This is a genomic window from Pedobacter sp., from assembly GCF_039594775.1.
GTDB lineage: Bacteria > Bacteroidota > Bacteroidia > Sphingobacteriales > Sphingobacteriaceae > Pedobacter.
On the sequence record NZ_JBCNMT010000003.1, the window covers coordinates 1 to 230,686 of the forward strand.

The following is a 230,686-nucleotide window of genomic DNA, read 5'->3' on the forward strand; positions in this document are numbered from 1 at the left end:
ATAAATTTTCGATAATAAGTATGGACGAGTGCGGCGAGGACAGTTAACGCAACTAGAATATAAAGGAGTATTCTAAATAGTTGTTGCTCTTGGAAATGGTAACCTAGTATTATTCCCAAGCCGAAAGGAAATAATAGTTTAACAAATACTATTTCCGATTTAAACGTCAATACATCTTAAAATTGATAACGTAGCTGTATTCTCATTTCCGATTTCATTTTGCCATTTATTTCATCTAGGCCCGAACCAACGGTTTCTACGTTGTCGTAATTGTATAGCGCGTATCTTCCCCAGAGGTCAACGCGTTTGGCCAATCGGTATTTTAAGTTGGCGTACCCCCTTAAACCTTTGCCATTATACAGGCCAAAGGTAAAGTTGTAAAGCACATCATCCTCATAGGCATAAATCCTGCTGTCGTACGATGCAGTGTTGAAATAAGCAACCCTGATATTTCCAGATAATCTCGAAGAAAGGGGAGAGTAGCTTACATCCTGATAGGCTAGGTAACCAAATTCCGCTTTCGCATCGCCCTTTTTAAATTGTACCACTTCTACACGGTTTTGGAAGCCGAAGGATTTGCCTAAGGCCCATTTAACTTCGGCACGGTAGTTTTCCCGCTTTACATCATCGAGATAATTGAAAGGTACCGTTAAACTGGTATTTTGTTGTTTTACTTCAGATTTATATCTTAAAATGGTCTTAAAGGTTTTGGTTGGCGAGTAAGTCACTTGTCCCAAAAACTCGTAACCGTCTGATGGGGCATCTACCCTAAACCGTAGCCAAGGAAATTTAAAATAGTCGCCATAAACCTGTATGCTCCATATTTTTGAAGGGTTAATGTTAAGGCCTGCGTAAAATCCCTTTTCGTTAAAAGCTTCACTGGCTTCGGAAGTGCCCTGATTAAAGAAGTTATGATAGTTTTTTTGATAATTACGATGCAATACTACTGCCGAAACGGTTGACGACAAACTCACCAAGGCACCATTTACGTAGGCCAATCCGGCATCTAGCGATTTGCCCAGTTCGCCAAAAAAATAGAAGTTTTTGTAGGTATAACTATAATGCGCACCCACATTAGTGAGTTCTTTGCCTGTAAAGTTATGGATGCGATATAGGCCGCTTCCTGGTACAAAGGTTCTGTTGAAAGAAGTGTGGTAAGCTACCGCTCCAATGTTTAAGGCACTGGTTCTGTATTGTAGTACGCCACCATAAACGGTTTGCTCTAAGTTGTTCTTATTGTTGATTTCGGACTGGGTTCTGTGCAGGCCGGTTTCGTTAATGGTAGAAACCACCCGCTCTCCATTTACATCGGTACTTAGGGAAGCATCTAATTTACGGTGCGACACAAATGGCGAGAAATCAATGTTCTTAGCAATGTTTACCGTCATGGCGGCCCCTCGTAAAAAAGCAAACTCATTGGCCGAAGTATAAGGACGCAGGCCTACATCGCGTTTAACCACGCCTGTAACATCGGGCGACTTGCCAAAAGCAAAGCCCGACCAAAGGGTAAGCGCCTGCCCAAACTGCATAGTGTAATCGCCAAGCACAATTTTTTTAAATCTGCCCGTATTGAGGATGGCAATGTGCCCTGACATGAAATCGGTATAGTTAGATGGAATGAAATAAGAGGCTTTTGTGGCATTCCTAAAAAGGTATTCGCCAGCATCTTTCTCAAACACTAAAGAAGCCGAAACCCGGTTGGAATAAGTGTAACGATACCTGAACAGATAGCGGTCTGGGGTACCTAAGTACCTGCTTCCGGGCAGTTCGGTATAACCTTTTGATTTTTCAATCACCCTGCCATACCTTAGGATCAGGTCGTTATTGCCGTACATTAACAGGTTTTTACCCGTGATTTTGTCTACCGTGGCCGATTGTTCCAAAGTGGCAAAAGGCAATAAACGTTGTATGGTCTGAATGTCGAATTCGGGAATGCTCTGTAGCTCCAGTAGATCAATCAGCTTGCCATTTTTCCTAATGTGCTCAAACAAATTGCTGATCTGCAAGGGCGATAGGAAAACCAATGTTTTCAGTTCCTCAGCCGTGGTATTGTTAAGGTTAATAGGGTGCTTGCGATAATAAGTTAAACGGTCCTGTAGTTCCGAAAGGTCATAATCCTCGGGCAGGTTCTCAGCAATACTTTCAATCAAATCTTTAATCAATTGATCTTCTTGTGTTTGTGCCTTGGCGGCAAAGCCAATCAGTAATACTGCAAATAGTGCTAACAATCTAAAACGCATACGACAGGCCAATTTGAGGAGTGTAACCAATTTGTGGGTGGCTTTGTACGGCCAAGTCTAAAACCAATTTCTGATAGTTGAGGCCAATACCCACGTATTGTTTAAAGGGCTTGGCACTAATGCCGCCACGTAAGCTCAATATTTCGTAAAACCGATAGTCTATGCCCACGCTTACATCAAACTTTTGGTCAAAATCTTTAGAAATGGTGGTGGCTACGATCACTTTGTCAGATGGAGTATAGGTGGCTCCCAAATGAATGACCGTAGGAATATTGGTGGCGATATTGCTTGACTTGTAGCTTTGTGAAGAAGGATTGTTGACATACAGGCCCACACCAATTTGCTTGCTTAGGGCGTAGTTTACGCCCGCATCTACCGAAAAGGTGTTGGCATCGCCATAATTACTGATCTTAATTTGGTGAAGGTTTACCTTAATGCCAATGGAAAGGGCTTCGCCAAACTTTTTGGCCAGACCTAATCCAGCTTTAATCTCATTGTATTCGCTAATGCCATAACGGTTCACGCTAAGTCCGACAAAATTGCCGTTAAAAGGCAGTACAAAAGCAAAGTTTTGTTCGCTAAGCTCGTCGCCAAAAAGGTAACGGGCATAGTTTGCCGCTGCTGTAGTAGACTTAAGTCCCGTAATGCCGGCAGGATTGGCGTTTAAGCTCCAAATGTCGTAAACGGCGGCACTGGCATTGCCCATAGCCGTTAAACGAGCGCCTTGGTTGTATTGCGACCAAGATTTGTTAACGCCCAGAAGAATAATAATAACGAGTAAAAATTTGCGCATAGGCTGTTTGGTATAGCCAATTTATGGTAAAAAATAATATCTACAAAACAATTTGTGTGGTTACTTTCTAATTTCTATCGGCGTGTCCTGAAACACCAGCTCCCTAAAATTAGCCATATCCTGATTAGAAAGGGCAATGCAGCCATTTGTCCAATCTTTTTTTCGTTTTAAACCCTTAGAGGTGCCGTGTACCATAATGTTGCTGCCCACCTGTAGGCCCTTGGCCTTGGCCCGTGCCGAATCTGCTTGGTTAGGATAGGAGATGTGAAAGGAATGAAAAGTGGTGCTGTTCCATCTTTGCCAGTCGAGCGTGTAGGTGCCCTCGGGGGTTTTACCGTCGCCCTCATATTCTTTTTGCCCCACAGGATTTGGCCCTAAAGCTATGGAATAGGATTTAACGATATTGGAATCCTTAAGAAGATACATTTTTCGCTTACTCTTTATCACCAATATTTTGCTTACCAGATGCCTTTTAATAAAGAAAGCTTCGGCATCGGCAATGGCACCTTCATAAGTGGCCTGCTTTTTATGTAGCACAGGTCCCCATTGGGGATGCAGCCTGACCATGGCCCATTTTAAGATCGTGATATAGTCTTTGGTTTTACCTACGGTATCGCTAATGTTTCTGTAGCTGAGGTATTTATCCAGGTCACTTTGCTTAATCGAGTAGTTTAACACCGCGTCTCGATAAAGCACCTGATCTTTTTGGGCATTCGATTGACAGGCGTTAAGGAAAAAAAGCGTAAAAATGGTAAACGACCAACGTTTAGATCTCGTCATTCAGTTTAAGCAAAAAGCTTTTCAAACGTTCCAACGAATCAATGATTTTTTGGTTTTCCTTGACCTCGCCACTGTTACTTTTCATGTGTTCTTTAGCGCCTTTTAGGGTAAAGCCCTTATCATCTACCAAGTGAAAAATGATCTTTAAATTGTCAATGTCCTCTGGCGTAAATAGCCTGTTTCCCTTTTTATTTTTCTTAGGTTTAAGAACGTCGAACTCCTTTTCGTAAAACCTGATCTGCGAAGCATTTACACCGAACATTTCTGTCACTTCACCCATGGTATAATACATTTTGTTGATTTCTCTTTCCTTGTACGGCATATTTACTGCTGATTACTAAATGGTTGTAGATTTTACTTAAAGTGTTCAAATGTAAACGGATTTTAGCAGAAAACCACAATAAAATTATAATTTTGTTGCTCATTAAAAATTACCACTAAGACAGAAAGAACACAGAGGGATTTGGTTATGGGTAATGGTTTATAAGTGATGAGCTGTAACACATGATGTTTGCACTTTTACAATAACCTAAAACCTAATACTTAATACCTAAAACCTATAAAAGAAAATGACAGCGAAAGAAATAAGACAGACCTTTTTAGAGTTTTTTAAAAGCAAGGGACATCATATTGTACCATCGGCACCTATTGTGGTGAAGAACGATCCAACCCTGATGTTCACTAATGCCGGAATGAACCAGTTTAAAGATTTGTTTTTGGGCGAAGCGGCCGTAAAATATCCGCGTGTGGTTGATACGCAACGCTGTTTACGTGTTTCTGGCAAGCACAATGATTTGGAAGAGGTGGGAATTGATACCTACCACCATACTATGTTCGAAATGCTGGGCAACTGGAGCTTTGGCGATTACTTTAAAAAGGAAGCCATTGCATGGAGCTGGGAATTGCTAACCGAGGTTTATAAAATTCCTAAAGACCAACTTTACGTGTCGGTTTTTGAGGGTGATGAAAAAGAAGGTTTACCTAAAGATACCGAAGCTTATGAAATTTGGAAGCAGTTTGTGCCTGAGGATCGTATCGTATTAGGTAATAAGAAAGATAATTTCTGGGAAATGGGCGATACTGGTCCATGTGGTCCTTGTTCGGAAATCCATGTAGATTGCCGCAGTGCCGAAGAGCGTAAGGATGGCAAGGGCAAATCCTTGGTAAATGCCGATCACCCGCAGGTGATTGAAATTTGGAACAACGTATTTATGCAGTTCAACCGTTTAAAAGATGGTTCGTTAAAGCCGCTTCCAAATAAGCATGTAGATACGGGAATGGGTTTTGAACGTTTGGTACGTGTGTTGCAGGGCAAAAGCTCAAACTACGATACGGATGTTTTCCAAACGCTTATCCAATACATCTCCGATAAATCTGGTTTTGAATATGTAAGTAGTGCCGAGCCTGGCCAGAAAGGCTGGAACGAGGCTGTTGCCATGCGTGTAATGGCAGATCATATCCGTGCCATTTCCTTTGTGATTGCCGACGGTCAGTTGCCATCTAACAACAAAGCGGGTTATGTGATCCGTCGTATTTTACGTAGGGCAGTGCGTTACGCTTATACTTTCCTGAACCTTAAAGAGCCTTTCTTGAACCAGTTGGTTCCGGTATTGGCCGATCAGTTTAAAGGTGTTTTTGATGAACTGTATCATCAAAAAGACTTTGTACAAAAGGTTGTTTTAGAAGAAGAGGTTTCTTTCTTGAGAACTTTGGCTACAGGAATCCAACGTTTTGAAAAATACGAGGGTGGTAAAGTGATCGATGGCAATTTCGCCTTCGAATTATACGATACTTTCGGTTTTCCTATTGATTTAACTGAATTGATGGCTAGGGAAAAAGGACTTTCTGTAGATATGCAGGGTTTTAACAAAGCCTTAGAAGAACAAAAGAACCGTTCTCGTGCCGCAACCACCATTGATACTGGCGATTGGATCATGGTAAACGAAGATAGGGAAACGGAGTTTGTAGGTTATGACCTTAGTGAGTTGGAAACCGAAATCATTAAATATCGTAAGGTAAAGGCTAAAGGCAAAGAGCAATATCAGATTGTATTGGCCCAAACTCCTTTCTATGCAGAAAGCGGTGGTCAGGTAGGCGATACCGGAAGATTGGAAGACCATAGTCGCCAGTTTTGGGTAGAGATTACTGATACCAAAAAAGAGAATGGGGTAATTGTTCATTTTACCGATACTTTACCTGCCGACCTAGAGGGCAAGTTTTGGGCGGTAATTGATGAAGAGAAACGCAAGGAAACAGAAAACAACCACTCGGCTACGCACTTGTTACACGCTGCCTTAAAGCAGGTTTTGGGTCACCATGTAAATCAAAAGGGTAGTTTGGTGAATGCCGATTACCTACGTTTCGACTTCTCACATTTTGCCAAGGTAACTGATGAGGAACTGAACAAAATTGAGGACATTGTTAACGCTAAGATCCGTGAGAACATTCCTTTGAAAGAACAAAGGAACGTACCTTATCAGGAGGCGATCGACAGCGGCGTAACGGCTTTGTTTGGTGAAAAATATGGTGATTTTGTCCGTGTAATTACTTTCGACGATCATTACTCGAAAGAGCTTTGCGGGGGTACCCACGTAAAAGCTACCGGACAGATCGGTTTCTTTAAGCTTACGGCCGAATCGGCAGTGGCGGCAGGGGTGCGTAGGATAGAGGCCATTACCGGACTTCGTTCGGCAGCCGTAATCCGCGAACATTTTGAACTGGTGAAACACTTAGGGGCTTTATTGAACAATCCTAAAGACTTTGTTTCGGCCTTAAGTAAGGTGATTGATGATAATGGAGCGCTTAAAAAGGAAATTGAGAAAAGTATTTCTGAACGTGCGGTAGCTTTAAGAACAGATCTAGAAAGCAAAATACAACATATTGATGGCGTGAATTTTATAGCCACTGTGGTAGACCTGCCAAATGCTGATGCCGTTAAAACCTTGGCCTATGCCGTAAAAGGTGCCATACAGAACTTGTTCTTGGTACTGGGGGTAGTGATTGATGGAAAACCTCAACTTACCGTAGCCATTGATGATGAACTGGTAAAAGCCAAAAATTATAACGCGGGACAAATTGTAAGGGAACTGGCTAAAGAAATCCAAGGCGGCGGCGGCGGACAGCCTTTTTACGCGACAGCAGGTGGTAAAGATGTTGCTGGAATGGACAGGGCAATTGAAAAAGCAAAGAACTTCTTGTAGTACATAACCAAATCATCTATAATTATTTTAAAAATCAATGAAGAAAAACCTATTAGCGCTTTTGCTCTTTTTTTTAGCTTGTACGTCTTTTGCGCAAGAAATCAAAGGAAACAATACAGATAGTGTAAAAAATATAGATAAGAGCATTAAAAAGAATGAAATAAAATTGAACTTATTAAACTCAATTTTAGGTTTCCCGGAAATTAATTACGAAAGAATTTTAACCGAGGAATCTTCTGTTGGGTTATCGGTAGCATTTAGTTTGGGGGAGCGTGCAAACATATTTTTGGATAATTATAAGTTTATGGCTGTGCCATACTATAGAATGTTTTTTGGTAAAAACACAAGTGGTTTTTTTATAGAGGGAAATGCCGCTGTAGTTACTTCAGACATTTATTTAAGTAAGACCACGTATAATTCAAATACGGGTATCTATACCTATGAAAGAATTGTTAATAATGAAACCAATATAGGTTTAGGGGCTGCTGTTGGACTAAAGTTTATCACTAAGAGTAATTATATTGGAGAAATTTTAGGTGGGGCTGGGAGGTTTTTTGGAGATGCGTATCATAAAGTATATCCGCGTATAGGCGTTTCCTTAGGAAAGAGGTTCTGATTTTATTTATTCTTTAGTAAAGAATTTGATCACAAAAAAGCTCCCGATTTAATCGGGAGCTTTTTTGTGATGTATACTTGTCATTTCGAACGTAGAGAGAAATCTAGCAATTTGTATTATATTATTGAGTCGTTAGATTTCTCCCTTTGGTCGAAATGACGAGGGGATTTAATCTCTATCTCTTCCTTTACCTTTATGACCTTTTTCTTTATGCCATCCTTTATGTTTGCCATTATCATGTCTGTATCTCTCTACATAACGGGTTTGGTAAACATTGTGCCTCAAATAAGGACGAGACTCATTAATTACAATTTTTCTGCCCCTGTATAAATCATAGCCCCTGTACGCTCTCGGCAACGAAGTTCTGTGCACCCATCTGCTTCCTTCATAGTATACGTAACGTCTGCTAGGCACATGGTAATAGGTACGGATATCGGGCATGTAGTAATACTCCACGTAATCGTAGCCACGAGGTCCCCAATTAGGTTGTGCACCTATATTGATATTTAAACTAACTTGAGCGTTGGCTGTGTGCAATGTTGTTGCTACTATAGCAACAGTTAACATTAGGATTAAACGTTTCATATCATTTAGTTTTATGCGTGTTGACAAAACCTATACGAATATCGTGCCATATCATATTGTTACCCATTTTACCATGTAATTGATACATATTTACCTATATTTGGAACAGCTAAAAAAGCTTTGTCGAATAGTAAAACCTATTAATGAGCACAACAACCATCGTAAAAGACATCGAAAATTTCGAGCTGGTTTCGGGTTTAGAAATCCATGTTCAGTTAAACACACAATCTAAAATATTCTGTTCAGATAGCGCTGCATTTGGTGCAGAGGCCAATGAGCATATCTCTACTGTTTCATTGGGGTTGCCAGGCGCATTGCCCAAGCTTAACAAAGAGGTCATTGAAAAAGCCATGCGGATTGGTCTAGCACTTAACTGCGAAATCAACCAATATAATTTCTTTGATCGCAAAAATTATTTCTACGCCGATCTGCCAAAAGGATACCAGATTACGCAAGATAACAGTCCCATTTGTAAAAATGGTTACCTCAATGTGCAATTGGCCGATGGAACCGAGAAACGCATCGGGATTAACCGTATCCACTTGGAAGAGGATGCAGGCAAAAGCATGCACGATCAGGATGATAATTATTCATTCGTGGATTTAAACCGTGCGGGCGTTCCCTTGATTGAAATTGTAACCGAGCCAGATGTCCGCAGTGCGGAAGAAGCATCAGCTTTGCTTAATGAAATTAGGCAATTGGTACGTTTTTTAAATGTAAGCGATGGCAATATGGAGGAAGGTTCTTTGCGCTGTGATGCCAATATCTCTATACGTGAAAAAGGCAGTGCCGCTTTTGGTACGCGTTGCGAAGTGAAAAACCTGAATTCGATCCGCAATGTGCGCAGAGCAATTGATTTTGAGTTTGGAAGACAGGTAGCTGTAGTGGGCGCAGGAGGAAAGATCATTCAAAGTACCTTGAATTTTGATGCGGATAAAGGCACTACATCTCCCATGCGCAGTAAAGAGGAAGCGAACGATTATCGTTATTTCCCAGATCCTGATCTGCCGCCGGTAGTGATTTCTAATGAATGGCTTAACCGTGTAAAGGAAGCTATGCCAACACTGCCCAAGGAAATTGCCAAACAATTAGTGGTGGAGTTGGGCATTAACCTATCTGAAGCTGCAGTATTGGCTGATGATAGAGACTTATATCAATACTACAATGAGGCCAAAAAAGACATTAAACACCAAAAAAGCTTGGTAAATTGGTTACTGGGGAGTATTAGGGCAATCCTTAATGAAAAGCAGATCGATATAGCTACTTATGCGATAAAACCAGCGCAGTTGGCACAAACCATTAATTTGGTTGATGAAAAGAAAATCTCCCAACAAAATGCTATCCAACAGTTGTTGCCCGCTTTAGAGGGTAAAGAAGTTAACGTAGAGGAGCTGGCGCAGCAACTGAATTTACTAATTGTTGAAGATGTCGATGCCATTTCGGGATTGATTGATGAAGTGTTGGCCAAATATGAAGCGCAGGTAGAGGCATACAAAAAAGGCAAGAAAGGCGTTTTAGGTTTGTTTGTAGGCGAAGTAATGAAACTTGCCAAAGGTAAGGCCGACGCCAAAAAAGTAAACGAATTGATTTTGAAAAGATTAGAGGTTTAAGCTATAGACGGAAGGTGTTTATGCTTAAGCACCGTTCAGTCTAAATACTAAGTACTAAATACTAAAATTCTAAGACCTAATTAAATGAAAAGAACAATATTAATTTTAGCGGTAGTAGTTGCAACGTTGATGGCTTGCAAGGATAAAACCAAGTTTACCATTAGCGGAAAATTGACCAACGCTGATGTAAAGAATAAGGTTTATTTGTATGGAATGGCAAGCAATAACATGGTGCTGTTGGATTCGACCAACCTATCGCAAGATGGTGAGTTTAAATTTACCAACACCAAGCCAGAAGCTGATTTCTTTAGAGTTAACTACCTCACTAACGAATATATTGTAATTGCCAAAAATGGTGATCAAGTGAAAGTTACCGCCGATGTAAACGATAAAAGTCAACATTATACCATTGATGGTGCCGAAGATGCTGCAAAACTAGCTGAGTTTAATGAGATGAAAATCAAATTTCAGCAAAAGATCTTTGAGGTGAGCAAGCAGTTTGAAGAGAAAGTAGCCGCCGATCCAAGCAAAAGAGATGAGCTTTTGCAACAACTATCGCCAGTGTACAACAATGCGATGAATGAGCTTAATCAGGCGATCATTAAGTTTGCTATGGACAATAACAAATCTTTGGTGAGCTTTTATGCCATTAGCTTGGTTAATCCGGTAGGAAATGAAAAGGCCATGGTTGATTATGCAGAAAAGGTAGACGCTAGTTTAAAAGGGCATTCGGCCGTGAAAAACTTCATCGACAAGGTGTCTAGATTAAAGGCCGTACAAATAGGGGCAACAGCTCCAGATTTCTCTATCCAAAGTATTGATGGAAAAACAATTAAACTGGCCGATTATCGTGGTAAATATGTGCTGTTAGATTTCTGGGCTTCGTGGTGTGGACCATGCAGAGCCGAAAATCCTAACGTAGTAAAGGCTTACCAAACCTACAAGAACAGAAATTTTACAGTTTTGGGTATCTCTTTAGATAAAGATAAAAATGCTTGGGCACAAGCCGTTAAACAAGATAATTTAGCATGGGACCAAGCAGGAGAATTGAGTGATTTTGAGGGAGCTACCGTAAGACTTTATCAGGTTGAGGCTATCCCTAGCTCATTTTTGCTTGACCCACAGGGGAAAATCATCGCACGTGACCTAAGAGGTGAAGAATTGGAAGTTTTTTTAAACAAAACCTTACCTAAACTCTAATTCTATGTTAATATATAGAGTAGTCTTAACAATTTGTTAACTTCACCTTAACTAAATATTGCAATTGTCTACTTACTTTCGTAACAAATAAAAAGCAATGAGTACAGCTAAACAGAAGATATTAATTGTTGACGACGAACCGGATATCTTGGAACTGATTGAGTATAACCTCAAAAAGGAAGGTTACCAAGTGTTTTTGGCCAGTAATGGACAGGACGGAATCAATGTTGCGAAGAAGGTTCAGCCAGACTTGATCATCTTAGATATTATGATGCCTAAGATGGATGGGATCGAAGCCTGTCGCTTAATGAGGGCTATTCCTGAGTTTAAAAATACCTTTATGGTGTTTTTAACCGCAAGGAGCGAAGAATACTCGGAGATTGCGGGTTTCAACGTAGGTGCCGATGATTATATTGCCAAGCCTATTAAGCCTAGAGCTTTAGTAAGTCGCATTAACGCGATTTTGCGTCGTAACGCAAGTAACGATGAAGTTTCTGAAAACAAATTGGAAATTGGCGATTTGGTAATCGATCGCGAATCTTACTTGGTTTACCAAAATGGCGAAAAAGTGGTTTTGGCCAAAAAGGAATTTGAGCTGCTTTATTTATTGGCTTCAAAACCTGGAAAGGTTTACACCCGCGAAGCGATATTGAAAAACATCTGGGAAGATTCGGTAGTGGTTACCAATAGAACCATTGATGTGCACATCAGGAAACTGAGAGAGAAATTGGGCGAAAACTATGTTTCCACCGTAAAAGGAGTAGGATATAAGTTTGAGTTGTCTTAAGATATAAAGCCCCGAGCAATCGGGGCTTTTTTGTTCTTTTCGTCATTTCGACCTTGTGGAGAACCAAAGTTCAACGGAGTTAAATCTTTCAATGTGTATTGTCTTTAATCCCATACGTCATTTCGACCTTGTGGAGAAATCTTTGGATATGCTTATAAGATTAGTAGTACCTAGAGATTCTTCGCTGCGCTCTGAATGACAAGGTGTGCTCTGAATGACAAAGAATGCTTTGAATGGCAGGGTGTATTTTGGATGGCAAATTTGTGATCATTTCGGTCCTGTGGAGAACCAAAGCTCAACGGAGTTAAAATCTTTCAATGTGTATTGTTTTTAAATCCATGCGTCATTTCGACCTTGCGGAGAAATCTTTGAATGTGCTTATAAAGTAGGCTAAGAGATTCTTCGCTGCGCTCTGAATGACAAGGTGTGCTCTGAATGACAAGGTGTGCTCTGAATGACAAAGAATGCTCTGAATGACAGGGTGTGTTCTGGATGAGAAAATTTGTAATCATTTCGGTCCTGTGGAGAACCAAAGCTTAACGGAGTTAAATCTTTCAATGTATATTGTCTTTAATCCCATGCGTCATTTCGACCTTTTGGAGAAATCTTTGGATGTGCTTATAAATTGCCTAGAGATTCTTCGCTGCGCTCTGAATGACAGGATACGTTATGAATGTAAGGTGTGTTCTGGATAGCAAGGTATGCTTTGAATGACAAGGCACGCTTTAAATGATAGAAAGAAAAACCTGTACTATTTACAATGCTAAAGCCTGTTGTTCCCCTTTGTTCTTTTCTGCGGTTTCGTATAAACCGGCCGCTGCTGCTATCCTTCGTTTAATGCGTTGCGCTAATATCCTTGGACCTAGTACTTTTACACATTCACCAAACCCTAAAATTTCCCGTTCCAGTTCATAATTCAATACCACGTCAATTCTAAATACGGTAGTTTTTTCCTTTTCTGCAATCAGCTCTTGGGTATGATGCAAGGGTTTGGTAATTACATAAGGAGCATTTCGGTTATCGAATTCTAAAATTACCTTATGTGGTCTGTCGTTGCTATTTTTGGTAACTCCTATTAAATCGCTATAGTAGCGTTCAAAATCAATGCCCTCATGTAATACAAAGGGTTCGTTAGGTAGTTCTTGAAATTCAATGATACGGTCTAAAGCCAAATTCAATAGTGAACCACCCTTTTTTGTTCGTACAATAACAAACCACCTATTTCGATATTCTTTTAATAGGTATGGATAGTAGATGGCATTTTTAGATTGCTGCGCCTTGAAGGATTTGTACTCAATGAGCAATGCCGATTTATTTAGGATAGCCTGATATAACTTGGGAATGTATTCCATCCCTTTCAATTGGTTATTGCTTTCCAGTTGAATGTAATTTCCACCTTCGTGGGTTGATTTATAGAGGTTGTTCTCCAAGCGAGCAATCATATCACTCATCTCATCAAAGTAATTAAAAGCATTAAACTGCTTTAAAACACCTACAATTTCCTTCATCTTATCTACATCGGCATTGTTAATGGGAGCTTTAGTGATGCTATAGTTGGCGTCTTCGTATACATAAAATCGTTTGTCCTTTACTATAATTGGAGCATTGTAGCCCAGCTTATCACTGCGCATCAGTTGGATATCAGCTTGTATGGTACGTTTGCTTACGCCAGAGGTAATTCCCTCTAGTTCATACAATGTTTCGGATACTTTCTCTATAAGATCTTCCAAAGTCCATTTCTTGTATCGGTTTCTTAAACAATCGTCGATGGTTTTGTACCTGATTAATGCCAGCTTGTTAATTGCCATTTGGTCAATTTTTGTGAAAGGTTGAATAAACTTGCTGATAAAGCTAGTGGAAAATATTGGAAAGAGGATGCTTCTGCGCAATGTATTTGCGTAATTGATGGTTTTTAACAGATTTTTAAACTATTTAATAAAATTATATATCTGTATATCAGTGTAGTGTGTTGTTTGGTGTAAATATTTTTTTAATGCGCAAATATACTGCGCAGTGGTGCTGGCATCTTTGTAATGTCGCCAGTCGATAAAAGTACTTTGATTAATTTCATCATAATATAAAGATATTCCGACCACAAGTCGGAATGGCAATGCTAAATTAGATTTATCCTATGTTGAGGGTTTCCGTATAGCCCCAAAGTGTCCAAGTTTTAACGAGGGATATGCTGATAAATGTAATGATAGGTTGTCTTACACGTTGTGTGTCGTGGGTTCGAATCCCACTTCCAGTAAAATGGAATAGCTCAGTTTGGTAGAGCAACAACCATAATTGCAGGTTCGAATCCTGCTTCCAAACCACAATTTGGAATCGCATAAGGGTAGTGCAATGGACTGTTAATCCATCTGAAAAGAAGAGATACTTCAAATTTCTCAAAAAAACTAGCGTTGTAAAACCACGTTTGGCTAATGGTAATTAAAAACCAGCAGGCAATTTGTGTTTTGCTCAGTAGGTGCCCAATAAGTAAGTCATGATTTTTAAGTCAAGCCTTTTGGTGAATGGTTCGCTCTGCCTATGGAAATTATCCCATCATCTAAAACCGATCAACTGGCCTCACTTTTAAACAAACTTATGGATTTGGTACTTCCGCAAAAAGACAAATAAATGTGCGGTTACAACGCTTTTAAAAGCTAATAATCAATAGAAAATAAATTTTAACATCAAAAAACATGAAAAGAGTAACCATTAACACCAATAATGTTGGATTGGTGTTTAAAAGAGGAAAATTAGAAAAAGTATTAACGACAGGTGCACACTGGATTGGTTTCAGTGAAAATGTAACGGTTTATGATATGGGCAAGGAGTATCATTATACTTCGGCAGAATTAGATATTTTATTGCAGCATGCGGACTTTGTGAATTTGATTCACTTGGTAACCGTAGCCGATAATGAATTGGTATTGACTTATCAGAATAAAAACTTTAAAGGCATCATGAATGCTGGACGACATGCGATCTGGAAAGGTTTGTCCGAATTCAATTTTGTGAGGGTAAATACCAGTAACGTTGATATTGACGAAACCATTGACAGAAACTTGTTAGAAAAGATGCCTTTGTTGAACTACATCAGGGCCTATAGAATTGAGTCGTTCGAAAGAGGCTTGTTGTTTATCGATGGTAAATTCAATAAAGTATTGGAGGCTGGAAGTTATACCTATTGGAAAAATAGCACCACCATTCAAGTTTACAAAGCTGATATGAGGCAATTGAGCATGGAAATCAGTGGTCAGGAAATTTTAACCAAAGACAAAGCTCAATTGAGGGTAAACTTCAATATCCAATACAAAATTGAGGATATCGAAAAAGCTTTGTTAGACAACAAAGAATTTGATAAACAATTATACGTCACCATGCAATTGGCCTTAAGAGAGTTTATTGGCTTAATGACTTTAGACGAGTTGATGGAAAGCAAAGAGAAAGTTGCCGAAACGGTAATGGACTTGGCCGCTGGTAAAGTTGCTGATTTGGGCGTGAAATTGATCAACAGTGGTGTGAAGGACATTATTTTACCTGGCGATGTGAAAGAAATCATGAACCAAGTATTAGTGGCCGAAAAAAGAGCGCAAGCGAATATCATCACAAGGAGAGAAGAAACGGCCTCAACCAGAAGCTTGTTGAATACCGCAAAATTGATGGAAGAAAACACGATGTTGTACAAATTGAAGGAGATGGAATATGTAGAGAAGATTGCGGAAAAAATCAACAACATCAGTTTATCTGGCAGCGGACAAATTGTAGATCAATTGAAACAAATTTTTGTGAAATAAATTAAATTTAGACGCCCTCGGCAAGTGAACGATGCTTGTCGAGGTTTGAATAGGAAACAATGAAAACAAATATTACTGGAAATGACCTTTTAAAAATCGGTTATTCCGAAGACAAAATATTAGGCTTGGCTTTGAATATTATAGCTGAGCATTTTAGTGAAGTTACAGCGGCAGAGCTTTTGGCCTTGTTTAAAAAAATAAAAGATTACCCAGAAAGTTTTTTGGACGATTCTGTGTTGGCAAGCTTGGCAAAAGCCATGATTGAAGAAGCGCAGCCTAAAGAAATTGATACGATTGCATTGGTAGAAAATGCCAAAACGTACGCGATATTTGGTGAAAACTACATCGAAGATGGGGCAAGAAACCAAATGGATATCGCCATGCAATTGCCGGTAACCGAAGCTGGCGCTTTAATGCCAGATGCCCATCAAGGTTATGGTTTGCCTATTGGTGGGGTATTGGCGACCAACAATGCCATTATTCCTTATGGTGTAGGAGTGGACATTGGTTGTAGAATGGCGCTAAGCATTTTCGATATTCCAGAAAAGCATTATTTTGGGAAAGATGCCATGTATAAGCGGGAACTGATTGCCTTCACCAAGTTTGGTGCAGGAAAAGAATACAGATCTTTAGAAAGAGCCGATCATGAAGTGTTGGAGAATGAAGCATTTAATTCAACGCCCTTCTTGAAGAATTTGCATGGCAAAGCTTGGGCACAATTAGGAACATCTGGAGGTGGTAACCATTTTGTAGAATGGGGGATTATTGAATTTGCCGAGCGAGATGAGGTGTTGAATATTGATAAAGGACGATATGTAGCCTTGTTAACACACTCTGGCTCCAGAGGTTTGGGTGCAACCATTGCTAGCCACTATACCAAATTGGCAAAAGAAATTTGTAAGTTGCCTAAAGAAGCGGCAAACTTGGCTTATTTAGATTTAAACTCTCCAGAAGGTCAAGAATATTGGATTGCAATGAACCTGGCAGGCGATTATGCTTCTGCTTGTCATGAGGTGATTCATAAGAGATTGACTAAAGCCATCGGGGCTAAAGTGCTGGCCAAAGTAGAAAATCATCATAATTTTGCTTGGAAAGAAATCTTAAATGGCGAAGAGGTAATTGTCCATAGGAAAGGGGCAACACCTGCAGGCAAAGGGGTGATGGGGATTATTCCAGGCAGTATGACCGCCCCAGGTTTTTTGGTGAGGGGAAAAGGGGAAACTTCATCTATTAACTCGGCTTCGCACGGCGCAGGGCGGTTAATGAGCCGTACCAAGGCCATTCAAAGCATTACACGTTCAGAAATGAAGGCAATTTTAAAGGACCATGGCGTAACCTTGATTGGCGCTGGATTGGATGAAGCACCTATGGCTTATAAAGACATCCACCAAGTGATGGCGGCACAAACCGATTTAGTAGATGTTGTTGCCAAGTTTGAACCTAAAATGGTGAGAATGGCTGATGACGGTAGTCGAGAAGACTAGTTTAGAAACTTAAATTTAACGTTAGTTCTGATAAGCATTTTGCGATTTTTCGTTATCTCTAGCCTTAGCAAATCCTCTTCGTTCAACTAAAATCGGCCTTGGCCTGTTCGGGATGCACAAATTGGCCTTGCTTGTTCCTTTAGCAGAACAGGGCGCAGCCGTGGATTTTTTTGCATACTTTTTTCATCTATAGGAAAAAAGTTTGTCCGCGAAGCGACAGAACTGTAAAGAGTAGCAGAGAGCTGATGTCTTAGTCTAAAAGTCTGATTGTGATGCATATAAAGTATTTTATTAAACAGATTATCATAGCCAAGAATACTAAGTGTTATTGATTGGGGATTGCTCCATAAAAGTAATCCCAATCTCATTTTGTAAATATGTTAATATACCGATTGGTATATTTTGTACGTTTGTTACGTTAAATGATAAAACAATATGAGTAAAGCCGAGAAAACAAAGCAATTGATTATTGAAAAAACAGCCGATGTTTTTAATAGAAAGGGCTATGCGGCAACCTCTCTATCAGATATTACCAAAATTACTGGACTTACCAAAGGGAGTATATACGGCAACTTTGATGACAAAGAAGAAGTAGTTGTTGCTGCTTTTAAGTTTAATGCCGAGCGTTTGAGAGATAGTATGAATGCCGCCATTTCGAAAGAGGACACTGCTTACGGGCAATTGATGGCTATGCTTAACTTTTATAAAACTACTTGGGAAAAAGCGGCATCACAAGGTGGCTGTCCCATGTTAAATGCAGCAACGGAAGCAGATGATCATTTGTTATTTCTGCAAGATACTGTTAAGGAAAACTTTATTGCTTGGCAAAAAAAGGTATCAACCATTATAGAGAAAGGAAAAGCGGAAGGTAGTTTTAAGGCTGGCTTGCAAACCGAGACATATGCCTACACCTTCATCATGCTTATAGAAGGTGGCATATTGCTATCTCGTACACTTAATCAAATCACACATTTAAATACGGCGCTAGATCGCGTAAAATTGATCATAGACCAAGAAATTATCAATTAAATTTTTTTAACCTAAAATATACCGATTGGTATATTAAATTTTAAATATCATGAGAGTAGAAAATAACAAAGTTTTTATTTCGGGAGCAACTTCAGGAATAGGATTGGCCATAGCCCGTAAACTTCACGCTTTAGGCAATCAAATTTTGGTGAATGGAAGAGATAAGAATAAACTGAATGAAACTATTAATGAACTGAAAGGTAGCATTGCCATACAAGCTGACTTAAGCTTGGAGGAAGAACGTTTAAGGGTAGTAAAACTTATCCAAGAGGAGCATCCAGATTTAAATTGGGTCATTAATAACGCAGGTTTAGCTTATAGCCATTCTTTACAAAATGAAGGAAACGCTTTTGAGCTGGCGAAAAATGAGATCAACCTTAACTATTTGAGCATTGTACATTTTACAGAGCTGTTATTACCTCAGCTTTTGAGTATTGAGAATAGCGCTATTGTTAATGTAACCAGTATTGCGGCGTTTAGGGGACATGCCAGTATTCCAACCTATTCGGCCAGTAAAGCGGCTTTACAGAACTACACCAACGTACTTCGTGATAGTTTAGCTGAGCAGGAAAATGTTCATGTTTTTGAGTTGATTCCACCTTTGGTAAATACGCCATTTTCCAAAGAGATAGGTGGTGAGCAGCATGGAATTCCACCAGAAGAGGTTGCTGATGAGCTTTTGACTGCCCTGAGCTTAGATCAGTATCAGGTACCTGTAGGCATGACCAAACAGTTTTTTCAATCGTAATCATAGTAGTTGATGGATGCGCTGGAAGCAATGAGGTCGTACATCGGGAAAGAATTTGACCGCTCGCCCTCGCCATTTATGAGATGGTTGCGACCTATGGTGGTCTCGGTAGAAAAAGGCAGTTTGGAGTTTAAGTATGTAATCAGGAATGAATGGTTAAACCCAATGGAAAGATTGCATGGTGGAGTTACTGCTGCGATTATTGATGATATGTTGGGCGCAACGATGTTCAGTTTAGACGAACCTTTTTATTATACGACCATTAATAATACCATAGATTATTTTTCTGTAGCCCAAGAAAACGATGAAATTACCGCAAAAACTAAAATAATTAAAAAAGGACGACAATTTATCCACGCCGAATGCGAAATTTGGGGCCGGAAAGGAACACGGCTCATTGCCCGTGGGACATCCAATTTATTTAAAACACAGATAAAAAAATGAAACGAGTTGTAGTTACAGGGTTAGGGACCATTAATCCCCTAGGAGATAATGTTGCTGATTTTTGGAAGAATGTCGTAGCAGGAAAAAGTGGCTGCGAACGTGTAACACGTTTTGATGCCTCTCGTTTCCGTTCTCAAGTAGCTTGCGAAGTGAAAGATTTTGATCCGGCTGCTCACTTGGACAGAAGCGAAATTAAACGTACCGATTTGTTTACACAGTATGCTTTATATGCTGCAGATCAAGCTATGAAAGACTGTGGCATTGATTTAAGCACCATTGATCCCTTTGATTTTGGGGTGATTTGGGGCAGTGGACAAGGTGGCATGCAAACTTTTGAAACGGAAGTAGAGAATTATGTGAAAGGAGATTACAATCCTCGTTTCAACCCATTCTTTATCCCGAAACTTTTGGTAAACATGGCTTCAGGCTTAATTTCGATGAAATTTGGTTTGCAGGGAATTAACTACACCCCAGTTTCGGCTTGTGCTACTGGTAATAATGCCATTATGGATGCCTTTAACTACATCAGATTTGGTAAAGCCAAGATGTTTGTAACGGGAGGTTCAGAAGCAGGGATTACGCCAGCTTCATTTGGAGGTTTTGCTGCCCTAAAGGCAATGTCTACCAGAAACGATGATCCTCAAACTGCCAGTAGACCGTTTGACAAAGACAGAGATGGTTTTGTAATGGGCGAAGGTGCAGGTGCTTTGATTTTGGAAGAATATGAGCACGCGAAAGCTCGTGGAGCTAAAATTTATGCTGAAGTAGTGGGAGCAGCAATGACCGCTGATGCTTACCATATTACGTCGCCGCACCCAGAAGGTATTGGCGCGGCAAAAGCCATGACTTTAGCTTTAGAAGAAGCTAATTTAAAGGCAGAAGAGTTGGATTATCTAAACCTACACGCTACTTCAACACCTGTTGGAGATCTGGCAGAATTGAATGCCGCGAAATTGGTGTTCGGTGAGTCTAAAAATCTGCATATCAGCTCTACAAAATCAATGACTGGTCACTTATTGGGTGCGGCAGCAGCCATTGAAGCAATCATTGCTATTAAGAGCATTAATGATAATGTGGTTCCGCCAACCATTAACGTAATTGAGCCTGATCCAGAAATTCCAGAAGGCATGCAACTGGTGTTTAATAATGCATTACATAAAGAAGTGAAAACAGCGATGAGTAACGCTTTTGGCTTTGGAGGCCATAACAGTACTGTTGTTTTTAAAGAGTTGGTTTAAGTTGTGTACTAAGAATTCGATTATTATTTTCGATTTATAGTGATGTGTTTTTTTTAGTTTTGCTGACCCTGAAATAAATTTGCTTCGCAGCTACTTCGTGGTCAGGGTGACGCCAGATGGGCGAATCGTCATGCTGAATTTATTTCAGCATCGGTTTTAACAGCTTGTTTGATGCTTTTATAATCTAAAAAAAGACTTACGAAGTTGTTTAAGCTTCGTAAGTCTTTTTCTATTTCCTAGCCACTAATCCCTAGTCACTATTTAATAATTCAATACTTTTATTTCTGTTCTTCTATTGGCCTGATGTTGCTCCTCTGAACAATTTACACCATTACCACAGCCATTTAGTAATTTGGTTTCGCCATAACCTTTAGCAATTAATCTATCCCTACTAATCCCATTTGTCACTAAATAGTTTACTGCTGCTTCGGCACGTTGCTGAGATAATTTTCTATTGTAAGCATCATTACCACGACTATCGGTATGAGAAGAGAGCTCAATTTTTAATGATGGGTTTTGCTTCATGATGGCTACTACATTGTCTAAGATGATAGCTGCATCTGTACGGATATTGGATTTGTCGAAATCGTAAAGGATGTTTTTCAATACCCACTGGCTTCCAGTGGCAAGCTCGCAAACCCCTAGTTTCAATGTTACATATAATGTTTTGCTTCGGTCTAAACCTTTGGTGGTTACCAATTCGGTTTGTGAGTAGCGAGCCTGATGATTGGCCACAACTGTAAAGTCTGATTGAGCATCCAATTGATAAATGAACTTTCCTTGTGCATCAGAAACTTGGCTAATGTTGCTTTTAGTGCTTGTATTGGTTAATACAGTACTGATACCTGCCAAATTAATGCCTTTTACGCAGTCGAAGGTTTCTCCAACCAATGTAAATCTAGGGTCATCATGGTAAATTTCTTTAAATATAGTAGCTGAAGTGCCTTTAAAGTCTTCATCGTTCAGGGTTAATAATGGTGTTTTGATGCCATTTTTCTCACCAATAACTTGATAGCTTCCAGGAGATACTTTTGTGATTTTTTGTGCCTGACCATTAGCATCTGTAATCGACTTTTCGTTTACTTTGTCGCTGGTTACGCTAACGGTAACACCACTTAGCGCTAATCCTGTTTGTTTATCCTTAACCACAATTTGTAGGTCTTTGGTAGCAATTAACGGTTTTACCACATCATCATATTTGGTAACGGTTTCTTGTGGAGGAACTGGTTTTTTATTTTCACCGAAGATGAATTTAACGCCAGCTCCGGCGTTAAGGCTTTTGTGCAGGGTGTTTTCTCGAACCCTTACTTCGTTATAGTGATCTAGGATGCCGCTTTTGATACCAACTGCAGGATCAATAGGTGTGTGTTGCACACTTTTCTCGATAGTAAATCTACTAGGTTTGCTGCCAAATTTTGTTCCGAAAGTTTGTACATAATCAACATGGGCGAACACTGCAATTTTAGGTGCAATTTTGTAGTTTAATCGTAAACCGCCCACACCGGCCCAGCTGTTTGCTTTGTTGCTCGCATCATTTACGGTGTATTGGGTGTCGTAATTGGTCGTACCGAATGCGTTGGTAAAAGTGAGGGTCGTAGTATACTCTGGAAAGTTTTGCATCATTACGCCACCGCGTAGATACAGTTCGGCTTGAAAGTTATTTTTGGTGAACTTGTAACTAGGCCCAAAGGTGAATAGATAGTCTTGAAATCTTTTGCTGTTTTTGTAATCGGTAACGATGTAGCCGTTGCTAAAAAGTACGCTGTCGGCTACGTTAATTCCATTTCTGATGAAACGGGCATCAACGCCTAGTCCGAATTTATTTCCTTTGAAATATTTGTCGAGGAAGATACCTCCGTGAAAACCTAATTTAGTGTCCCCAATTTTTTTGTAAGTACTAAGGGGCTGGGTAATTCCGCCTTGTAGGCCTATTTGAAAATCTCCTCTCGGTTTTTCTTGAGCGACTGCAAAAAATGTAAATCCTAGTAACATCAGTGCAAGTGAAAATCTCTTCATGATCTTGATATTTAATATTCAACATTCTGTTCTTTAATTTTTGGTCCTCGTAAGGACTCGTTATTGGTTAATCAACAGAAGAAGAAAAATGTTACCCCATGAAAAAATTGTTCTCGTATTGTTTGTTATCATTCCTGTCATTATGTAATGCCCTAATTCTTCGCTGCGCTCTGAATGACAAAATAGTTGTTGAAGTATATTGGGATAAAGTGAAAAGCCTGCCTACGGTAGGCAGCGGGGCTATCGAGAATAGTAATCCTAATTTGTTTTCCAAAAAAAACAGAGAAATCTTTTGAATTTCTCTGCAAATTGAAATGGTATTAAACTAATTTTTTGCTTGTTGAAGGAGTTCCTGTAGCTCGGCCAAATCTCTTGCTACAATATCAGGTTTTACCATCGATTGCTGCACGTCTACGGTAGTTGCTTCTCCCGAAAGTACCAACACTCCCAGTGCTCCAGCATTTTTAGCCATTTTTACATCGGTATAGATTCTATCGCCTACCATCGCAATTTCATGAGGTTTTAAGCCATATTCATGAATAATGCCATCTAGCATTTGTGGATCGGGTTTGCCAATAACCACATCTGGTTTTCTTTTGGTGGCACCTTCAATACAGGCACAGATAGAACCGCAGTCGACCAAAATATTAGGCTGGTCGGTAGGGCAAACCCAATCGGGATTGGTGGCAAAATAGGGAAGTTGTTGGCTTGCCCAGTAGGCAGCTCGACATAATCTCGAATATGCCAATGAAGTGTCGAAACCTACTACCAGTGCATCTGGCTTATCTTCGGCACTATCTGCTGTAGAAATAAAGCCAGCATCCTCGAATTCCTTAACCATACTTGGTGTACCCAAAATAAATAATCGTTTGATGCTAGGGTGATGGTTTTTGATATAATTGATGGTAGCTACTGCTGAGGTGTACATTTCGTCGGCTGTGGCAGGAATCCCCATTTTTTCTAAATGCTTAAGGTAGTCGACAGTGCTTTTTGACGGATTGTTGGTCAGAAAGGAGTAACCTATACTATTATTTTTTAAATAGCTTAAAAATTCGTTGGTGAACGGAAAAAGTGTACTGCCATTATAAATGGTGCCGTCCATGTCCAACGCAAAATGTTTAATGTGTTTTAATTGTTCTGTAATATCAGGGGAAAGTTTCATCTGTAAATTAATCTGCTTTAGTTTCTAACTCATCATATCCGTGGGCTTTGGCTTTCCACATCAGCGCGAAGATAAATACGCAAAGTACGGCCATGCCTATCATCATCATGAAAACATAGTCCCAAGCTTTTCCTGGGTTTGTTTTATTGATGGAATCAACCATGTATCCAACACCAACACCCGATACTAAACCACTGGCGTAGCCAAATAATCCAGTAAGGCCGTTTGCCGTAGCGGCGGCACGATTAGTAGCTTGGTTTGCGGCAGCAATGCCAATAAGCGCTTGGGGGCCGTAAATAAAAAAACCACACATAGCCAATACAAATATCATTGCCCAAGAAGGGGTGCTATCTGGCAAGTAAAGGAAAATGGTCATAAATATGGCCACGCCAATCATACAATATAATGAAGTGCGATGTGCCTTGCCTGCCAGATATTTATCCGTAACCCAGCCAGCGGCCAACATGCCTACAATGCCGAAAATTTCAAAAACAGCAACGGTCCATCCGGCATTGGTTAAGGTCATGCCATGTGCTTCTTTGAGGAAAGTTGGCCCCCAATCTAATACCGCAAAGCGGACTACATATACAAAGAAATTGGCTATACCTAAAATCCAGATCCATTTATTGCGGTACACCGATTTGCGGATAAATGCCTTAAACTCAGCCGAGGAATCTTTTCCTTTTTTATGTGTTTTATGCAATTCTGGCAAACCTACCGATGATGGCGTGTCTCTTAAGCCAATAAAAAGCCCTAGCGAACCTACCAGTGCAATAGCTGCAGGTATCCAAAAACACCACTTCCAAGCACCGTAATGAGAAGCAGATTCAATCACACTTTTCATTTTCTCGGCATCTGTGGCATCTATTTTCAAATTGGCAGCAATAGATGCAACTATTTCTGGGTTATTGCTCATATTGGTTCCCATTGAGCCCATGATGTAACCTGCCAAAATAGCTACTAATGCAGCACCAATAGAGTGCGAGGTGTTCCAAATGGACATCTTGGTGGCCAATTCGTTTTGAGGAATCCAATGGGTGAGTAGGCGAGCTACGGGAGGAAAACCACTGCCTTGAATAAGGTTATTTACAATAAGAATAATTCCAAAAATGAGCACCATGGTGTTGGTGAACATTGGCCCTCCAGTTTGACCGGTAAATAAGGTGCTCAAATCAGCTCCCCAACCAAAGGCGAAGTTAGCTATAGCGCATAGTAATAGGCCAATTGACATGTGATAGCGGGCATTCATTCTGTCGGCCAATATGCCATTAAGGAACCTTGACATGCCGTATACAATAGTGACCAAAGTCATGATGATCCCAAAGCTTGTTTTGGTAATCCCATATTCGGCAGTTAGTCCTGGAATGGCGAAAGAGAAATTTTTACGCACAAAATAAAATACGGCATAGCCAATCATGGTAACAATGATGGTTCTGGTTTGCCAATATCTAAACAGTTTTTGTGTTTTTTCGTCTTTGACGTTTGTTGTTTCTTGGTTCATTTTTGGTTAACTGTTTATTCGTTAAACTTGATTAATCAATTGGGACGCTTATTTCTCTTTTATTTCCCAAATACCATCTTTGCCAAAAAGCTGGTCGAGCCACTGGTTTAGATAGCCTGTTCTAACGGCAAGATCAAGTATCGTAAATCTTCTTCTGATGTATTGTGCCCTTACAAAAGTTTCTTTTAGTTTTTCCCTCGTGATCCCAATGTGTTCAGGTTCGGTAGGAGCGCCAACGGTAGCTAGACGGATTTTTGCTTCTTTGAAAGGAACAATCTGCTGCTGTAGGCGAGCTTTAATGGTATTCCAATTTCCTTTTAAAGTTTGTAGTTGTTTTTCCAGTTGTTGATGGTTGTTATATTTGGCATTGGTTTCCTGCCATCCAATTTCTGGAAAGTCAGTGTCTTTAAAAATGTTTAAGGATTGCGCTTTTAATTCCTCTAGGGTTGGCCACTGTTTTAATGCTTTGTCAATATCTAAATTTTCGAAATCTGTTTTTAGGGCCAAATCGTAAAGTGCGGTAATGGCTAAAGTGCCAATGCTTACTTGAAAGCCATGTGAAACGTGCTCGCCGTTGTTAAGATGGTGTTCCATGTTCCAAAGATGGCTGAACTGATGTTCGGCACCAGACGCAGGTCTGCTCGATTTGGACCATTGCATGGCAAAACCGCCCAGCATTAATCCTTCGGTGAGTTGCGAGACCGCCTTAACATCACCTTTTTTTGTTCCCGAAGGATCTGAAAGTGCTTCGTGAAGTCCATCTTGAACAATAGACCATGCTGTTGGGTCGATGGGTTCTACGTTTAAGGCATCTGCTAAAATCCAGTCGGCACCCGCAGTAATTTTCGCAAATAAATCTGCATAGCCCGAGGCGGTCATTTCAGTAGGAGCGGCACTTAAAATATCAATGTCGGCCAAACAGGCTTGTGGTGCTGGGCAATTGAAGGTTTGCTTTGCGCCGTTGGCTGTAATTGAAGCCCCAAAGGCAGTATAGCCATCCATAGATGCTGCAGTAGCCACGCAAAGATAGGGCCTATTGGTTAAATGTGCCGCCAATTTAGTAAGGTCGTTTATGGTTCCAGAACCTACCGCTACGGGAATGGCTTGATGTTGTTTTAAGGCGGCGACTAATTCCTCTACATATTCATAAGCAGCATAAATCTCGGGGTCGGTATAAATATAAGCTGGCTCTTGGTCAATACTATTGCTTTCAAATTGTTTCACTAATGATTTTCCAGCCAATTCAAAGGTAATGGCGTCAGCAACAATGATGGCTTTGGCATCAGGGAATTGTTCTTTAAATAATTGAAAAGTTTGTTTTAGCTTGTCTTGGCCTATAATTAAGGCTTTGGTTTCGCTAGCAGATTGTAATGCTGTGGCTACTTTAGACATTGAAGGAAATTAGTTTTTTGGATTTGGTTGGTTAAACTTGGTTGATTTTTTTATTATCAAATAAACGATTTTTAAAAAAATAAAACAAATAAAAATATATAAATAACATTTTGAAAGTTTTATAGCCTGAAATTAAACGCTAACTTATTGGCCATTGGTCTATAAAACTGATGCTGACCTGTAGCGAAGCGGAAAGCTACGTAGTAAATTTATTTCAGGGTCAGTTTTAAATTAAAATAATTAAACACTTATAAAAAGCTATATAATTATTGAGTTCAGATAATGAGTTAGTAAATGTTTAAACATAAAAAAGCCCCGTACGTACGGGGCTTTAACTTTTTTATGAACGCTATGCTTATTTGCAGTAATTGGATTTAAATTCTTCAGACATGATTTCCGTAATGCGGATAATTTCGTCAGCTTCATTTGAATTGTTATAAATCAATTGATTGCAAGTTTCTCTGTAAGGAAGCAAATATTCCTTATATGCGGGAACTACATGGTTGTGCCATTTGTATAATACGTCCTCTTCTGGATAGCCTCGTTCAATACCATCTCTCTGTATTCTTCTTTCCAAAGCAATATTCTCGTCTGCCTCAATGAAAATTCTATAGTCTATTAACGAATTGATTTCTTGGAAGTGTAAAATGAATAGGCCTTCTACAATGATAATGGGAGCAGGGTGAATCTCTAAAATTTTGGTCACCGCTAATGGATTGTTGAAGTTGTATTCTTTTTTGTAAACTGTTTCACCATTGACCAATTTTTTAATGTCCATTAGGAACTGTTGATCATCAATAGTACTAGGGAGGTCAAAATTGTAAAGCTTATTTTCTTCCTGGGTCATTTCGCCCGCAGGAATATAATAGTCATCTTGCGATACGAGCGTTACTTCGTCATGTTTGAAATGGTGTAAAAAGGTATGAAGGAAAAAAGTTTTACCCGACCCGCTACCTCCAGCTATGCCAATAATTACAGGCTTTTTAATTTTCATTTTCTTTAGGTCCGTATGTTAAAGTACAGAAAAAACGTTTATCTAATGCGCCAACCGCATCAGCAACCGCCTTGGTCATTACAATAATCACATCCTTGGTGGTTTCATTTTCGGTAAATTTACCCACTACCTTAGCAAAGGTTGAACGGTTGGTCATTGGATTAGTGATTTGAATAATAGTACCCACAGGGGCAGTTCTGTGCAAAATTAACATTTTATTGGGATCTAGGTCTGTATCGGTAATCCAAACCCCCGTACCTTTTTCTTCAATTCTATTCAAGCCATAGGTTGCAGCTGGTCTTTTTAGATTCGGATTTTTAAGCGTACCAGTACCTTCCGTAGGCTCTTCGTCGGTATTATCATTGTTGGCGGCCACTACTGGCGCTGGTTTTTCGCCTTTAATGATTAATTTTTGGCCTATGGTAAGGTCATTAGAAGTTAAGTTGTTATATGTTTTCAGTTGATAGGTAGTAAGTTGATATTTTTGAGCAATCGAATAAATGGTCTCATTTGCAGCTACCACATGTTCAAAGGTTGCTTCCGTTTTGCTAGAAACAGCATTGTTGACAACAGTTGCTGGTTTGCTTTCTACTGGCTTGCTTTCAACGGGTTTATTTTCGATGGGTTTGTTGGCCACCACAGGTGTTTCATTTTGAACAGGCGTACCTTTAGCCGGGATTTTTAGCACTTGACCAATTTGGAGGTTGTTGGAACTTAGTCCATTCAATTCCTTGATTTCTTCTACCGTCACATCGTACTGCTTTGCAATAACGCCCAAATATTCCTTAGGTTTTACGGTATGCTCGGTCACTCCTGTGGTAGTAGGAGTTGTTTTTGTTTCTTGAGGCTGATTACTGGTTTGTGGTGAGGTAGTGTTGTTGGTTGCTAAAGGATTGGTTTTATTGAATGGGACTCTTAAAACTTGGCCCAGTTGTAGATTATTGCTAGTTAAATTGTTAAGTTTTTTGATGTCGGCTACCGTAGTGGCAAATCTTTCCGCAATTAAATTCAAATTATCTTTAGCCACAACGGTGTAATCAAAAAAGCTATTTGACGTAATTGTTGGCGTACTTGTCGTTGTTTTTTGATTAAATGGGATTTCGGTAGGTACTTTAATAATAGAACCAATTTGAAGGGCTATATTATTGTTGTACGTCTGAACGTCTTTTACATTAACGTTGTATCTTCTTGAAATAGAGTAGTAACTTTCTTTTGCATCTACTTTATGGATGATCAGTTTTTTGCCATTATTGTTCTCTACACCTATAGAGTCAAGCGGCTTACTGGCAAAAGCAGCGGCTGAACTTAGCAGCGAGCAGATTAAAATATATCTCTTAAGCATCTATATTTTTAATTTTTGGAGGTACAATTATACGAATAATATATAGTATCACTAACAATGTAACTAAACGGTAACATTTTGTATTCTATTGTACGAAATTGCAATGGAACCAAAACTTATTTCCTTTAGTTTTGTTAATTTGGTACTATCAAAATCACAGATATTATGTCAGCAAAAGAAATAAATTTAACAGAGAAACAAGTTAAACCAGTAGTGGATATGCTTAATGATTATCTAGCAAATTATCATATCCATTACCAAAAATTAAGGGGTTGCCATTGGAACATCAAAGGTCAGAACTTCTTTACGCTTCATCTTAAATTTGAAGAACTTTATACTAATGCTCAGCTTACTATTGATGAAATTGCTGAACGTGTATTGACTCTAGGAAAAGCACCCCACAGCCGTTTCTCAGATTATATCAAGGAGTCGGGGATTAAAGAAATTGATACTATCGGGTTGGCTGATACTGCGATGGTTGAAGCTATTTTAGATGATATGACCAAGCTTATTGAGCTGGAGCGCGAATTGTTGGAGGCAACCGACAAGGCGGGCGATGATGGTTCAAACGATATGGTGAATCGTTTTATGCAATTCAAGGAAAAAACCATTTGGATGTTACGTTCTTTTTTGGGAAAGAAATAATCGCAATAAGTAAATTTTAATAAGCCACAGATGCGCAGATTTAGGAAATTGTTTGTGTATCTGTGGCTTTTTCAATATCAGATCTTCCAAATTAAAAACTCAAATTGTTTTATCTTTGAGCCATGGGATATAAAAGCTTGGCCGAATGTGTTGCCGATTTGGAAAAACATGGCCATCTGATCAGAATTAAGGAAGAAGTAGATCCATATCTAGAAATGGCCGATATACACCTCCGAGTGTATGAAAAGCAAGGACCAGCACTGTTATTCGAAAAGGTGAAAGGAAGCCCGTTTAAAGCGGTGTCTAATCTTTTCGGAACCTTGGAACGCTCTAAGTTTATGTTCAGGGATTCGCTTCCGAAAGTGCAACAACTGGTTGAGCTTCGCTCGGACCCCATGAAAGCCATTAAAAATCCGTTTAAATACTTAGGTACTGGCTTAACCGCTTTATCGGCATTGCCCTTAAAACAATCGTTATTTAAGCAAACTTTTCAAAAAACAACCATCTCAGCACTTCCACAAATTGTGAACTGGCCAATGGATGGAGGACCTTTTATAACCATGCCCCAAGTGTTCACCGAGGATATTGATAAGCCAGGGGTGATGAATGGAAATTTAGGGATGTACCGTATCCAACTGGCGGGTAACGATTATATCCAGGACAAAGAAATTGGCTTGCACTACCAGATCCACAGAGGGATTGGTGTGCATCAAACCAAGGCTAACGCGAAGGGACAACCGCTTAAGGTGAGTATTTTTGTGGGTGGACCACCGTCACATCCTTTAGCCGCAGTAATGCCCTTACCTGAGGGGCTTTCGGAAATGACCTTTGCAGGTGCTTTGGGTAACAGACGCTTTAGATATTTTAGGGATGAGGAAGGTTTTGTAATTTCTGCAGATGCAGACTTTGTGATTACAGGGACTGTTTATCCTCATGAAAATAAACCAGAAGGACCATTTGGTGACCATTTGGGCTATTATAGCTTGGTACATCCATTTCCTTTGATGAAGGTGCATAATGTGTATCATAAAAAGGATGCGCTTTGGTCATTTACCGTAGTGGGCAGACCACCTCAAGAAGACACCAGCTTCGGCGCATTGATTCACGAAATATCGGGCTCAGCTATTCCACAGGAAATACATGGACTGAAAGAAGTCAATGCAGTAGATGCCGCAGGAGTGCACCCACTTTTATTTGCCATAGGAAGTGAGCGTTATACGCCATATCTTAAAGAAAGAAAGCCGCAGGAAATTTTGACCATCAGCAACCATATTTTGGGTAAAAACCAATTGAGTTTGGCCAAATACCTATTGATTGCAGCTAGTGAAGATAATGAAGCGTTAACTACGCATCACATTGACGAATTCTTGCAGCATATGCTGGAAAGGGTTGACTTGACAAGGGATGTCCATTTTCATACCAATACGACCATTGATACTTTGGACTACTCGGGTGATGGACTTAACTCTGGCTCTAAGGTGGTTTTTGCGGCGGCAGGAGAAAAGAAACGTGAGCTTCTAAACAGTTTGCCTGCTGACTTCAAATTGGCGGAAAATCATTGTTTGGCAGTGCCAGGTGTATTGACGGTTCAATTACCAGCATATACAAATCAACAGCAAGCTAAAAAAGACATTGCGTCCCTTAAGGAAAGTCTAAAAGCAAATGAGCTTTCGCAATTACCATTGATAGTGGTGTGTGATGATGCAAGCTTCACTGCTGAAAACATTAATAATTTGGTTTGGGTAACTTTTACCAGAAGTAATCCTGCTGCAGATATAGATGGCGTAGATGACTTTACGGAAAATAAGCATTGGGGCTGTCGAGGGCCATTAATTATAGATGCCCGTAAGAAACCTCATCATGCACCAGAACTGATTAAAGATAATACCGTAGCGGAAAGAGTGGACAGGATGGGAGAGCGGGGTGGTTCTTTGTATGGTATTATATAAAACAGAAAAACCGATGAATTGCTCATCGGTTTTTCTGTTTCAAGTCTTTTGAAATTTAAAATCTTACCCCAAAAGTTAAGAACACGTTGTTTTTGTTATTTTTTGCTTGTGCAACGGGCTCATTATAATCTTGTAATAAATAAGGACTAAAAGTTGCGTTGGTTTCTACGCGTTGGTAAGCAACATCAAAATAATAGTTCTTATCTCTGTATCCAATGCCTCCAGAGTAAAATTTACTTTGAAATAAATTTTTGCTGTCATCTTTGTAAGCGGTTCCGTTAATGCCATAACCACCTCTTAAGCTTACCAGATCTGTTACTTTTACCTCTGCACCAACACGATAATTCACAGCGCTTTTGTAATTCGCTTTGACATCATTATTGGCATTATTGATTTCGCCAATACCAACTCCGTCAATACTTGAAAAACGCATGCTTGAATAATCAATAAAATCCACATCGGCAGAAATAAATGCTCTATTAGCAATTACATAGCTAGCTCCGAGCGAGCCTTTAAGAGGGGTGCGCAGGTTATAGCTATAATCATAAATTTCTTCATTTAAAACCGCTTTATCCGAACTGCTTCCTGCACTGCGATCATCAATATTGAACCAGGTTGGTGTTTGTAAGTTCATCCCAATTCTAAACTCGCTAACAGGTCTGAAAATTACACCAATTCGACCGTTAACTCCAGATCCTTTAGCTTCTTGGTTTTGATAATAATCAACAGCATAGTTTTCTACATTTCCTTTTTCGTAAAGGTGCATGTCGTTATTCATGTTAATACTTACCAAGCCTAAATTAGCACCAATATAAATTTGGTTGGAGATGTTGATTGCTCCAGCAATACTAAATTCAGATACAGAACCAGAACGAATTACATTTGCTTGTTGTGTATTTCCCAATGTTCCAGCATTCTCCTCATAAAACATATTGTAAACAGAACTGGTGTTGTTCGTTCCTGAAAAGCTAGATTCCAACCCGTAATCATTATTGCGGTTATAACCCAATCCCACGGAGGCACTGATTACTCCTTTCTGGGTGTCTTGGCCTTTCGATCTATAGGTGGGCATGTGAAATACCACCCCAATTTGGTTTAAATTAATTTGACTTTTATTACTGGAAGTAGTATTGTTCAAATAATCAGCTTTGATATTGGTGCCATTAAATTCTGGAGTGAGTACAAATTCAGAACGCGTAAACAAACCTAGGCCAGCAGGGTTCCCTCCTAAGGAACTGATATCTCCACCCACCCCAATTTGGGCATTTCCCATACCTTTAAACCTTGCTGAACTACCATAATTTGTTTGCGAAAACCTTAATCCATCACCGGCATAGGTAGGTAATATGATAGGTTGTGGGGTAGTTTGCGCGTAAGCGTAGTTAGCAGTAGCTGCCGCTACTACTAACACTGATAATATCTTTTTCATTGAATTGCGATAAATAATTTAGAAAACAAACTTAGCCTCTACCTCCACTACGTGTTGGACGGCTACTTCCACTACTGCTACCACTACTTCCACTACCGCTACTTGCAGGAGGAGAAGATGGTCTTGAAGGTGGAGTATAGCTTTCTCTAGTAGGTGAAGACGGTCTGCTACCTTCACTAGTTCTGCTAGGTCTTCCACCTCCATTTGAGTTAGAAGTTCTATCTGGTCTAGAAACAGTACCGTTATTAGCTGGGTTATAGCTTTGTGGTCTAGGTCTTCCTACGCCATCACCGATATTTCCTCTGTCAGAACCTACATATCTTCCTGAAGAAGGTCTTGCAGTACTACTTCCCATTCTCGATGGTCTAGGCCTATAGTTCTCGTTTCTAACGATAGTGGAGCCTCCCCAGCCACCACCCCAGTAGCCACCGCCCCAATAACCGCCACCCCAGTAGCCTCCTCCCCAGCCACCAAACCAAGGGTTGTAGTAGGAGTAAGGGCCCCAAGTGTTCCAGTAATAAGGACTGCCGTAATATCCCCAATAAGTGTAAGGGTTATTCCAACGATTAAAGCCCCATCCGTAGTTAAAGCCTAATGATAAATCATAAGGGTTGTACCACGAATTGTAACCATAGAAGTTGTAGTAATCATCAAAATATACCCGGTTAGGGCTGCCATAGTAAAATCTATCAATCCTAGAGGCGTAATCCATGTCGTAACTTTGGTCGCTCGGTCTGTAATTAGGATCGGTATGTGATGTATCTATTTGAGCCGTTTGTACTGGAGGCGAGTACTTGTAAACCCGAGCCTGCGCAGTCGTATTGTACACATCATCGGCACTGTTGTTTTGTGCCATTTTTTGTGTAGAACATGACGCAACTAACAAGGCAGTTGCGGCAAGTGTGCTGGTGAAAAAATGATTGACTCTCATTGTATTTAGTTTTATTTGTGTGCTAAAATAAATTGTGACTATAAATTTATAGCTTTGTAGCCATCAATACAAGATATTTAACACAAAAAACGTTCCAAATAAGTTATGAGCAAAGGTATTACGAGTAAAAGTGAAGATTATTCGCAGTGGTATAACGAAATTGTTATAAAGGCCGATCTGGCAGAACATTCGTCAGTAAAGGGCTGTATGGTAATTAAGCCGTATGGTTACTCTATCTGGGAGAAAATGCAAGCGGTTTTAGACCATAAATTCAAAGAAACAGGTCACACAAATGCTTACTTTCCCTTGTTCATTCCCAAATCTTATTTTTCTAAAGAAGCTGCCCACGTAGACGGCTTTGCTACGGAATGTGCCGTTGTGACACATTATCGTTTAAAGAATGATGGTCAAGGTAACATCATTGTAGATGAAGAAGCGAAATTAGAAGAAGAACTGATTGTTCGTCCGACCTCAGAAACCATCATATGGAATACTTACAAAGGTTGGATCCAATCATACCGTGATTTACCTTTGTTGATCAACCAATGGGCCAATGTGGTGCGCTGGGAAATGAGAACCCGTTTGTTCTTACGTACCACAGAATTTTTGTGGCAAGAAGGACATACTGCACACGCTACTTCTGAAGAGGCGATTGAAGAGACGGAGAAAATGTTGGATGTGTATGCCGATTTCGCTGAAAATTGGATGGCCGTTCCAGTGGTAAAAGGCAGAAAGACAGAAACTGAGCGTTTTGCGGGTGCTTTAGATACTTACTGTATCGAAGCTTTGATGCAAGATGGTAAGGCTTTGCAAGCAGGAACTTCTCACTTTTTGGGTCAAAATTTTGCGAAAGCATTTGATGTTAAATTCACTAACAAAGAAGGTAAACAGGATTACGTTTGGGCAAGTTCATGGGGTGTTTCCACTCGTTTAATGGGGGCCTTAATTATGGCGCACAGCGATGACAGCGGTTTGGTACTTCCTCCAAAGTTGGCGCCAATCCAAGTGGTAATTGTACCTATTCATAAAGGCGAAGAAGAGCTTCAAAAAATATCATCATTTGTAGATGAATTGCTTCCAAGACTAAAAGGTTATGGAATTTCTGTGAAATATGATGACAGAGATAGTCAACGTCCCGGATTTAAGTTTGCTGAATATGAATTGAAAGGTGTGCCTATTCGTTTGGCAATTGGTGCTAGAGATATGGAAAATGGTACCGTTGAGCTTGCTCGTAGAGATACCAAGGAGAAATTCACTGTACCACAAGAAGGTTTGGCAGAGTATGTTTTCCAAATGTTGGCGCAAATCCAAGAGAATATCTTCAATAGAGCGTTGAAATTTAGAGACGAGCATATCACCGAAGCAAATTCATACGAAGAATTTAAAGAGCTATTGGAAACCAAAACAGGTTTTATTGCTGCGCATTGGGACGGTACCGCCGAAACGGAGAAACGCATTAAGGAAGAAACCAAAGCTACTATCAGATGTATTCCTTTAGACAATAAGTTGGAAGACGGCGTTTGTATTTTAACAGGCAACCCATCAAAACAACGCGTATTGTTTGCGAAAGCTTATTAAGTTATAGGTGTTAAATGAAAAGTTCGGGTGATTGGATTTTCAACCACCTAAAAAACCAAACACCACTAACCAGAATCTAAAAATGGAAACAACAAATTACCAGCTGATACTTGAAAAATTAGAAAGTAAAGCCTCTTTAAAACAGGAAATTTATAGAAATACAGTCGATGTTTTTGCAATTGCAAAAAAGGCGCTTTCAAAGCTAGCCTCTCGCTTGCATCAAGATTATACCGTTAAAGATCCGTCGGTTGAAGTGGCTTATAAAGATGCACATCAATTTGAAGCAGAACTTAAGTTCTCTGGCGATATGTTGTTGTTATCCATGCATAGTAACGTTTTTAATTTTGAAGAAGGACATCGGATTTATTCTACCAGCTATGTAAAAGCTAACCCTAGCTTGAGCTATTGTGGGGTCATCTACATTCATAACTTTTTAGCCGATTCGATTAAGTATAATCGCTTGGCGGATGAGGGTACTTTGGTCGCCAGAATTCTAATCAATAAAGAAAAACGTTTCATCGTAGAAGGTGAAGGACAATTGGGATTTTTATACGAAGCTTTTAGCGAAGCTGAAATTAATGAAGACGTATTGACCCATATTTTGGAATTGGCGGTGTTAGATTGTATAGAAACTGATTTGCAATTGCCACCTTATGCTACGGTTAAAGATATTACCCTGCATCAAAAGCAAACAACTTTAGCAGCCAGTGGTTATCCAACAGGAAAGCGCTTGGGCTATATGTTTAAATCTGAAGTGCAACAAAATAATAATTTATAATTAAATTGAACCACATAGATACATAGGTAGAGCGAAACGATGTGTCTATGTGGTTATAAAAAATATCGAAATGAAATTTGCAACCAAAGCTATACACGCTGGTCAGCATCCTGACCCAACCACTGGTGCGGTAATGACCCCAATCTATCAAACTTCAACTTATTGGCAGGCATCACCAGGAGAGCACAAGGGATACGAGTACTCCAGAGGTACCAACCCAACCCGTAAAGCACTGGAAGACTGTTTGGCAGCATTGGAAAATTGTAAGTTTGGTTTGGCTTTTAGCAGCGGAATGGGTGCTACCGATACTTTGTTGAGGTTGTTAAAGCCTGGTGATGAAGTGATTACGGGAAATGATTTGTACGGTGGTTCTTATCGTATTTTTACCAAGGTTTATCAAAACTATGGTATCAAGTTTCATTTCTTGGATTTATCGAAGCCAGAAAATATTACCCCATACATTAATGAGAAAACCAAATTGGTATGGATAGAAACACCTACCAATCCAACCATGCGTATCATTGATATTGAAGGGGTAGCCAAAATTACAAAGGCGCACAACATCCTTTTAACGGTTGATAACACCTTTGCCTCGCCTTATTTACAAAATCCAATTGATTTGGGTGCTGACGTGGTCATGCATTCGGTAACGAAATATATTGGAGGTCACTCTGACGTGGTAATGGGTGCTTTGTTGACCAATAACGAAGCTTTATACAAAGATTTGTTCTTCATTTACAATGCTTGTGGTGCCACACCAGGACCTCAAGATGCTTTCTTAGTATTAAGAGGAATTAAAACCTTGCACTTGCGTATGAAAGCGCATTGTGAAAATGGAGAGAAAGTGGCTCATTTCTTGAAAAACCATCCTAAAATTGACAAAATTTATTGGCCAGGTTTCGAAGAGCATCCTAATCACGATATTGCCAAAAAACAAATGCGTGGTTTCGGGGGCATGGTTTCGGTAACCTTAAAAGATGCTGATTTGCAAGAAACTTTCCGCATTGCTTCACGTTTCAAAGTATTTTCATTAGCGGAATCTTTAGGTGGTGTAGAAAGCTTAGTGAATCATCCAGTGAGCATGACCCATGGTTCAATTCCAAAAGAAGAACGTGAGAAAGTAGGGGTAACCGATAATTTATTACGTTTCAGCGTTGGCGTTGAAGATATTGATGACTTATTGGCGGATTTGGAACAAGCACTTGCGTAAGGTTTAATCGTTTAACTATAGGATTGGTTAATTGATTTGGTATCGATTAACCAATTCAACGATTTCTACAATTGACCAAATCATGCAAATTACAGATATTAAAGATTTTCTCGATGCTAAAGTAGCGCAGTATAATCGACCAAATTTCATTGAGAACGACCCAATCAGCATCCCGCATCAATACACGTTAAAACAAGACATCGAAATTGCCGCTTTTTTTGCGGCAATTTTAGCTTGGGGACAACGCAAAACCATCATCAATAAATGCAATGAATTATTGGCAAGAATGGATAATCAGCCGTATCAATTCATGCTCCATCATTCTGATGAAGATTTGAAAAGTTTGCTTGGTTTTAAGCACCGTACCTTTAACGATACCGATTTGCTTTACTTTGTGGCTTTCTTTCAGCAGCATTACCAGCAGTCTAACTCCTTGGAAACTGCTTTTATTCCCCAATCTTTAATTTATAGAACAGATTATTTGAGTGTTGAAGAGATCGCTTCGGGCTACGAATTGACTTCTTCTACCTGTTATACTTCCGATTTGGTCGTTGCTGATTTTACCATAGAAAAAGCTTTAAACCATTTCCGTTCTTACTTCTTTAGCTTGCCAGATTTTCCTCGTAGAACGGTTAAGCACGTGTCTTCGCCACTGCAAAAATCTACTTGTAAACGGTTAAATATGTTTTTAAGGTGGATGGTAAGGAAAGATAATTGTGGTGTTGATTTTGGGATTTGGAACACTTTACGTTCGACTGATTTAATATGTCCTTGTGACGTGCATGTAGACCGCGTAGCAAGACATTTCGGCTTAATCGAACGCAAGCAAACCGATTGGCTAACTGCGGTTGAACTGACTGAGCAATTAAAGGAATTTGATGCCAATGACCCTGTGAAATACGATTTTGCGTTATTTGGATTAGGAGTAGAGGGAGAGTTTTAATAAATTTATACCGCTGGCAACTCAAACTAAAAATATGGCTACTCCTCTTTCTTCGTGGCAAATGACCTATCCCGAAAAATTCATTGCAGCAGCAAGTACCATTCCAACGGTTTTGCACGATGATAAAAGGCAAGTTTTAATAGCCGATAGTCCCCAATTGAAAACTACTTTCCAATATGAAAAGATAGAAGAAGGCTGTTATTTGTTTGTGGTGGATATGACCGCACAAGAGAATACAGAAATTGAGTTGTTTGGAGATAGAAGCATTGAATATTATTGTTTATCCTATCAACTAATTAGAGGTGGAGTGAACAAAGTACCAGCAAAAGACAATGACCCTTTGCAAGCTAAAGCCATGTCGTTGCCACGTATCTGCAGTTTTTATAATAATGAATTTGATTATAAAACACTCTTTGAGCAAGATGCTGGTGTTAGAGCTTTTATTTTTTGCTTCACTAAAGAATGGCTGGGTAAAGGCATTGATTTTTCGGGAGTAGACCCAGAAGCTGATTTCCTAAAAGTGATCGAAAAAAAAATGGAAGGTTTAGCCTACTTCAGTGATAGTTTCTATAAAGATACCTTCGATGAATTGGACAGATTACTTACACAAGCTCAGCGATCACCAGTGTATGCCTTGGTAGTACGTAAATTATCACTCACGCTCATTGCCGATTTTTTTAGCATTGTAGCTGATCCAACTTCCATATTGAATGCTCCGCCGGTAAACCATGAATTTGATGGGGTTGAAAAAATAAAAATGCACTTAAATCAAAATTTCAAAAATGGTTTTCCTGGACTTTCGGCGTTAGCCTATATCGGAAATATGAGCGTTGCTTCCCTAAGAAGACATTTTGCGAGACAAATGGGCCACTCTGCTTTTGATTATTTTAGAGATGTACAAATGCGATACGCTTTTGAAAAATTGCAAAATGGTGCGCAAGTGAAACATGTGGCCGCGGAGTTAAATTTTAAAAGTTCTGCAAACTTTGGTAGAGCATTTAAAAAAGCTTATAAAATACTTCCTGCCGATGTGAAAACATTAAAGAAGTAATTCTGATCGTTGCACATATATGAGTGTTTTTTGAGCATATCGACTATCCTTAACTAGGTAGTTTTGCTGAAAAACTTGTGTATGAGGCATTTCTGCAATTACTTTAAAATTCATTTTTTATTTTTAATCTGGTTAGCCAACATCAGTAACGCATTTGCGCAGAGTAGACCAGCTATTCTATGGGAAAAAACTTATGGAGCTGTAAATACGGAACGTTTGTTTGGTGCCATTGCAACTGCCGATGGCGGCTTCCTTTTAGCGGGTACTAGCAATAGTCCAATTAATATGGATAAAACTTCGCAGGGCAATGGTAAAGTTGACGCATGGATAGTTAAACTTAATGCTTCTGGAGAAAAACTTTGGGATAAAAGTGTTGGTGGAACGGAAGATGATTACATTATTGATGTGAAAGCAACACCCGATGGAGGTTTTGTATTTGCAGGCTGGAGTAAATCGCCCATATCTGGCAATAAAAATTCTGTAAAAATGGGGCTTGAGGATGCCTGGGCCTTTAAATTAGATGCACTTGGCAATTTGTTATGGGATAAAACCTTTAATGGTGGCGGTCCTGATATCTTACAAAGTCAAACTAGATTCAATAGCGTAGCCATAACTAATGATGGACAATTGATCTTTGCGGCAAGTTCTTCAACGGATACTGGTAATCAAAAAACGGAGCCATCTAGAGGTGCTGACGACATTTGGCTTGTCAGAACAGACACCGATGGAAATATCATTTGGGATAAAACTTACGGATCCGCCAATGTAGAAGACATGCCGGTAGTGATTACCGCGGCCGATGGCGGATTTTTAGTAGGTTGTACTAGCCAAGGAGGTATAGGCGGCGATAGGACAGAAGCTTCAAGAGGTGCCGCCGATTACTGGATGGTTAAAACCGATTCACAGGGAAACAAGCAGTGGGATAAGCGCTTTGGAGGTATAGGGTTTGATGCTTTTTCCGATTTGTTGCAAACACCCGATGGAGGCTATGTGCTAGCGGGTTATAGTTCATCAGGCGTGGGTGGCGATAGAGCTGCATTGAAGAAGAATAATTTTGATTATTGGATCGTAAAGATTGCCGCCGATGGAAGCCAACAATGGGATAAGTCCTACGGGACTTATAATAATGCAACCAGCCAATTGATGAAAATGAGCGCTGTTAGCGACGGTTTTTTGCTAGCAGGAAATATAAATAGCGTAGGAATAAAAGGGGATAAAAGTGAAAATGGTTGGAGAGATGAAGATATTTGGATTGTGAAGATAGATGTTAACGGAAATAAGCTCTGGGATAAAACTTTAGGCTCGTATGGGCAAGATTATGCGAAAGCTATTATCCCATTGGCAAATCAAGACATATTGGTGGCCGGATACAGCGATTCGTCCGGAGGCGACAAAGCTGCTTATAAATCGGGGATTGATTATTGGGCGATTAAGCTGATCGGAAACACTTTAGCTATCGACCAAAGTTCTATCCTAACTAGTTATGAACGAGGTAAAGCTTACACCATCGCTTATCAATCAAAACAAAATTTCGATAGCAATAACGAGATCAAGGTTTACTTATCAGATGCTGATGGTAACTTTGTCAATGAGCGTGAGATAGGCTGGATGTATACAACCCGTTCTTCAGGTGAAATTAACTTTCATTTGCCTTATCAATTGCCTGAGGGTAATCACTATAAATTGCGAGTTAAATCTTCCTCGCCGCAAGAAACAACAGTCGAAATGGCCATACAAATTAGCGGAACCATAAAAAACGTTATTCCAGCATCTTGTAATCCTACACTTACTGATCCTAATTTATCACCGAATAAGGGTATCATGAGTGTGAAACTGAATACATTATCACATTACTCAGCAATCAATAATGCCACTTCTTCAAATACTTATGTCAATTATGCAAATGATTTGGGAACTTATCTTAACTACCAAAAGGCGTATGTTTTAGAGCTAAGAGCTTTTAAGCTACAAAAGATGACCGTTTTTGTCGATGTAAATAATAATGGCATTTTTGATGCGAATGAACTGATTTATTCTTCAAGAGAGGCACTCGGACCTGACGAAATATCAATACATTATGTTTATTTTTCAATCAATCAGCCAGGAGTAGTATTTGATACGCCCCTAAGACTTCGGGTGATAGCTGACCAAGCAAATGGCCCAACCAATAGTTGTGTAATCAAAGGTGGGCAAATTAAAGATTACTATGTAGTCATCAAGCCACCACTTCATCCAAGTCCCGAAGGAATTTTGTTTGTAGATAAAAGCAAAATAGAGACCAGCACGTCTGGCGATAACTGGGCAACGGCAATAAATGACTTAAACTTAGCAATTAATCATGCCCAAGCTGATAACCAAGTGAAGCAAATTTGGGTAGCTAAGGGAACTTATGTACCATCATTATCTGGGGATAGATATTCTTTCTTTACGCTTCCTTCTGGAGTTAAATTGATTGGTGGATTTGCGGGCACTGAAAGCTCTCCAACCGAAAGAAACTTAGCTGCCAATGTCACCACATTATCTGGCGACTTAAATCAAAATGACCAAGAAGGTTATTTCAGGTATGATGACAACAGTTATCATATTCTTTATCTGAAAGATGTTAATGCTCAAACTTTGATAGATGGTTTTACCTTTGTTTCCGGATGTTCAAATGGCATCGGTTTTAATGGATTAATCGAAGACAAAAAAGGGCCTGCTATTTATAACTACAACAGTTTGGCCGAGATACAGAACTGCATTTTTACCAATAATTATGCAGAATATGATGGCGCAGGTGTTTTTAATACCGCTAACAGCCATGTAAAAATTACCAATAGTTTATTTTATAAGAATTGGGCAAATTATGGTGGTGCTATTTTAAATACCGCAAATAGTTCTTCAGATGTTCTTCATTGTACGTTTGCCAATAACGTGGTGGCAGGTGTAGGTAATGGGGCAGCGATTTATAATCAAAATTCTCCTGCTGGATTTTTACGAAATAGTATTGTTTGGAACAATAGACCAAATGGGCAGATCATCAATGAAAACAGCGCAAATTTTGTAGTAAGAGATAATATTATTTCTGGTGGATATGACAGCCAAGATGCAATCAATCATATTTATAATTTAAATCCAGTCTTCATTTCGGAAACTACAGACGATTATCGCATTGCAAACGGTAGCCCTGCACAAGGCAAGGGAGAGTTGAGTATTGTTCCCGCTTCATTGAAAATAGATTTGATTGGTAATCAAAGGGTTTTAGGGCCAAAGCCAGATTTAGGAGCATACGAGTTTGAAGGTGTAAAACCTATTTACCAGTCTTATCCATTGGTACGTAAAATTTATGGAGAGCAAGATTTTCAACTGGTGAATCCCGTTAGCTCCAGTTCAGGTTCCTTTACTTTTAAAATAATTAATGACCAGGAAGTGGTTGGTCTAAGTGGTAACACCGTAAGTATAAAAAAGCCTGGTTTTGCATTTGTGATGGCCGTGCAAGCTGCTACAGAGGTTTTTAAAGCAGATAGCTTGGTTTTTAGAGTGGATGTAGATAAGCGTATGCCCCAAATTACGGGTTATGCTCATCTTCAAAAAACGTACGGAGATAGTGATTTTCAAATTAATACACCAACTTCAAGCAGTAGTGGGACATTTACCTACAGTAGTAGCAATAGCAATATTGCCTCTATTTCAGGAAGTAATGTAACCATTCATGCTGCAGGAACCATTACTATTACGGCAACTCAGGCAGAAACAGACTATGATAAAGGAGCAAGCGTAAGTTTTACATTAACCGTAGGAAAAGCGCAAGCCAATTTAGTGCTTAAAGTAGACGACACCGTTTATACAGCAAGCGATGTAGTGAGTGCAAAATATGGCGATACACGTCTCTTTACCTTAGAAACCAATTCGGATATCGACTTTCAAAATATTCAATTTGATTTGTTAGACGACTATTTGGACCCCTATATTGATTTCACTAACATCCCGTTTATCAAGGCGATTAAAGTGGGGAATACCGAACTGGAAGTACGTATTCCAGAAACGGACAACTATTTTGGCGTATCACAACGTCTTGCACTTCAAATTTCAAAAGCTGCCCCGACCATTAATTTTGCTACCGTTCCAGCGTTAAAAGTAGGCGATGCCGACTATACCTTACAAGCTACGTCATCTGCTGGTTTGCCAGTTACATTCAACAGTAGCAATCCAAATATCGCTAGTGTTTATCAGGACTTAAACGGACAGTGGAAGTTGAAAGTTATGACCATGGGATCAGTAACTATTACAGCTAATCAAGATGCGAATCTCAATTATGAGGCAGCAGTAAGTACACAGCAAATCCAGATTACAGAAGATCCGCTACCCGTCAATCTGATCAGCTTTAATGCTAAGGCTACCGCTAATGGCGCTTTATTGGAATGGAAGACCGCTACAGAACGCAACAATGCAGCTTATCATATTTATAGAGCTACCAATGGGGTTTCATTTGTTAAAATTGCAGAGGTTAAAGGGAATGGGAACAGCGACAAAGTGAATGTTTATCAATATATAGATTCTAAGCCAATGATTGGTGTGAACTACTATCAGCTTTATCAAATTGATGATAATGGGGATCAACACGATTTGGGCATTAGAGATTTAAATTTTTCTGTAGATGGAACCAAAATCATTGCCTACCCAAATCCTACCTACGATGCGGTGACAGCTTCGTTTCCGCACAATAGTTACCAACACCTTGAGGTGATAGATATGAATGGAAAAAGATTGCAAAAACTGGAAATTAAACCAAGCGAAACGTCAATTAAGCTTAACTTAAGTGACTATCCAACGGGAATGTATTTTATCAGATTAATAGGAAATGCAATGGTAAACACTCAAAAAATCATCAAAAAATAAATATTAATCTGTCTGAAGCGCTCTTTAATTAAGCCTGCCATTTTTGGCAGGCTTTTTTTTGTTAGGTTTAATTTAAGGAATTGCTATTCAAAAGAAATACTCAATAGCCTACATCTTACTAACTTCCAAAATCTGGAGCATTTCCGTTCCCTCAGGAAATTCCCATTGTACAATTGCACCTGTAGTGTAACCTAAGGTAGCTATACCAATGGGCGAAAGAATAGATGTCTTGGAATTCTTTTTACGAGCTTTCTGTGGAGATACAAATTTTTGTTCTACTTCCTCGCCAGTTCTTAAGTTCTTTAGCTTTACCAAAGTATTGATGGCGACTACATTCTCAGGAAGTTCTTTACGAAGCACCTGTTTGGCATTTTTTAACTCCACAGCAAGCTTTTCAGCATTGCTTTTATTAAAGGTGTGTTTTTTGATTTGCTCTTTGAGTAAGTCGTAAATACCTGTGGTTAATATAATAGGAGTATTGGTGATTCCAATATTCATGATGAAAGAAATTAATGATTAATAAAAAGTTGGTCTTTTACCAACGGATGAATTTTGTGTAGCTTTCGCTTATTAAATTGATTATATAGGCCTTTTAACACAGCACTAACTGCAATAAAAATTAGAACCAATAATGGGTGTAAAAAAATAAGTGCTAAGAAAATAATAAAGACATCAACCATAATAATAAGCATGAAAGCAGCTTTTAGCAAGCGCATAACATGTTTAATTAAGTGTAAATGATTTTCCTTTTTTCAGATTTGTCCCTGCTTCGCTGTGAAGCTAGGGATTAATGTATAAAGTCCTTAGAACTTTTTAACAAGACATTTCCTAAGCTGTGAAAAATAGAAAGGAAGATATTATGCATGCGAAAACTGATACCTAACTGTTGTTTTAGGTAATTTTCAAGATTGATATGGTATAATCCGCTTTGCATATATCCTAAAAGTAGGGTTTATTTTGCTTAAAAGCCAATTTCAGTTAAATGATGACGGGATTATGCCAAATCTAGGGCTAATTTCTAGTTTGAGTCGAATTTGCTAGTCGTTGGCTTTCTATTTTGTTTCTTGAGTTTTGGTGGACATCATTTTCAAATCTGTATTTTTAGTTTTTACTTTATATGATGGTAAATTTCAAAGCAGAGATAGAAAAGTTTGAAAGCAATGGCGAGAAAACTGGGTGGAGCTATGTTTTTGTACCCGAAGAAATTGCACAACAGATTAAGCCCAATGACCGAAGAGGGATGCGGGTTCGTGGGGAGATAGACCAAGTGTCTATTCAAGGGAAAAGTTTAATTCCGATGGGTGGAGGAGATTTTATTTTAGCACTTGATGCAAAACTCCGTAAACAGTTACGGAAGGAGGAGGGAAATGTGGTTAATCTTTCTTTGGAACACGATGTAGATTTTAAGATTGAAATGCCCGAAGATTTAGAAGTTTGTTTAGCACAGGAAGACGGCTTGTTGGAGCATTTTCTTTCTTATACCAAAGCGCATCAAAACTATTTTATCAATTGGTTAAATACCGCCAAAACAGAAGCAACCAGAACCAAACGCTTGATTATGATTGTAGACGCGATGGCAAAAAAGCAGGATTTTGGTTTGATGCTGAGGAGCAATAAGAGGGAGAAATGATGTGATAATTGGATAATTAGCGAATTTGATAATGTCTAAACAACCAAAAAACTAACCAATTATTTTAATGCTAGAGAGAAGTAAAATGCAGAAAACTAATAGGACAATTCAAGTCTTAAAAATTGGTGTGGTGTTACTTTTCTTGTCTATGTTAACGATAAGGATTTATGTTAATCTTTCGCTAGGTATTCGTATCCGAGACCATGAAATCCTATGGCCTTTGTCTTTCATTTTTGTAACGTTTTATCAGTCAAAAGTGTCTTGGATATATGGAATATGTCTTTTTCTTTACGGGCTATGTTACTACTTCTTTGAAGCGCCAAATGCATCTGATTTAAAAGATTATGAATTTACGCAACCGCTAAGTGACCTCCTTTATCTTGATGAAGATGGTTATCATACAGGATATACTTTTCAGCGTTATCTTGGCGCTTTTCCGTTTCTATTTTATGTTGTTGGATTAATCGCTTTCCTAACAAATCCAATTAGAAGGAGATATTGGGTAAAGAATATTTAGCTCACTAAGGGAAAGCTTAAAAAGCTGTTATTAATGATTTCTAAACAACCAAAAAACTAACCAACCAACCAAACAACTATCTATTATAATTTCTGAACCAGCTATTCACCTTCATTTGGATAACCCCTAAAAATGCTTCTCGGAAAATACGGGTACTCATTTTCGAAGTTCCTTCGGTTCTGTCGGTGAAAATAATAGGCACTTCTACTACATTAAAACCGTATTTAATGGCGGTAAATTTCATCTCAATTTGAAAGGCATAACCTACAAATTTGATTTTTTCCATCGGGATGGTTTCCAGCACCTTTCTACGATAACACTTAAAACCTGCCGTTGCATCTTGGATATTAATGCCGGTAATGATGCGTACGTACATGGAAGCAAAATAAGACATCAACACCCTGCCCATTGGCCAATTTACGACGTTTACACCTTTCACATATCTGGAGCCAATAGCTACATCAGCACCATTTACGCAAGCTTCGCGTAATCTCACCAAATCATCAGGGTTGTGGGAGAAATCGGCATCCATTTCAAAAATGTACTCGTAGTTTCTTTCCAGCGCCCATTTAAAACCATGGATATAAGCAGTGCCTAATCCCAATTTTCCTTTGCGCTCCTCGATATGAAGCATGGGAAATTCGTTTTGCAAACCTTTTACAATTTGAGCAGTGCCGTCAGGGGAGCCATCGTCAATAATCAGGATTTCGAAATGATAGGGCAAAGAGAAAACCTTGCGAATAATCTTTTCAATATTCTCTTTTTCGTTATAAGTGGGGATGATGACTAGGCTGTCGGACACAGGTTGTTTACGATTTTAAATTTTACGAATTTCGATTTGCGAAAGTAACGAAATTAAGCTGATGTTTTTGCTAAGCTAATCCGTTAATTTGTGTTAAATGGTATTGAATTAATTTCAAGGCTGAGTGTTGAAGTTTTGCGTTCAATAATTATGAGCTAAAGCCAGTCGAGTTATTATTTTAAAAAGGGGCAATGTAAATACAGGGTAATGTATGGCAAAAAAGTAAAAACTTTTAGATAGGATTAATGGCATAATTAATAGATTAATTTTCTCTATAGTGCCATTTTTTTATTTCTTCTCTATAATCATCAATGTTGATTATTGCATTTTCAACAAGTTTGTCATCAATAATTTTTTTTCCGTCTGTGGATTTTGTGTAGGCTTTTATTTGTTTTGAAGGTAGATTTATTACGAATATAGAATCAAATGGTTTTCCACAATGATCACTGAAAAAATCTTTGTCAAGAATTATTTTTGATATTTTTTCGTCTTCATCTAAAAAATATCTTCCGATATACTTTCCACATTCAGGATTGGCATTGAATTCTATACCTTTAATTTTCCCATTTTTTATAAATGCATAAGTTGGATGTAAAAAATCTCCATCATATAAAACAGAATCAGAATTTGCTATATGGTTTTTAAATTCATTTTCAAATTCATGTCTTTTAAAAAATACTGAATCACAGCTAATTGTAAATAATAAGATAAAAATAAAATTTACTGATCTAATTATTTTTATCATTATAACGATTTAATTTTATCACAATTTTGTATTATTTAATGCAGATTACTACCTAATATCGCCCATCCATTTTTTCAATACAGGCACCAGTAAGAAGATAAACAAACCGATACCCGCCGAATAAATGGAAATTTGAAGCAACACGTTAGCGTAATAAGGCAACGACAGCACTGGGTTATTCGCTTCGATTACATTTTTAGGGATAGCCATCAAAGCACCAATTTTGCCAGCCAAAAACTCACCAATAGCTGTGAAAAAGAAGAAAATCCCCATCATTAAACCAACAATGTTCACTGGAGAAAGCTTCGTAATCATGGATAAGCCTACGGGAGAAATACACATCTCACCACAAATGATGAAGAAATACCCGCCTGCAAAGGCAAGCAAAGGAATTAAGCCATTACCTAAGCTAGCTTGACAGGCTAGATAGAAGGTGAAAAATCCAATGGCTACAAAAATGAAAGAAAGTGCAAATTTAGCTGGGGTAGAAGGTTCTAATCCTCGTTTATTTAGCCAAGGCCATAAAGCAGCAAAAATCAAACTCATGATGATTACCCATGCCGGTGGCAAAAAGTTGTTTACAGAAAGTGCTGGAAGTTCAACACCAAAAACGTGCATGTCTACATTCCGCATCGCGAATAAGTTTAATGAACCAGCATTTTGCTCATAAAAGGCCCAAAACAAGGTAGAAACCACAACTAAGGTTAATGCCGAAAGCAATTTAAATTTAGCCTCTTTCTCTAGCTTTGACGATAGATAAAGGATATAAGCCACAGATACTACAGCAAGTACCAGCATGATGCTATCCAACGCTTCGTAATAGTTAAAAAGCGTAACAATTAAAGGTAAGGCAAGTAAGGTAAGTAGATAGATGGCATGTTCTACCTTTAAAACGCCCGCTATTTTTTTGTTTAAATCGTTAGTAATGGGCAAGCCTTTTTCTTTGAGTGAAGCTTTTCCTATGATGAAGATGATTAAGCCTAGTACCATAAAAATACCAGCCAAACCAAAACCAAAATGCCAGTTTATTTTTTGCCCAACGTAGCCACAAAGTAAACCACCTAAAGCTGCACCAATGTTAATGCCCATATAAAACAAAGAAAATGCACTATCTTTCTTTGGGTCGTTATTGTCGTACAAAGTTCCAACCAAGCTAGAAACGTTGGGTTTAAAGAAACCATTCCCGCAAATAATGAAAGCCATCCCGTAAAAGAAACTCCAATCCTGAGGGATAGCCAGTACAATGTGTCCAATGGCCATCATTACACCACCAAAAATAATCGCCCGTCGATAGCCCAAGAACTTATCGGCAAGCATACCGCCAAACATAGGCATGGTGTACACCAACGCTGAGTAAGCACCTAAAATGGCATAACCTTTTGGCTCATCAAATTTCAATTGCGTTACCATATAGGCTAAAAGCAAAGCTTTCATGCCGTAAAACGAAAAACGCTCCCACATTTCGGTGAAAAATAGAAGATAGAGCTGTTTAGGATGTTTTGCTTGGTTCATTATTTTTGGTTGGTTAGTTGGTTTGTTTTTTAGTTTGTTAGAATTTAGAGATGTACGCTTTGCACTTTCTACTTAACACTTTTAACTTTCTACTTTCTACTTTTCTACGGTGCTAAACGTTCAATTTTCCAGCTTCCGTTACTAAAAGTATATTTGATCCTATCGTGTAAACGACTTGAGCGTCCTTGCCAAAACTCAATTGATGTAGGTTTTACAATGTAACCGCCCCAGTGTGCTGGTTTTGGAATCGTTTTTCCTTCGTATTGTTTGGTCAATTCTTCCACTTTTTGTTCCAAAACATCTCTGTTAGGAATTACTTGACTTTGAGGCGAGGCGATAGCCCCAATTTGACTTCCTTGCGGACGGGAATTGAAATATTGCTCGGAAGTTTCCTTGTCCAACTTTTCAATTCTGCCTTCAATTCTCACCTGACGTTCCAGTTCAGCCCAGAAAAAGACCAAGCAAGCATAAGGATTCTTCTTTATTTCTTTACCTTTTTGACTCAGATAATTGGTGTAAAAGCTAAAGCCATTTTCGTCAAAGCCTTTTAACAACACAATTCTGGCATTCGGTCGTGCACTTTTATCTACGGTAGCCAGTGTCATCACGTTAGGCTCAAAAATTTCGGCATTCACCGCATCTTCAAACCATTTTTCAAACTGCGCTATTGGATTTTTAACTACATCTTTTTCACTTAACTCGGCAGCTTTATAGTCTTGCCTTAAGTTTTGTATCATTTCTTTACTGACCTTCATGAAGCAAAAATAGCTTTTGTTAGTGATAAAGTTTTTAATATTTAAGTAGAAATATGTGACCTGTGCGCACAATCATATTTGGAGACTTGCGAATATTTTTTGTTATTTTACCAATATGTTAAGCTTGTTAGAACCATCAGTAGGAAAATTGTTGATTTCGGAACCTTTTTTGGCCGATCCCAATTTTAAGCGCTCGGTGGTTTTATTGACGGAACATAACGAAGAGGGTTCTGTTGGTTTTATTTTGAATCAGCCGAGTAATTTAGTCGTAAAGGACCTAATTCCAGATTTATGGATGGCTGATTTTCAAGTGTTTATTGGCGGGCCAGTAGAGGTAGATACCGTTCATTTCATCCATCGTTGTTTTGACAAAATGGATAGCGGCGAGGAAATTATGCCTGGTTTGTACTGGGGCGGTGATTTTGAAACCCTTAAATTGTTGGTGAACAACAACACCATACAGGAAGATGAAGTTAAATTTTTCCTTGGCTATTCAGGCTGGAGCAACCACCAGTTAGAAGAGGAGATAGCTACCAATACTTGGATTGTTTCAGACCAATACCATCAAGACACTATCTTTTCTCATAATGAAGAAGAGCTGTGGAAAGAGGTGATTATTAACTTAGGCCCCAAATATGCTCATGTGAGCAATTTCCCTGTTGACCCTAATTTGAATTAGATAGACGAAAGCCGTAAGACAGAAAAAGTCCGAAAGTTTACCTTTCAGACTTCCAAATTCTATTCTCCCCAACTTACGGACTATTAGCTTCCTGACTTGCGGACTAACCTTCCATTTCAGCGGCAGTTTCCTCCACCTTTTGCCTCAAATCATCTTTGTAGGCTTGCATTTTCTCAGCTAATTCTGGCTTTGCAGTAGACAAGATTTGTACGGCCAATAAACCTGCATTTTTTGCCGCATTTAAAGCCACGGTGGCCACGGGAATACCGTTTGGCATTTGCAAAATAGAAAGAATACTATCCCAGCCATCAATGGAGTTGGATGATTTTACAGGAACGCCAATCACAGGAACAGTAGTAATGGAAGCCACCATGCCAGGCAAATGTGCTGCACCACCAGCACCAGCAATAATGACCTTAATGCCACGACTTGCTGCTTCTTTAGCATAATTGAACATTCTGTCTGGCGTTCTGTGCGCAGAAACTACCGTAATTTCAAAATCAACACCAAAGGCTTTGCAAATATCTGCTGCATCTTGCATAACTGGCAGATCAGATTTGCTGCCCATGATAATACCAACTTTCATCTTTTTATTTAGTTTTTTGGGAATTTGGTTTTTGGTTGTTTAGCACCACTTGCCAAATCCTTGTTCTTTGATCCTTGTTCTTTACTCCTAAGAGATTACTTTCAACGTTTGCTGTACAAACCTTGCTTTTTCAATAGCCTTTTCGCGGTTTTGGTCAATAATGGTTAAGTGGCCCATTTTACGGAAAGGCTTGGTGTATTTTTTGCCATATAAATGCACGTAAACTCCATCTATAGACAAGATTTTCTCCAATCCATCGTATTTAGCAACGCCATTATGACCTTTTTCGCCCAATACGTTTACCATAATCGCATTCGAAATAGAACGAGTATCTCCCAAAGGCAAGTTAAAAATAGCTCTTAAATGTTGTCCAAACTGCGAAACGTAGTTCCCTTCAATGGTTTGGTGGCCACTATTATGCGGACGAGGAGCTAATTCATTCACCAAAATATCACCATGTTTGGTAATAAACATCTCTACTGCTAAAATACCCGTGATATTTAATGCCGCGGCAATGTCTCTGGCAATTTTTTCGGCCCTTTCCTGTATACTTTCAGGGTAGGTAGAAGGCGAAATCAAGAACTCCACCAAATTAGCTTCCGGATTAAACTCCATTTCAACCATTGGAAAAGTTTTTACATCTCCATTGGCATTACGAGCCACAATCACTGCAATTTCCTTTTCAAAATGAACCAATTCTTCAATTAAAGTTGGAGCATTAAAAGCATTTTGTACATCGTTGACATCGTTTATTTTCATTACCCCTTTTCCATCATAACCATCTTTACGAAGTTTTAAGATGTAAGGGAACTGAAATTTACCATTGGTCAAATCATCCTTAGAGTTCACCAACATAAACGGTGCTGTAGGAATGTCGTTTTCCTTAAAAAACTGCTTTTGGATACCTTTATCTTGTATCAGTCGGATGACACGCGATTGAGGGTAGACTTTTTTACCTTCTTTTTCCAGTTGCTCCAAGGCTTCCACATTTACCTTCTCAATTTCAATGGTAATAATGTCGGCCTTTTTACCAAAATTATAAACCGTATCGTAGTCGGTAATGGAACCGTTTTCGAAGTAATTAGCGATGTGTTTACATGGCGCATCAGCATCTGGGTCGAGCACTAAAGTGGTCAAATTGTAGTTAATTGCTTCTTGAATCAACATCCTGCCCAACTGTCCGCCGCCTAAAATACCTAGTTTTAACTCGCTAATCTGTTTTGCCATTATTTATCGCTTGAATTTGCACAAAAATAGCAAAAATAAGTATATGCTTAGGTCAAATTACATATTAGATTGGCATTAGAAACGCAACATTGGTGCTACTTTTTCACAAAAGTCCTGCTTTCCGTTTCAATCTTTTTGTGGCCATCTCCAAACCTCATAGGTTTACTAGTATGATGCAAATTAAACCTATGAGGTTTTTCCAAAGGCAAAAAAGTATTTCCACTCCAATCAGGGCTATTTTAACAAAAGACAACCGCAAAGAGAAATAAAGAAACGTGAAGAACGCAAAGAGAAAAACGAATCACTTCTCTTTGCATCCCTTTGTGAAACTTCTAAAAATCTTTGTGGTAAAAAATATAGCCGCTAATAACGCAAAGAATTAAACAATAATCCCTGCTCATTTTTTACTTTTGCCTTTTAACTTGATACTTCATAAATGGCTTACGATGCAATAATTATTGGTGCTGGTGCTTGCGGATTAATGTGTGCGGTGCAAGCAGGCTTTTTGGGAAAGAAAGTAATTGTGCTCGAAAAGAACGATAAGCCAGGGGCTAAAATTTTAATTTCGGGTGGTGGCCGTTGCAATTATACCAATATTGGGGCTACGCATGAACAATTTATCTCTGCCAATGAGCATTTTGTAAAATCGGCCTTCAAGCAATGGACTGTAGAAGATTCCATCAGGTTTTTCGAAACCTATGGCATTTACGGTGCCGAGAAAACTTTGGGGCAACTTTTTCCAGAAGGTAAAAATGCCAAAGATGTGGTAAATGTGTTTACCTCGCTTTGCGAAGAAATGGAACAACAAATTTTATGCAATGCAGAGGTGACCTCCATTAACAATAACGACGGTGAATATCAGGTGACTTACCAAAAGAACCATAAGGAGAAAACCATTACGGCACCCAAACTAGTGATTGCTACAGGCGGTTTGCCTATCCCGAAAATGGGAGCTACGGATTTTGCTTTGAAATTTGCCAGAAAACATGCTTTAAATATTGTAGAAACGGCCCCAGCTTTGGTGCCCTTAACCATTACGGGAAAAGATGAAGCTTGGTTTGCCCAATTATCTGGAAACTCGGTATTTTGTAGGGTGAGTAATGAGGAAGCCAGCTTTGAGGAAAATATCTTGTTTACACATTGGGGCTTAAGTGGTCCAGCCATCTTGCAAATTTCGAGCTATTGGCGTAGGGGACAGGAAATAAATATTGATCTGCTTCCTAACGATAATATTTTAGAAGTTTTAAGTGCCGAACGTCAACATAATGGACGCATCCAATTATCAACTTTGTTAAATAGGTTCTATGCCAAGAAATTTACAGATGCGTTAGGCAAATTTATATCCTTAAGTAAAACCATTGCCGATTTAACCAGGGCAGAAATGGAAACTTTAGAGCAAACCATTCATTATTTTAGGGTAAAACCTGCAGGTGATAAAGGCTACGACAAAGCAGAAGTAATGCGTGGAGGCATTGATGCCAACGAACTATCCTCTAAAACCTTAGAAAGCAAAAAACTTGCTGGTTGCTTTTTTGGTGGCGAATGTGTAGATGTTACGGGTTGGCTGGGTGGGTATAATTTGCAATGGGCTTGGGCCTCTGGCTATGTGATAGCGCAAAATATTTAGAATAACCCGTCATTTCGAACATATTGAGACCGCGAAGCAGCTACGGAGTAGATCTAGTACTATTTAGAATTTCAATTTAATAATCATTAAACCACTCAAAGCTTTCTATATTCCTATATTCCTTTGGTAAAAATTTTAACTTTTCTTTTTTTACGTTTTTAGATGAATAAAGTCTTTTATAGGTTTTGATATAATGGCGCTTTGTGGTGTCGGATTGGTCTGGATAGATAAACTCTATGGTATCAACTTTTAAATTGTTCCATTTGTACTTATAAAGCCCAACTTCACCTGGATGTCCATATAAAACCCCTCTAATTACTTTTTCCTTTGTAGAAAAGGTTGGGTTGATAAATTCATATTGATTGGTGAAGCTACCAGTACCATTAATGCTTAGATAGACGTCGTAAATATTTCTTCTACAACAACCAGAACTTGGATACCAATGAACTACAAAATCTTTGTATCCGTCTCCATTAACATCTTGAACACTGTGATTTGCAAAATCTGGACTTCTTGAATTGTGGAATTTTATAACATTTTCTATTTTATTATCTACTATTTTATAGATATCGAAAAGCATATACTCGTAATTAGTCCTACAAATCATCACATGCTTATTTTTATTAGAAAATAGGTGCCCGAGCTTTATTTCGACTCCGATACTTGTACTATCATCTAATAATGCCTCATATTTTCTGAAAAACGATTTTAACTGCAGTTTTGGCTTGACCGTATTAATGGCTTCTTTTAAAACGCTATCAAGTTTTAAACTATCCAGATTTTGCTTGTGGCTTTGCTTTTTACTCGCTACAGATTTGGGCTTCTCTATTTTTTTGTTTTTTAATGGAACTTTAGTGTTGTTTGACTTTTCCTGACAAGAGGACAGAGATACAACTAAAGACATTAAAAAGAGGAGAAGTGTAATTCTAGATGTCATTTATCGAGGTTTTTAAGCAGTCAAATTTAGCCTGTCATTTCGAACATCGTGAGAAATCTAACTATTTGCTAGATTTTACTTCGTAGAGCTTCGGTTCTCCTCATGCTTCGTCGAAATGACGGACAATGCTAATTTCTAATCACAGTTTGGAACCGTAAATGTCCAAGTTTCAGCAGTTTTATAAGGTAAAGAGAAAGCTACCCCTTTATCCATTTCAAACCACAATTTTGGACGCATTTTTTCTCTGCTGATGGTTTCGTTCATGGTCATGCTGTCATAAATACGGCCATTAATCATCACATATTTAATCTTCTCCGAATTTCTGATGTCATCCAAAGGATTATCTTCCATGATGATTAAATCAGCAAGCTTACCAGGCTCTAGAGAACCTAATTCCTTGCCCATCCCTAAATATTCGGCACCATTAAGCGTAGCACATTGGATGGCTTTTAATGGGGCCATTCCACCTTGTACCAACATCCAAAGCTCCCAATGGGCACCTAAGCCTTGAATTTGTCCGTGGGCACCCAAATTCACTTTGGTACCACCATCTGCAATTTGTTTGGTTGCTTTTGCCACTTCGATATGTCCATAATCGCCATATTCCGAAGTGGTCCTACGGCGAGCACGAGAGTCAATAATTGCCCTTGGCGTAAAATTCAATAAACGTTCGTTTTCCCAAACATTGGTGCGGTCATACCAGTAATTTTCGCCCCACTGGCCACCATAAGCCACAATTAAAGTAGGCGTGTAGGCCACATTGGTATTATTCCAAAAGCTCACCACATCTTTATAAGCAGGGGCTACTGGAATACTGTGTTCAATGCCTGTATGGCCATCAGCCACTTGGGTCATGTTGTGAAAAAACGTTGAACCGCCTTCTGGCACCACTTCCATTTTTAACTGGCGGGCAGCTTCTAAAATTTGCTGACGCTGGTCTCTACGTGGTTGATTATAAGATTTTACCGAGAATGCACCTACGGCTTTCAATCTGCGCAAGTGTGATAAAGCATCATCCAAACTATTAATGGTTACCTTAAAATCACCATCCGCGCCATAAAGGATAGAACCTGTGGAATAAACCCTTGGTCCAACCATTCTTCCTGCTTTCAGCATTTCGCTTTGGCTGAACACCATTTCTGTGTTGCTCGATGGGTCGTGCGAAGTAGTTACCCCGAAACTCAAATTAGCCAAGTAAGACCAATCCTGTTGCGGACTAATGCCATCTGGACTTGTTCTCAAGTGAGCGTGAACATCCACAATACCTGGCATAATGGTTTTACCTGTCACATCAAGCACTTTAATATCGGCTGGGATAGGCACTTCATCTACTTTACCAATCGCCTTAATTTTATTATTCTCTATTAAAATAGTTCCCTCTTCAATCACTTGGTCACCTTTCATAGAGATGATTCTGGCACCTTTTAAGGCCACTAATCCAGTTGGGGCATCAGTTTTTAATTTCAGGCCGATAGAAAGCCCAACAGTATCTGGCTCTGGTAATACTTGTGGAGCACCTTCAATAAATGAAAAGGTATTCTTGATTTCTCTGTTGTAGTATTTTTCACCCAAAGTCCAAAGCAGTTTTTTGCTGTCGGCACTCCAATGTAAATAGGTTCCGGCATCTTTGGTTACCCTAGCCAAAGGAATGGATTTATTGCCCGCAGAAAGGTCTAAAGCAGTTCCAGCGGTAACCATTGGTGTAATGTAGGCGTTAAACAGCTCGGTAAAAGCCATCCATTTCCCATCTGGACTTGGGCAAAATTGCGTAGCGTATTGAGAGGTATAATGGGTGCGTTCGTTACCGCCATTTAAATCCACGCTTTTAAAGGCTTTTTTACCAGCTTCATAACTTTGATAGAAAATACGGGTATCATCGGCATTAAATTGAGGTTTAATGCCATTATCTAATACCAAAGTTTTAGTTCCGCCATTGGCAGGTATTACAAAAATGCCATTGTTTTTACCATAGGTTAAGCCCAGAACTTCATTGCCAACTCCTTTTCTGAAAATAATTTTATCGCCTTTGTTGGAATAGCTAGGAGAGTAGTAATAGCCTTTTTCGTCGGTTAAGCTAATGGTTTTTCCTGTTTTTAAATCGGTGCGTTTAACGGCTCCTTTAAATTCGTCGCTCCAAGTCGTATAAACTACAAATTTCCCATCAGGACTAAATTTAGGCTCAAACTCAAAGTCTAAGCCATTGGTTAGTCTTTCTGGTGCTCCGTTGGGTAATTCCTTTTTATATAAGTAACCAGCGGCATTAAATACAACGGTTTTGCCATCGGGCGAAGTGGCCAGTTGCCTGATCATTTTGGCGGTAAACTCATTAGTGTACACTTGTTGGTCGAAATGTAAAGCCTCCTGAACCGTTTGGTTGGTCGTTACCTCAAATGGAATATCGCTTACGTACAAATTACTAAGTTCAACCTGCTTTATTTTTCCTTTGGCATAGAAAATGATTTTCTTCGCATCGGGAGTCCATGCAAAATTTGGATAAACCCCAAAAATGGCCCAGGTTTCTTGTTGATCTTTCGTTAGATCGTCGTAGATCGGATATTCTTCTCCTGTTTTCAGGTTTTGGATGTAAAGCACCGATTTTAATCTTACTCGTTTTACATAAGCCAAAAATTTGCCATCAGGTGATACCTGAGGTCTTACAGAACCGCCTTGGTCGGCAATTAGATTGCTTAGTTTTCCAGTGGTTAAATCTAATTGACGGATGGCATAAATCAAGCCATTTGGGTCTTTGCTGTATTGAAAAAATGGTCCGGGAGAAACATCTTCGCTAAAATAAAGGTATTTGCCATCTGGCGATACATTAGGTTCGCCAGCATCCTGCTGGTCGTTTTTGCGTTTGGTAAGCTGTACGCCGTCGCCACCATAAATGCTGTACATCCACATTTCGCCCGCACCTAATGAACGCGAGGCCGTAAAATGCTTACGAGCAATGATATAATCGCTATTTGGCATCCAAGTGGCATTGTTCAATAGCCTAAAAGATTCTTTGGTGATTTGTTTTTTATTGCCACCCTGCCTATCCATGATCCAGATATTGTCGGCACCGTTTCTATCGCTCGTAAACGAAATATATTTGCCATTTGGACTAAAACGAGGTTGTACTTCATAAGCAATCCCACCACTTAAAAGTTTGGCCGTACCACCTGTAATAGGCATCACGTAAATATCGCCCAGTAGGTCGAACACGATTTCCTTACCATCTGGACTTATGTCAAGGTTCATCCAAGTGCCTTCGTTGGTGGTAATGCTGAAATTTTTGGTAGGACCTTTGTATTTTTCAACGTCCCATTTCGGTGTTTCTTTTTTCTCTTGGGCATATGTTGAACCCAAGGCGCATAATAATGCTGATGCTAATAAATACTTCCTCATTCTTATTTAGTACTAACAAATATTTAATCTTCGCAATTTAGCTATTTCTTGCCACAGATGCACAGATATCGTCTTTTTGATTTGTTGATAATGATTTTAAAGTGTTGATAATGATTTGTTTATATGAGCTGTTGAAGTTTGGTATGACTAGATGTTGAAATATATCTTTAGATTTTCCAAAATGTAGTGTGAAACCTGTTAATACGACTAGCGAGCTAAGATTTGTGCATCTGCGGCCAAAATCTCTTTTTTGAAAAACGATGATGGTTTCATAGTTTTGGGTTTGCCAATCTATGACTGCAACAGAAATTTTAAAGAAATATTGGGGCTTTGATGTCTTTCGTCCGTTGCAGGAAGAAATTATCCAATCAGTTATTAAAAAACAGGATACTTTAGCCTTACTACCTACAGGAGGGGGAAAGTCAATTTGTTTTCAAGTGCCCGCGATGATGAAGGAGGGCATCTGTATTGTGGTATCACCTTTGGTGGCTTTAATGAAAGACCAAGTAGAAAACTTGAAAGCCAGAGGGATAGAAGCCATTGCCATTTACGCGGGAATGGGTAAACGTGAAATCGATATTCTGCTGGATAACTGCATTTACGGAAACATCAAGTTTTTGTATCTCTCTCCAGAACGCTTGCTATCTGAGCTGGTACGTGTGCGCATTTCCTACATGAATGTAAACCTCATCGCTATCGACGAAGCACATTGTATTTCGCAATGGGGTTATGACTTTCGGCCACCTTATTTGAAGGTTAAAGAACTGAGGGAAATATTACCCGATACCCCTGTTTTGGCCTTAACGGCTACCGCTACGCCAGAAGTAAGAACAGATATCATTGAAAAATTGGAGCTAAAAGATGCTCAGGTTTTTGTGAAGAGTTTCTCTCGGAAAAACCTCAGTTATGTTGTCTTTAACTTAGATGATAAGCATAAAAAACTGATAGAGATTTGTAAAAACGTTAAAGGCTGTGGCTTAATTTATGTAAGAAATAGAAGAGAAACCGCCGAAGTGGCAAATTTTCTTCAACGAAATAAAATCTCTGCCGATTTTTACCATGCTGGCTTGGAAAAGGATACGAGATTTCAGAAGCAAGAGGATTGGAAACAGGATAAAATTAGGGTGATGGTGGCTACCAATGCTTTTGGAATGGGAATCGATAAACCTAATGTGCGTTTCGTTATTCATCTAGATTTACCCGAAAGCTTGGAAGCCTATTATCAAGAAGCTGGTAGGGCAGGCAGGGACGAAAAAAGAGCGTTTGCAGTGTTGCTTACCAACAAAGCTGACCAAATGATACTAGAAGCAAGGTATGCAGACAGTTTTCCTTCGGTCGATGAAATTAAAAAAGTGTACCACTATCTTGGCAATTTCTATCAATTGGCTTACGGAGCAGGGCAAGGACTAAACTTTGATTTCGACCTCGCTGCGTTTTGTAAGCGCTTTGGTATTGGCGTGATTAAAACCATGGCCGCATTGAAATTTTTAGAAAGAGATGGCTATCTGGTTTTGTCAGAGAATATTTTTATCCCATCAAGGTTGATGTTTGCAGTAGGACATGAAGATATTTATCGATTCCAGATTGAAAATGCTGTTTTTGACCCCATTGTTAAAACAATACAGCGTTCCTACGGCGGTGCATTTGATGGTTATGTGAAAATTAGCGAGAGCGATTTGTCCAATAGATTGAGGATTTCGTACAACGATGTGATTACTTATTTGAAGAAGTTACAGGAGTATCAGGTGATTTCCTATTTGCCACAAACCGATCAACCGCAATTACAGTTTGTAACGCCACGTTTGGATATGTTGCATTTAGATGTAGATGCTAAATTTATCCAGCTTCGTAAGCAAATACAAAGCACGCAGATTGAAGCTGTGTTGGCATATGCCTCCAATTCCATTTGTAGGAGCATTCAACTGTTGACTTATTTTGGAGAGAACGGTGCCGAAAAATGTGGCGTTTGTGATGTTTGCTTAGCGGAGAAAAAGCAGGAAGACCTCGCCGCCTATAATGATACCATTGATTTTGAAATTTGTACAGTATTACAAGGCCAGCATCTCGACTTGGATGAATTGGTGAAAAGTATTCAAACAGGTACCGATAATGATAAAATAGAACGAATTAGGGAACTTTTGGACGCTGGTAAAATTAAAACCGACGGAAAGAAGTATTATTTATAGATTTTCAATAGCCAATTAACCAATTAACCAATTAACCAATTAACCAATTAACCAATTTTCCTATCTTAGCCGCTACCATTCAAACTACAATGCAAACTAAAAACGACAAAAAAACAATCCGGTCTTGGGCCTTTTTTGACTGGGCCAATTCAGCTTATAATCTTGTAATCACTTCCACCATATTTCCAGCTTATTATACGGCAATCACTTCCGATAAGGACGATTATACCATCGATTATGTTTATTTCTTTGGCTATAAAATCGTCAATTCGGCATTGTATAGTTATGCCATGGCTTTTGCTTTTTTAGTGATTGCTTTGCTGTCGCCCATATTGTCGTCCATAGCCGATACCCGTGGTAATAAGAAAATTTTCATGAAGATGTTCACTTACATTGGCGCCATCGCTTGTAGTGCACTTTTTTTCTTCGAAATTAACGCAGAAAAAGGAGTCGATACCCTAAATTTCAGTATCATCATGTTTGTGTTGGCTGCTATTGGTTTTTGGGGGAGTTTAGTGTTCTATAATTCTTATTTGCCCGAAATCGCAACGGTAGAAAAACAGGATGATGTGAGTGCCAAGGGCTATATGTATGGTTATATTGGCAGTATCATTTTACAGATTATTTGCTTTGTATTTGTGTTTAAGCCCGAATGGTTTGGCATTATAGATGCATCCATTCCAGCACGTTTATCTTTCTTGCTAGTAGGGATTTGGTGGATAGGATTTGCGCAAATTCCATTTAAAAACTTGCCAAAAGGAAGTCCTGATTACAAAGCTGAAAAGAAGAATATCATGACCAGCGGCTTTCAGGAGCTAAACAAGGTCTGGAAACAGGTAAAGCAAATGAAATACTTAAAACGATTTTTGTTTGCGTTCTTTTTCTACTCTATGGGTGTACAAACGGTAATGTTGGTGGCAGCACTTTTTGGAGAGAAAATATTGCATTTGCCTACTTCGAAGCTCATAGCAACCATTTTGATTTTGCAATTGGTAGCCATTCCAGGAGCCATGTTAATGTCGTATCTTTCTTCCAAAAAATTTGGCAATGTAAATGTATTGATAGGTGTAGTGGTAATTTGGGTAGGGTGTTGTGTTGCAGCTTACTTTATCCATACCGAGTATCAATTTTATGCATTAGCCGCAGTAATTGGTTTAATTATGGGAGGTATTCAATCTTTATCACGTTCTACGTATTCTAAATTTCTTCCGCAACATAGTCCAGATCACACCTCTTTTTTTAGCTTTTACGATGTAACAGAGAAAGTTGCGTTGGTTTTTGGGATGTTCAGCTTCGGTTATATCGAAGTGCTAAGTGGAAGTATGCGTAATTCTGTAATCGCATTGGCCCTGTTTTTTGTTTTAGGTTTAGTATTTTTGCTGCTTCTCAAAAAAGTACAGCCCAAAGCAGTGGTTGTGGATTAAAAGTGGAGATCGAAGAATAGCATGAAGATAGAACTGTTTATCCCTTGTTTTGTAGACCAATTATATCCGGAAACGGCATTCAATACCATTAAAATCCTTGAAAAGGCTGGGTGTGAAGTGTCTTATAATTCAAAGCAGACTTGCTGTGGGCAGCCCGCATACAACGCAGGGTACTGGGAACAGGCAAAAGAGATAGGCACAAAATTTCTAGCTGATTTTTCGGACACAGAATATATCGTAGCTCCATCAGCTTCCTGTGTAGGTATGGTAAAAACAGGTTATAATGATTTGTTTACCAATACTATGGTTCACAATAAATGCAGAAGCTTACAGTCTAATATTTTCGAACTTTCTGATTTTCTCATCAATGTACTTAAGAAAGATTACTTTGGTGCCGAGCTTGAAGGAAAAGCCGTTTATCACGATTCGTGCAGTGGGCTAAGAGAGTGTAAAATCAAGACTGAACCTCGTCGACTTTTATCGAAGGTAATTGGTTTGGAGATGTTGGAAATGAAAGATACCGACATGTGCTGTGGCTTTGGTGGTACTTTCGCCGTAAAATTTGATGCCATCTCTTCGGCCATGGCAGAGCAAAAAGTGAATAATGCTTTAGCAATGGACGCTGATTATATCATTTCTACAGACCTTTCTTGTTTGATGCATTTGGATGGCTATATCCAGAAAAATAACCTTTCTATCAAAACCATGCACCTTGCAGATGTATTGGCAAATGGCTGGTTAGAAAGCACTGAATACTAATTGCTTCCATCTTTTGTAAAACTCTGGTTATAATCGAAAGAAATTAACCTTTTTTAACATCGCTTTACTCTAAAGTGATTTACTTTTGTTTTTCAATTATATTGAGATAACCAAATCATGAAAAAAATATTTATCGCCTTTTTAGGCCTTTTAGCTTTTACGTTAAATGCACAAGCACAAAAGAAATCTGGTGCCATCCAATTTGAGAGTGTGATTGACCCAGTTGCAGCGGCAGAAGCTAGTGGTAGACAAATCCCTGAGGAAATGAAAGCCCGTATGCCAAAATCTATCAAAGCCAATTACGAATTGCTTTACAATGCTACAAATGCTAGTTATATGCCTGTAACAGAAACAGAAGATAGTAACAGCGGTGGCGGTGGTAGATCAGGTGGTTTTAGATTTGGTGGTTTTGGCGGTGGTGGTAATAGAGAATATTATTACACTTTTGCTGACCAAAAAGTAGTGGAAGTTTTTGATATGATGGATACTACTTATGTAATGCCTACCAAACTTGCAGTAGCGGCAAACAACCCAATGAATGGTAATGCGGGAAGAAATAACAACCAAAATAACAGTGCGGTACAATTTTTAAATGTTCCACCAACAGTTGAGGTAATCAAGACTGAGGAAACTAAGAAAATTGTAAACCTTGATTGCAAAAAAGTAATCATTAGAACTACTCGTAAAGCAAAAGTGTTGGACATGGAGAAAGATGTGGTGGAAGAAACAGTTCTATGGTATACCAACGATTTAGGTTTCAACTTTTCTCCAATGCCAAACCTATGGACAGAAGGTGCTGTTTTGGCCATCGAAATTAAAGGAGGTGGTACTACTGCAAAAAGTATCGAATACAGAGGTGTAAGCAATAAGGATGTAACTGCTCCTAAAAAAGCAGTGGCTATTACGCCAGAGCAATATCAAGCCAAAATGGAAGCAATGATGGCTAGATTTAGAAATAACAATAACCGTGGTCAAGGAGGCCAAACAAGAGCGGTAATTAATTAAGAAATTCCATTTTATATTTTTTCTGAATGTCTCGGCTATCGTCGGGACATTTTTTGTTTGTATATACACCACGTTATTGCGAGGTACGAAGCAATCTCAGGATACTGGTTTGGCCGACCCTGAAATAAATTCAGGGTGACGTATAATTGGCGCTCCGTCATGCTGAATTTATTTCAGCATCAGTTTTGTAAGTGCTAATAAATACAACTTGGGCATGAAATCCAATCTAAAAACCCTATCTTTGCACAAAATAAAATCACACACGTAGGTGATTTTGCAAAACAATTTTTTTAAACTTTAAATCATAGTTGTAGATGATTAACATTACATTACCTGATGGTTCTGTCCGTCAGTATGAAAAGGGTACAAATGCCCATCAAATTGCACTCTCAATCTCAGAAGGTTTAGCACGAAATGTTTTAGCAGCAGAAGTAAATGGTGAAGTTTGGGACAGTTCACGCCCAATTGAAGCCGATTCTGCAGTAAAATTGCTTACTTGGAATGATAGTGAAGGAAAATCGACTTTTTGGCATTCCTCAGCGCACTTAATGGCCGAAGCCTTAGAGGCACTTTATCCAGGTACAAAATTCGGTATTGGTCCAGCCATCGAAACTGGCTTTTACTACGATGTAGATTTTGGCGATAGGGAGTTCTCTTCTGATGATTTCAAGCAGATTGAAGATAAAATGCTGGAATTGGCCAAGCAAAAGGAAGTTTTTGAACGTAAAAGTGTAAGCAAAGCTGATGCTATCGAGTATTTTACCGAAAAAGGTGACGAATACAAATTGGACTTAATCGACGGTTTGGAAGACGGAAAAATCACTTTCTATACCCAAGGTAACTTTACAGATTTATGCCGTGGCCCACACATCCCAAATACTAGCTTCATCAAAGCGATTAAGCTGATGAATGTGGCTGGTGCTTACTGGAGAGGTGATGAAACCAAAAAGCAATTGACCCGTATTTATGGTGTTACTTTCCCTAAAGCGAGTGAATTGACTGAATATCTTCACATGATTGAAGAGGCCAAAAAGCGTGACCACCGTAAATTAGGCAAGGAATTGGAATTGTTTACCTTCTCAGAAAAAGTGGGGATGGGTTTACCAATGTGGTTACCAAAAGGTACTGCTTTGCGTGAACGTTTAGTTCAATTTTTAACTAAAGCGCAACAAAAATCGGGGTACGAGCAGGTAATTACGCCTCATATTGGCCATAAGAATTTATACATTACTTCTGGTCACTATGAAAAATACGGAAAAGATAGTTTCCAGCCGATTAAAACACCCCAAGAAGGGGAGGAGTTTTTCCTAAAACCAATGAATTGCCCTCATCACTGTGAGTTGTATAAATTCAAACCTCGTTCTTATAAGGATTTGCCAGTTCGTTTTGCCGAATTTGGTACCGTATATCGTTACGAGCAAAGTGGAGAGTTACATGGTTTAACCCGTGTACGTGGCTTTACTCAGGATGATGCGCACTTGTTCTGTCGACCAGATCAAGTGAAAGAAGAATTTAAAAAAGTAATCGACCTCGTGCTTTATGTCTTTAAATCTTTAGGTTTTGATAACTATGTAGCTCAGGTTTCATTACGTGACCCAGAGAACAAGGCTAAATACATTGGCTCTGATGAGAATTGGAAATTAGCCGAATCTGCGATTATTGAAGCGGCCGAGGAAAAAGGCTTGCCTACCGTTGTAGAATATGGTGAAGCAGCTTTTTACGGACCTAAATTAGATTTCATGGTTCGTGATGCGCTGGGCAGGAAATGGCAATTGGGCACCATACAGGTTGATTATAATCTTCCAGAGCGTTTTGAGCTAGAATACACAGGTAGTGATAATCAAAAACATCGTCCTGTAATGATTCACCGAGCACCATTCGGATCGATGGAACGTTTCGTGGCGGTATTGATTGAGCACTGCGGAGGGAACTTCCCATTGTGGCTTTCGCCAGAGCAATATATCATTCTTCCTATTTCAGAAAAGTATGAAGAATATGCAAAAAAAGTTTCAGAAGAATTAAATAATTCCGATATTCGCGGTCTGATTGACTTTCGTGATGAAAAGATTGGAAGAAAAATCAGGGACGCTGAGGTTAAAAAACTGCCTTACATGCTTATTATAGGCGAAAAAGAGATGGAAGAAGGAAGGGTTTCGGTTCGGAAGCATGGTGAGGGAGATTTAGGAAGCATGACCTTAGCAGAATTTAGTGCATTAATTAACAAAGAAATAACAGTTTAACAAGGAAAGCATTTGGCATTAGGAAGACCAGGATTTAATAGGGGACCACGTCCACCTTTTAAGAAAAAAGAAGCAGAACATAATATTAACGAGCATATTCGCGCTCAAGAGGTTAGGCTGGCTGGGGATAATGTAGAGCAGGGAATTTATCCTTTGTCAAAAGCATTGGCAATTGCCGATGAGCTAGAGCTTGACTTGGTGGAGATTTCTCCAAATGCAAACCCTCCTGTTTGCCGTATCATGGACTACAGCAAGTTCATGTATGAGCAGAAGAAGAAGCAAAAGGAAATCAAAGCCAATGCTAAGCAAACCGTTATCAAGGAAATTCGTTTCGGACCTAATACTTCTGATCACGATTTCCAATTCAAGTTAAAACATGCGATTAGCTTTTTAGAAGCAGGCGAAAAAGTGAGAGCTTACGTACACTTTAAAGGAAGAGCTATTGTCTACAAAGAGCAAGGAGAAATCTTGTTGCTTAAGTTTGCACAAGCACTGGAAGAAGTAGGTAAGGTTGAGTTATTGCCAAAATTGGAGGGTAAACGTATGTTTTTAACCGTAGCTCCAAAAGCAACAGCAAAGAAGTAATAAATTATATAAACAAAATCAGGTTATGCCAAAAATGAAAACCAATTCCAGTGCTAAAAAGCGTTTTTCGCTTACTGGAACAGGTAAAATTGCAAGAAAGAACGCCTACAAAAGTCACATCTTGACTAAGAAAAGTACTAAACGTAAGCGTAACTTAACCAACACTAGTTTGGTAAACGATGCAGATATGGGCAACGTTAAACGTATGCTTTGCATCGGTAAGTAATTAATTTTTAACCAGGTGAACGGTAGTAAGTTTGTTGAAATACACAGCGCCGCTTATCAAAAACACAACACATTATGCCTCGTTCGGTAAACGTAGTAGCTGCAAGACGCAGAAGAAAAAAAGTCCTAAACATGGCCAAAGGCTATTGGGGCTCAAGAAGCAAGGTTTTTACCATTGCTAAAAACACGGTAGAAAAAGGTTTGCAATATGCATACCGTGACCGTAAAGCTAAGAAAAGAGAATTCCGTGCATTATGGATTCAACGTATTAATGCTGGTGCTCGTGAGCACGGTATTTCTTATTCGCAATTGATTGGTAAATTAGCTGCAAAAAACATCGGTTTAAACCGTAAAGTTTTAGCTGACTTAGCCATGAACAATAAAGAAGCTTTTAAAGCTGTTATTGATGCGGTAAAATAAGATACTAAGATATCAAGAAAAGGGAGCGATGAAAATTGCTCCCTTTTTTTATATACGTTCCCGTCATTGCGAGGAGGAACGACGAAGTAATCTATTATTAGATTACAGAATAATCACATTCGTCATGCTGACCTGCAGCGAAGCGAAAAGCTACTTGTAAATTTATTTCAGCATCTGTTAGCAATTTTCTAAAGTACTGGCATCGTAAGATTGCTTCCTAAACTCGCAATGACGAAAAGTCTAATAATGTTAAAGTTTCAAAACCATTCTTTTTTACTCTTGTTCATCTTATAAAGAAATAATATTATGTCTAAATTTTCTGATTTAATTAATGGTGATAGGCCTGTGTTGGTCGATTTTTTTGCAGAATGGTGTGCCCCATGTAAAGCAATGGGACCAATATTAACCCAACTGAAAAGTCAAATAGGAGATAAAGCAGCTATTATTAAGGTTGATGTAGATAAAAACCAAGCTGCTGCCAGTGCATTTAATGTACAAGGTGTTCCTACTTTTATTTTGTTTAAAAAAGGAAAAGCTATTTGGCGACAAAGTGGAGCAGTTCCCGCTCCCCAATTAAAACAGTTAATTGAGATGCACGCTTAATACAATATATTACACTTTTACTATTTTGGTTGGTGTAATGGCAAATACTAAATCGTTTTCTTTAGCTTTTATAAGCTGTAAGCCTGTAAAGTTGCTAAAGGCGGGGAGTATGGCGTCATTTTCTCCAAAATAAAAGCAAGGAAACTTTAAACGCTGTTTTACTTTATTGTATATGCTAACTCCAGGGTGAATGTGCCCGCTAATGTCATATAAATTTGACTTGCAATGTGCCATGTCATGAATAAAGCAGAATTTATCAGTTTGATAATTGGGCTCGTAAACTTCAATAGCTAAGTTTTTATATACCTCTTTTGCCTGCTTATCGTGATTTCCCTTCACTAATATAAATTCGATTTCTATGAACTCCTCTTTCCATTTTGCGAATTCATCAATTTCTGAATTATAGTTGCTATGGAACATATCTCCGTTGATGAGTAATTGCTTTGGATGATATCTTTCTATTAGTTTCGCCAGTCTGTTTAAATCATTTTGTGACACACTATTGGGAACAGCCAAACCAGCTTTCCGAAAATGAGCAGCCTTGCCCAAGTGTAAATCGCTAATGGTTAATAATTGCTCTTTAGGCAGATAGATGGCTCTTTCTTTATCTAATATGATTTCTTCTTCTCTAACCGAAATTTTCATTTTTAGGGACTAGTGGTTAGTTGCTAGTGTTTAGCAGTTAATAACCATTAAGAAATTAAAGATATTAAGTTTTCTAGGTGCTTTAATCTTAATTTTTCTTAATTCCTTAATGTTTTCATCTAATGGTTTTTTATTTGAATAATGTTTTGAACTCATTTAAATACTTCTTTCTTCATTCTTTCAATACGCTGCTCCAATTCCTCAGAACTCATATTTGCCCTCAGGCTATCTACTTTGATTGGGAACGACAATGGTGTAAATCTTTTGGGATAGGTTATCACGATGTTGCTATTTTGAATACGATTTAATGCTGCAGCTAACCGAGGTTCTTCCAATTGCTGGTAAAATACTTCTTCATAGGCTTGTCTTAGTAGCAAATTGTGCTTGTCGAAATCATTAAAAACATTGAAAAATAGTCCTGCACTACTTTGTAAATGTTTGTTGGTGATATATTTACCTGGGTAGCCTTGAAAAACTAAACCAGAAATGCAAGCAATATCCCGAAATTTCCGTCTTGCCATTTCTGTGGAGTTAATACTTAAAGTGATATCTTCAGCAAGATTTTTCGGCGAGAATACTTCGTAGGCAATACTATCGTCCATAGGTATTTCTGTGTCACTCAGCAATTCAAAACCGTAATCATTCATTGCTATAGAAAAGGTAATGGGTACTAATTTACTTAAACGGTAGGCCACTAGTGCGCCTAAAATTTCATGTACCAATCTACCTTCAAAAGGATAAGCAAATAAATGAAAACCTTCACGGTTGTTGATCAATTCAATAAGTAGCTCATCACTTTTAGGTACATGGGACCTTTCTTCTTGAATTTTAAAAAGTGGTTGTACGATTTTTAATTCCTCGTCCTGATGTGTATGCTCCAACACTTCGTTATATTTTTTACGAAGTACTGCACCTAAATTAGATGAAAGTGGTAAACGTCCACCGAGCCAACTAGGTGAAATGGCTTTCTTTTGTTTACTGCGACGAACGATAACCGTCATTTCTTTGATATGTACAAATTCTAAAACCCTTCCGGCCAGTACGAAACTATCGCCTGCTTTGAGCTTTGAAACAAAATACTCTTCCACCATTCCTATGTATCCACCACTTAGGAATTTTACTTTTAGCATAGCATCACTAACGATGGTGCCAATGTGGAGACGGTGACGCATTGCAATTTGTCTACTTTTTACTTTCCATAATCCATCATCATCTTTTACCACCTTTTTAAATTCATTATAAGCAGTAAGGCTGTCGCCTCCAGAAGTGATAAATTGCATGGCCCAAGTCCATTCGCTGGGAAGCAACTCCTTAAAAGCATTAGTTTGTTTTACTTCCTCATAGATCTGCTTATCATCAAAGCCATCGCCTACGGCAAGGGTAACTAGATACTGTATCAAGGTATCAAAAACCATTACAAAAGGTTCTCGGATTTCAATATTGTTCTCTCTGGCAGCTTCTTTAATTGCCGCTGCTTCCACGAGTTCAAGGGCATGTGTAGGCAAGAAGTATATTTTGGAAATTTCAAATGGCGAATGCCCTGAACGTCCTGCACGTTGCAGAAATCTGGCCACACCTTTTGGAGAGCCAATTTGTACAACGGTATCAACCGGTTTAAAATCGACCCCCAGATCTAAGGAGGAGGTGGCGATAACTGCTTTCAATAAACCACTATGTAAACTATCTTCAATCCAGTTCCTTAGTTCAAAATCAATAGAACCATGATGGATGGCTATTCTGCCTGCCAAATCGGGTTCGATATCCAACAGGTGTTGGTACCAAATTTCCGACTGCCCACGCGTATTGATGAAAATAAGGGTGGTTTTGCTTTTATTGATAATTGGAATGAGCTTATGGGCTAATTTTAAACCTAAATGCCCAGCCCAAGGCAAGGTTTCTATCTTGTCGGGTAGGATGGATTTGATTTGTATTTTCTTTTCTAATTGTGCTCTAACAATTATTTTTTTGGTAATTTTTTCTGGGACAATTACATCTAGCGCTTCTTGTATATTGCCTATCGTCGCTGAAATGCCCCATACGCGTAACATTTCGTTTCCATGAGTTTTTTGGATGCCTTTTATTCGAGAAACAGCTAATTCCACCAATACGCCACGTTTACTACCTAGAAGTTCATGCCATTCATCTGCTACGATACATTTTAGGTTTTTAAATAGGTTAGAGGAACCTTTTTGAGCCAACAGTAAATGCAAGCTTTCCGGAGTGATCAGCAATATCTCAGGCATTGTTTTTTTCTGTTGAAGTTTCTCTGCCTGTGAAGTATCTCCATTGCGAACACCTACCACCCAATCAAGTCCTATAGCTAAAAGCACTTCCCTCATTGCCCTGGCGATATCTTTAGCTAAGGATCTTAAGGGGGTAATCCAAATGAGTTGTACACCTTTTGCTGGTCGATCTTGGTTTAAAGCTTCTATCACTACGCCTAAAAAAACGGAGAAAGTTTTACCAAATCCTGTTGGCGCATTTACTAAGCCGCTATAGCCTTCTAAATAATATTGCCAAGTATCCTTTTGAAAATCAAAAGGCTTCCTTTTATCGGTCTTAAGCCAGGAAATGATCTGTCGGTAGCCTTTAGTTTTTTGCATAAATCAATGATATAAACAAACGAAATGTGCAAATGGTTAGATTATTCAAACATTTAACTAAAATTGTCAATTATTGCCGAATAATGGTATTTTAGAAGCCAAATAGCCATTATGAAATTTTCAGCTCTTTTTGTATCTCTATTATTAGTCTCGTATGTTACTTTATTTGCTCAAGGTTCAAAGAAATCAGCGATTAATATTCTCGCGGGTCCTAGTTTGCCCGTAGGTGATTTCGGGGATAAAAATTTCAGTAACCCAAATGCTGGTTTAGCTAAAATTGGAGGCTTTTTGGCCGTAGAATACGATCATAAACTATTGAATAATATTTATTTCACTAGTAGATTATCTGGAGGGATAAACGGTGTTGATTTCGCATACAGTGCCCCTACAGGTTCGACTTTAAGAATGTCGATGACGAGCTGGAAAAACGTTAATGCATTTGTAGGTTTTAGCTATATGCATAGGATTGGTAACGGTTTTAATTTTATGGCTAGGACTTTGGGAGGGCTTCAATATACCAGTTCACCTGAGGTTAAAATTGCTATTTCAGGTGCATTTAATGGTAATAGTACACAGGAGTCGGCTAGTTCAACATCATTTGGCATTTTATTAGGACTTGGATTTCACTATAATATTTCACAAAATTTAGGTTTGAGATTTATTGCGGACTATGGTGCTGCCAAGCCTACTTTTGATGTTAAGCAAAGTGGCGGTGGAATAAGTTATGAAGTTTCAGGTTCACAAAATATCAGCTTGATTAATTTGGGTGTAGGAATGTCGTTTACGTTGTAGTTATTTGGTATTTAACAATTGCCGCAAATCATCTAATGTATTAATTTCATCGACTTTTTTGTCTTTTCGCCAGCGAGCAATACGGGGGAAGCGCAGCGCTAAACCTGCTTTGTGGCGCTTACTTTCGGCAATGCCCTCAAATGCAATTTCAAATACCAGTTCTGGCTTAACGGTACGTACTGGACCAAATTTTTCAATGGCATTTTTGTTAACAAAGCTGTTTACTTCTTTAATTTCTTTATCTGTTAAGCCTGAATAAGCTTTGGCAATGGTAATGAGTTTTTCGCCATCACGTACTGCAAAGGTGTAGTCGGTATAGAAATTGGCTCGGCGGCCACTACCTTTTTGTGCATAAATCATTACGGTATCAACAGTGTAGGGGTTGATTTTCCATTTCCACCAATCGCCGCGTTTTCTGCCTGAATGAAAAATAGAATTGAGGTTCTTCAACATAATTCCTTCACTATTAATTTCACGGGCCGTTTCTCTAATTTCAGCCAATTGCTGCCAGCTGTTAAAGCTAATGATGGGAGATAGGAGCACCTTGTTTTTGTGGCTGAGCTGATGAATGATTTTTTCTAACCAGGCCCGGCGTTGGGATAAAGCGGAAGTTCTAATATCCTTTGTCTGATATTCTAATAGATCATACACAAAAAAGCCTATCGGCGCATTTTCGAGTTGATTTTTACTGATGCTTTTTCTATTTAATCGTTGCTGTAGGACGCTGAAAGGAAGAACTTTTCCTTCTTTTACAGTAAGAATCTCTCCATCTAATACAGTTCCATCGGGTAAATCATCTTTAAGAAAATGTAGTTCTGGAAATTGTTCGGTGACCAACTCTTCACCACGGCTCCATATAAACAATTCCCCATTTCGTTTTACAATTTGCCCCCGTATGCCATCCCATTTCCATTCCGCTTGCCAATCAGTAGTATCGCCCAGATTTTCAGGCTCGGTATCTAGAGCGTAGGCAAGGCAAAAGGGGTAGGGCCATGAATTGTCGGTATTTACATGACTACCGGAAGTTAGTTCTTTATAGCTAATGCTGTTGGGTTGCCACTTGCCCATAATGCTATGCATGATTTTATTAGCATCTTGTTGGCTTTGTTTAGCAATGGCGTTTACCAACATTTTATTGGAAACGCCAATTCGAAAATTGCCAGAAATGAGTTTATTAAAAATAAAACGTTCTGCCGTAGTTAGGCTGTTCCAGGCAGTAAGTACATAGTCTTTCTTTTCGTTATCGGCTTTACCTTGAAGTTCGAATAATTCAGTAATCCATTGATGTAGAGGTTTTTCGATGGTATGCTCAGCATTTGGTAATACTAGAGCTACGGTTTCACTAAGATCACCCACACTATGGTAACTTTCGGTAAATAGCCATTCAGGAATGCCGCTAAGTGCTATTGCCCATTGTTTAATCAAGTTGGTGGCTACTGGTCGTTTAGGTTTTTTACCCGTAAATAGCGCGATGACATAAGGTTTGTCACGTTCATCGGCTTCGCTAAAATAATTTACCAAGGCTTCTATTTTGTCGTTGGTTTTATTACTTAGTTCAAGTTCCTGTATCAGTTGGGCAAAGCGCTTCATATTTTGGTGCCTTCCTCTTTAATTTCATTTTCATCAACTTCTTCTTCTGCCTCTTCTTCGTCTCCGTATTGTGTTTTAACCTCTTGGGCGCTGATGCCAATTTCATTTAAATACCGACTAAAAATAGCAGTACTGCCATGTGTCACCATTACTTTTTCTGCTTCGGTGGCTTTTATTGCGGTTAATAATCCTGGCCAATCCGCATGGTCGCTAAGCGCAAAGCCAGCATCAGCACTGCGCCATCTTCTACCTGCTCTTACGGCCATCCAACCACTGCAAATGCCAATTGCGGGATTAATCAGGCTTTTAATCCATTTGCTATCAGCTAATGCAGGCGGTACAATGACTAGCCCTTTTTGCAGCTCGTCTTTTTTAATTTCCGGATTGATTTTAATCGTTGTTGGTAAGTTTACGCCAGCGTCGGCAAATGCAAGGTTAAGGTTGGCGATGGTTTGGTGTACGTAAATAGGGTGATTATCGGCTAGGTGTTTAATCAATCTTTGTGCTTTCCCTAAACTGTAGGCTACTAAAATGCTGGTTTTGTTTTTTTGAAGATTGCCCGCTACCCAGTTTTTAATGTTATCGAATATTTGTTGCTGTGGCTCCCATTTATAGATAGGTAGACCAAAAGTACTTTCGGTAACAAAGGTATGGCATTTTACAGGTTCAAAAGCGGTGCTGATACCGTCGTATTCAGTTTTGTAGTCGCCAGAAACCACTACAATTTCACCTTTGTATTCGAGTTTGATTTGTGCCGAGCCAATGACGTGCCCTGCAGGAAATAAGGTGAGTTTTACCCCGTTAATGTCAATTGTTTTCTGATAGGGAAGCGTTTCTACATTATCTATTAATCCATATCTTTCTGTTAAGATAGGTTTGGTTAAGGTATGACATAAATAGTTTTTATTTCCCCATTTGGCGTGATCGGCATGGCCGTGGGTAATCACTGCTTTGTCTACAGGTTGCCACGGGTCGATGTAAAAATTTCCCTGTTTGCAGTAAATGCCTTTATTGGTAAATTCTATTAATGCCATTATGGTTTAATAAACGAATATTTTAAATGATAGTTTGAAAATAGTTTATCGGATGAATTACCGATATTAGCGAAAGCTTTAGGTGGCACTTAATTAAATCATAGAAAAATATATTGGCGACGAATGCAATCGTTCGAATTGGATAAAACAGATCTTTCCAAATTAAGAAAGGCAATAGAAGGCGACGACCAAGAGCTAAGCAGCATTTTGGCCGAATATCACGCGTCTGAAATCGCTATTCTTTTCGATAATATTAAGGCGGAGGATAGGCAGCGTATCATTAACCTGTTGGAAGTAGAAAAGGCTTCGGAAGTGATTGCAGAAATGAGCGAAGAAGCGCATCCCGAGGAGCTTTTAATTCAACTACATCCCGAAAAACGTACCGAAATTGTAGAAGAGCTGGATTATGATGATGCTACGGATATCATTTCTCAGTTAGAAGCGCACGAGCAGCATGAAATTCTAGAAGATTTAAGTAAGGATGATGCGGAAAGTATCAGGAATTTATTGAGCTACCACGAGGAAACTGCTGGTGGTTTAATGAATACGCAGATGATTAAGGTGAACATTAATCTCACCAAAAAAGATGCGATAGACCAGATCATTCAGCAAAGTGAAGAGATAGAAGAATTTTATACCGTATTTGTGGTAGATGATGATAATATTTTTAAAGGAATTGTATCGTTAAAAGATATCATCAAGTCTAAAGGAAACGTGAAAATCATGGATATGGTGAAGCCTGACGCCGTTTATGTGAATGCCGATACCGATCAGGAGGAAGTGGCCAAGCTTTTATCTCAATATAATTTAACAAGTATTCCTGTTGTTGATGGCTATTTAAAGCTATTGGGTAGGGTAACCTTTGACGACGTGATTGACGTACTTGAAGATGAGAACACAGAAGATATCCTTAAAATATCAGGGGTGTCGGAAGATGAGGAACTGGCTGGTAATTGGGTAGATGCCGTAAAATCGAGGTTGCCATGGCTAATCATTAATCTTGGTACTGCTTTTTTAGCTTCAGCTGTGGTGAGATATTACGAAGATACCTTAGCGCATTTAGCTATTTTATCGGCTTATATGACCATTATTGCCGGTATGGGAGGAAACGCTGCTACACAAGCACTGGCGGTTACCGTAAGGCGTATCTCACTGTATGATCTGACCGATAAACAAGCGTATAGAGCAGTTTTGAAGGAATTCACCGTAGGGATGATCAATGGCGCGGTAACAGGAGCCATTGTATTAGCTTTTGCTTATTTCTTTGATGCTAATTTAATGCTTGGACTGGTAATATTTTTGGCTATGACTGGAAACTTAATTATTGCAGGTTTCACAGGTGCAGGCATTCCATTACTGTTGAAGAGGGTAGGTATTGACCCCGCCATCGCATCTTCTATTATTATTACCACCTTTACCGACGTGTTCGGCTTCTTGTTATTATTGGGATTGGCTAGTAAATTGTTGTTGTAGGCAGAATGTTGTCATTTGGAGCGAAACGTAACGCGGAATTAGATATCTCCATTACGCTACGCTTCAGTCGATATGACGTATATAGACTAAACTGCGGTCACCCTTGTTTCTATATTACCTTTTGTGGCTTTGGAATAGGGGCAAACGGCATGGGCTTTATCTGCCAATGCTTGTGCTTCTTCTATGCTAACATCGGGAATATGTACGTCTAAATCGGCCGAAAGTGCAAAACCCTTGCCATTTTTGTTAAAAGATACATGTACATTCACACTGGCATTGCTGGCGTCAACACCTTCGGGTTCTGCTACGGATTGTAAAGCTCCCAAGTAACACGAACCCCAAGCCGTTGCAAATAACTGCTCGGGATTAGGAGCACCACCTTGTCCGCCCATTTCCTTCGGTTTCCTTAAATCTGTTTCAAATATGCCATCGCTTGATTTTGCGTGTCCATCTCTACCGCCAATAACGGTAACCGAGGCTGTATATACTTTTTCCATGATTGTCTTTCCTTTTTGTAAGCAACAAATGAAAGACTTTTTAGTTTGGTGAAGCACTTAGGCTATACCTGGGTTCGATTATTATTTAACTATTTTCAAATATCAGTGTTGTTTTAAGTTATATCGGTCGTCACCCTGAATTTATTTCAGGGTCTTTCATGCTAAAAAGTTGCTGAAATACATTTACAAGTAGCTTTTCGCTTCGCTACAGGTCAGCATGACGTGGCGCTTAAACTGTGCGTAACAAAAGTAATATCCTCAAAAGCAATAATCGAACTTGGATTTATATCTTGATTTTTTCGGTAAGCTTAAAAATGTCGTAAGATACTTTTTGGATCAAATCAAACTGCTCCTCAATCACAATTGCGGTGTCAGAAAGTTGAGGTTCAGGTGGGTTCTTTAATCTTATTAATGGAACGTTACTAGGTTCAACAATCTCTTTATGGAGGTTTTCACTGGCATTTTCCAATAAATAAGTGGTGTTTTCTGCAATGGGTCTAATTTCCTGATAATTGGTGCAAATGAAATGATGCTCTTTGATATACAACGATAAACTGGCCACATATGAAGAAAGCAAGTGATTAAGCACCGTAAACTGATGCAGTTCTTGCATGTGGACTTGCTTGCTCTTTGGCTCCGAAAACATTCGCTGAAACAGTGAAGCCAAATTGGAACTCTTTACAAAAACCTCTTTTCGGGCTAATTTATAGCTCGTTAAATCAGAACCATTTTCGAAATACAACTTAATTACCTCGGCAAAATAATACTTGTTGGCATTGATCATGTCTACCATCGCTTCCTTCACCTTCTCGTGCTCCCAATTGGGGAAAAGGGAATAGCTGGCCAACAAGGCAATTCCCGAGCCAATTAAGGTGTCGTAAATTCTTTCTCTGGCGATAGACATGGTACCCATACCCAAGAATTCGAAGATAATGAGGATATAGGGAGTCATAAACAACACACTCACTACATAATTTTTGCGCTGAAAGCTATAGCCTGCAATCATGAACAAAATAAGGATTACGAATAAAGTATTCTTATCATGAACATAATGTAGAATGGCCATTCCTATAAAAGCGCCAGCTATGGTGCCAATAATACGGTGGTAGTTTCGCTCCTTGGTTAAGCTAAATCCTGGTTTCGAAATCACAAGGATGGTCAATAAAATCCAATAGCTGTGGGCAAAATCTAGACTTCTGGCTACTACGAAACCAATAAACATTACAATGGCAACCCTTACCGAGTGTCGGAAGGTAGAAGATTTAAAGGTAAGGTTGTCTAACAATAGTTTAATGTTGATTTCCTGTGAGGTCACAAACTTGGCAACGTCAACATCTCCTTTCTTGATTTTACGCTTCTCCTTCTTATTAAAATACTGATTGATGGTTTTGATACGGCCTACGATGTTCTCGATATTTACCTCGATATTGCGCAGGGCGATAATCCCCAAAGTATTATAGGTTTCTCCTTTCTGTTGTTCTAGATCACTAATTTCCTGTCTTAATTTTGCCAGGTCGTTTTCTAGATTTTCCGCTAGTGTTGGAATACCTCCGCTCTTTAAAGCAAAAGCAATGTCATCTAGCGAATCTGCAATTTTGTTGATGGCTTCTTCGTAATGGGATAAAATACCTATTGAATCAAATTGCTTGTGCAGTTGTTTATAGTTGTAATAGGTAGACATCACCTGCTCAAACAAATCTACCGTATCTGTAAAAACAATTAATAAAAATCTACCTTGAGGGGTAGACTCTCGTACAATTTCCCTTGTTTTAAAAAGTACTTCTCTAACTTCGTCTTGCTTTTGGTGCACATCTACCTGTAATTGTAGCAGGTCGGCATAATTCTTCTCATAATTGGTATTGTGGGAATAAAATTTAGCTTTGGCCCTCAAAAAATCAGCAATTTCATGGATAGAGTCACTTAAGGTTTGTTGTGCAAGGCGATAGGGGCGTAATCGATAAATAACATAGCTCAGAGAAGTATACCAAATACTGCCTATAAATACCAGTACACTATAAAAAATCACTTCTTGCCAAGGTCTAACGTCATCAATACTCAATATCATGATCAGCAAAACGGAAGTGCCAATAGATGCCGCCCTGTTTCCATATAAAAAAAGCATGGAAAAGACAAAACTGAAAACCACTACCATAATGCCTGTGAAAACATCGCTTTTGTTGGTTAAGCCTACAATGATACTCACTAAAAATAGCAGGGCAGTGGTGACCAACATTGCATTTCTACGATGATGTATTGGCCCTGGAGAGTCCACAATGCTCACACAAAGTGCCCCCAACGACAAGGTCATCCCATACTGCAACATCCCAAAATGAGCCATGACCAACGAAGGACAAAGCACACCAAAACTAATTCGGAGGCCCTCCGCAAAATAATTGCTCAATAAAAAGTCTTGGGTATCTCTAATCGGGCGTTGAAGCATATACAAATCTAACACTATTTGTGCTGAAAAGATTTTAAAATTGGCGAGAAATAGTCGCTTTTGCCATTTGTAAACTTTTAAGCATATCCATAGCTTAGAGCGAATTTATTTTAATACCAATCATATGAAGGTTAAAGTGATTTTAACGATGGGATTTGTTGCATTTGTGGCAACAATTACTAATGCGCAGGAAAAAAGGGGAAGAGCTCGTGATTTTGGAGTTTATACAGGAATACTCAGTACGGGTAAATATAATGCCATTACTGATGTGGCAGGCGTAAAGGTGGGGCATACCACCTTAATTAAAGGAGACTCGGTGAGGACGGGAGTAACGGCCATTATTCCCCACGGCGGAAATGTATTTCAGGATAAAGTTCCCGCAGCTATTTATGTGGGCAATGGTTTTGGCAAATCCATGGGATTGTCTCAAATTAAGGAGTTGGGAAATTTAGAAACTCCTATTCTTTTAACCAACACTTTAAATACGCCTTTGGTGGCTAATGCGCTGATTGATCATATGCTTTTGCAACCTGGTAACGAACAGGTAAAATCGGTAAATGCCATGGTTGGCGAGACCAATGATGGTGGATTGAATGATATTAGAGGACGTCATGTACGTGCGGAGGACGTGTTGAAAGCAATCAATGAAGCAAAAGAGGGAATGGTGAGTGAAGGTTGCGTTGGCGCAGGTACTGGAACCGAAGCGCTGGGCTATAAAGGCGGTATCGGAACGTCGTCCAGAGTGCTGCCTGCATCAAAAGGAGGTTATACCGTAGGGGTTCTGGTACAATCTAATTTTGGGGGCGTATTACAAATCAACGGTGCGCCAGTGGGTAGGGAATTGAACAATTTTTATTTGATGGATAAAAGCAAGCCCTATAAAGCGGATGGTTCCTGTATGATCATTATCGCTACTGACGCACCGCTTTCCGACAGAAACTTGGAACGTTTGGCGAAGAGGTCTTATATCGCTTTTGGTAATGTAGGTGCATTTTCTTCCAACGGAAGTGGTGATTATGCGGTAGCATTTTCTACTTATGGGAAGAATAGAATTCCATATCAATCCAAAAATAAAGTAAGGAATATAGATGATTTAAATAATGATGAACTGTCGCCTTTGTTCATGGCAGTTTGGGAAGCAACGGAAGAAGCACTATTAAATTCATTGTTCATGGCTACTGATACCAATGGGAATGGTCGTGAAGTGAAGGCTTTGCCCATCAAAAAAACATTAGAAATTTTAAAGAAATATAATGCGCTTCATCAAAATACGCTGCCTAAGGCTATCGAAAAATAGCAAAATCAGTGCTTTTTGTTAATAAGTTGTATGTGAATAACTTAGGTTGGTTTTGAAGCAATATGCCGATTCTAGCAAAATAATTAAGTTTTTTGTTTATTTAACATGTTGGTTAGTTTTAAATATTTGGTTCATAACTTGTTAATAAATTTGAGTTGATTTTCTTGCGAAAAGCGCTTGCCTGTAGTAATTTAGATAGTATCAAAAACGAAGTACTTTGATCGTCTAACAAAAATCCAAAACGAATGATGAAGCTGAAAAGCTAAAATCTTCGGGATTAAAAATTGTTTCAGTCTACACATGTTTTCGATAACATGGTAGGTTCATAGAGGTTCAACACCGAAATGAATAAGACAGCAAAACTCAGGTCATCCGAAAGGAAGGATGGAGAAGCAAATTGGTAGCGATACCTTATACTGAACAATGAAAATGGACAATGATGGGAAAAACTGGAACTCTATGGAGGGAAAGCTTAAGAACATCATTTCAAGGCAGAACAATCGAAAGAAAGGGAAGCTAAGAAAGATCAGGTAAAATTCGATTGATAGCTTACCATTGTTTACGAATGAAGGTAAGTTTAAACGGAGAACCAAATCGAAAGAGGCAGTTCTCCGTTTTTTTGTATACAAAAGTTTTAACTCTTGCTGCCATCTTTTTTGCTCGATAAGTGCTAAATTTAGATGATCATGGCAAAAAAGGAAAATCAGCAGCTTTCAAAGAAGATATTCGTACTCGATACCTCTGTGATTTTGTACGACCATAATGCAGTAAATAACTTTCAAGAGCACGATGTAGCCGTACCAGCTTTGGTATTGGAAGAGCTTGATAATTTCAAAAGTGGTAATGATACCCGTAACTTCGAAGCCCGAAATTTTATTCGGATTATTGATAGCGCTTCCAAAAGCAACTTGCTTAATAAATGGTCGGCATTGAATAAGCAAAGTACTGGAAGATTTAAAATTCAGATCGACGAGCAGCCCAGCCAACAAAACGCGGAAACTTTGTTTAGCCATGGCAAGTTTGATAATCGGATATTGAATGCTGCCTTGGTGCTTAAAGAAGAGCATCCGAACCAAAAAGTGGTGTTGGTTTCCAAAGATATTTGTTTACGGCTAAAAGCCAAGGCGCTTGCACTACATGCCGAAGATTATGAGACCGGAAAGGTAAAAAATGTAGAAGAACTTTATAGCGGTAAAACGATAATGAAAATTGCTGATGCTGAATTGCTGGATGATTTAAAAAAAGACAGGGTGATTGATGCCTCACAATTAGATTTGCCATACACTACCTCAAATCATTTTTATATCCTCAAAAATAAACGTAAGGAACAAATCGCATTTTATAATGTAAACGACCACAGCTTAAAGTTAGTGGAAGAAGAACCTATTTTCGGAGTATCGCCACGTAATGCCGAACAAAGTTTTGCTATAGAGGCGCTTTTGAATCCAGCCATTAAGCTGGTTACCATACAAGGCAATGCAGGTACTGGAAAAACATTGCTTGCATTAGCCAGTTCCTTGGAACAACGCAGAAATTACCGTCAGATTTACATTACTAGGCCGATTGTTCCTTTGAGCAATAAAGATATCGGCTTTTTGCCAGGCGATGTAAAGTCGAAAGTAGACCCATACATGGCGCCCATTTGGGATAACCTAAAATTTATCAGGGAGCAGTTTGCTCATGACGAAAAAACACAGCACAAAATCGATGAGCTGGTGAGTACAGAAAAAATTGAAATCGCTCCTTTGGCCTTTATTCGTGGTAGAACATTGAATAAGATTTTCTTTATTGTAGACGAAGCCCAAAATCTTACCCCGCATGAAATAAAAACCATTATCAGCCGTGCGGGAGAAGACACCAAGATTGTGTTTACAGGGGATGTGTATCAAATAGATACCCCGTATTTAGATTCGGAAAGTAACGGCCTGTCTTATCTTATTGAGAATGCTAAAAACCATCCATTGTATGCCCATATCACCTTGCAAAAAGGCGAACGTAGTGAATTGGCTAATTTGGCGACAGAGTTGTTGTAATTGTTGAATTATTGAGTGACTGATTAAATGAATGAACTAAGGATTTAAATAGCTGCATATATGCAAGAATTTGGCTGAATCATTTTCCGATTAGCTAATTCACTAATTCTCTCATTCGTTCATTTAATCATTTATTAATGATGTTTCTTCAAGTTCTGATAGCAAATCACAATGGACACGCAAGTAAGTACAGCGCCCATCATAAACGGTGCTCCAGGAAAATAAATGCTACTTTGCTTACTGGTAAAATGTGCAAAAAGGTACGACATTAATAATGGGCCTATAATGCTCGCTAAACTCATGAAGCTGGTCATGATTCCTTGAAGTTCACCTTGTTCATCTGGTTTCACCTGGGTGGAAATGATTCCTTGTATTGCCGGACCGGTAATTCCAGCTAGGGCATAAGGTACCATAAACGCGAACATCATCCACCCTTTGCTGGCGAATGCAAAAAGCATGAAACCTAATACATATAGACATAGGCCAAACATGATGGATTTTTTCTGTCCAAATTTTGGAATGATGATACGGATCAGCCCGCCTTGTACAATGGCAACTGTTAAGCCTACAAAGCCCAGTGAATAACCAATCCAAGTTTCGTTCCAGTGAAATTTCTCTTGCGTGTAAAATGACCAAACTGTTTGGGTAGATTGTGCTGCAATGAATAAAATAAGTAGCGCAGCTAACAACCCCAATAAAGAAGGATAGCGTTTAATTTGCATTAAGGCGCCTACAGGGTTGGCCCTTTTCCATTCAAATTTGCGTCTGTTTTCTTTCTTTAAAGATTCTGGAAGGATGAAATAGCCATATAGCCAGTTGATCAATGAAAGTCCACCAGCAATCATGAAAGGCACCCTTGTTCCAAACTGACTAAATACGCCGCCAATTACAGGGCCTATGATAAAGCCTAAACCAAATGCAGCACCAATTAATCCAAAGTTTTGCGCCCTTTTTTCAGGGGTACTTACATCAGCAATGTAAGCAGAGGCGGTTGTAATACTCGCCCCGCATATCCCTGCGATAATACGTCCAAGAAAAAGCAAGGAGATGGTGTGAGCAAATGCCAAGAAGAAATAATCGATGGCCATGCCAAATAAAGAAATCAGCAACACTGTTCTACGACCAGTCTTGTCGCTCAAGGCGCCAAGGATAGGAGAACATATAAACATCATTAAGGAATATACGGTAAGTAAAAATCCGCCATACTCAGACGCTTCACTAAGTGTTGCCCCGGTAAGCTCTTTAATAAGGGCGGGCATAATGGGAATAATAATCCCAAAACCGATACAGTCGAAGAGGATAGTTACTAGTATAAAGAATACACCAGCGTTTCTTTTGTTTGCCATGAAAATTTTCTTGAGGAAACAAAGGTAATGTAAAACAGCACTTTTAGTGCTGCAGAAAGTAAATTTTTATGTGGGATAGTAGATAGCGGGAACTGAAGCTTTTTTAGCCAAACTTTGCATTTATTTGGCGTTTTTTGATTGCGGAATTATATTTTGTTGTATATTTTAAATTATTGTAAATCAGTATTTTTAAATTTATATAATTAAAGTTTTTGTTTTTATATGGTCTGATGAAGAAGCGTAAAAATGCTTAAAATGCAGAATAAAATTCTGTTTTAATATTTAAGTGTCTTTTTTATAGATAGTTATAATTTTTAAATAGAGGCTTACTGTTGCCTTTGATAAGCGGCTACAAAATCACCTCTCATTGCCTTGAAGCGCTCCACTACGGTCTCGATGAACTCCTCGTCTATAATTTGGAATACTTCGTTTACCCCTCCTCCGGTGAGGTCTAATTCCGAGATTTTGTAGCTCTGTTCATAAGGTCCCTGCTCAAACTTCACGATGAATTTTTGGTTCATGCTGAAGATGCTGATTTTGCATTGTGGATGCGGTAGTTCTGCTATGATTCTCATTGTTCTTTTTCGATTTTAATTTTGTGTAATGTGTTTGGCATTGGCAGTGCTCAATCAATCCATTTGTAATTCTGAAATCATCGAGCACTGCGGTTGCTTGATCTAGGCTAGAGCTTAACGCCCATTTCTTTGAGTAGAAAATCGGCCTTGTCTATTTTGGATGCTGCCCATAATACGTATCTAATGTCTACACCTATGGAGCGGCTGTAGCTTTCGTTCCAAGCGTAGTCGTTGATGGTGGCGCCGTAAGCACGGTCAAAATTTACCCCAATCAATTCGCCATTAGCATTCATGATCGGCGAGCCCGAATTTCCGCCAGTAGTGTCCATGTTGTAAAGGAAAGCAACGGGAACATCATTCAGTTCTTTCTTGGCGAAAGGACCAAAGTCTTTTTTGTTCCATAACTCCTTAATGATATTTGGATAGTAAAAGTCAGGATTTCCGGTAGCTCCTTTTTCTAATATTCCTTTAATGGTGGTGTATGGCGCCATGTAAGTAGCATCAACAGGAGAGTAGCCGCGTACATATCCGTAAGTTAGGCGCAGGGTGCTGTTCGCATCAGGAATAAAGCCTTTCTTTAAGAATTTTTCTTTCACGTTCACATAATCGCCCATCAATTTGTTCAATAAGCCATCCCTGCGATCTTTTTCTGGCTTTAATTCGGCTATTTGGCGGGCAATGTCGCTCTCCAATAACAGTAGGCCATCATTGTAGTCGGTTAAGGCCTTTGGAGATTTTAGGAGGCTGTTAAATACGTAATCCTGATCTTTTAGCTTTGTTAATCCGAAGGCGTCATTAATGTAATCGTTGGCCATTGCCTCATTGCTGCTTCCACGATTTGTGATTTTGTCGATGGCGGTCACTCTTTGATTTGGTGTGAAAGCCACGGCGTCCATCATCATTCGCTTGAAAATACGTCTGTCGACATCAATATCGTAAGCTTCGTAAATGGTGCTTAGGATCTGTTTTAGCTTGCCGATATTATTCTCGAAATAACTTTGTTTTTGAGCCGCTGGTTGCTGATTAAGGTTGCTTTTGAAGATGTTGATGTTCTTTGCAACATTCAATAGGCTGGTAGAGGTATAGATTTGGCTCAACCATAAATCTCTATTGGCATCGCCATTAATGATTTTGTAAAGTTGGTCAATGTTGGCCATTAAATTTCCATATTGCGCCTTTACGTCGCTGTTGCTATTAATAAACTCAGCCAAAGCAGCATCTTCTTCTTGTTTTTTAGCAACAAGGTCAATTCCTTTTATTCCCGTTAGTTTGCCACGATAGTTCTTCATTACGTTGGCGTTGCGCTTAATACGTGTCGCTAATCTGATTTCGGTAGCTTTGTCCTTTTTGCCTACGTTTTCCATGGTCATGTTTTGGAAATCATATAAGTCTGAAGTGTAAGGCAATACATATTTGGCTTGATAGTCGATAAACTGTGCAGGGCGATGACGGAAAGTTCTGCCTGGATAGCCCAAGATAAATACGAAATCTTCTTCGTTAGTGCCGCTAGCATTAACCTTTAATGATTTTTTAGGTGTAAATGGTACATTGTCCTTGCTATATTTCGCTGGTTTGCCATCTTTGCCTACATAAGCTCTCATGAAAGAGTAATCCCCTGTGTGGCGAGGCCATACCCAGTTATCAGTTTCTCCACCAAACTCACCAATCTGACGGTTGGGTACATAAACCAATCTTACATCCTGAATGGTTTTATACCTGAACAACACATAAGTCTTGCCGATGAACATTTCCGATACTTCGGCTTTAATGCTTGGGTCTTTTTGTTCTGCTTCTGCTGCAATGTTTTTCATTTGGTTATTGATCATCTGCAGGCGGGTCGCTGGATTGTCAATATTGGCTACCGACCCTAAAATTCTGTCTGATACATCTTCATAGCTGTCTGTAATACGGCATGTTAAACCTTTTGCCTCAATTTCTTGTTCACGTGTTCTGGCTACAAAGCCTTTGTTCAAATAGTCGTTTTCAGGAGTGCTTGCCAGTTGCACAGCGCTAAAGGCACAGTGGTGATTAGTGATGATTAATCCTTCGTCTGATACAAATGATCCCGTGCATCCGCCAACGTTAACCAGTGCATCTACTAAGCTGATGCCGTTGGGATTATATACTTCATTTTGGTCAATTTTTAAACCAGCTTTCTTCAGGTTTAATTTGCTGATTTCGCTCAAAGGAAACATTCCTTCATCACGTAGTTTGTAGCCCAAATGGCTCAAACCACCAATGAGAAGTAAAGTAATTAATAAGCTTTTTTTATTCATTGTGTTGTTAGTTAAGTTCTAATCGGTCAAAACTAAGGAAATTGTTTTACCCAAACTACAGATGTTGAATAGTTGTATTTTGTGGAGTTTTTATCTAGATTTATAGAATGAACGCTTTAGGTTTTATTTTAATCGCTGTCATTCTGCTTTGGATGGGGCTATCTGTTTGGGCAGTAAAGGATATAGCTCAACGTACTGTTAATACAAAAAAGAGGCAACATAAAATTGCTTGGACAAATATTGTGGTGATATTCCCTTTTCTTGGCTTGTTGGCTTACGGAGTGTATGGTCGAAAAACTTTGCGCTAATCTCATTTCATTTCCATTTTTATATTTCTGTTGATGTGTCCCGTTTTTTAATGATTAAATTTGTGCTATGGCAGAAGATTTAACCATTTTAAAAACAGCTTCGAAAGAAGAAAAGTATCAATCTATTATTCCGCAAATTAAAGCGCTTGTTGAAGGTGAAGATGATTTAATTGCCAACTTGGCCAATGTTTGTGCTGCACTAAAAGAACAGTTCAGCTGGTTTTGGGTAGGTTTTTATTTAGTTAAGAACGATGAACTGGTATTGGGACCATTTCAAGGCCCGGTAGCTTGTACGCGCATTAAGAAAGGAAAGGGTGTTTGTGGTGCTTCTTGGCAAAAGGAAGAGGTGCTTGTGGTGCCAAATGTTGATGAGTTTCCTGGACACATTGCCTGTGCTTCTGCGTCTAAGTCGGAGATTGTGCTGCCTTTTTATCTCGATGGTCAAATTGTTGGGGTTTTAGATGTTGATAGTGAATATCTATCTCATTTTGATGATATTGATGCTATATACCTAAAGGAAATATTAAGATTTATCAATGGCTAAATTACCTGTTTCGTTTTACCGAAATGAAAATGTGGTTGAGGTGGCTAGGCAGTTGATTGGTAAAATGCTGTTCACCAATATTGATGCGCAGCTTACTGGTGGAATCATTACCGAAACTGAAGCTTACGACGGTGTGGTTGATAAAGCCTGCCACGCCTATGGAGGAAGAAATACCAATAGAACAGCAACCATGTATTTAGCGGGTGGCGTAACTTATGTATACCTGTGCTATGGTATTCATCATTTATTAAATGTAGTGAGTGGTATGGTAGGAAATCCGCAAGCGGTGTTGATTAGAGCCATAGAACCGACAGAAGGTGTTGAACTGATGTTGGAGAGGAGAAGAATGGAAAAATTGGCTCCGCGTATCACAGCGGGTCCAGGAGCATTGTCGCAAGCTTTAGGGATTGATAAACAACTTAATGCTAAAGACCTATCTGCCAATGAAATTTGGATTGAAGATAGTGATAATTTATGCGGGGAAGATGAAATAGTGGCTACTACCCGTATAGGTGTAGCCTACGCACAGGAACATGCTTTGTGGCCTTTTAGGTTTTACCTTAAGGGAAATAAATATGTGAGCAAACCTAACAATCTGAAATAGGTTATTTATAACTTATACTGTCTAATCTATCGGATATTTTGCTTCCGTGATTACTCCTTCATCGCTTAGCAATTCATGAAGAATTGGGTCTTTTAGGATGCCGGAAAGTTTTATCTTTTTTCCATTAAGATAGCCAATGTCGCTAATCAAACGTACGCCATGGCTGTAATCGGCCCAGGTATTGGTGTGTTTATTGTAAACAGGTTGTATGGCTTTGCCATCCAGCTTATGCCATCCGTAAATTACCACTCTGGGGGTAGCTTGTCCGTATATTTTATTGGAAATGATGATGTCCTTTTTATTTCCAGCGGTTAAATTACCTTGCTTGTAATTGTTTCCCAAGGCTTGCAGTTGCTTTAAGATCATTTCTTGATGGGCGATGAATACGGGTACGTTGATCATTGCCTTGCTAGGAGGAATAGGCTGCGGTTCTAATTTAATTACTGCTTGTGCATAAATCTCGTCTACCATGGTTTTGGTAGGCAATAGGGTGTGGGTTAAGTTGGCAATGCGCTGTGCTAGCATTGGGGTGGTAGGTATGTAGAAGTAATTGGTATCGGAGCCAATGGAAAGATAATCTGGAATCGTATATATAATTAATTTATAAGTTTTTGTGTTGATTACTTTATTTATTTCTATAGGTGATAATTTTCTTAAAAACGAAGGAACATTTCCATTTTTAATTTCCTGCCAGATCATTTCCTCACGTACAGAAAGGCTTAAGTTGGTATCGGCAATTAACTTCGAAAATTGACTTCCTGTTAATGCATCAGATTTACGCCGCTTCAGTTTTAGCTCTTGGGCAAATGTTCCTAAGCCAATAGTCAGACAAATGAGTATTAATGAAAATCTTTTCATGATTGCTTTAAAAAATCAATGTTACGTTTTAAACCAGCAAACTTAGTACGCTTAACAGGCGAGTTTTTGAAAACCTTCTTAAATACTTCATCTGTCATGTCAACCAATTCGCTTTTGCTTAATCCCAACAATTCTTCTTTGGGTTTAAAATTCTCTTCATTGTGAACAGTGGCAAATCTGTTCCAAGGGCAAACGTCTTGGCAGACATCACAGCCAAACATCCAATTGTCCATTTTCCCTTTAAACTCGTTAGGAATTTCATTTTTAAGCTCAATGGTGAGGTAAGAGATACATTTGCTGCCGTCAACGGTATAGGGGGCTATAATAGCACCGGTAGGGCATGCATCGATACAACGGGTACAGGAACCACAATGGTCAGTAGGAAAGGGGTTGTCGTATTCTAAATCCAAGTCAATAATCAGCTCTGCCAGAAAGAAAAATGAACCTGCTTGCTTACTGATTAAATTGGAGTTTTTACCTCGCCAACCTAAACCAGCTTTTTGAGCCCAGGCTTTATCCATTACTGGAGCCGAGTCTACAAAACAACGCCCGTCTACTTCGCCAATGTTTTCACGGATAAAATGCATCAACACCTGTAGCTTTTCTTTGATTACAGAATGATAATCCATGCCATAGGCATATTTGGATATTTTTGGAGCATATTCGTCGAGCTGCTTCTCTTTTGAATAGTAATTCAATGTTAGCGATACAATTGATTTAGCACCTTCTACCAACAATCTAGGATCTAAGCGCTTATCAAAGTAGTTTTCCATATAGCCCATTTCACCGTGATGGTTATTTTTGAGCCAATTTTCCAATCTTGGAGCTTCTTCTTCCAGAAATTCGGCCTTTGCAATACCACAAGACATGAAGCCTAAACGAAGGGCTTCTTGCTTGATCATGTTACTGTATTTACTGGCCTGGTTGAACATCGCTTTGCAAAGATAGCCATTTGGCCCACAAACCTTTTACTAAGGTTAATTGTTTAGATAGTAACAATGAAAATTATTGATAGATACTGCTAAATTTAAATCTCGAGTTATGGAAAATCAGACAGAAAATACCGAAAACGAACATAAACATGTCACGCACGACGTGGAAACTAATTATGATGCTCATAAAGAAAATCCAAAACCTGCACCTACGGTAAATGAGCCTGACAACGCGGGAGCAGGTCAAGCCATGAAATGGATCATTCCAATTGTAGTAGTGGTTTTGCTAATTGTTTGGTTTATCTTTTTTAGAAATAATGTGACAAAATAGAGTACCAATCATTTCTATTTTGAGTGTAAAGCTGCTTATTTTAGCAGCTTTACTTCGTATAAATCAGTTCTTCTGTCTTTCAAAATTTTCACCGTACCAAAATGGTGCAGTTCATCCAGCAGATGTAAATCAACGTCTACCATTAGCATCATTTCTGTATTGGGCGTAGTTTCGGCCTTGATGGCATTGGTTGGAAATGCAAAATCTGAGGGGGTAAACACTGCCGATTGCGCAAACTGGATATCCATATTGTTCACTTTGGGCAAATTGCCCACACAACCAGCAATGGCCACATAACATTCATTTTCGATGGCTCTGGCCTGCGCACAATGTCGTACACGAGTGTAGCCATTTTGTGTATCGGTTAAAAATGGCACAAACAAAATTTGCATTCCTTGATCGGCATAAATACGACTTAGCTCCGGAAATTCTACATCGTAACAAATCAAAATGCCTACTTTGCCACAGTCTGTATCAAACACGCCAATTTTATCGCCACCACTCATGCCGTAGTATTTTTTCTCGTTAGGCGTAATGTGTATTTTCCGATAATCTTCCGTCAGGCCGTTCCGGTGACATAGGTAAGTGGCATTATACAATTTGCCATTTTCTTTTATAGGCATGCTCCCAGCAATGATATTCACATTGTAGGAAACGGCATATTCCTGTAGTCGCTGCACAATTTCCTCTGTTTTGTCTGCCAGTTTTTTCATGGCTTCTTGCTCAGGCAAATGATTGTAAGGTTGTAGGAGAGGGGTGTTGAAAAACTCTGGGAACATGATAAAGTCCGATTGGTAGCCACTTACCGCATCCACAAAAAATTCTACCTGTTCATAAAAAGCATCCAAATCATTAAACAAACGCATTTGCCACTGCACCAAACCAAGCCTAATGGTTTTGGCCGATCGGGGTGAAACATTATCATGATAATAGATATTGTTCCATTCAATCAATGTCGCATATTCTTTCGATTCCAGATCGCCAGGCAAGTAATTTTTCAAAACCTTACGCACGTGAAAATCATTGGAAATTTGGAAACTCAAGGTTGGGTCGTAAATTTCCTTTGCTTTTACCTTGTCAATGTACTGACGGGGTGTTAAACGATCTGCATATTCGTGATACCCAGGTAGCCTACCGCCCGCAATAATGCTTTCCAAATTGAGCAGTTCGCAAAGTTCTTTTCTGGCTTCATATAAACGTCTGGCCAATCGTAAACCCCGATATTCGGGATGAACGAAAACTTCTATTCCGTAAAGTACATTGCCCTGTGGCGTATGGGTGGAAAAAGTGTATTTTCCCGTAATTTTTTCGTAGGTATGGTTATCGCCAAATATATCGTAGTCTACGATAATAGATAATGAACAAGCCACTACTTTACCGTCAACAGCGATGCATAGTTGTCCTTCAGGGAAAATTTTTAATAAGTCGTTTATTTTTGCTCTGCTCCATACGCCATTGCCACTATCTAAATAGGCTTGTTGCATGGATTCTTTGAGGTCGTTGTAATCTTCAATAGTGAGCTTACGTAATTCTATATTCATATGTATAATGAACAAAAAAGCAAACTGAATGTTTACCAGACCTTAATTTACCATTAATAAATGAGACTATTAAAAAGGTATATCAAGTTAATCAATAAAGGGTTATGGATTGTTTTTGGAAAATAAATTATGTTTAAACTCTGCTGTTATGCTGAGGAACGAGGAATCCTCGAAATACAGACTCTTGGCTTCGCTCTGAATGACATTAAACAATCAGGTTTAGACGGGAATGTTAGTGTCAGGATTCTAAAGTTTCAACAATGCATTTTTAACCTGTGAAACATTGGCCTCATATTTCATTAATATCTTTCCATCTTTATCTAGCAAAAACATCAATGGTGCATTATCCAAATGATAACGTTTTATAATTTCTTTATGGTCGCCGGGTAAATTTGAAAGATTTGTCCATGGCATTTTTTCGGCTTCGAGCGCTTGTCGCCACTTGCTGATATCATGGTCTGTAGAGATGCCCACAAAATTTACTCCTTGTTCACGATAAAGCTGGTATAAGTTTTTTAAGTTAGATATCTCTGTTCTAAATGGCTCGCACCAGCTTCCCCAAAACATTACTAGTGTTCCTCGGTTACCTTTAACTTCTTCAAGGGAGTAAGCTTTTCCTAATTCATCAAAATAGCTAAAGCTTGGAAATTCCTCTCCAAGTTCCAATTTATCAATATGTCTAATAAAGGCATCTAATTTTGATGCCACATCGGTATTTATATAGTTTTCGCCAATTACAGATCTTAATTCTTTTAACTCTTTGGCAGAAAAATATACTGATTTTTGTTCGAGAAAGCTTAGAGATAAATAATTAGATGGGTTGTTGATAATTATTTCTTTGATGCGTTTTTTGAAGATGTCAATACTATCCTTTTTTTCTGTCAAGGCTAACTCTAATGCTGCCTTATTGTTTGATTTTGTGAATTGTACAATCTTCTTTTCTATCGCATTTGTGTCAGGAAATGTATACAGGCTTTTGATGTATTTGAAATAGAAATCAGTTTCTTTACTTCCTTCGACTTTAATACCATTTTTATCAATTAAGTTGCCAGCTATGTGGATTTTTGCGTTTTCTAGTATGAAATTCGAATGTTTTTGTTTGCTATACGGATTTTGGAAATAAAGGCTTACATATCTTTTATTGATGGTATCCCAGTAATCAATCGAAGTAGAGGTCCGTGGGTCAATAATATTGGTATCTCTATTTAGGATAAACTTACCACTGTCTATTGTGGAAGAATCTATGATGGCCCGATACATCTTTTGGTCAACAGGATTTGTTTTGTTTATCCTTAGGTAAACCATTTTTGCAGGGATATTTTTAACATCACCTATGATCTCGTAACGGTTTAATTGAGCATGGGAAAATTTAAAAAGAAAAGTAAGGATAATGAGGGAGCGTAAAAACTTCATGAAAAATTTCTTAATTGGTTTTTACCCAATTTAAAACAATTTTCCCGTTTGCCCTAATTTTACTCGGTTCAAATGTTTGTAAGCAGCTTCGGTCACTTCACGACCACGGGCTGTACGCATCAAATAGCCTTCTTGAATCAAGAAAGGTTCATACACTTCTTCAATGGTTCCGTCATCTTCTCCAACGGCAGTAGCAATGGTTTTTAAGCCGACAGGACCACCTTTAAACTTGTCGATAATGGCTAACAGAATCTTATTGTCCATTTCATCCAAACCATGCTCATCTACATTGAGTGCTGATAGAGCATAGCGGGCAATTTCGGTATCGATTTTACCGTTGCCTTTAATTTGGGCAAAATCACGGGTACGGCGTAGTAGGGCATTGGCAATACGAGGGGTACCTCGGCTACGACGGGCAATTTCATAAGCACCTTCTTCGCTAATAGGCGTATTGAGTATAGCGGATGAACGTAATACAATGGTAGTTAGTAGTTTGGCGTCGTAATAAGCCAAGCGGGAATTGATTCCGAAACGAGCTCTTAGAGGCGCAGTAAGTAAACCTGATCGAGTAGTGGCACCCACTAAAGTAAACGGATTGAGTCCTATTTGTACTGAACGAGCATTAGGGCCACTTTCCAGCATAATGTCAATCTTAAAATCCTCCATGGCCGAATAAAGGTATTCTTCTACCAAAGGAGAAAGGCGATGGATTTCGTCGATGAAAAGGATATCGCCACTGTCTAAATTAGTTAGAAGCCCGGCCAAATCTCCAGGTTTATCTAGCACCGGGCCAGAAGTTACCTTAATATTTACACCCATTTCGTTGGCGATGATATGTGATAAGGTGGTTTTTCCAAGTCCTGGAGGGCCATGTAGTAATACATGGTCTAAGGCTTCGCCACGTAATTTGGCTGCTTTTACGAAAATCCGAAGGTTTTCTAGAATTTTATCCTGTCCCGTAAAGTCTTCAAACTCCTGTGGGCGCAATACTTTTTCAATATCGCGTTCAGTTGGGCTTAAATTCTCTGAAGAAGGGTCAAGATTTTCATTCATGGAACAAATATAGCTTTTTTGTAGGTTTTTATTTGGGTATGATGTTGCATGGACCTAAATAAAATAGTCCTGCCAGTAGCGAATACAAAGCCTTGAGTTTATAAAAGGCGAAGTATAGCGAATGGTAGGACTATCGGTATTTTAATGCCGTGTTTTTGCGCTTCTAATGATTGACTTAGCTAAATTTAGCAGCAACTTTGGCTTCTTTAATGCCGTTGCTATAGTCGTAGAAGCCTTCGCCACTTTTAACGCCCTTTTTACCAGCGGTAACCATGTTTACCAGAAGAGGGCAGGGGGCATATTTTGGATTTCCGAAACCTTGGTGCAGTACATTCAAAATGGCCAAACATACATCTAATCCAATAAAATCGGCCAATTGCAGCGGCCCCATAGGGTGCGCCATTCCCAATTTCATCACCGTATCGATTTCATAAACGCCAGCAACGCCTTCGTAAAGCGAATAAATGGCCTCATTGATCATGGGCATCAGGATACGGTTGGCCACAAAACCAGGATAATCGTTCACCTCAACAGGAACTTTATCTAGTTTTTGCGATAATTCCATAACTAGTTTTGTAGTTATATCACTAGTTGCATAACCGCGAATGACTTCAACCAGTTTCATGATAGGCACTGGATTCATGAAGTGCATGCCAATTACTTTGTCGCCACGGTTGGTTACGGCAGCAATTTGTGTGATAGAAATGGAAGATGTATTGGTAGCCAAAATGGTTTCTGGCTTGGTAAACGCGTCTAAATCCTTAAATATTTTAAGTTTCAAGTCTATATTTTCTGTCGCAGCTTCAACCACTAAATCTACATTGGCCACTGCAGATTTCAAATCTGTATGCGTGCTTAAATTTTTTAGCGTGTTTTCTTTGTCGGTTTCTGTAAGTGAGCCTTTAGCAACTTGACGGTCTAAATTTTTACTAATAGTGTCAATGGCTTTTTTTAGGGCATCGGCATTGATATCAATTAAATTTACGGTATAACCAAATTGTGCAAAGGTATGTGCAATACCATTTCCCATAGTGCCTGAGCCAATCACAGCGATATTTTTCATTTGTATATACTTGTTTTATTGGGTTAGAAATTGCTGCTAATTTAGGAATAATAATTATTCATTTTGGGAAGTATTCATATCAGATATATTTGTTATATAATTTACGTTATGTTAACTTGTAAATTTTAAACCTCTCTCCAACCTTCATTTTTTATACTTTTAGAGAAATACAGGACTATTTAAAACTCGTTAAGTTTACGTTTGAGTTCCTGTACTTTATCGAGTCTGTTTTTACGGGTGTAAATGTCTATTAAGAGTTTGATAGTGTTTTTATGATTGATATTGATATCATGAGCCCTTAATAATGAATATTCGGCACGATTGATATTTGCTGTAAATCTCTTGGTGTCTTTTTGTGCCAAGGCTTGATTAGCATTCTGAATGTATGCCAGAGCTAATTGATAAAGCGCATCAAAATAATTATAATCCACCTCTAGTGCTTTTTGATACGATAATTCAGCTGTAGCAATATTCTTGGCTTGATTTTGCTGTAAATAGCCATATAGGAAAAATAATAATTTACTCCTTTTATCGGTTTTTAAGGAAGTTTCTATAGCTCTAGTGGCCTTATCGTATTGCTCGGTATCTAGCAGTAAATTAATGTAGTCATTGGTCAATAATGGATGGTAAGCATTTAGCATAAGGCCTTCCTCTAGGGTTTTGACGGCTAATTCTGTTTCAAATTTGGAAGCATAAATGTTTGCAATACTTTGGAACAAGGCTGGGTTTTTTGCCCCCTTTTCTTTTGCTTTAATATAATATGAAAGTGCGTCGTTATACTGTTGTAGGTTTTGTGCGCAAATAGCTACGTTGGTAGCCAATAAAGTATCGGTCGGCATAAAATCACTTACATTTTTAAGTAAGTCGTAAGCTCCGGCGAAGTCATTCTGTTGGAAAGCTTCTGTGCCCTTGCGCAATCTTTTAACATGGATATTATGGTCTGCAGCATTGATTAATTCAGTATTGGACTGAAATTTATCTAGTTTAATAGCCTGAGCTAAGGCATCTTGGGCAGATTGAAAGTATTTGTCAGCATTTACTTCGTTTTCATCAATTAATGCGATGTATGAGCTTAGGTATGCCTTGATGGCCCATGTTTCTGGCCAGTTTTTAGTTTTTTTATCTTTCTCAGCCAGGTCAATTGCTTTTATCCCCTCTCCTATGATGGTCAATTGTTTTTTTGCATCGGCTTTTTGGGCTATGCTATTTTGTAGTTTTGCTAAGCTGTTATTGGCTATTTTAATTTGGGAACCTTGTGAAAATGCCGAATGGCTAAGTAACAGCAGCGCAAGTATGTTGAACAGTAATTTTTGCATCGGTTAAAAAAGCTTTACACAAAGTAACTAAAAAAGGGAGATAAAGTTTAATTATCTCCCTTTTTAACTGCATTATTCAGTTATATTATTGTTTTTGTTGAAGAGCATCTAAGAGTTTTTTAGTTTCTTCGTAGCTCTTAGTGTCATTCTTAAATGCATAAATTTGCTTTAATGCTTCTAAAGTGTGTGTTGCTTTAGGGTCTAATTCATAAGCCTTTTTATAGAAAGGTAATGATTTTTCAATTAGACCGGTCATTTTAGCGGTTAAGGCATTATACTCCTTTACTTTTTTGGCATCTATTTTTTGTCTTTCCGCTTGCACATTAAGCGCTTGCTTGTAGTAGGTTTCACCTAATAGGAAATGATAAATTGCTTTGCTAGGGTCTTTAGCTATTAATTTACCTAATGACTCTTGAGATTTTTCGATTTCACCTCTAACGATATAGATATCTGTTTGAGTACCTACAAAATCAGGGTCATCTGGAAATTTTTTCAAGGCTTGGTCAATTGTTGCCATGCCGGCAGTAGTATCTTTTAAGTTTACTAACTCAATGTTTATTGCCTCCAATAAAAGATTTTTTGAGTCTGGGCCATTAAGTTCAACTACTTTTTTGAAGTTTTTAACTGCTCCAGCATAGTTTTTAGCTTGTTTTGCAGCCACACCAGCATTTAAATACATTGAAGTATCTGTTGGGTTCCTTTCTGTAATTTCAGTAAAAACTTTAAAAGCAGTCGCGTAATCTTTTTTATTATAGGCTCTGATGCCTCTTGACTGTATAGCATTGGTGATGTTGATTTTTGCATTGGCTATTGCATCCTTTTGATCACCTTTTTTATCCAGTTCTTCTGCTTTTAGAATTGCTTCTTCAGCAATTTTTTGTTTAGCAGTTGAATTTGCTTCACTAAGCGTGTCCAATAAAGCAATGGCAGAAGCCATTGAAGCTCTGTAAGACCATGGTTCTACCATGTTTTTGGTTTTCTCGTTAGCGATAGCTGCATCTGTATGGGCTAAGCCTTTATTTAAATTATCCAAATTCTTTTGAAGACTTTGTGCCTGATTCATTGCTTGGAACAGATCCCATGATTTTTTTGCTTCAGCAACTTCAGATTTTTGGGCATAGGCAAATATTGATAAACTCATGACGCCTACGCTTAAAATTAATTTTTTCATGTAATTATAAATTATTGTTCTTTAACGGGAAAACCCATCACGATATTACTGATTTTTTAACAATCGTGATGGATTTCGGTTTAAAATTATTCAATTATTTTAATTTTCTGAGGTATTATTATTGCTATCATCGCTTACTTCACCCTCTCCGTTTTGGTTTTCGCCGGTTGTCAATTCTTCATTTTCCTCTTCTTCATCTTCATGGTCAATTCTGGCAACAGAGGCGATTTCATCACTTCCTTTTAAAGTAATCAGACGTACTCCTTGAGTGGCTCTACCCATTACTCTCAATTCGCTTACGGCAATTCTAATCACGATACCTGATTTATTGATGATCATGAGGTCATCAGCATCGGTCACATTTTTGATGGCTACCAAATCACCCGTTTTTTCGGTAATGCTAATGGTTTTAACACCTTTACCACCACGGTTGGTTACCCTGTAGTCTTCAATATCAGTACGTTTTCCGTATCCTTTTTCAGAAACCACCAATACGGTAGCATCAGGGCTATCAATGGCAATCATACCTACTACTTCATCCTTGTCGTGAGCTAAGGTTACCCCGCGTACACCGGTTGCTGTTCTACCCATTGGTCTAACAGTGCTTTCGTTAAAGCGAATTGCTCTGCCTGAACGTAATGCCATTACTATTTCACTGCTGCCTGTAGTTAAGCTTGCTTCCAATAGCTGATCACCTTCGTTGATATTAATGGCGTTGATACCGTTTACACGTGGACGAGAATAAGCTTCTAGAGAGGTTTTCTTAATGGTACCTTTTTTGGTACACATAATAATATAGTTGTTCTCTAAATATTCCTGGTCTTTTAAGTTTTTCACCTTGATATAGGCCTTCACTTTTTCTTCCTTAGGAATATTGATGATGTTTTGTAGGGCACGTCCCTTGCTTTGACGGGTACCTTCTGGAATTTCGTAAACCCTCAACCAGAAACATCTACCCGCTTCAGTAAAGAATAGCATGTAGTTGTGGTTGGTAGCAATTAATAAATGCTCAATAAAGTCTTCATTCCTCGAATCGCTTCCTTTAGAGCCCTTGCCTCCCCTGCTTTGTGTACGATATTCGGTAGCTGGTGTACGTTTGATATAGCCTTCATGGGAAATGGTAATCACCACTTCTTCGTCTTCAATAAAGTCTTCCATGCTCATATCTTCGGCCGAATGAACAATAGTAGTTCTACGCTCATCGCCGTATTTATCACGCATTTCAGTTAGCTCATCTTTGATGATTTTCATACGTAGACTCTCATCTGCCAATACAGATTTCAAGTACTCGATGGTTTTCATCAACTCAGCATATTCCTCTTTGATTTTATCGCGCTCTAGTCCTGTTAACCTACGTAAAGTCATGTCTAAAATGGCACGAGCTTGAATGTCGGTTAAGCCAAAGGTTTCCATCAATCCTGTTCTCGCTTCATCAGGAGTACTTGATGCGCGAATCAATTTGATAACTTCTTCAATATGGTCTAAAGCAATCAATAAACCTTCTAAAATATGAGCACGTTTTTCGGCTTCTGCCAATTCAAAACGTGTTCTGCGGATAATCACATCATGTCTGTGTTCTACAAAATGATGGATAAGATCTTTAAGATTTAATAACTGAGGACGACCATTAACCAATGCAATATTATTTACACTAAATGAGCTTTGTAGCGCAGTTTGCTTAAATAAATTGTTTAATACAATATTGGCATTGGCATCTCTCTTGATTTCGTAAACAATACGGATACCATCTTTATTGGATTCGTCTTTAATGTTTGAAATACCTTCGATTTTTTTCTCACCAATCAATTCAGCGGTACGCTCAATCATTTGCGCTTTATTTACCAGATAAGGTATTTCAGTAACAATAATGCTTTCGCGATCTTTATTGCTTTCAATTTCGGCTTTGGCACGCATTACAATACGACCTCTACCTGTTTCAAAAGCTTCCTGTACGCCCGAGTAGCCATATATGATGGCCCCGGTTGGGAAATCAGGGGCCTTAATGAATTTCATCAATTCAGCAATCGTTATTTCTCTATTGTCGATATATGAAATCGTAGCATTGATGGTTTCAGTAAGGTTATGTGGTGCCATGTTGGTGGCCATACCCACCGCAATGCCCGAAGATCCATTGATCAACAAGTTTGGCACTTTTGAAGGCAATACCGTTGGCTCTTCTAGCGAGTCGTCAAAGTTGTTTTGGAAATCTACCGTATCCTTGTTGATATCGGCCAGCATTTCTTCCGCAATTTTTTGGAAACGGGCCTCGGTATAACGCATCGCCGCCGGAGAGTCGCCATCTACGGAACCGTAGTTACCTTGTCCGTCAACCATCATGTAACGTAAGCTCCAAGGTTGGGCCATACGTACCATGGTCATATATACAGATGAATCGCCGTGAGGGTGATACTTACCTAGTACTTCACCTACAATACGTGCTGATTTTTTGTATGGTTTGCCGGCGCCTACACCTAGGTCCAACATTCCATAAAGTACCCTACGGTGCACTGGTTTTAAACCGTCACGCACATCAGGTAATGCCCTACTCACAATTACCGACATCGAATAGTCGATGTAAGCAGTACGCATCTGCTCATCTATATTGATGGGGATAATCTTATCGTTCTCTTGATTTTCTAAATCTTCTGCCATAAATTTTTATGTTTTGCGTTTTGCGTAATACGTTAAGCGTTTTTTTACGCCCATCGCTTATCGCTGAACACAAGATTATACGTTTTATTATAACCTTGCGAATTTAGCAAAATAAGCTACACTTTAGGTGCCATTGTGGAAAAGTTTTGGACACGTCAGAAATGTTACAAAATATAGCATCAATAATCAAAAAAGCCACAGATGTGCAGATTTTATTTTAACCTGATCGAATAGGTTTTTTAACGAGGTACTGCCTGTATATCTGTAAGGAAAAGTTACGCTCAGGTTAAGTTTTGCACAAATCTTTTTTACTTGGCCACAAATGTTGATATTTAGCTATCATGATTGTTTCGGAAAGAACCCTGAAATGGGCACTAAGTTTATATCCACCATTGTTGTTTCAGCGTATCTGGGTGAAAAAATTCCATAAGGGATTTAGAGGGGTTGATGTGAAAATCAGCAATAGTTTTTTAAATAGGAATTATAATGGGTCTATTTTTGGTGGAACTATTTATGCCGCCACTGACCCGTTTTATGCTATTTTATTTGATCAATTGATGCAGCGTAAAGGTTATAAATGTAGGGTTTGGCTAAAAAGTGCCTCTATTCAATACGTCAAACCTGGACTTACTAGTTTGTATTTCACCTTGAAAATAACTGATGAGATGATTGCTGAGGCTGAAAATGCACTGAACGAATATGGGAAGTTTGTAAAAGCCTATCCCATGGAGCTTTACAATAAACAGGGTGAACTTTGTGCAACGGTAATGAACGAAGTGTATTTGAGGATTAAGTTTCCGGGAGAAAAACAAAGAGTAGCTATTTAGTTGAAAGTTGTAAAGTATTAAGGTGTAAAGTTGTTCTGATTTGCACACTATTAAAATGGTCTGAAATGAATATTAAAAGATTGATCCTTGAAGGCGAAAACGTTAACTTAGATTTTAAAAAGACCATTAGTAATTGCGAAAAAATTGCCAAAACATTGGTCGCTTTTGCCAATAATCAGGGTGGACGTTTATTGATTGGTGTGGCCGATGATGGCTCTATTAAAGGTGTAAAAGCTGAAGAGGAAGAAAAATACATGATTACCAAGGCTGCGCACCAGTTTTGTAAACCTGCTATTGAACCTCGTTTTGATGAGTATTTGGTAGATGATAAATTGGTGTTGGTGGCTGAAATTCCAAAGAGCGACCTAAAACCTCATTATGCCTTAGATGAACAGGGCAAATGGTGGGTTTATTTTAGGGTGCAGGATAAAACAGTGTTAGCCAGCAAAATTTTGATCGATGTATTAAAAAAAGATAACCATGAGGAAGGTACGTTCATTGCCTATTCTGAACAAGAAAAATTACTATTAGAGTACCTTGATGCCAATGGCCGCATCACGCTTAAGGAATTTAGCAAATTGACCAGAAGTGCCTATCGCAAAGCGCAAAAAATTATCGTTAACCTTATTCTATCTGGCGTAATATTGCCCCATATTACCGAAAAGGAGGAGTACTATGTCATGGCAGATTTAAAAGCAGAAAACAGTAGGTTTTAGCTGATATGTTTGTCTGTTGACTAAATTCTAGTTTGACGTTTACAAGAGAATAATCCCGTTTAAAATTCCGAATTTTGCGGCCTATGTTCACTTATTCGTTTGCCCAATACAAATCTTATTATAAGGATAATCTAGCTTTAGCTATGCCTATTGTACTATCACAATTGGGGCATACCTTGGTGCACATGGCTGATGGTATGATTGTGGGGCATTTTGCCGGAACCGTACAATTAGCGGCTGTTTCTTTGGTTAACAGTCTTTTCATGCTGATTTTGGTATTGGGTTTGGGAATTTCATATGGCTTAACTCCCCTAATTGCACAAGCTAATGGTGGTGGAAACAAAGTGGAGTGTGGTAGGCTGATTTCCAATAGTTTATTGATCAATTTAATTGCGAGTGTTGTACTGTATAGTTTGGTGCTAGTGGTTTATTACTTTGTGATTGACCATCTTAAACAATCACCAGATGTGGTGATGCATGCAAAACCATATTTGATGTTCATGGGGGTATCTATTTTCCCTTTAATGATTTTTCAGGTATTTAAGCAATTTACTGAAGGTCTTGGCTTTACTAAACAAGCCATGTTGATTTCTATTTGGGGCAATTTGGTCAATGTCATTTTGGGAATCATCTTTGTGAAAGGGATGTTTGGTATCACACCCATGGGTGTAAGCGGTGTGGGGCTAAGTACTTTGATTGACCGTATTTTGATGGCCATTGCCATGGGAGCTTATGTGTTTAACTCAAAGCACTTTAAAGCTTATTTAACAGAATTCAAATTATTCTCTTTTGATTTTGGAAGAATTAAAAAGATTATCAAGTTAGGTGCGCCAGTGGCGTTGCAATACTCTTTTGAAATCAGTGCATTTAGTGGTGCTGGGATTTTAATTGGCAGTATTGGTAAGGTAGAGCAAGCCGCCCATTTTACCGCTTTATCATTGGCTGCTTTTACCTATATGCTTGCTACCGGAATTGCCAATGCAGCCACTATTAAAACGGGAAATAATTTTGGAAGCAGGAATTTTGGTCCGTTAAGGTTTTCGGCCATTGCCAGTTATCATATTGTAATTGTATTTATGTCGTTTACCGCATTGATATTTATGTTGGCCAATAACTACCTGCCTTACATATATACCAGCGATCAAACTGTGATTGCCATAGCTGCCCAGCTGCTCATATTGGCTGGCTTTTTTCAATTGTTCGATGGTACGCAAGTAGTGGGCTTGGGCGTTTTAAGGGGGATTGGTGACGTAAATGTGCCTACCTTTATCACTTTCCTATCTTATTGGGTAATTGGAATTCCTGTAGGCTATGTTTTAGGAATAGAATTGAAAATGGGGGTTGAAGGTATTTGGTATGGACTTACTTTTGGCTTATTAACGGCCTCTATCCTATTGTTCATTAGGTTTCAAAACAGAACAAAAAAGCTAGTTGCAGCTAAAATCTGAACCTCATCAGGTTAGGGAATTGATGTCTGAGAATTTCTTATTTTAGCGGCCATGAACAAAGTGCTGCTTGGTTTAGCTTTTCTTTTTATTGGCTTATTGCTTATTTCCTTCAGATCTAACGATTGGATGAGTAGTGATGGGCTTACGATTGATTCGCTGAGAAAGGTATATGCGAAGCCAAGGCAGTTTTGGCCCAAGCCAAATGTGGATAAGAGCGTGAACTTTGAAGAACTGGATACGCTACAGGCATCTCCATTGGATTTAACTAATGATTCGATAAAGAGAGTATCGGCATTGGGTAAGCTACTTTTCTTCGATACGAGACTTTCGGGCTCCAATCAAATTTCTTGTGCTACCTGTCATGATCCTGCTTTGCGATGGGCGGATGGAAAGGAAGTTTCTGTGGGCCATGATCAGTTGCCTAATATCCGCAACGCGCCATCTTTAGAAAATGTGTGGGTTTATTCGAGCTTTTTTTGGGATGGCAGGGCTAATACCTTAGTGAAACAAGCTGAAGGACCCATTTCGGCTCATAATGAAATGAACCAAGACCTGAAACTATTAGCCAAAAAACTAAACAGGATTAAAGGTTATCGTGCTTATTTTAAAGCTGCTTTTGGTACAACGGCTATTACTAATCAACGAGTTTTTGAAAGCTTGGCTACTTTTCAGCAAAGCATTGTGAGCCAGGAAACGAAGTTTGACCGCTTTTTAAAAGGAGATGGGCATGCGCTTAATGATCAAGAGTTATTGGGACTACATCTGTTTAGGACGAAAGCAAGATGTATGAATTGTCATTATGGAGCGTATTTTACAGATAAGGAGTTTCATAACATTGGTTTAACGGAATATGGCAACAAAAATCAGGATTTGGGTTTGTACAATGTCACCAAAAAGCCTGAAGATGTAGGTAAGTTTAAAACGCCTGGGTTGCGCAATGTAATGCACACAGGCCCTTGGTTTCATCACGGTTTAGTGAAGAGCATGGATAGTCTAATGGTTTTGTACAACATGGGAATGCCGGAGCATGTGGTTTTGCCAGGGCAAGAGAAAGACCCTTTACTGCCAAAAAATGACAAATTGTTGAGAGGGATTATGCTTAACGTGAGGGAAAGAAAGGCCATCATTGCCTTTTTGGAAGCATTGTCATCCCCACCTATGTTAATGCAGGTGGAGCGCTTACCGCAGTAAGCTAGATTTTATCGCCACTGTGCTTATCTGGTCTTAGCTCTTTTTGGTTAAGCTCTTTTTCCAAATCTTTTTGGTCTTTATGGTTTCTTTTTACTACAAAGTAGATAAAGCCCAAAATGGCAACTATGGCAACAGCAATAAGAATAAAGTTAATCTTCATTACTTCTAATTTGATAACAAAATTAAGGTCAATAGATTAAATACCTGTTAAGTAAACATTAATTGTTTAGAAGGCTTAATTTAGCCGCTAGAGGCCCAAATGAACCACATAGACAAATAGAAAACACAATAGTATCAAAAAAATAGTGGCTATTCTTCTGTAAAATTATCTGCTATATACTTTAAAAATCCTTGGCTATTTTGCTCAACATCATGCAGCTATGTGTCTATGTGTTTAAATTTTTTCTCTAATTATATGAACCACATAGGCACATAGAAAACTCGATAGGATTAACTATGATTGTTTCCTATTTCTAAAAAAGCAACTTCTGCTCTTCTATCCTATTTCTTTGCTTCGGTTTTGCTTCGTGGAAATTAGAGAAGCCAACGCCTAATAAGCGCACCAGTTTTCCTCCAAAGTCTGTTTGTTCAATTAAGGTTTTTGCGGCTTGGTAGGCATCATTTTCATTGTTAATGGGATGCTCAAAAGAAATGCTTCTGGTAATTTGTTTAAAGTCGGCAAATTTTACTTTAACGGTAAGGGTTCTGCCAAATAACTGATATTGATTGACGCGTTTGAAAACTGTCTGTGTAATTTGAAACAGGCGTTCGTACATTTCGCTGCCCTTATCTAAATCATCCCCAAAGGTGTCTTCAGAACTGATAGACTTGATTTCCCTGTCAGGCTTTACCGCACGGTTGTCGATTCCTCTTACGATGTTGTAAAAGAACTTTCCAGATTTGCCAAATAATAGCGCCAAACGTTCTTCCGTAAGTTTCTTTAGGTCGCTACCTTTTCTAATACCCTGCATTTTCATTCGTTCTGCAGTCACTTTACCTACGCCATGAAACTTTTCAACGGGAAGTTTCTCCATGAATTTTTCAATTTTGGAAGGCCCTATGAATGTTAAACCATCGGGCTTATTCATATCTGAAGCAATTTTTGCGACAAATTTGTTGATAGAAACTCCGGCCGATGCGGTCAATCCTAGTTCATCTTTAATGGCCTGTTTGATTTGTTCGGCAATGGTAATGGCAGAACCGATATTTAATTTATCCTCCGTGACGTCCAAATAAGCTTCGTCTAAGGAAAGTGGTTCGATCAAATCGGTATAGCGACTGAAAATTTCACGTATCTGCCGCGAAACTTCCTTGTAAACGCTAAATCTTGGGTAAACAAAAATTGCGTAAGGACAAAGCTGTTGAGCCTTTTTGGAAGACATTGCCGAGCGAACACCATAGGTTCTAGCTTCGTAACTAGCGGTGGCTACTACCCCTCTCCCTTCTGGAGAACCGCCAACTACCAAAGGTTTTCCCCTTAGCTCAGGAAAATCACGCTGCTCTACGGAAGCGTAAAAGGCATCCATATCAATGTGAATGATTTTTCTGAGTTTTGGCAGTTCCATTACTCTAAGATAAGATTTTGGTAAACGCGTTCGGTCCAAAAATGGTAATTTTTGGATGCTAGTTTAGTGCCTTTGAAAAGTAAATCGATAAAGCCGTTTCTTTCTACCAAAACCGTATGAAATATTTTTGCTTCGGGATTTTTAATTAAAGTAAATGAGGTGCTTCCTGATTTATTTTGCCAGGTTAATTCTGTTGCGGTTTCCGCAAATTTCAGCTTTTCCAAATCATTTGCCATCAGTTTGCTACGATACCATGTTCCGCCAGTTGGCGATACCAAAGGTTTTCCGTTATAAACCACCACGCTGTCATTATAGGCAATTACTTGCAAAAACCTTTGCTTTTGTTTGAGCCATTTGGTTAGTTTTTGTTGATGTTTTTCTGTTTCGTAGGCATAAGTGGCATCAAGAAATCCGATGCGCTCTATATAGCTTGGGAGCAGCTCTGTTAGGGTATTTAAGTAACCAAAAATAAATGAACCACCACCACTATGACCGCTAAGCGTAATGGCAGGTCTCAAGTTTTGGTATCGGTGATAAAGGCTATCTACTATTTTATGAATGAATTGATCCGCATTAGCGATTTGTCGACGCCATTGCGGCCAGCTTTTTAAGCTGTTTTCTACATAAATAATGATGTAGTTGTGCTTAGGGTCTGTGTTTCTTATAAATTGAGTTTGTGCACCAATATGCTGGATGTCAAAATGCCAATCATCGCCTTCTTTTAGCTTTTTGCCAAAGGTCTGTGCAGCAGTATTCCCATTGGGCAAAGCATACAGTACTATTTTGCTTGACTTTTGAGGATTTATGATAGGATCGTCGATCGTCAGGGTTACACCATTTGCCATCTGAATGACAGGCATAGCTTTCATTTTTTGCTCAAATGAAATTTGTGCTACCGACATAAGTGGTAACAGGCAAAAGAAAATGAAGTATTTTTGCATACTTCAAATTTAGCATTTATTTGGTTTTGGGCTTGCGACCAACGTTGAATACGGCTCCAATAGTAAAAACAGAATGACCCGCATTTAAAAATTTTCTACTCTTTAAACCAATATTGCTACCACTGGTATATTGAAGCTGTATTTGCTCGCTAAGTACCATTCTGGTAAAGAAAACCGGCTCTAGAAATACATTGTCTTCATTGGGTTGCATCACCCCATTTTTGTAAAAATCATCGGTTTCTACAAAGCTCAAACGCCAAGCAGTACCGTAGTTCAGCCCAAATTTAAAGCCAAAGATGTTAACGTCGTTTACTTTTTTGGAGCTGTAGTTTACTTGAACAAATTTTTTGCTGTAAGCGGCATCATAAAAATCGCTGTTTACCACTATGTCGTTTTCATATTCCCTAAAAGTTCTTTTGCTCCGACCAGTGGCCAAGCCCCCGTAAATTTCAAGAATGCGATTATTCTCAGGTCCAAATGTTTTAAAGTACCCGCCACCAAATTCAAACACTTTATGGTTGATGTCTTTTTTTCGGCCCTCATTGTTCATAAATCCTGCATTGGCCATTACCGCAAAGTGTTCGGTTACAGCATAAGCAGTATTAAAACTGGCATTTCCTTTTAGTGAAATATGCGCACCGCCGGCAAATTCGCCTTTAGTGGTAAGCATAGGCGTATTGGGTACGCTGGGCATGTAGATAGATGAACAGCTGCTAAATAATAAAGCAGCAAATACGAGAGTAACTAGCTGATGTTTTATTGGCATATTCCTACTATAACACAATTAACCGAAGAAAATTGTTTTTAAAGTGAAAAATTCATCAACTCCATCATTCTTTTAAATTCAGCCTGCACTTCTGCGGTGATGATAATTTTTTCGGAAGTTATTGGGTGACTAAATGATAAGCTTGAAGCATGTAGCAGCATCGTATTCATTTGGAGATGCTCCTTGAAATAACGATTTTGTTTATTGCAGCCATGCGGTCGATCCCCAATAATGGGGTGGAAAATATGAGCGAAATGCTTACGCAATTGATGCATTCTTCCGGTTTTTGGATTGGCATCTACCAAACTATATCTAGAAGTTGGATGTTTGCCTATAGCCAAAGGGATTTCGGCTTGTTGTAAAGTTACAAAACTAGTTTGGGCATCTTGTAGAGTGCCATTTTCTTTTGCCAATGGGTAGTCAATTTCCATTTCCAAAGGTGTGTACCCTCTTACAATGGCTAAATAGTGTTTATCCACCAATCCTTCTTGAAACTGCTTTTGCATAGCAATTTCAACTTCTTTGTGAAAAGCAAATAACAGCACCCCTCCCGTTTTTCTATCTAAGCGATGTACAGGGTTTACGTGTTGGCCAATTTGGTCGCGTAACATTTGCAGGGCAAATTCCTTGGCGTCATCAGCAATTTTAGAGCGGTGTACCAACAAGCCGTGAGGTTTATTGATGGCAATAAGTGAATCGTCCTGATAAATAATTTCTAGCACGAGGCGAAGATAGAGATAATAAATTCTTAAAATCTCACCTTTTTTATAACTTAATAACATATTATTTTCGCACCATATGCATCATCATTTACTTTTAGTCTTAGCGTTACTTTTTGTTGTATTTCTGCTGGTCATGCTTGCCCAGAGAATCAAGGTAGCCTACCCTATTTTTCTTGTATTGGCAGGATTAGGGATTAGTTTTATTCCAGGGATTCCCGTATTGCATCTCGACCCAGAATTGATTTTCTTGATTTTTTTACCTCCGTTGCTTTATGAAGCTGCTTGGTATACTTCATGGAATGATTTCTGGAAATGGAAACGTCCCATTGCATTGTTGGCTTTTGGCTTGGTGTTTTTTACTTCTACTATTATTGCCTACACTTCTGTTTCCTTAATTCCTGGTTTTACCTTAGCACTTGGCTTTTTATTGGGCGGTATTGTATCGCCACCAGATGCCGTAGCTGCTGCAACGGTATTGAAAGGTATGGGGGTGCCCAAACGGATACTCACTATTTTAGAAGGTGAAAGTTTGGTGAATGATGCTTCGTCGCTAATTGTGTTCAAATTTGCCTTGGCGGCAGTGCTTACCGGAGCTTTTTCTATGCATCAAGCGGTTGGCCAATTTTTTCTTGTTGCTGGTATGGGCATTGTGATTGGTTTAGCTGGAGCCCATATTGTATACTTTATTCATCGTTTTTTACCTACTACTCCTGCTATTGATGCTGCGCTAACAGTGATGACCCCCTATATCCTTTTTCTGGCTGCGGAGCAATTCCATTATTCGGGAGTAATGGCGGTAGTTAGTGGTGGTTTGTTCATTTCGTGGAGATCACATGAGATTTTTCAGACAGGAAGTACTAGGTTAAATATGCTTGGGGTTTGGACGACGATGATTTTTGTAATGAATGCTCTTGTTTTTGTATTGATTGGCTTAGAACTTCCCGAAATTATTCATGGTTTAGGCAATTATTCGATTGCAGATGGGATTAGATATGGATTAATCATTAGCGCCATTGCCATTGCGTTGCGCTTTTTGTGGATTTACCCAGCGGCTTTTGTGCCTCGTTGGTTGAGTGCTTCTATACGCAAAGACCCATCACCAGGCTGGAAAGGACCACTGATAATTGGCTGGGCAGGTATGCGTGGCGTGGTTTCATTGGCTACGGCCCTTTCTATTCCTTTGTTAATGACCAATGGAGCGGCTTTCCCTCAGCGAAATTTGATTATATTCATCACTTTTGTGGTCATCTTTGTGACTTTAGTGGTACAGGGCTTAACGCTTCCATTTATCATCAAGCTGATCAAGTTAAAGGAAATTGATAGTATTTCACGTAGCGAAGAACAGCAGGCAGGTATACGTTTAAAACTCGATGAATTGGCCTTAAATTTAATCGATAACCATCATTTAGAGAAAGTAACAGAGAATGAACTCATCGGTTTTTATCGCGATGGGCTAAATACCAGTATTACTGATGGTCGGAAACATCTCGAATCATTGGAATGTGATGAAACCGAATTGGCAGAAATCCATGCTTATCATCATGTGTTATTGGAAATTTATGCTGCACAACGAAAGGAACTATTTAAGCTACGCAAAGAGAAGTTTTTTAGTGATGAGGAAATCCGCAAAGCTGAACTGCAATTGGATTTAAATGAATTGAAGATTACTGGTCATGGCCATTAACTAAGTAACTTTGTCAATCTTCTATTGAGTTATGAGAAAGAAGATTGACAAAGTTAAATTTCATAAGTATGCTCTAGTTCTTCTTCGAAAAATCTATCTTATTGGCGTATTTCTCCTTAATTTCTATCATTACTACGCCATTAACAGCCCTAGAGCCATAAAGTGCAGCTGCTTTCGCTCCTTTTAGGATGTCTACTTTCTCTATCCAATCTGGATTTAAACTTTCTTTTTGTTTGTTAGTGGCAACACAACTCTTTTTTCCAGAATAAATAACATAAAGAGGCTCGCTGGAACTGCTAATTGTTGAGATACCGCCTAAAATCATCATTCGTATCTCTACCATTTTAATATTCATATAGGGTGTTACTGCCTTTTCGATAAGGGCATAACCATCTAGCGAGAAAATGAGCACCGGGGCTTGCTCAGCTTTTTTGGTTGTTAAGAAGAAGTTTCCGTCACGGTCGGTTAGCGCCATAACATTGGTAAAACCCTTAATTTTTACTTTTACACCTTCCAGAGGTTTCCCAGTTTCTTGATTGGTTACTTTTCCTTTGACGATTTCTACAGTAGCTTTTTTTGAAATATTAGTTTGAAGTTCGTTAGGCAATGAAAATGGTTTGTCATTTTGAACTGTTGTAGCTATAGGATTAATTGCTTTAACGGGAGTAATTATGCTAGCTCCTATGGCAACGGGAAATAGAAGCCAGTTCCAATTTGATTTTTGGGGAGGTGCTACAATACTTCTATGAAGTTGGGCGGGTAATAATCGCCCACAAACATTTTCCTTTTTCTTTTTGAAAAATTCAATCAGTTCTGCATCAGATTTTTGAGTCAGATCTACGATATGCTTATCGCATTTATCGCAAAAACGTCCAGTTTTAGATGGCTGCATTTCATCCCAATTCTCAGAACAAGGGTTGGTAAGTATCAATTGTAGCTTTTTCAAAATAGTTCTTTTTAGTTTTAGATGCAGAGAATTGCTACATTCCATAAATGTAGACTTACGAAGTTTAACTTTAGTTTTTTATTATTTTTCAATAGTAAAGTTGAGGGCTTCGCCGTTTTAAAACTTCGTAAGTCTTTAGGTAAAATTTGGGGCTTTGTCGTATCTAAACTTCGTAAGTCTGTACTTCTACCTTTAACTTTTGCTTAAGTGAAGAGGTGAAAAGCGGTTCTGAAAGTATTGCAGTGTGCATCTACAATGATCTTAATGTCTTCCGAGTAGCCCCCACCCATGCTTATCTGCAAAGGAATGTTATTTTTAAGGCAATTTTCAAACACGATTTGGTCTCTCTGTTTGCATGCTTCTTTAGTTAACGAGAGTTTACCCAATTTGTCGCTTTTCAATACATCAACTCCGGAGAGGTAGAAAATAAAATCGGGCTGGTGCTTTTTGATTACCGTGGGTAGCTTATCGTTTAAGATCGACAGGAATTCTTCATCTTGTGTATCATCTGCTAAGGGAATGTCTAAATCAGATTGTTCCTTTCTGAAAGGAAAATTCTTTTCGCCATGCATGGAAAAGGTGAATACCCTCTCCTCTTGGGTGAAGATTTCGGCTGTACCATTACCTTGATGAACATCTAAATCTACGATAAGGATACGTTTGGCTAATTGATGATTGAGGAGATAATTTGCTGCAATAGCTTGGTCATTCAATAAGCAAAAACCCTCTCCCCAATTGCTTCCAGCATGATGCGTACCACCAGCCACATTAAACGCAATGCCATTTTTTTGTGCATAAATGGCTCCGTCAATCGTGCCCTGTGCTATTCTGATTTCCCGTTCAACCAATTGTGCATCTAAAGGAAAACCAATCCTACGTTGTTCCTTATAAGGCAGGGTAAGTTCTTTCAGTTGATACCAATAAGCTGCGTCATGTGTGGTTACGATATTCTCTTCCGCTGTAGGTTCAGGGGCAAATAAATGTTGTGCTTCTATCGTCCCTTCGTGCAATAACTGTGCAGGGATAAGCTCATATTTGACCATTGGGAAACGATGTCCTGGTGGCAAAGGATGTGCATAAATGGGATGATAGGCTGTTTTGATCATTCTAGATGTCAGTAAGTAAATAGTCCGTAAGTCTGAAAGTTGAAAATTATAAATCTCTATATATCATCGGACTTTCGGACAGCTGACTATTTCAACGGTTAATCAAGGATTTCTTCCACGTGTTTCTCGATATTATCACAAATTTGATCTACGGGTAAATCATTGGCATCTGTTCCAAAAGGATTTTCAATTTCTTCTGCAATAAGTTCCAAACTGGCCAGCACATATAAAATGAAAGGGACAATGGGCACTACAAAATAGCCTAAACTAAATACCCAGCCAAAAGGCAAAGTAATTACATATACAAAGATGAATTTTTTGATGAATGCACTGTAGGAATACGGTATAGGCGTATTTTTGATACGCTCGCATGCGCCACAAACATCAGTGAATTGTGTAGAATCGGTACTTAAGGTAATCAGTTGTTCCCCCGTAATAGCACCTTGTCGTTGAAGTTCAAAAAGTTTGTTGGTGATGCTTCCGGCCACTTGATTGGGAATGTGTTTGCCACCATCAATTTCTATTAAAATGGCATTCTTACCAAAATATTGCTTTTCACGCAGGTGTTCTTTTAAGGCAAATGCATATTTAGGAATGGCATACTTGAAAAACTCTTTGTCTTCTTTGTTGAGGTTTAAAGCGTTGATCCTAATTGCAAAGTTTCTGCTCACATTCACCAAGCTTCCCAATAGCCTTCTGCCCTCCCACCATCTGTCATAAGAAGTATTGGTTCTAAACACCAAAAGCATCGAAATTACAAAGCCTAAAAGGTTGTGCATCATTCCCACATTTTTAATGTAGGTGGTTTCGGCCAACTTTAAGTAATTCAGCTCTATATAGGCAATAATTCCAGAGAAAATTGCTACGCTGATCATCAGTTTCCAAAGCTTGTAAAAGGTATCGGCTTTATGGAAACGGAAAATAAAGTTGAACCATTCTTTAGGGTTATAATTAATCATTAGCTATTGATTTAACTGTTAGGAGCAGTTCTCCGGTTTTAAAAACGTCCTCGAAACTATTGTACATAGGCACTGGACTCAATCTAATTACATTGGGTTCACGCCAATCACCTAATACATTATTTTTGACCAAATAATCGAAAACCTTTTTTCCATGTTCTTTGGCTATGATAGATACTTGCGCACCTCTTTCTTCAGGATTTTGAGGTGTAATGATTTTAAACTGCTCGTAACCTAATTGCTCATTTACTTGGCCAATAATGTAATGTAAATAGGCGGTTAATTTCTTGCTCTTCTCTCTCAATGGCTCCATAAAGCCAGCTTTTTCAAATAATTGTAAAGAGGCATGATATAGTGCCATAGGCATTACCTGAGTACAGCTTACTTGCCAACCATCGGCGCCAGCTTCAGGCACAAAGCCTTTTTCCATTAAAAAACGGTTATTTTCTTGGTATCCCCACCAGCCCGCAAAGCGATGGAGCGTTTGGTCGTTAAAGTGTTTTTGATGAACGAAAATGCCACTAATTCCACCTGGTCCTGCGTTTTGATATTTGTAAGAACACCAACAAGCGAAATCTACCTCCCACTGATGTAACTGTAGTGGAACGTTACCTGCGGCATGGGCCAAGTCAAAACCAACTTTAGCGCCAATGCTGTGTCCAGCTTTAGTAATGGATTCCATATCAAAAAGCTGCCCAGTAAAGTAGTTAATTCCCCCAAAAAGTACTAGCGCAATTTCACTTCCGTGTTTTTCTATTTCCGCAATAATATCACTTGTTTCAAGGGTGTGTGCTCCAGTTTTTGGACTCACTTCTATAATTGCCTCTTTAGGGTCGTAACCGTGAAAGCGTACTTGGCTTTCAATAGCATACTGATCTGATGGGAAGGCTCCAGCTTCCATAATGACCTTAAAGCGCTCTTTGGTTGGCCTATAAAAGCTCACCATTAACAAATGTAGATTTACTGTTAAGGTGTTCATTGGACATACTTCTTGGGGAGAAGCACCAACAATGGGCGCCATCAGCTTTTTAAGCTCTTTATGATAAAACATCCAAGGCTCATTGCCTTCAAACCAGCCTTCAACTGCCAAATTTTGCCAATTGTTAAGCTGTAGATCCAAAACCTCTTTGGCTAATTTAGGCTGAAGCCCCAAGGAATTACCACATAAATAAATAAATGGTTTCCCATTTTGCTGCGGGAATAGGTATTCATTTCGCATTTCTTTTAATGGGTCTTGCGCATCTAAAGATTGTGCGAACGAAAGGTTGTTTTCGAATGTCATTTTTTTAGTGGTTAGGGATTAGGAACTAGTGGCTAGTAGTTAGGTACTAGGGATTAGTGGCTAGGTGTAAGGATTAGTTTGGAAGCTAACAATATACTAGCCACTAATCCCTAGCCACTAGTTCCTATTACTATTTCCCAAATTTCATTTTTAGTTGCTCCAACATGTCGTTGGTAACAGGTTTGGCAGGTTCTGATTTTTTGAAAGATGTATGACTAGGTTTATGATGAGTAGTAGGTGCTTGTTGACGAGCCTGTTTTTGCTCTTCTTTCTTTTTGTTCCATCGCTTCCAAATTTCATCGAGTTTCTTTTTGGTAAACAAAGGGAAATCACCCTGCATCATCCAAGCATAATAACTAGGCTCTACATTGAAAATACTCTCCAACGTTTTCCCTTTATGCTTACCGAAGTTAATGCATTCCTCTCCATTGTCATTATAAACTATTCGCCCTGCATAATCAACCGATTTATTAAGGTTGGTAAAAGTATGTAAGGCTTCTACATCATTTTTAACAGGAACTGACTTATTGCCTTGCTTGTCTTCGAACTCTGTATTTTCGTATTTGTCCAATTGGGCTAATAACACTTCATACGTAGCTCTGATATCGGCCTCTGCTGAATGTGCATTGATCAAGTCTTTCTCGCAATAGAACTTATAGGCAGCCTTTAGGGTCCTTTGTTCCATCTGATGGAAAATGTTCTGCACATCAACGAATTTACGGTCAGTCATGTCTAAATCAACCCCTACCCTTAGAAACTCTTCTAATAGCATTGGAATATCAAACTTGTTTGAATTGTAGCCAGCCAAGTCTGCATCCCCAATAAAATCAGCTATTTCTTGGGCTACATCCGCAAATTTTGGTTCATTTTTCACATCCTCATCGTAAATGCCATGGATTAGGGAAGTAACTAAGGGAATAGGAATTTCGGGATTGATTTTCTTTACCAATAGCTGTTCTGAACCATCTGGCATCGCTTTTAGTATCGCAATTTCAACTACTCTATCTATCCCTACGTTTACTCCAGTGGCTTCCAAATCAAAAAATGCCAACGGACGTTTCAAGTTTAATTTCATATCAGGTTTTTAATAAGCCAAATTTGCTAAAAACATAGCGTACTTTCTGTTTTTTTGACCAAAAAAGAAATAAAGTTTTAAATAATTTTAGAAGTTAAGTTAAATTGCGTTACCATTTCAATTCAAACTTTTTATGCGCACTATCTTCATTATCGCACTAACACTACTCCCTTTTTTTGCTATAGGTCAGGAATTTAATTTTGGCGAAATTACCGCCCAGGAGCAGTTATTTGAAAGAAACAAGCTTGATAGCAACGCTAATGCGGTTTTTCTGAACGAATATGGTACTACCCGTTTTTCTTTCGACTCGGAAACAGGAAGAATGAAGTTGGTTTATGATTACCATGCTCGCATCAAAATCTTTAATAAGGAAGGGTTTGAGGCTGCTAATGTAGTTATACCTATGCATAAAACAGGTACAAATGATGATCAGAGAGAATTTATATCTGATTTAAAAGCTTCTACATTTAATTTGCAAGATGGTAGATATGTGGAGAGCGCCATGTCCAATAAAGCGGTTTTTACGGAGGAAAAATCGAGATATTTAACACTGAGCAAATTTACATTGCCCAATGTTAGAGAGAATTCTATTATTGAATATCAGTATACCATTGAAACACCTTATGTATTTAATTTTAGAACTTGGCAATTTCAGGCTGAGTACCCTAAATTGAATAGTACTTATATCGCATTTATTCCGGCCAACTATAAATACAATGTTTCGCTTAGGGGATATTATCCGTTAACGGAGAACAAAGCCGAATTAAGCACTGGTTGTTTACGTGTTTCGGGTAAGGATATGGACTGTTCTAAACTCATGTATAACATGAAAAAAGTTCCAGCTTTTATAGAAGAAGATTATATGACTTCTCCAAATAATTATAAGTCTGCAATTTATTTTGAGCTTTCTGAAGTGTATTACCTTAATGGGTCAACACAGAAATATACTAAAACTTGGAAAGATGTAGAAAACGAATTGATAGGTAGTAGAGAGTTTGGAAGCCAAATGAAGCGTAAGGATGTGTTTAAGGAAATTATTCCCAGCCTTACTGCTGGACTAATTGATTTACAAAAGGCAAAAGCTATTTTCGAGTATGTTAAAAAACAGGTAAAATGGAATAACTATTATGGAAAATATAGTGAAACGAGTGTAAAGGAAGTGATAGAAAAGCGTTCTGGAAATGTAGCCGATATTAATTTTGCACTTATATCAGCACTTTCTGCCGCTGACTTGGATGTTGAAGCAGTTATTTTATCGACGAGAGATAATGGTGTGGTTAATAAACTATATCCTGTGCTCAGCGATTTTAACTACGTAATTGCTAAAGTAAATATAAACGACGAAACTTATCTATTAGATGCTACAGAACCACTTGCTCCATTTGGTTTGTTGCCTTTAAGGTGTATTAATGATCAGGGACGTGTAATAAACCTAAAAAAACCTTCTTACTGGATTGATCTTAAAGCAACAAAACGCAGTTCAACCACCCATAGCTTGATTGGTGTAATGGCAGCAGATGGTAAGATAGATGCGAAAATAACCTCTCATACGGTTGGGCTTCATGCCATGAACCTTAGAAAGGAAATTAAACGCTATTCCTCGATAGAAGAGTATGTAGAAAAGTTGGATGAACGATTGAACAACATTAAAATCAAGAAATTTAAGATATCAAACCTCGACAGCGTAGAGAATGCCCTAACTGAGGAATATGAAGTAGAATTTAGCGTGGCCAACACCGAGCATAATGGTAACTATTTTAATCCGTTCTTTATCAATCCGATTAGAAAAAATCCTTTCAAACTTAATGAAAGAAACTACCCGGTTGATTTAGGTTCTGCCAGCGAAGAAAGGATTTCAATTAACATTAGCCTGCCAGATAAATTTCTGTTAAAAGAACAGCCAAAAGATCTTTCGTTAGCACTGCCCAATCAAGGTGGGCGTTATATTCTACAAACTCGCGTAATGGATAATACATTAACGGTCAACCAACAACTGTTGTTTGGTAAGGCAATTTATTCTTCTGATGAATATCATTACCTTAAGGAATTTTATAACAGAATTATTCAGGTACAAAAATCGGATGTGTTAATTACAAAGGGAGAGTAATGAGAGGAGTTAGTTTGATTGGATTGCTCTTTTTAGCAACATTAATATCGAAAGCTCAGGTTTATTCCGTTGAAACTATTCCGGCTCCATTAAAAAATAGGGCCAATGCGATAGTTCGGGATAATAAAACAATTATAGATATGAAATCTGCTGATAACGTAGTTTTAACGGTTAGCAGTGTGATAACTGTGTTGAATAAGAGCGGAGAAAAATATGGACATTTGGCCTTGTTCTATGATAAAAATACTTCTATAAAGGGAGTTAAGGGCGAAATTTATGATGAGTTTGGAAAACAGATCAGCAAATTTTCCTTGAGTAATTTCAAAGACGAAAGTGCGGTGAACGACTTCTCATTGTTTGAAGATAGTCGAGTGAAGTATTACATTCCGCAAGTAAGCAGCTATCCTTATACCATTGTATACAATTATGAGGTGAGGAATAAACAAAACCTAACCATTCCTCAATGGCGACCTGTTCCAGGTTTTGACATTTCGGTTGAAAAAAGCAGTTTCCAATTTTTACAATCCCCTGCCGATGAAGTTCGTATTCATGCAACCAACTATCAAAAAGCTCCAGAAGAAACTAATAGCGAGAAGCAAAAGGGATTGTCTTGGTCTGTTCAGGATATTAAGGCGTTAAAGAAAGAAGCTTATGCCCCAAATCCGGAAAGCTACTTTCCTTCCATTAGAATTGCCCCTAAAAACTTTAATTATTATAATTTAAAAGCTAGCTATACAGATTGGCAGGGATTGGGCAAAATTACCTATGACCATTTACTAAAAGATAGACAGGCATTACCACCAGAAACCATAACATTGATTAAAGATTTGGTTAAGGATGAATCTTCTGATAGAGCAAAAGCAAAAAAAATCTATGAGTATTTTCAGAAAAAGACACGCTACATTAGTGTGCAAATTGGTATTGGAGGGTTACAGCCAATTAAGGCTAGTGAAGTGGATAAATTAGGCTACGGCGATTGTAAAGGCCTTGTAAACTATATGCAAAGTTTGCTAAATGTAGTGGGTATCGAATCTTATTACTGTGTGGTAGAAGCTGGAGATGATAAAACAGATTTGATTCCTTCTTTTGCTAGTATGGAACAGGGCAATCATATTATATTATGTCTTCCGTTAAATGGCGATACTACTTGGCTGGAATGTACTAGTCAAGATGCCCCTTTTGGATATTTAGGTTCTTTTACGGATGATAGATGGGTATTGGCCTGCACAAAAAATGGAGGCAAACTGATGAAGACTCCAAAGTTTGAAGCTTCGAGTAGTCGTCAAATTCGCTCTGCTAAACTTTCTTTGACTAAAAATGGTACTGTTGAAGGCGTGGTTAATACTACATTTGACGGTTCGCAATTCGATAACCATTATTATTTGATATACAAATCTGCTACAGAAAGAGAAAAAGCGCTAAAATATATCTACGACATCAACAATATTGAATTTAACGAGATATCGCTTTCTGCTAATAAAGATATTCCGCTTTTCATCGAAAAATTGGGAGTAAGCATTGACAGATATGGTAATGCGAATAATGAACGATTACAGCTTAGCCCTAACCTATTTAATGTTAAGCGTACCGTACCTTCTGTAAGAAATAGAACACTTCCGTTGGAGCTTAAGCGTGGGTACACAGATATTGATAGTATTACTTTTACCTTAGGAGAAGGGATTGTTCCAATTGTGGTGCCAAAGGTAATCAAAACCGAAAGTAAGTTCGGTACTTACGAGTCCGAAATTAAAATGTTGGATGGTCAATTGATTTACAGTAGAAAACTTGTCATGAAGGATGGTGTTTTCAGTGCCAATGATTACGAAGCTTTTGAGAGCTTTGTAAATGAAGTGGCAAATTACGACAGCATTAAACTTACACTTGCGTTGAAGAAGTAAACGTATTAAATAAAAAGGACTTGCATTGGCAAGTCCCTTTTATTTTTTCCTTATTCTAATCTATCTACTTGCTTCTTTTTTCCATTTAATGGTGCAGCCAATTGCCTTGGTCGAAGCTACGTTCGGTTTCTCCCCTTTTAACAATTGATTTACCGCATTTTGTACATAGTTATCTCGCTGCGGGTTAGCTTCTTGTTGGTCGTTGTCGATGGCACCAATATAAGCCACTTCATTTCCTTTAGCAGTTTTTTGTAGCACAAAAACGTGTGGGGTACGTTGAGCACCATATTTTTTGGTAAACACATGGTTAGGGTCTTCCAAATAAGCAAAGCTGAAGCTTTTTTCTTTAGCTCTTTCCTGCATTTTGGCATAAGTATCACCAGGAGAAGCTACCGGGTCATTGGTATTGATGGCCACTACAGGATAGCCTTTTGTTGCATACATTTTGCTTAAAGCCTCTACTCGGGCTTCATAAGCTTTAGAAACTGGACAGGTATTGCAAGTAAATACCACGATGTAGCCTTTTGCATTTTTGTAATTGGCTAGGGATACATTTTTGCCATCTACATTTTTTAAATTAAAATCCGAAGCCAAATCACCTACTTGATAGCCCGTTTGAGCATTTACAGCACTTACCAAAAACATTGATAAACATGCTAAAATTAACTTTTTCATTTCTTTATGGGTTTATTGAAGATTTAAGGTTTAATTGCAGTTGATATTGTTTTGGTCAATTGTTCGTAGGTAAATGCCTGTTCGTAAAATGATTTTACTTTTTTATCAGTGTTTAAAATCAGTGTAGCGGGTATGGCTCCAGACCAATTTTTATCTACTTGGTCAATAAACTTTTGTTGGTCAGGTTCATTAACTACATACACCTCAGATTTAATTTTGTGCTTGGCTACAAAAGGGATTACATCCGTTTTTAGTTTCGATTTAAAGTCTAAGCTCATGAGTATAACTTTAAAAGGTTTACCTATATTTTCGGCATTTACTTTTTCAAAGTATGGTAGCTCTTCTACACAAGGTCCACACCACGTTGCCCAAAAATTAACCACATAGGTGGTGTCTTTCCCTTGTGCTACTCGTTGTTCTAATTCATTTAAAGTTAGCAATTTAACTTGTGCGTTAGCGTAATTCCCCACCAATATCAGTAAAATTGTTACGATAAACTTTTGCATGATGATTTCTTTATAAGGTATAAGACTTAAGAAGTTTTGAAAACTTCTTAAGTCTTAAAGTGAGCTTGTCATTTCGAAATTTTGTAATTAATGAACGTTACCAGCTAACAATTTGTTTACTTCTTCTTCCACATATTTTTTGGTAGCTGTTTTCTTTTCGTCAGGCTGGTCATCTATATTTCCAATATAAACTACAGAAAAGCCTTGTTTCTGTTTTTTTAGAACCACCGCCTTTGGTGTTTGCCTAATGTCGAATAGCCATGTATATCTAAACTTTTCATCTGCTAGGTAGGGAAAAGTAAAGCCTTTACTTTCGGCTAGTTTTTTCATCGCAGACATAGCGTCGTGCGGGTAATCTTTTTCATTATCGCCATAAGGTCCAATACCAACTACAGGGAAACCCTTGGGTTGGTATTTACTATTTAAAGCAACTATTCGTTTTTCATAAGCTAAGCAATGGTCACAACTTGGTGTCATGAATATGAGGATAAAGCCTTTTGCTTTTTGCTTAGCCAGTTCGTAAATCTGTCCTTTAGTGCTTTTTAAGGCAATGTTGTGAAGCGTGTCACCTGGTTTAAGTACTCTTTGTTGGGCGCTAGCATTTATCGCAAGCGCTAAGCAACATGTAATAGTTAATATTAGCTTCTTCATTAATTTAAAGTTCCTGTTTTAACAATGGCTTTTTGATATACTGGCAAGGTCAAGTCATCTACAATTACCCCTCTGGTAGTAGAGGCGTGTACAAAAAAATCGCCATTTAAATATACACCAACATGATCAACTTCTCTTCCTCCAAAGGAAAAGAATATAAGGTCTCCTTCTTTTAAATTGTTGTAATTCTTGCTTTTAACTGCATCAGCTTGATCTTTTGAACGTCGTGGTAAGGTTTTTCCGTAAATATCCTTTTGTAATAAAAAAGCGAAGCCCGAGCAATCAATGCCACTTTTATCCAATCCACCGAGTTTATACCTTACACCTGTCCAATTATTGATGAATCGATACAGTGGCTTGCTATTCAATTTTGCCATCGCATCTGCCACACGTGCGGCTTTGGTATCTGTGGTATGCTTTCTGCTCCCACAGGAAGCTAAAAAGCCAATGAGCGCTATACAAAGACATAAAATGTAACTTTTTTTAATGGCTATCATGTTTATGGTTTAAATGTTAATCCCTTACTGGCCAACGCTTCTTTAAGCGCAGGAAGGCTTGCCTTCCCCATGCCATGTAGTTTTAAAATTTCCTTTTCAGTATAGGTAGCAAGCTTGCTTAGACTATTAATATCTGTATTTTCCAAAGCGCGGCGTGCTGGAGATGATAGTTTTGACAAAAATCCCTCTGAAGGCCTTTTCTCCTGTTCGCATTGTGGACAAGTAGGACAATCGGTACTTTTGTAGTACTGGTGCCCTTTTTTACATGTCCTTAATGTTTTTTGGAGTTTAGCCATCTTTATTTAAAACTTATATCCTGTAAGTTGTAACTGACAAACTAATTTTTAATCAGCCTTTGTATCTCATCCAATTTTAGCAAAGCTTCTACAGGAGTTAACGTATTTACATCCAAATTATTCAGCGAATCACGGATTTTTACCAAAACAGGGTCATCAATCGCGAACATTTGCAATTGATAAGCTTGGTTCTGTACCTTCTTGATGCTGTCTTTAATGCTCTGTCCCTCAGTTCTATCTATTTCTAAACGTTTCAAGATTTCGTTCGCACGACCAATCAATTTAGCGGGCATACCTGCCATTTTAGCTACTTGAATACCAAAACTATGTTCGCTGCCACCAGGAACTAACTTTCTCAAGAAAATCACCTTGTTCTGCAGTTCCTTGATGGTTACGTTGTAGTTTTTAATACGTCCCATGGTGTTTTCCAAGTCATTTAACTCATGGTAATGCGTAGCAAATAAGGTTTTAGGGCGTGCCGTTGGATGCTCATGTAGATATTCGGCGATGGCCCAAGCGATGGAAATACCATCGTAAGTGCTCGTTCCTCGTCCAATTTCATCCAGTAAAATCAAACTCCTGTCGGAGATGTTGTTTAGGATACTGGCCGTTTCGTTCATCTCTACCATGAATGTACTTTCTCCGCTCGAAAGATTATCGGATGCACCTACCCTTGTGAAAATTTTGTCCACCATGCCAATGCTTGCCTCTTTTGCTGGAACAAAACAGCCCATTTGAGCCATCAGCACAATTAAGGCCGTTTGGCGTAAAATAGCCGATTTACCTGACATGTTGGGACCGGTAATCATCAAGATCTGTTGCGTGTCATTGTCTAAAAATACATCGTTGGTAATGTACTCTTCACCTACGGGCAAACGCTTTTCAATTACTGGGTGTCGACCGCCTTTAATGTCGATTTCCTTCTTATTGTTTATCGATGGCTTTACATAGTAGTTTTTGGTAGCCAGTTGTGAAAAGCACAATAACACGTCTAATTGAGCCACTAAATAGGCATTCAATTGGATAGGCTTAATGAAATGCGATACCTGGAACATCAGTTCATTGTATAAACGAACCTCAATAGCCTGTATCTTTTCTTCCGCCCCCAAAATTTGTTCCTCGTATTCCTTTAATTCGGGCGTAATATATCGCTCTGCGTTTACCAAGGTTTGCTTACGGATCCAGCTTTCTGGAACTTTATCCTTGTGCGTATGTGTAACCTCTAAATAGTATCCAAAAACGTTGTTAAAGGATATTTTTAAAGATGGAATACCCGTATTTTCAATTTCACGGCGCTGAATCTCCACTAAAAACTCCTTACCACCGAAAGCGATTTTACGCAAGCGATCTAATTCGTCATCTATTCCATCGGCAATTACGTTTCCTTTGATCAATAGCGCAGGTGGATCGGCTTGTAATTCCTTTTCCAATTTATCCTTAATGCTGGTGCATGGATTTAATTGAGAGGCTAAGGTCTCTAAAGCAGGATTTTTGCTTTGTTCGGCTAATCTCTTGATTTCTTCTATGTGTGATAAAGCCCTTTTAAGCTGCAGTAGCTCTCGTGGTCCCGCTTTTTGTAAACCAACTTTAGAAATGAGTCGTTCTAAATCGCCAATAGGTTTAATATGTTGTAAAAGCTCATCTGCCAATGTCTCATTTTTAACCAGAAAATCGACCGTTTCCAAACGTTCTTGAATAGGCTTTAGTTCTTTCAGTGGCATAATGATCCACTTGTGTAATAACCTAGCACCCATTGGCGTACAAGTTTCATCAAGCACCTCGAAAAGGGTTACGCCGTTGTCGTTTGAAGAGCTTACTAGTTCCAAATTGCGAATGGTAAAGCGATCTAGCCACATAAAACGCTCTTCTTCTACCCTAGAGATAGAGGTAATATGTTGTAAATTGCGATGTTCCGTTTCGCCCAAGTAGTACAATACCACTCCAGCTGCTACAATTCCGGCGGTAAGTTTATCTACTCCAAAACCTTTTAAAGAGTTAACTTCAAAGTGCTTGGTCAGTACTTCGTTTGCATAATCGTAGGTAAAAGCCCAATCATCAATATGGAAGGTGTAAAACTTGTCGCCAAATAACTGTGGAAACTCTAAGCGTTTGCTCTTTTGAAAAACAATTTCCGTGGGTTTAAAGCTCTGTAAAAGCTTATCTATATACTCGGCACTTCCTTGCGCCACTAAAAATTCGCCCGTCGAGATATCGCAAAAAGCAACACCCATCAAACCTTTATCAAAGTAGACTGCCGCCAAATAGTTGTTTGACTTTTGGTTCAGGATATTATCACTGTAAGCTACGCCCGGCGTTACCAATTCTGTAACCCCACGTTTTACAATGGTTTTGGTCATTTTTGGGTCTTCCAGCTGATCGCAAATGGCTACCCTTTGTCCTGCCCTAACCAGTTTAGAAAGATAGTTTTCCAATGAGTGGTGCGGAAAACCAGCAAGCTCTAAGGCGCCATTAGGACCTGTACCTCTTTTTGTTAATACAATGCCTAAAATTTGAGCGGTTTTAACAGCGTCTTCTCCAAATGTTTCGTAAAAATCTCCAACCCTGAACAATAATAATGCGCCTGGATACTTTGCCTTAATGGCATTGTATTGTTGCATTAATGGGGTTTCTTTTGTATTTGCTTTGGCCAAAATTATCCTAAATTACTAAGCTGTAAATATACCATTTGCCTACTGTAAGGGCCGTTGTTGTTGAAAAATAATGAAGATGTTGATTATCAGTCTAAAACTGTAAGGAACTCGTGAAAAGTGTATTGCTTATTTGAAAAGCAAGTTCCTCAATACTTATTCAAAAATAGTCCTGCTATCCGCTTTATCCCAATGTCATCCTGAGCCTGTCGAAGGACTGGGATGCTCGCTCCTATCAGGTTTAGTTTACAAACAATACTGCTAAACTTTGTCAATCTTAAAAGCACAGCGTATTTAAAGATTGACAAAGTAGGTATTGTAGCTTTGTGATTTTTAAAATAGACTTTGTTGCGCTGCTGACCTGGGTTCAGTGCCAACAAACTTGAAATCATCAGAATAAACGTCATATTGTTTTCTGGTGGGATTGAATTTTCTTAACACCAAATGGTCGCAATTAAAGTCGAGTTTAGCCTCGGCAAAAATTTTTAGCGCCATTTGTACATTTTCTTCTGTCAATTTCCTTCCAATGGAAATGTGCGGCTCTTTGCTGTGATAAGCATTTTTGATACTTAGCTTTTTTTGTATCCTTTTCATCAAATGGCCTACCTCTATTTTGGTTGCCTCATCTGGCTTTAAAAACACGGCACCATTTACATAGTTGCCCACACCTTCAAAATTCAAATGAATTGGATTTTCGTAACTAGCTATTTCTTTTAATTGGGCCGTTACTTTAGCTAATTCGTCTTCATCGGCAGTAAATTCACTAATCGTTACATGTGCTTTCGAATTTCTGCTATGGTACCAGCCTATGGCTCCATTTAATTCGTCTTTTAAATGGTCAACGTAGTTAAGTCCCGTTTGTGGTGGTGCAATTACGATAGAGTATTTTTGTTGGTCCAAAATCATTATCCGTTTAAGCTTTCAAAATTAATAGATGTAGACCAAATAGCGTTTTATTCCACTCAATTCTTATTTAACTAATATGCCTATATTTGCCCCACATAAAAATATAATATGGCAATTTTACATCGTAAAGAAGAAAAGATACAAGTAGTGTTAGGTAGGTTGCCTAAGCAATATGGGCATGAGCAATTCGTAGAAATGTTCATCAAATTATACTCAAAAGATTGGGGTAAAATTAAGAGTGCCTACATCAAACAATCTCAGGATAAAGAGCCTGGGACCGTGGTGAATATGCCAAAGCCCGAGCTTTATTTGAAACAATTGTTGGAAACTTACTTGGCCAATCGTCCGGCAGAAGAAGTATCCCCAACAAAAGCAAAGGCAACTCCAAAGAAGAAAGCGGAAGTTGTGGTTGAAGAGGCTCCGGTAAAAAAGACAAAGGTTGTTACCAAAAAGAAAGCGGAAACTGAGCCGATAAAGGAAGTAAAGGCCAAAGCAGCTCCAAAGAAGAAAATTGCTGAAGAGAAGTTAGCTCCGGCTAAAGTAAAAAAAGCTTAAGCTATAAAAATTATTCAATTCGCGCTTCTAGTAATATACAGCGTGATAGTTATTAAAAGGTTCGAGAGTATATTTCGGGCCTTTTTTATTTGATAATGGCCTGCTTGCCATGAAAGCTAAAAGTGGAAAACTCTGTTAGTGTGGACAAATAACATAAACTACTGATTTATAAGTAACGTTTATATATCAAACTAAAGTTTAAGGTTATGGAAACAACAGATAAAAAATGCGTTTATGTGTTGGAAGATAACGCCAACATTGCAGATATTATTGAGTTCCTTTTAGTAGAAGAACTCTATGAGGTAAAAGTTTGTAAAAACGTAAATACCTTTTGGAAAGAAATGCGTGAACATACTCCCGATATGATTGTATTGGATGTAATTTTGCCCGATGGTAATGGACTTGATATTTGCAGTAAATTAAAAAGAGATGTCAGGACCCATCACATTCCCGTGATGATGATGTCTGCTAACAACCACCTGAGTAAGGTAAAATCTAAATGCGACGCCGAAAGCTATATCAATAAGCCCTTCGATTTAAATGACTTTATGCAAAGGGTTGATCATTATAGTCATATAGCTTCATAATGTTTTGTTAGCCACAGATACACAGATGTTTTTTAAGGTATATTAATCAAATCTGTGCATCTGTGGCTTTCTACATTTTTTTATTGCTAGTTTTCAGAGATTGCTTCGTCGTGCCTCTCCGAATTATCGGAGTAAATTTTCACAATGACGGGAATATTAGGGTTATTGTGAGCTGAGCGAAGCAATCTCATGGGATATAGAGTAGTTTTCTTTTTAGCCACAGATGCACAGATGTTTTATCTAATTAAATCCGTGCATCTGTGGCTCACCTCTTACCTAAAAACAATCAGCTTTTTTAGTGACCAACGTTATTAGTTATCCGCGCTATCATCTTCATATTTGATGAACAATTTAATCGCATCGGATATGAAACAACGCGTTCCAATTTCAGAAATCATGACCAAGAATTTGGTTACGGCAAATGTTAGCGATAGCTTAACACACATCAATACCTTGTTGAAAGAAAATAACATTGGCCATTTACCTATCGTATCAGGTAGAACATTGGTAGGCATTATTAGTAAAACAGATATGCTAAGATTAAGCTTCGCCGATATTTATGAAGACCAAGCCAATGTAGATGAAACTGTTTTTCAGATGCTAAGAACAGAGCAGGTAATGGTTCATAACCCGTTAACAGTAGATGTGCATGACACCATTAGGGAGGTGGCTGATATGATGAGTAAGGTAGAGTTTCATGCGCTACCTGTGCTTGAAGAGGGAAAGGTAGTTGGAATCATATCTTCTACAGATTTAATCAAATACCTGCTATCCCAATACCACCATTAAAATATTAGTTAGTAGATAGTTAATTAAAAAATCAAGGCCATCTACGCTAAATGTTAAGTAACACAAGCGTATGATGGCCCTGTAATTTAATCTTACTTAGTGGTTATATCCTGTTTACTTTAGGTGTAGGGTTTGCACTTAATATGGCTGGCACTTTCGAATCAAGAAATACCTTTTTTTCCGCAATTTCAGTGTTGTTTCCTGCGTTATCTTGTTTAACCAATTTGTAGTGGTTTAAACCCTTAAGAGGCTCTTCATCGTGAAAGATATAGAGCGATGGCTCTGATGGATTTCCAACGATGGTCTTTTCACCGATTTTGACGAAGTTTTTGCTGTCGTCACTTCTGTAGATTTCGTACTTGCCATTTTTCAATTCAATGGTAGACCAACTTAAGATTGTTTGGTTTGACTGCACAATGATGTTGAAATGAGCTCTTCGTTCGGCTGATGTTGACACAGGTGTTAAATCAGAAGTAGAAGTTGTCGAGGTGGTTTTGCTTTGTTTTACAGGTAGTTTGTGTTCTGCTGCAAAAGAAAGATTGGTGATGAAACAAGCGATTAGCATAGCGCCTAGCTTGAATCCTGAAGAAAATGGTTTTTTATTCATGTGATTTCTTATAGATAGAGCGCAGTAAATAGAATTGTAGCGATGAATTACAACTCCGTAATGAGTTTTAAAAAGAGTTCTTTAGCTTTTATTTTTTCGGGTGTAAGATTAAAATTAAGTTTTTTTTGCAGGTAGTTGGCAATATCTATGCCAGTATTTGCAGGTAATTGCGTAATTACATTTGGGATATTGTCAATCCCCTTGGATAAAGCCGCGTCGAAGTCCTTCAAAAAAGTTTCTGGCAGCGGTTTATTGGCCACCCAAGCGGCATACATAAAAGGCAGTCCAGTAAATTTCATCCACTCCTCTCCCATGTCATACGCGTAGTTGAAATCACCTTTACGGCCGAATGTCCTATCCCCAATTAAAACCATCGCATCTGTATTTGCTGATTGGTCCGTGGTATATTCTACCGTTACTTTAAAGTGGTTCTTTAACAGTACTTTAGCTAAGTTGTTGGAGGTTCGAGACTGTGGGTCGAGCTTGAGGGTTTTAATCTCCTCAACAGGTACATTAGAGAAGATAAATACTGAATCAACCGCTCCAACAGAGCCAATACAAAAGGAACTGATAACTTGTGCATTGGGCACAAAAGGAATAGCTGCTACGGGAATTAGGCCTATATCCACCTGTTGTTCGATAAGCTTATTGGCACAATCAGAAGGGATATCCAAGCTTAAATCAATCTGTGCTAATACAGGTGAATGTTGTATGCCGTAAATAAACGGTTTGGTATTGGTATAGGAAACGGCAGAAACTTTAATTTTTTCCAAAGCGATTTATAATATTTGTTCTAAATGCGAGGTATTATTAGAATCGAGTAGCGTAAATTTTTCTCCGTCAAATTGTAGGCGGTATAAGGTGGTATTAGAGTGGGGAAATTCTTCCATGTCACTAAAAGGTTTGTTGAGTAAAATGCACAAAATTAAGCGCATAGCTCTGCCGTGCATGCAAATGAGCACACACTTTTCATTGTCTTGTTTTTTAATATGCGCTATGGCTTTTGATAAGCGGACACCAACTTCGTTAGGACTTTCGCCGCCTTCAAATTTGGCATTGTAGTTACCTAGTTGCCATTGTCTAACCACTTCCCTAAAAGCTTCTCTAGCTTCTTCGGTGTTGGGCTTTCCTTCCCATTCGCCCCAAGCTAATTCATCTAAACCATCAAGTTGCTCCCATGGTAAACCTAACTCTATAAATCCTTTAACGGTTTGGTGGGTTCTTTTTAAAGATGAGGTGTAAATCTTGTCAAATTTAACCTCACTGTATTTATTGAAAAATGCTGCTGCTTGGGCAATTCCTGTATCGTTTAAATCGGCATTTACGCCTCTACCTTGTACTATTCCTAATCTGTTTAGTTCTGTTTCGCCGTGACGGATGATGTAAAGTTCTTTCATTTATTAAGGAGCTGGTAGCTAGTGGCTAGGAATTAGTTAAAGTTGTTTAATATATCGTAATTCATTAATCTAAAATCGTAAATCTAATTCACTACAGGTAATTTATAGTATGATGGTTTTACCTCGTCTTCAAAAACGTGGTCAGTATAATCTGTAACTACATTATAAAGCGTATCACGCTCAATAGGCTTGCGTTTTACATTTTTGATCAAGTCAACCAATTCTTTGGTGCTCATTGCTGGTGTTTGCTCTTCTGCGCCTGCCATCGAATAGATCTTGGTCGTATCATCTAGGGTGCCGTCAATATCATCTACCCCAAAATTTAAACTTAATTGAGCGGTTTCTCTGCTGATCATTGCCCAATAAGCTTTAATGTGTTCAAAGTTATCCATATAGATACGGGCAATGGCGTAATTGCGTAAATCTTCTACTACCGAAACTTCTGCCACATCGCTCATTTGATTGTTCTGGTTTCTGAACTTCAATGGAATAAATGCTTGGAATCCGCCAGTTTTATCCTGTAGCTGGCGCAAACGTTCCATATGGTCAACCCTGTGCCAAAACTGTTCAATATGGCCATATAGCATAGTTGCGTTTGAACGCATACCCAATTTGTGAGCTTGCTCATGAATGTCTAACCATTGTTCGGCGTTACATTTGTCGTGTGCAATTTTCTCTCTCACTTCTGGATGAAAGATCTCGGCACCGCCACCGGGCATCGAATCTAGTCCTGCATCCTTAAGGTATTTCATACCATCGTAATGGCTTAGTTTTGCTTTTTTGAAGATATAGTAATACTCTACCGGAGTAAGTGCTTTAATGTGTAAATCAGGACGATGTGCCTTTGCTTTTCTAAAGAAGCTGGCATAAAAGTCAAGATTTTGTTTAGGCACTACCCCACCCGTAATATGCACTTCCGTTACAGGCTCGTCATCGTATTTCTTAAGGATGTCGATCATGCCATCCACTTCCATTTCCCAGCCTTCTTCACGTTGTTTGATCATACGGCTGTAAGAACAGAACTTACAATCGTACACACAAATGTTGGTAGGCTCAATATGAAAGTTTCTATTGAAATAGGTTAAATCACCATGTTTTTTCTCACGAATATAATTGGCCAATACACCCAGGTAGCTTAATTCGGCATGTTCATATAAGTAAACGCCGTCATCAAAAGTAATGCGAATACCGTCCTTAACTTTTTGGGCAATATCTTTTAAAGATGGAGCTAAATCGGGGTTTTGTATAAGAATATCTAACGACTGCACTATGGATTCTCCTTTAGGTTTAGGCAAAAGTACAATATTGCTTATAACGAACATCATTTTGTTGTAAAATTGGTTTATTTAGATTGCTTATTAGCTCGTTGGTTCATTAGTTTACAGGTTATATGAGCTGCACACTATCTAAAAAACCATAAACTAACCAATCAAACCACTAACTTTGCTGCATGATTGAAAACCAGTATAGCATTTTTGAAAGCGAATTGAATGTTCGTCCAGATGATATTGACATGTTTAACCATGTGCATAATAGCAAATATTTGGATTATGTATTGGCTGCCCGTTACGAGCAAATGGACAAATTTTATGGCATGAGCTGGGAGAAATTTGAGGAATTGGGCTACGGTTGGGTAGTGGCCAAAGTTACCATTTCGTTTAAACGTCCTTTAAAAATGGGGGATCAAATGATTGTTAGGACGGGAATTTTGGAAATGAATGAGAAAGGCAGCAACGTACAGTTCGAAATCATCAACAAAAAGACTGGAAAAGTATGTTCTGATGGCATTTTCGAATATGTGATGATTGATTTGAAAACCCAACGTTCCTGCAAAGTCACCCCCGAAATGATTGCTGCCTACAGTATTTAAAATTAAATGAACCACATAGAAACATAGTAAACTCCTATTGAAAAAATGCTTCTATGTGTCTATATGGTTATATTTTTTTCAGCCAAAGGAAACCTTCATCTTTGAATGATCGATATAAATTATTGTGGTGGTGCGTAAAAGTCCTTTAGGGAATTGGTGTATACGCAATAATTTATTTTGGAGTTCCAAAAACTGATATATTGCAAATTAGGTGCTCCTACAGGAACCAACATGAGCGAAGATTTGCCCTCTAGTTTATATTTATCTGTTGATGGTAGACTACGATTATCCAAAGCCGTGTCGAAATAGTAAAGATACACATAAACAAAATCTGTGTATTCTAGCTTGTCTACCTTGTCTTTGCTGGCTAAAATTACTTGGTCATAATTGTTGCTTAAGGCATGTTGAAATTCTACAGCATTTAAGGGCTTGCCGTTCAATGTAGGCATAACGTTAAATTGTCCGTCAATAAAAACCCATTTCTTTTGATCATTTAAATAAACTTCAGTAGCTACATGTCCTGGAGAACCCTTTCTTGTTTCAGCATCTTTCGTTTTAAGATAAATGGTTCTGGCCTTGAAGCCATGTGCGGTAAGTTGGTCACGAAGTACAATTGCATAAGCGAAGCAAGGAAAACGGGCACCTGTTTTAACTTCGTTGAGAATAGAAATGGCATCATTCTTTTTAGGCGAATTATTACCATCGTGTTTCCACTGATGATGTGTCCAGTTTAAAATAGACAGTATCCTTTGCATGTCATTATGATCATTTTTAATCACTTTTTCTAAAGGATATTCCTTTCTTAAACTGTCTGAATAGTTGGTTTCCGCATTTTCATAATAAAACCTAAGGTCATCTCGTTTTTTGCTATCGGCATAAGCCACTTTATCCCATTGATATTGAATGGTGGAAATGATGGTATGTGCAGGTTCTGCATTTTGCATCTTCACATAAAATGATTTGCTTTCGCCAGGTTTCATTTCAAAGCTGATACTGTCTTTACCTGAACGAAAAGCAATTCGTTCATTTTTGCTATAAAGTTTAATTTTTAGGGTGTCGTGTGCAATTTCTGGAGAAATACGCCAAGCATTAACAAACCATTTTTTGCCTAGGGCAACATAGATTTTATCTGTGTTGGCTAAAATAAGGGGCTCCCCTTTATAGGTCTGTTGTGCCGCTACTGGTAAATAGGAAATACCAAAGGCCATACAGATCATGGAAATTCGAATCTTCATAAAAATTAATAGGTTTAATGGTCGCTTAGTGTTTTTAGGTAGACGATAGGAAGAGAAAAACAGTTGCATGCTCTAAAATTTTTTGTTGCAATCGATAGTGTAATAATATTTAGAGATAGTTTTGAACTTTTTCCTTTGGTATTTGAGCTTTTTGTATACATTTGTGATACAAAATATCACGAACCATGAAGTTTTTTGCAGTCCGTATCAGAATAGCTTAACTCAAGCGAGGACTCCTACATCAGAAAAACAAATTTAAAGATGCTTTTCAGCGTCTCATGGTAATCTTTTTATAACTTTAATATATGTCACAACCTATCGAGGCAAAATCACGTTTGTCTAATTTTTTTAATGTACTCATTCAGGCTTTTAAAGGTGCTGAAATCGATTATACTTCTATTAGCATTAGAAAAGCTATTGTACTTTTAGCCGTTCCAATGATGTTGGAAATGATGATGGAATCGGTATTTGTACTGGTGGATCTTTATTTTGTTGGACACCTGCCTAACAGTGCAGAGGCCATCCAAATTGTAGGTTTAACCGAATCTGTACTTACCATTATCTACTCCTTGGCGATGGGTTTGGGAATGGCGGCTACAGCAGTGGTGGCTCGTAGAATTGGTGAGAAAAATACCGAGGCAGCTTCTAGAGCGGGCATGCAAACCATAGGCTTAGCTGCTACTATTTCTATTATCATCAGTGTATTGGGGGTAATTTTTGCTAAAGATATCCTGTTATTAATGGGCGCTACGGAAACTACCGCAATACAAGGGGTTACTTTTACACGGATTATGATGGGGACCAGTATCGTCATCATGTTGCTGTTTTTGATCAACGGTATTTTTAGGGGGGCTGGAAACGCAGCTATTGCCATGCAGAGCTTAGGTTTGGCAAATGCGCTTAACATTATTTTATGTCCGATATTGATCCGAGGCTTTGGACCAATTCCTGCCATGGGACTAACCGGAGCAGCTTTAGCAACCGCTATTGGTCGTGGTACAGGTGTACTGTTCCAAATTTATCATTTGGTCAAAGGAAGTGGTGCGCTGAAAGTGAAATTGGCTTACTTGAGGCCACAAATAGATCAAATTAAAGCCATTGTAAAGATTGCTGCACCAGCGGTTTTGCAATTCGTAATTGCTTCTTGTAGCTGGATTTTTTTGGCGGAACTAGTGGCTACAACGGCTGGTAAAGTTGGTTCAGCAGGTTTTTTAACTGCTTTAAGGCTAATGATGTTTTTTATATTGCCAGCTTGGGGATTGAGTAATGCCGCGGCCACTTTGGTAGGTCAAAATATGGGGGCAGGCAGAATGGATAGGGCCGAAAAATCTGTTTTTGTAACCATTAAATATGCCATGATTTTTATGGGGATTGTAATGGTTTTATTTCTAACCTGTGGTCATTTGTTTGCTTCTTTTTTCAGTGAAGATCATGAAGTTAGAAAGGTAGCTGTTGAAGCCTTACGAATTATGAGCTATGGCTTTATTCTCTATGGTGTTGGAATGGTATTGATAAGTGCCTTTAATGGTGCGGGCGATACTTGGACGCCTACCAAAATCAATATTGTAGCCTTCTGGTTGTTCCAAATCCCTTTAGCTTATTTCTTGGCGAAGTATATGGGCATGGGACCAACAGGTGTTTTTATTGCTATTCCGGTAGCTGAGGTGGGTATTACGGCTGCTTCTTACCTGATATTTAAGAAAGGAAAGTGGCAAAAAACTAAGGTTTAATAGAACCGTTGTCTTTTCAACCCATTGCTTCCCGTCATTTCGACGAGGAACGAGGAGAACCGAAGCTCTACGAAGTAAAATCTAAAGACTATGACTTTTCGCTAGATTTCTCCTTATAGTCGAAATGACGGGAACGTTCCGTATAGCATGCCAATACCCCCTCTATGAAGGGACAAGAGGAAAGGTATAATTGATAACTTGGTACATCTCCCTCCCAAGAGAAATACAGGAAATGCAGCTATTGCTCTTTGTGCCTATCTAATAGGAATACAAAAATCTACCTTTGCGATTTGATTAGGGTCTTCCCTAAAATCATTGTGGTAAATTTCGAAAGGATTGCCTTCGGCTTTTTGATAGCCCTGCTCATTCATCCATACAAATAAGCTGCTCCACGATTTTTCAAAATCAGCTAAGCCTATTTGGAAATAACCAACAATGCACTTGCCTGGTTTGAGTGTGGTCAAGCGGATCTTACCCTCTGCTTTCTCCCCCTCGCCCACTGAAATACAGGCACTCATTCTTACTTTTTCGGGAGCGGTTATCTTAAAGCTATCGTGATATATTGTAATGATCTTGGTAGTTTCTTTCCCTAATAAGTTTTTGGGAACAGCCCATTTTAAAAGTTCGTTATAGGCATTTGAAATTCCCTGTGCGCCAATAGTACTCACACATGCCAGCTTTAAGGGAGCAAACTCTCTAATCTCAATTTTTGCATTCATTTTAATCCAGTTTTTAAGGTCATTAATGTTGCAAATGTATTCCTCAAAAATCTGGTCGACTTGTCTATTCTTGCTTTCTATTTGTCTAATCTTGCTAAATCTGCTGGGCAGTTGCCGTCTAAATTCCGTTGGACTAACCCCATAGTATTTCTTAAAGGCACGTGTAAAGGAGGAATTGCTATTGAAACCATATTGTAAAGATAGTTCCGTTACGCTGATGCCTGGTTGATACATCAGCACACTTGCCATTTTCTCTATTCTCTTTCTGAGGATGTAGGTGTTTAGGCTTTCGCCAGCAATTTGCTTAAATATACGATGGAAATGAAAGGTCGAGTAGTTGGCTACTTGAGCAAGGGCATCCAAACTCAAGTCTGCATCCAAATTTTCATCAATGAACTTTAGTACTTGATCAATACGAGCAATGTATTCGATTTGTAAGGTGTATCTCTGGTTCACGTTTGAGTAAAGATGTTTTATAGAACTTATCCGTCATTTCACGCTAGCCTTTTGTCGTCATTTCGACTATAAGGAGAAATCTAACAACTAAGACTATTCGTATAATATATAATCTTTAGATTTCTCCTCGTTCCTCGTCGAAATGACGGGGGAATTATGAATAACGGCAAAGCTTATTGGTATAACGAAAAACCTATATCGTTTCTTCCAATACTTGAGTATAAAAATCCTGTAGTTTCATGCCCATGGCGGCTACCTGCTGAGGAATGAAACTAGTTGCCGTTTGTCCAGGAATGGTGTTGATTTCAATAAAATAGAAGTTGCCTGTGCCATGCTCCAAGAAATAGTCGATACGCACAATGCCGCGACAGTTTAGCCTTTGGTAAACATCTGCTACTACCTGCTCTACCCTAGCCTTTTCTTCTTCGCTCATATCTCCGGGGGTAATTTCTTCGGTAACTCCAGGGGTGTATTTGGCATCAAAATCGAAGAACTCGTTTTTGGTTTTTACCTCCGTGGTTGGCAATACCACAATTTTGCCCTTGGTTTTAAATACCCCTATCGAAAACTCTCTTCCTTCTACAAATTCTTCTACCAATACTTGGCTGTCTTCCTTGAATGCCTTATCTAAGGCAGCATCCAGTTCGTCTACTGTTTTTACCTTGCTCATGCCAATACTGCTACCGCCGTTGTTAGGCTTCACAAAGTAAGGCAGTTTCAATTGCGTTTTTACGTCGTCGGCACTATAATCCTCTTTAAACAATTGTAGTGATTTGGCTACGTTTAAGTTTTTAATACCGTTCACGATAGCTTTTGTATAGCCTTTGTTCATGGTAATGGCACTGGTTAAAGCATTGCAAGTAGTATATGGAATGCCTAACATATCAAAATAACCTTGTAACTTTCCGTCTTCACCCGGTGAACCATGTATGGCAATAAATACGCCATCAAAAACAATCTTTTTGCCTTTTATCGTCAACGAAAAGTCGTTTTTATCAACCTCAATTTTCACCGAATCAGCAGGCTCATAGAACCAACCATTTTCGGTCAACATAATTTTGTACACTTCGTACTTCTTGGTATCGATATTTTGGGCAATGGTTGCAGCACTTTTAACAGACACTACCCACTCGCCAGTGGTGCCGCCTGTTAGTAATGCAATGGTTTTTTTCATTTCTTTAAGTTTAGATTTAAATTTTGATCACGAAACTAAAAAAGGCTTTTGTTGCGTTTTTAAAAAGTGATGGTCAAAAATATAAATTAGTTAAACAGATTTGTTTTTAATTTAAGATAAATATTTTTTTAAGCTAAATTTGGGCTTAATTTTAAAAAAACACGGAACGCGAATGGGCAACTTTACCGAGTACCTTAAAACCAAGTCATTCAGAACGAATATTATAGCGGCAATTTGTACTTTCATCGGTCTATTGCTGATTGCTTTCTTTAGTTTACGGTACTACACCAAACATGGCGAAGGTTTAAATGTTCCCTCTTTAAAAGGTCTGAAAATTGAAGATGCCATTAGCAAGCTGGAAGGTCTTGGTTTACGTTATGAAATCGATTCGGTATATGTAATGGACCAACCTCCAGGTATTGTAACTGACCAAGATCCTGATCCCGAAACTTTTGTGAAGGACAATAGGACCATTTATTTGACCATTAATACCAATAATGCGCCAAATGTAAGGTTCCCGGATGTGGAAACTAAATCGCTACGCGAAGCCAAATCTATTATTGAAAGCTATGGTCTTAAGCTGGGCGATACTACATATAAGCCAGATGTAGCTAGAGATGTGGTATTGGAAGCCCTGTTTGGTGGCCAACCGATCAGACCTGGCGAAAGCTTGCCAAAAGGCTCAAGAATTAGTTTTGTACTTGGCGACGGTCGTGGCAGTGAAGAAGTAGAACTACCTAATTTGGTCGGATTTGCTTTAGATGAAGCTAAGTTTGCTTTAAAAGGTGCCATGTTGACCATTGGAACCATTACTTATGAAGGAACCATTACCGATACTGCTAACGCAGTAATTGTTAGTCAATTTCCATTACCAGCTGATAGCGTTACAAAAGTACGCATCGGGACCCCTATTAATTTAACGCTATCAAATAAAAAACCTTAAAACAACCCATGAGCACTAATAAGAACAAACTTAAAATAGCCCTTGTCATTTTAGCTATTGTAATTGCTATTGGAGGCTTTTTTGCCTTTAAATTCTACAATATCTATTTTGCTTCTAACGTAACTGCCAAAGAAAAATATCTCTATGTGAAAACAGGATACGTATTTGAGGACCTTGTTACCGACCTACGTTATAAAGAGATTTTGAACGATATTGGCACCTTTTGGGATGCTGCAGAGCGAATGAACCTTCAAGGTCCATTAAAGCCAGGTAAATACCGTTTGAAAGCAGGCATGAACAACCGTACTTTGATCAACATGTTAAAGGCTGGTAATCAGGAAGCTGTAAAACTAAAATTCCAGAATATCAGAAAAATTGAAGGTTTAGCGGGTTTATTGGCTAAAAATCTAGAGCCAGATTCAGTAGCATTTATGCGTTTATTAGATTCGGCGGCTTTTGTAGAGAAATATGGGTTTACCACCGAAAATGTGTATACCATGTTTATTCCCAATACTTATGAAATGTATTGGAATACCTCAAGGGAAGAGTTCTTTAAAAAAATGAATGCTGAATACCTGAAGTTTTGGAACGATGAGCGTAGACAAAAAGCTGCTGCATTGAACCTTGACCCAATTAAGGTAACCATTTTGGCCTCTATTGTTGATGCCGAAGCATTATTTGATAAGGAAATGCCTACTATTGCCGGACTTTACCTTAACCGTTTGAAAAAAGGTATGCTGTTACAGGCCGATCCTACGGTAATTTTTGCCAATGGCGATTTCACCGTTAAGCGTGTAACCGGTGCTTTGCTGGGCGTTGACTCTCGCTATAATACCTACAAGTATGTTGGATTGCCTCCAGGACCTATCAATATGCCTAGTATTAATGCCATTGATGCTGTTTTAAACAAAGAGAACAATAACTATTTATACATGTGTGCCAAAGAAGATTTTTCTGGCTACCATAATTTTGCTGCTACCGTTCAGGAGCATAACATTAACGCCAAAAAATACAGAGAAGCCTTAAATCAGCGAAATATTTATAGATAATGTTCACTTACGAGACCCAAGTTAAAGTTAGATACGCCGAAACCGATCAAATGGGTGTAGTGTACCACGGTAACTATGCTCAATATTATGAAATAGCCCGTACCGAGTGTTTTGAAGCCTGTTCTGGAATGACTTATGCCTCTATGGAGGAAGATGGTGTGATGCTGCCCATACTGGAGCTACAATCTAAGTATTTAAAGCCAGCGCTATATAATCAGGTGCTGACCATTAAATCTATTGTGCGTGAGCTGCCAAGTGTGCGCTTACATGTAGAATACGAAATTTATAATGAAGCGAAGGAACTGATTAACATTGGTAAAACTACTTTGGTTTTTGTAGATAAAGTAACACGCAGACCTTGCCATCCACCTGAAAAGTTCATGAAGAATGTAAGGCAGTATTTTTGATTTTAGATTGAATTGTAGGTGTGCTGGCTTGTTAATCGATTAAACAATTAACCGATTAACCACCAACTAAACTAATAACCGATTTAACGGTTAACCAACTAACTACAATAAAACCGTTAACCCTTACGCATGAACTGGTTACATAAGCAACTTTTAAAATTTAGGCCCTACGCTATGTTTATAGACTGGACTAAAATTTGCGTGCTTCCCGGTTTTAGCCCCTTGCCTATCTATACCGTTGCTACCTTTTTTTTTAGAGAGGTTGGTAAAGATACTTTGGTGAACAAGGCATCGTCATTGGCCTATAATTTTATGCTGGCCATATTTCCCGGTATCATCTTCCTGTTTACCCTTATTCCCTATATTCCCAAAAGAATTGGTTTTCAGGAACAGCTAATGTCGCTTTTAGCTTTGGTATTGCCCAACAATGCATTTTTAGCATTCGAGGCTACCATTAATGACATCGTGAACATCCAAAACGGAAGCTTGCTTTCTATCGGTTTCATCCTATCCCTATTTTTTGCGACTAATGGGGTGCATAACCTGATGATGGCTTTTAACAAATCTTCCTTGATTGTAGAGACACGTACGCTGTTGAAACGCAGATTGGTTGCTTTGGTGTTGACAGTGGTTTTGGTGCTGTCTATGATTGTTTGTATTGCTGCCATGGCCTTGGGCGAAATCACCATCAACTATTTAAAAGAAGAGATCGAATATAAAGGCAATTTAACCATTTACCTGATCAGGTTTACCCGCTGGGCACTTTTAGCGATTTTATACTTCATTAACGTATCTATTCTTTACCGTTATGGCCCTGCACATGCTAAAAAGTGGAAGTTTTTTAGTGCAGGTTCGTGGTTGGCTACTATTTTGGCCTTTTTAACCATTTGGGGATTTTCGTTCTACATCAATAATTTTAGCGCCTACAATAAGCTTTATGGTTCTATTGGTACCTTAATGGTGGTCATGATTTGGCTTTACCTTAATTCATTGATTTTATTGATTGGTTTTGAGCTTAATGCAAGCGTTGATCTATCCAAAAGAAGTGTCAAGATCATTAGGCCCAATTTCAATCTTTTTAAAAACAAACCTGCCGATACTAATAGCTAAACAAATGAAAAACCTCATCAAAACATTTTTGGTAATACTGCTTTCGTGGAGCATACCTATAGCCAATGCCCAAAAAAGTGAAGTGTTTAAGCCTAAGGTAGTTTACCAATCTGACGATTTGATCATTACGCAGATTTCTAGCAACGCTTATGAGCATGTTTCATATTTGCAGACGCAAGATTTTGGAAAGGTTCCCTGTAACGGTCTATTGGTGAGCAATGATAAAGAGGCGGTTATATTTGATACGCCAACCAATGATAAAAGTTCGGAGGAGCTGATCAAATGGTTTACGGACAAGCTTCACCTTAAAATAAAAGCTATTATCCCCACCCATTTCCATGATGATTGTTTGGGCGGGTTAAAAGCCTTCCACAACCATAATATCCCGTCCTATGCCAATTTCAAAACCATAGCTTTTGCTAAGGAAAAGGGTTTTACGGTTCCTAAAACTGGTTTTACAGATGCCCTAATGCTTAAGGTGGGTAAACAAACCGTTACGGCCAAATTTTTTGGAGAAGGACATACAAGAGATAATGTGGTGGGGTATTTTCCGAGCGAAGACATTTTATTTGGTGGTTGCTTGATCAAAGAACTGGATGCTACTAAAGGCTATTTGGGCGATGCCAATGTTGAGGCGTGGTCTAACACCGTAGAGAAGGTTAAAAAGGCATATCCAAAAGTAAAGCTGATCATTCCGGGCCATGGCGAACGTGGTGACTCCAAGCTACTGGATTACACCATTAACTTGTTTAAAAATAAGGGCTAATTTTTATTGTAGCATCAAAAGAACTACTGGCATCCTGTTGAGGCATTTTAACGGTCAATCTTAAATACCAGCTTGAACGATAGTAACCTAGTGCGCATTTTTCCATGCCTTATATTTCTGAGGTTGGCAATTGCCACATGGCCTGTAGCCCCTACTCAGTGCTTCGGCTTCATCCTTAAAGAAAACCCTGTTTTCGATTTTCATTCTTTTACCTGAGGAGCAATTGAGCAGGCCATATATTTTTCCCTTACTATAGCCTGCAAACAAAATCTGCCCCTTGCGGATTAAAGAAGTTAGGTTTCTTCTTCTCTCCTCCTCGTTTTTTCCAAAATCAATATGCCTGATCATTATCACCTCCCTATTTGGTTAGCTAAGGGCATCGTGAAAAATAATGCCTAAGCTGTGCCTGTTGCCGCTATGAAGTGTACTTACACCATGTTTCATATTTACACGATAAAAGCCCTTGCTCCCTTTCGCTGGACGAAAGTGGGTAGTGAAAATGACCATATCGCCACCGTTGGGTTTCAATACATTCGCCTTAGATTGTGCACGGGGCATTTGTTCAGTAATTACGAATTCGCCGCCCGTATAGTCCCTGTCGACCTGGTCAAGTATAAAAACCATTTGCATGGGGAAATAAACTTCTCCATAAAGATCTTGGTGTAGGGTATTAAAACCACCTTCGCCATATTTAAGGATAAGGATGGTAGGTTTTTCCTGTCCGTGTTCCCTGCAGAGTGCCTTCATCTCTTCATGAGTATCGGGGAACCTTTTGCTAATGCCCAGTTCCTGCATCCATTGGTTGGCTACTGGTGCTACTTCAGCATATACTTTTTCCCGTAGTGTAGTGATCAGTTGTGGTAGCGGGTATCGAAAGTATTTGTATTCGCCCTGTCCAAAGCGGTAACGTTCCATATTGATGGTTTTTCGGTAAGTGTCATCTGCATCGTATTCGGCAATCAAAGTGTCGCATTCCTTTTCGCTCAGGACATTTCGCACAATAACAAAACCCTTACTGTGTAGTTCTCTAGCTATTTCCTTCCAGTCTTTACTAGCCAATCGTGTTTCTATACTTTCCATAACCATGATTTTTATTACAGGCAAAAGTAGTTGAGAGGGTATAGAAGGAAAATCCGAAACTTGCGCTATTTGAAGAGATATCCTCTTTCTTTCATTTTAGAAAACCGTTAAACCTTACTTAATAAGTGGCTAGGCGAAAACCCAAAGTGCTTTTTAAAGGCGAAGGAGAAATGTGACAGGTTTTCAAAACCTACTTCATAACATACTTCCAAGGGTTTCTTCCTTTTTTCGGTAAGCTGGTAATGTGCCAGTTCCAACCGCTTTTGAGTTAGCCAACGCTGAGGAGTTGCACTAAATGCCTTTTTAAAATCTCGCTTAAAGGTAGTAAGGCTTCTGCCGGTGAGATAGCCGAATTTTTCCATAGGGAGGTTAAACATAAAATTCTTTTCCATGTAATCGACCAGATTAATTTTTCCAGGTTCTTCAAAATTGGCCAATACCTGATCAATGCTCTTGTCCAGTGTCCGTAAAATACTGATGGCCTCGGTGATTTTAATGGAGGCAATATCTTCGGGAATATTTTTCATGTCGAAATATGGAATGAGTGATGTGAGGCAGCTCTCCAATAATGGATGGTTGTTAAATTGGTAGATTTTCGGTGATGTCAATGGCACAGGTTTGATATTCTTGTCTGCATAAAAATTTCTGAGCCTGTCTACCGATAGGTGCATCACTACCGTTCTATGAGGGTGCCCATCCTTAGGATAGTTGATAATGGTGGCTAATTGGTTCCTTGGGATGAGGAAGATATCGCCCTTTTCAAAAAAATAGGTCGCATTGGCCTGTACGATTTTGGTTTCGCCCGAAAGAAACCACACGAGCATGTGATGTTCAAACATGATGTCGGATTTAAAGAACTTATCATCGTAACTTGAAAGTTTAATATCGTCGGTAATATAACGGGCCTGGTATTCCATAATTTTGTTTTTGAGGTATGAAACCAATAGTATAAAAATAGAAATTAGCATTGTTACTTTGTTCAAAAGATCATATTAATTACAGAGGGAAGCTCAAATCAATGATTGTCTTCCCTTTCTGTTTGGTATATCGTGATTGGTCATTAAATGGATTGTCCTCCATCGACTAGAAAATTGGCACCTGTTAAAAAGGAAGCTTCTTCACTTGCAAGGTAATGGACCATGCTGGCTACTTCTTCGGTACTGCCCATCCTTCTCATGGGCACGCTTTGCAATAGCTGGTCTTCCAGCGCGTCATTTAATCCAATCTTATCCATAATTTCCGTAGCAATGGGGCCTGGACTTACGGCATTAACACGTATTTTACGTGGTGCCAGTTCAAGTGCCGCAATTTTTACCACCGCGTTGATGGCTGCCTTGCTTGCGGCATACACAGAGGCACTCTGTGGTGATATGGTTGCTGATGTTGAGGAAAGCATAATGACCGAGGCCTCGTTGTTGAGCAGCGGGATAAAGCGGCTCAAGGTAAAGTAGGCCCCCTTGAAATTAACATTCATTACTTCGTCAAATAAGCTTTCTTCAATATGCTCAATGCTGGAGAATTTTGTAATACCAGCATTCACCAACAAAATATCAACCTTTCCAAATTGCTCCCCTACCTTCTCGGCAAGGTCTTCAATATCGGTTAACCTAGATTGGTCGGCTACCATACCCTTCACTTCAAGTTCGGTCGCTGCTTTTTCTATTGCTTCCTTTCTTCTCCCAGTGATAATGACCGTGGCACCATTCTCTCTTAGTCTTTTTGCGGCCGCATAGCCTATACCACTATTACCTCCCGTAATTACGGCAACTTTATCTTTTAAATTTTTCATTGTCCTGCTTTTTTTAATTGATTAAGGGTTGAATTTCAATTCCATCATTTCTTCCGTCATCGTCCATAGTTCTTTGGCATTATTTTCATCTAGCGAATATGGGTTTACACCTTTTTGGCAGGGCACATCAGCACATAGCGAAGCTATCTCTGCATCTTCGCAATAAACCCCGCTAACATCATTCAACATAGGACTGGTAGCGCACCATATCGTTGTTGCAGCACCCTGCGGCACTGTTTTTAATGATGCTGCTATCTCAGGAAGCATATTTCCAACTTCATCAACAAAGCCCATTTTCTGAAATAGTTCCAATGGTGCTTCTCTTCCCAATTCGGTGCCACCTATAGAGCCGGGATGTACAGCATATATGTTGATGTTTGAGGATTGGGCACGATTGCCCAGTTCCATTGAAAAAAGGTTTACTGCCGTTTTTGATTGCCCGTAACCTTGCAAGGTTTCATACTCCCTATGCAGGAAATTTGGATCTTCGAAATTGAAACGTGCGAAATGATGCCCATGGGAAGAAACGTTGATTACTCTGGCAGCATCTGCTTTTTTTAGTGCGGGCCACAACTTTGCCGTAAGTTGGAATTGTGCCAGGTAGTTAGTTGCCAATTGCGATTCGATGCCCCTATCGTCCCTTCGTAATGGTACCCACATAATACCTGCGTTGTTGATCAATAGATCCAGTGTCCTTCCCGAGGCTAAGAAGTCGTTAGCAAAGGTATCGATGGATACTGACGACATTAAATCCATGGCCGCTATTTCTACGCCCGTAATTCCTTGAAGGTTTTTTTCTGCTTTTTGGAGGTCTCTTGCAGGTACTATCACCGTTGCTCCTGCTGCTGCCAATGTACGGGTAGTTTCTAGTCCGATGCCTGTATTGCCACCGGTTACGATAGCGATTTTTCCAGTAAGGTCAATACCTTTGATGACTTCATTAGTTGTTGATTTAGCATTGAAGCCTGAACCGATCGGTTTTTGCAAAGCTCCCTGATAATTGTTCTGTTTCATTTTTTTATTGTTTTATTGAAACAAAGGTAGAGCGCCCAAAGGTGATGGACTTTGTTTGAAAGACCTAATTTACTTTGTTTATAGGACCATGAAACGATGCCCTATTCCATAAATCAGAATTAGAAGAATAGCGGTTTTGAAAATATTGAAGATGTAGATATAAAACACAAAAGCCTGCAAAATCTGAATTTTGCAGGCTTTATATATCTCTTAAGATTAAAAGATGTTAAATTATTTTCAGCGGAGAGCGAGGGATTCGAACCCCCGGACCTGTTACAGTCAACAGTTTTCAAGACTGCCGCATTCGACCACTCTGCCAGCTCTCCGGGGGCAAAAGTACAAACTCTAATCAATTTTGCAAACTTTGATTAAAAAAATGTTAAATAAAGTTTAAAAGAGCCTTATAAAACCTGTCAGGGGGGATAAAAAACCTTCTAACGAAACTACTGTATATAATAGACAGGCGAATTATCCCTGATATTTGACTATAAATTGCTAACTTAATGTCTTATCAATTAAATCTTTTTGGTATGAAAAAAACATTTATTGCAATGGCATTTGCCTTCTGGGCAAGTGTAATGGTCTCCTGTACATCGGAGCATAAGGATGCTAAGAACACAACAATAGAAGATACCACTGCAAAGGATAAACCCACTTCGGACGAGTTCGCATTTCAAATTGGCACCTATAAAGGCACCATTCCAGGTGGAGCATCCAAAGCCAATGTGTCCATTACCTTTAATGCAGATTCTACTTTTATGTTAAAGGAGGCATATATAGGAGCCAATGGACAATCAGACCATGAGATGAACAGTACGGGCAAATGGAAATATGATAGCACTTCGAAACAAGTTTATTTGGCCTACGAAAATTTAGCGGACAGGGTAACCTCCTATTCCATTGTAGATGATAAAACTATTCAGATGCACAGTGGAAGTATGCAAACAAAAATAACAACGGGTAATGAATATAACTTGGTACGTCAGTAGATATCGTTAATGTTTTATGGAAAAAATCACTTTTAGATTGCTGAAAAAAAGTGAATTGATTAGAATAAGGGAAATTGATAGGGCCGAAAAGATATTTGAATGTTACGAATATAAAAATGGCGAACTGATCATTAAGTCGGTATATGACTTGGTTGATACCTTTAATGATGAAGAACTTCAAGAGATGATACGTCGACAGCAGCTACTGATTGCTGATGGTGGAAAAGTTATTGCCGCATTTGCTGATAATAGACTAGTAGGCGTAGCTTCTGTTGACCGAAAACGAAGAGGCAAGCAACAGCACTATTGTAAAATGGACATTTTATATGTGAGCAATGGTTACAGAGGAAATAAAATTGGACGTAAATTGGTTCGGAAATGTGCAGCCGCCGCTACAGCATTTGGAGCGGAAAAACTCTACATTTCGGCAACGCCTACCAAGGCAACGGTTGATTTCTATTTAAAAGAAGGAGCCCGCTTGGTTGAAGAGGTTGATGAAGAATTGTTTGAGCTGGAACCGCTTGATATTCATCTCGAACTTAAAGCGAGTTAAATTTAATTTAGGTCAACTAGAAATATGTACATTTGGGAGGTAATTCACGGATTAAATTATGCAGGTACTCCCACCAGAAGTCTTGTCCCCATATATCAAACACTATCTCTTTTTGGAAAGTGCTGGTGATCCACATAAAACACTGCGTTTATTTTCCGATGGCAATACCGGAATTGTATTTCTTCTTGAACAAGTTCATTTGCTGACCAACCACAGCCAATATCTACCTTCTTCATTTTTGTACGGCCAGATCAGTAATTTTCAAGATCTTGCTTTAACTGAACAGACATCCTTTGTTATCGTGGTATTCCAACCAGATGGGCTATACAAATTGCTGGGCATCTCCGCTCGTGAACTAAAAGAGCAGATTGTAGCTACGCAAGATGTGTTTGGACAGCCAGCGAAAAAGCTTTATGACAGTCTTCGGTATCTTAAGCAATTAACTGAGAAAGTAAATGCATTAAATACCTTCTTTTACGAATTAGCTATTCAGCGCAAGTCTTCAAGTCCTACTTTACTTTCCGCAGTATTACAACATATTGCTCACCACAAAGGCCTAGTAACTGTTGAGCAACTTGTAAACTATAGCGGTTATACCGAGCGGCATGTGGAAAGGATATTTGCAGAACAGGTTGGCTTGAGCCCCAAAAAATTTGGCAGTATCGTTCAGCTCCACTCCTTTTTGAAGTTGCTGCGCCATAAAACTGCTGAAACTAGTTTGACTGCGATTTGTTATCAATCGGGATATTTTGATCAGTCTCATCTCATTAGAGCGTTTAAAAAATACACGGGTATCACACCTTCCGAATACCTGAACAGCACAAATAGGCTCGCCGTAAATTTTATGCAATTTAAGAACAGTCCCGATTAAATGTCGGGTTTGTACAATTTCACTTAACAACCTTGAATTAGTTTTGTCGATAGATCAATTAAAGAGATATGGACAAATTAAAAATTGCTACGGCACAATTTGAGCATAAAAGTGCGGATAAAGACTATAATCTGGCGGTCATCGAGCGATTAGCACGAGAGGCTGCATCTCAGGGAGTTGACGTAATTGCCTTTCATGAATGTTCTATTACAGGTTACACCTTTGCACGAAATTTGGATCAGCAGCAAATGCTCGCTATTGCCGAACTTGTTCCTCATGGTGAAAGTACACGTCAGTTGATCGCTATAGCGGCCAAATATGACATCATCATTCTTGCGGGTTTGTTTGAAAAAGATGAAAGCGATAATTTATATAAGCCTTACATCTGTGTAGATAAAAATGGCTTAATTGCAAAACATCGCAAGCTGCACCCTTTTATAAATCCTCACTTAACCGCGGGACAAAACTATACCATTTTTGAAATCAAAGGATGGAAATGTGGTATTTTGATCTGTTACGACAATAATGTCATTGAAAATGTACGTGCCACAAAATTATTGGGCGCTGATATGATCTTTATGCCACATGTGACCATGTGTACCCCTTCATCCAGACCTGGAGCAGGTTTTGTAGATCCCCAGCTTTGGCAAAACCGTGAAAACGATCCAACCTCCCTACGCTTGGAATTCGACGGCATGAAAGGACGCAGCTGGCTGATGAAATGGTTGCCGGCCCGGGCCTATGACAATGCGGTTTATGTTGTTTTTTCAAACCCTATCGGTATGGATGACAATCAGTTAAAAAATGGTTGCTCCATGGTTTTGGATCCATTTGGGGATATTCTGGCCGAATGCCAAACCTTTGACGATAGTTTTGTTACTGCAATATTAACGCCCGAAAAACTAATAAAAGCTGGTGGTCATCGCTATATCAACGCCAGAAGGCCCGACCTGTACCGTGAGATTCTCAGCCAGCAACATGAACCATCCCAAAAAGTAGTTTGGTTGCATCCCGACAATAGTTAAAGCTCAACGAAATGGGATAGAATCAAAAAAGGGATGATTTATATCATCCCTTTTTTCAGCGGAGAGCGAGGGATTCGAACCCCCGGACCTGTTACAGTCAACAGTTTTCAAGACTGCCGCATTCGACCACTCTGCCAGCTCTCCGGGGGCAAAAGTACAAACTCTAATCAATTCCACAAACTTAAGTGAACGTATTTTATGAAGTTTGTTTTAAGCACTTCGTTATCAGCTTGAAAAAATAATTACAACATTTTTAATTGATTGAATTGGCACGGTTATAGCCGCTAGTTGCACAGCTAAATATATGATTAACGCCAACCAACTATCAACGAAGTATGAATATTAACCTTAAAACGGCACTCCTTGCAGTCATTTTATTAGCTTTTACCTATTTTTATTATCTCGGCGGACGTACATTCAATTTCTTAAGCCTGGGCTCGGTGATTATTTTTGTGCTTGGCTGTGCGGTTATCTTTGTGCTTACTACCCTATTGATTGGTTTTGGTGCCTATTTGCTGAATTCCGGCATCATTTATCCAAATACTGGCTTGTTGATTTCTTTGGTGTTTGTAGTGCTTTTGTTCGTGTTTTGGTTGGTTTATGGCTTTGTGCAGCTCCCCAGGTTTGCGGATTTTAGTGCCTACGGGATATTTATCAAGCAATTTCTAACGTCTCATTTATTATACATTGCGGTCTGTTCTGTGGTCATAGGTGGTGGCGTTCGTCTTTTTTTGTACGGTTTCCAGCAAGTAGGTGTGCCCGAAACAATGCAAGGCAATATCAAGTTCATCTTCTATGTTTTGGCAGCTTTGATATTGAGTGTCCTCTCGTTTTACTGGATGAAGAAGATTAAGCAAGCCCCCATGAACATTGAAGAGCAGGCTTATCACAGCTTGCCTTTAGCGCAACAACTGTTAGATACCAAAGGAATACATATTGCTTCAAAACCTTATTATCTCCCAGAAAGTAAAGAAGTCATCATTTTACTGGAATATCCTAGCTCAAATAAAAAGGTTCCTATCGACCAAATTTTTAGAATAGATAAGGATGGTGTGATCAAGGACAGTCTTAAGATTTCGGACTTAACCACAGAAAGCTTGATTTTTGAAAATGGTTTGCTGATCTCTCAAAATAGTGATAAAGTGTACACGTGGATTTTTGACCGTCAAACCATTGCCTTGGATAAGGATAAAGCGGCAGCCAAACGTAAGGAAATAGTACCATTGGCTGAAAATGCCAAAGCAGTAGAACTCGTCTATTTTAAAAAGACCGAGAAGGCATCGTGTGATGCAGGTACGGAAGAGGTATGGAATGGTACCAAATACTATCATATCCTTACCAAAAAAGATACGTTGAAAATAAAGGTGGATAACGTGTATCCAAAGGCCCCTTATGGACAATGTATCGAACAAGCCGTGGAGTACTATCCTTTAGATGATTTAGGATATGGTTTGGTTAGAATTGGTGAAAACGCTTATTATGTGGTTGCCCGCTAAAAGAAGTAACGATGAAAATACTGTGCCTACTTTTATTGATCAGTTGTTCCTGCTATGCGCAAAATAGCGACGTAGTCACTATTGGTTATGCAGATCAATTTGATAAGCTTCCAAAACTAAATTTGGTGGAAAGCATCCAAACGAAGTATGATAGCATTCCAGTGAAGAGCATGCTTTCGCAACCCAAGTTGTTTGGTGATGGCAATCACCTCTCCATTCACACAAAAAAGGGAATGCTGAACTTGAAAAAGTATAAGGAAAAAACCAATTCAACCGAGGGATTTAAGGGCTATCAGTATGCAGGGTACTACCCTTCTCTTCAAATGCATGCCCTTTTTAGTCATCATACTGCCGAACATATAGGTTTTAGTGACCTTATTTTGGTTGATGACCTAAGTGCCAAAAAGTACGCCATAGCTTCAGTTGGAGACGATGCGGTGCAATTGCCTATCCCTTCGCCCAACGGCAAGTACTTGGTTTATTTTTATAACTGGGTGTATCAAAGGAACAGTTCTTTTATAGGGGTATTAAAGATTGGTAATAGAAATCATCCTCAAACCCTTTTTAGCGAAAAAGCAAGTTTCGAAACTAAGAAATGGACTGTTGAGGGAATAAAATGGCTAAACGATAATGCTTTTATAATAAAGGCATCTACAGAAGATGGGCAAACAAAGGTGAAGCTCTATACCTATCACCTTGCTCAACTTCAACCTTAAATTGATATGGTTATGCAAAAAATATGGCTATTTGTAGTCCTGCCACTTTGGTTAAGTCTTGCAGAGGATTGGAAATATTTTTATCCCTTTAATGATCGCACTTATGTTTTGGGCATTGATAAAGGTAATGCCAAACAGGCGGATGAACGAATTCGTGAGCTTCGCTTCTTTCGTCAAAAAGCAGGTTCGCAAATCACTTTATGGAAAGAAAAATTAGCCATACAGTATGGGTTGGAGACTAAAAAGGCAGATTTTAACGGTGACGGTGTAGCCGATTTTTTAATTATGAAAGGTACAGGTGCAAGAGGAAGCAACGAACTTTATTATTTATTCTTGGCCAATTCAAAGGCAAAAACACTTACTCGGGTAAAAGGTTTTGAAGACCTGCCTAACCCTACTTACAACTTCAAATATAGGGTAATTACCAGCTATAGCTTTGCAGGAAAGAATTACTACAGCATTTATCGTATAGCCAAAGGAAATCAGCTAATTCAAGTGGGCCATAGCTTCGAAGATACTTTTGATGGTGACGAAAAGACACTAGACGCAAAGATTGCTGCAGCTTTGAAGCAGCATAAGGCTGATCCAAATAAACTCAAGTAATGAACATAGATCATTGCTCTTTTACTTTTTTATAATTGTTAGCTGTGCTGGTGTCGTTATTGGCCAGAAAAAGAAATACCCATCCCCATTCATTGTGCAATTGGTCTAAATGTAAGCTATTGTCCTGATTTAAGGATAGCTGAAACTGTATGTTCTTGAATGCTCCATAAATAAGCGGTATGGGAATAGCTGTACGTTTGGCATTGGAAACAAAATAGCCATCTTTAAATTTTCCTTTGATTTCGATGGTTTTGGATGTATTTCCATTGGTTTTCCAAGTGGCCCTTATCTTTTCATTGTCCAGTGCAAGTAGTGTAATGGTAGCGTTTGGTAATGAAGTGGTGTCCTTTTGTCCAATGCTGTTCAAATGATACCATAAAGTATTATAAGTCCCATTGCTTTTAGTGATTCCCGTGTTCTCATAAGTGCCATTTAAAGCACTTAGTGAGTTCGGTTGGAGCATGTCTGTTCGTTGAGTCTGTTTAAGAGAAGCAGCACATCCAGTAAGAATAGCAAGGCAGGTAGAGATGGTTAGTAAACGTAAAGGCTTCATGTTGAACAGGTTTTGGTCTGTCATGACAACGCAAAATTTGTTCCAACTCCTCAAATACGAGTGCTAATAGTGGTGTTTAAGGGGAAAACATTTCAGAATTAGCTACTTTTGTGATACCTTTGAACCGTAATCAAGAGGCTCTTTTGGAGCACTTGTCGCAAATAAATCATCTGAATACATCAGCTCCTATTTTTGATGTTAATTAAGCCTGTTTAATGCCCAGAAAGAAGATTAGAACATTTACCATCGTCCTTACACTAATCATACAACTTCTATTTTTATCTGCCATTTTTATTGAAAAACTACAAAACATTTACACGCCTTTTATAATTATTGTTTTAAGTCTGTTGGTTTTGGTTTCCTACGTAAAAGTACCCATTCATCATCGTACTAATTTACATGAACATGTACTGATTGTGTTGTGGATTCCCGCTGGAGCCTTAACTTGTTACTTTCTTAATAATATTTACCATTTGGGGCCAGTAATTTCAGCGGGTATTGTGGGTACCTTAGCTTCATTGATCCCCCTATTAAATAGGAAATCAACCTATCTGAAGCAATTGCCGGCCACCTTTTACTGTGGGGCTTTCATAGGGATGACTAACATAACCATAGCGTCATCCGTTTATTTTGTGCTGGCGGCCTCTTTTTTCGCAGGGGTTTTGCTGTTGGTGTCTAAAAGCTTGTTTAACGGTTTGGGCGGTAAATTAGGAACGGTAGCCTTTACAGCAGTAACCATTACTTCGTTTATCTTTTTCCTATTATTTAAGAAATGATCGTATTTGTTCTTATCCTGACCGCAACAACAGCCGCAATGCTTACCTTTTATGTGAACCACCAGCTCAAACAAGGTCCAGTAAGGTCGTCTGCACTATTATCTTTGTTAGTGGCTTCCATTTTCTATTTATTCCCAACCCTGTTGCCTGCAGAATTAACTAAAAACATACCAGTTGTTTTTATTGGAGGTTCTTTCATCGGCATGGCATCCAAAAAAATTATCGACAGCTATTTTAAATTGGCCATCTCAGGTTTGGTGTTCGCTATTATCTACCTCAATACCAGTAGGTTTTTTAATGGATATGGAGGTGCTTTGGGGGCTTCGGCGGGCATTTCACTCCTATCGGTTTTAAGTTTGCCATTTTTTACACCTAAAAAGCATCATCTTACCAATGGGGTACTTCAATTACGAAAAATCATTTTCAGGAGGAATAAAGATTAATTCTTAGTAAATTAGCGACATGTTTTACGCAAACAAAAAACATACTGCACCTGTTAATTCGGCTGAACAAAACGCTAAAATCTTGGCAAATGTTAAAGGGTTATTGGAAAAAGAACTCATACAGATTAACGGCAATGTGGTTTCTTTATACCCTGAGTTATGGAAAGATCATGGAAAAGCGATCAATTGGATTAAATGTCTCTATATCTATTGCCACCTAAAAAAGCAAATTAAAGCCAAAGAAGCGCTTTATTTTGAAGATATCACTACAAAGCAAGTGATTGGCTCGATGATCAATAACGTGCCTAAGCTCATCAAACCCATAAAATTTGATGTTTAAACAACTTTTCCCCTTTATAAACTCGCTATCTTTGATCAGCACCAAAATAAAAAGCCAATTATGTCGGTAAAGAAAATTTCAAAAAAAGGAAACGTACTCACGATAGATATTGGCGGAACAAATATTAAGGCTTGCATATTAAATGACAATGGTAAAATCATTACCGATTATATCTCAGAATCTACTCCAAAAAAAGCTGGGCCTAAAGAGGTGATCGAAACCATTAAAAAGCTTACCAAAGACTTAAAGGATTTTGAAAAGATTTCTGTAGGTTTCCCTGGCTATGTAAGAGATGGTGTGGTGCAAACGGCACCCAATTTAGGCGAAAACAAATGGGCTAATGTAGATTTGGCAGATCAGATCAGTCAATTGTTTAATCTGCCAGTAAGATTGGTTAATGATGCTGATTTGCAAGGCTTAGGTATTGTAAAGGGCAAAGGCCTAGAAATTGTATTTACCTTGGGTACTGGTTTTGGTACGGCCCTACTCTTTGATGGCGATTTACTGCCTCACTTTGAACTGGCTCATTTGCCAATTACTAAAGGAGAAAGTTACGATGAATATATTGGTAAAAGAGGCTTCGAGAAAGTGGGTAAAGAAGAATGGAACGAGAGATTGAAATATATCATCGAAATATATAAAACGGTTTTTAATTACGATGTACTTTACATTGGCGGCGGAAACTCTGCAAACATCAATTTTAAACTAGACCATAATATCAAGATTGTTTCAAATCAAGATGGTATTAAGGGCGGTGCAAAACTTTGGAAAGCCAAAGAGAAATTCTTGGTTTGTACTAATCTTTACGATTAGCAATATCATATAATCTTTAAATTATTTTGTAAAAGCAACATAAAAATGAGTATCAACAACACTGAAAAGAGCTACAATTTCGGCATGATTGGTTTGGGAACCATGGGCAGAAACTTGTTATTAAATATGGCCGATCACGGTTTTTCTGTAACTGGACATGATAAGAGCGAAAAAATGCTTGCCCTGTTGGAAGAAGAAGGGAAAGCGCATCACCTAAAGGGATTTGCCAAAGTAGAAGATTTTGTAGAAAGCTTAACTTCACCGAAGACGATTATCTTATTAGTCCCTGCTGGTAAAATTGTAGATGAGGTAATTGCAGAAATTACGCCGTTGTTGAGTAAAGGTGATATTATTATCGATAGTGGAAACTCTTATTATGCCGATACGACCAGGAGGTCCAATGCTTTGAAGGAACAAGGCTTCCATTTTTTTGGAATGGGGATCTCAGGCGGTGAAGAAGGTGCTCGTTTTGGACCTAGCTTAATGCCTGGTGGAGATAAGGAAGCTTACAGTGTAGTAAAAGATTTGTTAGAAGCAGTATCTGCTAAAGTAAATGGCGAGCCTTGTGTGGCTTACATTGGTCCTGGCGCTTCCGGACACTTTGTTAAAATGACCCACAACGGAATTGAGTACGCCATTATGCAGTTATTGGCGGAGACTTATGATATTCTTAAAAATGGTTTGGGCTATAACAACGAGCAAATTCAACAAGTATTCGAAAAATGGAATAATGGTCGTTTGAAATCTTTCTTGATGGAAATTACCAAAGACGTTTTCTTGTTTAAAGATGAGAAGACTGGTAACTTATTGGTGGATGAAATTAAGGATCAAGCTAAATCTAAAGGAACTGGTAAATGGACGTCGCAGATTGCCATGGATGTTGAAATTCCTTTAAATACCATTGATGCTTCGGTAGCTGCAAGAAACTTATCTAAATTGAAAGATCTTCGTGTAGAATTGGAAGGCGCATTTGGTAAAGCAGCAAGCATTGCACACCACGATGATTTTGAAGCACAATTAGAGGAAGCGTTTTATTTTGCCATGGTATCGGCTTACGCCCAAGGTATGCATTTGTTATGGAAAGCTTCTGAAGAGTATGGTTATGAGCTAAATATGGCCGAAATTGCGAAGATTTGGAGAGGCGGCTGTATCATTCGCGCCGAGTTCTTGCAAGATATTTACGAAGCTTACCAAAAGCAACAGAACTTACAGCATCTTTATCAGGATGCTTCTATCCAACAAAAGCTTCAAAAAGGTTTAAAAGATACAAGAAATGTAATTGCTTCGGCCATAAGTGCTGGTATTGCGGTGCCTTGTTATGCGGCTGCCATTACTTATTTTGATACCTTGAAAACTGGTAGGATGCCTTCAAACTTAATCCAGGCGCAACGCGATTATTTTGGAGCGCATACTTTTGAACGTATTGACAGCGAAGGTGTTTTTCACGCAGAATGGAATAAATTAAGTTAAAAGTAAAAATTCAAAAGTTAAAAATTAGTCACCCATACAGTTGAAGCATTAAGAATAAATAGTTTACCATGCTTACTTAGATGAACTAAGGTGTCTAAGGTGGTTACTACGCATCATTAATGTCAAAGAACAATACAAATGAAAAAAGCAAGTAAACTTAATCCTACCATATTTGTAATTTTTGGTGGTACAGGCGATTTAAACAAGCGCAAACTGGCCCCAGCGCTATATAACCTATACACTGAAGGCTATATGCCCGCCAAATTCGCTATTATTGGCACTGGAAGAACGGCATTTACCGACGAGAAGTATCAGAAAGAGCTACTGCATAGCGTTAACGAATTCTCTAGAAGCGGAAAGGTTAAAAAAGATAAATGGGAAGTTTTTAGTCAGAGTATTCACTATTGCCCTATTGATATTAAATCGCAGCAAACTTTTGAGAACCTTAAAGGTGAAATTGAAAAGTATCAAGCTGATTTCGGTGATAAAACTCAAGTGATTTTCTATTTAGCAGTAGCTCCTAACCTATTTCCGTTAATTGCGCAATGCTTACACCAATATAAGCTTACTGGTAATGAAGAAAATTGCAGAATTGTAATAGAAAAGCCTTTTGGTCACGATTTAGAAAGTGCCAAAGAATTGAATTTGTTATTGAGTGGAATTTTTACCGAAAAGCAGATTTATAGAATAGACCATTATTTGGGTAAGGAAACCGTGCAGAACATGATGGCTTTCCGTTTTGCCAATTCACTGTTCGAGCCTTTGTGGAACCGTACCTATATTGAACATATCCAAATTTCCGTAACGGAACAATTGGGTGTTGGTGATAGAGGTGGTTATTATGAAGGTGCTGGTGCTTTGAGAGATATGATCCAGAACCACTTGCTGCAGTTACTTTGTTTAGTAGGCATGGAAGCCCCCATTTCTTTCAACGCTGATGAAATTAGGGATAGAAAAGTAGAAGTATTAAGAGCTGTTAGACCATTTAAACCTGAAGAAATCAGTTCGCATGCCGTACGTGGACAATACAGTAAAGGTTGGGTAGAAGGTAAAGAAGTGCCAGGTTACCGTTCTGAAAATGGTGTAGATGCTCATTCAAATACGGAAACTTTCGCTGCGGTTAAGTTCTTTATTGATAATTGGCGCTGGCAAGGCATTCCTTTCTACTTGCGTACAGGTAAGCGAATGAACCAAACCTCATCCATCATTACCATTCAGTTCAAGGATGTTCCACACCACATTTTCTCTAATAACGTAGCAGAAACTTGGCAACAAAACAGATTGATCATCAGCATTCAACCAGAAGCGAGTATCAGGCTGCAAGTGCAATCTAAACGTCCTGGACTGGATATGGTGCTAAATCCTGTTGATATGGTATTTAATTATAAAGGTACTTATGAGAACGATTCGCCTGAAGCTTACGAAACCTTGCTTTTAGATGCCATTTTGGGGGATCAAACCCTATTTATGCGTGGTGATCAGGTAGAGGCTGCTTGGGAATTGGTAATGCCAATCATCCATACCTGGGAAAATAAAAAATCCTTGAGTTTCCCTAATTACGCTGCCGACAGCTGGGGCCCGGAAGAAGCCGAAGCCTTAATTGCTAGAGATGGCTATCACTGGTTTACTTTACCGATTAAAGAATAATCTCCTCACCGTCATTTCGATGAGGAGGAACGACGAAGAGAAATCTAGCAACTTTGCATGGAGTTAGATTTCTCCTTATTCTTCGTCGAAATGACGATAAAAGAAAGACTAATGAAACTAAACATATTTAAAAGCCAAGCTGAACTTAACGAGCAGTTAGCACAATACGTTATTGAAATTTACAATAAGACGATTGCTGAAAAGAACCGTTTTGATTTTGTACTTACTGGCGGAAGTTCGCCAAAAGGACTTTACCAACTGCTATCCACTACTTACAAAGCACAAATAGATTGGGATAAGGTGTATTTCTTTTTTGGTGATGAGCGTACCGTATTGCCTTTTGAAAAGGATTACAATGGCTTAATGGCCAAAGAGAGCTTTTTTGATAATTTAGAATTGAAAGATGGCCATGTTTTTTATGTAGATACCAATTTATCTCCAGAAGAAGCCGCTGCTGATTATAAAGAGAAATTAGACCAACATTTTGGCAATTCGGCCATTGTTTTTGATTTGATTTTATTGGGCATGGGCGATGATGCACATACGGCTTCTATTTTCCCTCATACTACATTAGTGACCAATCAAGAGGCTACGGTGGCTAGTGTTTGGGTAGAGAAGCTAAATACCAATAGGGTAAGCTTAACAGCGCCTTTGATTAATCAAGCTAAAAATATTGCATTTATTACTTTTGGTACTAATAAGGCCGAAGCTTTACATAAGGTTTTAGGTGCTGATAAGGACTATGCAAGCTATCCGTCGCAATTGATCAATCCTGTGAATGGTAATTTGCAATGGTTTGTGGATGAGGCTGCAGCGAGTTTGTTGGGATAGTTTTTAGAGAGGCTTACGAAGTTTTCGAAACCTCGTAAGCCTTTTGCAATGTCGCTGATGTTCCCGTCATTTCGAGCAGAACGCAGTGAAGTCGAGAAATCTAACGATTTACTATGCTAGATTTCTCTCTACGTTCGAAATGACGAACAAGGTTTCTATAAATTTTCTTCAATCAACAAGTTGATGATTCCGTCAACCATCCCTACCTTGGGAACAAAAATTTGCTTCACTCCTGCCCATTTCATAATAGTAAGGTATATTTCACAAGCTGGAATAATTACATCGGCTCTGTCTGGGTTCAATTTCAATACCGAAATACGTTCTTTTAAGGAATAAGCATTCAGCTCATTGTACATGTTCTTAAGTTTTAAGAAAGATAAAGGCATGTCGTCTTTCTCACCACTCATTCTAAACAACTTATTAATGTTGCCCCCAGTACCAATTCCCACTACTTGTTTTAATTCTTTGGTATGGTGCTTTATCCATTCCTTCATCTCGTTCCAGGTTTCTTCCTTATCTTGATTGTCGAGGATACGAATGGTGCCAATGTTAAAGGATTTAGAAGCGACAGGTTGTTTGTTTACGAAAACAGAAATTTCAGTACTGCCACCGCCTACATCAATATAAAGATAGCTTTTCTTAATGTCTAAGTTCTCTTCGATATGATTGGAATAGATGATGCTGGCCTCACGTTGTCCTTCAATAATTTCAATATCTATATTGGCCAATTTCTTTACTTTCTCAATGACGTTCTTGCCATTTTTTGCCTCACGCATAGCGGATGTTGCACAGGCTAAATATTCCGAAACATGGTAAACATCCATCAGATTTCTGAACGCCGTCATTGTTTTCACCAAGTCATCAATCTTTTTGGGAGACAGTTCCTGGTCTAAAAACGCATCATCGCCCAAACGTAAAGGTACCCTTACCAAGGTGTTCTTTTTAAAACCGGGTTCTTTGCCCTCACCTTGTTGGGTAATGTCTGCAATTAATAAACGTACTGCGTTGGAGCCAATGTCAATGGCGGCATATCTTAACATGTTACTGATGCTTGTTTTTTAGATAAGTATAAGTTTGAACTTGTGCTCTTATTTTACTTGTGGATCTATTTTTGTGATATCTATTGTCGTTAGCTTTGGTAATGCTTCTGGCTTTTACATTATCTTGAAGCTGAAAATCAATAATGTCTCTGATTTCCTGTTTCACCTCTTCATCTAAAATTGGAAAGCCAACTTCTACCCTATGCTCAAAATTACGGGACATTAGATCAGCCGAAGAAAGGAACATTTCTTCTTTGCCATTGTTTCCAAAAATGAAAATTCGGGCGTGTTCCAAAAATCTGTCAATGATGCTAATAACGGTAATGTTTTCGCTATAGCCTTTTACTCCTGGAACTAAGCAGCAAATGCCACGCACAATTAATTTAATCTGTACCCCAGCATTGCTGGCTTCGTACAACTTTTCTACTATTCCTTCGTCGGCCAAGCTATTTACTTTTAAAATCATGTAAGCAGCTTTCCCAGCTTTGGCATTTTTGATTTCTCTATCAATCAGGCTATAAATGCGGTTCCTTGAGTCGATTGGAGAAACAATTAGATTTTTGAAGCCTTTGGCTACGGTCCGCTTATTTAAGGCGCCAAATAGTTTTACCAATTCGGAGGTAATTTCTGTATTGGTAGTGAAAATGCTATGGTCGCAATAAATACGGGCGGTTTTTTCATTGAAGTTACCCGTAGCTAAATTGGCGTAATAAGTGGTTTTCCTTTTATCAATTCGTTTAACCAAACAAATTTTAGAGTGAACTTTAAAGTCAGTTAGACCGTAATTTACATTCACTCCTTCTTCCATTAAGCGGTTGGTCCAGAAAATATTGGCACTTTCATCAAAACGGGCTTTTAGTTCTACCAAACAATTAACGGTTTTACCATTTTTGGCAGCATTGATCAGTGCATTTACTACTTTAGAGTTTTCAGCTAATCGATATAGAGTAATATTGATTTCTGTTACTTTGGGGTCAATGGCGGCCTCTCTCAAAAACAAAATGATATAATCGTACGACTGGTAAGGTAAGTGCACTACATAATCTTTTTCGGCTATTTTTTTAAAAAGGCTTTCCGTACGGTGCAAGTCCTTAACTTTTAGCGCGGGCATTGGTGCATATTCCAGTTCCTTACCACCTACATTTGGAAAGGCAATAAAATCGCCAAAACGATGATATTTGTTGCCTGGTATAAGTCCATCAGCTCCTACTTTAAGTTTGCTTACCAAGAAGCTCAGCATATCAAATGGCATATCGCTATCGTACAATAATCGCATAGGTTTGCCACGTTTTCTCTTATCGATACTTTTGCGAAGCTCTTCTATGAACTTGTCGCTTACATTTTTATCGATATCAAGTTCCGCATCTCTGGTGAGCTGAATAGAAAATGCCTGTATTTCTTTATAATTGAATACGTAGAAGATGTCGTCCAAGCAATACTTGATGATGTCTTCTAAAAGGATGATAAATTTAAGGTCATTCGTTTCTGGAAGTACCAAGAATCTAGAAATGCTATCTGGAAGTTCCAAAATGGCATACTTTCGGTTTTTTCCCGCATTATTGGAAAGTTGTACAAAAAAGTATAAAGCCCGATCTTTTAACTCTGGAAAAGGCTTGTTTACATCAATCATAATAGGTACCAAGTTGGATAAAATCTTGTCCCTGAAATGTTGGCGCACAAACTCGCCCCTAGCCACGTTGAGTTGAGTGTAATTTAGGATGAAAATACGTTTTTGAGCAAGTTCCGTGATAAGAATATCCTGAAAAAGCGTTTCAAAGCGTCGTTCCAGTTTTACTACAATATTTTTAATCTCATCAAGTACCTTTTTAGGGTTGAAACCTAAAAGTGCTTTAGCCTTTTCATTCAAATTTATCAAGCGGTTTAAAGAAGCCACCCTTACGCGATAAAATTCGTCGAGGTTTGAAGAGAAGATGGATAAGAACTTAATGCGCTCTATTAAGGGCACTGTCTCATCTGCCGCTTCTTGCAGCACACGTTCGTTAAAGTATAACCAACTAATTTCCCTATTTAAAAATGGTAGCTTTTTCTTGGCCATTTAGGTATTAAAAAAATCCCAATAATGGGATTTCCAAATTTGAAAAATTTAATGTTAAGTTATGATTAATTGTAGGTTAACAAAAACCAATTATTTAACATTAGTTTTTTTTGTAGTGCGTGGTTTGGATGCCCTTGCAGTACTGGTTTGTACAGCTTTAGTCGGTTCTTTTGGTGTTGCTGCTTTGGTAGTGGAGGTTTTTGCCACTGGTTTAGCTGCTACAGTTGTTTTTTTTGCTACGCTTTTAGGAGCGTTGATCGTAGCGGTAGTTGTAGCTGCTGGCTTTTTAATGGGTGCTTTTACAGCCTTGGCTACTTTTTCTTCGCTTTCTAAAGGAGCTACTTTAACGCTGCTCGCTACTGGCTTTGCCTTTTTAACCGCCTTTTTAACAATTTTGGTAGTGGTTTTGTCAATCTTTTTTAGTGGCTTTACCTCTTTCTTTTCTGCTTTTTTTGCCTTCACCACTTTTTCTTTTTTAGAAGTGGTAATGTCTTCAATTTTATGTTCAACAGCCTCTTTTACCCCAGTAAAGGTTTTGGCTATTTTTTTGGCTACGGCTTTACTGGCTTTAGCTACATCGGCACCCAATGCTTCTGCATTATGGCCCAAGCCTTTCACGGCTTCTAAGAACTTTTCCGTTAAACTTTGCTCTAACTGTTTTTTAACCGCCTTTTTGGCTGATTTTCTTGATGTTTTGGACTTATTGGTTTTCATGTGTTTGAGATTGATTAGAAGGTAATGTTAACATCGCGATTTGTGTTTTTTTTGAAATCATGATGGTTTACAGGTATTTTTTCGTTTTTTTATGACAAATTAAATTTATCAATTCTTTTTCAATTAAGATAATATCATGCCAAGTTTCGATATCGTAAGCAAAATAGATGGTCAAACGTTAGACAATGCTATTAACAATGCCAAAAAGGAAATTTTAAACCGTTATGATTTCCATTCTTCAAACAGCAGCATTGAGCTGGATAAGAAAACCAATATCATTACCATTTTAACTGAGGATGATATGCGTTTAAAGGCTATCATCGATTCGATTATTTCCCGTATGATGAAACAACATTTGGATGCAAATAGTTTGGATTTTGGTAAGGAAACCATTGCTTCTGGAAATATGATTAGAAAAGAGGTAAAGGTAAAGGAAGGTATAGATAAGGAAACTTCTAAAAAAATTGTTGCTAAAATTAAGGATAGCAAGATCAAAGTACAGGCTTCGATGATGGAAGACCAAGTGCGGGTACAGGGTAAAAATATTGACGATTTACAGAAAGTAATTCAACTATGCAGAGCTGAGGATTTTGGACAGCCTTTGCAGTTTATTAACATGAGAAACTAGGCTGGTTTACGATTTTAGATTTACGGATTACAATTGAAGTGTAATCTACATCGCTACAAACTGGTTCCTAGCCACTAATTCCTAACACTAGTGACTGATTACTAAAATGGAAATCAAAGAGAATGGGTTTATCTTTTCAGATGACCGCAATTTAGTCGATGTAAAAGCGGTACACCACTACCTCAGTACACAGTCTTACTGGGCAAAAGGCATCCCTTTTGAATTGGTACAAAGAGCCATAGAAAATTCACTTTGTTTTGGCATTTATAAAAATCAACAGCAGGTAGGATTTGCCCGTTGGGTTACAGATAGGACTACTTTTGCATATTTATGCGATGTTTATGTAGAAGAGGCTTTTCGTGGTTTAGGGCTATCTAAGAAACTGATGTCGTTAATGCTTTTCCATCCAGATTTGCAAGGTTTGCGCCGATATCAATTGGCCACTTTGGATGCGCATGGTTTGTATGAGCAATTTGGTTTTAAAGCTCTTGAAAATCCGGAACGTCAAATGGCCATTGTGTTTAAGGATTTGTACAGTAGGGATGCTAAACGCTAACGCCAAATACGTAGCAATAATAGCATGTAAAAAGCCACAAATGCACCAATCAAAATTAAGAATTCAAAAGTAGTTTCCGGAAATGTCGCAGACTGTGCCAAAAAAGCTGCAGCAATAATTATTGATAAAATAGCGGAGCCCAAACTTAAAATCACTTTTTTTAGATTTGATGATTTAGGTTGCCGCTTTGGTACAACGGACGAAGATTCTGCAATTTCGAAGGTTAAAAAATGCTCTAATTGTTTAAGGGTATAGCTGCGAGGCTTCACATTTGCATTTTCAATACGTTGCAAAGACCTTAGATTAATACCGGCCAAGTCTGAAAGTTCCTTTTGCGTGTATCCTTTCGCCATCCTGGCATTTTTTACCATTTCACCTATTTGCTCCACATCTAAGGTAGAATAATCTATTTTTTGAGGGACGGCAGAGGACGGCATATGGACGGCATTTTGATTGACGGCTTAATTTCAATATTTAAATGTAGTAAAATTGCCGAAAAACAAATCTAATGATCGCTATTTTAGTTACGTTGTTGCTCTCCTATTTTCTTTTACGTTATGTTAAAAGTGATTTCTCTGTCTTGGGTTTAACCCCTAGTTTACAACGGAGCAATTATTTTTTTATAGGATTAATAACTGCTTTGGTTTTCATAGTTGCCTTGAAGTTTGTCATTTCGTATGCGGTTCAAAATCCATACTTGCTTAACAAGAACTATCATTTGAACTCATTTTTTTCAGGTTTATGGTATGTTGTTAAAAGTGTGGTTTTGGAAGAATTGGTATTTAGAGGAGCGATATTTTACTTGCTTATTCAAAAAATAGGCTTTAAAAAAGCAATTTGGGTATCGGCACTTGCCTTTGGAGTGTACCACTGGTTTTCCTACGGAATTATCGGACAACCTGTACAGATGTTAATAGTGTTGTTAATGACGGGCTCTGTTGGGTATGTTTTAGGTTTGGCCTATCATCGAAGTAAAACGTTGTACTTGCCCATTGCATTGCATTTGGGCTATAATATAGCCAACATGATTATATTTTCTGGAGAAAAAAGTATTGGCGTGCAATTGCTGCAAAAGAAATATACTGTTGATCCTGTAGAACCTGCTGCATGGTTGGGGGTACCTTTGCTTCTATTGCATTATGTAGGATTCCAATTGGTGTGCTATTTTCTGATCAAAAGCATAAAAGAATCATTAGCTACAAATGCACAGACTTGATATTTGTCCATGCATCTGTAGCATAAGAAGAAATATTAAACGGTTTTAACCTCTCCCTGGTTATAATCCTTAATGTCGGTGATGTAGTTGTTTAAAATCAAGAAATCAAACAAAGGTTTAGCTTCTGGCGATACCGGCATGTTTTCCGTAGTAATTACGGTATTGGTTTTCTTATCCAAGAAGGGATAAGCGAATAACCTTACATTTCTACTAAACATGTCGTTTACATAGCTCAACAAGTGACCAGTATAGTTTTCGCCGAAGTTAGCAGAGTTGAATACAAATTTTAGGTTGTTGATATTGGTAGACATACCTACACTTTTGGGTTTGCATCTATCTAAATATTTGGCCAGCCTATTTTTTCTTGTGAAGTTAGATACAATTACAAAGTTGCCTGTTTTGCACATTTCTTCTGCCCTTTTTGCAACCACTTCTAAATCAATATCATCTGGTGTTTCTTGTGCGGCAGTCAATACGTTGGTGATCAATACCTCAATCATGACGATCATGTTGTTATCTTCGACTTTATTGATCAGTTTAAACTGGTCTGTAGCTTTGTTAAATAAACTAAAGTTAGGATTTGATTTTTGTCCATATTTGGTTCTCAAAATCATCACATCCTTTTTGTAAAGTAAGTCTTTGGCTTGTCGTGGATGTGCATCTACGTCAAAAATTGCGGCTGTAGAGAAGTCCTTAACGATTAAGTATAAGTTTAAAAGTAGATTGTTGACGTCTTTAAATGCAGGTCCTTGAACAGAAATCAAATCAATTTCAACCGAGCCTACGTTGAGGTTGTCTACCAGTGACTCAATCATTTTCTTTGAATCGTTGGCATAATAAAAAGCCGCATATATTAAGTTTACACCAATCATTCCCAAAACACGTTGCTGCATTTGCACGTCGGTATCCAACAGACGTACGTGGAAGTAGATTTCGTTAGGTAATTCACCTGGCTCGCTCTGGAAACGAAGTCCTACCCAACCATGAGGATCATTAGTACGCGTATAATTTAAGGTAGTAACAGTATTTGCAAAAGCGAAAAAGGTTTTTTCTTTATGTTTTTCGCCTTTTAACCTATCTAAAAGCAGTGTGTATTCGTGGTCGAGCATTTTAAGCAATCTATTTTGGCTTACATATCTGCCCGATTCCTCGGCACCGTAAATCTCGTCGCTAAAAGTCATGTCGTAAGCCGAAATGGTTTTTGCTACGGTTCCAGAGGCAGCTCCAACATTAAAGAAAGCTCTGGAAACTTCTTGTCCTGCACCTATTTCTGCAAAAGTGCCGTAGATTTTAGGGTTAAGGTTAATTTTTAGTGCTTTACGCTTAATATCGATGATTTCTTGTTGCATGCCGCAAAATTACTAAAATCGCTTCATTCCTACAGGGTGTCGTTTAATTTGGTTTGGTTCTAAACTAGATTGGCAGCTACAGCTGCACAGATAGGTATGGGAGGTTGTTTAATTTATAATTTAAATAGTATGAGATTGCTTCGTGCCTCGTAAAGACTATATGAAGTCCTTCACTGTGAGGTTCGAAGCAATCTTTATAAAAATGGCTAAAGCAAACAAGGGCAACATTTTTCAATGCGCCCTTGCAACCTTAAACTCACTACCCAAAAATGGGTATTCAAACCATTGTATTATGAAACTACAATTTCTTTATGCTCGTCTTTTGCTTTCTCTTTTTTGCCAATCGTAATGTTCAATATTCCATTGATATATTCGGCATTAATTTTCTCTGTATCAACTCCTTCTGGCAATACAAATGATCTTGCAAAAGAAAAATATTCAAACTCTTTACGGGTGTAGTCTTTTTGTTGGTCAGTCTGTTCGTTTTTCTTTTCCGCCCAAACAGAAAGTTGGTCTTTTTTTAACTCTATTTTAAAGTCCTCTTTGCTTAACCCAGGTGCGGCCAATTCAATTTTAAAATCTTCTGTAGTTTCTAAGATGTTTACCGCTGGCATTTTGCTTACACCATAGTTTTTATTTAAGGCATCACTAAACAAAGAATCGAATACGTTGTTAAAGTATGGTGCTGTGTTTCTGGTTCTGTTGTTGAATTTAACTAAGCTCATTTTATATTCCTCCGTAATTTTTATTTTTTTTATTGATAAATACCCTTATTCAAACCATGTTCCAATCCTATAAAATATGATATTTAAGACATTTTGGCGTAAAAAAGAAAATAATAAAGACAAAAAGTCAGTTTTAGAAAGTAAAACAGACATATTTAAGTATAGAACTGATTTGGAAATGCGTTTTACCGACCTAGATATGATGGGCCATGTGAACAACGCGATGTATTTTACCTATATGGAAATTGGTCGTACCAAGTATTGGACACAGGCCATACAATGGGATTGGAAAAAAACAGGAGTAGTAATTGGGCAGGCAAGCATCACTTATTTAAAACCGCTGCATTTAGGTGATAAAATCAGTATCTATGTACGTACTTCGCGTATTGGTAATACCAGTTTTGATTTAGAATATATGATGGTTAAAACCGTTAATGGCGAAGAAGTAATTTGTAGCAAGGGAAAAACCGTTTGTGTGGTGTATGATTACGAGACAAAAAGCCCCGTTGCTATTCCCGATAGAGAGCGTGCCAAGATGATTGAATTTGAACAGTTGGAAAGTTAAAAGTTGAGAGTTTAAAGCTTTTCTTCGTCTGCTTTATAGCTTAATTCAACAAAAGAATGCCCTATTTCACCCGGCATGGGTGGATTCATTTTTCTAATGCCAACTTTTGCGGTAAGGATAAAAGGATAATTACGTTTTACTTCTGCCAAGATATTGGTTACCACAGTTTCTAGCAATTTTTGTGTTTGTTTCATCTCCTTAAGAATGATTTGGTTAAGCACTTCGTAATTAACCGTTTTATCTAGATTTTCGGTATCACCATGCGGCTTAAAGGTTACTTCGGTATCTACCAGGAAATTACATCCAATCAAATGTTCTTCTGGATAGAAACCATGAAAGGCGTGACATCTTACATCTCTCAACGCAACAGTTTGTATATACATTTGAATTTAAAGTTTGGTAGCGCAATATTAGCTAAATTTTATTTAGGGATTGAGGTATTTTGCTAACTTTGGACGACAACCATTTATAAACCATTAATCCGCTAAACCTATTTAAAAAATGAGTAAATCTGCGAAAAAAGACCTTTACGAAGCACCTGATTATTATTTGGTAGACGAACTTTTATCTGAAGAGCATTTGTTGATTCGATCAACGGTGAGAGATTGGGTAAAAAAAGAGGTGAGTCCAATTATTGAAGATTATGCGCAACGTGCAGAGTTCCCAAACCAGTTGATTAAAGGTTTGGGCGAAATTGGCGCCTTTGGCCCTACTATTCCGGTAGAGTATGGCGGCGCTGGTTTGGATTATACTGCTTATGGTATTATTATGCAGGAAATTGAACGTGGTGATTCGGGGATTCGTTCTACGGCTTCCGTTCAGGGATCATTAGTGATGTATCCTATTTACGCTTACGGTACAGAAGAACAACGTAAAAAATATTTGCCAAAATTGGCTACTGGTGAGTTGATGGGCTGTTTTGGATTAACAGAGCCTGATCACGGCTCAAACCCTGGGGGCATGGTGAGCAATATTAAAGATATGGGCGACCATTATCTCTTAAATGGTGCCAAAATGTGGATATCTAATGCTCCTTTTGCTGATATTGCTGTAGTTTGGGCTAAGGATGAGGAAGGTAAAATTAAAGGGATGGTATTGGAGCGCGGTATGGAAGGTTTTACCACCCCAGAAACGCATAACAAGTGGAGCTTGAGGGCTTCGGCTACTGGTGAATTGGTATTTGATAATGTTAAGGTGCCAAAAGAAAATGTTTTTCCAGAAATAAGAGGCTTAAAAGGTCCTTTGGGATGTTTAAACCAAGCTCGTTATGGAATTGCTTGGGGTGCTTTGGGCGCTGCCATGGATTGTTATGATACGGCTTTACGTTATTCGAAGGAACGTGTTCAGTTTGGTAAGCCTATTGGTGGCTTTCAGTTGCAACAAAAGAAACTCGCTGAAATGATTACCGAGATTACAAAAGGTCAGTTATTGGTTTGGCGTTTAGGTCAATTAAAGAGCGAAAATAGGGCTTCTGCCGAGCAGATTTCAATGGCCAAGCGTAACAGTGTAGAAATTGCTTTGGATGTGGCTCGTAACGCTCGTCAAATGTTGGGTGGTATGGGTATTACGGGTGAATATTCAATCATGCGCCATATGATGAACCTTGAATCGGTAGTAACTTATGAGGGAACACATGACGTTCATTTACTTATTACTGGTATGGATGTGACTGGAATAAATGCCTTTAAATAAGATCCCACTTCCTTTGCTTTATCAGGATTTACAGGATATGAAGATTTTCAAGATTATGGTTTTGTAATGAGTTGGTATCTTAAATACAAGTAGGCAAAGCGTTTTTAAATCTTTAATTAAAGTAAATCCTGATCCAGACAATTTACACGCTTAAAAAATGACTATCGATGAAATTACATACAAGGTAAACGGTTGTGCTATGAAAGTGCATAACACCTTGGGTAATGGGTTTCAAGAAGTAATTTATCAAAGATGTTTGGCTATTGAATTAAGTAAAGTTGGTTTAATATTTGCCAGAGAAGTAGAACAGACCATCTTTTACGAAGATATTGAAGTGGGTATTAGAAGAGCAGATTTCATCATTGAAAACCAAGTGGTCGTGGAACTTAAAGCTGTGATTAATTTAGAAGATGCTCATTTAGCCCAAGCTAAAAACTATGTAACGGCTTACAAATTTCCCATAGGTCTATTAATTAATTTCGGTAGCACAAGTTTGCAGTTTAAAAAAGTTTATAATTCAAATGCGAGATATAACCCGTCATTGTAACGATAGGTATTTGTAGAATTGAGGGTTTTTCATTATCATAATCACAAAATAAAAATATTTAATCAATAAGAAATTAATAAGACATTTGTAATCCTATAAATCCTAAAATCCAGTAAATCCTGATGAAGACATTTAAGAAATACATACTCCTGCCCGCTCCTCCCGAAGAAGTTTATTTAGGTTTAACCAAAGCACAAAGTATCCAATTATGGACAGGTGCCGAAGTGGAATTTACGGAAGAAGTAGGTGCTGAGTTTTCCTTTTGGGACGGTGATATTGTGGGGAAAAACCTTGAACTGGAACCTGGAAAAAAGATTGTTCAACAGTGGTATTTCGGTGAGGAAAATGAACCTTCTATTGTCACCATCAAATTGCACCCTGATAAAAAAGGCACGTCTTTGGAGTTTGTACAAACGAATATCCCAGAGGAAGATTTTAAAGAATTTACAGAAGGAATTAATGAGTATTATTTAGGGGGTATAGCTGATTTCTTTGAACTCGAATACTAATAGGTCTTATAAGCTCTTTATAAAAAAGCTAAGAAGTGATGACAAAGAATGAGGTTTTAAACTTAGAGGATAGACTATACAAAGCTATCAAGGAAAGTGATATAAAAGCGCTTGATGAGTTATTGCATGATGATTTGCTTTTTATGACTCCAAATGGAGACGTAATAACTAAAGAAATTGACTTAAATACTTATGGCACAGGTGATCTAAATATAAATGAACTTACACCTAAGGTCGAAAATCTGAACATTATTCATGACCTGGCAGTAATTACATTAACCATAAGATTAAAAGGGAATTATAAGACGGAACCGTTTGAGGCTAATTATCGTTATATCCGATTTTGGAAAGAGTTTACTGAAGGCGTTAAAGTTATTGGCGGAAGCGGAACTCAAATCATAATCTAAACTTATAAAGTGCCAGATAATCCATAAAACAATTTTTACTAATTGCTGTTCCCTAATAAAATTAAATATCATGGGAAAATCATTAGGTGTTTTATTGATTGTAGTTGGATTGGTTATGTTGGTATGGAGTGGCTTTACCTATACCAAAAAAGAAAAAATCATTGATGCTGGTGCTATTGAAATTACAGCGGATAAACAAGAAACAGTGAATTGGCCACCATACGTGGGGGCTTTAGCCATGGTTGCTGGAGTTATTATTTATATAGCAGCCAAACGGAGGCAATAAAAAGCCAGCTAACTATTTCGTTTCGCTGGCTCTAATAATGCAAGATTTTAATATTTAAAACATCAAGAAATGTTTTTATGGGTTATGATGGAGTAACATCATCACTAGTTACTGTAACAATGGCATCACGTAAGTTATAATTTGAAGCCATTACCTCGCCATAAGCACCAGTACTTCTAATCGCAATCAGGTCATTTCTAAAAGTTTCTGGTAAGGCAACTTCTTTTCCAAAACAATCCGTGCTTTCGCAAATCGGCCCTACTACATCATACTTGACAGCGTTCGATTTTTGGCTCAAATTCTCAATTTGGTGATAGGCTTGGTAAAGCGCCGGACGCATTAACTCAGTCATCCCTGCATCCAATACAATGAAATTCTTTTTCTTACCGTTTTTTACATAAAGCACACGACTGATTAACGATGAAGACTGACCTACCAAGGCCCTACCCAGTTCAAAGTGTACTTCCTGATGAGGTTTAACTTCCAAGAAGTCAGCAAAAATTTTAAAATATGCTTCAAAATCTGGAATTTGGGCATTTGGATGATGGTAATCGATACCTAAGCCACCACCAACGTTCAATACTTTAACCGTAAAGCCTTTGTCCTCAAACCAAGCAGCAAATTCATTTACACGAACACAAAGGTTTTTGTAAACATCCAAATTGGTAATTTGAGAACCGATGTGGAAATGGATACCTACAAATTCTAAATTGGCCGATGCGTTTAAAATCTCGGCCGCCGCAGGCATATCCCATGAATTAATGCCAAACTTGTTTTCATCCAAACCGGTGGTAATGTTCGCATGCGTATGGGCATCAACATTTGGGTTAATGCGGATAGCCACTTTTGCTATTTTCTGTTTCTTTGCCGCCAAATCGTTAATTACCTGTAGTTCCTGTAACGATTCTACGTTGAAGCAGAAAATATCCTGGTCCAAAGCGTAGTTAATTTCCTTATCCGATTTTCCAACACCAGCAAAAACCACCTTATTTTTTGGAAATCCGCTTTCAATCGCCTTTCTAACCTCTCCACCACTTACACAGTCGGCGCCAAAGCCAGTTGCTTTAATTTGTGCCAAAACCTTGTCGTTAAAGTTGGCTTTCATGGCGTAATGTACATGAAAATTGTAGGTGCTGGCTGCATTACTACAAGCTTTCAGCGTGTCACGCAGCAAGTTAAGGTCGTAATAGTAAAATGGCGTTTCTAAATTAGAAAAATGTGCTATATCTTTATCCGAAAACATAATCTTGAAATTTATACTTATCCTCTTCCTCGCCTTTTTAGGTTTTATTTATGCAGGCAACTACATCGACTATCGTCAAGGTAATATTAGCCGCAGAGAATTTGAAAGAAGAGTCCGTATCTCAATTGTACTGATATTAATCGTTATTTTTATCTATTTCTACTATCGTTGATTTCGAAAAGTAATTTTTAAGACCTTATAGGTTTATCGACATGCTGCCTAATAAATGAGATTACTCAAAAATCCTGTTGTGCAAGCTTCTCAAAGCCTCAACTTTATCCTCTGTTTTTACCAATAAAGAAATATTGTAAGCACTACCTCCATATGAAATCATCCTTACTGGAATGTGCTTAATCGAATCTAATACTTTTGCGGCAAAACCATGTTTCTCGGCACCAAAATCGCCTACTACACAAATAATGGTTTGGTCTCTATCCAATTCCACGCTACCAAAAGAATTTAGCTCCTCTAGAATTTTATCTAAATTGTCCGTAAAATCAACGGTTAAGGAAACTGCGACCTCCGAAGTGGTGATCATATCGATTGGTGTTTTGTAGCGCTCAAATACTTCAAAAACCTTACGCAAGAAACCATAGGCCAATAACATTCGGCTCGATTGGATTTTGATGGCTGTGATACCGTCTTTAGCAGCAATAGATTTGATTTTCCCTTTTTCACTTTCGGTGCTGATTACCGTTCCCAAAGCTTTTGGTTCCATGGTATTGAGTAAGCGTACTGGGATTTTATATTTCTGTGCAGGAAATACCGATTGTGGGTGCAAAATTTTGGCCCCAAAATAAGCTAGCTCGGCAGCCTCGTCAAATGACAGGTGAGAAATAGGTTTGGTACCTTTCACCACGCGAGGGTCGTTATTGTGCATGCCATCAATATCTGTCCAAATTTGCACTTCATCTGCTAAAATGGCCGCTCCTAACAATGAAGCGGTATAATCACTACCACCACGACGTAAGTTATCTACTTCGCCAAAGCTATTTCTGCAAATAAAACCTTGTGTAATAAACACTTTGTTTTCAGGATTTGCTTCCAAAAGTGGTGTTAAGCTTTCTGTAGTATAAGGAATCACAGGTTCATTATCCTCATCAATTTTCATAAAATCCAAAGCTGGCAATAACACCGAAGGCACACCAATAGATTTTAGATATACATGGTAAAGTGTGGTTGAAAGTAATTCACCTTGAGCCAAAACCACTTTATCTTCAATAGCCGTAAAAACATTGTTGGCCAAAGAAAGTAGAAAGTTGAAATGATAATCAACTACTTCTTGACCTTGCTCTCTAAATTCGCCAGCGGGCAAAAGTTCTATAACAAAATCATTATATTTTTCTTGTAAAGCTTTAATTAATTCGGTGCCCTTCTTCTTGTCCTCCTTCAGTAACGCATTTGAAATCTCTACCAAACTATTTGTAGTTCCAGACACTGCTGATAATACTACAATCTGTCTTTCTGATGGATCAATAATATCCAACAGTTTTTTCATACGTTCTGGGCTACCAACCGAGGTACCACCGAATTTTAAAATTTTCATTTTTGAGTTATAGAATATAGAATTTTGTTATAATTGTAACGGGGCGTGAAAATAAATAAAAGACTGTTAATTTTTATCAAAGTATCGAAATAAAATGCGGTTTTTTTATTTTTGACCCAACCCTACCGAATATTATTTGTTTCTCCTATCGACATTAACCTTAATTTAATATGCAATTAGATCAACAAACGCAAACGACCATACAAGCGTGGCTTGACGGAAATTACGACGAAATTACCAAATCAGATATTCAAAAATTGTTAGATCAGAAAGCTTATACTGAGCTCACTGATGCTTTTTACAAAAATTTGGAGTTTGGCACGGGTGGTTTAAGAGGGATTATGGGCGCCGGCTCTAACCGAATCAACAAATATACCATTGGTACGGCTACGCAAGGCCTAGCTAATTATTTATTAAAGAAATATCCAAGTGAGAAGATCTGTGTAGCCATTGCTCACGATAGCCGAAATAATTCGGACGTATTTGCCAAAATCACTGCTGATGTATTTTCGGCTAACGGCATTAAGGTATATTTCTTTTCGGCCTTGCGCCCTACTCCGGAGCTTTCTTTTGCCATTCGCGAACTGGGCTGTAAAAGTGGCGTAATGCTTACGGCTTCGCACAATCCTAAGGAATATAATGGTTATAAAGCTTACGGTGCTGATGGTGGTCAATTTACGGCTCCTGATGATAAAATGGTGATGGATGAAGTGGCTGCTATTCGAAGTATAGATGAAGTGAAGTTTGAAAGAGTGGATAGCAATGTAGAGTTGATTGGTGAAGACATTGACCAAAAATACCTGAACAAGATTACGGCGCTTTCTGTATCGCCCGATGCTATTGAAAGACAGAAGAATTTGAAAATAGTGTACTCTCCTATACATGGTACAGGTATTACTTTGGTGCCAAAAGCTTTGGAACAATTCGGTTTTACCAATGTAACCGTTGTGGAAGAACAAAGTAAACCTGACGGCAACTTCCCTACCGTGGTTTATCCAAATCCCGAAGAAAAGGAAGCTTTAACTCTAGCGCTTAAAAAAGCACAGGAAATAGATGCTGATTTGGTTTTGGCAACGGATCCAGATGCTGATCGTGTGGGTATTGCTGTTAAGAATACCGATGGCGAGTTTGTTTTGCTGAATGGTAACCAAACGGGAAGCTTATTGGTGAATTACATGTTAACTGCTTGGCAAGAAAAAGGCAAACTAACTGGAAAAGAATACGTGGTAAGCACTATTGTAACCACTAGTTTAATTAAAGCCATTTGTAAGGAAAAAGGCGTGGAGTATTTTGAAACACTTACTGGTTTTAAATGGATTGGTAAGGTAATGACGGAGCTTTTGGGTGAAAAGACCTTTATTGTGGGTGGCGAAGAAAGCTATGGGTACTTGGTCGGCGATTTGGTACGTGACAAGGATGCGGTGATTTCATGTGCCTTTATTGCGGAAATGACTGCTTTTTATAAAGACAAAGGCAGTAGCTTATTTGAGGCTATGATTGAAATGTACGTGAAATATGGCATGTACAAGGAAGATTTAGTAGCCATTACCAAAAAAGGAAAGACAGGTGCCGAGGAAATTAAAGCAATGATGGAGAAGTTTAGAAATAACCCTCCTGCTACGCTTGGAGGTTCTGCGGTAGTCACCTTAAAAGATTATGAACTCAATAAGGAAACCGACATCAAAACTGGTACTTCTAAAGAATTGGGGTTCCCTAAGTCGGATGTTTTACAGTTTATTACAGAAGATGGTAGCATCATTTCTGCACGTCCTAGTGGTACCGAGCCAAAAATAAAATTTTATTGTAGCGTGAACGAACCATTGGCTAATAAAGATGGCTTTAAGGCTACAGAGCAAATGCTAAATGAAAAGATAAAAACCATTATGCAAGATTTACAAGCATAAATGATAGGGCTTACGCTTTATAAGCGGTAAGCCCTATTTGAATCGTTCTCTAGAATGAAAAGATTTTTCTGCATACTTTTCTTCGTAATTGTTGGTTTCCAAAATGTTGGAGCTCAAAATACAGTTCGTAATTATGTGGTTAATTATGGAAGCGCTAATTATAAAGGCCAACAATTAGTTATTCTTCGGAAATTTCATCAACTTGGCAAAACAAAGTATCTTGCTGTCAATAGCAATAGCTTACAAACACTATTGCTTGATTCTTCAGCTGTTGCAGTAACTTCTTCCAATTGGTCGCAATTAAATCATACTTTTTCAAAAACACCTTATTTTAAAGCTATTTCCAAAGCCAATGCACAATCGTTTAGTATGCAAGATGCTGGGTTAATACACGGTTTTCCAAAGGAACAGGGCATTACCTTAACTATTGACCTATGTCCTTCCCACAAGCCCTTAGATAGAAATATCTTTTCTTCGTTGGTGATGGCTTACGCAAAAATTGAACAGCCTGTGCCAGTGGCTTTATCAATCTCGGGAAAATTCCTGCTCGCCCATCAAAACAACATCAATTGGTTGAAGCAGTTGGAAAACAGCGGACAAATTAAAATTACATGGATTAATCATACGTTTACCCATTATTATAACCCAAAGCAACCTTTAACGGATAATTTTCTGTTAAAACCTGGCACCAATATTTCATACGAGGTATTAGAATTGGAGAAAGCTTTGTTGAATAATGGTTCCATACCCTCGGTGTTTTTCCGGTTTCCTGGATTGGTTTCGGATAATATGGTGGTTCAAGCCATTACAGGTTTTGGTTTAATCCCTATAGGTAGTGATGCTTGGTTGGCTAAAGGCCAAGTGGCAAATAATGGTAGTATTGTGCTTATCCACGGCAATGGGAACGAGCCATTAGGTGTGCAAGATTTCATTAAGCTGTTGAATAGCAATAAAAATAAAGTGCTGAAGAAGCAATGGCTGATGTATGATTTAGGGGAAACGGTGAAAGATGAATTTCAGTGAGATTTGTATCAAACCTCGCAGGTTTTTAAAACCTGCGAGGTTGTTGAGTTTTTATCTAAAAACTTCGTCCCTAACTACTTTTGGTAATAACTTTTCCATAATAATTCTCTGTTCTGGCTCTATATTAATGAACTTCCAATTGGTATTGCCATTTGCAGATATTGCTACAGATTTCTTTTCTGCGTTAACATTGAAAAAACCTGAATCTTTGTTTAGGCTTACATTTTCACTTCCGTATTTATTTGCAAGTTCTATTTTTATTAAGTCATATTTGGTAGTATCCATTTGATTAAATTTCATTGCAATTTTAGAATTGTATTTAAAAACTACATAATGTTTGCCGTCTACTACTAAAGGTTCATTAAAGTTTTTTGTGGTAAAATCCAAAAACTTGAATGTAAATTCTCCAGAATAGAAAAGCTTGTTAAACATTTTTACCATATCGGCTTTTGGTGCAACTTTAAACAAATCTGGATGAACGTAGTCAAATGCTCTTTCTATTTCTCCATTACGCATTAAATCTCCAAAAGCTTTAAATTCAGTATTAATATTTTCTTTATAAGATTGCGAAAAGGCTGTAGTTATTAGGAATAAAAAGCTGAACGTTAAGAATAGTTTTTTCATCATCATTTTTAGAATTTGCCGCAATTTAAAATTTATTATTCAAACAAATCTCATAGGTTTTAAAACCTATGAGATTTGGATACCTGTTTGTCGTATAAATTTTGTTAAATAAACCTGATAGTAGCGAAAATACTTTGTTGGTAATACTATTATTCTGAATATAGTGAAGAATCTAATGTCAGGATATTAATTAAGTAGATTCCTCCTAAAGTAGGAATGACAAGCAATAAAATAGCGGATGGCAGGACCTGCAAGGTTTAGGTGGCGAAAAAGTAAGTCTTGATTTTAAAAACCAAAAAAAGATATAAACAGCACCTATTTTCAAATTATCATTTGTAGGTCAACACATTGCCGGTACAAAAAATATATTATCAACAGCGCAGAAACAACGGCAATATTTTCTTACCTTTGTATCCCGTACAAAAAGCAACAAAATGTATTTGTTGCACCAAAAATTCATTCATGACTAAGTATATTTTTGTTACGGGCGGTGTTACTTCCTCATTAGGAAAAGGCATCATCTCCGCTTCTTTAGCTAAACTTTTACAGGCCAGAGGTTACCGAGTAACCATCCAAAAATTCGATCCTTATATCAATATCGATCCGGGAACTTTGAATCCTTATGAGCACGGCGAATGTTTTGTTACCGAAGATGGCGCAGAGACAGACTTGGACTTGGGGCACTATGAGCGTTTCTTGAATGTTCCCACTTCGCAAGCCAACAACATTACTACAGGTCGTATTTACCAAAACGTCATCAATAAAGAGCGTCAAGGTGAATTTTTAGGGAAAACTGTACAAGTTGTTCCGCACATTACCGACGAAATTAAACGCAACATGCGTATTTTGGGTGAAAGTGGCGATTATGATATCGTAATTACTGAAATTGGCGGAACTGTTGGTGATATTGAATCGTTACCATTTGTAGAAGCGGTACGTCAGTTTAAATGGGAAGAAGGAAATAATAATGCCATCGTAATCCATTTGACCTTGGTGCCATTTTTGGCTGCCGCTGGTGAGTTGAAAACCAAGCCAACACAGCATTCTGTTAAAGCATTATTGGAATATGGTATCCAACCAGATATTTTGGTTTGTAGAACGGAACATCATATCAGTCAGGATATTAGAAGAAAAATTGCATTATTTTGTAACGTTAACATCAACGCGGTAGTCGAATCGATGGATGCATCAACTATTTATGATGTGCCTTTGTTGATGTATAAAGAGCAGCTGGACAAAACGGTATTGAGCAAATTAAAGCTTCCTACTAAGGCCGAACCTGACATGGAAAGCTGGAAAGATTTCTTAGGTCGTTTAAAAAATCCAACTTCTGAAGTGAAAATTGGTTTGGTGGGTAAATATGTTGAGTTGCCAGATGCTTATAAATCTATTACAGAGGCTTTTATTCATGCAGGTGCTAAAAATGAATGTAAAGTTCGCGTAGAATATATCCCTTCGGAGAGTATTTATGCGGAGAATGTAAAAGAAAAATTGGGTCATTTAGATGGCGTATTGGTGGCTCCAGGATTTGGTAGCCGTGGTATTGAAGGTAAAATTGACGCCATTAAATATGTAAGGGAAAACAATGTACCTTTCTTTGGGATTTGTTTGGGAATGCAGTGCTGCGTAATCGAATTTGGCAGAAACGTGTTAGGTTTAGCTAATGCCAATACTACTGAAATTGATGAAAATGCTCCTTATCCAGTAATTAATATGATGGAAGAGCAAAAAAGTATCACCACAAAAGGTGGAACCATGCGTTTGGGAGCTTATCCTTGCGATATTAAAAAAGGCACCAAAGCTTTTGCAGCTTATGGCAAGCAACATATATCTGAAAGACATCGCCATCGTTATGAGTTCAATAACAAGTATTTAGAGCAATATGAGGCAGCTGGAATGATTGCTTCGGGGATTAATCCAGAGAGTAATTTAGTGGAAATTGTGGAGTTGAAAAACCATCCTTTTTTCGTTGGTGGACAGTTTCACCCAGAATTAAAATCGACAGTTGCTAATCCTCACCCACTTTTTATTAAATTTGTCGCCGCTGCAATGGAGTATGCGAAAAAGAAAACGAATTAATAGTAGTATCAAAACAATATAATGGATAAAAATACCTTCACGGGTCTGTTCCTGATTATGATTATTTTGGCTGCTGGTGTGTTCTTTATGAGACCATCAGAAGCTGAAGTTAAAAGAGAACAACAGGTTCAAGACTCGATTAAAAGAGCAGGCACTAAGTCGGCTAACAATCAAGCAAAATCAGAGACGCTTAATACTGCAGCTGCCCCAACGGTAGACTCAGCAGCTTTAAAAGGTCCTTTTGGTGGCAACATCAATGGAACTGAGCAAACTAATACCTTAGAAAATGAAAACCTAAAAGTTACTTTCAGCAACTTGGGAGGTAAAATTCAATCTGTAGAGGTTAAAAACCAAGAAACCTATGGTAAACAACCTGTGGTTTTATTCAATGGTAATCAAAATAAGTTTGGCTTAAAACTTAACATCAACGGTAAAGTTGTTAATACCAACGATTTATATTTTACGGCAACAAAAACTGGCAGTGGCATTACCATGCGTGCCAACTATAGCGCTGATAAATATGTAGATTTCATTTATACCGTTCCTGCCAAAACTTATAATGTTGATTTTAACATTAGCCTTAATGGTTTAAACCAAGTATTGCAAGGAAACAACGTTGCTTTAAACTGGGAAACTACGTTATTGCAACAAGAAAAAGATGCTAAAAAAGAACAGGAACATTCAGGCCCTTACTTTAAGTATACGGAAGAAACTCCTGATCATTTGAATCTTCATAAGGATGAGAAAAAAGACCTTACAGAAGGTAAAATTGAGTGGTTTTCCTTTAAGCAACACTTTTTCACTTCGGTGTTAATTCCCGCGGTACCTTTCGAAAAAGGAGATTTAGAAGTTAAAGTAGTTACAGAGCCTGGAAAAATCAAATGGTACAATGCAAATATGCAATTGCCATTTAATCAATTAGCTGCTCAAAACTATAGCTTCAAATTTTATTTTGGTACCAACAAGTTCAATATCCTGAAAGACCAAGGTCATGAATTAGAGAAACAAATTGACTTGGGTTACTGGCCATTGAAATACATTAACCGTTTTGTGGTTTTACCTGTATTTAACTTCTTGGAAGGTTTTGGATGGGGCTACGGTCTGATCATTTTGGTGTTGACCATTCTTTTAAAACTTGCCATGTCGCCGTTGACTTACAAATCGTATGTTTCCATGGCGAAAATGAGGGTTTTAAAACCTGAAATGGACGAGATTAAAGCAAAAGTTGGTGAAGACAACCCTACCCTTTTACAACAAGAATATTTAAAGTTGTATAAGCAAGTAGGTGTTAATCCATTAGGTGGTTGTTTGCCAATGTTGCTACAATTACCTTTTGTAATGGCTTTCTTCTTCTTCTTCCCTAACCTATTTGAACTAAGAGGTGAAAGCTTTCTTTGGATGAAAGACCTTTCAACTTATGATAACTTCATCAACTTCGGTTTTAACGTACCGTTTATTGGCGACCACTTGAGTTTAATGTGTATTTTGATGACCATTTCTACATTGATCTACACTTACTTTAACAACCAAATTTCGGGTGCTACCGGTCAAATGAAATATATTGGCTATATCATGCCGATCATTTTCTTAGGGGTGTTAAACAGCTACCCTTCTGGTTTGAACTACTATTACTTCTTGGCAAACATGTTGACTTTCTTGCAACAGTTTATTATTAGAAAAATGGTAAATGATGATAAAATTCACGCGATATTGCAAGACAATAAAGCAAAACCAAAAGTTGAGAAAAAGAAATCTGGCTTCCAAGCTCGTTTAGAAGACTACATGCGTCAACAACAGCAACAAGCAAATCAGAAAAAGAAATAAGAAACATCACAACAAAACAAAACAAAACAAATAAATGAAAAGCACCAGTAATGGTGCTTTTTTCGTTTATGGGAATAATGTTGTAATTGGTTGGGGTTAAAAGGTGCGAGCATATACCCATGGCTTATGTAAAATTTACCTTAACATTTGCTTAACGGCACTTTTATTATCATTTTTAACTTAAATTAACCAGCAAATTAAACTGACTTTTTAAAATAACATGCAAAAGAAACTCTTTTTGTTTTTTGTGCTATTCAGCAGCGCTGTATATGCACAAAAAAAGCCTCTAGATCATAGTGTTTATGATGGATGGGAATCTGTAGGTAGCAAACAACTGTCGAACAATGGTGTATGGGCAGCTTATACTATTAATCCTCAAGAAGGCGACGGTAATTATTATTTTCAAGAAACCATTACACCTAGTGGACGTAAAATAAAAATACCTAGAGGTACCAACCTTACGTTTAGCAACGATTCTAAATTTGCTGCGCTTGCTATTAAGCCACTTTTCAAGGAAGTAAGAATGGCTAAAATCAAAAAGAAAAAGCCCGAAGAGCAGACAAAGGATACGTTGGCGATTTTAAATTTAACTACATTAAACGTGACCAAAGTGCCCCGCGTTAAATCGTTTTCTTTTCCTGAAAAAGGTACTTCTGTGATTGCGTATAATCTAGAAAAGCCTTTAGATACAACAAAAAAAGCTAGACCATCAACGTCTCCAACAGAACAAAAAAATGATTTGGATTGGCTTTTTGCAGATGAAACTCCAGGTGGAGGCGCGGCATCCAAAGAAGGATCTGATTTAATCGTTAAAAATCTAACTACAGGTGTTGAAAAGACTTATAAGTATGTAACTGACTATGCTTTCAGTAAAAATGGTAAGTTGTTGGTTTTTGCTGCTTCAGGCTCTAAAAAAGATGCAGCTGCTAAGCATGGTGTGTTTTTGTTAGATACCGAAAAATGGACCTTAAAAACTTTGGTTAAAGATAAAGGCAATTTTAAAGGGTTCACTTTTGATGATGACAGTGAACACTTGGCATTTTTAGGGGAAACAGATCCAGAGAAGAAGGAAATTAAAGATTATAACATTTATTATAACTCATTGACCTTAGATACTGCTCAAATTTTAGTAGACAATGAATCTACTGGCTTGCCAGATAAGTATGTGGTAAGTGGCGATGGAAGGGTTAACTTCAGCAAGGATGGCTCGAAGCTATTCTTTGGTATTGCTCCCGTTAAAAAGCCAAAAGATACTACTTTGGTAGATTTTGAAAATGCTAAGCTTGATATTTGGGGCTATAAAGATGATTATTTGCAAACGGTGCAATTGAAGAACGCCGACAGGGAATCTAAAAAAACATACCTTTCTGCCATTGATGTTTTCAGTTCAGATCCTAAAGTTATTCCATTAACAGATGTGAAATTGCCGGAGGCTAGCTTGGTAAATGAAGGTGATGCTTCTTATGTATTGGCGTCAACAGATTATGGCAACCGCATCGCTTCTCAATGGACAGGCAGCACCAAAAGAGATTATTATTTGGTAGATGTTAAAACGGGTAGCCGTAAGAAAATCATTGAAGGCTTAAACGGTAATGTTCAGGCATCACCTAAAGGTCAATATATTCTTTATTTCAACAAAGAAAACGGCAATTGGTACACTTATCAAGTGGCTACGTCTAAAGTAACGTTGTTGAACAACAATATGTCGGTAAAATTTGCCGACGAAGAGAATGATGTTCCTGATTTTGCTAATAGCTATGGAATGGCTGGCTGGACCGAGGAAGATAAATTGGTGTTGATCAACGATCGTTATGATGTTTGGGCTTTCTCTCCTGATGGAAAATCAGCTCCTAAAAACATCACCATTGGTTTTGGTCGTTCAAATAATATTACCCTTCGTGTAGAAAGAATTAGTGTAGGAGGTGATAGGATGATGGGCATGAGGAATACTGGCGGTAATAGCGACGATCGTTTCTTCAAAAAGAATGAAGTACTCTATTTTGATGGTTTCAATAACGCAACTAAAGAAAATGGTATCTTCCGTAAAGCGATTAACGATAATAAACTACCTGAACAATTGGTGATGGAAAAAGCTAAATTTTCTTCATTGGGTAAAGCTAAAGATGCCGATTTGTTTATCTACGATAAAGGAAGTTACATTAATTCTCCGGATGTTTATATTTCAAAAGATTTTAAAACGGCAACCAAATTAAGCAGTACCAATCCTCAACAAGCTAATTACAACTGGGGAACTTCTGAATTGGTGAAATGGACTACTCCAAAAGGATATAAATCGGAAGGTATTTTATACAAACCAGAAAATTTTGATCCGAATAAGAAATATCCAATGATCGTATATTTCTATGAGAAACTTTCTGACGGATTGTATACTTATCAGGCGCCTGCCCCTACGCCATCACGTTTAAATATTCCTTTCTTTGTAAGTAATGGGTATTTGGTTTTCACTCCTGATATTAGTTATGAAGTTGGTCATCCAGGAAAATCAGCAGAAGAGTTTATCAATTCGGGTATTGAATATTTGAAAAAGAATGCTTGGGTTGATGGTACTAAAATTGGTATCCAAGGGCAAAGCTGGGGCGGTTATCAAGTGGCGCACTTGATTACTGTAACCAATATGTATGCTGCTGCTTGGGCTGGTGCGCCTGTGGTAAATATGACCTCTGCTTATGGTGGTATTCGTTGGGAAAGCGGTATGAACCGTCAGTTCCAATATGAGAAAACACAAAGCAGAATTGGAGCTACTTTATGGGAGAAACCTGAGTTGTATATCCAAAACTCGCCTTTATTCAATTTCCCTAAAGTAAATACACCAGTAGTAGTAATGGCAAATGATGCTGACGGTGCAGTGCCATGGTACCAAGGTATTGAAATGTTCACTGGCTTGCGTCGTTTGGGCAAACCAGTTTGGTTATTGAACTATAATAATGAAGCACACAACTTGGTGCAACGTCAAAATAGAAAAGATATCCAAATTCGTGAGCAGCAGTTTTTCGACTACTACCTGAAAGGTGCCAAAGCACCAGTTTGGATGGTAGGTGGTATTCCTGCTACCGAAAAAGGTAAAACTTGGGGTTTTGAATTAACTGACGAGAAACCTTAATTACTTTGTCATTTCGAGCGAAAGCGAGAAATCTTAGTAACATTATTTAGATCGCCATTGCGAGTAAGGAAGTAATCTTCACTTCCCCCACCTGCAATGGCGATTTTTCTTTAACTTCGATTTCAAATGAATATCCAAACCATCTTAACCAATTATTCTAGCTTCGAAGAAAAGACCTTGACCAATCGTTTTTTCAAACATGCAGATATTACGCCATTAATAGACCAGCTACCTGCCACATTTTCAATTCGCACACTTGGAAACTCTGTAAAGGGAAGAAGCATTAGCGCTGTAAAATGGGGAAATGGTGAAACTAAAGTAATGTTATGGAGCCAAATGCATGGCGATGAAGCTACAGGAACCATGGCTTTATTTGATTTATTCAACTTCCTGAAGTTGGATAACGAAACAGTAAAGCTGCTTCACAAAAACTGTCAGCTGTTGATGATTCCCATGGTAAATCCAGATGGTGCTGCCATGTTCACTCGTAGAAATGCACAGCAAATTGACATCAATAGAGATTTTATCCAAACCGCTAGTCCCGAAGGAAAAATATTAAAGCAAAGCAGGGCTGATTTTGAACCTGTTTTTGGTTTTAATTTGCATGACCAAACTACCTTATGGAGTGTTGATGAAACGTTAAAACCTGCCACCCTTTCCTATTTAGCGCCAGCTTATGATAAAGCCCTTTCTGTAGATCATACCCGTGAAAATGCCATGTTGGTAATTGCAGATATGTTCAAGGAGCTTGATTTATTATTGCCTCAGCACATCGGGCTTTTTGATGATGAATACGAGCCTCGAGCGTTTGGTGATAATTTTCAAAAAGCAGGCACTTCTACCATCTTGATTGAGGCTGGAGGGTATTTAAATGATCCAGAAAAGCAGCAGATAAGGAAATATTATTTCGCTTCTATCCTATCAGGGTTAATTTCAATTGCCAGTAAAAGTTATGAAAAGCAGAACACAGCTAATTACTTCAATATCCCTCAAAACAACAAGCAAATTTTCCACATCCTTATCCATAATCTGGTTTTAGATGGTATTCAAGTTAGCGTAGGCATCAACTATGATGAATGTCCAAATATAGATGGTATGAGTACTTATAAATCTTATAGTATACAAGATATTGGCGATTTGAGTTTTTGTGATGCTTACGAGGTTTATGATGCACAACACTGTGAGTTAAAAGGATCAATCAAGTTTAATAAAGCAGCCGATTTTGAATTACTAAAGGAAGGGCAAATTATTTTAGCTTTCAAAGAAGGAAGTTTAACGGTATAGTTTTCTTTACCACAGATGCACAGATATGTTTATTACCAAATGCTTAGAAACTTAAATTAGTGTATCTGTGGCTGCAAAATTTTTAATTAAATCCATTAGTATATGCGGTAAAATACCGCAAAAACACTAAATTCAACGCATAAAACTAAACAACAAATGGCATTAAGTAGAATTTGGTCCGCATTTATCATTGTTGCTATTGTAGTAGCGGCAATTAAATGTTTCTTTTTTGGACAAACGGAAATTTTTAGCTGGATGGTGATTGGCAAAGCCGATGATCCTACCAACTTAACCAAGGTTGACGGCGTCATACAAACCTGTTGGAATGCCGTAGAAATGTGCTTAAAACTAATTGGTATTTTAGCATTCTTTATGGGCTTGATGAGCATTGCCGAAAAAGCAGGCGGCATTCGTTTATTGTCGAGAATTGTGGGACCTTTTTTTTCAAAATTATTTCCCGAAGTACCTAAAGGACATCCCGCTACTGGACACATGGTGATGAATTTTTCGGCCAATTTATTGGGCTTGGATAATGCAGCTACTCCCTTTGGTTTAAAAGCTATGGAAAGCCTGCAGGAGCTTAATCCTAATAAATCAACTGCAAGTAATTCGCAAATTATGTTTCTATGCTTGCACGCAGCTGGACTAAGTTTAATCCCCGTAAGTGTGATTGCCTTGAGAGCTTCTTCCAATGCTTCAGATCCTACCGATATTTTTATCCCTTGTTTGATTGTCACCTTTGTAGGTACATTAACTGCAATGCTAATCGTTTCTTTCAAACAAAAAATCAATATTTTCCAACCCGTTATTTTGGGATGGATTTTAAGCATTAGTGCTGTAATTGGTCTATTGGTTTGGTATATTACCACTTTAGGTTCCAAGGAAATTACCTCGTTCTCTGGTTTACTGAGCAGTGGTGTCATTTTATTTATTGTACTGGCTATTTTATTAGGTGGTGTTTATAAAAAGATTGATGTTTTTGATGCTTTTGTTGACGGCGCCAAAGGTGGATTTGAAACAGCAGTAAAAATCATCCCCTATTTAGTTGGGATGTTGGTCGCCATTAGCATGCTACGTACCAGCGGTACTTTTGATGTGGTCATTTTAGGGATTAAAAATTTCTTTACCTTTTTAGGTGCAGATACCAGATTTGTAGAAGCCTTACCTACCGCGTTGATCAGACCTTTAAGCGGTGGTGGTGCCAGAGGTATGATGGTGGATACCATGACTGCTTATGGGCCAGATTCTTTTGCCAGCAGATTATCGGGTATTTTCCAAGGTGCAGCCGATACCACTTTTTACGTAATTGCAGTTTATTTTGGTTCAGTTTCGGTTAAGAACACTCGTTATGCCGTGGGTACCATGTTGCTGGCAGATTTAGCTGGTGTTTGTACGGCTATTGGTTTGGCTTATTTATTTTTTGGGAATAGTTAGATAGATTTCAAATTTCATTCTATAAAAAATAAAAGCGCTACATTAACCAATGTAGCGCTTTTATTTTAGGTATTAATTATGGCTTATCCCACCAAACCCTCGTATTTAGTCCATCTGACCCCCCATAAGGAAATGCAGCTACTGCTGCGTTATAACTGGCTCGATTAATTTGAGGTTCATTTACTGGATATCCTTCCCTTCTAGGAATTTGATCTCCATTGGCTCCAGGTGCAGCAGTTAGTACTGGATAGCCAGTTCTCCTCCATTCTGCCCAACCTTCGTAACCATGTAAAAATAGGTGAACCCATCTTTGAGTGGCTATTTGTTGTATAGCGTTGGTTGGATTATAAATTACGCTAGCATTTGTCAAATATGCAGTTGCCCCTGTGGTGGCACCTGTCCATTGTCTAATCGACTCTGTTATGGCGTTGTTATAGTTTGTAGCTGCTGTTACATCCCCTCCGGCAATCCAAGTCAGTTTAGCGGCCTCAGCCATTGCAAATAAAGCCTGTGCATATGTAACCAGATAAACTGGAGAATCCTGCTTACGTAAATTTGCGCCCAACAAAGAAAAATTTGCTGGTGGAGAGTCGGTTGATAAACCGTAAGCCAAACCTACATAGTCATTACTAGCACTTGCTTTATCCGCAAAAATAGGTAGTCTTGGATCCGATAGAGGTTTCATGTAATCTACTATGGGTTTACTTACCGCATACCACTGTCTGCCCAAATTGGTAAAAGAGTTAAACCAAAAGTTTTGCTGAGCGGCTTGAGCTAAATGCGGAAAAGAAAAATTATCAGCATTAGAAGTCATAATTCCATTGGCTAATGCTTTGTTAAATTCTGCTTTACCTGTAGTAGGATCAACCTTCGAAAGTCGTAAAGCCATTAACATATGGATGGTATTCCCTAATTTTTTCCATTTTTCTATGTTGCCCGCATACATGATATCATTTTTGATATTTCCCGCTGCAGTAATAACAGTGATATGGGCATTAGCTTCATCTAGAAGTTTAAATAAACCATTATAAATATCCTGTTGTTTGTCATATTTAGGTACATAGTTAGCATCCCCTTTAAGTGATTCTGAAAAAGGAATATCTCCCCACCTATCTGTCATATGCCAAAAGATATATGCTTTTAGAATTTTTGCCACTGCTTTTTGGTGCTCTATAGGACCTTCCGAAGGCTCCAAAGTGGAATTTAATGCGGTTTCCAAATTGAGAAGTGCACCATACCAAGAAGCAAAACTAAAGTTTGTTTCTATGTAGCGAGCATTATTTGGAAATGTTGTGAGTGATAAATATTGTGGGTAGTGCACTCCGTAAGCATTAGAACTTATTCCTGGCAGATACAACATAGTGTTTGCCATAAGCCTTGTCCCAGAGGCTTTGCTTGCATTATTTGGGTCTTTGTTGAGATTTTCATCGAACTTAGTACAGCCCGAAAATGCTAATCCCAATGATAATGCAAGAATTAGTGTTTTTATAATTGAATTTTTCATTGTCATTACGTTAAAATTTAACACTTAGGTTAAAGCCAAATGATCTTACTGTTTGTAGTTCTCCTTTTTCAATCCAACTGATAGAAGCGCTTCCTGAAGATAGTTCTGAAGGATCGACACCTTTTGGAGCATCCTGCCATATCATTAAAGGATTACGGGCAATAGCAGCTATTCTAAAAGATGAGAAAGGTGTTTTAGCTAAGATTTTATTAGGTAAGGTGTAGCCTAATGATACTTCTCTAAGTTTGATGTATGAGGCATCGTAGATCCATTCGTCGTAAATATATGTACCTAATCTATTTCTGTAATATTCTCTAGCATCAACATAGCCGGTAAATTCTTGGCCTCCTACATTTGTTGGCGTACCATTAATGGTTTTCATTGTGCCCGGAGCATAAATTCCATTTATTTTTATACCGCCGCCATTAGTTAAGAGATCTCTAATATTGGCGCCTCTATCGTTCATTGCAGCGGTGATTTCTGCAGTTCCCGCTTTAGCCGCGAGCATGTTTGTCCAGCTCATAAATTTTCCACCTTTCTGAAAGTCGATCATTATTCCTAGATCGATATTCTTGTATTGAAAAGTATTTCTAAAGCCTCCTGTGAAATCAGGAATAGCTGATCCAAAGTTAACTCCCAATTGGCGTATTGGTTGATCAGCGTTATCTAGCAAAATTTTTCCGGTAGCAGGATCTTTGGCATATCCTGGGCCTACAATTGAACCAAACTCTTTACCTTCCTCAGCATATAAGTATACCGTTTGACTAGAATAGACATTACTGCCTAGCGTTAACAATTTAACATCCGGATGTAGTTCTTCAACTTTATTATTGTTCTTGTTGAAATTGATAATCGTGTTCCATGTAAAGTTTTTTGATTTTATAGGAATAGCGTTTAACGATAACTCAATCCCCTTGTTTCTAATTTTACCAGCGTTAATTACTGTTGACGTATATCCACTAGCAGGCGAAACCGTTAGGTTAATAATTTGATTCTTGTTTAGTTGGTTATAGTAAGTGAAATCTATTCCAATTCTATTATTAGCGAAACTCAAATTGGTACCTATTTCAAATGAATTAGCAAATGAAGGTTCAATATTTGGATTTCTTAATGTGCTTGGTAAAGTCTGAGTATTAATTACTGGTGTTCCAGTATAAACTGTACCCGCTACATATATTGGCGAAATTTCGTAAGCAGATAGGTCGGAACCCGCTACTGCATATGACATACGAAGTTTACCAAAACTTAAAGGTTTCCATTTTAGCAATTCGCTGAATACAATACTACCAGAAACAGACGGGTACACATATGAGTTGTTATTGCTAGGCAAAGCAGAAGAAACATCGTTCCTAATGGTTGCATCTACAAAATAGATATCCTTATATCCGAAGGAAGCCATTGCATACATACTCCTTACTTGTTTCTTTCTTAGATAGTTGCTTACATTTGGTCTATCGATTGACGCCGCAATATTGTACCATCCTGGACTTACCAAGCCTCCAGCTGTAGATTGTGATAGGTAAGAATATTCTTGAGTGAGCAAGTTCGCTCCAGCATTAACATTTAAGGAGATGTCTCCAAAAGTCTTATTGTACTGTGCTAGAAACTCGTAATTGTTTTCTGTGTTTTGATATTTTCCTTCGGAGTATGCATCTGCAGCCCCACTGATGATACGGCCTCCCAAAGCTCTATAGTTTCTTAAACGTTGAGTGTACATATCCGACCTTACAAATCCAGATAGTTTTAACTCTGGTAATATTTGGTACGACAAATTGATGTCCCCGAAAAACCTATCTCTATCATCTAAGTTTAGGTTTTCATAGGCATCAAAATAAGGGTTATTCCAATCTGAGGGGTTGTTTGTTAGAATAATACCAGTGGTTGCCGCTGCTGTACTTGGATTAACGTTCCAGTTTTTTATGGTACCATCTGGATACTTATAATTTTTTAATTCGTTAATATCAATGTTGCGTTGGAACCATTGCGACGCACCAGTGAAGGATCCTTGATAACCTTGTACAGGTCTTGTACCGTTATTATTCGCGTAATTTAAATTAGCTCCTGCTGTTAACTTTTCGGTAATCTTAATTGAAGATGATAGACCAAAATTGTTTCTCTTTAGATTGGTATTTGGATAGGTTCCTTTGATATAAGTATTGTTGTAACTTAATCTTAAATTGGCTTTTTCATTACCTCCCGTAACGGTTATGCCGTTATTGGTATTAAAACCAGTCTCAAAAAAATCTTTGATATTATTTGGTTGTGGCACAAAAGGAGTTAGCTGCCCAAACCTTGAATCCTGTGGGTAGTATGAAAAATACATCCTTACTGGAGTTCCATCCATTTTTGGACCCCAGCTTTCATCATTGCCATTCACATATTTTTGTCCAGAAAGTGGTGTAGTAGCTCCAAAAGTTAGAAATGTTTGATTGTTTCCTACACCATATATATTTTGCATAGGTGTAAAGTTTCCTACTTTCTCAATCATGTTGGAAGTGGTAAATTCCACAGATGTTTTTCCGGCTTTACCTTTTTTAGTGGTGTATAAAATAGCACCATATTGGCCTCTAGCACCATATAATGCTGCCGCTGCTGGACCCTTTAAAACACTAATGCTTTCAATATCTTCTGGGTTTAAATCTTGGGCTAAGTTTCCTAGATCGACTCCATTAGCATCGGAATTACTGAAATTCCCATTGTTAAAAGGTGTACCGTCTACAACGATTAAGGGTTGTCCACCACCAGTTACGGAATTTACTCCCCTCAATTTGATTTTCTGAGTCCCACCCAGGCTTGCGCCTGAAGAGCCCGTAACTTGTGCACCAGCCACTTTACCAGCCAAAGCACCGATAACATTATTGTCTTTGGTCATGGTTAAATCTTCACCTTTAACCTCTTGTACCGCGTAACCAATTGATTTTGTGGAACGCTTAATACCAAGTGCAGTAACGACTACACCTTCTAATGTTTGTGAATCTTCGGATAAAACGACATTAATCGTTAACTGATTTCCTACGGTGACTTCTTTGGTTGCATAGCCGACGTAGCTAAAAACCAATACCGAACTGTTTGATGGGACATTGATGGTGAAATTACCATCGGCGCTGGTTGCTACGGTGTTGCCGGTTTGCCCCTTTACCGAAACACTGGCACCTGGAATTCCTTTTCCATTAGATGCATCTGTTACTTTACCTCTTACGGTTTTTTGTGCGTAAGTAAATAGCGTAAGCAGCAGCAAACCCAACAAGGTTAGCGTAAACTTTTTGTTCATGGTTTGTTTTGTTAGTTGATTGATTAGTTGATTGTCAACTGAATATACGCACAATTACGCAAACTTCATTACAAACCTTTATTTTTTGTTAAATTTTCTTTTTTGTTAGCCTACGTTTAACATATTCGAATATCCTCTGGCAATTAGCCGATTTTTACTAGACAAATACACTTCGCATTGCAAATTGATAATGGTTCTTCCTTGCTTGATTATGCTTGTTTTTGCGGTAATTATATCTCCCTCTTTGGCGGGTGCAAAGTAATCGATATTATTGTTCACCGTAGTAAAAGCATGTGCTAGATCTAAGGTAAAAACCGTGGCCCCTATCAAGTCGTCGATAATTCCGGCAGTAACGCCGCCATGTAGAATGCCATATGGATTGGTCATTTCTTTTCTTACCACATAACTGCAATGTAGACTACCCTTTTCGGCAGCAATTACGGTTGGTTTTAACCAGTTCATATAATTGGAAGGTGAGTTTTGTACTTCCTTTCCAACAAAGGATTGAAAAATTTTTAATCTGTCGTTAGCGTGGTTTTGTTGTTCCATTTCATAAATTTAGGCAAAAAATAGAAACATGAGTAAAAAGCAGATTACCGCCGTAGTAGAGCTGGACAGATCGAGATATAAAACTAAAGTTTTTGCCGACGGGCATTTTATTTATGCCGATGAGCCCGAGGAATTAGGCGGAAGTGATGAAGGAATGGCTCCAGGAGCTTTATTGTTGGCGAGTTTGGGCAGTTGTACGGCTATTACCATAAGAATGTATGCTGATAGAAAACAATTTCCTTTAGAAACCATCACCGTTAATTTGGCTATCTGTGCCGAAGAAGAAATGGATAAGGGTACGGTAATAGAAAGAGAAATTAAATTTACTGGAGATTTGGATGAAGACCAAATCAAGCGTTTAATGATTATTGCAGACAAATGCCCTATTCATAAGATTTTAAGCAACCCGATAAGGATTGTGACCCGTTAGTGTTCTAATTTTATTCAGACTTTGAGATTTCAAAATATTAGCTATTTTTGAAGGAACAAACGCTTTATGAAATATAGTCCTGGTTTACATATCCTATCAGAATTTACTTCTAACCAAACGCATCTGTTGTTTAATTCTGATCAATTTAGAGCATTATTTGATCAATTGATAGTAGCAAACCAACTCGACAAAGTGGGTGAAGTTTATCATGATTTTGAAAACGGTGGCTTTACTGCTGTAGTCTGTTTAACAGAGTCCCACATGTCTATCCATACATGGCCAGAGTATAAACTGGCTACTTTTGATGTTTTCCTTTCTAATTATAAGCGTAATAATAGTGATAAAGTGAAACGCATTTATCAATCTGTATTGTCTTTTTTTGATGGTGTTGAAATGCAGAAAAATGAAATAGTGCGCTAATGAAAACACTCAACCTCTCTTCATTTCCTATTAGCGAAACCATTATATGTCCACAGTGTGATAAACAGAATGTAGTTTATCATCTTACTGATTGTGACTATATCGTATGCCAAAATTGTTCGGCATATTCGAAACGCACCATTGGAAAGGAATTTCAATTTAAAAGGAAGTTAAATAGATTAGAATTTACTCCCGTTCTCAAAATAGGTTCTGTTGGTGTTATAGATAACGACGAATTTAAAGTCATTGCTTATTTTGAAAAAAGAGAGCGAGGTACGTCGTACAAATGGCGTGAGTACAGTTTGTTCAGCTTCCAGAAAGGTTATGCCACACTTTCAGAATTTGATGGGCATTGGAGTATCATTAGAGGAAAAGAGTTTTTTCCAGATTTAGCAGATTTATCAAGTAATTACAATTCGAGCATTAGGTATTTAAACTCCGATTTTCATCTATTTAATAAATATACGCCGGAGGTTATTGCGGCAGTTGGCGAATTTGGGGAAGATATTTTAGGTGGTAAAATCAAGGCGGTTGAGTTTGTGAGTCCGCCATTGATGATTGTAAAGGAAAAGCAGGGAAATAAATCAGATTATTATTTGGGTGAATACATGGAACCTAAAGTTATTGCCGAAGCTTTTGGTGTAGATGAACGTACATTACCAAGCAAGGTAGGAATAGGTGCCATACAACCTTCTAAATACCTTGATAAGTGGAATTCATTGTTTATTCTAACGGGAATAGCGATTATAGGGGTGTTGTTGATTCACTTATTGATTGGAAATCTCAAACCTGAAAAGGAATTATTTTATGAGAGTTTTCAATTAACACATAGTCAGGCAAATGGTAAGGACGTGATTAAATCATTCGCTAGTCCTAGTTTTGAGATTACGGATGACTACTCGAATTTAGAATTCTATATCAATTCCGCTGTTTCAGACAATTGGCTTGAAGCATCGATGGTGCTGGTTAACGAAAAGGACAACCGTACTTGGGAAGTCTCCAAGGGCTTCGAGTATTATTCAGGAGTTGCAGAGGGAGAAGCTTGGTCTGAAGGTGAGAGATATGCAGAAGTAATGTTGTCGAATATTCCTAAAGGTAAATACCATATTAATATTTACCCCTATTCAGGAGATCCTAATAGAGATGTTTTATTGGTGAAAGTTACAGCAAACTCCAGCATGTGGCGAAATACTTTATTAACCTGCTTGGCACTATGTTTATACCCCGCTTATTGTTGGTACAGAATGAGAAACTTTGAGAAGAAAAGATGGGATAACAGTAATTATTCACCTTTTGTAAGTTAAATAGCCGATGAAAATTAAGCCAATTAGATTTTACCTCATCCTAATGATAGTAGCCATTGCCGCTTATTCGTTAAGCCTTTGGTGTGGCTATGCATTTTACAATGACAAAGTAGAAAAGAATACAGAATATGAAGGCAGTAGAGGCCGTTCTGGATATGTAAATAGATTTTACCATAAATAAACTAAATATGAGCTTAAATGAATTAATTAGTATTAAATACATCATTGCATCTGTTGTATATTCTTTTATTGGGATATTGGTACTCATTGTTTCTTTTTGGATAATTGAGAAAATTACACCAGAAAACCTTTGGAAAGAAATATTGGATAAACAGAACAAAGCGCTTGCTATCGTTTTTGCGGCGTTCATTATTGCTATCGCTATCATTATCAGTTCGGCGATCCATAGTTAAATATGAACAAAAAGTTACCTGCGTTACTTCTTATTTCTGTTTTTGTTGTCGCTACCTGTGGATTGATCTATGAGCTCATCGCAGGTACATTGGCCAGTTACCTTTTGGGCGATTCTGTCACTCAATTTTCTACCATTATAGGTCTGTATCTTTTTTCAATGGGGATTGGTTCGTGGTTGTCCAAGTACTTTGATAAAAATATACTTTCATGGTTTATACAGATAGAGATACTCGTTGGTTTGGTGGGTGGTTTTAGTGCGAGTATTCTATTCCTCATTTTTGAGAGTATTGCCTCGTTCAGGATTGTGCTTTATGGTTTGGTGAGTTTAACGGGTATTCTTGTTGGTTTAGAAATTCCGTTGCTCATGCGGATTCTTCAAAATCGTTTTGAGTTTAAAGATTTGGTATCAAAAGTTTTTACTTTCGACTATATCGGTGCTCTACTTGCTTCTTTGATTTTTCCGCTGCTATTAATTCCTTATTTGGGATTGGTAAAAACCGCTTATTTGTTCGGTATTTTAAATGTAACCGTTGCTTTAATTGTATGTATGAGTTTCGGGAGAGAAATAAAGGCCGCAGGCTATCTTCGCAATGCGTCTATCATTAGCATCATTATTTTAATTACTGGCTTTGTTTATGCCGAGAAAATAACCAGTTTTTCGGAGAACATGGCTTATAGCGATACCATTATCTATTCTAAAAGTACATCCTATCAACGTATTGTTCTTACCAAAAAGAACAAAGTACTGCGTTTGTTTTTAAATGGGAATCTTCAATTCAGCTCTGATGATGAATATCGATACCACGAAGCTTTGGTTCATCCAGCATTACAAGCGCTTCCGCAAGCTAAAAATGTATTGGTTTTGGGTGGCGGCGATGGTTTAGCGGCGAGGGAAATCCTTAAATACAAACAGGTAGAAAGCATTACCCTAGTGGATTTAGATCATGGAATGACTTCCCTATTTCAATCTAACCCGATGTTGGTAAAGTTGAACCAACAATCTTTATTGTCTCCTAAAGTAAAGATAGTTAATACCGATGCTTTCAGTTGGGTTAAAAAACAGCAAAAGAAATTTGATTTTATAGTGGTTGATTTTCCAGATCCCTCTAATTATGCTGTTGGAAAGCTTTATACCAATTCTTTCTATAAAATCATGAAGGGGCTACTTGCACCCCAAGGTTTAATGGTGATCCAATCTACGTCTCCTTATATTGCTCCTAAATCATTTTGGGCGGTAAACAAAACGTTGGAAAGTGTTGAATTTAAAACGATACCCTATCATAATTACGTACCTTCTTTTGGCGAGTGGGGCTACATTATGGCCATGCATCCCGATCATAAATATAAAAAGCCGCAAAACTACCTGCCTAGTCTTAAGTTCATCTCCAAAGAAAGCTTTGATTTGATGCTCCATTTTCCAAAGGATATGGCTAAGGTAGAAACTGAAGTGAACAAGCTGAACAACCAAATTTTAGTGAAATATTTTGAAGATGAGTGGTCGTCAGTCTTATAAAGCAACAATGTCGGGCTATATCCATCGCCGCTCATTTTTGTTGAGATTAGGATTGGTTACTGGTGGAATTTTTCTGAACGGCTGCATCAAAAAAATCAAATCTAAAGTCTATGGTTTTTCAGGTAATTTAAAAGGTCCAAATGCTACCGCAGGACATATTTTGAGGGATAAAATCACTTTACCAAAGCCTACCAAAAGTAGAAATGTTAAAATATTGATTGTTGGTTCGGGAATGAGTGGGCTTTCGGCCGCAAGGTGGCTGCAGAAAAATGGTGAAACAGATTTTGAACTATTAGAGCTAGAAAATCACACTGGAGGTAACTCACATTACCATAAAAACCAAATTACCTCTTATCCACTTGGTGCACATTATACCACCATTGCCAATGCCGATGATGAATTGTTAATCGACTTTTTTAAAGAAGTTGAAGTAATTACCCATTTCGAAAACGGGCTGCCTTATTACAATGATTACCATCTTACTTTTGATCCAGAGGAACGCTTGCTTATTAATGGAGAATGGCAAGAAGGCCTGATTCCTGATTTTGGAGTTCCAAATAGCGATAAACAACAAATTAGAAAGTTCCTTAAAGAAGTAGAAGCACTAAAGCACACCAAAGGTGGCGACGGTAGGTATGCCTTTGATATTCCAATTCAAAAGAGTTCCAGCGATGAGGCTTTCACCCAATTGGATCAGATTTCCTTTAAAAAATACTTGGCCCAAAAAGGCTATGATTCGCCATATTTACTTTGGTACCTTAACTATGCCTGTAAAGATGATTATGGTCAAAAAATAGAAAAGATTTCGGCTTGGGCTGGTCTGCACTATTTTGCTAGCAGGAGAGGAAAAGCGGCTAATGCTGAAGATAACGCTGTACTAACTTGGTCCAAAGGAAATGGTTGGCTAGCAGAAAAGATGGCCGAGAAGTTGAAAGCAAACATCACCACCTCAACCGTATGTTACCAAATTAATGAAATGTCTAGTGGACAAATGCAGGCGTGGGTTTATCATACAGCAACCAAGGAAAGCACTTATATCATTGCTGATAAAATTATCTTAGCAACCCCTCAATATGTTAACCATAAACTATTAAAGAGTATTAAGCGGCCAGATTTTGATTATAAGAGACTCTCCTATTCTCCTTGGTTAATTGCCAATATCAGTGTCGATCAGTTGCCAAATGCAAAAGGAATGGATTTATGTTGGGACAATGTGGCCTACAATACGCCATCCGTTGGTTACGTAAACGCAACCCATCAGAATGTTGCTTTGAACAATGCCGAAAAGGTGTTGACCTATTATTTGCCCTTATGTGATTTTGAACCCACTATTTCTAGGTTAGCGGCCTATACCAGAACTTATGAGCAATGGCTAGATATCATTATGCCAGAGCTTAGGTATATTCATCCAGAAATAGACCAGGCAATTAAACAAATAGATTTATGGGTTTGGGGACATGGAATGATTGCTCCTACTCCAAATCTGATCTTTGGAGAAAATTTAAAGGCGGCTAGAAAACCAATAGATAACAGGATATTCTTTGCGCATACCGATCTTAGCGGTATCTCAATTTTTGAAGAGGCGTTTCATCAGGGTATTTGTGCAGCAAAAGAAGTGTTAGAGATATGATGAACTACAAACAGCCTTGGCTTCTTAATGCTTGGAAAGATGTGCTATTTATCTTATCCCCAGCCTTCTTTTGTTTGCTGTTGATTGCTTTATTTCCTGCCGAATTTCAGCAATCTAACCAAATGTCTGTAGCGCATTGGTTGATATTGGTCGTTTTTATAGATGTGGCCCATGTTTACAGTACACTTTATAGAACCTATTTCAATAGAAGCAACCTCATCAAAAATCAAACGTTATTAATTGCTATCCCCCTAATCTGCTACTTAATGGGTGTGGTCATTTACAATTTAGATGGTTTATGGTTTTGGCGCATCTTAGCCTATTTGGCTGTTTTTCATTTCATCAGGCAGCAATATGGTTTCATGAAACTCTATATCAGGCAAGATAATATTCGTAAATGGGATCGGTGGATAGATACCATTACCATTTATTGCACTACCTTATATCCTATTGCTTTTTGGCACTTAAAAGGTGATAGAAATTTCAACTGGTTTATAGAAGAAGACTTTTTCCAATTCCAAAATGAGATGTTGTTAACTGCCGTCAAAATTCTATATCTAATAGTGATTGCAATATACTTGCTTAAAGAAATCATCTCGGTTTCTAAGAAAAGGGCGATTAACCTTCCAAAGAATTTACTGATTATTGGAACGGGTTTATCTTGGTACTTTGGTATCGTTTATTTTAATGGCGATCTTACCTTTACTTTGTTAAACGTTGTTTCGCATGGTATCCCATACATGGCATTGGTTTGGTTCTTTGAGAAGAAGAAAAATGACGAGCAAAAATCACATACAAAGGTTTATAAGATGGCATTTGGCCGATATGGCATTTTTTTCTTTATCATGGCTATTATATTGTTTGCATATTTTGAAGAAGGTTTATGGGATAGTATGGTGTGGAATGAACATCAAACGGTATTTAAGCCTTTCTCCTTTTTACCTCAAGTAAATGATAAGTTTTTGCTTAGCTTAGTTATTCCACTTTTGGTGGTTCCACAAGCAACACATTATGTATTGGATGGCTTTATTTGGAAGAAAAAGTATCATTTCTGACCTTTCCGTCAATAAACTGAGTGGTTTTTGTTAACCTTTGCTATGGATACAATATCTTTGCGATATAATGAGTAATCCCAGTAAAAACTTCCTCAATTTCCTATCGGGAATTACCTTTGTAACGCTTTGGTCATCTGCTTCTTCTGCCACAAAAATTGGATTAACAGCCGTACAACCATTAGTGTTGTCCATTCCTCGCTTTATTTTGGCTTCGGCCTTAATGTTGGGCATTTCCCATTTGTTTATGCGGAAGCCCATTCCTAAAGACAAACAGATTTGGAAGCAGATGATTATTTACGGGTTCTTTAATGTGGGCTTGTATTTGGGTTTGTATGTAGTGGCCATGAAAGAGGTGTCTGCGGGATTAGGTTCGTTGTTTATTGCCATTAATCCGGTGCTGATTATGCTCATTAGTACCATTTGGTACCGACAGCCCATTAGGCCAGTTACCTTGTTGAGTTTCGCTTTATGCATGTCGGGAATGATTTTGGCCGCTTGGCCTCTTTTGCATGGTAGCCACGCTAGTATTTTGGGATTGGCTTTATTGCTACTTTGCAATATCTCCTATTCTATTGGTGCCATTTATTTTGCGAAGCAAGATTGGAAAGATACCCCTATTTTAACCATTAATGGGTGGCAAACTTTAGTGGGATGTATTTGTCTATTGCCTTTTGCGATATTTTATTACAAAGCTGATGCAAATGTTTTCAATACTGCTTTTATAGGTTCGGTAGTTTGGTTGGCCATTCCGGCTTCCATTATCGCTTCGTTGCTTTGGATGATGTTGTTGAAAGATAACCCCACAAAGGCTTCTGCTTGGTTGTTCCTTTGCCCGGTGGCGGGCTTTGCCATTGCTGCGATGTTGATGGGCGAACCGCTTACACTTTATACTTTGGCGGGAGTAGTACTAGTTATTGCAGGTTTGTATATGGTGCAGCGTATGAAAAGTGAACAAGCTAAATAAAGTGATTTTTTGAAAAGCAGGCTTCGGTAAGAAATAGCTTCAGCCAGTCCCGCTTTACTCTTTACTTTTTCCAATGTTTTATATTGGAATCGTGCTCGTTCCAATCGGGTTTAGTTGGCGAATGAAGTTTCCTTTTAATCGGCTAATAATATAGACTTACGAAGTTTTCAAAACTTCGTAAGTCTCAAGTTTTGTTAGGTGAACCTCTGGATTTTAGCCCCGAAAGTAATGGATAGCCCGCAAGCGAGTAGAGCGAGTGCGGACTAGAAATGAATGGCGGGACTATTGGGGATGATAAGCAATGTTTTTGCGCTTCAAATAATGGAGTTAAATAGTTTCTTAGAAGTTATATAGACTTGCGAAGTTGTCAAAATTTCGTAAGTCTTAGGCTAAAACCCCCGCGAAGTCTAATTGATTTTAAGCTTTTATAAGCTTGTTCAAGTGTGCAGAAACTTCCATTAAATTCAAGGGTTGGTTAGTCCAAGAAGGTAGCTTAAACTGCTCATGGAGATCAAGTGTCTCCATATTATCCAATGCCTGTTCAAGAGCGCTGGTAATCGATACAATTTCGATCTCATTTAACAATAAAGTCCCTCTTTTTTGCATAGAAGCCAAGGTAGCGGTAAGTACGTTTAACTGATAATTTAAAAGCTGTAGGCGATTGATTAACGGCCAGTTTAGCTTTTTATGGAAAGGTTCCTTTTGGGCCGCTTTGATGGCTTCGCTCAATGCCGACAAACGTTGATGACTTAATTTACGGGCCAAACGGTTTTGATGGATTGAAGTAAGTTCATTGGGTTTTAACGCCAAGGTTGATTGGAGATATAAATGGTTTGCTTTTAAAACCTCGGTGAGTAAAACACTTAACCTTGGAGCATTCCAAATGGGAAACAAAAAGGTAGCGGCTAAACATAGTCCAATGCCCAAAGCAGTGAATAATGCCCTATCAGATACCAATTGCCATAAATTGCCTTCGTAAACATTTAAACAAAGAATAACGGCCAACGTAATGCCAATAACGCTAATGCTATAGGCCACACGATTAAAGGCAAAGAAAACGAACAGTCCTATCACACTGATACCTAATTGCCATGGAGTGTTAACACTATTTATGACCAACCAACCTATCGACAATCCAATAACAGTTCCTCCAAAACGTTCTGCATTGCGTTTCATGGTTTGTCCGTAGCTTGGCCTACTTACAATCACCATGGTTAATAAAAGCCAATAGCTGTAATGTTCGTCAGAAAGCCAGGTAATGAGCAATAATGCAATTAAACACAGGGCCGATAAACGTAACGAAAATCGAAAAATGGGCGACTGTAACGAAAAATGTTGTTTAATGGCGTTAACCTGTATGGGTGCTGGTGTTAAAAAGTCCCGTACACGAACCTCTTCTTCGTTTGATGGTGTGGTAATATTTGGCTGATGAATGGCGGTAATTAAAGTACTGATTTCATCAATGTTGGTCAAAATTTGTTGTAATAAACTGGCTTTTTCGCTATCGAGCTCTTCCACTTTGTGACGCAGTTGCAACCGTAAACTTTCAAAGTTACTTAAGGCATCGCTGTTGGGATGGGTAAGCAATTTTGCTAAAACTTCAATGCTATGTTGGATAAGGGGCAAAACTCCTGTAGATACAAATTGATTACGCAGGTATGGATAATCATAATGCACCGCACTTACCTGTTCATAAAGGTCAATAAGGTTAGTCGATTTTTCTAAAAAGAACTTTCCTTTGGCGCTCACTTCACGCATCGCTCTTTCGTCACTCAATAACAGCTGTCTAATCAGTTCGTGCTGATTGGCTAGTTTTAAATGTAAGCGCATATTGCTTTGGTTGAACCCTGATAAACTAAACTCGGTGTCGTAGCCCTTTGCCCTTAGTTTCAATAAGGATGCCGTATCTCTTTCGGTTTGTTTAATGGCCCTGCGTAACGAACGGTATGGGAAAATCCAAATCTGGGAAAGGCTGATGAGCGAGTACCACAAACCACCTAGGAAGATATAGTTTCCGTAAAGTAATGGGTTTGCAGGTTTAAGCCCAATGGTAAAAGTGGCTAAAATAATACCCATTAAACCAATAGCATTCATGCGTTGGCCTACAATGCCTAACATGGTTAACATGAAGGTAATGAGCACAACCGTAAGTATCATTAAAGCTGGTACAGTGGCGCTCCAGGCGGTAACGGTAGCTACGAAAGTAAAAATGAGGTTAGTGATCCAAGCCGCCCTGATTTTATCACTACGGTTACCAGGTAAATCGGTCATGCAAATCATGAGTGCGCCTATACCTATTCCAATGGCAGTTGTGGGCCATCCCAAATAAAAGAAGTAAATAATTGGAAGAATTACGGCTAAAGTATTTCGCAGTGCATCAACACTGTGCTCACTTTTAAATAGCCGAATAACGGCGGAGAAATGCTTTCTTGATTTACTACTCATTTGCGGCTGCAAAGGTAGTGTATTTTGAGAGTAGTTAGGCCCCAGCAACTAAATTACTGAGGCCTAATTGCTTGTTTGCTTAGAAAGCTTGGTCGGCGGTAACATCGACCAGAGGAAGATGATTAAAAATTAAACTTCCCTTTGTATCTCAACAAGGCTTCAATGTAGTAATAGTCAGCGTAGTTGATGGGTACATCAATTTCTGAATTTCCAGGAAGGTGCCCGGTACTGTGTTCCAATACAAAACCATAGTTGTCGCCAATTTTACTAGTGTAAGCAGAAGTGCTTAGCGAATGCAGGATTTTATCGGCCGCTGCTTTATAACGTTTAGCATTTTTGCTGTATTTGGCTAATTCGTACAAAGCAGATGCGGTAATGGCTGCTGCCGAAGCGTCTCTTGGCGCATTAGGAATTTTAGGATCGTTATAATCCCAATAAGGAATACCGTCTGCCGGGGTGCTTTTGTTGTTTAAGATGTAGTGAGCAATAGCATCGGCTTGGGCTAAATATGTAGGTTTTTTGGTGTAGCGGTAAGACATGGTGTAGCCATATAAACCCCATGCTTGTCCCCTAGCCCACGATGATTCATTGGCATAGCCTTGTGCGGTTGTTTTCTTGATAACATTTCCGGTATTTACGTCGTAATCTACCACATGCCAAGAGCTGAAATCAGGGCGATAATGGTTTTTAATGGTGTTATCTGCATGGCTAATGGCAATTTTATAGAAGGAAGAGTCGCCAGTAAACTTGGTGGCTTCAAACAATAGTTCTAGATTCATCATGTTGTCGATGATTACAGGATATTTCCATTTATCACCATTGTGGTCCCATGACCTGATAACTCCCGTACTTGGAGTAAAACGAGTTGACAGTGATTTTGCGGCCTGAATAATGACTGATTTGTAAGCGGTGTCGCCCGTAAGGCGAAATCCATTACCAAAGGGACAAAAAATCATGAAACCTAAATCGTGGGTACCTTTGTTATATTGTTCCTTTTTGATGTCTTCTGTATATTTTTTTGCAAGTTCCAACCATTTTTTATCTTTCGAGAATTCGTAGTAATACCATAATTGTGCAGGAAAAAAGCCACTAGTCCAATCTCTAGATACCACCATTTTAAATTGACCTTTTTCTACTGTTCTAGGTGATACTTGATTGGGTTTGATCTTTCTAGCCGAGTCAACATTTTTCACTAAAACATCGGTTTGGATCTCTGCTGATTTTATCGTTTTCGCGACATCTATTTTTTGTGCCTGCGCACCTAATGCCGCTAATAATAGTGCGGTGGTAATTTTAAGTTTCATATGTGTATATACTTGTTTTGTCCTAGTTCTATGTTTATTTATTTGAGCTACAGCCAAATTAATGGGTGCCTGATGGGTAAATTTCTAATTACTTCGGCATTAGTTGGCTTTAAATCCAAGCTTTTCCAAGTGTTAAACCAGGTTTGCTTTCCAAAATAATTGGCACCAAATAAAAGAAATGGTTGTGCTACCGGCCAGTTTTCCCAATACATTACATCGGGCTTTAAAGTCCATTTTGATTTGTCGGCGATATATGGATAAAGATATTCTAATCCTTTTTTAATTGATTTACCATCGGCAGTTTCGTAGGTCCATAAATTGTCTTTTGGTGTCGACAGAATCTGGCATAATGCGGTCATGGCATCTAAGTTGAAAATAGCATATCCATAAGGTTTGGTCCTCTTCATCTCTAATGGGAAACTACCGTCATCGGCCATTTGGTTAGGTAAAAACACGTTTTTATACTGCTGTCTCAGAGAATCGAGCATGGGCTGGTCATTTACCAATTTGGCAAAAGATGCCACTTGCATAGCCCAACAAGTGCCGTGGTTGTTCTTCGCATTTTTCTCGGCAATACCATTTTTATTAGTGTTTAGCCATAGGATATAATCTGAAAACCACTTTTTAATGGTAGCTAAAGTTGCTTTGTCAAATGATTTTGATTTTTCCATTACGATTATCCCTTGAGCAACTTCCATGAAATGTATGGAATCGATAATGCCCCAACTTCTACCGGTAAATAAACCTTTAATGGCTTGTGCATAAGCTAAATTGGGATTCATTAAAGTCTCTTGGTTTACAAACCATGCTTTGAGGTGTACTATGGCTTGTTTAATGTATTTTTCATCGCCAGTAATTTGATATGCCGAAGCCAATGCCCCAATAATTTCGCTAAAACGAATCATTGCATGACGATGGGCCACAAAGTTTTCGGGGTTCGACATTCCGTCTCTGTTGATATAAGGCCCATCAGGATTTTTAGGGTCTGGCCAAAAATAATCGGCTTCTGAAAAGAAATCATGTTTGCCGCCAGCACTTTTAGGAGAGCTGCTTGCAGTAACAGTAATGGGTTGCTGGTGCATGGCCCAAGCTGCTTCCTTCAATACTTGTGCCTTTAAAACTGCTGTGGCCTGTACTTTATACGTGTTTTGTCCAAAAGCCGTAGTAATGGCTGCCACAGTAGATAATAGGAATAGTTTCAAGCTCTTCGTCATGATGGTTTTGTTATTCGATGTTTAGAAAAACGGTTTGCATATCTTTTGTGCCTACGGAAACAATGCTTTTCTTTTGATTGGTTTTAAGTCTAATGATCGCTCTTCCATTATAAAGTTGCACTTTAGACGACCCGGTAGAAGTTCCTTGGTCCTTAATCAGTTCTCCGTCACCTATTAAATTAAAGCTGACTTCATTAGCTGCATCCAAACAAAGTATTTTATTGGCATCGTAGGCTTTTACTTCTATGGTAGCTATACCATTAGCCTCGTTGATTTTATTTAAGGTAAGTTGTGTTGGCTTGCCCCATTTATCTGTCTGATATTCCTGCGTAATTTCATCGGTTACGGTTACTTTACCTTTTTTAGCTACTACTTTAAAATGATAGGTTCCTTTTTGCATTGGAATGGTCCAACGTAAGCCAGCGGCAGGGAAATCTTGGCTATTGCGTTTCTTTACGCCAAAGCTTTTTCCGTTCACGAAAAGTTCTGCTTCATCGCAATTAGAGTAAACTTTTACCATTTTTTCTTCACCTTCTGCTCCCCAACGTACAGGCCATGAGTGTCCGTAAATGTGTACCATTGGGGTATTGGTCCAGTAAGATTGGAAAATATAGAAGGATTCTTTTTTGGTGAAATCACGCTCAATTACTCCTTTTTGATTCACATAAGGCACTGGGTTTTCAGGACGAATAGGCGTACTAAAATCTTTGAAAGGCCAGTAGGCAGTTCCGGTAAGCCAAGGCATGGTCTCTTGTTCTTTCAAATGCCAGTCAATGAGGTTGGCAATGTAGCTTTCGCTCCAATCGCCGTCTTTACTTACTCTTGCTCCGCCACCGTATAGTGAGGCATCTCCTGCCCTTTCATCGGCACCTCCACCTTGTTTGATCTTCAAAAGCGCATTGTCTGGATTTTCAGAATGGCGTCTAGCATGGCTATCGCCGCCCCATTCTACGTGTAGGAAACGGTCTGATTTATCAAACTCGCTCTGAGAAACACTCTTATACTCGGTGTAGTTACCACGATACCACCCTGCCCAAATAGACGGAGAATATACATCGACAATATCCCTACAGAAATCACAACGCCTAATGGCCGTACTTCTCGATGGGTCTAATTGGTGCGACAAATTGTTAAGTTCTTTCATGTAAGTACGTATCTTCTCTTTGTCGAACTCATTGAAATCGCCAGGCCAATCGTTCTCGTTGCCCAAGCCCCAAATAATAATGGAAGGATGATTATAGTGCTGTTCAATCATATTGGTAAGCATACGCTTGCCTTGAGCTTGGTAAACCGCGCCTCCCAAACCACCACGGCACCAAGGAATTTCTTCCCAAACCAAAATGCCTAAGCTATCGCAAAGGTCAAGAATGATACGAGATTGTTGATAATGCCCTAAACGAATGAAGTTTACACCCATTTCTTTCATCATCTTCATTTCCGTTATCATCATTTCTTCGGTCATGGCCGCGGCTACCCCGGCATGGTCTTCATGACGGTGCGTACCGCGTAATAACAATCGTTTCCCATTAAGAGTAAATGGACCTTTTTTCACAAACTCGAAATGTCGGAATCCTATTTTTTGGCTCAATTGATAGGTTTGTCCATTGGCAGATAGGCTCAGTTTTACTTCATATTGTTGAGGCAATTCTGTTGACCATAACTTTGGCGATTTAACGCTAGTTTCTAGCAATAAAGAATCGCCTTGAAAGGTATTAATGCTTTTATCGATGCTTAAAACATTTTTCCCGCTTGGATCAACCACATTGATTTTTAAAGTCGCAGTTTTTAATTGATCTGGATTAAGCAGTCTCGCTTTGATAGATAGTTTGCCTAAACTTCCTTTAGCATCAACCGAAGCACTGGCAAAAATCTTATCTACAGCCAAAGGTGGGTTGTAAACTAAATTCAGGTAACGGTAAATCCCTCCGTAAACATTGAAATCGGATAAGCTGGAAGGCATCATTTCTAAATCTCTACTGTTATCGCTACGGATAATGACCGGAATTTTGCCCTTAAATTGGGTTTTATAAACAGGCAGCTTTTTAAAGGCAGCTACCGCATCTGTAATGTCGGCGGTCCATTCATCGTAACCACCCACATGTGTAGCTACTTTGGTGGTATAAATGTAAACATCGGTTTTTTGTCCTGCACCTTCAAAATGCAGTAGCGTTCTACCGTTGTTATATGGATTCTCGATTTCGAGGTTTGTACGGTACCAACCTGGTCCTTGATAATAATGAACATCAGGGTTGGTGGCATCGGTAGCATTAAAACAATGTGGTAAATTAATTTTTTGCCAAAATGGAAGTTCTTCTGGATTTCCTTTGCCTACCGGACGTACGGCTTCCCAAATACCTCCTAAATCTTGTTTTACAAATTCCCAACCTGTAATTAATCGTTTTGAATTTTGAGCTTGTAAACCTTGGCTTACTGCAATTAAGAATAGAAATAGCAGTTTAATTTTTTTGAACATACTTAAAGTTTTTATTTGGTTGAGTGTTGGATTTTCTCCAACATCTTTATCCCCGTAAGCTACAAAACCCTTTTTACTTAGCAAACAGTCTGCTGGGTACGTTGTCGTGTTATGATTAAATTGCCCAGCATGAGGTATCGTTTCGTTCATTTGTTTATGAGCTCGATTGTATTGTTTTCTTTTGATGTTTGTTGTTTTTAATTATTTGATTAATAGTTTGTTGTTGTTGTTTTTGTGATGTTTTTGTTAAAATATGTTGATTATTTTGAATAATTAATGATGCCTGCCTCTATCCGAAATATGTTGAAAAAATATCCTCGAAAAAACACGAAAACGTTTGCGTATTTATATTCCCTTTTTGATAGGCGATTAATTCACTTTTCTTACCTGTATGGCATTTAAAACTGGCTTTCCTTCGATGCTTTTAAATGATAGCTGAATACCTTTATCATCGGTAACCATATACTCAAATTTCCTTTCTACTTTTTGAGCAACTCCATATTTGGCCGCTAGGTTTAAAGCCTTGATTACCAATCTGCCGTTTAGATAAACATCAAAAATACGCTGAGGCGGAACCTCTTTACCTCCTGCGATCAAGCTATCCAAATTATAGGGCAAATTGGTTTGTATACCATTTCCCATCAGCTCTGCAAAATGTAAAGTGATTTCATATTTCCCTTTAGGTACGCTGAACTGATATCCTTCTATACCCACTTGCTGCGTTTGATAGATGGGGTCATTTTGGGTGCCGATGATGTTTTTGTCTGAACCATAAGCCATTCGTCCGCTGTTTTTGATTTTAAAAGCCTCTCCGCCAAGGTGTCCCCAAGTATTTGGTTCGTAAGCTTTACTTGGTAGCCAAATTTGCTGCTGATTATCTATAAATTGTCTTTGGGAACCCATCAGAATATTAAAAGAATGGCTTCCGTTTAAAAAGGCTTGTGGTTGTAGAACAAAATCAATAGTGCTTTGATCGGTATACAACTTTTCATTTTTATAGCCTTTGGCAATGATCATATTTTTGCCCAACTTAAGATCTACATCCCAACTGGCTACGGCTTCGGTAAATGCTTTTCTTTCATAAGTTTTCCCATTTACCATTAATATTGCACTATCTAAATTGCTAATGACGGTTAAGTTTTGTGTAGTTTTAGCACCAGATCTTAGTGTCCATGAGCCGTCGCCAATTTTAATATAAGGTTTTGGGCTAAAGTTGGCTTTATATAGGAAATAGGTGTTTTTTGGTTTTCGATCCAAGGTAAGTAATCCCTTGTTGTTAATGCCTGGCATGGTTTCGCTTCTCGTTTCAGAGCTAAAATCGGATAAATTCCATGCTGCAGCACCAGCAATGAAAGGTCGTTGCATGATGGCTTTGATATAGATCTGATGATAATCCATGCCATACTCCAAACTTTTGTCGAACCTCACGGGAAGTTCAGCATGTATTCTTGGGTCAACGTCTGCACCGTATTCGGTCACCATTAAAGGTTTTTCGGGCATTCCAGCATGTATCTTGTCTAAATTTGGACCAAAGTCTTCCGACTTTCCGCCATACCAACCTTGGTAAAGGTTCCATCCTACTACCATTGGAATTTTAGTTAAACCCGCATTGGTATAGCCGTTCACATCACCGTGGTTGCTCATTAGCGTATAGCGTGAAGGATCCAGTTTTCGGGTTAAATTTTCCAATTGCTGTGCAAGGTTTTCAATATTTTTTAGATATTTCTTTTTTCTCTCCGGATCATTTCCATAACGCATTTTGAGTAATACCTCGTTCATGTAGGCCCACATAATGATACTTGGATGATTGTAGCCTTGTTTGATCATTTCTACCTGCATGGCTTTGCAATTGTTGTAAAAGGCTTCACTTTCGGTAATTTCGTTCACTACTGGGATTTCAACCGAAGCCAAGATACCTAAACGGTCACAGGCATCAAGAATGGCTTGGTCTTGTGGGTAGTGTGCTACACGTAAGAAATTCCCTCCCATTTCTTTCAGCATTTCTACGTCTTTAACCTGTAGTGCTGTAGGTACAGCATTGCCCATTTTGGCAAAATCTTGGTGACGGCTGGCACCAATTAATTTCGTTGGTTTACCATTTAGGGAAAAGCCCTTTTCAGCATCGAAACTGAAATATCTTAATCCAACATTGGTTTTGATTTGATCCAATACTTTATTCGTAGCTGGATCTATCAGTTTGGTAATGGCTTGATATAGATACGGTCTTTCGGGCGACCATAAAATCGGATTCTTAATTTCTATTTTTGGAAGTTGAAAAGTATGAGTGGCGATTGTACTGCTTTCGCCAACTTTACGGGCAGTAGCATCGGTAATGGTAGTTACTATTTTTAGCTGCCTTCTCATAGTATAATCAACGATATTTCCTTTTACTTGAATGGCAGCATTTTGCTCGTTTACATTTTCTGCGTGGATATATATACCGTTAGTGCCGTATTGTTCTTCTGCAAAGTGTGTATCGTTAACAATTACCAAGGAAACGTTTCGGTATAAACCTCCAAAAAAAGTGAAGTCGCCCGATAAAGGGGCGATGGATTCATTATGGCTATTATCAACTTTTACGATGATTTCATCATTGTCATTAAATTTTAAGTCTTTTAAAGCAATGGTGAAACCAGTGTAGCCACCTATGTGGTTTCCTATTTTTTTGCCATTCAAATAAATCTCAGTTTCTTGGTTTGCTCCACCAAAATCAAGATATATTTTCTTTGTTTTCCAAGTGGGTTGAAGTTTTAATTTTTTCTTGTAATAACCTATTCCTCGATAATAGCCTGGCACATCATCCAAAACATCGAAAGCATTCCAAGTGTTCGGAATATTTACGGAAGTATATTTAAGCGAAGCATAACCTTGGGCTTTTGGGTCTTTGGCAAAGCTCCAGTTTTGGTTGATGTTAATTACCGTTCTTGGCGTTACATTTATTTTTTGTTGTGAAAAGACTTGAATAAAGCTAAATGAAAGAAGGAAAATGAGTTTTGTTTTCAAGAAAGTGCTTTTAACGAGTGATCAATTAGGAGAAATTAGATTTATGTTGGTGGTGATGATTTAATAAGGAGCATCCTAAACGGATGCTCCTCCAATCAACTAACCTACTTTTTTATGAAAAAATCATTATTCAATTTTGTCCTTGGCAGGAACATTACTTTCATAGCCTATGTAACCTTTGTTTTGGTTGATATGCCCAGTAGTGTTAAATCTTTGCGCTGAGGCAGGAATTGGCCACAATACATGGTATGGCGCAATGGTATACTTAACTCCTTGTAATGTTGGTACATTGTTTTTATAGAAATCATTTTTCTCCATGATGCGGTCATAAAAGAAATTGTTGTCTGAAAAAGTAGCCAGATTATAGGTTTTGCCATTGTATGCTGCTTTACCTGTAAGTGCGAAAATGAATGCAATACGGGTTAACTCTGTTTTACGAGACTCTTCCCAGAATAATTCTCTTGCACGTTCATCTAGAATAGTACCGATGGTAACTTTGCTGGCATCAGTTAACAACGTAGCATTTGCGCGTCTTCTCACTTCGTTAATGTCTTGCATAGCTAAAGCTAACTCACCTTTCCAGTAATAAACTTCTGCACGTAATAAATACGTCTCTGCCAAACGGAATACATACCAATCGGTATTGGTACCACGAGGTGGATTCCAATAAGGATCAACGGCTAAGGCATTGGTTGAGTTGATGAACACTTTGTAATGTGGCCATCCAAACCAGTGACGAATAGTATCTAATGCGCCATTTTGAAACCTCTGTGCTACGTTTGAAGAATTATAAGGTTGCAATGGTTGACCGTATAATGCCCTATCAGCTAAATTAGAAGAGGTTTTTAAGGCTGGATTGTTATAAACTAAATCCGTCATATCCATCCACATTCCTTTGGCATGTCTGTAGTCGGTATTATCAGTCCAAATGTATTGAGTACTATATGGGGTACCGCGGTACCTTCCAATGCCCCTACCATACATTCTAGTTAATGGGATTTCTGCGGTAGCAGCATCTACCATGGCAGTTGCGCCCGACGGTGTTTTTACGTTGGCAAAGTGCCATGCTGGCACGGTATTACGCATTAATTGCGAACCATTTGCGGTAGCACCTAAATCACGAAAAGCCTCTCTATCCAATACTAAAAATAATGCTTCTCTGTTGGCTGCAATGGCTTTGTTGTCCATTCTGTGCAAATCCCATACTACATTTTTGGACGCATCGCCAGCAGTGCTGCCAAATCTGTTCATCATTAAAGCATACTTACCGCCATTAATGACATTATTAGCGGAAGTTAAAGCATCATCAAATTTGCCTAAAGCAAGATTTACCTTGGTTAGTAAATGACTTACCGCACCTTTGGTCACTTCGCCTTTGGCTACATTATCATTTACCCAGGTTTGGGCAAATTCCAAATCCGTTTTCATTCTGGCCAAAATCACTTCTCTTTTAGTAGAGTAGAAATCGGTACGTGGCGCATCTAAATCTTTTAACAATACAGGAATATCTCCAAACTGATGTACCAACCTGTAATAGAAATAAGCCCTATAGAAATATGCAGTACCTAAAATGGCATTTTTTTCTGCTTCTGATGCATATTTGGGAACATCAATATTGGTGATTACCGTGTTGGCTTGTCTAATGCCACGATATAGATTGGTCCAATACCAACCAATTTTGTTATAATCATCACTGTTCAGGTTGGCATCAGGAGTAATACGGGTAACCAAATCTTGTGCTGGGGTACTCTTATCGGTAGTGCCTTCTACAGCCACATCTGAAAAAATAGATTCGGTTAGCATTGGAGCTGAGTCGCCAAAATATTCTCCTCTTACCACTAGCGATACTCCAGCTAAAGCTGATCGCATGGCTCCCGGGGTATTTAAACTGATAGGCTGATAGGTGGAAAGCATATCGGTATCCAAAAAGCTCTTTTTACATCCCATATCTGCTAAAAACAGTACCGATAGGCATGATATGGCGATTTTTTTATTTATATTTTTCATTTCAGTTAACATTATAAAGAAACATTTAAACCTAAGGTGTAATATCTTGGTGTAGGTCCGTTGTTCTCAGGATCCCAGAAATTCCAATCTTTACTCCATACATAAGCGTTGTTTACATTGGCATAAATTTTCGCATTTTTCACTTTCACCTTGCTTAGTAAGTTTTGTGGTAATGTATAAGCAAGGGCTACAGAATTTAATCTGATGAAAGAATTGTCTCTGTATACGTTAAAACTAGTGCCACTTGTTCCTGAATTTAATCGTGAGTAATCATTAATTGGATTTGAAGGGGTCCAGTAAGGTACTTGGTATGAATTCATACGAGCGAAGCCCACACTACCTGGTTGGTTTTTAGCTGTATTGAATTGTTTCAATTGCCCCCAGTTAGAAAGCAATTGGAAGGAAACGTCAAAGTTTTTGAAGATGTTAAACTCGTTTCTCATTGCGAAAATGAAGCGAGGAGTTGTAAAGCCTAAAAAGTCTTTGTCCGAATCGCCATATGCGTAGTTACCATCTCTATCTACTAGTTTGAAATCGCCTGGTCTGATGGCTTTATTGAACTTATTTGCTTCGGCAACCTCATTTTCTTGCCACACTCCTGCTACTCTATAATCCCAAACCACGTTAATATCTCTACCAATAAACCATCCATTTGCCAGGTCATCAGCTGGAAATGCTAATTTTACGATTTTGTTCCTGGAGAACGACATGGTGAAATTCGTATTCCACTTGAAATTGTCACTTGAAAAGTTCCTACTGTTCAAAGTGATGTCCATCCCCTTGTTTTTAATTTCTGCTAGGTTTGAATACACATATTCGTATCCTGTAAAATCAGGCACTTTTTGCTCTACCAAAAGGTTGCTGGTCTTTTTGGCATAGAATTCAACTGTTCCGCTTAATCTATCTTTTAAAATAGAGAAGTCTAAGCCAATATTAAAGGCTTTGGTTTCTTCCCATTTCAAATTGGAGTTAGGCATACGAAGACCATTGGCTAGCGTGGTAATGGATACGGCATTGCCATTGGCATCTATACCTACCGACTTTCCTGTTGTTAATACTGCCAGTGCGGCATAAGGTTCTACAGTATTATTACTTGGATTACGTAAATCTCTGTTGCCGTTAACGCCATATGATAAACGTAACTTACCGTAATTTAACCAATTGATATTTTTCATGAACGATTCTTCTGTAAAGGTCCAAGCCACGGCTGCAGCTGGGAAGGTGGCATCTTTGAAATTGACACCGAATACTGAATAGCCGTCTTTTCTCAAGGATAAAGTAAGGTAATAACGTTGCATTAAGCTGTAGTTTACCCTGGCCATTAAAGCATCTCCGGTGTACACCTTATCTTCTGCGTTTACGGTTGGTAAAACACCGGCAGCTAAGTTGTGATACCCTAAAATATCACTAGGAATAAAACCAGAGTTACCGGCCTGTGTCCACCAAGTTTGATATTTTTCAGCGTTTGCTAGCAAGGTTACATCTACATTGTGGATTTTTCCAAAAGTCCTGTTCCACTTCAGTAAGTTATCCACTTGCCAATTGTATCTTGTTTCATGTGCACGGGTAACTTGGCCTCCTGGTGTAATTACATTTGGGTTTTGCGATGATAAATGGTTGAATGTGCGGTACATGTCAATGCCAGGGCTAAAGTTCAGTTGATAAGTAATACCAAACGGAAGGGTTACTTTACCATACAAGCTTCCAAATAAAGTATTTTGTTTATTCAATCTGCCATTGTAGGTCATATCCAAAAATGGATTTCTGGCATTTAAACCAACGTCATCTGTTGGAATCCTACGCAAACTGCCGTCTGCATTATATTTATCGCCATAGGGCGAAAGGTTAATCAATTGCCCCCAGTCGGCTTCTATTGCACCTTCATCCCTGTCTGCATATTGAATGTTAGCGCCAACTGTGATGAACTTGGCAATTTGGCTTTCTAAATTCAATCTAAACCTTACGGTGCTAAACTCGCCACCTTCAATTAAGTTTTGGTTTTTTTGGTAACCTAGCGACATGTAGTATCTAATATCCTCTTTACTGCCACTTACACTTAAGGTATGGTCTTGACGAAAACCTGTTCTAAAGATGTCATCGTACCAGTTGGTGGTTTTTCCGGCCAAATAATTTGCTTTTTCGTTAGCCGTTAAGCCCAATCTGTTTAACCATAAATCAACAGGGTCACCCGTTTGGCCATTTAACCACTGGGTCATGGTAACTCCGGCTGGTAAGTTTCTTGGGTCGTTATATAGGTAGCTTGGGGTGGAAGCACCGCTTCTCATTACATCGGCACGCCAGTCTAGAAATCCAGGTCCATCATATGGTCGCATGTTTTGCGCCAATTGTGCTAAGCCAACATTGGTATTAAAAGTAATGGTAGGTTTAGCGCCTGTTCCCTTCTTTGTGGTAATGGCCACTACTCCTGTCGCAGCTTTTGCGCCATAAACAGCAAGAGAACTGGCATCTTTTAATACATCGACACTTTCAATATCATTAGGATTGATATCTGCTATTTGTCCATTGAAAATAACCCCATCTAATACTATTAAGGGTTCGTTTCCAGCAGTAAGAGTCGATTTTCCACGAACCAGTAATGCACCGCCTCCTTTAGCGCTGGTATTTAAGCTTACGCTCATACCCGCTACGTTACCTTTTAGTATGTCGGCAACACTTTGAGGGTTTTCGTTCTCTAATCGCGTTGCGTTTACGCTGGAAATGGCACCAGTAACATCTTTTCTGCTCGCAGTACCGTAACCAATTACCACTACTTCGGAAAGCCCCTTGGCATCATCTTCCTCTAAGGTGACAGCAACACTGATTTTTCCATTTAACGGTACTTCTTTTGTCTTGTAACCAATGCTTGTAAATATTAAAATAGCATTAGTACTATTGGTTCTTATGGCGAATTTTCCTGAACCATCGGTTACTACTGATAATTGTGTGTTTTTTACCTTAACACCAACACCTGGCATAGGTACACCTGACGCATCTGTAACGGTACCAGTAATCTCCGTTTGCGCACTGTTTTTTAATATTCTTAATGATTTTTCAGATTCAGCTTTATGAATACTAGCTGAGGCTTTAAGTTGCAGAAAGAAACACCAAAGAAGTACCATGGCTACGTTCTGCAAAATCCTTTTTGATAGAATTTTACTCATACAGTTAAAAATTTGGTTTAGTGGGTTAGCGTCAAAATATGTTTTGACGAGTGTAAATATAGAAGTGTTATCAGGATATTTGCAATAGTTTATTATTTATAAATATCTGATAATTAGATTATTATATCTATTTTGATACGCTTAAATCACAACTATAAAATGAAGTAAGTAACTGATTAGTTGCAGTATGAAAAGTATGCTAAATTTTAAAATGATACGTTTAAAACGCAATGAAAAATAATGATAAAAAAATACGAAAACGTTTGCGCCCGCTAGATTAGAAACCGCTTTTAGGCATTTTTGTCAAGCACTAACTTAGCCCAACCAGACTTCCCGACGCCACGAATATCTTTTTTTCGCTCTTCCATTACTTTTTTAACCTTGGAAGCATAGGCCCAGCAGGTACTTTGCCTAATCCCAAGCTTTTCGGAAAGCTTGTGTGAGGAGATACTTCCTTTGGAACTATACATGAGGTATACCAAATAGAACGCTTTATTTATTGGAATACGGTTATTCTCAAAAATAGTGTGGTGTAACACTGATTCTTCATATGCACATTTGGTACAACGCCTATTATAAGGTACTTTACCATTACAATAATTGGTATGGTTACATTTTAAGCAGGTATATCCGCCATTCCATTTTAATTCCGATAGAAATTTATAACAAGCTTCCTTATCGGGATATTTTAAACTGAATTCATCAAAATCCAGCTCTGTTGCATTTACACGAGCATCTGTAACCTTTTCAATGCTGGTTTTAAGGTTAATATTATCTTTTTCCAACAGTACGTTCATCCTGGAAATTTCTTCGGCCTGCTGTAAGAGCAAATCATTTTTCAGCAGTAGCTCTGAGTTTTGCTTCTCAATGGTTTCATTTTGCTTTTGTAGGGCAACGGCTTGCTGTTTTACCTCAATGGTACGTTTTTCAACCTTAGCTTCAAGCTCTCTGTTCAAATTATCCTTCATTTCAGCATTTAGCTGCATTTGTTTGATGATCTGTTTCTGTGCGTTTTCTTTCTTTTTTTTCAGTATACGCACTTGGTCACCAATGGCAAAGGATAGAAATACCATCTCAAATAGGAAGCCAAAACTTAGACTATAGAAACCCAAGACACCGGGAATATGCCTAGCATAACCTAAAATATGGACTACCTTAATGATAAAGCCTAGGAACAGAAAAGAATAGCCCACCACAAAAAAACGGGCTGGTCTGTATTTCTTCTTCCATAAAATGTAGATACCTGTTATAAAACCAATGGAAAGTGGTATAAACTCAATAAATTTATATTTAAACCAGTCGGGGTTATAGAGCAGGCAAACGAGAAAAAACAACAAACGGAGCACAAGCACCACGTTGATCACCTTCGAAAAAACAGGTGCTTTTTGTTTAACGTGGAGTAGCTCTTTGGTAAAAATAAGTGCAAAGGAACTGATGCAAAGTAGTGCTATCCCGTAAGCATATTCATTCCAAACGGGATGCTGTGGCCAAAAATATTGAAAAGCAATCCCATCAATGGATACTTCATACAAACCAACACTTAAAATATATAAAATGTAATATAGGTATTGTTTTCTGCGGACGGCCAGATACATCAACAGGTTGTGAAAACTGAAGATGAAAATCATTCCATAGAACAAACCATAAGTAAGGTATTCAGTTAGACCGTATTGTATAAACCGCTCAATGGTTCTGAATACGATAATTACATTTACCCTATCTTTTGATTTGATTTTGAAATAGTAGTAGTACTCTCCTTTTTTAAGGTTTTTGATTAGGAATTCGAAATTCTTATGTCGATATAAACGTTCTTTAAACGTCAAGTCGGCACCAGAACGGGCATGAATATATTTACCGCTTTCATCTGGAAAATAAACATCGATATGATCGGTTACCTGATCAAAAAACTCAATGACACTTGATTTTTCGAAATCCTCTTTAAACTTAACTTTTACTCTGTACCAATAGGTAGAACTACGGTTATAATTTTTCGGATAGTAATCTATATTTGGAGCAAATTTATTGTGGTAAGCCGAACTTGAAATAGTATCGAAACTTAGTTCGCCACTAGGATCTTCCAAGGCTACAATTTCTTTCGATTTAAAAATGTATTCGGCAGTATTATTATTGATGACTACTGTTTGTTGTGCAATAGCATCGAAAGAAATAAGGAAGAGTAAAAATAAAAATGCCCGTAATCGAATTTTAAACATTACAATGAAGTGCCAACATTCAGTTAGTTTGGTAACGTTAAATATAGTTACTAAAATTGAAATAGGTATTCAAAGAATAAACTTTGAATACCTATTTATTTTTAAAAAAAAGAATTTCTTTACGAATTAAAGTGGTAAAGGAATACCACATCGCCATTGTAGGCAGGTTTTGCTTGGTCCTTAATTTCCAAAATGATATTAACAACTACTTTGGTAGTGCCTCTTAGGTTTAAAATCGATTTTAAACTAGCCTTTAAACGTACTTCGCTATCAACAGTTACTGCTTGCCCAAACTTTAGGCTTTCGATGCCGTAGTTGATTTCCATCTTTAAATTGCCAATCCTAACGATCTGTTGCCATAAATACGGAACCAGTGAAAGTGTTAAGTACCCATGGGCAATGGTGGTTTTAAACGGACTTTCTACTGCTGCTCTTTCGGTATCAGTATGTATCCATTGATGGTCAAGCGTGGCATCGGCAAATTTGTTGATCTGCTCCTGAGTAATTTTATACCAAGTAGATGTGCCTAATTCATTCCCCAAATAGGAAGCAAAATCATCATGGTTATTAATTTCAATCATATAATAAGTTGTTGGTTATACTATAACAGCCCTTTAATGTTTGCGGGAGAATAATTGATAGATTTCAAGGTCTTATCGTCTCCTTGACGATAAACAAGGTATAAGCCTTCTATTTCTTTAAAATAAGCGTCTACGTTATCTTTTTTCTTGTAATAGGCAATTGTCTCTTCTGCTTCTTCAATTGTCTTACAAGCTTTGCTCATATTGGAGCGATGTACTTCGTCAAAAAGTGTCTTAAATTTAGTTCCTAATCCAAACTCTAAAACAGCACCTGCTAATACATATTGTAAGTCGCACAAAGCATCAGCTACTTCAACCAAATCATCGTTATCCACAGCCTCTTGTAGCTCTTTTAGCTCTTCGGCAATCAAATCTATTCTTAATTTGCTTCTAACTTTAGATGGGATAGCTGCTTGCTCAACAATTGGATGTTTGAAAGTGTGGTGAAACTCTGCTACTTGGCTTAAAGCACTTAAATCTTCCATAATGATATTTTTAAAAACGCTAAGGTTTAATAATTTGAGATGAATAACAAATTTTCTTATCAACAATGAAAGGGTATTTAAACTGATGTGCTGAATAATGTTTTGGTTATCAATCTAATAAAATGTTAAACTTCATTATTTGTTGATATTTTGATAGATTTGCCTTCTATTACTTAAGATACTTTTGATTATTGGAAACTCCATCAATATTTAAGTTAAGTCTGTCTCTTTCTAAATCCCTCAAACCGAAAAGTTTTTTTGTTTTAATGCTTTTATTTTTATCGATTTTAGGTTGTACCTCTGTCGAAAAAAAAACTATAGCAATTGAAAAAGGAATATCGCCCAAATTTAAACGAGTAGATAGCGTTTACATGACCAGTAATTTGGCCCAAACCAACCTACTTTTAGATAGCCTTAAGCTAAAAATTGATGATGACGATGTAGATGACCTTACCAATTATTACTATTACAAGGGTTTAACCAACTATAAGGATACTGTTTTAATGAACCGGTATGCGGATAGTGCATTGGCTGTATTTGAAGATGTTGAGCATCAAAAACTTTATCCCATGGCCTTCGCAAAGGCACTAATGCTCAAGAGCGATGTTTATGTTTTATTTAAAAAATATGATAAAGCACTAGAAAATTATTTTAGAATAAAAACTACTTTAAATAGGCATGATGATCCTTTGGTGTATGCAGACTACATTACCCGGATTGCTCAACTTTATTATATCCAAAATCTTTTTAGACAAGCAGCACATTATCATTTAGAAGCATTTGACATTATTGAAACTGCCAAAAAACTAGACGCTAGAAATGTGTTCTATTTAAAACAGGGAGCGCTTAATAATGCTGGTTTTTCCTATGAAAAAGCTGGAATGCTAGACAGTGCGGCATTTTTGTACCAAAAAGGGCTCTCATTCATTGAGCAACAACTCCATAAAAATATGGTAACTATTAGCCAATATAATCGGTCTCGAATTGTCCTCTTAGACAATTTAGGTGGTTTAATGGCCAAACGTGGAAATCTAAAGCTGGCGGAAAAATATTTGGAGGAAAGTGTAGCTTTGGATAGTTATGCTCAGGATAAAATCAAAATTACGGCATTTATCAAACTTGCCGATGTTTATCGCCGTTTAAACAAACTTCCGGCTGCAGATTCATTATTGAATATTGCCCAAAAAGTTATCCAGGAAACCCCTTTCGACAATTATTTGCTTAAACCTAGATGGGATAAGGCCAGAAGTGAACTCTACTTTTCGGAAGGTAATTATAAAGAGGCTTTTCATTTAATGGACAGATATGCGAAAACGATGGATAGCGTAAATGCCGAAAACGAGCTTTCTAGGGTAGATTTGAATATCAGATTTCAAAATAAGCAAACAGAACAGGATTTAAAGGTACTGACCAAAACCAATGAAAACATTACCTTGTACCTATTTTGTGCGGCTATTTTTATTTTAATGCTCATTTGTATTGTATTCTTGGTGATTAAGAATGCCAAACAAGCTCATAAAACCGAAAAAGCGACCATTAAGCATAGCGAAGAATTGAAAAAAACAATGATACGCTTGGAAAATCGTAATAAAGACTATGCAAAGATGATGAAAGTAATGGCTCACGATTTGAAAAATCCACTTGGAGGAATGGTAGGCATTAGCAATTTATTGTTGGAAGAAAAACGGTTTATTGAAGATGATAGGGAAATGCTACAGCTTATTTCGAGCTCTGGTGAGAACGCTATCGAAATGATCAATCAGCTACTTAACTCCAATTTAGCTATTGAAAATGAAGTATTGACCAAGGAAAGGATAGATATTCAGCATTTGCTGCGCCAGTGTACTGAGCTTTTGCAGTATAAAGCCAATGAAAAGCAACAGAAAATTATTTTCATTAGTGGTGGCCCTGCTTATTTACAGTTAAGTCGTGAAAAGATTTGGCGAGTGTTTAATAATCTAGTGGTTAACGCCATTAAATTTAGTCCTAACCATACTGTAGTGAAAGTAGTGTTGGAACGCTTAGATAAAAGTGTAAGAGTAGCTGTTATAGATCAAGGTATAGGTGTGCCAGAGGCTGATAAACAGCGTATATTCGAAATGTTTACCACTGCCAAACGTCCGGGAACTTCGGGCGAGCAACCATTTGGTATTGGTTTATCTATTAGTAAGCAGATTGTGGAAAGCCACCAAGGGAAAATATGGCTACAAAGCAACGTTGATGGTGGAACAATCTTTTACGTAGAACTGCCGCTAAGCTAAATAATCTGCCTGTTGGCTTAAAATATCTCTGTATTTGCTGAAAATAGAAGTTTTGGAAACAAGACCAATGTAATTGCCGAAGCGGTCTATCACTGGTAGTACCCATAAATTATCATCTTCCATCCTATTCAATACCAATTTAAGATCAGTGTTAATGGTAACGGGAATAACTTCAGTATGCATGAGGTCATTAACCTTCAAATCAGAATTTTTGTCCGCTAGCAACTGCTCCAAAATAGTTTCTACATAAATCACACCCTTAAATTGACCGTCTAAGTCTACCACAGGAAAAATGTTTCGTTTCGATTTTAGTACGTCATTTATCCTATCTCTTAACAGATCTTCAACCCCCAACACTACCTGGTCTTTTTCGATCAATGTCTTTAGGCTCATCATATTAAGTACCGTAGTATCTTTATCAGAATGATGTGAAAGTTCCCCTTTATCAATCAACGGTTTGGTATAAATAGAATATTGGTTTACGCTTCTGTTGATTAAGTAAGCAATAGCCGTAGTGATCATTAAAGGAACCATTAAAATGTAACCTCCAGTAATTTCGGCAATCAAAAATATTCCGGTTAAAGGTGCATGCATTAAAGAACCTAGAGCGGCTGCCATGCCGGCCACAATAAAGTTTGCAGTGTTTACTTCAGCTAAACCCGAAACATTAATGCTGTAAGCTACCACAAAACCTATTAAACCACCAATAATTAAGCTTGGAGCAAAAGTGCCGCCGTTGCCTCCAGCTGATAGGGTTACCAACGTCGCTACTGATTTTAACATGATGGTGGCTACCGTGAAAACAATCACCACTACTGGTAAATCGCTGAATTCAGCAAAAATACTGTTGCTAATTACCGAGCGATAGTCGCCCCTAAGTAAATTGTTAATGGTAATATAGCCTTCCCCGTATAAGGTAGGAAAAAGAAAAATCAATATACCTAAACTCAGCCCCCCTATGGCAATTTTCTGATATGGGTTTTTGATTTTGTAAAATGCACCTTTTATGGTAGAGTTTACTTTGCCAAAATAAATGGAATATAAGCCCACCAGCACCGCTAAAATCACATAAAAGCCCAATGCTTTCATTTGCCAGCCTTCCGTAACCAAATAAAACAATTGCTCATTATAAAACAATCTGGCCACTACCGAAGCGGTAGCCGCCGACAACAATAATGGGATAAAAACTGGAATGGTGAACTCAGGAAGTAATATCTCAATAGCAAAAACAATTCCAGCTATTGGGCTATTAAAAGCTCCCGCAATTCCAGAAGCAGCTCCACAGGCCAACAATAATGTTGTTTCTCTATAACTTAAGCCTAAAAATCTGCCTAAGGTTGAACCTATTGAAGCTCCACTGGTAGCAATCGGTGCTTCTAAACCGGTGGAACCTCCAAAACCAACGGTAATGGCCGCGGTAATAATCTGCGAGTAGCTATTATGAGCTTCTACCTTGCTAGATTTTTTAGAAATGGCAAATAACAATGGCGTTAAGCCCGTTTCAAAAGTGCCTTTTCTGATGAACCTACGTACATAAAGTACCGACAATAAAATACCAATAGTAGGAAATAAAAGATATAGGTAGTATTTATACTGCCACTGTAAATCAGTTTGTAAAAAATGTTCTATCCTATGGGTAATGCCTTTTAAAAGCGAAGCAGCTAGGCCAGCCAATATCCCCACAAGGATAGCGGCAATAATTAAGAAATTTTTGTTTGAAATTTTGCTTTGCCTGTATTCATTAAAGCGGTCTACAAAATTTACAAACTTGATGTACATAATATCTATTTTAATTTAACGACTAACTATCAAACTTGTCCAATAGTTTCAATAAAGTTGCAAAATCTTTAGGATAGGGAGCCTCTACCAAAATATCCTGTCCATCCAAACCTTTAAACGTAATCTGTTTGGCATGTAGCGCAAAACGCTTCATAATAGGCTGCTCCTCCTCGTCGGTTAAACGATACCCTCTTTTAATTTTAGAAAGAAAAACCGGCTTGCCGCGGTACATCACATCACCACAAATGGCCGCACGTTGAGTAGCCAAATGTATCCTAATTTGGTGCATACGGCCCGTTACGGGCTTACATTCCACCAAAGTATAATGCTTATAGTATTTTAACGAATTAAAATAAGTTTCGGCACGTTTGCCCTCTTGCCTATCAATCGTTACGTTTTTGTTGCCATCGTTCAAAATTGGCAAATCCACAAAAAGGTTGTCAAATTGAAACTGCCCATCAACCACTGCATGATAGATTTTGCTTACTTTTCGTTTTTCGAATTGTATAGATAGGTTACGGTAAGCCTCAGGATTTTTAGCAATCACAATAGCACCCGAAGTTTCCTTATCCAATCTGTGGCAAATTTGCGCATCTTCCGTATACAGCTTGGCCAAACGTAAGATATTTACTTCGCCAACGCCAGCAGCACCGCGTTCATCTAAGGAAGCCACAAAAGGAGGTTTGTTGATCACGATATAGTCTTCGTTTTCGAATAGGATAAGGTCTTTAAAATTCGGATATTTCAAATGGATACAAATTAAAGCTGCAAAAATACAATACATTTAGCACTTTATTGCCCTTATGGCTGGTGTAATTTCCTAATATCATTTTATAGAAGAGCCAGTTTCTGCTCATTTAGGTTTTGAAAGTCCTGCTATTCGCCTTTACATCCTCGTTATGCTAGGCTCCACTCGGTGGTATTGGCTGCTATCAGGTCTATTTAAAAAAACTGTAAAATGACACTACCTACATTGTCAGCTCGATTGTAGCGAAAGATCTAACATTGTGCGTAATGAGACTTACGAAGTTTTCAAAACTTCGTAAGTCAAGTAAAAAGAAGAGACAGGAATTATTAGCACTTTTTTGTATAACGAGGATGAAAATTTCCTGCTACTGGTGTGAACTTTTCATCTTGTGTATAATTTGCCGCTGCCGAGAGCGGGAACCTCTCCTCCTATGGATAATTTCGTCCTGCCGATGACGGGAACTTTTATATCAACCTTTCTTTTTTATTTAAAATGCTTACTAGGCTAGTTGTCTTCCCTTAACTTTGTGTGTAAACATATAATATCATTCATCATACTACATATAACTATAAAATAATATGCAACATACCACATTAGGATGGATAGGCTTAGGTAATATGGGCAGTCCAATGGCCAAAAATCTGATTAAAGCCGGCTATCCAGTAGCTGTTTATAACCGTTCTATAGCCAAAACCGAAGATTTTAAAGGCACTGCTACCATTTGTGAAAGCATTAGTGCACTGGTTCAGGGAAGTGAGGTAATCTTCACCATGCTTACCAACGACGAAGCCGTAAAACAAGTTTATGCCGAAATATTAAAGGAAAATCTGGAAGGAAAGCTTTTTATTGATTGCAGCACCATTTCGCAAGAATGCTCATTAACCATCGCTCAACAAATTAAAGCCAAAAATGCTGGATTTATAGATGCACCAGTAGCAGGTAGTACACAACCAGCAACCGAAGGTACACTGATCATGATGGTAGGTGGCGATGAAAAAGATATTATTAAAGCCCAGCCCTATTTCGACAAATTGGGGAAGCTGACCAAACATCTTGGCGAAAATGGAAAAGGGATTGCTGCCAAGCTATCCATTAATTATTTCCTTTCCCTGATTTACCAAGGCTTGGCAGAAACGGTTTTGTTATCCGAAAAATTGGGTATCCAACGTAAGGATATGCTGGAAATCATCAATGAAAGTGCTAGCGGAAGTGGTGCCACCAAGGTAAAAACACCTTTGCTTATGCAAGAAAGCTATCCACCGGCTTTTGCATTGGATTTGATGCTTAAAGATATTTTATTGGCACAAAAGGCAGGTGCCAATTTCCCGCTTTCAGAAGCCATTATTAATACTTATCAAGCAGCACACGACAAGGGATTAGGCGGAGATGATGTGATCGGGATTATTAAATCGTTGAAATAGTTTTAAATAGACTCGTGTTCTATTACTTACAGACTTACGAAGTTTTCGAAACTTCGTAAGTCTTAAACAATATACTAGTCAATCACCATTTCTGGTACATCATCATCAGCATAAAGCTTTCCTGCGGTAGCATTTCTAATTTCTTCTACGCTCACACCAGGTGCTCTTTCCAGTAGCTTAAAGCCTCCTTCGGGCAATACATCTAAAACAGCAAGTTCGGTCACTATTTTCTTAATACATTTTACACCTGTTAAAGGCAAGGTACAAGCTGGCAATAATTTGCTTTCGCCCGCTTTGTTTACATGTTGCATAGCCACAATAATGTTTTTGGCCGAAGCTACCAAGTCCATAGCCCCTCCCATTCCCTTTACCATTTTTCCTGGGATTTTCCAATTGGCAATGTCACCATTTTCTGAAACCTCCATAGCGCCCAAAATGGTCAAATCTATTTTCTGCGCTCTGATCATGCCAAAACTCATGGCCGAGTCAAAAATGGCAGAGCCAGGTAAAGTAGTAATGGTTTGTTTACCCGCATTAATTAAATCTGGGTCTTCTTCACCTTTAAAAGGAAATGGGCCCATGCCCAATAAACCGTTTTCCGATTGTAGTACAACATTAATTCCCTCTGGAATGTAATTGGCTACCAAAGTTGGAATACCAATACCCAAGTTTACATAATAACCGTCTTTTATTTCTTTAGCGATCCGACTAGCGATCCCTTCTTTTGATAATGCCATATTATTTATTTTTTCCGATAATGCCTAAATGCGTATGACTAAAGGCATTAAAATATTTTAATCCGTATCCAAAAGCTCTATCCATACTGGAATGTGCAAAGAGGATAACGCCAGTAAGTTGAAGTATTGATGAGGACAAATAAAATCCAACCATGAAAATTGCAATTGCTAGGGCTTTATGATGCGCAATATTATAGAGTATTGCACCAACTTTTGAATTGATGGCATAGCCAATCATACTTAAATCAGGTGCCAATAATAATGCAGGAAATACCCACCATGAAAATGAGAGGTAATGAAAAGCAAAAAGTGCCAATAAAAACATAGCAATTTCTTCCAATGCAATTACTTTTTTCATTATGACCTGTTCCTCACCGTTAATTGTTCTATTCTTTTTTCGTAATTTTTACCCTTAAAAATTCGGTGTACATAAACCCCTGGGGTATGAATGTAGTCAGGGTCTAATTCTCCTACCTCAACCAATTCTTCTACTTCGGCAATAGTAATTTTGCCAGCCATCGCCATTACTGGATTAAAGTTTCTACTGGTGGAACGGAATATCAAATTTCCCGCAGTATCGCCTTTCCAAGCTTTTACAATAGCAAAATCAGCATCAAAAGCATATTCCATCAAATAATCTTTTCCATCAAAATTCCTTACTTCTTTGCCTTCAGCAACTTCAGTACCTACCCCAGCAGGTGTAAAAATAGCAGGCATACCATATCCGGCAGCTAAACAACGGGTAGCCAGGGTTCCTTGCGGAATAAGCTCTACTTCTAGTTCGCCACTTAATAACTGACGTTCAAATTCGGCATTTTCACCTACGTAAGACGAAATCATTTTCTTCACTTGGTGCTGTTTTAACATCAAACCTATGCCAAAATCGTCTACGCCAGCATTATTGGAAATACAAGTCAAATTTTTGGTGCCCTTTTTTACTAGAGCAGCGATACAATTTTCTGGAATACCGCATAACCCAAAACCGCCCAGCATAAGGGTTTTCCCGTCGGTAATGTCAGCGATCGCCTCATCGGCATTTGCTACAACTTTGTTGATCATATTTGGTGTGTTTTGCGACTAAAATAGGATTAATCTATCGCTTTGCAAAAGTAAAGTGTGGCCTATAACATTGTAAGCATTACACTAAGGTGTTCTTTAAAATTAAGATTAACAGTTGATTAAGAAAGAGCTATCGTCTATTGCCTACTTGTAAATTTCTATGATTTTATCACCAGAACCATTACTGGTACAGAGGTAAATTTTGCCCTCTGGCGATTGGCAAACTGCTCTAACTCGACCATAATTTCCCACAAATAAGTCTTTGGTTTCGGCAATTGCATTTTGTGCATCGTTTAACTTTAGCTGCATTAACCTGGTGCCTTTTAATAAGCCCACGAGCAGCGAATTTTTAAATTGAGGGATATAGTTTGAATTATAATAAATCATACCGCTCGGCGCAATAGTAGGTGTCCATTGCATGATGGACTCGGCTACGTTATTCTGGTTGCAAAAAGCGGTTTCGTTTGTTGCATCACATTTACCTCTTACCGTTGGCCAACCATAATTTCGGCCTTTTTCAATGATATTAATTTCGTCATCCGTATCGGGCCCATGTTCCGAAGAAAATAACTTATTGCCCACTAAAGCTAAACCTTGTGGATTTCGATGGCCGAAAGACCATACGGGGCTATTTGGAAAGGGATTATCGGCCGGAATGCTGCCATCTAGATTAAGACGTAAAACTTTGCCGGCAACTGAATTCAAATTTTGTGGCGTACTCGTATCAGCCGCATCTCCAGTAGTTACAAATAATTTATCGCCGGTAATCAATAATCTAGAACCATTATGAACACTGGCCGCTGGAATATTGTCCAATAAAGTTTGCGGACTTGTTAAGCTATTGTTGTTATAAGTAAATCTAACTAGCTTATTTTTATATGGATTTCCATAACCGTAAAATACATATATATAAGGATTTGAAGTGAAATTTGGGTGGATAGTCATGCCCAATAAGCCGCCTTCGCCCTGTGAACTTACTTCAGTAATGGTGCGTAATAATGTTACTTGGTTGTTTGCTGGATTTAACCTGCTAATTTTTCCCGATTTTTCGGTAAACCAAATGAGGTTATCGGGCCCATAAACCAGTTCCCAAGGTAAGGACAGATTGGAAACGAGTGTCCTTGTTTTAATATCTGCAGGTGTATCGTCTTCAACATTATTACGATCTTTTTTACAGCCAATACTTAAGAGCAATATTCCAAAAACAATCCATAACTTTTTCATATCCCTAATATTTTAAGGAAACAACAATCAGAGGAAGCTTTTGGTTTATAATCAATTAAATAGGTCTGCTGCTATTTTGCTAAGACATTCCAACTTATTGACAATTATCATAAATTCGATTGCCATATTGCTAGTTAAATAACTCTTAAAATATTTCTATAGCTGACCCTGAAATAAATTCAGGGTGACCTTAGGTGAGTAATCCGCGAAGCGAGTGAACCACAATTAGTAGCAGAAATCTTATTTTTACACTTAAAAGCTCGATTATTTTGCGTAGAAAGCATTTTCTTAACCCGAAATCACAATAAAATAGTTAAACATTTATAAACTAGATTTAGTTATTGAATTCAGTACATAGTTCTTGATAATGAAATCTTCACTAAAACCTAACCTTTTATAAATTCCCTTTCCAAGTTCAGATGCCTGTAAAGTGGCGTAAGAAATACCAGCAGTAATAGCTCTATTCAGTAGTATGTACATGATCTCTTCTGCAAAGCCTCTTCTTCTCATTTCGGGAACAACACCTACACCATGTATACCTGCCACTTGTTCGTTGGGATAATAAATGGCCGTACCTACCAATTCGTCATTGAAATGAAAAAGATTATATTCGATTTTATCCATAGTTCGGATGAGTATTTCTTCACCAATCATATAACCAAAACATTTAGGATAAATTTCGGCCCAAAGCTTAGCTTCTGCTGTAGTGGATACTCTTTTGAAGGTTAACGAGCTAGATGAAGGGAATGGTTCCTCTAACTGTAGCGACATGCCAGTTTGTACTGATTTTTGGATAAAATCTGCTGGTATGATTTCTGAACCTTCAGTCGGGTAAATATTCCAGAGGGGAAACACTAAATGTTGCTCACATGAAGCCATCCTTTGAGATATGCCGATAAGCAATTCGTTGGTCGGTGCTTGTTTAATCCATATTTTATTGGGCCATTCTGAATTTTGTACCAAACTCAATTCATATTCATTTTCACTCATGTAATGACCAACGGCCTGTCCTACTTTAGTCCACAAGGAAGTCAGGTTGTCTATATTTAATTTGTTGATATTTTCCATGAGGTCAAAGTTCTTCCCTTTATCAAACAAAAACATTTACATATGTTGATTTTGATCTAATTTTAAATCTTTTCTTATCCTACTTAGTTGTGTAGCTGTAATTCCCAAATGAGAGGCAATGTGATGCAATGAAATCTTTTGATCAATATTAGGATATTGCTCCATGAATTTTTGATACCTGATGCTAGCGCTTTCCATCACTAGAGATACTTCCCTTTGTTCTTTATCAATGACCCATTCCCTCTCTAAATAAGCAATGTAATAGTTTTTCAGGTCATCATTTTTATGGATAAGTTGCTTGAATTTATTGAAATTGATGGCAAGTAATAAGCTTTTATCCAAAGCCTGTAAAGTAAACGATGAGGGTTTTTGCAGTAAGGCCGAAACCATGGAGCCTACCATTTTGCCCGCCAAGAAAATATTTTTATTATAGGTGTGGCCTTGCTGATCACTTGAATAGGCCCTAACTGCTCCCTCACATAAGAAATAAATATTTTTGGCCACATCGCCCTCATTGATTAAAATTTCATTTTTATAAAATTGATGGAATTTAACGAGGTCTTTAATTAATTCAAATGAAGATGAAGTAATGCTCGAATAACTAGACAAATAAGTCTTTAGACTATCCAAGTACAGTACTTTATCTTCATCTGAAATATTCATAGGCTACTTCATATAAACGTAGGTAATACCATCTCCTCCTCTATCCAAATGTTCATCTTCCATTCGGTCTACCTGTTTGTAGTATTGTTTTAAATGTGTTCTGATCAGTTTACGTAAAATACCATCGCCTTTGCCATGTATAATTTTAATAGATGGAAAACCTAGCATTACGGCCTTGTCCATGTAGTTTTCCAGTTCTTGTAAAGCTACTTCGCCACGCATGCCGCGTAGATCAAGTTCAGCTCTAAAGTTGGCTACAGCATCGCTTAAACTATTGGTAAAGGAAGTGCGTTGCACCAATTTTTTAACCTGTCGGTTACTGATTTTTTGTACTCGGTTGCGTTTTACTACAGAACGCAAGTCGCCAAAAGCAACCACTAAATTATTTTTATTGATTTCCAAAACTTGCCCGGTATTTTCCGTGCCAAGCAATTGTATCCAATCCCCAACCTCAATTTCAGTATCATCAAATTCCATCACAGGTTTAGGTTCTGGCTTTACTTCATTTTTGGCCAACCCTTGCTGTAGGTTTTGCCTAATTTCTCTGGTCGCCTCCTTATCAGCTTGCTTCTTCTTGATTTGCGCAATAGTATTTTCTACTAGCTTATTAGCATCTTTAATGATATTTTGTGCTTGTACTTTGGCATCTTTAATCAGTGTTTTCTTATTCTCTTCCAGAAAAGATTTTTGCTTTTCATTTTCCGACAGCAACTGGTTCAACTTATTTTGTTGATTGGCCAGTTTCACCTTGATTTCATGTACTTGACGTTTTTCCCTTTCCAGGTTCACCAATAAACTATCAATGCTATTTTGGTTGGTGCCAATCTTTTGTCTGGCCAATTCTAGTACCTCTTTTTGCAAGCCAATGTTTTGGGCAATTTCAAAGGCGTAGGAACTGCCAGGTTTACCAATATCTAAAATATAAAGCGGCTTCATACGGCTGTTGTCAAACAACATCGAGGCATTTTCCAAACCTTCAGTATCGCCGGCAAAAAGCTTCAAGTTCGAGTAGTGGGTAGTGAT

Annotated in this window: 201 protein-coding genes and 3 tRNA genes (1 of these 204 cut by a window edge); 99 read left to right on the plus strand and 105 right to left on the minus strand. The window is 38.4% G+C overall.

From position 1 onward, the window contains the following. Positions 1 to 176 precede the first annotated feature (176 nt). From ABDV71_RS09485 to ABDV71_RS09500, 4 genes are read right to left on the minus strand one after another with little or no spacing between them, the layout of a single operon-like run. Positions 177 to 2,240: a helix-hairpin-helix domain-containing protein gene (locus tag ABDV71_RS09485; RefSeq protein ID WP_343532212.1), complete on the minus strand. Its 2,064-nt coding sequence runs from the start codon at positions 2,238 to 2,240 to the stop codon at positions 177 to 179. Further along, positions 2,230 to 3,033 (minus strand): hypothetical protein, encoded by an 804-nt coding sequence (locus ABDV71_RS09490; RefSeq protein ID WP_343532213.1) that lies wholly within the window; start codon positions 3,031 to 3,033, stop codon positions 2,230 to 2,232. Before ABDV71_RS09490 ends, ABDV71_RS09485 begins: the two co-directional genes overlap by 11 nt. A gap of 60 nt (positions 3,034 to 3,093) precedes the next feature. Then, entirely contained in the window at positions 3,094 to 3,813 is a 720-nt protein-coding gene (locus tag ABDV71_RS09495) for a L,D-transpeptidase family protein (RefSeq protein ID WP_343532214.1), read from the minus strand. Beyond that, a complete protein-coding gene (locus ABDV71_RS09500; RefSeq protein ID WP_343532215.1) occupies positions 3,800 to 4,135 on the minus strand; it encodes a MerR family transcriptional regulator in 336 nt (111 codons plus the stop codon). Before ABDV71_RS09500 ends, ABDV71_RS09495 begins: the two co-directional genes overlap by 14 nt. Before the next feature lie 247 nt (positions 4,136 to 4,382). Between ABDV71_RS09500 and alaS the strand changes: the two genes are divergently transcribed. Both alaS and ABDV71_RS09510 read left to right on the plus strand, forming a co-directional pair. Continuing rightward, positions 4,383 to 7,013, plus strand: coding sequence for an alanine--tRNA ligase (gene alaS, locus ABDV71_RS09505; protein ID WP_343532216.1), 2,631 nt, complete (start codon positions 4,383 to 4,385; stop codon positions 7,011 to 7,013). 37 nt (positions 7,014 to 7,050) lie between these two features. Then, entirely contained in the window at positions 7,051 to 7,629 is a 579-nt protein-coding gene (locus ABDV71_RS09510; RefSeq protein ID WP_343532217.1) for a hypothetical protein, read from the plus strand. A 168-nt stretch (positions 7,630 to 7,797) separates the two neighbouring features. Here ABDV71_RS09510 and ABDV71_RS09515 read toward each other — a convergent pair whose 3' ends face one another. Further along, the gene (locus tag ABDV71_RS09515; RefSeq protein WP_343532218.1) at positions 7,798 to 8,214 is read right to left on the minus strand and encodes a hypothetical protein; all 417 of its coding nucleotides are present in this window, start codon (positions 8,212 to 8,214) and stop codon (positions 7,798 to 7,800) included. A gap of 143 nt (positions 8,215 to 8,357) precedes the next feature. Here ABDV71_RS09515 and gatB point away from each other — a divergent pair, with 143 nt between their 5' ends. The 3 genes from gatB to ABDV71_RS09530 all read left to right on the plus strand — a co-directional run bounded on the left by gatB (position 8,358) and on the right by ABDV71_RS09530 (position 11,811). After that, the gene (gatB, locus tag ABDV71_RS09520) at positions 8,358 to 9,824 is read left to right on the plus strand and encodes an Asp-tRNA(Asn)/Glu-tRNA(Gln) amidotransferase subunit GatB (protein WP_343532219.1); all 1,467 of its coding nucleotides are present in this window, start codon (positions 8,358 to 8,360) and stop codon (positions 9,822 to 9,824) included. Between the two features lie 84 nt (positions 9,825 to 9,908). Continuing rightward, positions 9,909 to 11,024, plus strand: coding sequence for a TlpA disulfide reductase family protein (locus tag ABDV71_RS09525; RefSeq protein WP_343532220.1), 1,116 nt, complete (start codon positions 9,909 to 9,911; stop codon positions 11,022 to 11,024). 97 nt (positions 11,025 to 11,121) lie between these two features. Next, positions 11,122 to 11,811 (plus strand): response regulator transcription factor, encoded by a 690-nt coding sequence (locus tag ABDV71_RS09530; protein WP_113645765.1) that lies wholly within the window; start codon positions 11,122 to 11,124, stop codon positions 11,809 to 11,811. A gap of 755 nt (positions 11,812 to 12,566) precedes the next feature. On the opposite strand, the gene ABDV71_RS09535 is transcribed toward ABDV71_RS09530, so the two are convergent. Next, a complete protein-coding gene (locus ABDV71_RS09535; protein ID WP_343532221.1) occupies positions 12,567 to 13,619 on the minus strand; it encodes a WYL domain-containing protein in 1,053 nt (350 codons plus the stop codon). A gap of 444 nt (positions 13,620 to 14,063) precedes the next feature. Between ABDV71_RS09535 and ABDV71_RS09540 the strand changes: the two genes are divergently transcribed. From ABDV71_RS09540 to fabF, 7 genes are all read left to right on the plus strand, one after another. Then, positions 14,064 to 14,125 (plus strand) — tRNA-OTHER (locus ABDV71_RS09540). A 373-nt stretch (positions 14,126 to 14,498) separates the two neighbouring features. Next, complete coding sequence (locus ABDV71_RS09545) at positions 14,499 to 15,596, plus strand: slipin family protein (protein WP_343532222.1); 1,098 nt, start codon at positions 14,499 to 14,501, stop codon at positions 15,594 to 15,596. Between the two features lie 59 nt (positions 15,597 to 15,655). Then, the gene (locus ABDV71_RS09550; RefSeq protein ID WP_343532223.1) at positions 15,656 to 17,080 is read left to right on the plus strand and encodes an RtcB family protein; all 1,425 of its coding nucleotides are present in this window, start codon (positions 15,656 to 15,658) and stop codon (positions 17,078 to 17,080) included. A gap of 435 nt (positions 17,081 to 17,515) precedes the next feature. Next, positions 17,516 to 18,109, plus strand: a complete 594-nt coding sequence (locus tag ABDV71_RS09555; protein ID WP_343532224.1) for a TetR/AcrR family transcriptional regulator — start codon at positions 17,516 to 17,518, stop codon at positions 18,107 to 18,109. Positions 18,110 to 18,158: 49 nt separating this feature from the next. Beyond that, positions 18,159 to 18,857 (plus strand): SDR family NAD(P)-dependent oxidoreductase, encoded by a 699-nt coding sequence (locus ABDV71_RS09560; protein ID WP_343532225.1) that lies wholly within the window; start codon positions 18,159 to 18,161, stop codon positions 18,855 to 18,857. 12 nt (positions 18,858 to 18,869) lie between these two features. After that, positions 18,870 to 19,301 (plus strand): PaaI family thioesterase, encoded by a 432-nt coding sequence (locus ABDV71_RS09565; RefSeq protein ID WP_343532226.1) that lies wholly within the window; start codon positions 18,870 to 18,872, stop codon positions 19,299 to 19,301. Continuing rightward, on the plus strand, positions 19,298 to 20,539 hold the full coding sequence (fabF, locus tag ABDV71_RS09570; protein ID WP_343532227.1) for a beta-ketoacyl-ACP synthase II: 1,242 nt from the start codon (positions 19,298 to 19,300) through the stop codon (positions 20,537 to 20,539). The genes ABDV71_RS09565 and fabF overlap by 4 nt, the downstream gene beginning before the upstream one ends. Before the next feature lie 261 nt (positions 20,540 to 20,800). Here fabF and ABDV71_RS09575 read toward each other — a convergent pair whose 3' ends face one another. From ABDV71_RS09575 to ABDV71_RS09600, 6 genes are all read right to left on the minus strand, one after another. After that, positions 20,801 to 22,555, minus strand: a complete 1,755-nt coding sequence (locus ABDV71_RS09575) for an OmpA family protein (RefSeq protein ID WP_343532228.1) — start codon at positions 22,553 to 22,555, stop codon at positions 20,801 to 20,803. A 325-nt stretch (positions 22,556 to 22,880) separates the two neighbouring features. Beyond that, a complete protein-coding gene (locus ABDV71_RS09580) occupies positions 22,881 to 23,717 on the minus strand; it encodes an HAD-IIA family hydrolase (RefSeq protein WP_343532229.1) in 837 nt (278 codons plus the stop codon). Between the two features lie 7 nt (positions 23,718 to 23,724). Further along, the gene (locus tag ABDV71_RS09585; RefSeq protein ID WP_343532230.1) at positions 23,725 to 25,218 is read right to left on the minus strand and encodes an MFS transporter; all 1,494 of its coding nucleotides are present in this window, start codon (positions 25,216 to 25,218) and stop codon (positions 23,725 to 23,727) included. A gap of 48 nt (positions 25,219 to 25,266) precedes the next feature. After that, on the minus strand, positions 25,267 to 26,610 hold the full coding sequence (locus ABDV71_RS09590; protein ID WP_343532231.1) for a sn-glycerol-1-phosphate dehydrogenase: 1,344 nt from the start codon (positions 26,608 to 26,610) through the stop codon (positions 25,267 to 25,269). 355 nt (positions 26,611 to 26,965) lie between these two features. After that, positions 26,966 to 27,604, minus strand: a complete 639-nt coding sequence (locus ABDV71_RS09595) for a uridine kinase (RefSeq protein ID WP_343532232.1) — start codon at positions 27,602 to 27,604, stop codon at positions 26,966 to 26,968. Then, positions 27,594 to 28,946 carry a LysM peptidoglycan-binding domain-containing protein gene (locus tag ABDV71_RS09600; RefSeq protein ID WP_343532233.1) on the minus strand — a complete coding sequence of 451 codons (1,353 nt, stop codon included), beginning with the start codon at positions 28,944 to 28,946 and terminating at the stop codon, positions 27,594 to 27,596. The genes ABDV71_RS09595 and ABDV71_RS09600 overlap by 11 nt, the downstream gene beginning before the upstream one ends. 165 nt (positions 28,947 to 29,111) lie before the next feature. Between ABDV71_RS09600 and ABDV71_RS09605 the strand changes: the two genes are divergently transcribed. Together ABDV71_RS09605 and ABDV71_RS09610 are read left to right on the plus strand one after the other, a co-directional pair. After that, positions 29,112 to 29,591 carry a DNA starvation/stationary phase protection protein gene (locus ABDV71_RS09605; protein WP_343532234.1) on the plus strand — a complete coding sequence of 160 codons (480 nt, stop codon included), beginning with the start codon at positions 29,112 to 29,114 and terminating at the stop codon, positions 29,589 to 29,591. Between the two features lie 122 nt (positions 29,592 to 29,713). Further along, positions 29,714 to 31,540 (plus strand): UbiD family decarboxylase, encoded by a 1,827-nt coding sequence (locus tag ABDV71_RS09610; protein ID WP_343532235.1) that lies wholly within the window; start codon positions 29,714 to 29,716, stop codon positions 31,538 to 31,540. Positions 31,541 to 31,595: 55 nt separating this feature from the next. Here ABDV71_RS09610 and ABDV71_RS09615 read toward each other — a convergent pair whose 3' ends face one another. Together ABDV71_RS09615 and ABDV71_RS09620 are read right to left on the minus strand one after the other, a co-directional pair. Continuing rightward, a complete protein-coding gene (locus tag ABDV71_RS09615) occupies positions 31,596 to 32,969 on the minus strand; it encodes a hypothetical protein (RefSeq protein WP_343532236.1) in 1,374 nt (457 codons plus the stop codon). Positions 32,970 to 33,000: 31 nt separating this feature from the next. Continuing rightward, positions 33,001 to 33,900, minus strand: a complete 900-nt coding sequence (locus ABDV71_RS09620; RefSeq protein WP_343532237.1) for a hypothetical protein — start codon at positions 33,898 to 33,900, stop codon at positions 33,001 to 33,003. Positions 33,901 to 34,005: 105 nt separating this feature from the next. On the opposite strand from ABDV71_RS09620, the gene proS reads away from it, so the two are divergent. The 6 genes from proS to ABDV71_RS09650 all read left to right on the plus strand — a co-directional run bounded on the left by proS (position 34,006) and on the right by ABDV71_RS09650 (position 44,338). Then, positions 34,006 to 35,478: a proline--tRNA ligase gene (proS, locus tag ABDV71_RS09625; RefSeq protein ID WP_343532238.1), complete on the plus strand. Its 1,473-nt coding sequence runs from the start codon at positions 34,006 to 34,008 to the stop codon at positions 35,476 to 35,478. 82 nt (positions 35,479 to 35,560) lie between these two features. Further along, the gene (locus tag ABDV71_RS09630; protein WP_343532239.1) at positions 35,561 to 36,256 is read left to right on the plus strand and encodes a hypothetical protein; all 696 of its coding nucleotides are present in this window, start codon (positions 35,561 to 35,563) and stop codon (positions 36,254 to 36,256) included. Positions 36,257 to 36,326: 70 nt separating this feature from the next. After that, positions 36,327 to 37,466, plus strand: coding sequence for a cystathionine gamma-synthase (locus ABDV71_RS09635; protein WP_343532240.1), 1,140 nt, complete (start codon positions 36,327 to 36,329; stop codon positions 37,464 to 37,466). Positions 37,467 to 37,548: 82 nt separating this feature from the next. After that, positions 37,549 to 38,409, plus strand: a complete 861-nt coding sequence (locus ABDV71_RS09640) for a TIGR02757 family protein (protein WP_343532241.1) — start codon at positions 37,549 to 37,551, stop codon at positions 38,407 to 38,409. 34 nt (positions 38,410 to 38,443) lie between these two features. Beyond that, positions 38,444 to 39,460 (plus strand): AraC family transcriptional regulator, encoded by a 1,017-nt coding sequence (locus tag ABDV71_RS09645; protein WP_343532242.1) that lies wholly within the window; start codon positions 38,444 to 38,446, stop codon positions 39,458 to 39,460. Between the two features lie 81 nt (positions 39,461 to 39,541). Continuing rightward, on the plus strand, positions 39,542 to 44,338 hold the full coding sequence (locus ABDV71_RS09650; protein ID WP_343532243.1) for a T9SS type A sorting domain-containing protein: 4,797 nt from the start codon (positions 39,542 to 39,544) through the stop codon (positions 44,336 to 44,338). A gap of 108 nt (positions 44,339 to 44,446) precedes the next feature. On the opposite strand, the gene ABDV71_RS09655 is transcribed toward ABDV71_RS09650, so the two are convergent. Continuing rightward, positions 44,447 to 44,836, minus strand: a complete 390-nt coding sequence (locus ABDV71_RS09655; RefSeq protein WP_343532244.1) for a GreA/GreB family elongation factor — start codon at positions 44,834 to 44,836, stop codon at positions 44,447 to 44,449. A gap of 619 nt (positions 44,837 to 45,455) precedes the next feature. On the opposite strand from ABDV71_RS09655, the gene ABDV71_RS09660 reads away from it, so the two are divergent. Beyond that, on the plus strand, positions 45,456 to 45,968 hold the full coding sequence (locus tag ABDV71_RS09660; RefSeq protein WP_343532245.1) for a YdeI/OmpD-associated family protein: 513 nt from the start codon (positions 45,456 to 45,458) through the stop codon (positions 45,966 to 45,968). A 67-nt stretch (positions 45,969 to 46,035) separates the two neighbouring features. Continuing rightward, a complete protein-coding gene (locus ABDV71_RS09665) occupies positions 46,036 to 46,485 on the plus strand; it encodes a hypothetical protein (protein ID WP_343532246.1) in 450 nt (149 codons plus the stop codon). Between the two features lie 76 nt (positions 46,486 to 46,561). Here ABDV71_RS09665 and ABDV71_RS09670 read toward each other — a convergent pair whose 3' ends face one another. The 4 genes from ABDV71_RS09670 to pdxH all read right to left on the minus strand — a co-directional run bounded on the left by ABDV71_RS09670 (position 46,562) and on the right by pdxH (position 50,299). After that, positions 46,562 to 47,287, minus strand: a complete 726-nt coding sequence (locus ABDV71_RS09670) for a polyprenol monophosphomannose synthase (protein WP_343532247.1) — start codon at positions 47,285 to 47,287, stop codon at positions 46,562 to 46,564. A gap of 262 nt (positions 47,288 to 47,549) precedes the next feature. After that, a complete protein-coding gene (locus ABDV71_RS09675; RefSeq protein ID WP_343532248.1) occupies positions 47,550 to 48,032 on the minus strand; it encodes a hypothetical protein in 483 nt (160 codons plus the stop codon). Between the two features lie 48 nt (positions 48,033 to 48,080). After that, positions 48,081 to 49,544, minus strand: coding sequence for a peptide MFS transporter (locus ABDV71_RS09680; RefSeq protein WP_343532249.1), 1,464 nt, complete (start codon positions 49,542 to 49,544; stop codon positions 48,081 to 48,083). 104 nt (positions 49,545 to 49,648) lie between these two features. Then, complete coding sequence (gene pdxH / locus ABDV71_RS09685) at positions 49,649 to 50,299, minus strand: pyridoxamine 5'-phosphate oxidase (RefSeq protein WP_343532250.1); 651 nt, start codon at positions 50,297 to 50,299, stop codon at positions 49,649 to 49,651. 115 nt (positions 50,300 to 50,414) lie between these two features. On the opposite strand from pdxH, the gene ABDV71_RS09690 reads away from it, so the two are divergent. Beyond that, positions 50,415 to 50,978: a YqgE/AlgH family protein gene (locus tag ABDV71_RS09690; protein ID WP_343532251.1), complete on the plus strand. Its 564-nt coding sequence runs from the start codon at positions 50,415 to 50,417 to the stop codon at positions 50,976 to 50,978. 103 nt (positions 50,979 to 51,081) lie between these two features. Here the strand turns inward: ABDV71_RS09690 and purE are convergent, their stop codons facing one another. Together purE and ABDV71_RS09700 are read right to left on the minus strand one after the other, a co-directional pair. Next, positions 51,082 to 51,564, minus strand: a complete 483-nt coding sequence (purE, locus tag ABDV71_RS09695) for a 5-(carboxyamino)imidazole ribonucleotide mutase (RefSeq protein WP_343532252.1) — start codon at positions 51,562 to 51,564, stop codon at positions 51,082 to 51,084. A gap of 87 nt (positions 51,565 to 51,651) precedes the next feature. After that, positions 51,652 to 52,791, minus strand: a complete 1,140-nt coding sequence (locus tag ABDV71_RS09700) for a 5-(carboxyamino)imidazole ribonucleotide synthase (RefSeq protein ID WP_343532253.1) — start codon at positions 52,789 to 52,791, stop codon at positions 51,652 to 51,654. 436 nt (positions 52,792 to 53,227) lie between these two features. Between ABDV71_RS09700 and ABDV71_RS09705 the strand changes: the two genes are divergently transcribed. Further along, positions 53,228 to 54,418: an aminoacetone oxidase family FAD-binding enzyme gene (locus ABDV71_RS09705; RefSeq protein ID WP_343532254.1), complete on the plus strand. Its 1,191-nt coding sequence runs from the start codon at positions 53,228 to 53,230 to the stop codon at positions 54,416 to 54,418. A 76-nt stretch (positions 54,419 to 54,494) separates the two neighbouring features. Here ABDV71_RS09705 and ABDV71_RS09710 read toward each other — a convergent pair whose 3' ends face one another. Both ABDV71_RS09710 and ABDV71_RS09715 read right to left on the minus strand, forming a co-directional pair. After that, positions 54,495 to 55,355, minus strand: a complete 861-nt coding sequence (locus ABDV71_RS09710; protein ID WP_343532255.1) for a hypothetical protein — start codon at positions 55,353 to 55,355, stop codon at positions 54,495 to 54,497. Between the two features lie 135 nt (positions 55,356 to 55,490). Then, entirely contained in the window at positions 55,491 to 58,742 is a 3,252-nt protein-coding gene (locus ABDV71_RS09715; RefSeq protein WP_343532256.1) for an amidohydrolase family protein, read from the minus strand. Positions 58,743 to 59,035: 293 nt separating this feature from the next. Here ABDV71_RS09715 and ABDV71_RS09720 point away from each other — a divergent pair, with 293 nt between their 5' ends. From ABDV71_RS09720 to trxA, 9 genes are all read left to right on the plus strand, one after another. Beyond that, positions 59,036 to 60,928 (plus strand): ATP-dependent DNA helicase RecQ, encoded by a 1,893-nt coding sequence (locus tag ABDV71_RS09720; protein ID WP_343532257.1) that lies wholly within the window; start codon positions 59,036 to 59,038, stop codon positions 60,926 to 60,928. Positions 60,929 to 61,017: 89 nt separating this feature from the next. Further along, complete coding sequence (locus ABDV71_RS09725) at positions 61,018 to 62,352, plus strand: MFS transporter (protein WP_343532258.1); 1,335 nt, start codon at positions 61,018 to 61,020, stop codon at positions 62,350 to 62,352. 21 nt (positions 62,353 to 62,373) lie between these two features. Next, positions 62,374 to 63,111, plus strand: coding sequence for a (Fe-S)-binding protein (locus ABDV71_RS09730; RefSeq protein WP_343532259.1), 738 nt, complete (start codon positions 62,374 to 62,376; stop codon positions 63,109 to 63,111). A gap of 117 nt (positions 63,112 to 63,228) precedes the next feature. Then, positions 63,229 to 64,116 (plus strand): hypothetical protein, encoded by an 888-nt coding sequence (locus ABDV71_RS09735; RefSeq protein ID WP_343532260.1) that lies wholly within the window; start codon positions 63,229 to 63,231, stop codon positions 64,114 to 64,116. 314 nt (positions 64,117 to 64,430) lie between these two features. Beyond that, a complete protein-coding gene (thrS, locus tag ABDV71_RS09740; protein ID WP_343532261.1) occupies positions 64,431 to 66,356 on the plus strand; it encodes a threonine--tRNA ligase in 1,926 nt (641 codons plus the stop codon). A 12-nt stretch (positions 66,357 to 66,368) separates the two neighbouring features. Further along, entirely contained in the window at positions 66,369 to 66,941 is a 573-nt protein-coding gene (gene infC, locus ABDV71_RS09745; RefSeq protein ID WP_113661240.1) for a translation initiation factor IF-3, read from the plus strand. 25 nt (positions 66,942 to 66,966) lie between these two features. Next, the gene (gene rpmI, locus ABDV71_RS09750) at positions 66,967 to 67,167 is read left to right on the plus strand and encodes a 50S ribosomal protein L35 (protein WP_113645868.1); all 201 of its coding nucleotides are present in this window, start codon (positions 66,967 to 66,969) and stop codon (positions 67,165 to 67,167) included. Between the two features lie 74 nt (positions 67,168 to 67,241). Then, the gene (rplT, locus tag ABDV71_RS09755; protein ID WP_113661241.1) at positions 67,242 to 67,586 is read left to right on the plus strand and encodes a 50S ribosomal protein L20; all 345 of its coding nucleotides are present in this window, start codon (positions 67,242 to 67,244) and stop codon (positions 67,584 to 67,586) included. A gap of 306 nt (positions 67,587 to 67,892) precedes the next feature. Beyond that, positions 67,893 to 68,189, plus strand: coding sequence for a thioredoxin (gene trxA, locus ABDV71_RS09760; protein ID WP_343532262.1), 297 nt, complete (start codon positions 67,893 to 67,895; stop codon positions 68,187 to 68,189). A gap of 9 nt (positions 68,190 to 68,198) precedes the next feature. Here trxA and pdeM read toward each other — a convergent pair whose 3' ends face one another. Beyond that, a complete protein-coding gene (gene pdeM / locus ABDV71_RS09765) occupies positions 68,199 to 68,834 on the minus strand; it encodes a ligase-associated DNA damage response endonuclease PdeM (protein ID WP_343532263.1) in 636 nt (211 codons plus the stop codon). A gap of 152 nt (positions 68,835 to 68,986) precedes the next feature. Further along, complete coding sequence (locus ABDV71_RS09770) at positions 68,987 to 71,437, minus strand: ligase-associated DNA damage response DEXH box helicase (RefSeq protein WP_343532264.1); 2,451 nt, start codon at positions 71,435 to 71,437, stop codon at positions 68,987 to 68,989. 111 nt (positions 71,438 to 71,548) lie between these two features. Here ABDV71_RS09770 and ABDV71_RS09775 point away from each other — a divergent pair, with 111 nt between their 5' ends. Then, positions 71,549 to 72,229 carry a hypothetical protein gene (locus ABDV71_RS09775; protein ID WP_343532265.1) on the plus strand — a complete coding sequence of 227 codons (681 nt, stop codon included), beginning with the start codon at positions 71,549 to 71,551 and terminating at the stop codon, positions 72,227 to 72,229. On the opposite strand, the gene ABDV71_RS09780 is transcribed toward ABDV71_RS09775, so the two are convergent. Both ABDV71_RS09780 and ABDV71_RS09785 read right to left on the minus strand, forming a co-directional pair. After that, complete coding sequence (locus ABDV71_RS09780) at positions 72,230 to 73,819, minus strand: ATP-dependent DNA ligase (protein ID WP_343532266.1); 1,590 nt, start codon at positions 73,817 to 73,819, stop codon at positions 72,230 to 72,232. It lies immediately after the preceding gene. Next, the gene (locus ABDV71_RS09785; RefSeq protein WP_343532267.1) at positions 73,816 to 74,853 is read right to left on the minus strand and encodes a ligase-associated DNA damage response exonuclease; all 1,038 of its coding nucleotides are present in this window, start codon (positions 74,851 to 74,853) and stop codon (positions 73,816 to 73,818) included. Before ABDV71_RS09785 ends, ABDV71_RS09780 begins: the two co-directional genes overlap by 4 nt. 123 nt (positions 74,854 to 74,976) lie before the next feature. On the opposite strand from ABDV71_RS09785, the gene mgtE reads away from it, so the two are divergent. Then, positions 74,977 to 76,326 carry a magnesium transporter gene (gene mgtE, locus ABDV71_RS09790; protein ID WP_343532268.1) on the plus strand — a complete coding sequence of 450 codons (1,350 nt, stop codon included), beginning with the start codon at positions 74,977 to 74,979 and terminating at the stop codon, positions 76,324 to 76,326. 86 nt (positions 76,327 to 76,412) lie between these two features. On the opposite strand, the gene ABDV71_RS09795 is transcribed toward mgtE, so the two are convergent. Continuing rightward, entirely contained in the window at positions 76,413 to 76,823 is a 411-nt protein-coding gene (locus tag ABDV71_RS09795) for an organic hydroperoxide resistance protein (protein WP_343532269.1), read from the minus strand. A gap of 283 nt (positions 76,824 to 77,106) precedes the next feature. Continuing rightward, the gene (locus ABDV71_RS09800) at positions 77,107 to 79,263 is read right to left on the minus strand and encodes an FUSC family membrane protein (RefSeq protein WP_343532270.1); all 2,157 of its coding nucleotides are present in this window, start codon (positions 79,261 to 79,263) and stop codon (positions 77,107 to 77,109) included. Between the two features lie 124 nt (positions 79,264 to 79,387). On the opposite strand from ABDV71_RS09800, the gene ABDV71_RS09805 reads away from it, so the two are divergent. Further along, positions 79,388 to 80,560: a P1 family peptidase gene (locus ABDV71_RS09805; protein ID WP_343532271.1), complete on the plus strand. Its 1,173-nt coding sequence runs from the start codon at positions 79,388 to 79,390 to the stop codon at positions 80,558 to 80,560. Between the two features lie 686 nt (positions 80,561 to 81,246). Next, positions 81,247 to 82,593, plus strand: coding sequence for a PhoH family protein (locus ABDV71_RS09810; RefSeq protein ID WP_343532272.1), 1,347 nt, complete (start codon positions 81,247 to 81,249; stop codon positions 82,591 to 82,593). A 134-nt stretch (positions 82,594 to 82,727) separates the two neighbouring features. On the opposite strand, the gene ABDV71_RS09815 is transcribed toward ABDV71_RS09810, so the two are convergent. From ABDV71_RS09815 to ABDV71_RS09825, 3 genes are all read right to left on the minus strand, one after another. Beyond that, positions 82,728 to 83,939, minus strand: coding sequence for a TCR/Tet family MFS transporter (locus ABDV71_RS09815; RefSeq protein WP_343532273.1), 1,212 nt, complete (start codon positions 83,937 to 83,939; stop codon positions 82,728 to 82,730). Positions 83,940 to 84,265: 326 nt separating this feature from the next. Further along, on the minus strand, positions 84,266 to 84,514 hold the full coding sequence (locus ABDV71_RS09820) for a hypothetical protein (protein ID WP_343532274.1): 249 nt from the start codon (positions 84,512 to 84,514) through the stop codon (positions 84,266 to 84,268). 107 nt (positions 84,515 to 84,621) lie between these two features. Beyond that, complete coding sequence (locus ABDV71_RS09825; RefSeq protein ID WP_343532275.1) at positions 84,622 to 86,790, minus strand: S46 family peptidase; 2,169 nt, start codon at positions 86,788 to 86,790, stop codon at positions 84,622 to 84,624. A 107-nt stretch (positions 86,791 to 86,897) separates the two neighbouring features. Here ABDV71_RS09825 and ABDV71_RS09830 point away from each other — a divergent pair, with 107 nt between their 5' ends. From ABDV71_RS09830 to ABDV71_RS09840, 3 genes are all read left to right on the plus strand, one after another. Beyond that, on the plus strand, positions 86,898 to 87,098 hold the full coding sequence (locus ABDV71_RS09830) for a PLDc N-terminal domain-containing protein (RefSeq protein ID WP_343532276.1): 201 nt from the start codon (positions 86,898 to 86,900) through the stop codon (positions 87,096 to 87,098). Positions 87,099 to 87,165: 67 nt separating this feature from the next. Further along, on the plus strand, positions 87,166 to 87,642 hold the full coding sequence (locus ABDV71_RS09835) for a GAF domain-containing protein (protein ID WP_343532277.1): 477 nt from the start codon (positions 87,166 to 87,168) through the stop codon (positions 87,640 to 87,642). Beyond that, entirely contained in the window at positions 87,635 to 88,246 is a 612-nt protein-coding gene (locus ABDV71_RS09840; protein ID WP_343532278.1) for a DNA-3-methyladenine glycosylase, read from the plus strand. The genes ABDV71_RS09835 and ABDV71_RS09840 overlap by 8 nt, the downstream gene beginning before the upstream one ends. Before the next feature lie 21 nt (positions 88,247 to 88,267). Here the strand turns inward: ABDV71_RS09840 and ABDV71_RS09845 are convergent, their stop codons facing one another. Both ABDV71_RS09845 and queG read right to left on the minus strand, forming a co-directional pair. Beyond that, positions 88,268 to 89,104 carry a hypothetical protein gene (locus ABDV71_RS09845; protein ID WP_343532279.1) on the minus strand — a complete coding sequence of 279 codons (837 nt, stop codon included), beginning with the start codon at positions 89,102 to 89,104 and terminating at the stop codon, positions 88,268 to 88,270. Beyond that, positions 89,101 to 90,036, minus strand: a complete 936-nt coding sequence (gene queG, locus ABDV71_RS09850; RefSeq protein ID WP_343532280.1) for a tRNA epoxyqueuosine(34) reductase QueG — start codon at positions 90,034 to 90,036, stop codon at positions 89,101 to 89,103. The genes ABDV71_RS09845 and queG overlap by 4 nt, the downstream gene beginning before the upstream one ends. A 109-nt stretch (positions 90,037 to 90,145) precedes the next feature. On the opposite strand from queG, the gene ABDV71_RS09855 reads away from it, so the two are divergent. Continuing rightward, positions 90,146 to 90,367, plus strand: a complete 222-nt coding sequence (locus ABDV71_RS09855; protein WP_343532281.1) for a hypothetical protein — start codon at positions 90,146 to 90,148, stop codon at positions 90,365 to 90,367. A gap of 35 nt (positions 90,368 to 90,402) precedes the next feature. Here the strand turns inward: ABDV71_RS09855 and ABDV71_RS09860 are convergent, their stop codons facing one another. From ABDV71_RS09860 to gyrA, 7 genes are all read right to left on the minus strand, one after another. After that, positions 90,403 to 91,908 carry a bifunctional GNAT family N-acetyltransferase/carbon-nitrogen hydrolase family protein gene (locus ABDV71_RS09860; protein WP_343532282.1) on the minus strand — a complete coding sequence of 502 codons (1,506 nt, stop codon included), beginning with the start codon at positions 91,906 to 91,908 and terminating at the stop codon, positions 90,403 to 90,405. Positions 91,909 to 92,154: 246 nt separating this feature from the next. Beyond that, entirely contained in the window at positions 92,155 to 93,321 is a 1,167-nt protein-coding gene (locus ABDV71_RS09865) for a TlpA disulfide reductase family protein (protein ID WP_343532283.1), read from the minus strand. A gap of 30 nt (positions 93,322 to 93,351) precedes the next feature. Next, positions 93,352 to 94,374 (minus strand): Holliday junction branch migration DNA helicase RuvB, encoded by a 1,023-nt coding sequence (gene ruvB / locus ABDV71_RS09870; protein WP_113661260.1) that lies wholly within the window; start codon positions 94,372 to 94,374, stop codon positions 93,352 to 93,354. Between the two features lie 175 nt (positions 94,375 to 94,549). Next, positions 94,550 to 95,437 carry a 3-hydroxybutyryl-CoA dehydrogenase gene (locus ABDV71_RS09875; RefSeq protein ID WP_343532284.1) on the minus strand — a complete coding sequence of 296 codons (888 nt, stop codon included), beginning with the start codon at positions 95,435 to 95,437 and terminating at the stop codon, positions 94,550 to 94,552. Positions 95,438 to 95,616: 179 nt separating this feature from the next. After that, positions 95,617 to 96,753, minus strand: a complete 1,137-nt coding sequence (locus tag ABDV71_RS09880; protein WP_343532285.1) for a hypothetical protein — start codon at positions 96,751 to 96,753, stop codon at positions 95,617 to 95,619. An 85-nt stretch (positions 96,754 to 96,838) separates the two neighbouring features. Then, complete coding sequence (locus ABDV71_RS09885) at positions 96,839 to 97,924, minus strand: tetratricopeptide repeat protein (protein WP_343532286.1); 1,086 nt, start codon at positions 97,922 to 97,924, stop codon at positions 96,839 to 96,841. Positions 97,925 to 98,023: 99 nt separating this feature from the next. Further along, a complete protein-coding gene (gyrA, locus tag ABDV71_RS09890) occupies positions 98,024 to 100,576 on the minus strand; it encodes a DNA gyrase subunit A (RefSeq protein WP_343532287.1) in 2,553 nt (850 codons plus the stop codon). Positions 100,577 to 100,917: 341 nt separating this feature from the next. Here gyrA and ABDV71_RS09895 point away from each other — a divergent pair, with 341 nt between their 5' ends. The 4 genes from ABDV71_RS09895 to ABDV71_RS09910 all read left to right on the plus strand — a co-directional run bounded on the left by ABDV71_RS09895 (position 100,918) and on the right by ABDV71_RS09910 (position 104,758). After that, positions 100,918 to 101,403, plus strand: coding sequence for a DUF4442 domain-containing protein (locus ABDV71_RS09895; RefSeq protein ID WP_343532288.1), 486 nt, complete (start codon positions 100,918 to 100,920; stop codon positions 101,401 to 101,403). A gap of 65 nt (positions 101,404 to 101,468) precedes the next feature. Next, positions 101,469 to 102,119 (plus strand): ATP-binding protein, encoded by a 651-nt coding sequence (locus ABDV71_RS09900; protein WP_343532289.1) that lies wholly within the window; start codon positions 101,469 to 101,471, stop codon positions 102,117 to 102,119. 143 nt (positions 102,120 to 102,262) lie between these two features. Then, positions 102,263 to 103,567 carry an MATE family efflux transporter gene (locus tag ABDV71_RS09905; protein WP_343532290.1) on the plus strand — a complete coding sequence of 435 codons (1,305 nt, stop codon included), beginning with the start codon at positions 102,263 to 102,265 and terminating at the stop codon, positions 103,565 to 103,567. Between the two features lie 51 nt (positions 103,568 to 103,618). Next, positions 103,619 to 104,758 (plus strand): cytochrome c peroxidase, encoded by a 1,140-nt coding sequence (locus ABDV71_RS09910; protein WP_343532291.1) that lies wholly within the window; start codon positions 103,619 to 103,621, stop codon positions 104,756 to 104,758. A gap of 1 nt (position 104,759) precedes the next feature. Here ABDV71_RS09910 and ABDV71_RS09915 read toward each other — a convergent pair whose 3' ends face one another. The 5 genes from ABDV71_RS09915 to ABDV71_RS09935 all read right to left on the minus strand — a co-directional run bounded on the left by ABDV71_RS09915 (position 104,760) and on the right by ABDV71_RS09935 (position 108,752). Next, positions 104,760 to 104,918, minus strand: a complete 159-nt coding sequence (locus ABDV71_RS09915) for a hypothetical protein (RefSeq protein ID WP_199134418.1) — start codon at positions 104,916 to 104,918, stop codon at positions 104,760 to 104,762. 313 nt (positions 104,919 to 105,231) lie between these two features. After that, on the minus strand, positions 105,232 to 106,323 hold the full coding sequence (gene dinB, locus ABDV71_RS09920; RefSeq protein WP_343532292.1) for a DNA polymerase IV: 1,092 nt from the start codon (positions 106,321 to 106,323) through the stop codon (positions 105,232 to 105,234). Next, positions 106,323 to 107,264: a hypothetical protein gene (locus ABDV71_RS09925; RefSeq protein WP_343532293.1), complete on the minus strand. Its 942-nt coding sequence runs from the start codon at positions 107,262 to 107,264 to the stop codon at positions 106,323 to 106,325. Before ABDV71_RS09925 ends, dinB begins: the two co-directional genes overlap by 1 nt. 16 nt (positions 107,265 to 107,280) lie before the next feature. After that, positions 107,281 to 107,958, minus strand: coding sequence for a hypothetical protein (locus tag ABDV71_RS09930; protein WP_343532294.1), 678 nt, complete (start codon positions 107,956 to 107,958; stop codon positions 107,281 to 107,283). Between the two features lie 110 nt (positions 107,959 to 108,068). Next, on the minus strand, positions 108,069 to 108,752 hold the full coding sequence (locus tag ABDV71_RS09935) for a pseudouridine synthase (protein WP_343532295.1): 684 nt from the start codon (positions 108,750 to 108,752) through the stop codon (positions 108,069 to 108,071). 76 nt (positions 108,753 to 108,828) lie between these two features. Here ABDV71_RS09935 and ABDV71_RS09940 point away from each other — a divergent pair, with 76 nt between their 5' ends. Further along, on the plus strand, positions 108,829 to 110,436 hold the full coding sequence (locus ABDV71_RS09940; RefSeq protein WP_343532296.1) for a Na+/H+ antiporter: 1,608 nt from the start codon (positions 108,829 to 108,831) through the stop codon (positions 110,434 to 110,436). A gap of 73 nt (positions 110,437 to 110,509) precedes the next feature. Here the strand turns inward: ABDV71_RS09940 and ABDV71_RS09945 are convergent, their stop codons facing one another. The 5 genes from ABDV71_RS09945 to ABDV71_RS09965 all read right to left on the minus strand — a co-directional run bounded on the left by ABDV71_RS09945 (position 110,510) and on the right by ABDV71_RS09965 (position 115,804). Then, complete coding sequence (locus tag ABDV71_RS09945) at positions 110,510 to 111,382, minus strand: carboxypeptidase-like regulatory domain-containing protein (RefSeq protein WP_343532297.1); 873 nt, start codon at positions 111,380 to 111,382, stop codon at positions 110,510 to 110,512. A 203-nt stretch (positions 111,383 to 111,585) separates the two neighbouring features. Beyond that, a complete protein-coding gene (locus ABDV71_RS09950) occupies positions 111,586 to 112,488 on the minus strand; it encodes a histone deacetylase (protein WP_343532298.1) in 903 nt (300 codons plus the stop codon). A gap of 98 nt (positions 112,489 to 112,586) precedes the next feature. Next, positions 112,587 to 113,447, minus strand: a complete 861-nt coding sequence (locus ABDV71_RS09955; RefSeq protein ID WP_343532299.1) for a bestrophin family protein — start codon at positions 113,445 to 113,447, stop codon at positions 112,587 to 112,589. Then, complete coding sequence (gene kynU, locus ABDV71_RS09960) at positions 113,440 to 114,729, minus strand: kynureninase (protein WP_343532300.1); 1,290 nt, start codon at positions 114,727 to 114,729, stop codon at positions 113,440 to 113,442. Before kynU ends, ABDV71_RS09955 begins: the two co-directional genes overlap by 8 nt. A 130-nt stretch (positions 114,730 to 114,859) precedes the next feature. Then, entirely contained in the window at positions 114,860 to 115,804 is a 945-nt protein-coding gene (locus ABDV71_RS09965) for a 3'-5' exonuclease (protein ID WP_343532301.1), read from the minus strand. Positions 115,805 to 115,937: 133 nt separating this feature from the next. On the opposite strand from ABDV71_RS09965, the gene ABDV71_RS09970 reads away from it, so the two are divergent. Both ABDV71_RS09970 and ABDV71_RS09975 read left to right on the plus strand, forming a co-directional pair. Continuing rightward, a complete protein-coding gene (locus ABDV71_RS09970; protein WP_343532302.1) occupies positions 115,938 to 117,911 on the plus strand; it encodes a DUF3857 domain-containing protein in 1,974 nt (657 codons plus the stop codon). Positions 117,912 to 118,051: 140 nt separating this feature from the next. Then, positions 118,052 to 119,809, plus strand: coding sequence for a DUF3857 domain-containing protein (locus ABDV71_RS09975; protein WP_343532303.1), 1,758 nt, complete (start codon positions 118,052 to 118,054; stop codon positions 119,807 to 119,809). A 60-nt stretch (positions 119,810 to 119,869) separates the two neighbouring features. Here the strand turns inward: ABDV71_RS09975 and ABDV71_RS09980 are convergent, their stop codons facing one another. From ABDV71_RS09980 to ABDV71_RS10010, 7 genes are all read right to left on the minus strand, one after another. Continuing rightward, complete coding sequence (locus ABDV71_RS09980) at positions 119,870 to 120,484, minus strand: thioredoxin family protein (RefSeq protein WP_343532304.1); 615 nt, start codon at positions 120,482 to 120,484, stop codon at positions 119,870 to 119,872. A 23-nt stretch (positions 120,485 to 120,507) separates the two neighbouring features. Further along, positions 120,508 to 120,990, minus strand: coding sequence for a TlpA disulfide reductase family protein (locus ABDV71_RS09985; protein ID WP_343532305.1), 483 nt, complete (start codon positions 120,988 to 120,990; stop codon positions 120,508 to 120,510). Between the two features lie 87 nt (positions 120,991 to 121,077). After that, positions 121,078 to 121,641: a redoxin domain-containing protein gene (locus ABDV71_RS09990; protein ID WP_343532306.1), complete on the minus strand. Its 564-nt coding sequence runs from the start codon at positions 121,639 to 121,641 to the stop codon at positions 121,078 to 121,080. Further along, on the minus strand, positions 121,641 to 122,138 hold the full coding sequence (locus ABDV71_RS09995; protein WP_343532307.1) for an NlpC/P60 family protein: 498 nt from the start codon (positions 122,136 to 122,138) through the stop codon (positions 121,641 to 121,643). Before ABDV71_RS09995 ends, ABDV71_RS09990 begins: the two co-directional genes overlap by 1 nt. 2 nt (positions 122,139 to 122,140) lie before the next feature. Next, positions 122,141 to 122,434, minus strand: a complete 294-nt coding sequence (locus ABDV71_RS10000) for an RNA polymerase alpha subunit C-terminal domain-containing protein (RefSeq protein ID WP_343532308.1) — start codon at positions 122,432 to 122,434, stop codon at positions 122,141 to 122,143. 41 nt (positions 122,435 to 122,475) lie between these two features. Then, positions 122,476 to 125,085 carry a DNA mismatch repair protein MutS gene (mutS, locus tag ABDV71_RS10005; RefSeq protein ID WP_343532309.1) on the minus strand — a complete coding sequence of 870 codons (2,610 nt, stop codon included), beginning with the start codon at positions 125,083 to 125,085 and terminating at the stop codon, positions 122,476 to 122,478. Positions 125,086 to 125,415: 330 nt separating this feature from the next. After that, on the minus strand, positions 125,416 to 125,982 hold the full coding sequence (locus ABDV71_RS10010; RefSeq protein ID WP_343532310.1) for a 2'-5' RNA ligase family protein: 567 nt from the start codon (positions 125,980 to 125,982) through the stop codon (positions 125,416 to 125,418). A 114-nt stretch (positions 125,983 to 126,096) separates the two neighbouring features. Between ABDV71_RS10010 and ABDV71_RS10015 the strand changes: the two genes are divergently transcribed. The 3 genes from ABDV71_RS10015 (at position 126,097) to ABDV71_RS10025 (ending at position 127,919) form a co-directional block, all read left to right on the plus strand. Then, positions 126,097 to 126,543, plus strand: coding sequence for a hypothetical protein (locus ABDV71_RS10015; RefSeq protein WP_343532311.1), 447 nt, complete (start codon positions 126,097 to 126,099; stop codon positions 126,541 to 126,543). Between the two features lie 206 nt (positions 126,544 to 126,749). Next, positions 126,750 to 127,130, plus strand: coding sequence for a response regulator (locus ABDV71_RS10020; protein ID WP_343532312.1), 381 nt, complete (start codon positions 126,750 to 126,752; stop codon positions 127,128 to 127,130). 366 nt (positions 127,131 to 127,496) lie between these two features. Next, positions 127,497 to 127,919, plus strand: a complete 423-nt coding sequence (locus ABDV71_RS10025) for a CBS domain-containing protein (protein WP_343532313.1) — start codon at positions 127,497 to 127,499, stop codon at positions 127,917 to 127,919. Between the two features lie 103 nt (positions 127,920 to 128,022). Here ABDV71_RS10025 and ABDV71_RS10030 read toward each other — a convergent pair whose 3' ends face one another. The 4 genes from ABDV71_RS10030 to mqnE all read right to left on the minus strand — a co-directional run bounded on the left by ABDV71_RS10030 (position 128,023) and on the right by mqnE (position 131,245). Further along, positions 128,023 to 128,526: a hypothetical protein gene (locus ABDV71_RS10030; RefSeq protein WP_343532314.1), complete on the minus strand. Its 504-nt coding sequence runs from the start codon at positions 128,524 to 128,526 to the stop codon at positions 128,023 to 128,025. 47 nt (positions 128,527 to 128,573) lie between these two features. After that, positions 128,574 to 129,299, minus strand: coding sequence for a menaquinone biosynthesis protein (locus tag ABDV71_RS10035; RefSeq protein WP_343532315.1), 726 nt, complete (start codon positions 129,297 to 129,299; stop codon positions 128,574 to 128,576). A 6-nt stretch (positions 129,300 to 129,305) separates the two neighbouring features. Next, a complete protein-coding gene (locus ABDV71_RS10040) occupies positions 129,306 to 129,923 on the minus strand; it encodes a histidine phosphatase family protein (protein WP_343532316.1) in 618 nt (205 codons plus the stop codon). Between the two features lie 83 nt (positions 129,924 to 130,006). Continuing rightward, positions 130,007 to 131,245, minus strand: a complete 1,239-nt coding sequence (gene mqnE, locus ABDV71_RS10045; protein WP_343532698.1) for an aminofutalosine synthase MqnE — start codon at positions 131,243 to 131,245, stop codon at positions 130,007 to 130,009. Positions 131,246 to 131,373: 128 nt separating this feature from the next. Between mqnE and ABDV71_RS10050 the strand changes: the two genes are divergently transcribed. Next, complete coding sequence (locus tag ABDV71_RS10050; protein ID WP_343532317.1) at positions 131,374 to 131,793, plus strand: acyl-CoA thioesterase; 420 nt, start codon at positions 131,374 to 131,376, stop codon at positions 131,791 to 131,793. A gap of 119 nt (positions 131,794 to 131,912) precedes the next feature. Here the strand turns inward: ABDV71_RS10050 and ABDV71_RS10055 are convergent, their stop codons facing one another. Further along, positions 131,913 to 133,028: a transglutaminase domain-containing protein gene (locus ABDV71_RS10055; protein ID WP_343532318.1), complete on the minus strand. Its 1,116-nt coding sequence runs from the start codon at positions 133,026 to 133,028 to the stop codon at positions 131,913 to 131,915. Positions 133,029 to 133,333: 305 nt separating this feature from the next. Between ABDV71_RS10055 and ABDV71_RS10060 the strand changes: the two genes are divergently transcribed. After that, on the plus strand, positions 133,334 to 134,758 hold the full coding sequence (locus tag ABDV71_RS10060) for an MATE family efflux transporter (protein ID WP_343532319.1): 1,425 nt from the start codon (positions 133,334 to 133,336) through the stop codon (positions 134,756 to 134,758). 254 nt (positions 134,759 to 135,012) lie between these two features. Here the strand turns inward: ABDV71_RS10060 and ABDV71_RS10065 are convergent, their stop codons facing one another. Then, a complete protein-coding gene (locus ABDV71_RS10065) occupies positions 135,013 to 135,933 on the minus strand; it encodes an AraC family transcriptional regulator (protein ID WP_343532320.1) in 921 nt (306 codons plus the stop codon). 193 nt (positions 135,934 to 136,126) lie between these two features. After that, positions 136,127 to 137,107: a D-alanine--D-alanine ligase gene (locus tag ABDV71_RS10070; RefSeq protein ID WP_343532321.1), complete on the minus strand. Its 981-nt coding sequence runs from the start codon at positions 137,105 to 137,107 to the stop codon at positions 136,127 to 136,129. A gap of 172 nt (positions 137,108 to 137,279) precedes the next feature. Here ABDV71_RS10070 and ABDV71_RS10075 point away from each other — a divergent pair, with 172 nt between their 5' ends. The 5 genes from ABDV71_RS10075 to bla all read left to right on the plus strand — a co-directional run bounded on the left by ABDV71_RS10075 (position 137,280) and on the right by bla (position 141,382). Then, positions 137,280 to 138,050 carry a PASTA domain-containing protein gene (locus ABDV71_RS10075; RefSeq protein ID WP_343532322.1) on the plus strand — a complete coding sequence of 257 codons (771 nt, stop codon included), beginning with the start codon at positions 137,280 to 137,282 and terminating at the stop codon, positions 138,048 to 138,050. A gap of 8 nt (positions 138,051 to 138,058) precedes the next feature. Beyond that, positions 138,059 to 139,099, plus strand: coding sequence for an endolytic transglycosylase MltG (gene mltG, locus ABDV71_RS10080; protein WP_343532323.1), 1,041 nt, complete (start codon positions 138,059 to 138,061; stop codon positions 139,097 to 139,099). Further along, positions 139,099 to 139,506 carry a thioesterase family protein gene (locus tag ABDV71_RS10085; RefSeq protein WP_343532324.1) on the plus strand — a complete coding sequence of 136 codons (408 nt, stop codon included), beginning with the start codon at positions 139,099 to 139,101 and terminating at the stop codon, positions 139,504 to 139,506. Before mltG ends, ABDV71_RS10085 begins: the two co-directional genes overlap by 1 nt. A gap of 129 nt (positions 139,507 to 139,635) precedes the next feature. Continuing rightward, positions 139,636 to 140,616 (plus strand): YihY/virulence factor BrkB family protein, encoded by a 981-nt coding sequence (locus tag ABDV71_RS10090; protein ID WP_343532325.1) that lies wholly within the window; start codon positions 139,636 to 139,638, stop codon positions 140,614 to 140,616. A gap of 4 nt (positions 140,617 to 140,620) precedes the next feature. Continuing rightward, the gene (gene bla / locus ABDV71_RS10095) at positions 140,621 to 141,382 is read left to right on the plus strand and encodes a subclass B1 metallo-beta-lactamase (RefSeq protein ID WP_343532326.1); all 762 of its coding nucleotides are present in this window, start codon (positions 140,621 to 140,623) and stop codon (positions 141,380 to 141,382) included. Positions 141,383 to 141,469: 87 nt separating this feature from the next. Here bla and ABDV71_RS10100 read toward each other — a convergent pair whose 3' ends face one another. From ABDV71_RS10100 to ABDV71_RS10125, 6 genes are all read right to left on the minus strand, one after another. Further along, a complete protein-coding gene (locus tag ABDV71_RS10100; protein WP_343532327.1) occupies positions 141,470 to 141,730 on the minus strand; it encodes an Ada metal-binding domain-containing protein in 261 nt (86 codons plus the stop codon). 18 nt (positions 141,731 to 141,748) lie between these two features. Continuing rightward, a complete protein-coding gene (locus ABDV71_RS10105) occupies positions 141,749 to 142,462 on the minus strand; it encodes a 2OG-Fe(II) oxygenase (protein ID WP_343532328.1) in 714 nt (237 codons plus the stop codon). Positions 142,463 to 142,569: 107 nt separating this feature from the next. Beyond that, positions 142,570 to 143,379: an AraC family transcriptional regulator gene (locus ABDV71_RS10110; RefSeq protein WP_343532329.1), complete on the minus strand. Its 810-nt coding sequence runs from the start codon at positions 143,377 to 143,379 to the stop codon at positions 142,570 to 142,572. 143 nt (positions 143,380 to 143,522) lie between these two features. Beyond that, complete coding sequence (locus ABDV71_RS10115) at positions 143,523 to 144,251, minus strand: SDR family oxidoreductase (protein WP_343532330.1); 729 nt, start codon at positions 144,249 to 144,251, stop codon at positions 143,523 to 143,525. A 21-nt stretch (positions 144,252 to 144,272) separates the two neighbouring features. Beyond that, complete coding sequence (locus ABDV71_RS10120; RefSeq protein WP_343532331.1) at positions 144,273 to 145,265, minus strand: SDR family NAD(P)-dependent oxidoreductase; 993 nt, start codon at positions 145,263 to 145,265, stop codon at positions 144,273 to 144,275. A gap of 241 nt (positions 145,266 to 145,506) precedes the next feature. Next, a tRNA-Ser gene (locus ABDV71_RS10125) sits at positions 145,507 to 145,591 on the minus strand. A gap of 204 nt (positions 145,592 to 145,795) precedes the next feature. Between ABDV71_RS10125 and ABDV71_RS10130 the strand changes: the two genes are divergently transcribed. The 4 genes from ABDV71_RS10130 (at position 145,796) to ABDV71_RS10145 (ending at position 148,703) form a co-directional block, all read left to right on the plus strand. Beyond that, positions 145,796 to 146,254 carry a copper resistance protein NlpE N-terminal domain-containing protein gene (locus tag ABDV71_RS10130; protein ID WP_343532332.1) on the plus strand — a complete coding sequence of 153 codons (459 nt, stop codon included), beginning with the start codon at positions 145,796 to 145,798 and terminating at the stop codon, positions 146,252 to 146,254. A gap of 16 nt (positions 146,255 to 146,270) precedes the next feature. Next, entirely contained in the window at positions 146,271 to 146,807 is a 537-nt protein-coding gene (locus tag ABDV71_RS10135) for a GNAT family N-acetyltransferase (protein ID WP_343532333.1), read from the plus strand. A gap of 58 nt (positions 146,808 to 146,865) precedes the next feature. Beyond that, a complete protein-coding gene (locus ABDV71_RS10140; RefSeq protein ID WP_343532334.1) occupies positions 146,866 to 147,678 on the plus strand; it encodes a helix-turn-helix transcriptional regulator in 813 nt (270 codons plus the stop codon). 68 nt (positions 147,679 to 147,746) lie between these two features. After that, entirely contained in the window at positions 147,747 to 148,703 is a 957-nt protein-coding gene (locus ABDV71_RS10145; protein ID WP_343532335.1) for a nitrilase family protein, read from the plus strand. Between the two features lie 59 nt (positions 148,704 to 148,762). Here the strand turns inward: ABDV71_RS10145 and ABDV71_RS10150 are convergent. After that, a tRNA-Ser gene (locus ABDV71_RS10150) sits at positions 148,763 to 148,847 on the minus strand. 191 nt (positions 148,848 to 149,038) lie between these two features. Between ABDV71_RS10150 and ABDV71_RS10155 the strand changes: the two genes are divergently transcribed. From ABDV71_RS10155 to ABDV71_RS10165, 3 genes are read left to right on the plus strand one after another with little or no spacing between them, the layout of a single operon-like run. After that, entirely contained in the window at positions 149,039 to 150,199 is a 1,161-nt protein-coding gene (locus tag ABDV71_RS10155; RefSeq protein WP_343532336.1) for a hypothetical protein, read from the plus strand. Positions 150,200 to 150,210: 11 nt separating this feature from the next. Then, the gene (locus ABDV71_RS10160) at positions 150,211 to 150,915 is read left to right on the plus strand and encodes a hypothetical protein (RefSeq protein WP_343532337.1); all 705 of its coding nucleotides are present in this window, start codon (positions 150,211 to 150,213) and stop codon (positions 150,913 to 150,915) included. Positions 150,916 to 150,927: 12 nt separating this feature from the next. After that, on the plus strand, positions 150,928 to 151,518 hold the full coding sequence (locus ABDV71_RS10165) for a hypothetical protein (RefSeq protein ID WP_343532338.1): 591 nt from the start codon (positions 150,928 to 150,930) through the stop codon (positions 151,516 to 151,518). A gap of 10 nt (positions 151,519 to 151,528) precedes the next feature. Here ABDV71_RS10165 and ABDV71_RS10170 read toward each other — a convergent pair whose 3' ends face one another. Continuing rightward, the gene (locus tag ABDV71_RS10170) at positions 151,529 to 152,095 is read right to left on the minus strand and encodes a hypothetical protein (protein ID WP_343532339.1); all 567 of its coding nucleotides are present in this window, start codon (positions 152,093 to 152,095) and stop codon (positions 151,529 to 151,531) included. Between the two features lie 191 nt (positions 152,096 to 152,286). Between ABDV71_RS10170 and ABDV71_RS10175 the strand changes: the two genes are divergently transcribed. The 7 genes from ABDV71_RS10175 (at position 152,287) to pgl (ending at position 158,391) form a co-directional block, all read left to right on the plus strand. After that, the gene (locus ABDV71_RS10175; protein WP_343532340.1) at positions 152,287 to 152,847 is read left to right on the plus strand and encodes a hypothetical protein; all 561 of its coding nucleotides are present in this window, start codon (positions 152,287 to 152,289) and stop codon (positions 152,845 to 152,847) included. Further along, positions 152,844 to 153,290 carry a hypothetical protein gene (locus ABDV71_RS10180; RefSeq protein WP_343532341.1) on the plus strand — a complete coding sequence of 149 codons (447 nt, stop codon included), beginning with the start codon at positions 152,844 to 152,846 and terminating at the stop codon, positions 153,288 to 153,290. The genes ABDV71_RS10175 and ABDV71_RS10180 overlap by 4 nt, the downstream gene beginning before the upstream one ends. A gap of 19 nt (positions 153,291 to 153,309) precedes the next feature. After that, entirely contained in the window at positions 153,310 to 153,630 is a 321-nt protein-coding gene (locus tag ABDV71_RS10185; RefSeq protein ID WP_343532342.1) for a hypothetical protein, read from the plus strand. Positions 153,631 to 153,690: 60 nt separating this feature from the next. Further along, positions 153,691 to 154,443, plus strand: a complete 753-nt coding sequence (locus tag ABDV71_RS10190) for an ROK family protein (protein ID WP_343532343.1) — start codon at positions 153,691 to 153,693, stop codon at positions 154,441 to 154,443. Positions 154,444 to 154,488: 45 nt separating this feature from the next. Further along, on the plus strand, positions 154,489 to 155,913 hold the full coding sequence (gndA, locus tag ABDV71_RS10195) for an NADP-dependent phosphogluconate dehydrogenase (protein WP_343532344.1): 1,425 nt from the start codon (positions 154,489 to 154,491) through the stop codon (positions 155,911 to 155,913). Positions 155,914 to 156,051: 138 nt separating this feature from the next. Next, on the plus strand, positions 156,052 to 157,560 hold the full coding sequence (gene zwf / locus ABDV71_RS10200) for a glucose-6-phosphate dehydrogenase (protein WP_343532345.1): 1,509 nt from the start codon (positions 156,052 to 156,054) through the stop codon (positions 157,558 to 157,560). Positions 157,561 to 157,671: 111 nt separating this feature from the next. Then, positions 157,672 to 158,391, plus strand: a complete 720-nt coding sequence (gene pgl, locus ABDV71_RS10205) for a 6-phosphogluconolactonase (RefSeq protein ID WP_343532346.1) — start codon at positions 157,672 to 157,674, stop codon at positions 158,389 to 158,391. 155 nt (positions 158,392 to 158,546) lie between these two features. Here pgl and ABDV71_RS10210 read toward each other — a convergent pair whose 3' ends face one another. The 3 genes from ABDV71_RS10210 to ABDV71_RS10220 form a co-directional block, all read right to left on the minus strand. Beyond that, entirely contained in the window at positions 158,547 to 159,431 is an 885-nt protein-coding gene (locus ABDV71_RS10210) for an exopolyphosphatase (protein WP_343532347.1), read from the minus strand. Between the two features lies 1 nt (position 159,432). Next, entirely contained in the window at positions 159,433 to 161,487 is a 2,055-nt protein-coding gene (ppk1, locus tag ABDV71_RS10215) for a polyphosphate kinase 1 (RefSeq protein ID WP_343532348.1), read from the minus strand. Positions 161,488 to 161,577: 90 nt separating this feature from the next. Next, a complete protein-coding gene (locus tag ABDV71_RS10220) occupies positions 161,578 to 162,201 on the minus strand; it encodes a hypothetical protein (RefSeq protein WP_343532349.1) in 624 nt (207 codons plus the stop codon). 136 nt (positions 162,202 to 162,337) lie between these two features. On the opposite strand from ABDV71_RS10220, the gene ABDV71_RS10225 reads away from it, so the two are divergent. Both ABDV71_RS10225 and ABDV71_RS10230 read left to right on the plus strand, forming a co-directional pair. Next, positions 162,338 to 162,829 (plus strand): YajQ family cyclic di-GMP-binding protein, encoded by a 492-nt coding sequence (locus ABDV71_RS10225; RefSeq protein WP_343532350.1) that lies wholly within the window; start codon positions 162,338 to 162,340, stop codon positions 162,827 to 162,829. Between the two features lie 106 nt (positions 162,830 to 162,935). Further along, entirely contained in the window at positions 162,936 to 163,385 is a 450-nt protein-coding gene (locus ABDV71_RS10230) for a GNAT family N-acetyltransferase (RefSeq protein ID WP_343532351.1), read from the plus strand. On the opposite strand, the gene ABDV71_RS10235 is transcribed toward ABDV71_RS10230, so the two are convergent. Beyond that, a complete protein-coding gene (locus ABDV71_RS10235) occupies positions 163,382 to 163,822 on the minus strand; it encodes a helix-turn-helix transcriptional regulator (protein ID WP_343532352.1) in 441 nt (146 codons plus the stop codon). The genes ABDV71_RS10230 and ABDV71_RS10235 overlap by 4 nt on opposite strands. Positions 163,823 to 164,103: 281 nt before the next feature. On the opposite strand from ABDV71_RS10235, the gene ABDV71_RS10240 reads away from it, so the two are divergent. Further along, on the plus strand, positions 164,104 to 164,601 hold the full coding sequence (locus tag ABDV71_RS10240) for a CPBP family intramembrane glutamic endopeptidase (protein ID WP_343532353.1): 498 nt from the start codon (positions 164,104 to 164,106) through the stop codon (positions 164,599 to 164,601). Positions 164,602 to 164,636: 35 nt separating this feature from the next. On the opposite strand, the gene ABDV71_RS10245 is transcribed toward ABDV71_RS10240, so the two are convergent. Together ABDV71_RS10245 and ABDV71_RS10250 are read right to left on the minus strand one after the other, a co-directional pair. Beyond that, positions 164,637 to 165,950 (minus strand): nicotinamide mononucleotide adenylyltransferase, encoded by a 1,314-nt coding sequence (locus tag ABDV71_RS10245; protein ID WP_343532354.1) that lies wholly within the window; start codon positions 165,948 to 165,950, stop codon positions 164,637 to 164,639. Between the two features lie 290 nt (positions 165,951 to 166,240). Further along, positions 166,241 to 166,675, minus strand: coding sequence for an Hsp20/alpha crystallin family protein (locus ABDV71_RS10250; protein ID WP_343532355.1), 435 nt, complete (start codon positions 166,673 to 166,675; stop codon positions 166,241 to 166,243). Positions 166,676 to 166,751: 76 nt separating this feature from the next. Here ABDV71_RS10250 and ABDV71_RS10255 point away from each other — a divergent pair, with 76 nt between their 5' ends. After that, the gene (locus ABDV71_RS10255) at positions 166,752 to 167,240 is read left to right on the plus strand and encodes a thioesterase family protein (RefSeq protein WP_343532356.1); all 489 of its coding nucleotides are present in this window, start codon (positions 166,752 to 166,754) and stop codon (positions 167,238 to 167,240) included. 11 nt (positions 167,241 to 167,251) lie between these two features. Here ABDV71_RS10255 and ABDV71_RS10260 read toward each other — a convergent pair whose 3' ends face one another. Further along, on the minus strand, positions 167,252 to 167,623 hold the full coding sequence (locus ABDV71_RS10260; protein WP_343532357.1) for a dihydroneopterin aldolase: 372 nt from the start codon (positions 167,621 to 167,623) through the stop codon (positions 167,252 to 167,254). A 118-nt stretch (positions 167,624 to 167,741) separates the two neighbouring features. Here ABDV71_RS10260 and ABDV71_RS10265 point away from each other — a divergent pair, with 118 nt between their 5' ends. The 5 genes from ABDV71_RS10265 to ABDV71_RS10285 all read left to right on the plus strand — a co-directional run bounded on the left by ABDV71_RS10265 (position 167,742) and on the right by ABDV71_RS10285 (position 170,681). Beyond that, the gene (locus ABDV71_RS10265) at positions 167,742 to 168,932 is read left to right on the plus strand and encodes an acyl-CoA dehydrogenase family protein (protein WP_343532358.1); all 1,191 of its coding nucleotides are present in this window, start codon (positions 167,742 to 167,744) and stop codon (positions 168,930 to 168,932) included. Positions 168,933 to 169,089: 157 nt separating this feature from the next. Next, positions 169,090 to 169,479 (plus strand): GxxExxY protein, encoded by a 390-nt coding sequence (locus ABDV71_RS10270; RefSeq protein WP_343532359.1) that lies wholly within the window; start codon positions 169,090 to 169,092, stop codon positions 169,477 to 169,479. 122 nt (positions 169,480 to 169,601) lie between these two features. Continuing rightward, positions 169,602 to 169,988 carry an SRPBCC domain-containing protein gene (locus ABDV71_RS10275; protein ID WP_343532360.1) on the plus strand — a complete coding sequence of 129 codons (387 nt, stop codon included), beginning with the start codon at positions 169,602 to 169,604 and terminating at the stop codon, positions 169,986 to 169,988. A 38-nt stretch (positions 169,989 to 170,026) separates the two neighbouring features. Beyond that, entirely contained in the window at positions 170,027 to 170,395 is a 369-nt protein-coding gene (locus ABDV71_RS10280; RefSeq protein ID WP_343532361.1) for a nuclear transport factor 2 family protein, read from the plus strand. Between the two features lie 70 nt (positions 170,396 to 170,465). Then, the gene (locus ABDV71_RS10285; protein WP_343532362.1) at positions 170,466 to 170,681 is read left to right on the plus strand and encodes a hypothetical protein; all 216 of its coding nucleotides are present in this window, start codon (positions 170,466 to 170,468) and stop codon (positions 170,679 to 170,681) included. Positions 170,682 to 170,763: 82 nt separating this feature from the next. On the opposite strand, the gene lysA is transcribed toward ABDV71_RS10285, so the two are convergent. Together lysA and ABDV71_RS10295 are read right to left on the minus strand one after the other, a co-directional pair. Next, positions 170,764 to 171,924, minus strand: a complete 1,161-nt coding sequence (gene lysA / locus ABDV71_RS10290) for a diaminopimelate decarboxylase (RefSeq protein WP_343532363.1) — start codon at positions 171,922 to 171,924, stop codon at positions 170,764 to 170,766. 232 nt (positions 171,925 to 172,156) lie between these two features. Continuing rightward, a complete protein-coding gene (locus ABDV71_RS10295; protein ID WP_343532364.1) occupies positions 172,157 to 173,470 on the minus strand; it encodes an aspartate kinase in 1,314 nt (437 codons plus the stop codon). Between the two features lie 170 nt (positions 173,471 to 173,640). Between ABDV71_RS10295 and ABDV71_RS10300 the strand changes: the two genes are divergently transcribed. After that, entirely contained in the window at positions 173,641 to 175,374 is a 1,734-nt protein-coding gene (locus tag ABDV71_RS10300) for a phospho-sugar mutase (protein ID WP_343532365.1), read from the plus strand. A 54-nt stretch (positions 175,375 to 175,428) separates the two neighbouring features. Continuing rightward, positions 175,429 to 176,397, plus strand: coding sequence for a polysaccharide deacetylase (locus ABDV71_RS10305; RefSeq protein ID WP_343532366.1), 969 nt, complete (start codon positions 175,429 to 175,431; stop codon positions 176,395 to 176,397). A gap of 51 nt (positions 176,398 to 176,448) precedes the next feature. Here ABDV71_RS10305 and ABDV71_RS10310 read toward each other — a convergent pair whose 3' ends face one another. Then, on the minus strand, positions 176,449 to 177,021 hold the full coding sequence (locus ABDV71_RS10310) for a hypothetical protein (RefSeq protein WP_343532367.1): 573 nt from the start codon (positions 177,019 to 177,021) through the stop codon (positions 176,449 to 176,451). A gap of 462 nt (positions 177,022 to 177,483) precedes the next feature. Here ABDV71_RS10310 and ABDV71_RS10315 point away from each other — a divergent pair, with 462 nt between their 5' ends. From ABDV71_RS10315 to ABDV71_RS10335, 5 genes are all read left to right on the plus strand, one after another. Continuing rightward, the gene (locus tag ABDV71_RS10315) at positions 177,484 to 179,100 is read left to right on the plus strand and encodes a CTP synthase (RefSeq protein ID WP_343532368.1); all 1,617 of its coding nucleotides are present in this window, start codon (positions 177,484 to 177,486) and stop codon (positions 179,098 to 179,100) included. Between the two features lie 21 nt (positions 179,101 to 179,121). Beyond that, entirely contained in the window at positions 179,122 to 180,924 is a 1,803-nt protein-coding gene (yidC, locus tag ABDV71_RS10320) for a membrane protein insertase YidC (protein WP_343532369.1), read from the plus strand. Positions 180,925 to 181,144: 220 nt separating this feature from the next. After that, positions 181,145 to 184,045, plus strand: coding sequence for a prolyl oligopeptidase family serine peptidase (locus ABDV71_RS10325; protein ID WP_343532370.1), 2,901 nt, complete (start codon positions 181,145 to 181,147; stop codon positions 184,043 to 184,045). 126 nt (positions 184,046 to 184,171) lie between these two features. Continuing rightward, on the plus strand, positions 184,172 to 185,329 hold the full coding sequence (locus ABDV71_RS10330; protein WP_343532371.1) for a M14 family zinc carboxypeptidase: 1,158 nt from the start codon (positions 184,172 to 184,174) through the stop codon (positions 185,327 to 185,329). A 156-nt stretch (positions 185,330 to 185,485) separates the two neighbouring features. Then, a complete protein-coding gene (locus ABDV71_RS10335) occupies positions 185,486 to 186,763 on the plus strand; it encodes a nucleoside recognition domain-containing protein (RefSeq protein WP_343532372.1) in 1,278 nt (425 codons plus the stop codon). A 76-nt stretch (positions 186,764 to 186,839) separates the two neighbouring features. Here ABDV71_RS10335 and ABDV71_RS10340 read toward each other — a convergent pair whose 3' ends face one another. From ABDV71_RS10340 to ABDV71_RS10350, 3 genes are all read right to left on the minus strand, one after another. After that, complete coding sequence (locus tag ABDV71_RS10340) at positions 186,840 to 188,267, minus strand: SusD/RagB family nutrient-binding outer membrane lipoprotein (protein ID WP_343532373.1); 1,428 nt, start codon at positions 188,265 to 188,267, stop codon at positions 186,840 to 186,842. Positions 188,268 to 188,277: 10 nt separating this feature from the next. After that, a complete protein-coding gene (locus ABDV71_RS10345; protein WP_343532374.1) occupies positions 188,278 to 191,538 on the minus strand; it encodes a SusC/RagA family TonB-linked outer membrane protein in 3,261 nt (1,086 codons plus the stop codon). A 105-nt stretch (positions 191,539 to 191,643) separates the two neighbouring features. Next, the gene (locus ABDV71_RS10350) at positions 191,644 to 192,087 is read right to left on the minus strand and encodes a PaaI family thioesterase (protein WP_343532375.1); all 444 of its coding nucleotides are present in this window, start codon (positions 192,085 to 192,087) and stop codon (positions 191,644 to 191,646) included. 28 nt (positions 192,088 to 192,115) lie between these two features. Here ABDV71_RS10350 and ABDV71_RS10355 point away from each other — a divergent pair, with 28 nt between their 5' ends. The 9 genes from ABDV71_RS10355 to ABDV71_RS10395 all read left to right on the plus strand — a co-directional run bounded on the left by ABDV71_RS10355 (position 192,116) and on the right by ABDV71_RS10395 (position 199,817). Further along, on the plus strand, positions 192,116 to 192,517 hold the full coding sequence (locus ABDV71_RS10355; protein WP_343532376.1) for an OsmC family protein: 402 nt from the start codon (positions 192,116 to 192,118) through the stop codon (positions 192,515 to 192,517). 66 nt (positions 192,518 to 192,583) lie between these two features. Beyond that, positions 192,584 to 192,937 carry an S-adenosylmethionine decarboxylase gene (locus tag ABDV71_RS10360; RefSeq protein ID WP_343532377.1) on the plus strand — a complete coding sequence of 118 codons (354 nt, stop codon included), beginning with the start codon at positions 192,584 to 192,586 and terminating at the stop codon, positions 192,935 to 192,937. Continuing rightward, positions 192,937 to 194,241, plus strand: coding sequence for a DUF4178 domain-containing protein (locus ABDV71_RS10365; RefSeq protein ID WP_343532378.1), 1,305 nt, complete (start codon positions 192,937 to 192,939; stop codon positions 194,239 to 194,241). Before ABDV71_RS10360 ends, ABDV71_RS10365 begins: the two co-directional genes overlap by 1 nt. 7 nt (positions 194,242 to 194,248) lie before the next feature. After that, a complete protein-coding gene (locus ABDV71_RS10370) occupies positions 194,249 to 194,422 on the plus strand; it encodes a hypothetical protein (RefSeq protein ID WP_343532379.1) in 174 nt (57 codons plus the stop codon). A gap of 7 nt (positions 194,423 to 194,429) precedes the next feature. Continuing rightward, on the plus strand, positions 194,430 to 194,654 hold the full coding sequence (locus ABDV71_RS10375) for a DUF350 domain-containing protein (RefSeq protein ID WP_343532380.1): 225 nt from the start codon (positions 194,430 to 194,432) through the stop codon (positions 194,652 to 194,654). 2 nt (positions 194,655 to 194,656) lie between these two features. After that, complete coding sequence (locus tag ABDV71_RS10380; RefSeq protein ID WP_343532381.1) at positions 194,657 to 196,168, plus strand: polyamine aminopropyltransferase; 1,512 nt, start codon at positions 194,657 to 194,659, stop codon at positions 196,166 to 196,168. Next, complete coding sequence (locus ABDV71_RS10385) at positions 196,146 to 197,798, plus strand: FAD-dependent oxidoreductase (protein WP_343532382.1); 1,653 nt, start codon at positions 196,146 to 196,148, stop codon at positions 197,796 to 197,798. The genes ABDV71_RS10380 and ABDV71_RS10385 overlap by 23 nt, the downstream gene beginning before the upstream one ends. Next, positions 197,795 to 198,853: a hypothetical protein gene (locus ABDV71_RS10390; RefSeq protein ID WP_343532383.1), complete on the plus strand. Its 1,059-nt coding sequence runs from the start codon at positions 197,795 to 197,797 to the stop codon at positions 198,851 to 198,853. The genes ABDV71_RS10385 and ABDV71_RS10390 overlap by 4 nt, the downstream gene beginning before the upstream one ends. 67 nt (positions 198,854 to 198,920) lie before the next feature. Further along, positions 198,921 to 199,817, plus strand: a complete 897-nt coding sequence (locus ABDV71_RS10395) for an EamA family transporter (RefSeq protein WP_343532384.1) — start codon at positions 198,921 to 198,923, stop codon at positions 199,815 to 199,817. A 417-nt stretch (positions 199,818 to 200,234) separates the two neighbouring features. Here the strand turns inward: ABDV71_RS10395 and ABDV71_RS10400 are convergent, their stop codons facing one another. The 10 genes from ABDV71_RS10400 to ABDV71_RS10445 all read right to left on the minus strand — a co-directional run bounded on the left by ABDV71_RS10400 (position 200,235) and on the right by ABDV71_RS10445 (position 218,703). After that, on the minus strand, positions 200,235 to 202,262 hold the full coding sequence (locus ABDV71_RS10400) for an FUSC family membrane protein (protein WP_343532385.1): 2,028 nt from the start codon (positions 202,260 to 202,262) through the stop codon (positions 200,235 to 200,237). Between the two features lie 122 nt (positions 202,263 to 202,384). Further along, entirely contained in the window at positions 202,385 to 203,566 is a 1,182-nt protein-coding gene (locus ABDV71_RS10405; protein ID WP_343532386.1) for a glycoside hydrolase family 88 protein, read from the minus strand. Positions 203,567 to 203,613: 47 nt separating this feature from the next. Further along, entirely contained in the window at positions 203,614 to 204,780 is a 1,167-nt protein-coding gene (locus ABDV71_RS10410; RefSeq protein ID WP_343532387.1) for an alginate lyase family protein, read from the minus strand. Between the two features lie 10 nt (positions 204,781 to 204,790). After that, the gene (locus tag ABDV71_RS10415) at positions 204,791 to 207,253 is read right to left on the minus strand and encodes a glycoside hydrolase family 2 TIM barrel-domain containing protein (RefSeq protein WP_343532700.1); all 2,463 of its coding nucleotides are present in this window, start codon (positions 207,251 to 207,253) and stop codon (positions 204,791 to 204,793) included. Positions 207,254 to 207,622: 369 nt separating this feature from the next. Continuing rightward, a complete protein-coding gene (locus tag ABDV71_RS10420; protein ID WP_343532388.1) occupies positions 207,623 to 210,256 on the minus strand; it encodes a glycoside hydrolase family 2 TIM barrel-domain containing protein in 2,634 nt (877 codons plus the stop codon). Positions 210,257 to 210,382: 126 nt separating this feature from the next. Next, positions 210,383 to 212,263, minus strand: coding sequence for a RagB/SusD family nutrient uptake outer membrane protein (locus tag ABDV71_RS10425; protein ID WP_343532389.1), 1,881 nt, complete (start codon positions 212,261 to 212,263; stop codon positions 210,383 to 210,385). 11 nt (positions 212,264 to 212,274) lie between these two features. After that, positions 212,275 to 215,424: a SusC/RagA family TonB-linked outer membrane protein gene (locus ABDV71_RS10430; RefSeq protein ID WP_343532390.1), complete on the minus strand. Its 3,150-nt coding sequence runs from the start codon at positions 215,422 to 215,424 to the stop codon at positions 212,275 to 212,277. 290 nt (positions 215,425 to 215,714) lie between these two features. After that, positions 215,715 to 217,637, minus strand: a complete 1,923-nt coding sequence (locus ABDV71_RS10435; RefSeq protein ID WP_343532391.1) for a 7TM diverse intracellular signaling domain-containing protein — start codon at positions 217,635 to 217,637, stop codon at positions 215,715 to 215,717. Between the two features lie 119 nt (positions 217,638 to 217,756). Then, complete coding sequence (locus ABDV71_RS10440) at positions 217,757 to 218,218, minus strand: MaoC family dehydratase (RefSeq protein ID WP_343532392.1); 462 nt, start codon at positions 218,216 to 218,218, stop codon at positions 217,757 to 217,759. Positions 218,219 to 218,238: 20 nt separating this feature from the next. After that, complete coding sequence (locus ABDV71_RS10445; RefSeq protein WP_343532393.1) at positions 218,239 to 218,703, minus strand: nucleoside triphosphate pyrophosphohydrolase family protein; 465 nt, start codon at positions 218,701 to 218,703, stop codon at positions 218,239 to 218,241. Between the two features lie 266 nt (positions 218,704 to 218,969). Here ABDV71_RS10445 and ABDV71_RS10450 point away from each other — a divergent pair, with 266 nt between their 5' ends. Beyond that, on the plus strand, positions 218,970 to 220,964 hold the full coding sequence (locus ABDV71_RS10450; RefSeq protein ID WP_343532394.1) for an ATP-binding protein: 1,995 nt from the start codon (positions 218,970 to 218,972) through the stop codon (positions 220,962 to 220,964). Here the strand turns inward: ABDV71_RS10450 and ABDV71_RS10455 are convergent. After that, entirely contained in the window at positions 220,956 to 222,743 is a 1,788-nt protein-coding gene (locus ABDV71_RS10455; RefSeq protein ID WP_343532395.1) for a chloride channel protein, read from the minus strand. The two genes, ABDV71_RS10450 and ABDV71_RS10455, sit on opposite strands and share 9 nt — an antisense overlap. A gap of 22 nt (positions 222,744 to 222,765) precedes the next feature. Beyond that, positions 222,766 to 223,491 (minus strand): RluA family pseudouridine synthase, encoded by a 726-nt coding sequence (locus ABDV71_RS10460; protein ID WP_343532702.1) that lies wholly within the window; start codon positions 223,489 to 223,491, stop codon positions 222,766 to 222,768. Between the two features lie 578 nt (positions 223,492 to 224,069). Between ABDV71_RS10460 and ABDV71_RS10465 the strand changes: the two genes are divergently transcribed. Beyond that, the gene (locus ABDV71_RS10465) at positions 224,070 to 224,912 is read left to right on the plus strand and encodes an NAD(P)-dependent oxidoreductase (protein ID WP_343532396.1); all 843 of its coding nucleotides are present in this window, start codon (positions 224,070 to 224,072) and stop codon (positions 224,910 to 224,912) included. A 74-nt stretch (positions 224,913 to 224,986) separates the two neighbouring features. Here ABDV71_RS10465 and ABDV71_RS10470 read toward each other — a convergent pair whose 3' ends face one another. The 7 genes from ABDV71_RS10470 to ABDV71_RS10500 form a co-directional block, all read right to left on the minus strand. Then, a complete protein-coding gene (locus tag ABDV71_RS10470) occupies positions 224,987 to 225,649 on the minus strand; it encodes a CoA transferase subunit B (protein ID WP_343532397.1) in 663 nt (220 codons plus the stop codon). Between the two features lies 1 nt (position 225,650). Then, the gene (locus tag ABDV71_RS10475; RefSeq protein WP_343532398.1) at positions 225,651 to 226,007 is read right to left on the minus strand and encodes a DUF4260 domain-containing protein; all 357 of its coding nucleotides are present in this window, start codon (positions 226,005 to 226,007) and stop codon (positions 225,651 to 225,653) included. Next, positions 226,007 to 226,708 (minus strand): CoA transferase subunit A, encoded by a 702-nt coding sequence (locus ABDV71_RS10480; RefSeq protein ID WP_343532399.1) that lies wholly within the window; start codon positions 226,706 to 226,708, stop codon positions 226,007 to 226,009. The genes ABDV71_RS10475 and ABDV71_RS10480 overlap by 1 nt, the downstream gene beginning before the upstream one ends. 144 nt (positions 226,709 to 226,852) lie before the next feature. Next, positions 226,853 to 227,932 (minus strand): PQQ-dependent sugar dehydrogenase, encoded by a 1,080-nt coding sequence (locus ABDV71_RS10485; RefSeq protein WP_343532400.1) that lies wholly within the window; start codon positions 227,930 to 227,932, stop codon positions 226,853 to 226,855. A gap of 321 nt (positions 227,933 to 228,253) precedes the next feature. Beyond that, complete coding sequence (locus ABDV71_RS10490) at positions 228,254 to 229,036, minus strand: GNAT family N-acetyltransferase (RefSeq protein WP_343532401.1); 783 nt, start codon at positions 229,034 to 229,036, stop codon at positions 228,254 to 228,256. Continuing rightward, entirely contained in the window at positions 229,037 to 229,663 is a 627-nt protein-coding gene (locus ABDV71_RS10495) for a cyclic nucleotide-binding domain-containing protein (RefSeq protein ID WP_343532402.1), read from the minus strand. Between the two features lie 3 nt (positions 229,664 to 229,666). Further along, positions 229,667 to 230,686, minus strand: the 3' end of a protein-coding gene (locus ABDV71_RS10500) for an endonuclease MutS2 (RefSeq protein WP_343532403.1). It continues 1,353 nt past the right edge of the window; only the last 1,020 of its 2,373 coding nucleotides appear in the window; the start codon falls outside the window, past its right edge — the gene reads right to left on this strand; its stop codon occupies positions 229,667 to 229,669.

What these genes read in the sequence shown, in the direction of transcription:
- ABDV71_RS10495 (WP_343532402.1), bottom strand. Translation starts at nt 229,663, where the DNA reads ATGAATATTTCAGATGAAGATAAAGTACTGTACTTGGATAGTCTAAAG.
- zwf (WP_343532345.1), top strand. Translation starts at nt 156,052, where the DNA reads ATGAAAAAAGCAAGTAAACTTAATCCTACCATATTTGTAATTTTTGGT.
- ABDV71_RS09800 (WP_343532270.1), bottom strand. Translation starts at nt 79,263, where the DNA reads ATGCTTCAACGCCCGATTAGAGATACCCAAGACTTTTTATTGAGCAAT.
- ABDV71_RS09815 (WP_343532273.1), bottom strand. Translation starts at nt 83,939, where the DNA reads ATGGCAAACAAAAGAAACGCTGGTGTATTCTTTATACTAGTAACTATC.
- purE (WP_343532252.1), bottom strand. Translation starts at nt 51,564, where the DNA reads ATGAAAGTTGGTATTATCATGGGCAGCAAATCTGATCTGCCAGTTATG.
- ABDV71_RS09585 (WP_343532230.1), bottom strand. Translation starts at nt 25,218, where the DNA reads ATGAACCAAGAAACAACAAACGTCAAAGACGAAAAAACACAAAAACTG.
- ABDV71_RS09555 (WP_343532224.1), top strand. Translation starts at nt 17,516, where the DNA reads ATGAGTAAAGCCGAGAAAACAAAGCAATTGATTATTGAAAAAACAGCC.
- ABDV71_RS10400 (WP_343532385.1), bottom strand. Translation starts at nt 202,262, where the DNA reads ATGAGTAGTAAATCAAGAAAGCATTTCTCCGCCGTTATTCGGCTATTT.
- ABDV71_RS09600 (WP_343532233.1), bottom strand. Translation starts at nt 28,946, where the DNA reads ATGCTTAAGAGATATATTTTAATCTGCTCGCTGCTAAGTTCAGCCGCT.
- ABDV71_RS10170 (WP_343532339.1), bottom strand. Translation starts at nt 152,095, where the DNA reads ATGACAGACCAAAACCTGTTCAACATGAAGCCTTTACGTTTACTAACC.
- gyrA (WP_343532287.1), bottom strand. Translation starts at nt 100,576, where the DNA reads ATGGCAGAAGATTTAGAAAATCAAGAGAACGATAAGATTATCCCCATC.
- ABDV71_RS10085 (WP_343532324.1), top strand. Translation starts at nt 139,099, where the DNA reads ATGTTCACTTACGAGACCCAAGTTAAAGTTAGATACGCCGAAACCGAT.
- ABDV71_RS10455 (WP_343532395.1), bottom strand. Translation starts at nt 222,743, where the DNA reads ATGTACATCAAGTTTGTAAATTTTGTAGACCGCTTTAATGAATACAGG.
- ABDV71_RS10120 (WP_343532331.1), bottom strand. Translation starts at nt 145,265, where the DNA reads ATGAAACAGAACAATTATCAGGGAGCTTTGCAAAAACCGATCGGTTCA.
- ABDV71_RS09830 (WP_343532276.1), top strand. Translation starts at nt 86,898, where the DNA reads ATGAACGCTTTAGGTTTTATTTTAATCGCTGTCATTCTGCTTTGGATG.
- ABDV71_RS09990 (WP_343532306.1), bottom strand. Translation starts at nt 121,641, where the DNA reads ATGAAGAAGCTAATATTAACTATTACATGTTGCTTAGCGCTTGCGATA.
- ABDV71_RS10210 (WP_343532347.1), bottom strand. Translation starts at nt 159,431, where the DNA reads ATGTTAAGATATGCCGCCATTGACATTGGCTCCAACGCAGTACGTTTA.
- ABDV71_RS09930 (WP_343532294.1), bottom strand. Translation starts at nt 107,958, where the DNA reads ATGCCCAGCGTACCCAATACGCCTATGCTTACCACTAAAGGCGAATTT.
- ABDV71_RS09805 (WP_343532271.1), top strand. Translation starts at nt 79,388, where the DNA reads ATGAAGGTTAAAGTGATTTTAACGATGGGATTTGTTGCATTTGTGGCA.
- ABDV71_RS09780 (WP_343532266.1), bottom strand. Translation starts at nt 73,819, where the DNA reads ATGAAGCGCTTTGCCCAACTGATACAGGAACTTGAACTAAGTAATAAA.
- ABDV71_RS10090 (WP_343532325.1), top strand. Translation starts at nt 139,636, where the DNA reads ATGAACTGGTTACATAAGCAACTTTTAAAATTTAGGCCCTACGCTATG.
- ABDV71_RS10075 (WP_343532322.1), top strand. Translation starts at nt 137,280, where the DNA reads ATGGGCAACTTTACCGAGTACCTTAAAACCAAGTCATTCAGAACGAAT.
- ABDV71_RS10260 (WP_343532357.1), bottom strand. Translation starts at nt 167,623, where the DNA reads ATGTATATACAAACTGTTGCGTTGAGAGATGTAAGATGTCACGCCTTT.
- ABDV71_RS09580 (WP_343532229.1), bottom strand. Translation starts at nt 23,717, where the DNA reads ATGAAACTTTCCCCTGATATTACAGAACAATTAAAACACATTAAACAT.
- ABDV71_RS09975 (WP_343532303.1), top strand. Translation starts at nt 118,052, where the DNA reads ATGAAATCTGCTGATAACGTAGTTTTAACGGTTAGCAGTGTGATAACT.
- ABDV71_RS10315 (WP_343532368.1), top strand. Translation starts at nt 177,484, where the DNA reads ATGACTAAGTATATTTTTGTTACGGGCGGTGTTACTTCCTCATTAGGA.
- ABDV71_RS09630 (WP_343532239.1), top strand. Translation starts at nt 35,561, where the DNA reads ATGGAAACAACAAATTACCAGCTGATACTTGAAAAATTAGAAAGTAAA.
- ABDV71_RS09515 (WP_343532218.1), bottom strand. Translation starts at nt 8,214, where the DNA reads ATGAAACGTTTAATCCTAATGTTAACTGTTGCTATAGTAGCAACAACA.
- ABDV71_RS10330 (WP_343532371.1), top strand. Translation starts at nt 184,172, where the DNA reads ATGAATATCCAAACCATCTTAACCAATTATTCTAGCTTCGAAGAAAAG.
- ABDV71_RS09645 (WP_343532242.1), top strand. Translation starts at nt 38,444, where the DNA reads ATGGCTACTCCTCTTTCTTCGTGGCAAATGACCTATCCCGAAAAATTC.
- ABDV71_RS10025 (WP_343532313.1), top strand. Translation starts at nt 127,497, where the DNA reads ATGAAACAACGCGTTCCAATTTCAGAAATCATGACCAAGAATTTGGTT.
- ABDV71_RS09795 (WP_343532269.1), bottom strand. Translation starts at nt 76,823, where the DNA reads ATGGAAAAAGTATATACAGCCTCGGTTACCGTTATTGGCGGTAGAGAT.
- ABDV71_RS09770 (WP_343532264.1), bottom strand. Translation starts at nt 71,437, where the DNA reads ATGCAAAAAACTAAAGGCTACCGACAGATCATTTCCTGGCTTAAGACC.
- dinB (WP_343532292.1), bottom strand. Translation starts at nt 106,323, where the DNA reads ATGGAACTGCCAAAACTCAGAAAAATCATTCACATTGATATGGATGCC.
- ABDV71_RS09490 (WP_343532213.1), bottom strand. Translation starts at nt 3,033, where the DNA reads ATGCGCAAATTTTTACTCGTTATTATTATTCTTCTGGGCGTTAACAAA.
- trxA (WP_343532262.1), top strand. Translation starts at nt 67,893, where the DNA reads ATGTCTAAATTTTCTGATTTAATTAATGGTGATAGGCCTGTGTTGGTC.
- ABDV71_RS09500 (WP_343532215.1), bottom strand. Translation starts at nt 4,135, where the DNA reads ATGCCGTACAAGGAAAGAGAAATCAACAAAATGTATTATACCATGGGT.
- ABDV71_RS10110 (WP_343532329.1), bottom strand. Translation starts at nt 143,379, where the DNA reads ATGGAATACCAGGCCCGTTATATTACCGACGATATTAAACTTTCAAGT.
- ABDV71_RS09880 (WP_343532285.1), bottom strand. Translation starts at nt 96,753, where the DNA reads ATGCAAAAATTACTGTTCAACATACTTGCGCTGCTGTTACTTAGCCAT.
- ABDV71_RS10130 (WP_343532332.1), top strand. Translation starts at nt 145,796, where the DNA reads ATGAAAAAAACATTTATTGCAATGGCATTTGCCTTCTGGGCAAGTGTA.
- ABDV71_RS09655 (WP_343532244.1), bottom strand. Translation starts at nt 44,836, where the DNA reads ATGAATATTGGAATCACCAATACTCCTATTATATTAACCACAGGTATT.
- ABDV71_RS09495 (WP_343532214.1), bottom strand. Translation starts at nt 3,813, where the DNA reads ATGACGAGATCTAAACGTTGGTCGTTTACCATTTTTACGCTTTTTTTC.
- ABDV71_RS10040 (WP_343532316.1), bottom strand. Translation starts at nt 129,923, where the DNA reads ATGAAAGAACTTTACATCATCCGTCACGGCGAAACAGAACTAAACAGA.
- ABDV71_RS10165 (WP_343532338.1), top strand. Translation starts at nt 150,928, where the DNA reads ATGCAAAAAATATGGCTATTTGTAGTCCTGCCACTTTGGTTAAGTCTT.
- ABDV71_RS09860 (WP_343532282.1), bottom strand. Translation starts at nt 91,908, where the DNA reads ATGAATATAGAATTACGTAAGCTCACTATTGAAGATTACAACGACCTC.
- ABDV71_RS10340 (WP_343532373.1), bottom strand. Translation starts at nt 188,267, where the DNA reads ATGAAAAATTCAATTATAAAAACACTAATTCTTGCATTATCATTGGGA.
- ABDV71_RS09845 (WP_343532279.1), bottom strand. Translation starts at nt 89,104, where the DNA reads ATGAAAAGATTTTCATTAATACTCATTTGTCTGACTATTGGCTTAGGA.
- ABDV71_RS09640 (WP_343532241.1), top strand. Translation starts at nt 37,549, where the DNA reads ATGCAAATTACAGATATTAAAGATTTTCTCGATGCTAAAGTAGCGCAG.
- ABDV71_RS09690 (WP_343532251.1), top strand. Translation starts at nt 50,415, where the DNA reads ATGTTAAGCTTGTTAGAACCATCAGTAGGAAAATTGTTGATTTCGGAA.
- ABDV71_RS09635 (WP_343532240.1), top strand. Translation starts at nt 36,327, where the DNA reads ATGAAATTTGCAACCAAAGCTATACACGCTGGTCAGCATCCTGACCCA.
- ABDV71_RS10070 (WP_343532321.1), bottom strand. Translation starts at nt 137,107, where the DNA reads ATGAAAAAAACCATTGCATTACTAACAGGCGGCACCACTGGCGAGTGG.
- alaS (WP_343532216.1), top strand. Translation starts at nt 4,383, where the DNA reads ATGACAGCGAAAGAAATAAGACAGACCTTTTTAGAGTTTTTTAAAAGC.
- ABDV71_RS10480 (WP_343532399.1), bottom strand. Translation starts at nt 226,708, where the DNA reads ATGATCAACAAAGTTGTAGCAAATGCCGATGAGGCGATCGCTGACATT.
- ABDV71_RS09950 (WP_343532298.1), bottom strand. Translation starts at nt 112,488, where the DNA reads ATGATCAAAACAGCCTATCATCCCATTTATGCACATCCTTTGCCACCA.
- ABDV71_RS09915 (WP_199134418.1), bottom strand. Translation starts at nt 104,918, where the DNA reads ATGAAGATTAACTTTATTCTTATTGCTGTTGCCATAGTTGCCATTTTG.
- ABDV71_RS10140 (WP_343532334.1), top strand. Translation starts at nt 146,866, where the DNA reads ATGCAGGTACTCCCACCAGAAGTCTTGTCCCCATATATCAAACACTAT.
- ABDV71_RS09715 (WP_343532256.1), bottom strand. Translation starts at nt 58,742, where the DNA reads ATGAGGAAGTATTTATTAGCATCAGCATTATTATGCGCCTTGGGTTCA.
- ABDV71_RS09675 (WP_343532248.1), bottom strand. Translation starts at nt 48,032, where the DNA reads ATGATAAAAATAATTAGATCAGTAAATTTTATTTTTATCTTATTATTT.
- ABDV71_RS10390 (WP_343532383.1), top strand. Translation starts at nt 197,795, where the DNA reads ATGATGAACTACAAACAGCCTTGGCTTCTTAATGCTTGGAAAGATGTG.
- ABDV71_RS09925 (WP_343532293.1), bottom strand. Translation starts at nt 107,264, where the DNA reads ATGCAAAAATACTTCATTTTCTTTTGCCTGTTACCACTTATGTCGGTA.
- gatB (WP_343532219.1), top strand. Translation starts at nt 8,358, where the DNA reads ATGAGCACAACAACCATCGTAAAAGACATCGAAAATTTCGAGCTGGTT.
- ABDV71_RS09525 (WP_343532220.1), top strand. Translation starts at nt 9,909, where the DNA reads ATGAAAAGAACAATATTAATTTTAGCGGTAGTAGTTGCAACGTTGATG.
- ABDV71_RS09910 (WP_343532291.1), top strand. Translation starts at nt 103,619, where the DNA reads ATGAACAAAGTGCTGCTTGGTTTAGCTTTTCTTTTTATTGGCTTATTG.
- ABDV71_RS10190 (WP_343532343.1), top strand. Translation starts at nt 153,691, where the DNA reads ATGTCGGTAAAGAAAATTTCAAAAAAAGGAAACGTACTCACGATAGAT.
- ABDV71_RS09650 (WP_343532243.1), top strand. Translation starts at nt 39,542, where the DNA reads ATGAGGCATTTCTGCAATTACTTTAAAATTCATTTTTTATTTTTAATC.
- ABDV71_RS09965 (WP_343532301.1), bottom strand. Translation starts at nt 115,804, where the DNA reads ATGAAATTAAACTTGAAACGTCCGTTGGCATTTTTTGATTTGGAAGCC.
- ABDV71_RS09820 (WP_343532274.1), bottom strand. Translation starts at nt 84,514, where the DNA reads ATGAGAATCATAGCAGAACTACCGCATCCACAATGCAAAATCAGCATC.
- ABDV71_RS09680 (WP_343532249.1), bottom strand. Translation starts at nt 49,544, where the DNA reads ATGAACCAAGCAAAACATCCTAAACAGCTCTATCTTCTATTTTTCACC.
- fabF (WP_343532227.1), top strand. Translation starts at nt 19,298, where the DNA reads ATGAAACGAGTTGTAGTTACAGGGTTAGGGACCATTAATCCCCTAGGA.
- ABDV71_RS09510 (WP_343532217.1), top strand. Translation starts at nt 7,051, where the DNA reads ATGAAGAAAAACCTATTAGCGCTTTTGCTCTTTTTTTTAGCTTGTACG.
- ABDV71_RS10415 (WP_343532700.1), bottom strand. Translation starts at nt 207,253, where the DNA reads ATGTTCAAAAAAATTAAACTGCTATTTCTATTCTTAATTGCAGTAAGC.
- ABDV71_RS09985 (WP_343532305.1), bottom strand. Translation starts at nt 120,990, where the DNA reads ATGCAAAAGTTTATCGTAACAATTTTACTGATATTGGTGGGGAATTAC.
- ABDV71_RS10440 (WP_343532392.1), bottom strand. Translation starts at nt 218,218, where the DNA reads ATGATTGAAATTAATAACCATGATGATTTTGCTTCCTATTTGGGGAAT.
- rpmI (WP_113645868.1), top strand. Translation starts at nt 66,967, where the DNA reads ATGCCAAAAATGAAAACCAATTCCAGTGCTAAAAAGCGTTTTTCGCTT.
- pdeM (WP_343532263.1), bottom strand. Translation starts at nt 68,834, where the DNA reads ATGAAAATTTCGGTTAGAGAAGAAGAAATCATATTAGATAAAGAAAGA.
- ABDV71_RS09530 (WP_113645765.1), top strand. Translation starts at nt 11,122, where the DNA reads ATGAGTACAGCTAAACAGAAGATATTAATTGTTGACGACGAACCGGAT.
- ABDV71_RS09835 (WP_343532277.1), top strand. Translation starts at nt 87,166, where the DNA reads ATGGCAGAAGATTTAACCATTTTAAAAACAGCTTCGAAAGAAGAAAAG.
- ABDV71_RS09485 (WP_343532212.1), bottom strand. Translation starts at nt 2,240, where the DNA reads ATGCGTTTTAGATTGTTAGCACTATTTGCAGTATTACTGATTGGCTTT.
- ABDV71_RS10450 (WP_343532394.1), top strand. Translation starts at nt 218,970, where the DNA reads ATGCTTTTATTTTTATCGATTTTAGGTTGTACCTCTGTCGAAAAAAAA.
- ABDV71_RS10235 (WP_343532352.1), bottom strand. Translation starts at nt 163,822, where the DNA reads ATGCCGTCCTCTGCCGTCCCTCAAAAAATAGATTATTCTACCTTAGAT.
- ABDV71_RS09725 (WP_343532258.1), top strand. Translation starts at nt 61,018, where the DNA reads ATGCAAACTAAAAACGACAAAAAAACAATCCGGTCTTGGGCCTTTTTT.
- ABDV71_RS10055 (WP_343532318.1), bottom strand. Translation starts at nt 133,028, where the DNA reads ATGAAGATTCGAATTTCCATGATCTGTATGGCCTTTGGTATTTCCTAT.
- ABDV71_RS10375 (WP_343532380.1), top strand. Translation starts at nt 194,430, where the DNA reads ATGAGCTTAAATGAATTAATTAGTATTAAATACATCATTGCATCTGTT.
- ABDV71_RS10230 (WP_343532351.1), top strand. Translation starts at nt 162,936, where the DNA reads ATGGAAATCAAAGAGAATGGGTTTATCTTTTCAGATGACCGCAATTTA.
- ABDV71_RS10050 (WP_343532317.1), top strand. Translation starts at nt 131,374, where the DNA reads ATGATTGAAAACCAGTATAGCATTTTTGAAAGCGAATTGAATGTTCGT.
- ABDV71_RS09610 (WP_343532235.1), top strand. Translation starts at nt 29,714, where the DNA reads ATGGGATATAAAAGCTTGGCCGAATGTGTTGCCGATTTGGAAAAACAT.
- ABDV71_RS09785 (WP_343532267.1), bottom strand. Translation starts at nt 74,853, where the DNA reads ATGGCATTAATAGAATTTACCAATAAAGGCATTTACTGCAAACAGGGA.
- ABDV71_RS09810 (WP_343532272.1), top strand. Translation starts at nt 81,247, where the DNA reads ATGGCAAAAAAGGAAAATCAGCAGCTTTCAAAGAAGATATTCGTACTC.
- ABDV71_RS10470 (WP_343532397.1), bottom strand. Translation starts at nt 225,649, where the DNA reads ATGGCATTATCAAAAGAAGGGATCGCTAGTCGGATCGCTAAAGAAATA.
- rplT (WP_113661241.1), top strand. Translation starts at nt 67,242, where the DNA reads ATGCCTCGTTCGGTAAACGTAGTAGCTGCAAGACGCAGAAGAAAAAAA.
- mqnE (WP_343532698.1), bottom strand. Translation starts at nt 131,245, where the DNA reads ATGTTCGTTATAAGCAATATTGTACTTTTGCCTAAACCTAAAGGAGAA.
- ABDV71_RS10160 (WP_343532337.1), top strand. Translation starts at nt 150,211, where the DNA reads ATGAAAATACTGTGCCTACTTTTATTGATCAGTTGTTCCTGCTATGCG.
- ABDV71_RS09825 (WP_343532275.1), bottom strand. Translation starts at nt 86,790, where the DNA reads ATGAATAAAAAAAGCTTATTAATTACTTTACTTCTCATTGGTGGTTTG.
- ABDV71_RS10100 (WP_343532327.1), bottom strand. Translation starts at nt 141,730, where the DNA reads ATGATCAGGCATATTGATTTTGGAAAAAACGAGGAGGAGAGAAGAAGA.
- ABDV71_RS10060 (WP_343532319.1), top strand. Translation starts at nt 133,334, where the DNA reads ATGTCACAACCTATCGAGGCAAAATCACGTTTGTCTAATTTTTTTAAT.
- ABDV71_RS10270 (WP_343532359.1), top strand. Translation starts at nt 169,090, where the DNA reads ATGACTATCGATGAAATTACATACAAGGTAAACGGTTGTGCTATGAAA.
- ABDV71_RS09660 (WP_343532245.1), top strand. Translation starts at nt 45,456, where the DNA reads ATGATGGTAAATTTCAAAGCAGAGATAGAAAAGTTTGAAAGCAATGGC.
- ABDV71_RS10490 (WP_343532401.1), bottom strand. Translation starts at nt 229,036, where the DNA reads ATGTTTTTGTTTGATAAAGGGAAGAACTTTGACCTCATGGAAAATATC.
- ABDV71_RS10385 (WP_343532382.1), top strand. Translation starts at nt 196,146, where the DNA reads ATGAGTGGTCGTCAGTCTTATAAAGCAACAATGTCGGGCTATATCCAT.
- ABDV71_RS09535 (WP_343532221.1), bottom strand. Translation starts at nt 13,619, where the DNA reads ATGGCAATTAACAAGCTGGCATTAATCAGGTACAAAACCATCGACGAT.
- ABDV71_RS10485 (WP_343532400.1), bottom strand. Translation starts at nt 227,932, where the DNA reads ATGAAAAAGTTATGGATTGTTTTTGGAATATTGCTCTTAAGTATTGGC.
- ABDV71_RS09550 (WP_343532223.1), top strand. Translation starts at nt 15,656, where the DNA reads ATGAAAACAAATATTACTGGAAATGACCTTTTAAAAATCGGTTATTCC.
- ABDV71_RS09620 (WP_343532237.1), bottom strand. Translation starts at nt 33,900, where the DNA reads ATGAGAGTCAATCATTTTTTCACCAGCACACTTGCCGCAACTGCCTTG.
- ABDV71_RS09565 (WP_343532226.1), top strand. Translation starts at nt 18,870, where the DNA reads ATGGATGCGCTGGAAGCAATGAGGTCGTACATCGGGAAAGAATTTGAC.
- ABDV71_RS10155 (WP_343532336.1), top strand. Translation starts at nt 149,039, where the DNA reads ATGAATATTAACCTTAAAACGGCACTCCTTGCAGTCATTTTATTAGCT.
- queG (WP_343532280.1), bottom strand. Translation starts at nt 90,036, where the DNA reads ATGTTCAACCAGGCCAGTAAATACAGTAACATGATCAAGCAAGAAGCC.
- ABDV71_RS09710 (WP_343532255.1), bottom strand. Translation starts at nt 55,355, where the DNA reads ATGACATCTAGAATTACACTTCTCCTCTTTTTAATGTCTTTAGTTGTA.
- mltG (WP_343532323.1), top strand. Translation starts at nt 138,059, where the DNA reads ATGAGCACTAATAAGAACAAACTTAAAATAGCCCTTGTCATTTTAGCT.
- ABDV71_RS10105 (WP_343532328.1), bottom strand. Translation starts at nt 142,462, where the DNA reads ATGGAAAGTATAGAAACACGATTGGCTAGTAAAGACTGGAAGGAAATA.
- ABDV71_RS10360 (WP_343532377.1), top strand. Translation starts at nt 192,584, where the DNA reads ATGAAATATAGTCCTGGTTTACATATCCTATCAGAATTTACTTCTAAC.
- ABDV71_RS09545 (WP_343532222.1), top strand. Translation starts at nt 14,499, where the DNA reads ATGAAAAGAGTAACCATTAACACCAATAATGTTGGATTGGTGTTTAAA.
- ABDV71_RS10435 (WP_343532391.1), bottom strand. Translation starts at nt 217,637, where the DNA reads ATGTTTAAAATTCGATTACGGGCATTTTTATTTTTACTCTTCCTTATT.
- ABDV71_RS09705 (WP_343532254.1), top strand. Translation starts at nt 53,228, where the DNA reads ATGGCTTACGATGCAATAATTATTGGTGCTGGTGCTTGCGGATTAATG.
- ABDV71_RS10345 (WP_343532374.1), bottom strand. Translation starts at nt 191,538, where the DNA reads ATGAACAAAAAGTTTACGCTAACCTTGTTGGGTTTGCTGCTGCTTACG.
- ABDV71_RS09590 (WP_343532231.1), bottom strand. Translation starts at nt 26,610, where the DNA reads ATGTCTAAAGTAGCCACAGCATTACAATCTGCTAGCGAAACCAAAGCC.
- ABDV71_RS10245 (WP_343532354.1), bottom strand. Translation starts at nt 165,950, where the DNA reads ATGCAACAAGAAATCATCGATATTAAGCGTAAAGCACTAAAAATTAAC.
- ABDV71_RS10370 (WP_343532379.1), top strand. Translation starts at nt 194,249, where the DNA reads ATGAAAATTAAGCCAATTAGATTTTACCTCATCCTAATGATAGTAGCC.
- ABDV71_RS09840 (WP_343532278.1), top strand. Translation starts at nt 87,635, where the DNA reads ATGGCTAAATTACCTGTTTCGTTTTACCGAAATGAAAATGTGGTTGAG.
- ABDV71_RS09905 (WP_343532290.1), top strand. Translation starts at nt 102,263, where the DNA reads ATGCCTATTGTACTATCACAATTGGGGCATACCTTGGTGCACATGGCT.
- ABDV71_RS09955 (WP_343532299.1), bottom strand. Translation starts at nt 113,447, where the DNA reads ATGATTAATTATAACCCTAAAGAATGGTTCAACTTTATTTTCCGTTTC.
- ABDV71_RS09560 (WP_343532225.1), top strand. Translation starts at nt 18,159, where the DNA reads ATGAGAGTAGAAAATAACAAAGTTTTTATTTCGGGAGCAACTTCAGGA.
- ABDV71_RS09665 (WP_343532246.1), top strand. Translation starts at nt 46,036, where the DNA reads ATGCTAGAGAGAAGTAAAATGCAGAAAACTAATAGGACAATTCAAGTC.
- proS (WP_343532238.1), top strand. Translation starts at nt 34,006, where the DNA reads ATGAGCAAAGGTATTACGAGTAAAAGTGAAGATTATTCGCAGTGGTAT.
- ABDV71_RS10135 (WP_343532333.1), top strand. Translation starts at nt 146,271, where the DNA reads ATGGAAAAAATCACTTTTAGATTGCTGAAAAAAAGTGAATTGATTAGA.
- ABDV71_RS09595 (WP_343532232.1), bottom strand. Translation starts at nt 27,604, where the DNA reads ATGAAAATTAAAAAGCCTGTAATTATTGGCATAGCTGGAGGTAGCGGG.
- ABDV71_RS09575 (WP_343532228.1), bottom strand. Translation starts at nt 22,555, where the DNA reads ATGAAGAGATTTTCACTTGCACTGATGTTACTAGGATTTACATTTTTT.
- ABDV71_RS10410 (WP_343532387.1), bottom strand. Translation starts at nt 204,780, where the DNA reads ATGACGAAGAGCTTGAAACTATTCCTATTATCTACTGTGGCAGCCATT.
- ABDV71_RS10310 (WP_343532367.1), bottom strand. Translation starts at nt 177,021, where the DNA reads ATGAAAAAACTATTCTTAACGTTCAGCTTTTTATTCCTAATAACTACA.
- ABDV71_RS09855 (WP_343532281.1), top strand. Translation starts at nt 90,146, where the DNA reads ATGGAAAATCAGACAGAAAATACCGAAAACGAACATAAACATGTCACG.
- ABDV71_RS10185 (WP_343532342.1), top strand. Translation starts at nt 153,310, where the DNA reads ATGTTTTACGCAAACAAAAAACATACTGCACCTGTTAATTCGGCTGAA.
- ABDV71_RS10180 (WP_343532341.1), top strand. Translation starts at nt 152,844, where the DNA reads ATGATCGTATTTGTTCTTATCCTGACCGCAACAACAGCCGCAATGCTT.
- ABDV71_RS10015 (WP_343532311.1), top strand. Translation starts at nt 126,097, where the DNA reads ATGGCAATTTTACATCGTAAAGAAGAAAAGATACAAGTAGTGTTAGGT.
- ABDV71_RS10465 (WP_343532396.1), top strand. Translation starts at nt 224,070, where the DNA reads ATGCAACATACCACATTAGGATGGATAGGCTTAGGTAATATGGGCAGT.
- ABDV71_RS10335 (WP_343532372.1), top strand. Translation starts at nt 185,486, where the DNA reads ATGGCATTAAGTAGAATTTGGTCCGCATTTATCATTGTTGCTATTGTA.
- ABDV71_RS10295 (WP_343532364.1), bottom strand. Translation starts at nt 173,470, where the DNA reads ATGAAAATTTTAAAATTCGGTGGTACCTCGGTTGGTAGCCCAGAACGT.
- ABDV71_RS09720 (WP_343532257.1), top strand. Translation starts at nt 59,036, where the DNA reads ATGACTGCAACAGAAATTTTAAAGAAATATTGGGGCTTTGATGTCTTT.
- ABDV71_RS10430 (WP_343532390.1), bottom strand. Translation starts at nt 215,424, where the DNA reads ATGAGTAAAATTCTATCAAAAAGGATTTTGCAGAACGTAGCCATGGTA.
- ABDV71_RS10405 (WP_343532386.1), bottom strand. Translation starts at nt 203,566, where the DNA reads ATGAAACTTAAAATTACCACCGCACTATTATTAGCGGCATTAGGTGCG.
- ABDV71_RS09735 (WP_343532260.1), top strand. Translation starts at nt 63,229, where the DNA reads ATGAAAAAAATATTTATCGCCTTTTTAGGCCTTTTAGCTTTTACGTTA.
- ABDV71_RS10030 (WP_343532314.1), bottom strand. Translation starts at nt 128,526, where the DNA reads ATGAATAAAAAACCATTTTCTTCAGGATTCAAGCTAGGCGCTATGCTA.
- ABDV71_RS09730 (WP_343532259.1), top strand. Translation starts at nt 62,374, where the DNA reads ATGAAGATAGAACTGTTTATCCCTTGTTTTGTAGACCAATTATATCCG.
- ABDV71_RS10425 (WP_343532389.1), bottom strand. Translation starts at nt 212,263, where the DNA reads ATGAAAAATATAAATAAAAAAATCGCCATATCATGCCTATCGGTACTG.
- ABDV71_RS10285 (WP_343532362.1), top strand. Translation starts at nt 170,466, where the DNA reads ATGGGAAAATCATTAGGTGTTTTATTGATTGTAGTTGGATTGGTTATG.
- ABDV71_RS10305 (WP_343532366.1), top strand. Translation starts at nt 175,429, where the DNA reads ATGAAAAGATTTTTCTGCATACTTTTCTTCGTAATTGTTGGTTTCCAA.
- ABDV71_RS09900 (WP_343532289.1), top strand. Translation starts at nt 101,469, where the DNA reads ATGAATATTAAAAGATTGATCCTTGAAGGCGAAAACGTTAACTTAGAT.
- ABDV71_RS09865 (WP_343532283.1), bottom strand. Translation starts at nt 93,321, where the DNA reads ATGAAGTTTTTACGCTCCCTCATTATCCTTACTTTTCTTTTTAAATTT.
- ABDV71_RS10220 (WP_343532349.1), bottom strand. Translation starts at nt 162,201, where the DNA reads ATGAAAACCAATAAGTCCAAAACATCAAGAAAATCAGCCAAAAAGGCG.
- ABDV71_RS10000 (WP_343532308.1), bottom strand. Translation starts at nt 122,434, where the DNA reads ATGGCTAAACTCCAAAAAACATTAAGGACATGTAAAAAAGGGCACCAG.
- ABDV71_RS10275 (WP_343532360.1), top strand. Translation starts at nt 169,602, where the DNA reads ATGAAGACATTTAAGAAATACATACTCCTGCCCGCTCCTCCCGAAGAA.
- ABDV71_RS10475 (WP_343532398.1), bottom strand. Translation starts at nt 226,007, where the DNA reads ATGAAAAAAGTAATTGCATTGGAAGAAATTGCTATGTTTTTATTGGCA.
- bla (WP_343532326.1), top strand. Translation starts at nt 140,621, where the DNA reads ATGAAAAACCTCATCAAAACATTTTTGGTAATACTGCTTTCGTGGAGC.
- ABDV71_RS09700 (WP_343532253.1), bottom strand. Translation starts at nt 52,791, where the DNA reads ATGGCAAAACAGATTAGCGAGTTAAAACTAGGTATTTTAGGCGGCGGA.
- ABDV71_RS09775 (WP_343532265.1), top strand. Translation starts at nt 71,549, where the DNA reads ATGAAATTTTCAGCTCTTTTTGTATCTCTATTATTAGTCTCGTATGTT.
- ABDV71_RS09895 (WP_343532288.1), top strand. Translation starts at nt 100,918, where the DNA reads ATGATTGTTTCGGAAAGAACCCTGAAATGGGCACTAAGTTTATATCCA.
- ABDV71_RS10350 (WP_343532375.1), bottom strand. Translation starts at nt 192,087, where the DNA reads ATGGAACAACAAAACCACGCTAACGACAGATTAAAAATTTTTCAATCC.
- kynU (WP_343532300.1), bottom strand. Translation starts at nt 114,729, where the DNA reads ATGACATTCGAAAACAACCTTTCGTTCGCACAATCTTTAGATGCGCAA.
- ABDV71_RS10445 (WP_343532393.1), bottom strand. Translation starts at nt 218,703, where the DNA reads ATGGAAGATTTAAGTGCTTTAAGCCAAGTAGCAGAGTTTCACCACACT.
- ABDV71_RS09605 (WP_343532234.1), top strand. Translation starts at nt 29,112, where the DNA reads ATGTCAGCAAAAGAAATAAATTTAACAGAGAAACAAGTTAAACCAGTA.
- lysA (WP_343532363.1), bottom strand. Translation starts at nt 171,924, where the DNA reads ATGTTTTCGGATAAAGATATAGCACATTTTTCTAATTTAGAAACGCCA.
- ABDV71_RS10380 (WP_343532381.1), top strand. Translation starts at nt 194,657, where the DNA reads ATGAACAAAAAGTTACCTGCGTTACTTCTTATTTCTGTTTTTGTTGTC.
- ABDV71_RS09970 (WP_343532302.1), top strand. Translation starts at nt 115,938, where the DNA reads ATGCGCACTATCTTCATTATCGCACTAACACTACTCCCTTTTTTTGCT.
- ABDV71_RS09995 (WP_343532307.1), bottom strand. Translation starts at nt 122,138, where the DNA reads ATGATAGCCATTAAAAAAAGTTACATTTTATGTCTTTGTATAGCGCTC.
- ruvB (WP_113661260.1), bottom strand. Translation starts at nt 94,374, where the DNA reads ATGAATGAAAATCTTGACCCTTCTTCAGAGAATTTAAGCCCAACTGAA.
- gndA (WP_343532344.1), top strand. Translation starts at nt 154,489, where the DNA reads ATGAGTATCAACAACACTGAAAAGAGCTACAATTTCGGCATGATTGGT.
- pgl (WP_343532346.1), top strand. Translation starts at nt 157,672, where the DNA reads ATGAAACTAAACATATTTAAAAGCCAAGCTGAACTTAACGAGCAGTTA.
- ABDV71_RS09980 (WP_343532304.1), bottom strand. Translation starts at nt 120,484, where the DNA reads ATGAAAAAGTTAATTTTAGCATGTTTATCAATGTTTTTGGTAAGTGCT.
- mgtE (WP_343532268.1), top strand. Translation starts at nt 74,977, where the DNA reads ATGCAATCGTTCGAATTGGATAAAACAGATCTTTCCAAATTAAGAAAG.
- ABDV71_RS10325 (WP_343532370.1), top strand. Translation starts at nt 181,145, where the DNA reads ATGCAAAAGAAACTCTTTTTGTTTTTTGTGCTATTCAGCAGCGCTGTA.
- pdxH (WP_343532250.1), bottom strand. Translation starts at nt 50,299, where the DNA reads ATGAAGGTCAGTAAAGAAATGATACAAAACTTAAGGCAAGACTATAAA.
- ABDV71_RS09875 (WP_343532284.1), bottom strand. Translation starts at nt 95,437, where the DNA reads ATGAAAAATATCGCTGTGATTGGCTCAGGCACTATGGGAAATGGTATT.
- ABDV71_RS10395 (WP_343532384.1), top strand. Translation starts at nt 198,921, where the DNA reads ATGAGTAATCCCAGTAAAAACTTCCTCAATTTCCTATCGGGAATTACC.
- ABDV71_RS10280 (WP_343532361.1), top strand. Translation starts at nt 170,027, where the DNA reads ATGACAAAGAATGAGGTTTTAAACTTAGAGGATAGACTATACAAAGCT.
- ABDV71_RS09940 (WP_343532296.1), top strand. Translation starts at nt 108,829, where the DNA reads ATGCATCATCATTTACTTTTAGTCTTAGCGTTACTTTTTGTTGTATTT.
- thrS (WP_343532261.1), top strand. Translation starts at nt 64,431, where the DNA reads ATGATTAACATTACATTACCTGATGGTTCTGTCCGTCAGTATGAAAAG.
- ABDV71_RS10175 (WP_343532340.1), top strand. Translation starts at nt 152,287, where the DNA reads ATGCCCAGAAAGAAGATTAGAACATTTACCATCGTCCTTACACTAATC.
- ABDV71_RS09615 (WP_343532236.1), bottom strand. Translation starts at nt 32,969, where the DNA reads ATGAAAAAGATATTATCAGTGTTAGTAGTAGCGGCAGCTACTGCTAAC.
- ABDV71_RS10265 (WP_343532358.1), top strand. Translation starts at nt 167,742, where the DNA reads ATGAGTAAATCTGCGAAAAAAGACCTTTACGAAGCACCTGATTATTAT.
- ABDV71_RS10255 (WP_343532356.1), top strand. Translation starts at nt 166,752, where the DNA reads ATGATATTTAAGACATTTTGGCGTAAAAAAGAAAATAATAAAGACAAA.
- ABDV71_RS10365 (WP_343532378.1), top strand. Translation starts at nt 192,937, where the DNA reads ATGAAAACACTCAACCTCTCTTCATTTCCTATTAGCGAAACCATTATA.
- ABDV71_RS09885 (WP_343532286.1), bottom strand. Translation starts at nt 97,924, where the DNA reads ATGAAAAAATTAATTTTAAGCGTAGGCGTCATGAGTTTATCAATATTT.
- ABDV71_RS10115 (WP_343532330.1), bottom strand. Translation starts at nt 144,251, where the DNA reads ATGAAAAATTTAAAAGATAAAGTTGCCGTAATTACGGGAGGTAATAGT.
- ABDV71_RS10225 (WP_343532350.1), top strand. Translation starts at nt 162,338, where the DNA reads ATGCCAAGTTTCGATATCGTAAGCAAAATAGATGGTCAAACGTTAGAC.
- ABDV71_RS10020 (WP_343532312.1), top strand. Translation starts at nt 126,750, where the DNA reads ATGGAAACAACAGATAAAAAATGCGTTTATGTGTTGGAAGATAACGCC.
- ABDV71_RS10355 (WP_343532376.1), top strand. Translation starts at nt 192,116, where the DNA reads ATGAGTAAAAAGCAGATTACCGCCGTAGTAGAGCTGGACAGATCGAGA.
- ABDV71_RS10250 (WP_343532355.1), bottom strand. Translation starts at nt 166,675, where the DNA reads ATGAGCTTAGTTAAATTCAACAACAGAACCAGAAACACAGCACCATAC.
- ABDV71_RS10145 (WP_343532335.1), top strand. Translation starts at nt 147,747, where the DNA reads ATGGACAAATTAAAAATTGCTACGGCACAATTTGAGCATAAAAGTGCG.
- ppk1 (WP_343532348.1), bottom strand. Translation starts at nt 161,487, where the DNA reads ATGGCCAAGAAAAAGCTACCATTTTTAAATAGGGAAATTAGTTGGTTA.
- yidC (WP_343532369.1), top strand. Translation starts at nt 179,122, where the DNA reads ATGGATAAAAATACCTTCACGGGTCTGTTCCTGATTATGATTATTTTG.
- ABDV71_RS10300 (WP_343532365.1), top strand. Translation starts at nt 173,641, where the DNA reads ATGCAATTAGATCAACAAACGCAAACGACCATACAAGCGTGGCTTGAC.